Annotated in this window: 197 protein-coding genes, 10 tRNA genes and 1 other RNA gene (2 of these 208 cut by a window edge); 80 read left to right on the plus strand and 128 right to left on the minus strand. The window is 66.8% G+C overall.

The annotated features are described in order from the left end of the window. On the plus strand, nt 1-1,707 hold the 3' portion of the coding sequence (locus AC2EBS_RS06715) for a sensor histidine kinase (protein ID WP_484727631.1). Its footprint begins 315 nt before the window's first position; only the last 1,707 of its 2,022 coding nucleotides appear in the window; its start codon lies off the left edge, out of view; the stop codon is at nt 1,705-1,707. A 10-nt stretch (nt 1,708-1,717) separates the two neighbouring features. Here AC2EBS_RS06715 and apbC read toward each other — a convergent pair whose 3' ends face one another. The 9 genes from apbC to tolB form a co-directional block, all read right to left on the minus strand. Next, on the minus strand, nt 1,718-2,815 hold the full coding sequence (gene apbC / locus AC2EBS_RS06720) for an iron-sulfur cluster carrier protein ApbC (protein WP_484727632.1): 1,098 nt from the start codon (nt 2,813-2,815) through the stop codon (nt 1,718-1,720). A gap of 171 nt (nt 2,816-2,986) precedes the next feature. Continuing rightward, nucleotides 2,987-3,062: transfer RNA gene (locus tag AC2EBS_RS06725), tRNA-Lys, on the minus strand. Between the two features lie 24 nt (nt 3,063-3,086). After that, nucleotides 3,087-3,162 (minus strand) — tRNA-Lys (locus tag AC2EBS_RS06730). A gap of 14 nt (nt 3,163-3,176) precedes the next feature. Next, nucleotides 3,177-3,252: transfer RNA gene (locus AC2EBS_RS06735), tRNA-Lys, on the minus strand. Nucleotides 3,253-3,285: 33 nt separating this feature from the next. Then, nucleotides 3,286-4,080, minus strand: a complete 795-nt coding sequence (locus AC2EBS_RS06740) for a tRNA threonylcarbamoyladenosine dehydratase (RefSeq protein ID WP_484727633.1) — start codon at nt 4,078-4,080, stop codon at nt 3,286-3,288. Next, nucleotides 4,077-5,192, minus strand: a complete 1,116-nt coding sequence (locus tag AC2EBS_RS06745; protein ID WP_484727634.1) for a YeeE/YedE family protein — start codon at nt 5,190-5,192, stop codon at nt 4,077-4,079. The genes AC2EBS_RS06740 and AC2EBS_RS06745 overlap by 4 nt, the downstream gene beginning before the upstream one ends. Nucleotides 5,193-5,283: 91 nt before the next feature. Further along, nucleotides 5,284-6,090 carry a tol-pal system protein YbgF gene (gene ybgF, locus AC2EBS_RS06750; protein WP_484727635.1) on the minus strand — a complete coding sequence of 269 codons (807 nt, stop codon included), beginning with the start codon at nt 6,088-6,090 and terminating at the stop codon, nt 5,284-5,286. A gap of 1 nt (nt 6,091) precedes the next feature. After that, on the minus strand, nt 6,092-6,625 hold the full coding sequence (locus AC2EBS_RS06755; protein WP_484727636.1) for an OmpA family protein: 534 nt from the start codon (nt 6,623-6,625) through the stop codon (nt 6,092-6,094). 113 nt (nt 6,626-6,738) lie between these two features. After that, nucleotides 6,739-8,022: a Tol-Pal system beta propeller repeat protein TolB gene (tolB, locus tag AC2EBS_RS06760; protein WP_484727637.1), complete on the minus strand. Its 1,284-nt coding sequence runs from the start codon at nt 8,020-8,022 to the stop codon at nt 6,739-6,741. 184 nt (nt 8,023-8,206) lie between these two features. Between tolB and AC2EBS_RS06765 the strand changes: the two genes are divergently transcribed. Then, a complete protein-coding gene (locus AC2EBS_RS06765; protein WP_484727638.1) occupies nt 8,207-8,788 on the plus strand; it encodes a peroxidase-related enzyme in 582 nt (193 codons plus the stop codon). A gap of 47 nt (nt 8,789-8,835) precedes the next feature. Then, nucleotides 8,836-9,243: a response regulator gene (locus AC2EBS_RS06770; RefSeq protein ID WP_484727639.1), complete on the plus strand. Its 408-nt coding sequence runs from the start codon at nt 8,836-8,838 to the stop codon at nt 9,241-9,243. A gap of 40 nt (nt 9,244-9,283) precedes the next feature. Here AC2EBS_RS06770 and AC2EBS_RS06775 read toward each other — a convergent pair whose 3' ends face one another. The 11 genes from AC2EBS_RS06775 to AC2EBS_RS06825 all read right to left on the minus strand — a co-directional run bounded on the left by AC2EBS_RS06775 (nt 9,284) and on the right by AC2EBS_RS06825 (nt 20,171). Next, complete coding sequence (locus AC2EBS_RS06775; protein WP_484727640.1) at nt 9,284-11,404, minus strand: methyl-accepting chemotaxis protein; 2,121 nt, start codon at nt 11,402-11,404, stop codon at nt 9,284-9,286. Between the two features lie 183 nt (nt 11,405-11,587). Continuing rightward, entirely contained in the window at nt 11,588-13,072 is a 1,485-nt protein-coding gene (gene rng, locus AC2EBS_RS06780) for a ribonuclease G (RefSeq protein ID WP_484727641.1), read from the minus strand. Nucleotides 13,073-13,179: 107 nt separating this feature from the next. Further along, a complete protein-coding gene (locus tag AC2EBS_RS06785; protein WP_484727642.1) occupies nt 13,180-13,779 on the minus strand; it encodes a Maf family protein in 600 nt (199 codons plus the stop codon). A 30-nt stretch (nt 13,780-13,809) separates the two neighbouring features. Then, a complete protein-coding gene (locus AC2EBS_RS06790) occupies nt 13,810-14,595 on the minus strand; it encodes a substrate-binding periplasmic protein (RefSeq protein WP_484727643.1) in 786 nt (261 codons plus the stop codon). Between the two features lie 4 nt (nt 14,596-14,599). Then, nucleotides 14,600-15,070 (minus strand): 23S rRNA (pseudouridine(1915)-N(3))-methyltransferase RlmH, encoded by a 471-nt coding sequence (gene rlmH, locus AC2EBS_RS06795; RefSeq protein WP_484727644.1) that lies wholly within the window; start codon nt 15,068-15,070, stop codon nt 14,600-14,602. Between the two features lie 9 nt (nt 15,071-15,079). After that, nucleotides 15,080-15,838: a ribosome silencing factor gene (gene rsfS / locus AC2EBS_RS06800; protein ID WP_484727645.1), complete on the minus strand. Its 759-nt coding sequence runs from the start codon at nt 15,836-15,838 to the stop codon at nt 15,080-15,082. Next, entirely contained in the window at nt 15,839-16,465 is a 627-nt protein-coding gene (nadD, locus tag AC2EBS_RS06805) for a nicotinate-nucleotide adenylyltransferase (RefSeq protein ID WP_484727646.1), read from the minus strand. Then, nucleotides 16,462-17,397, minus strand: coding sequence for an oxygen-dependent coproporphyrinogen oxidase (gene hemF / locus AC2EBS_RS06810; protein ID WP_484727647.1), 936 nt, complete (start codon nt 17,395-17,397; stop codon nt 16,462-16,464). Before hemF ends, nadD begins: the two co-directional genes overlap by 4 nt. Beyond that, nucleotides 17,394-18,092, minus strand: a complete 699-nt coding sequence (locus AC2EBS_RS06815) for a 1-acyl-sn-glycerol-3-phosphate acyltransferase (RefSeq protein ID WP_484727648.1) — start codon at nt 18,090-18,092, stop codon at nt 17,394-17,396. The genes hemF and AC2EBS_RS06815 overlap by 4 nt, the downstream gene beginning before the upstream one ends. Continuing rightward, a complete protein-coding gene (purD, locus tag AC2EBS_RS06820; protein ID WP_484727649.1) occupies nt 18,089-19,369 on the minus strand; it encodes a phosphoribosylamine--glycine ligase in 1,281 nt (426 codons plus the stop codon). Before purD ends, AC2EBS_RS06815 begins: the two co-directional genes overlap by 4 nt. 76 nt (nt 19,370-19,445) lie before the next feature. Beyond that, nucleotides 19,446-20,171 (minus strand): YebC/PmpR family DNA-binding transcriptional regulator, encoded by a 726-nt coding sequence (locus AC2EBS_RS06825; RefSeq protein WP_484727650.1) that lies wholly within the window; start codon nt 20,169-20,171, stop codon nt 19,446-19,448. Nucleotides 20,172-20,286: 115 nt separating this feature from the next. Here AC2EBS_RS06825 and AC2EBS_RS06830 point away from each other — a divergent pair, with 115 nt between their 5' ends. The 4 genes from AC2EBS_RS06830 (at nt 20,287) to AC2EBS_RS06845 (ending at nt 24,420) form a co-directional block, all read left to right on the plus strand. Next, nucleotides 20,287-21,846 (plus strand): helicase HerA-like domain-containing protein, encoded by a 1,560-nt coding sequence (locus AC2EBS_RS06830; protein WP_484727651.1) that lies wholly within the window; start codon nt 20,287-20,289, stop codon nt 21,844-21,846. 160 nt (nt 21,847-22,006) lie between these two features. After that, on the plus strand, nt 22,007-23,122 hold the full coding sequence (locus AC2EBS_RS06835; protein WP_484727652.1) for a sensor histidine kinase: 1,116 nt from the start codon (nt 22,007-22,009) through the stop codon (nt 23,120-23,122). After that, nucleotides 23,119-23,976 (plus strand): LytR/AlgR family response regulator transcription factor, encoded by an 858-nt coding sequence (locus tag AC2EBS_RS06840; RefSeq protein ID WP_484727653.1) that lies wholly within the window; start codon nt 23,119-23,121, stop codon nt 23,974-23,976. The genes AC2EBS_RS06835 and AC2EBS_RS06840 overlap by 4 nt, the downstream gene beginning before the upstream one ends. Nucleotides 23,977-24,117: 141 nt before the next feature. Beyond that, nucleotides 24,118-24,420, plus strand: coding sequence for a 2TM domain-containing protein (locus tag AC2EBS_RS06845; protein ID WP_484727654.1), 303 nt, complete (start codon nt 24,118-24,120; stop codon nt 24,418-24,420). A 94-nt stretch (nt 24,421-24,514) separates the two neighbouring features. Here AC2EBS_RS06845 and AC2EBS_RS06850 read toward each other — a convergent pair whose 3' ends face one another. Beyond that, complete coding sequence (locus AC2EBS_RS06850) at nt 24,515-27,958, minus strand: TonB-dependent receptor (protein WP_484727655.1); 3,444 nt, start codon at nt 27,956-27,958, stop codon at nt 24,515-24,517. A 387-nt stretch (nt 27,959-28,345) separates the two neighbouring features. Between AC2EBS_RS06850 and AC2EBS_RS06855 the strand changes: the two genes are divergently transcribed. After that, a complete protein-coding gene (locus AC2EBS_RS06855; protein ID WP_484727656.1) occupies nt 28,346-28,609 on the plus strand; it encodes a hypothetical protein in 264 nt (87 codons plus the stop codon). Between the two features lie 120 nt (nt 28,610-28,729). On the opposite strand, the gene AC2EBS_RS06860 is transcribed toward AC2EBS_RS06855, so the two are convergent. Next, nucleotides 28,730-29,062, minus strand: coding sequence for a hypothetical protein (locus AC2EBS_RS06860; protein ID WP_484727657.1), 333 nt, complete (start codon nt 29,060-29,062; stop codon nt 28,730-28,732). A gap of 116 nt (nt 29,063-29,178) precedes the next feature. Continuing rightward, complete coding sequence (gene dcd / locus AC2EBS_RS06865) at nt 29,179-29,748, minus strand: dCTP deaminase (RefSeq protein ID WP_484727658.1); 570 nt, start codon at nt 29,746-29,748, stop codon at nt 29,179-29,181. Nucleotides 29,749-29,814: 66 nt separating this feature from the next. Between dcd and AC2EBS_RS06870 the strand changes: the two genes are divergently transcribed. Further along, nucleotides 29,815-30,504: a Crp/Fnr family transcriptional regulator gene (locus AC2EBS_RS06870; protein ID WP_484727659.1), complete on the plus strand. Its 690-nt coding sequence runs from the start codon at nt 29,815-29,817 to the stop codon at nt 30,502-30,504. Nucleotides 30,505-30,549: 45 nt separating this feature from the next. Here the strand turns inward: AC2EBS_RS06870 and AC2EBS_RS06875 are convergent, their stop codons facing one another. From AC2EBS_RS06875 to AC2EBS_RS06890, 4 genes are all read right to left on the minus strand, one after another. Then, on the minus strand, nt 30,550-33,609 hold the full coding sequence (locus AC2EBS_RS06875; protein ID WP_484727660.1) for an efflux RND transporter permease subunit: 3,060 nt from the start codon (nt 33,607-33,609) through the stop codon (nt 30,550-30,552). 13 nt (nt 33,610-33,622) lie between these two features. Continuing rightward, nucleotides 33,623-34,813, minus strand: a complete 1,191-nt coding sequence (locus tag AC2EBS_RS06880; RefSeq protein WP_484727661.1) for an efflux RND transporter periplasmic adaptor subunit — start codon at nt 34,811-34,813, stop codon at nt 33,623-33,625. Between the two features lie 141 nt (nt 34,814-34,954). Continuing rightward, the gene (gene rnhA / locus AC2EBS_RS06885) at nt 34,955-35,392 is read right to left on the minus strand and encodes a ribonuclease HI (protein ID WP_484728297.1); all 438 of its coding nucleotides are present in this window, start codon (nt 35,390-35,392) and stop codon (nt 34,955-34,957) included. A 68-nt stretch (nt 35,393-35,460) separates the two neighbouring features. Next, complete coding sequence (locus tag AC2EBS_RS06890) at nt 35,461-36,303, minus strand: class I SAM-dependent methyltransferase (protein WP_484727662.1); 843 nt, start codon at nt 36,301-36,303, stop codon at nt 35,461-35,463. A 36-nt stretch (nt 36,304-36,339) separates the two neighbouring features. Here AC2EBS_RS06890 and gloB point away from each other — a divergent pair, with 36 nt between their 5' ends. Beyond that, on the plus strand, nt 36,340-37,125 hold the full coding sequence (gene gloB / locus AC2EBS_RS06895; RefSeq protein WP_484728298.1) for a hydroxyacylglutathione hydrolase: 786 nt from the start codon (nt 36,340-36,342) through the stop codon (nt 37,123-37,125). Then, nucleotides 37,122-38,732: a transglycosylase SLT domain-containing protein gene (locus AC2EBS_RS06900; RefSeq protein ID WP_484727663.1), complete on the plus strand. Its 1,611-nt coding sequence runs from the start codon at nt 37,122-37,124 to the stop codon at nt 38,730-38,732. The genes gloB and AC2EBS_RS06900 overlap by 4 nt, the downstream gene beginning before the upstream one ends. A 39-nt stretch (nt 38,733-38,771) precedes the next feature. On the opposite strand, the gene AC2EBS_RS06905 is transcribed toward AC2EBS_RS06900, so the two are convergent. From AC2EBS_RS06905 to AC2EBS_RS06925, 5 genes are read right to left on the minus strand one after another with little or no spacing between them, the layout of a single operon-like run. Beyond that, nucleotides 38,772-39,164, minus strand: a complete 393-nt coding sequence (locus AC2EBS_RS06905) for an MAPEG family protein (protein ID WP_484727664.1) — start codon at nt 39,162-39,164, stop codon at nt 38,772-38,774. Nucleotides 39,165-39,196: 32 nt separating this feature from the next. Beyond that, nucleotides 39,197-39,778 (minus strand): recombination mediator RecR, encoded by a 582-nt coding sequence (gene recR / locus AC2EBS_RS06910; protein ID WP_484727665.1) that lies wholly within the window; start codon nt 39,776-39,778, stop codon nt 39,197-39,199. 7 nt (nt 39,779-39,785) lie between these two features. After that, the gene (locus AC2EBS_RS06915; protein ID WP_484727666.1) at nt 39,786-40,112 is read right to left on the minus strand and encodes a YbaB/EbfC family nucleoid-associated protein; all 327 of its coding nucleotides are present in this window, start codon (nt 40,110-40,112) and stop codon (nt 39,786-39,788) included. Between the two features lie 21 nt (nt 40,113-40,133). Then, a complete protein-coding gene (gene dnaX, locus AC2EBS_RS06920) occupies nt 40,134-42,182 on the minus strand; it encodes a DNA polymerase III subunit gamma/tau (RefSeq protein WP_484727667.1) in 2,049 nt (682 codons plus the stop codon). A 34-nt stretch (nt 42,183-42,216) separates the two neighbouring features. Then, nucleotides 42,217-43,242 carry an isoaspartyl peptidase/L-asparaginase family protein gene (locus tag AC2EBS_RS06925; protein WP_484727668.1) on the minus strand — a complete coding sequence of 342 codons (1,026 nt, stop codon included), beginning with the start codon at nt 43,240-43,242 and terminating at the stop codon, nt 42,217-42,219. An 89-nt stretch (nt 43,243-43,331) separates the two neighbouring features. Between AC2EBS_RS06925 and AC2EBS_RS06930 the strand changes: the two genes are divergently transcribed. The 3 genes from AC2EBS_RS06930 to ffs all read left to right on the plus strand — a co-directional run bounded on the left by AC2EBS_RS06930 (nt 43,332) and on the right by ffs (nt 45,054). Next, nucleotides 43,332-44,456 (plus strand): AIR synthase related protein, encoded by a 1,125-nt coding sequence (locus tag AC2EBS_RS06930; RefSeq protein WP_484727669.1) that lies wholly within the window; start codon nt 43,332-43,334, stop codon nt 44,454-44,456. Between the two features lie 79 nt (nt 44,457-44,535). Further along, nucleotides 44,536-44,913 carry a SirB2 family protein gene (locus AC2EBS_RS06935; protein WP_484727670.1) on the plus strand — a complete coding sequence of 126 codons (378 nt, stop codon included), beginning with the start codon at nt 44,536-44,538 and terminating at the stop codon, nt 44,911-44,913. Nucleotides 44,914-44,956: 43 nt separating this feature from the next. Then, nucleotides 44,957-45,054, plus strand: an RNA gene (gene ffs, locus AC2EBS_RS06940) — signal recognition particle sRNA small type. Between the two features lie 64 nt (nt 45,055-45,118). Here ffs and AC2EBS_RS06945 read toward each other — a convergent pair. The 4 genes from AC2EBS_RS06945 to AC2EBS_RS06960 form a co-directional block, all read right to left on the minus strand. Continuing rightward, nucleotides 45,119-47,566, minus strand: a complete 2,448-nt coding sequence (locus tag AC2EBS_RS06945; protein WP_484727671.1) for a protein kinase domain-containing protein — start codon at nt 47,564-47,566, stop codon at nt 45,119-45,121. Between the two features lie 14 nt (nt 47,567-47,580). Beyond that, nucleotides 47,581-49,479 (minus strand): HDOD domain-containing protein, encoded by a 1,899-nt coding sequence (locus tag AC2EBS_RS06950; protein ID WP_484727672.1) that lies wholly within the window; start codon nt 49,477-49,479, stop codon nt 47,581-47,583. A 116-nt stretch (nt 49,480-49,595) separates the two neighbouring features. Beyond that, complete coding sequence (gene hrpA / locus AC2EBS_RS06955) at nt 49,596-53,510, minus strand: ATP-dependent RNA helicase HrpA (protein ID WP_484727673.1); 3,915 nt, start codon at nt 53,508-53,510, stop codon at nt 49,596-49,598. A gap of 49 nt (nt 53,511-53,559) precedes the next feature. Next, nucleotides 53,560-53,949: a VOC family protein gene (locus AC2EBS_RS06960; RefSeq protein ID WP_484727674.1), complete on the minus strand. Its 390-nt coding sequence runs from the start codon at nt 53,947-53,949 to the stop codon at nt 53,560-53,562. Between the two features lie 114 nt (nt 53,950-54,063). On the opposite strand from AC2EBS_RS06960, the gene argA reads away from it, so the two are divergent. The 14 genes from argA (at nt 54,064) to AC2EBS_RS07030 (ending at nt 73,656) form a co-directional block, all read left to right on the plus strand. Next, entirely contained in the window at nt 54,064-55,404 is a 1,341-nt protein-coding gene (gene argA / locus AC2EBS_RS06965) for an amino-acid N-acetyltransferase (RefSeq protein WP_484727675.1), read from the plus strand. Nucleotides 55,405-55,505: 101 nt separating this feature from the next. Then, nucleotides 55,506-55,778, plus strand: coding sequence for an oxidative damage protection protein (locus AC2EBS_RS06970; RefSeq protein WP_484727676.1), 273 nt, complete (start codon nt 55,506-55,508; stop codon nt 55,776-55,778). 115 nt (nt 55,779-55,893) lie between these two features. Then, the gene (locus AC2EBS_RS06975) at nt 55,894-56,940 is read left to right on the plus strand and encodes an extracellular solute-binding protein (RefSeq protein WP_484728299.1); all 1,047 of its coding nucleotides are present in this window, start codon (nt 55,894-55,896) and stop codon (nt 56,938-56,940) included. Nucleotides 56,941-57,135: 195 nt separating this feature from the next. Further along, nucleotides 57,136-57,432: an H-NS histone family protein gene (locus AC2EBS_RS06980; RefSeq protein ID WP_484727677.1), complete on the plus strand. Its 297-nt coding sequence runs from the start codon at nt 57,136-57,138 to the stop codon at nt 57,430-57,432. 280 nt (nt 57,433-57,712) lie between these two features. Continuing rightward, nucleotides 57,713-60,655, plus strand: a complete 2,943-nt coding sequence (locus AC2EBS_RS06985) for a putative bifunctional diguanylate cyclase/phosphodiesterase (protein ID WP_484727678.1) — start codon at nt 57,713-57,715, stop codon at nt 60,653-60,655. A 22-nt stretch (nt 60,656-60,677) separates the two neighbouring features. Then, a complete protein-coding gene (gene dnaG / locus AC2EBS_RS06990) occupies nt 60,678-62,585 on the plus strand; it encodes a DNA primase (protein WP_484727679.1) in 1,908 nt (635 codons plus the stop codon). Nucleotides 62,586-62,893: 308 nt separating this feature from the next. Beyond that, nucleotides 62,894-65,161: an RNA polymerase sigma factor RpoD gene (gene rpoD, locus AC2EBS_RS06995; RefSeq protein WP_484727680.1), complete on the plus strand. Its 2,268-nt coding sequence runs from the start codon at nt 62,894-62,896 to the stop codon at nt 65,159-65,161. A 254-nt stretch (nt 65,162-65,415) separates the two neighbouring features. Continuing rightward, entirely contained in the window at nt 65,416-66,384 is a 969-nt protein-coding gene (locus AC2EBS_RS07000) for an adenylate/guanylate cyclase domain-containing protein (RefSeq protein ID WP_484727681.1), read from the plus strand. Between the two features lie 11 nt (nt 66,385-66,395). Further along, a complete protein-coding gene (gene hemH / locus AC2EBS_RS07005; protein WP_484727682.1) occupies nt 66,396-67,490 on the plus strand; it encodes a ferrochelatase in 1,095 nt (364 codons plus the stop codon). Then, on the plus strand, nt 67,487-67,924 hold the full coding sequence (locus tag AC2EBS_RS07010) for an RNA-binding S4 domain-containing protein (protein ID WP_484727683.1): 438 nt from the start codon (nt 67,487-67,489) through the stop codon (nt 67,922-67,924). The genes hemH and AC2EBS_RS07010 overlap by 4 nt, the downstream gene beginning before the upstream one ends. A gap of 113 nt (nt 67,925-68,037) precedes the next feature. Next, the gene (grpE, locus tag AC2EBS_RS07015; protein WP_484727684.1) at nt 68,038-68,559 is read left to right on the plus strand and encodes a nucleotide exchange factor GrpE; all 522 of its coding nucleotides are present in this window, start codon (nt 68,038-68,040) and stop codon (nt 68,557-68,559) included. A gap of 83 nt (nt 68,560-68,642) precedes the next feature. Continuing rightward, the gene (gene dnaK / locus AC2EBS_RS07020; RefSeq protein ID WP_484727685.1) at nt 68,643-70,589 is read left to right on the plus strand and encodes a molecular chaperone DnaK; all 1,947 of its coding nucleotides are present in this window, start codon (nt 68,643-68,645) and stop codon (nt 70,587-70,589) included. Nucleotides 70,590-70,703: 114 nt separating this feature from the next. Further along, nucleotides 70,704-71,846 (plus strand): molecular chaperone DnaJ, encoded by a 1,143-nt coding sequence (gene dnaJ / locus AC2EBS_RS07025; protein ID WP_484727686.1) that lies wholly within the window; start codon nt 70,704-70,706, stop codon nt 71,844-71,846. A 181-nt stretch (nt 71,847-72,027) separates the two neighbouring features. Then, nucleotides 72,028-73,656 carry a response regulator gene (locus AC2EBS_RS07030; protein ID WP_484727687.1) on the plus strand — a complete coding sequence of 543 codons (1,629 nt, stop codon included), beginning with the start codon at nt 72,028-72,030 and terminating at the stop codon, nt 73,654-73,656. Nucleotides 73,657-73,674: 18 nt separating this feature from the next. On the opposite strand, the gene AC2EBS_RS07035 is transcribed toward AC2EBS_RS07030, so the two are convergent. From AC2EBS_RS07035 to ppsA, 8 genes are all read right to left on the minus strand, one after another. Further along, nucleotides 73,675-74,802, minus strand: a complete 1,128-nt coding sequence (locus AC2EBS_RS07035; protein ID WP_484727688.1) for a PA0069 family radical SAM protein — start codon at nt 74,800-74,802, stop codon at nt 73,675-73,677. Between the two features lie 106 nt (nt 74,803-74,908). Further along, the gene (dnaB, locus tag AC2EBS_RS07040; protein ID WP_484727689.1) at nt 74,909-76,327 is read right to left on the minus strand and encodes a replicative DNA helicase; all 1,419 of its coding nucleotides are present in this window, start codon (nt 76,325-76,327) and stop codon (nt 74,909-74,911) included. A 165-nt stretch (nt 76,328-76,492) separates the two neighbouring features. Continuing rightward, a complete protein-coding gene (gene rplI, locus AC2EBS_RS07045) occupies nt 76,493-76,945 on the minus strand; it encodes a 50S ribosomal protein L9 (RefSeq protein WP_484727690.1) in 453 nt (150 codons plus the stop codon). Between the two features lie 14 nt (nt 76,946-76,959). Next, nucleotides 76,960-77,250, minus strand: coding sequence for a 30S ribosomal protein S18 (rpsR, locus tag AC2EBS_RS07050; protein WP_484727691.1), 291 nt, complete (start codon nt 77,248-77,250; stop codon nt 76,960-76,962). 20 nt (nt 77,251-77,270) lie between these two features. After that, nucleotides 77,271-77,627, minus strand: a complete 357-nt coding sequence (gene priB / locus AC2EBS_RS07055; RefSeq protein ID WP_484727692.1) for a primosomal replication protein N — start codon at nt 77,625-77,627, stop codon at nt 77,271-77,273. A 6-nt stretch (nt 77,628-77,633) separates the two neighbouring features. After that, complete coding sequence (gene rpsF / locus AC2EBS_RS07060) at nt 77,634-77,996, minus strand: 30S ribosomal protein S6 (RefSeq protein ID WP_484727693.1); 363 nt, start codon at nt 77,994-77,996, stop codon at nt 77,634-77,636. A gap of 160 nt (nt 77,997-78,156) precedes the next feature. After that, nucleotides 78,157-80,259, minus strand: a complete 2,103-nt coding sequence (locus AC2EBS_RS07065; protein WP_484727694.1) for a sodium:solute symporter family protein — start codon at nt 80,257-80,259, stop codon at nt 78,157-78,159. Nucleotides 80,260-80,398: 139 nt separating this feature from the next. Beyond that, nucleotides 80,399-82,807 carry a phosphoenolpyruvate synthase gene (gene ppsA, locus AC2EBS_RS07070; protein ID WP_484727695.1) on the minus strand — a complete coding sequence of 803 codons (2,409 nt, stop codon included), beginning with the start codon at nt 82,805-82,807 and terminating at the stop codon, nt 80,399-80,401. Nucleotides 82,808-83,015: 208 nt separating this feature from the next. Between ppsA and ppsR the strand changes: the two genes are divergently transcribed. Beyond that, nucleotides 83,016-83,837: a posphoenolpyruvate synthetase regulatory kinase/phosphorylase PpsR gene (gene ppsR / locus AC2EBS_RS07075; RefSeq protein ID WP_484727696.1), complete on the plus strand. Its 822-nt coding sequence runs from the start codon at nt 83,016-83,018 to the stop codon at nt 83,835-83,837. Here ppsR and AC2EBS_RS07080 read toward each other — a convergent pair. The 16 genes from AC2EBS_RS07080 to rpsB form a co-directional block, all read right to left on the minus strand. Then, the gene (locus AC2EBS_RS07080; protein ID WP_484727697.1) at nt 83,827-84,612 is read right to left on the minus strand and encodes a TrmH family RNA methyltransferase; all 786 of its coding nucleotides are present in this window, start codon (nt 84,610-84,612) and stop codon (nt 83,827-83,829) included. The two genes, ppsR and AC2EBS_RS07080, sit on opposite strands and share 11 nt — an antisense overlap. Further along, entirely contained in the window at nt 84,609-85,244 is a 636-nt protein-coding gene (gene rnhB, locus AC2EBS_RS07085) for a ribonuclease HII (protein ID WP_484727698.1), read from the minus strand. Before rnhB ends, AC2EBS_RS07080 begins: the two co-directional genes overlap by 4 nt. Further along, nucleotides 85,210-86,361, minus strand: coding sequence for a lipid-A-disaccharide synthase (gene lpxB / locus AC2EBS_RS07090; protein ID WP_484727699.1), 1,152 nt, complete (start codon nt 86,359-86,361; stop codon nt 85,210-85,212). Before lpxB ends, rnhB begins: the two co-directional genes overlap by 35 nt. A gap of 9 nt (nt 86,362-86,370) precedes the next feature. After that, entirely contained in the window at nt 86,371-87,159 is a 789-nt protein-coding gene (lpxA, locus tag AC2EBS_RS07095) for an acyl-ACP--UDP-N-acetylglucosamine O-acyltransferase (protein ID WP_484727700.1), read from the minus strand. A 24-nt stretch (nt 87,160-87,183) separates the two neighbouring features. After that, complete coding sequence (gene fabZ, locus AC2EBS_RS07100) at nt 87,184-87,624, minus strand: 3-hydroxyacyl-ACP dehydratase FabZ (RefSeq protein ID WP_484728300.1); 441 nt, start codon at nt 87,622-87,624, stop codon at nt 87,184-87,186. A 5-nt stretch (nt 87,625-87,629) separates the two neighbouring features. Further along, nucleotides 87,630-88,712, minus strand: coding sequence for a UDP-3-O-(3-hydroxymyristoyl)glucosamine N-acyltransferase (gene lpxD / locus AC2EBS_RS07105; protein WP_484727701.1), 1,083 nt, complete (start codon nt 88,710-88,712; stop codon nt 87,630-87,632). Then, nucleotides 88,709-89,215: an OmpH/Skp family outer membrane protein gene (locus AC2EBS_RS07110; RefSeq protein ID WP_484728301.1), complete on the minus strand. Its 507-nt coding sequence runs from the start codon at nt 89,213-89,215 to the stop codon at nt 88,709-88,711. Before AC2EBS_RS07110 ends, lpxD begins: the two co-directional genes overlap by 4 nt. Nucleotides 89,216-89,217: 2 nt before the next feature. Further along, complete coding sequence (gene bamA / locus AC2EBS_RS07115) at nt 89,218-91,491, minus strand: outer membrane protein assembly factor BamA (RefSeq protein WP_484728302.1); 2,274 nt, start codon at nt 91,489-91,491, stop codon at nt 89,218-89,220. 62 nt (nt 91,492-91,553) lie between these two features. Then, complete coding sequence (rseP, locus tag AC2EBS_RS07120) at nt 91,554-92,939, minus strand: RIP metalloprotease RseP (protein WP_484727702.1); 1,386 nt, start codon at nt 92,937-92,939, stop codon at nt 91,554-91,556. Between the two features lie 22 nt (nt 92,940-92,961). Next, a complete protein-coding gene (ispC, locus tag AC2EBS_RS07125; RefSeq protein WP_484727703.1) occupies nt 92,962-94,170 on the minus strand; it encodes a 1-deoxy-D-xylulose-5-phosphate reductoisomerase in 1,209 nt (402 codons plus the stop codon). After that, entirely contained in the window at nt 94,170-95,015 is an 846-nt protein-coding gene (locus tag AC2EBS_RS07130) for a phosphatidate cytidylyltransferase (protein ID WP_484727704.1), read from the minus strand. Before AC2EBS_RS07130 ends, ispC begins: the two co-directional genes overlap by 1 nt. Before the next feature lie 38 nt (nt 95,016-95,053). Continuing rightward, on the minus strand, nt 95,054-95,761 hold the full coding sequence (gene uppS / locus AC2EBS_RS07135) for a polyprenyl diphosphate synthase (protein WP_484727705.1): 708 nt from the start codon (nt 95,759-95,761) through the stop codon (nt 95,054-95,056). Between the two features lie 35 nt (nt 95,762-95,796). Next, a complete protein-coding gene (gene frr, locus AC2EBS_RS07140) occupies nt 95,797-96,357 on the minus strand; it encodes a ribosome recycling factor (protein ID WP_484727706.1) in 561 nt (186 codons plus the stop codon). 62 nt (nt 96,358-96,419) lie between these two features. Continuing rightward, entirely contained in the window at nt 96,420-97,130 is a 711-nt protein-coding gene (gene pyrH / locus AC2EBS_RS07145) for a UMP kinase (RefSeq protein ID WP_484727707.1), read from the minus strand. 121 nt (nt 97,131-97,251) lie between these two features. Then, a complete protein-coding gene (gene tsf, locus AC2EBS_RS07150; RefSeq protein WP_484727708.1) occupies nt 97,252-98,166 on the minus strand; it encodes a translation elongation factor Ts in 915 nt (304 codons plus the stop codon). Between the two features lie 109 nt (nt 98,167-98,275). Next, on the minus strand, nt 98,276-99,022 hold the full coding sequence (gene rpsB / locus AC2EBS_RS07155) for a 30S ribosomal protein S2 (RefSeq protein WP_484727709.1): 747 nt from the start codon (nt 99,020-99,022) through the stop codon (nt 98,276-98,278). A gap of 177 nt (nt 99,023-99,199) precedes the next feature. Here rpsB and AC2EBS_RS07160 point away from each other — a divergent pair, with 177 nt between their 5' ends. Genes AC2EBS_RS07160 through AC2EBS_RS07170 form a run of 3 tightly spaced genes read left to right on the plus strand, consistent with a single transcriptional unit; the run spans nt 99,200 to nt 103,349 of the window. Further along, a complete protein-coding gene (locus AC2EBS_RS07160; protein WP_484727710.1) occupies nt 99,200-100,546 on the plus strand; it encodes an amidase in 1,347 nt (448 codons plus the stop codon). Nucleotide 100,547: 1 nt separating this feature from the next. Next, the gene (locus AC2EBS_RS07165) at nt 100,548-101,840 is read left to right on the plus strand and encodes an FAD-dependent oxidoreductase (RefSeq protein ID WP_484727711.1); all 1,293 of its coding nucleotides are present in this window, start codon (nt 100,548-100,550) and stop codon (nt 101,838-101,840) included. Nucleotides 101,841-101,849: 9 nt separating this feature from the next. Next, nucleotides 101,850-103,349: an NAD(P)H-hydrate dehydratase gene (locus tag AC2EBS_RS07170; protein WP_484727712.1), complete on the plus strand. Its 1,500-nt coding sequence runs from the start codon at nt 101,850-101,852 to the stop codon at nt 103,347-103,349. A gap of 68 nt (nt 103,350-103,417) precedes the next feature. Here the strand turns inward: AC2EBS_RS07170 and rnr are convergent, their stop codons facing one another. Next, a complete protein-coding gene (gene rnr / locus AC2EBS_RS07175) occupies nt 103,418-105,715 on the minus strand; it encodes a ribonuclease R (RefSeq protein ID WP_484728303.1) in 2,298 nt (765 codons plus the stop codon). 98 nt (nt 105,716-105,813) lie between these two features. Here rnr and AC2EBS_RS07180 point away from each other — a divergent pair. Beyond that, nucleotides 105,814-105,898 (plus strand) — tRNA-Leu (locus AC2EBS_RS07180). Between the two features lie 118 nt (nt 105,899-106,016). On the opposite strand, the gene AC2EBS_RS07185 is transcribed toward AC2EBS_RS07180, so the two are convergent. From AC2EBS_RS07185 to AC2EBS_RS07280, 20 genes are all read right to left on the minus strand, one after another. Then, nucleotides 106,017-106,541 (minus strand): phosphoribosyltransferase, encoded by a 525-nt coding sequence (locus AC2EBS_RS07185; protein WP_484727713.1) that lies wholly within the window; start codon nt 106,539-106,541, stop codon nt 106,017-106,019. A gap of 28 nt (nt 106,542-106,569) precedes the next feature. Then, complete coding sequence (locus tag AC2EBS_RS07190; protein ID WP_484727714.1) at nt 106,570-107,907, minus strand: adenylosuccinate synthase; 1,338 nt, start codon at nt 107,905-107,907, stop codon at nt 106,570-106,572. A gap of 45 nt (nt 107,908-107,952) precedes the next feature. Continuing rightward, entirely contained in the window at nt 107,953-109,116 is a 1,164-nt protein-coding gene (locus AC2EBS_RS07195; protein ID WP_484727715.1) for an ATP phosphoribosyltransferase regulatory subunit, read from the minus strand. Between the two features lie 97 nt (nt 109,117-109,213). Continuing rightward, complete coding sequence (locus AC2EBS_RS07200) at nt 109,214-109,399, minus strand: DUF2065 domain-containing protein (RefSeq protein ID WP_484727716.1); 186 nt, start codon at nt 109,397-109,399, stop codon at nt 109,214-109,216. 10 nt (nt 109,400-109,409) lie between these two features. Next, nucleotides 109,410-110,303, minus strand: a complete 894-nt coding sequence (hflC, locus tag AC2EBS_RS07205) for a protease modulator HflC (protein ID WP_484727717.1) — start codon at nt 110,301-110,303, stop codon at nt 109,410-109,412. A 15-nt stretch (nt 110,304-110,318) separates the two neighbouring features. After that, the gene (gene hflK, locus AC2EBS_RS07210) at nt 110,319-111,629 is read right to left on the minus strand and encodes an FtsH protease activity modulator HflK (RefSeq protein ID WP_484728304.1); all 1,311 of its coding nucleotides are present in this window, start codon (nt 111,627-111,629) and stop codon (nt 110,319-110,321) included. A 32-nt stretch (nt 111,630-111,661) separates the two neighbouring features. Beyond that, nucleotides 111,662-112,852, minus strand: a complete 1,191-nt coding sequence (gene hflX, locus AC2EBS_RS07215; protein WP_484727718.1) for a GTPase HflX — start codon at nt 112,850-112,852, stop codon at nt 111,662-111,664. A 39-nt stretch (nt 112,853-112,891) separates the two neighbouring features. Beyond that, nucleotides 112,892-113,137 carry an RNA chaperone Hfq gene (gene hfq, locus AC2EBS_RS07220; protein ID WP_484727719.1) on the minus strand — a complete coding sequence of 82 codons (246 nt, stop codon included), beginning with the start codon at nt 113,135-113,137 and terminating at the stop codon, nt 112,892-112,894. Between the two features lie 81 nt (nt 113,138-113,218). Further along, on the minus strand, nt 113,219-114,547 hold the full coding sequence (gene der / locus AC2EBS_RS07225; RefSeq protein WP_484727720.1) for a ribosome biogenesis GTPase Der: 1,329 nt from the start codon (nt 114,545-114,547) through the stop codon (nt 113,219-113,221). Nucleotides 114,548-114,601: 54 nt separating this feature from the next. Further along, nucleotides 114,602-115,750: an outer membrane protein assembly factor BamB gene (bamB, locus tag AC2EBS_RS07230; protein WP_484727721.1), complete on the minus strand. Its 1,149-nt coding sequence runs from the start codon at nt 115,748-115,750 to the stop codon at nt 114,602-114,604. Next, nucleotides 115,750-116,418, minus strand: coding sequence for a YfgM family protein (locus tag AC2EBS_RS07235; protein ID WP_484727722.1), 669 nt, complete (start codon nt 116,416-116,418; stop codon nt 115,750-115,752). The genes bamB and AC2EBS_RS07235 overlap by 1 nt, the downstream gene beginning before the upstream one ends. A gap of 61 nt (nt 116,419-116,479) precedes the next feature. Next, entirely contained in the window at nt 116,480-117,781 is a 1,302-nt protein-coding gene (hisS, locus tag AC2EBS_RS07240; RefSeq protein WP_484727723.1) for a histidine--tRNA ligase, read from the minus strand. Between the two features lie 21 nt (nt 117,782-117,802). Next, nucleotides 117,803-119,092: a flavodoxin-dependent (E)-4-hydroxy-3-methylbut-2-enyl-diphosphate synthase gene (gene ispG, locus AC2EBS_RS07245; RefSeq protein WP_484727724.1), complete on the minus strand. Its 1,290-nt coding sequence runs from the start codon at nt 119,090-119,092 to the stop codon at nt 117,803-117,805. 28 nt (nt 119,093-119,120) lie between these two features. Continuing rightward, nucleotides 119,121-120,065: a helix-turn-helix domain-containing protein gene (locus AC2EBS_RS07250; RefSeq protein ID WP_484727725.1), complete on the minus strand. Its 945-nt coding sequence runs from the start codon at nt 120,063-120,065 to the stop codon at nt 119,121-119,123. Nucleotides 120,066-120,075: 10 nt separating this feature from the next. Continuing rightward, on the minus strand, nt 120,076-120,888 hold the full coding sequence (gene pilW / locus AC2EBS_RS07255; RefSeq protein ID WP_484727726.1) for a type IV pilus biogenesis/stability protein PilW: 813 nt from the start codon (nt 120,886-120,888) through the stop codon (nt 120,076-120,078). After that, nucleotides 120,885-122,027, minus strand: coding sequence for a dual-specificity RNA methyltransferase RlmN (gene rlmN / locus AC2EBS_RS07260; RefSeq protein ID WP_484727727.1), 1,143 nt, complete (start codon nt 122,025-122,027; stop codon nt 120,885-120,887). The genes pilW and rlmN overlap by 4 nt, the downstream gene beginning before the upstream one ends. Before the next feature lie 54 nt (nt 122,028-122,081). Next, entirely contained in the window at nt 122,082-122,507 is a 426-nt protein-coding gene (gene ndk / locus AC2EBS_RS07265) for a nucleoside-diphosphate kinase (protein WP_484727728.1), read from the minus strand. Between the two features lie 92 nt (nt 122,508-122,599). Beyond that, on the minus strand, nt 122,600-124,585 hold the full coding sequence (rluB, locus tag AC2EBS_RS07270) for a 23S rRNA pseudouridine(2605) synthase RluB (protein WP_484727729.1): 1,986 nt from the start codon (nt 124,583-124,585) through the stop codon (nt 122,600-122,602). 45 nt (nt 124,586-124,630) lie between these two features. After that, on the minus strand, nt 124,631-125,329 hold the full coding sequence (gene scpB, locus AC2EBS_RS07275; protein ID WP_484727730.1) for an SMC-Scp complex subunit ScpB: 699 nt from the start codon (nt 125,327-125,329) through the stop codon (nt 124,631-124,633). 323 nt (nt 125,330-125,652) lie between these two features. Continuing rightward, nucleotides 125,653-126,678 (minus strand): RluA family pseudouridine synthase, encoded by a 1,026-nt coding sequence (locus tag AC2EBS_RS07280; protein ID WP_484727731.1) that lies wholly within the window; start codon nt 126,676-126,678, stop codon nt 125,653-125,655. Between the two features lie 134 nt (nt 126,679-126,812). Here AC2EBS_RS07280 and AC2EBS_RS07285 point away from each other — a divergent pair, with 134 nt between their 5' ends. Next, on the plus strand, nt 126,813-127,592 hold the full coding sequence (locus tag AC2EBS_RS07285; protein ID WP_484728305.1) for an outer membrane protein assembly factor BamD: 780 nt from the start codon (nt 126,813-126,815) through the stop codon (nt 127,590-127,592). Between the two features lie 79 nt (nt 127,593-127,671). On the opposite strand, the gene yoaA is transcribed toward AC2EBS_RS07285, so the two are convergent. Then, nucleotides 127,672-129,645, minus strand: a complete 1,974-nt coding sequence (gene yoaA, locus AC2EBS_RS07290; protein WP_484728306.1) for a DNA repair helicase YoaA — start codon at nt 129,643-129,645, stop codon at nt 127,672-127,674. A 108-nt stretch (nt 129,646-129,753) separates the two neighbouring features. Continuing rightward, the gene (locus tag AC2EBS_RS07295; RefSeq protein ID WP_484727732.1) at nt 129,754-129,957 is read right to left on the minus strand and encodes an HP1242/YdcH family protein; all 204 of its coding nucleotides are present in this window, start codon (nt 129,955-129,957) and stop codon (nt 129,754-129,756) included. A gap of 85 nt (nt 129,958-130,042) precedes the next feature. Between AC2EBS_RS07295 and AC2EBS_RS07300 the strand changes: the two genes are divergently transcribed. Further along, nucleotides 130,043-130,810: a PP2C family protein-serine/threonine phosphatase gene (locus AC2EBS_RS07300; RefSeq protein WP_484727733.1), complete on the plus strand. Its 768-nt coding sequence runs from the start codon at nt 130,043-130,045 to the stop codon at nt 130,808-130,810. On the opposite strand, the gene AC2EBS_RS07305 is transcribed toward AC2EBS_RS07300, so the two are convergent. The 5 genes from AC2EBS_RS07305 to AC2EBS_RS07325 all read right to left on the minus strand — a co-directional run bounded on the left by AC2EBS_RS07305 (nt 130,788) and on the right by AC2EBS_RS07325 (nt 138,485). Then, entirely contained in the window at nt 130,788-131,492 is a 705-nt protein-coding gene (locus tag AC2EBS_RS07305) for a hypothetical protein (protein WP_484727734.1), read from the minus strand. The genes AC2EBS_RS07300 and AC2EBS_RS07305 overlap by 23 nt on opposite strands. A 13-nt stretch (nt 131,493-131,505) precedes the next feature. After that, the gene (gene zapE / locus AC2EBS_RS07310) at nt 131,506-132,606 is read right to left on the minus strand and encodes a cell division protein ZapE (RefSeq protein ID WP_484727735.1); all 1,101 of its coding nucleotides are present in this window, start codon (nt 132,604-132,606) and stop codon (nt 131,506-131,508) included. A gap of 70 nt (nt 132,607-132,676) precedes the next feature. Then, nucleotides 132,677-134,098: a dihydrolipoyl dehydrogenase gene (gene lpdA / locus AC2EBS_RS07315; protein WP_484727736.1), complete on the minus strand. Its 1,422-nt coding sequence runs from the start codon at nt 134,096-134,098 to the stop codon at nt 132,677-132,679. A gap of 162 nt (nt 134,099-134,260) precedes the next feature. Further along, complete coding sequence (gene odhB / locus AC2EBS_RS07320) at nt 134,261-135,508, minus strand: 2-oxoglutarate dehydrogenase complex dihydrolipoyllysine-residue succinyltransferase (protein WP_484727737.1); 1,248 nt, start codon at nt 135,506-135,508, stop codon at nt 134,261-134,263. Between the two features lie 118 nt (nt 135,509-135,626). After that, nucleotides 135,627-138,485, minus strand: coding sequence for a 2-oxoglutarate dehydrogenase E1 component (locus tag AC2EBS_RS07325; RefSeq protein ID WP_484727738.1), 2,859 nt, complete (start codon nt 138,483-138,485; stop codon nt 135,627-135,629). 377 nt (nt 138,486-138,862) lie between these two features. On the opposite strand from AC2EBS_RS07325, the gene AC2EBS_RS07330 reads away from it, so the two are divergent. Then, nucleotides 138,863-139,705 carry an isopenicillin N synthase family dioxygenase gene (locus tag AC2EBS_RS07330; RefSeq protein WP_484727739.1) on the plus strand — a complete coding sequence of 281 codons (843 nt, stop codon included), beginning with the start codon at nt 138,863-138,865 and terminating at the stop codon, nt 139,703-139,705. Nucleotides 139,706-140,128: 423 nt separating this feature from the next. Next, nucleotides 140,129-141,712, plus strand: coding sequence for an ABC transporter substrate-binding protein (locus tag AC2EBS_RS07335; protein WP_484727740.1), 1,584 nt, complete (start codon nt 140,129-140,131; stop codon nt 141,710-141,712). An 85-nt stretch (nt 141,713-141,797) separates the two neighbouring features. Here AC2EBS_RS07335 and AC2EBS_RS07340 read toward each other — a convergent pair whose 3' ends face one another. The 4 genes from AC2EBS_RS07340 to AC2EBS_RS07355 all read right to left on the minus strand — a co-directional run bounded on the left by AC2EBS_RS07340 (nt 141,798) and on the right by AC2EBS_RS07355 (nt 146,466). Then, complete coding sequence (locus tag AC2EBS_RS07340; RefSeq protein WP_484727741.1) at nt 141,798-142,763, minus strand: NAD(P)H-dependent flavin oxidoreductase; 966 nt, start codon at nt 142,761-142,763, stop codon at nt 141,798-141,800. A 91-nt stretch (nt 142,764-142,854) separates the two neighbouring features. After that, entirely contained in the window at nt 142,855-144,645 is a 1,791-nt protein-coding gene (locus AC2EBS_RS07345; RefSeq protein WP_484727742.1) for an acyl-CoA dehydrogenase, read from the minus strand. A gap of 105 nt (nt 144,646-144,750) precedes the next feature. Continuing rightward, a complete protein-coding gene (locus tag AC2EBS_RS07350) occupies nt 144,751-145,683 on the minus strand; it encodes an electron transfer flavoprotein subunit alpha/FixB family protein (RefSeq protein ID WP_484727743.1) in 933 nt (310 codons plus the stop codon). A gap of 33 nt (nt 145,684-145,716) precedes the next feature. After that, nucleotides 145,717-146,466 carry an electron transfer flavoprotein subunit beta/FixA family protein gene (locus AC2EBS_RS07355; protein WP_484727744.1) on the minus strand — a complete coding sequence of 250 codons (750 nt, stop codon included), beginning with the start codon at nt 146,464-146,466 and terminating at the stop codon, nt 145,717-145,719. Between the two features lie 168 nt (nt 146,467-146,634). Between AC2EBS_RS07355 and murI the strand changes: the two genes are divergently transcribed. Continuing rightward, nucleotides 146,635-147,450, plus strand: a complete 816-nt coding sequence (gene murI, locus AC2EBS_RS07360) for a glutamate racemase (protein ID WP_484727745.1) — start codon at nt 146,635-146,637, stop codon at nt 147,448-147,450. A 33-nt stretch (nt 147,451-147,483) separates the two neighbouring features. Here murI and AC2EBS_RS07365 read toward each other — a convergent pair. The 12 genes from AC2EBS_RS07365 to AC2EBS_RS07420 form a co-directional block, all read right to left on the minus strand. Then, nucleotides 147,484-147,571, minus strand: a tRNA-Leu gene (locus AC2EBS_RS07365). 82 nt (nt 147,572-147,653) lie between these two features. After that, nucleotides 147,654-147,729: transfer RNA gene (locus AC2EBS_RS07370), tRNA-Gly, on the minus strand. Between the two features lie 62 nt (nt 147,730-147,791). After that, a tRNA-Gly gene (locus AC2EBS_RS07375) sits at nt 147,792-147,867 on the minus strand. A gap of 7 nt (nt 147,868-147,874) precedes the next feature. After that, nucleotides 147,875-147,948, minus strand: a tRNA-Cys gene (locus AC2EBS_RS07380). Between the two features lie 89 nt (nt 147,949-148,037). Beyond that, nucleotides 148,038-148,113, minus strand: a tRNA-Gly gene (locus AC2EBS_RS07385). 133 nt (nt 148,114-148,246) lie between these two features. Then, complete coding sequence (lon, locus tag AC2EBS_RS07390; RefSeq protein WP_484727746.1) at nt 148,247-150,670, minus strand: endopeptidase La; 2,424 nt, start codon at nt 150,668-150,670, stop codon at nt 148,247-148,249. An 83-nt stretch (nt 150,671-150,753) separates the two neighbouring features. Beyond that, entirely contained in the window at nt 150,754-152,025 is a 1,272-nt protein-coding gene (gene clpX, locus AC2EBS_RS07395) for an ATP-dependent Clp protease ATP-binding subunit ClpX (RefSeq protein WP_484727747.1), read from the minus strand. 144 nt (nt 152,026-152,169) lie between these two features. Further along, nucleotides 152,170-152,778: an ATP-dependent Clp endopeptidase proteolytic subunit ClpP gene (clpP, locus tag AC2EBS_RS07400; RefSeq protein WP_484727748.1), complete on the minus strand. Its 609-nt coding sequence runs from the start codon at nt 152,776-152,778 to the stop codon at nt 152,170-152,172. Nucleotides 152,779-152,899: 121 nt separating this feature from the next. Beyond that, nucleotides 152,900-154,213, minus strand: coding sequence for a trigger factor (tig, locus tag AC2EBS_RS07405; RefSeq protein WP_484727749.1), 1,314 nt, complete (start codon nt 154,211-154,213; stop codon nt 152,900-152,902). Between the two features lie 23 nt (nt 154,214-154,236). Then, nucleotides 154,237-154,323, minus strand: a tRNA-Leu gene (locus tag AC2EBS_RS07410). Between the two features lie 129 nt (nt 154,324-154,452). Continuing rightward, nucleotides 154,453-157,599, minus strand: coding sequence for an efflux RND transporter permease subunit (locus AC2EBS_RS07415; RefSeq protein ID WP_484727750.1), 3,147 nt, complete (start codon nt 157,597-157,599; stop codon nt 154,453-154,455). A gap of 11 nt (nt 157,600-157,610) precedes the next feature. Further along, nucleotides 157,611-158,732: an efflux RND transporter periplasmic adaptor subunit gene (locus AC2EBS_RS07420; RefSeq protein WP_484727751.1), complete on the minus strand. Its 1,122-nt coding sequence runs from the start codon at nt 158,730-158,732 to the stop codon at nt 157,611-157,613. Between the two features lie 195 nt (nt 158,733-158,927). Here AC2EBS_RS07420 and hpnC point away from each other — a divergent pair, with 195 nt between their 5' ends. The 4 genes from hpnC (at nt 158,928) to AC2EBS_RS07440 (ending at nt 162,751) form a co-directional block, all read left to right on the plus strand. Further along, entirely contained in the window at nt 158,928-159,782 is an 855-nt protein-coding gene (gene hpnC / locus AC2EBS_RS07425) for a squalene synthase HpnC (RefSeq protein ID WP_484727752.1), read from the plus strand. After that, the gene (hpnD, locus tag AC2EBS_RS07430) at nt 159,779-160,627 is read left to right on the plus strand and encodes a presqualene diphosphate synthase HpnD (protein ID WP_484727753.1); all 849 of its coding nucleotides are present in this window, start codon (nt 159,779-159,781) and stop codon (nt 160,625-160,627) included. Before hpnC ends, hpnD begins: the two co-directional genes overlap by 4 nt. Beyond that, complete coding sequence (gene hpnE / locus AC2EBS_RS07435) at nt 160,624-161,901, plus strand: hydroxysqualene dehydroxylase HpnE (protein WP_484727754.1); 1,278 nt, start codon at nt 160,624-160,626, stop codon at nt 161,899-161,901. The genes hpnD and hpnE overlap by 4 nt, the downstream gene beginning before the upstream one ends. 82 nt (nt 161,902-161,983) lie before the next feature. Beyond that, complete coding sequence (locus AC2EBS_RS07440) at nt 161,984-162,751, plus strand: IclR family transcriptional regulator (RefSeq protein WP_484727755.1); 768 nt, start codon at nt 161,984-161,986, stop codon at nt 162,749-162,751. Between the two features lie 40 nt (nt 162,752-162,791). Here the strand turns inward: AC2EBS_RS07440 and pbpG are convergent, their stop codons facing one another. The 6 genes from pbpG to AC2EBS_RS07470 form a co-directional block, all read right to left on the minus strand. Continuing rightward, nucleotides 162,792-163,841, minus strand: coding sequence for a D-alanyl-D-alanine endopeptidase (gene pbpG, locus AC2EBS_RS07445; RefSeq protein ID WP_484727756.1), 1,050 nt, complete (start codon nt 163,839-163,841; stop codon nt 162,792-162,794). A 149-nt stretch (nt 163,842-163,990) separates the two neighbouring features. Further along, the gene (locus AC2EBS_RS07450; protein WP_484727757.1) at nt 163,991-165,532 is read right to left on the minus strand and encodes a 2-isopropylmalate synthase; all 1,542 of its coding nucleotides are present in this window, start codon (nt 165,530-165,532) and stop codon (nt 163,991-163,993) included. A gap of 204 nt (nt 165,533-165,736) precedes the next feature. Further along, on the minus strand, nt 165,737-166,585 hold the full coding sequence (gene pssA, locus AC2EBS_RS07455; RefSeq protein ID WP_484728307.1) for a CDP-diacylglycerol--serine O-phosphatidyltransferase: 849 nt from the start codon (nt 166,583-166,585) through the stop codon (nt 165,737-165,739). A gap of 199 nt (nt 166,586-166,784) precedes the next feature. Next, nucleotides 166,785-167,801 (minus strand): ketol-acid reductoisomerase, encoded by a 1,017-nt coding sequence (gene ilvC, locus AC2EBS_RS07460; RefSeq protein WP_484727758.1) that lies wholly within the window; start codon nt 167,799-167,801, stop codon nt 166,785-166,787. A 52-nt stretch (nt 167,802-167,853) separates the two neighbouring features. Next, entirely contained in the window at nt 167,854-168,345 is a 492-nt protein-coding gene (gene ilvN / locus AC2EBS_RS07465; protein WP_484727759.1) for an acetolactate synthase small subunit, read from the minus strand. 164 nt (nt 168,346-168,509) lie between these two features. Then, nucleotides 168,510-170,291 carry an acetolactate synthase 3 catalytic subunit gene (locus tag AC2EBS_RS07470; protein WP_484727760.1) on the minus strand — a complete coding sequence of 594 codons (1,782 nt, stop codon included), beginning with the start codon at nt 170,289-170,291 and terminating at the stop codon, nt 168,510-168,512. A gap of 252 nt (nt 170,292-170,543) precedes the next feature. Between AC2EBS_RS07470 and AC2EBS_RS07475 the strand changes: the two genes are divergently transcribed. The 5 genes from AC2EBS_RS07475 (at nt 170,544) to AC2EBS_RS07495 (ending at nt 173,312) form a co-directional block, all read left to right on the plus strand. After that, a complete protein-coding gene (locus AC2EBS_RS07475) occupies nt 170,544-171,110 on the plus strand; it encodes an RNA polymerase sigma factor (protein ID WP_484727761.1) in 567 nt (188 codons plus the stop codon). Further along, on the plus strand, nt 171,107-171,583 hold the full coding sequence (locus tag AC2EBS_RS07480; RefSeq protein ID WP_484727762.1) for a DUF3619 family protein: 477 nt from the start codon (nt 171,107-171,109) through the stop codon (nt 171,581-171,583). The genes AC2EBS_RS07475 and AC2EBS_RS07480 overlap by 4 nt, the downstream gene beginning before the upstream one ends. 181 nt (nt 171,584-171,764) lie before the next feature. Then, nucleotides 171,765-172,385 (plus strand): DUF3106 domain-containing protein, encoded by a 621-nt coding sequence (locus AC2EBS_RS07485; RefSeq protein WP_484727763.1) that lies wholly within the window; start codon nt 171,765-171,767, stop codon nt 172,383-172,385. A gap of 100 nt (nt 172,386-172,485) precedes the next feature. Continuing rightward, complete coding sequence (locus tag AC2EBS_RS07490; protein ID WP_484727764.1) at nt 172,486-172,923, plus strand: RDD family protein; 438 nt, start codon at nt 172,486-172,488, stop codon at nt 172,921-172,923. Beyond that, entirely contained in the window at nt 172,920-173,312 is a 393-nt protein-coding gene (locus AC2EBS_RS07495; RefSeq protein WP_484727765.1) for a diacylglycerol kinase, read from the plus strand. Before AC2EBS_RS07490 ends, AC2EBS_RS07495 begins: the two co-directional genes overlap by 4 nt. 90 nt (nt 173,313-173,402) lie before the next feature. Here AC2EBS_RS07495 and AC2EBS_RS07500 read toward each other — a convergent pair whose 3' ends face one another. Together AC2EBS_RS07500 and AC2EBS_RS07505 are read right to left on the minus strand one after the other, a co-directional pair. Next, a complete protein-coding gene (locus tag AC2EBS_RS07500; protein WP_241298315.1) occupies nt 173,403-173,741 on the minus strand; it encodes a P-II family nitrogen regulator in 339 nt (112 codons plus the stop codon). A gap of 64 nt (nt 173,742-173,805) precedes the next feature. Then, nucleotides 173,806-175,845: an NAD(+) synthase gene (locus tag AC2EBS_RS07505; RefSeq protein ID WP_484727766.1), complete on the minus strand. Its 2,040-nt coding sequence runs from the start codon at nt 175,843-175,845 to the stop codon at nt 173,806-173,808. A gap of 68 nt (nt 175,846-175,913) precedes the next feature. On the opposite strand from AC2EBS_RS07505, the gene AC2EBS_RS07510 reads away from it, so the two are divergent. Then, nucleotides 175,914-177,089 (plus strand): GNAT family N-acetyltransferase, encoded by a 1,176-nt coding sequence (locus AC2EBS_RS07510; protein WP_484727767.1) that lies wholly within the window; start codon nt 175,914-175,916, stop codon nt 177,087-177,089. 64 nt (nt 177,090-177,153) lie between these two features. Here AC2EBS_RS07510 and ppa read toward each other — a convergent pair whose 3' ends face one another. After that, nucleotides 177,154-177,693, minus strand: coding sequence for an inorganic diphosphatase (ppa, locus tag AC2EBS_RS07515; protein ID WP_484727768.1), 540 nt, complete (start codon nt 177,691-177,693; stop codon nt 177,154-177,156). Between the two features lie 268 nt (nt 177,694-177,961). Between ppa and AC2EBS_RS07520 the strand changes: the two genes are divergently transcribed. Beyond that, complete coding sequence (locus tag AC2EBS_RS07520; RefSeq protein WP_484727769.1) at nt 177,962-180,130, plus strand: sodium-translocating pyrophosphatase; 2,169 nt, start codon at nt 177,962-177,964, stop codon at nt 180,128-180,130. Between the two features lie 159 nt (nt 180,131-180,289). Then, entirely contained in the window at nt 180,290-181,132 is an 843-nt protein-coding gene (locus tag AC2EBS_RS07525; RefSeq protein ID WP_484727770.1) for a J domain-containing protein, read from the plus strand. Between the two features lie 117 nt (nt 181,133-181,249). Here the strand turns inward: AC2EBS_RS07525 and AC2EBS_RS07530 are convergent, their stop codons facing one another. Next, nucleotides 181,250-182,254, minus strand: a complete 1,005-nt coding sequence (locus tag AC2EBS_RS07530) for a porin (protein WP_484727771.1) — start codon at nt 182,252-182,254, stop codon at nt 181,250-181,252. A 308-nt stretch (nt 182,255-182,562) separates the two neighbouring features. Further along, nucleotides 182,563-183,468, minus strand: coding sequence for a universal stress protein (locus AC2EBS_RS07535; RefSeq protein ID WP_484727772.1), 906 nt, complete (start codon nt 183,466-183,468; stop codon nt 182,563-182,565). Between the two features lie 179 nt (nt 183,469-183,647). Between AC2EBS_RS07535 and AC2EBS_RS07540 the strand changes: the two genes are divergently transcribed. Both AC2EBS_RS07540 and AC2EBS_RS07545 read left to right on the plus strand, forming a co-directional pair. Then, entirely contained in the window at nt 183,648-186,365 is a 2,718-nt protein-coding gene (locus AC2EBS_RS07540; RefSeq protein ID WP_484727773.1) for a cation-translocating P-type ATPase, read from the plus strand. A 12-nt stretch (nt 186,366-186,377) separates the two neighbouring features. Beyond that, a complete protein-coding gene (locus tag AC2EBS_RS07545; protein ID WP_484727774.1) occupies nt 186,378-187,385 on the plus strand; it encodes a sodium:calcium antiporter in 1,008 nt (335 codons plus the stop codon). Nucleotides 187,386-187,719: 334 nt separating this feature from the next. Here the strand turns inward: AC2EBS_RS07545 and AC2EBS_RS07550 are convergent, their stop codons facing one another. From AC2EBS_RS07550 to AC2EBS_RS07575, 6 genes are all read right to left on the minus strand, one after another. After that, nucleotides 187,720-188,310 carry a hypothetical protein gene (locus tag AC2EBS_RS07550; protein WP_484727775.1) on the minus strand — a complete coding sequence of 197 codons (591 nt, stop codon included), beginning with the start codon at nt 188,308-188,310 and terminating at the stop codon, nt 187,720-187,722. A gap of 7 nt (nt 188,311-188,317) precedes the next feature. Next, nucleotides 188,318-189,604: a TolC family protein gene (locus tag AC2EBS_RS07555; protein WP_484727776.1), complete on the minus strand. Its 1,287-nt coding sequence runs from the start codon at nt 189,602-189,604 to the stop codon at nt 188,318-188,320. After that, nucleotides 189,601-189,903 (minus strand): DUF3240 family protein, encoded by a 303-nt coding sequence (locus AC2EBS_RS07560; protein WP_484727777.1) that lies wholly within the window; start codon nt 189,901-189,903, stop codon nt 189,601-189,603. The genes AC2EBS_RS07555 and AC2EBS_RS07560 overlap by 4 nt, the downstream gene beginning before the upstream one ends. Next, on the minus strand, nt 189,896-192,997 hold the full coding sequence (locus AC2EBS_RS07565) for an efflux RND transporter permease subunit (protein WP_484727778.1): 3,102 nt from the start codon (nt 192,995-192,997) through the stop codon (nt 189,896-189,898). Before AC2EBS_RS07565 ends, AC2EBS_RS07560 begins: the two co-directional genes overlap by 8 nt. 1 nt (nt 192,998) lies before the next feature. Continuing rightward, on the minus strand, nt 192,999-194,072 hold the full coding sequence (locus tag AC2EBS_RS07570; RefSeq protein ID WP_484727779.1) for an efflux RND transporter periplasmic adaptor subunit: 1,074 nt from the start codon (nt 194,070-194,072) through the stop codon (nt 192,999-193,001). A 122-nt stretch (nt 194,073-194,194) separates the two neighbouring features. Beyond that, on the minus strand, nt 194,195-194,644 hold the full coding sequence (locus AC2EBS_RS07575) for a hypothetical protein (RefSeq protein WP_484727780.1): 450 nt from the start codon (nt 194,642-194,644) through the stop codon (nt 194,195-194,197). Nucleotides 194,645-194,897: 253 nt separating this feature from the next. Between AC2EBS_RS07575 and AC2EBS_RS07580 the strand changes: the two genes are divergently transcribed. The 13 genes from AC2EBS_RS07580 to AC2EBS_RS07640 all read left to right on the plus strand — a co-directional run bounded on the left by AC2EBS_RS07580 (nt 194,898) and on the right by AC2EBS_RS07640 (nt 204,231). Further along, a complete protein-coding gene (locus AC2EBS_RS07580) occupies nt 194,898-195,485 on the plus strand; it encodes a TetR/AcrR family transcriptional regulator (RefSeq protein ID WP_484727781.1) in 588 nt (195 codons plus the stop codon). Beyond that, entirely contained in the window at nt 195,482-196,678 is a 1,197-nt protein-coding gene (locus AC2EBS_RS07585; protein ID WP_484727782.1) for an efflux RND transporter periplasmic adaptor subunit, read from the plus strand. Before AC2EBS_RS07580 ends, AC2EBS_RS07585 begins: the two co-directional genes overlap by 4 nt. Continuing rightward, nucleotides 196,675-197,880 carry an ABC transporter permease gene (locus AC2EBS_RS07590; protein ID WP_484727783.1) on the plus strand — a complete coding sequence of 402 codons (1,206 nt, stop codon included), beginning with the start codon at nt 196,675-196,677 and terminating at the stop codon, nt 197,878-197,880. The genes AC2EBS_RS07585 and AC2EBS_RS07590 overlap by 4 nt, the downstream gene beginning before the upstream one ends. 1 nt (nt 197,881) lies before the next feature. Beyond that, the gene (locus AC2EBS_RS07595) at nt 197,882-198,595 is read left to right on the plus strand and encodes an ABC transporter ATP-binding protein (protein ID WP_484727784.1); all 714 of its coding nucleotides are present in this window, start codon (nt 197,882-197,884) and stop codon (nt 198,593-198,595) included. A 72-nt stretch (nt 198,596-198,667) separates the two neighbouring features. Continuing rightward, nucleotides 198,668-199,078: a DUF2946 family protein gene (locus AC2EBS_RS07600; protein WP_484727785.1), complete on the plus strand. Its 411-nt coding sequence runs from the start codon at nt 198,668-198,670 to the stop codon at nt 199,076-199,078. Nucleotides 199,079-199,137: 59 nt separating this feature from the next. Then, nucleotides 199,138-199,806, plus strand: a complete 669-nt coding sequence (locus AC2EBS_RS07605) for an SCO family protein (RefSeq protein WP_484727786.1) — start codon at nt 199,138-199,140, stop codon at nt 199,804-199,806. Nucleotides 199,807-199,873: 67 nt separating this feature from the next. Next, a complete protein-coding gene (locus AC2EBS_RS07610; RefSeq protein WP_484727787.1) occupies nt 199,874-200,338 on the plus strand; it encodes a copper chaperone PCu(A)C in 465 nt (154 codons plus the stop codon). 44 nt (nt 200,339-200,382) lie between these two features. Beyond that, nucleotides 200,383-200,820 carry a Spy/CpxP family protein refolding chaperone gene (locus tag AC2EBS_RS07615; protein WP_484727788.1) on the plus strand — a complete coding sequence of 146 codons (438 nt, stop codon included), beginning with the start codon at nt 200,383-200,385 and terminating at the stop codon, nt 200,818-200,820. 220 nt (nt 200,821-201,040) lie between these two features. Continuing rightward, nucleotides 201,041-201,664, plus strand: coding sequence for a tyrosine-type recombinase/integrase (locus tag AC2EBS_RS07620; RefSeq protein ID WP_484727789.1), 624 nt, complete (start codon nt 201,041-201,043; stop codon nt 201,662-201,664). Between the two features lie 488 nt (nt 201,665-202,152). Next, complete coding sequence (locus tag AC2EBS_RS07625; RefSeq protein WP_484728308.1) at nt 202,153-202,641, plus strand: GreA/GreB family elongation factor; 489 nt, start codon at nt 202,153-202,155, stop codon at nt 202,639-202,641. A gap of 16 nt (nt 202,642-202,657) precedes the next feature. Beyond that, a complete protein-coding gene (locus AC2EBS_RS07630) occupies nt 202,658-203,311 on the plus strand; it encodes a glutathione S-transferase N-terminal domain-containing protein (RefSeq protein ID WP_484727790.1) in 654 nt (217 codons plus the stop codon). A 194-nt stretch (nt 203,312-203,505) separates the two neighbouring features. Then, the gene (locus AC2EBS_RS07635) at nt 203,506-203,748 is read left to right on the plus strand and encodes a DUF3297 family protein (RefSeq protein ID WP_484727791.1); all 243 of its coding nucleotides are present in this window, start codon (nt 203,506-203,508) and stop codon (nt 203,746-203,748) included. A gap of 78 nt (nt 203,749-203,826) precedes the next feature. Beyond that, nucleotides 203,827-204,231, plus strand: coding sequence for a SirB2 family protein (locus AC2EBS_RS07640; protein ID WP_484727792.1), 405 nt, complete (start codon nt 203,827-203,829; stop codon nt 204,229-204,231). Here the strand turns inward: AC2EBS_RS07640 and AC2EBS_RS07645 are convergent. From AC2EBS_RS07645 to AC2EBS_RS07660, 4 genes are all read right to left on the minus strand, one after another. Then, a complete protein-coding gene (locus tag AC2EBS_RS07645) occupies nt 204,218-205,123 on the minus strand; it encodes an acyltransferase (RefSeq protein ID WP_484727793.1) in 906 nt (301 codons plus the stop codon). The genes AC2EBS_RS07640 and AC2EBS_RS07645 overlap by 14 nt on opposite strands. Nucleotides 205,124-205,235: 112 nt before the next feature. Continuing rightward, nucleotides 205,236-207,122, minus strand: a complete 1,887-nt coding sequence (feoB, locus tag AC2EBS_RS07650; RefSeq protein ID WP_484727794.1) for a ferrous iron transporter B — start codon at nt 207,120-207,122, stop codon at nt 205,236-205,238. Beyond that, the gene (locus AC2EBS_RS07655; RefSeq protein WP_484727795.1) at nt 207,119-207,412 is read right to left on the minus strand and encodes a FeoA family protein; all 294 of its coding nucleotides are present in this window, start codon (nt 207,410-207,412) and stop codon (nt 207,119-207,121) included. The genes feoB and AC2EBS_RS07655 overlap by 4 nt, the downstream gene beginning before the upstream one ends. Before the next feature lie 88 nt (nt 207,413-207,500). Beyond that, entirely contained in the window at nt 207,501-207,896 is a 396-nt protein-coding gene (locus tag AC2EBS_RS07660) for a putative zinc-binding protein (RefSeq protein WP_484727796.1), read from the minus strand. A gap of 129 nt (nt 207,897-208,025) precedes the next feature. Here AC2EBS_RS07660 and AC2EBS_RS07665 point away from each other — a divergent pair, with 129 nt between their 5' ends. From AC2EBS_RS07665 to AC2EBS_RS07685, 5 genes are read left to right on the plus strand one after another with little or no spacing between them, the layout of a single operon-like run. Continuing rightward, on the plus strand, nt 208,026-208,310 hold the full coding sequence (locus AC2EBS_RS07665) for a DUF2249 domain-containing protein (protein ID WP_484727797.1): 285 nt from the start codon (nt 208,026-208,028) through the stop codon (nt 208,308-208,310). 16 nt (nt 208,311-208,326) lie between these two features. Further along, nucleotides 208,327-209,544: an NnrS family protein gene (locus tag AC2EBS_RS07670; RefSeq protein WP_484727798.1), complete on the plus strand. Its 1,218-nt coding sequence runs from the start codon at nt 208,327-208,329 to the stop codon at nt 209,542-209,544. 17 nt (nt 209,545-209,561) lie between these two features. After that, on the plus strand, nt 209,562-210,053 hold the full coding sequence (locus AC2EBS_RS07675; protein WP_484727799.1) for an RrF2 family transcriptional regulator: 492 nt from the start codon (nt 209,562-209,564) through the stop codon (nt 210,051-210,053). After that, nucleotides 210,037-211,452 (plus strand): cytochrome c oxidase accessory protein CcoG, encoded by a 1,416-nt coding sequence (gene ccoG / locus AC2EBS_RS07680; protein ID WP_484727800.1) that lies wholly within the window; start codon nt 210,037-210,039, stop codon nt 211,450-211,452. Before AC2EBS_RS07675 ends, ccoG begins: the two co-directional genes overlap by 17 nt. Before the next feature lie 16 nt (nt 211,453-211,468). Further along, entirely contained in the window at nt 211,469-212,638 is a 1,170-nt protein-coding gene (locus AC2EBS_RS07685; protein ID WP_484727801.1) for an NnrS family protein, read from the plus strand. 8 nt (nt 212,639-212,646) lie between these two features. Here AC2EBS_RS07685 and AC2EBS_RS07690 read toward each other — a convergent pair whose 3' ends face one another. After that, nucleotides 212,647-213,678 carry an FAD:protein FMN transferase gene (locus AC2EBS_RS07690; RefSeq protein WP_484727802.1) on the minus strand — a complete coding sequence of 344 codons (1,032 nt, stop codon included), beginning with the start codon at nt 213,676-213,678 and terminating at the stop codon, nt 212,647-212,649. 7 nt (nt 213,679-213,685) lie between these two features. Continuing rightward, complete coding sequence (locus AC2EBS_RS07695) at nt 213,686-214,087, minus strand: c-type cytochrome (RefSeq protein WP_484727803.1); 402 nt, start codon at nt 214,085-214,087, stop codon at nt 213,686-213,688. Nucleotides 214,088-214,272: 185 nt separating this feature from the next. Between AC2EBS_RS07695 and AC2EBS_RS07700 the strand changes: the two genes are divergently transcribed. The 8 genes from AC2EBS_RS07700 (at nt 214,273) to AC2EBS_RS07735 (ending at nt 223,552) form a co-directional block, all read left to right on the plus strand. Beyond that, nucleotides 214,273-214,668 (plus strand): hypothetical protein, encoded by a 396-nt coding sequence (locus AC2EBS_RS07700; RefSeq protein WP_484727804.1) that lies wholly within the window; start codon nt 214,273-214,275, stop codon nt 214,666-214,668. 14 nt (nt 214,669-214,682) lie between these two features. Then, nucleotides 214,683-216,620, plus strand: a complete 1,938-nt coding sequence (gene nosZ / locus AC2EBS_RS07705; RefSeq protein WP_484727805.1) for a TAT-dependent nitrous-oxide reductase — start codon at nt 214,683-214,685, stop codon at nt 216,618-216,620. 68 nt (nt 216,621-216,688) lie between these two features. Beyond that, nucleotides 216,689-219,322, plus strand: coding sequence for a 4Fe-4S binding protein (locus AC2EBS_RS07710; protein WP_484727806.1), 2,634 nt, complete (start codon nt 216,689-216,691; stop codon nt 219,320-219,322). Beyond that, nucleotides 219,319-220,614 (plus strand): nitrous oxide reductase family maturation protein NosD, encoded by a 1,296-nt coding sequence (locus AC2EBS_RS07715; protein ID WP_484727807.1) that lies wholly within the window; start codon nt 219,319-219,321, stop codon nt 220,612-220,614. Before AC2EBS_RS07710 ends, AC2EBS_RS07715 begins: the two co-directional genes overlap by 4 nt. Next, nucleotides 220,595-221,560 (plus strand): ABC transporter ATP-binding protein, encoded by a 966-nt coding sequence (locus AC2EBS_RS07720; protein ID WP_484727808.1) that lies wholly within the window; start codon nt 220,595-220,597, stop codon nt 221,558-221,560. The genes AC2EBS_RS07715 and AC2EBS_RS07720 overlap by 20 nt, the downstream gene beginning before the upstream one ends. Beyond that, on the plus strand, nt 221,557-222,384 hold the full coding sequence (locus AC2EBS_RS07725; RefSeq protein WP_484727809.1) for an ABC transporter permease: 828 nt from the start codon (nt 221,557-221,559) through the stop codon (nt 222,382-222,384). Before AC2EBS_RS07720 ends, AC2EBS_RS07725 begins: the two co-directional genes overlap by 4 nt. Further along, the gene (locus AC2EBS_RS07730; protein ID WP_484727810.1) at nt 222,381-222,929 is read left to right on the plus strand and encodes a nitrous oxide reductase accessory protein NosL; all 549 of its coding nucleotides are present in this window, start codon (nt 222,381-222,383) and stop codon (nt 222,927-222,929) included. The genes AC2EBS_RS07725 and AC2EBS_RS07730 overlap by 4 nt, the downstream gene beginning before the upstream one ends. Nucleotides 222,930-222,931: 2 nt before the next feature. Then, nucleotides 222,932-223,552: a nitrous oxide reductase accessory protein NosL gene (locus AC2EBS_RS07735; RefSeq protein WP_484727811.1), complete on the plus strand. Its 621-nt coding sequence runs from the start codon at nt 222,932-222,934 to the stop codon at nt 223,550-223,552. 43 nt (nt 223,553-223,595) lie between these two features. Here AC2EBS_RS07735 and AC2EBS_RS07740 read toward each other — a convergent pair whose 3' ends face one another. Further along, a complete protein-coding gene (locus tag AC2EBS_RS07740) occupies nt 223,596-224,444 on the minus strand; it encodes a Crp/Fnr family transcriptional regulator (RefSeq protein WP_484727812.1) in 849 nt (282 codons plus the stop codon). Between the two features lie 258 nt (nt 224,445-224,702). Here AC2EBS_RS07740 and AC2EBS_RS07745 point away from each other — a divergent pair, with 258 nt between their 5' ends. Together AC2EBS_RS07745 and AC2EBS_RS07750 are read left to right on the plus strand one after the other, a co-directional pair. After that, nucleotides 224,703-225,998, plus strand: coding sequence for an MFS transporter (locus AC2EBS_RS07745; protein ID WP_484727813.1), 1,296 nt, complete (start codon nt 224,703-224,705; stop codon nt 225,996-225,998). 75 nt (nt 225,999-226,073) lie between these two features. Further along, a protein-coding gene (locus AC2EBS_RS07750; protein ID WP_484727814.1) for an MFS transporter crosses the window boundary here: on the plus strand, nt 226,074-227,070 show its 5' portion. Its footprint extends 722 nt past the window's final position; the window shows 997 of its 1,719 coding nt (coding positions 1-997); its start codon is at nt 226,074-226,076; its stop codon lies off the right edge, out of view.

Here is a 227,070-nt window from a genome sequence, read left to right on the forward strand (position 1 = left end):
CTGCTCGCACCGGACGGCACGCTGCTGATCAGCGAGCTGGGCATCATCGAAAGCGGCTACCGCATGCCTGTGCTGGTGGCCGATCCGTCCGGCGCGCAGGCTTCGGTGGCGGTGCTATCCCCCGAGCACTTCAGACACGTCGCGCCGCAACTGGTCGACCGCATCGCGCTGCCGCTGCTCCCTACACCCAATGCGGCTCCGACCGACAGACTGGTCGAGGACCGCGCCATGGTGATGATCGCCCGGGCCCCCATCCACGACGCTCAAGGCCAGCTGCTCGGTCATCTGCAGGGTGGCGTGCTGCTCAACCGCAATCTGCCCCTGATCGACCACATCAACGAGATCGTCTATCCGGAGGGCTCGCTGCCACAGGGCAGCAAGGGCACCGCCACGCTGTTTCTCGACGATGTGCGCATCAGTACCAATGTGCGGCTGTTCCAGAGCTCGCGCGGCGAGCGCGCCATCGGCACGCGCGTCTCTCAGCAGGTGCGCGACACGGTGCTGGGCAGCGGCGGCACCTGGCTGGCCCGCGCCTTCGTGGTGAACGACTGGTACGTCTCCGCCTACGACCCCATCCACGACAAGGATGGCCGACGCATCGGCATGCTTTACGTCGGCTTCCTCGAGCGGCCATTCCTGTGGACCAAGTACAGCATGCTGGCCGGCATCGGCTTCGTCTTCGTCGCCGTGATGCTGGTCGCAGCCTGGGGGTCGATGCGCTGGGCGCGAAGCGTCTTCAAGCCGGTGGAGCGCATGGCGCGCACCATGCAGCGCGTCGAAGCTGGCGAGGCCGCGGCACGGGTGGGCAGCCTGCCCTCGCGCGACGAACTCGGCCAGCTGGCCGGGCATCTCGACCATCTGCTGGACACGGTGGACGAGAAGACCCGGACACTGCAGCGCTGGGGCGAGGAGCTGGACCGCAAGGTGGCGGAACGCACCGAGGATCTCGAGGCTGCCCAGGCGCAGCTGGTGAAGAGCGAGAAGCTCGCCACGGTGGGCCAGCTCACTGCCAGCATCGCGCACGAGATCAACAACCCGATTGCCGTGATCCAGGGCAATCTGGACCTGATGCGAGAACTGCTGGGCCCGGCGGCCGAGCCGGCGCGCGCAGAGATACGCCTGATCGACCAGCAGATCGAGCGTATGCGGCTGATCGTCACCCAACTACTGCAGTACGCCAGGCCCACCGAGTACGCGGGTTATGTCGAGCAGGTCGATACCGCCGAGGCGCTGGATGGCAGCCTGCTGCTCATCGAGCACCAGCTGACGCGTTCGCGCATCGAGGTGCGCCGCGACTACAGGGCCACGCGGCGCGTGGGCATCAACCGGCAGGAGCTGCAGCAGGTACTGATCAATCTGCTGGTCAACGCTGCGCAGGCGATGAGCGACGGTGGCCAGCTAGGCCTGCACAGCGAGGACTGGAACGACGCCGACGGCACACCGCGCGGCGTGCGCATCACCGTCTGCGACACCGGTCCCGGCCTGAGCCCGGCGATGCTGGAGAAGCTGTTCACGCCCTTCGCGACGACCAAGAGCGATGGCACCGGCCTCGGTCTGTGGATCAGCCGCAGCCTGGTTGAGCGCTATGGCGGCGACCTGCGCGCCGAATCGACAACAGCATCCGGCGCCACTACGGACAGCTCCGCGGGAGCCTGCTTCTCGCTTTGGCTGCTCGCCGAGCCGGCCGTGGTGGCCGGCAAGGTGTGAAGCGCCCGACTCAAGTCCCCTTGGAAATCGAGATCGTCGGGAACTTGCTCGAGTAGTCCTTGGACTGTTTGGCGATCTTCACCGCCACCTGCCGGGCCAGGCTCTTGTAGATCGCAGCAATCTCGCTGTCGGGCGCGGCCACCACGGTGGGTCGGCCAGCGTCGGCCTGTTCGCGGATCGCCATCGCCAGCGGCAAGGCGCCGAGGTAGTCCACGCCATACTCGGTCGCCATGCGCTTGCCGCCATCGGCGCCGAAGATGTGCTCGGCATGGCCGCAGTTCGAGCAGATGTGCACCGCCATGTTCTCGACGATGCCCAGAATGGGCACGCCCACCTTCTCGAACATCTTCAGCCCCTTCTTCGCGTCGATCAGCGCAATGTCCTGGGGCGTGGTGACGATCACCGCGCCGGTCACCGGCACGCGCTGCGAGAGCGTCAGCTGGATGTCACCGGTGCCCGGCGGCATGTCGATGACCAGGTAATCCAGCTCCTGCCAACGCGTCTGGCGCAGCAGTTGTTCCAGCGCCTGCGTGGCCATCGGGCCGCGCCAGATCATGGCTTGGTCAGGTTCGATCATGAAGCCGATGGACATCAGCTGCAGCCCGTGGGCCTGCATCGGCTCCATCAGCTTGCCATCCTGCGTCTCGGGCCGGCCTGACACGCCCAGCATGGTGGGCACGCTGGGACCGTAGATGTCGGCATCCAGCAGCCCCACGCGGGCGCCCTCAGCCGCCAGCGCCAGCGCCAGATTCGCCGCCGTGGTGCTCTTGCCCACGCCACCCTTGCCCGACGCCACCGCGATGATGTTCTTCACGCCGGAAAGCAGTTGCACACCGCGCTGCACCGCATGCGCAACGATCTTGCTGCTGATCGTCACCGAGACATTGGCGACGCCAGGCACCGTGCGGGCGGCCGCCACAAGGGCGCTGCGCAAGGCATCGATCTGGCTGGCCGCCGGATAGCCCAGCTCAACATCGAAAGAGACATCGCCACCGGCCACGCGCAGGTTCTTCAGCTGCTTGGTGCTGACGAAATCCTGCTGGGTGTTCGGATCGACGACGGCCTGCAGCGCCTGCAGAAGGGCAGCGTCCTGGATGGTGTCCGGCATGAGCGTTGTGCAAATGAGGTTTCGAGCGGGGCGCAGTCTAGCCGAGCCACTTCCGCCCCACGCCGCCAAGGGTCGGCCCTTGTGCGGCCAGCGCCTGCATCCGCTCTCGCGGCAACAAAAAAGCACCCGGCCTTGCGGTGGGTGCTTCTTGCGATGCCTGTACGGCGTATCTGGTGGGCCCTGTAGGATTCGAACCTACGACCAACGGATTAAGAGTCCGCTGCTCTACCAACTGAGCTAAGAGCCCGGGTCTGAGGCGTCAGGGGAAATTTGGTGGGCCCTGTAGGATTCGAACCTACGACCAACGGATTAAGAGTCCGCTGCTCTACCAACTGAGCTAAGAGCCCCCGAAAAGCCTGACTGGTGGGTTGTGCAGGATTCGAACCTGCGACCAACGGATTAAAAGTCCGCTGCTCTACCGACTGAGCTAACAACCCCCGTTTCAGTAGAGCCTCACATTATAGGGGAGCTCAAATTGGCGGCGCAAGGTTTTTCGCAGTCGGTGCAAGAAAGCCGTTGACCAACTCGGCCGCCGCGGCAAGACCGAAACAGGCAGTCACGGTCACGCTGGACCCGTAGCCATGGCAATTCAGGCTGCCGTCCGCTTCACAAGATGCATCGAGTGGCGCCTGCACCGCCTCGCGTGAGAACACATAGCGGGCACCGATGCGCCCCTGTCGCGCCGCGCCATACTGCTTACGCAGGCGCTGCCGAACCGAAGCCAGCAGTGGGTCGTGCGTCAGCAGCCCCAGATCCTCAATCACCATCGCATGGGGCGACCGCTTGCCGCCCGCCGCACCGACACCGACGAAGGGCAGCCGAGCCTCGATCGCCCAGGCAGCCAGTCGCGCCTTGGCGCGCACCTGATCGCAGGCATCGATCAGCCCGTCGATGTCAGTGCTCCCCAGCAGCCCAGGCCAGTTCTCTTCGTCGACGAACTCTTCGACGACTTGCACTTCGCAGCCCGGGTGGATGTCGGCGATGCGCTGACGCAAAGCCTCGGCCTTGGCCATGCCCACGGTGGAGCCCAGCGCCTGGATCTGCCGGTTGATATTGGATTCGGACACTTGATCCAAATCGATCAGCACCAGCCCGGCAACGCCGCTGCGCGCCAGCGCCTCCACGGCCCAGGAGCCCACGCCGCCCAGGCCTACGACGGCGAAGCGTGCCGCGCGCAGACGCTGGTACTGCACCTGACCGTAGAGTCGGCGCAGGCCTCCGAATCGTCTCTCGAGATCGGCCTCGTCGAGCGCAGCAGCGCTCACGCCATGCGCTCCAGGCGCCACATCTGGTAGCGCAGACCAAGCACGGCACCGCCGATGATGCCGGCCAACGCGATGAAGCTGCCCAGGCTCAGCGTCGAGACACCCGACAGGCCCTGGCCCACGGTGCACCCCATGGCCGTGACACCACCCACGCCCATCAGAACCGCACCGACCAGATGGTTGGCGGTGTCCTCGATGCCGCGGAAGCCTTCCCAGCGGAAGCTGCGTGTGACGAGCGAATAGACGGCCGACCCGGCGATCACGCCCAGCGTCGAGACAATCGCCAGCGTCAGCACCTTGCTCTTGTCGCTGAAGTACATGAGCCAGTCCAGCACATAGGCGATCGGCGCGGTGAAGGTGAAGGATTCCATGCGCTGATTGGTGCTGCCGATGAAGGCCTCCTCCAGCGTCTCCGGATGCTCAGCCAAATGCCCGAACACGCCGGAGACCCACCAGAGGCCCACCACCAGAGCACCCATGCCGAAGCCACCCAGCAGCACATCGGCGCTGCGGCCTTCGGCCCGCATCAGCGACCACAGCAGCAGTCCGCCGCCGAGCAAGGCGCCGAGCAGCAAGGCCGCCTGCGGCTTGGCCATGCCCAGCAGCGGTCCCAGCAGCGAAGGGAGATCCTGCCCGCGACCGAGTTCGACCAGCACTTGATCCACCGTAGCCACGCGCGCCACGGCAGTGATGCCCTTCATCGTCGCAAAGGCGGCGATACCCATCACCACGAACACCACCAGGGACTTCAGATTCCCCGAACCGATGCGCAGCAAGGTCTTGTTGCCGCAGCCCGAGGCCAGCACCATGCCGACGCCGAAAAGCAGTCCGCCCACCGCGTACGACAGCCACAGCAGCCGCGACCCGGCATAGATGCTCTTGCCCGCCTCTACCCAGCCCATCGCGACCATGCCGTTGAAGCCGAGCATGGCCACGCCGATCGCCAAGGCCCACATGCGCATGCGCGCCCAGTCGCCCATGTTGACGATGTCTGCCACCGCACCCATGGTGCAGAAATGCGTGCGCTGCGCCACGACGCCGAACAGCAGGGCCAGGCCGAAAGCCGCCCACAGCACCTGCTGACCCAATGAATTGATATCGATCTCCTGCATGGGGCCGAATTCTAGGCGGCGCAGCAAAAAGCCCCGGGCACCATGCGGCGCGCGGGGCTTGGAATAAGTGAGTCGGCGCGGTCCGCGACGCTTACTTGAGCAGAGCCAGCCTTTCCTTGCCAGCCTGTGCAGCTTCGGTACCCGGATAGGTCTTGATCAGGTCCTCCAGGCTCCGGCGCGCGCCCTTCACCTCCTTGAGCTCGATCTGGCAGTTGGCCATCGCGAGCAGCGCCTCCGGCGCTCGGGGGTGCTTGGGGTTGGCGGCGATAAAGGCGCGGAAGGTGGCGATTGCCTCCTTGTAGTCGCGCTTGCCGTAATGGGCATTGCCCAGCCAGAAGCGCACCGACTCGGCATAGCCGCTGGCCGGAAAGCGCTTGAGGAAGCTGGCCAGCGCATTGGCGGCCTCGACGAAATCGCCCCGGCGCACGAGGCCGATCGCCGCATCGTACTGGCGCTTTTCCTCCGGGTCGGCCTGGAATTCCTGACCGTCCAGCAACACCTTCTGCGGCTCCAGCGGGCGCAACCGCGCATCCAGCGTCTGCGACTGATCGGCAAGCTTGCGCTGCGTGTCTGCCAGATCGCGGGCCAGTTGCTCGTTCTGCCCGCGCAGCTTGGCCACCTCGTTGCGCATCACCTCAAGCTGCGCATTCAGGTCGAGCAGGCTGCGACGCAGTTGCCCCAGCTGCTCCTGCAACTGGCCGGACTGCGTCTCGGCCATCTGGCGCTGCGCCTCGTCGAGCTTGGCCATGCGCGCGCGCAGATCGAGGATGGCGCGGCGCGCCTCCTCATCCGCCAGCAGGGCATGCGCAGGCTGGCTCAGCAGGCCGGCAAACGCCAGCGCCACCACTGCCGCCGGCTTGCGCATGCGCCAGAAGCCCCGGACCGAGCGGGCGCTCATCTCACTTGTCCTTCAGCTCGACGCGACGGTTCTTGGCCCAGACGGCTTCACCCGTGCCCTGCTCCGCCGGACGCTCCTTGCCGAAGCTCACCGGCTCCACTCGATTGGCCGGCACGCCCAGCAGACCCAGCGACTTGGCCACGGCCTCGGCGCGACGCTGACCCAGAGCCAGGTTGTATTCGCTGCCGCCGCGCTCGTCGGTGTGGCCTTCGAGGCGCAGATTCACCTTGGCATCGACGCCCAGGCGCTTGGCATGCGCCTCGACGACGTTCTGGAACTCGGGCTTGACGACATAGCTGTCGAAGTCGAAATAGATCACGCGCAGCTTGGACACGGCCTCGGCGGCCTGTGCAGCCAGGTCCACGGTCTGCACGCTGGACTGGGCGGTGCCGGTGGTCGCGCCGCTCGATGCGCTCGGCGCCACGCTGCGGTTCTCCACCGGAGCAGCTGCGGGCTCGTCCAGCTTGGTCGAGCTGCAACCGGCCAGCACAGCAGCGGCCAGCAGGGCCAATGCCAACTTGTTCGTCTTCGTCATCTCTTCACTCCTGTCAATCAGCGGCTTGGGGCCGCTCGTGGTTACCAAAGGCAAAAATCAATGAATGGTTCGCGACGTCGCAGCGTGTCTCGCCCCGGGCAGCTCCGGCGCGTTCAGCGGCCGAACGGCCCCCAGGCTGGCTCGCGCACATCGGCCTGCGTCGACACCAGCCGGGCTTTGATGCGGCCATCCAGCGTGCTGGTCATCAGCACGTCCCTGCCGCCGACACGGGTGGCATAGACCAGCAGCCTGCCGTTGGGCGCGAAGCTCGGGCTCTCGTCGTCGCTGGTGTCGCTGATCGTCCTGACCACGCCACTGGCCAGGTCCATCACACAGACACGGAAAGCGCCGCCGCTGCGGTTCACATAGGCCAGCGTACGACCGTCCGGGCTGACCGCCGGGCTGATGTTGTAGCTGCCATTGAAGCTGACGCGCTCGGGCGTCCCGCCCGCCACTGGCATGCGATAGATCTGCGGGCTGCCGCCGCGGTCGCTGACGAAGTAGATCTGCTGCCCGTCGGGCGTGAAGGCCGGCTCGGTGTCGATCGCCGAGCTCTGCGTCAGGCGGCGCAGGCCGCTGCCGTCGCGGCGCATGATGAAGAGCTGCGAACCGCCCTCGCGCGACAAGGTCAAGGCCAGCTGCTGCCCGTCGGGCGAGAAGGCCGGCGCACTGTTGCTGCCGCGGAAATCGGCCACCGCGCGGCGGCGACCGGTGGACAGGTCCTGGATCCACACCACCGCCTTGCGCGTCTCGAAGGACACGTAAGCCAGCTCGCGCCCGTCGGGCGACCAGGTCGGCGAGATGATGGGCTCAGGGCTGTTCAAGGCCACCTGACCGCCCTCGCCGTCCGCATCGGTGATGCGCAACGCATAGCGGTTGCCGGACCGGGTCACATAGGCCATGCGCGTGGCGAAGACGCCGCGCTCGCCAGTGAGCTTCTGGTAGATGAAGTCGGCAATGCGGTGCGCAGCCAGACGTACATCGTCAGGCAACACGGCATGCGCTTCGCCGCCCAGGTCCTGGCCCTTGACCACGTCCCAGAGCTTGAAGCGCACATCGATGCGGCCATCGGCCAGCCGCGCCGCCGAGCCCGCAGCCAAGGCATCGGCCTGCTTGCCGCGCCACTCGCTCCAGGAAGGCGCGCTGCCCTCGTGCAGGCCGGGCGCTGCGTCGATGATGCGGAACTGGCCGCTGCGCTCCAGATCGGCGCGCACGATGGCCGCCAGCGGCTGACCGGCACGGCTCTCGTCGCGAAAGTCGGGGATGGCAATCGGCAGCTGGGTGCCGCCGACGCCGGAAATCTCGACGCGAAACTGCGCGAAGGCCGGCAGACTGGCTAAGGCAGCCGCCGCACCCCCGAGCCAATCACGCCGCGTCAGCGACGCGGCAGGGAGCATGGGTATCTTGTGGGCACGCATGGCGCTGAAAGACTGTTGCGAAACGCAATGCCCCGCGCGGGGCAGATCCGTTGAAGGCCCGCATTCTGCCTCAGCGCACGCCAAGCCCCTGGCTATGATGGCCGGAAACCATATGAAACAGGATGCAAGCCGCTGCAGTGGCGAACCGCAAGGAGACGAGTCGATGAGCGCCGTGTGCCGCTACCCCGTGCCCGAACTGGCCGAATTGCCTGACGACGTGCGCCAGCGCATCGTCGACGTGCAGGCCAAGGCCGGCTTCGTGCCCAATGTGTTCCTGGCGCTGGCACGGCGGCCGGACGAGTTCCGCGCCTTCCTGGCCTATCACGACGCGCTGCTGCTGCGCGAGTCAGGCCTCAGCAAGGGCGAGCGCGAGATGATCATCGTCGCCACCAGCGGCGCCAACAACTGCCTGTACTGCGTGGTCGCCCATGGGGCGATCCTGCGCGTCTACGAAAAGGCGCCGCTGCTGGCCGACCAGATCGCCACCAACTACCGCAAGGCCGACATCACGCCGCGCCAGCGCGCGATGCTGGACTTCGCGATGAAGGTCTGCCTGCGCTCGGCGGAAGTCGGCGACGAGGACTACGCAGCACTGCACCAGCACGGCTTCAGCGACGAGGACATCTGGGACATCTGCTCGATCACCGCGCTGTTCGGCCTGTCCAACCGCCTGGCCAATACGGTCTCGCTGCGCCCCAACGACGAGTTCTACCTGCTGGGCCGCGTGCCACGCAGCAAGGGCTGAGCGCCGCGCTTGGGCAGCGCCTTTCACCCGCACAGGCAGAGCATTCGATGTCCTCTTCAGCCCGCGACAGCAACAAGGCCTTGCGCGTGCTCGTCGCCGACGACATGCCCCTCAATCTGCGCGCCGCCGCCAGCATCCTCAAGGCGCTGGGCCATGGCGGCGTTCTGGTCACCGATGGGCAGAAGGCGCTGGACGCCTTGGCGCGCCAAGCCTTCGACGTGGTGCTGCTCGACGTGTCGATGCCGGTGATGGGAGGCCTGGAGGCACTGGGAGAGATCCGCGCCCGCGAACGACACGGCCGCCCCCATATTCCGGTGATCATCGTCTCGGGGCACGATCTTCCCGAGGACCGCGAGCACTATCTGAAGGCCGGCGCCGACGGCTTTATCGCCAAGCCGCTCGACCGGGATCAGCTCGCCGCCGAGTTGCAGCGCGTGCTGCAGCTACTGCACTAGCAGCCAGGTACGCCGCCAGCGCAGGGTATAGAGCGGCGGATCAGAAGGTCTCCCAGTCACCTTCGCTCTCGGCCGATATGGGGCGGCGCGCCGGGGCTGGCTTGGCCGGTGGGTGTGCCACCGGGACGGCTGCTGCGGTCTCACGTCGCGGTGCGGCGTCCCGCGCCGGATTGGCGCCCGCAGCAACGCCTTCGACTTGAAGCCTCAGCTGCTTCAGCACCTGGCCGACCGTCTTGCTGACTTCAGCAAAAGGCGTCCCAGGCTCCAGCTGCCTTTCCGCCTGGGCGTAATCGCGCTTCATGATGGAGTCTGCAACCTTGCCAGCCTCGCGGTGGAACTCACGGTGCACCTGCAACAGACGCCCAAAGGAAGGCTCATGGCCCCACCGCTTGCCGCCCGGCCCGTGCAGCCATTTGCCGAGCTTGCAACAGTCGTCGCGACGCAACTCGTCGGCATTGACGCTGAGCTTGCGCGTCACCGCATTTCGCAGCGTGACCCGCCACTGCTGGTGGGCCGCGAAGGCCTGCTCGAAGTCGAGCTCCTCACCGCCTTCCGGCACCGAATGCTTCTTGCGAAGCGCCACCGCGTCCTCTTCAGCCAGGGTCACATCCCGCTCGGTCAGCTTGAAGACCCGGATCGTGCCGTGCACCGTCGTGACTTGCGAGTCCATTGACTTGGCCGCCGCAGCGAGCTCCTCGACCATCGCCGCGTTCTGCTGCGTCAGCCCATCGAGCTGGGACACCGCCTGCCCGATCTGGCTCACGCCAAGCTCCTGCTCCTGCGCGGCACGGCGGATCTCCTCGATCAAGCCACTGGTCTTCTCCACCGCCACCATGGTCTCGCCCATGCGCGCTTGGGCATCGTGAGTCTGTCGGGTGCCGTTCTCAACGCGAGTGATCGAATCCTCGATCAGCTGCTTGATCTCGCGCGCAGCGCCGCTGGTGCGCTGCGCCAGCGCGCGCACCTCGGAAGCCACCACGGCAAAGCCTCGGCCCTGCTCGCCGGCACGCGCGGCTTCCACCGCAGCATTCAAGGCGAGGATATTGGTCTGGAAAGCCACGCCATCGATGACCTGGATGATGCTGCCGATCTTGCCGGAGGACTCGGCAATGCCCTTCATCGTCTCGGACACCGCCTGCACCGCCTCATGGCTGCGCCGCGACAGCGCGGCCGCCTCGCCGGCGAGCTGCGCCCCTTGATCGGCGGTCTGGGTGGCGTGCTTGATGGTTCCGCTGATCTGTTCCATCGATGCCGCGGTCTCCTCCAGACTGCTGGCCTGCGATTCCGTGCGCCCGGAGAGCTCGATGCTGCCGGAAGCGATCTCCTTCGAAGCGCCGCGCAGATTGGCGACTTCGTGGCGCACATCGCGCACCACGGTACGCACCGTTACCGCCAGCTGTGCCATGGCCAGTTCGAGCTCGCCCAGCACGCCTTCGTGCTTGACCGTCACCGACTTCGTCAGGTCGCCCGCCGCCAGCCAGTTGGCCGTATCACGCACACCCAGCAGCGGCTTGATGAAGGTACGGTGCGCCACGAGACAGGCCACGCCGGTACCAATCAGCGCCACGATCAATGTCACCAGGCCTGACAGGCCCAACTCGGCGGACACCGTAGGCGCCAGTCCGGCACCGGCGATGCTGGCATACATCCAGCCGCTGGGCCCGAGCCTGAGCCAGCGCAGCACGCGGCCGCTGATCGTCTGCACATGCAAGCTGCCCGCGCGAAGCACATGCTTGAGCCGCCCGGATGCCGCCTCTTCGCGCATGCGGGCATAGAGTGCTTCGGCCTTCTCGACCTGATCGGCGCTCGGCAGAGAACGCACCGACAGGTACCCGACGATCTTCTCGCCGCTACGCACCGGTGTGGCATTGGCCAGCACCCAGTAGTGGTCGCCGTTCTTGCGGCGGTTCTTCACCATGCCCGACCAGGGACGGCCGCTCTCGATCGTGGCCCACATGTCGCGGAAGGCCTCTTCCGGCATGTCGGGATGCCGCACCAGATTGTGCGGCTGCCCCAGCAACTCATCGCGAGTGAAGCCGCTGACGGCGACGAAGTTGTTGTTGCAGTAAGTGATGCGGCCCTTGGTGTCCGTCACCGAGATCAGTGTCTGATCCGCAGGAAACGTGTAGGCCTTGCCGGTAACGGGAAGATTGCTTCGCATGGTGTGGGTCGGCGCTCGTCAATACAACCACGGGCGCGCGATGCCACGACAACACAATGCCGCACCCGACCTTGCGACGTCCACGAAGACGCGCACTCGCTAGCTTCGCTCAATTAGCCCGCCTGCGGCAAGTCAAATAGTCCCGCTTTTGGCTGACATTTCCGCCGCGTCACCCACAGAACGCTAGAGCAGCACGATGTCGTAGTGCTCGGTCTGGTTGGTCGGCTCGGCGGTCAGCGAGATCGGCTTGCCGATGAAGTCCGACAGGCCGGCCAGATGCTGGCTCTCCTCGTCGAGCAGCATCTCCACCACGTTGGCCGCCGCGACAACACGGAACTCCTTGGGCGAAAACTGGCGCGCCTCGCGCAGGATCTCGCGCATGATGTCGTAGCAGACGCTGCGCGCGGTCTTCACCTGGCCGCGACCCTGGCAGGTCGGGCAGGGCTCGCAGAGCATGCGCGCCAACGACTCGCGGGTTCGCTTGCGGGTCATCTCCACCAGGCCCAGCTGCGTGAAGCCGCCCAGCGTGACCTTGGTGCGATCCTTGGAGAGCTGCTTGCGGAACTCGCCAAGCACCGCAGCCCGGTGCTCGTCGCGCGTCATGTCGATGAAGTCGACGATGATGATGCCGCCCAGATTGCGCAGGCGCAGCTGGCGCGCGATGACGCCGGCGGCCTCGAGGTTGGTCTTGAACACCGTGTCGTCGAAGTTGCGCGCGCCGACGAAGCCGCCGGTGTTCACGTCTATCGTCGTCATCGCCTCGGTCTGGTCGATGATCAGATAGCCGCCGGACTTCAGATCCACGCGCCGCGCCAGCGCGCGGTCGATCTCGGCATCGACGTTGTAGAGGTCGAAGATCGGGCGCTCGCCGCGGTAGTGCTCCAACTTGGCCACCGCGTCGGGCATATAGGTTTCGCCAAACGCATGCAGCACCTCGTACTGCATCTTGGAGTCGATGCGGATCGAACCGGTGCGCTCGGTGGTGAGGTCGCGCAGCACCCGCTCCACCAGGCTCAGGTCCTGGTGCAGCAAGGTGCCCGGAGGCGAGCGGAAGGAGCGCTCGCGGATCTGCGCCCAGGTCTTGCGCAGGTAGGCGATGTCGGCAGCGAGCTCGGCGTCGCTGGCGTCTTCGGCATTGGTGCGCAGGATGAAGCCGCCACCACTACCGTTGTCACCCGGCTTGCCCACCAGCTCCTGCATGCGCGCACGCAGCTGCTCGCGCGTCTCGGGCGAGCCGATCTTCTGCGAGATGCCGATGTGCTCGTCCTGCGGCAGGTGCACCAGCATGCGTCCGGCGATCGAGATCTGCGTGGACAGCCGCGCGCCCTTGGTGCCGATCGGGTCCTTGATCACCTGCACCGTCAAGGCCTGACCCTCGAAGACCAGGCGCTCGATCGGCACCGCGGCGCCGGCATCGGCATGCGGCCCGCGCGGCGGCCCGCCGGGCTGATGCAGGTCGGCCACATGCAGAAAGGCGGCGCGCTCCAGACCGATGTCGATGAAGGCCGACTGCATGCCCGGCAGCACGCGCGCGACGCGACCCGAGTAGATATTGCCCACCAAGCCGCGCTCGAGCGTGCGCTCGACGTGCAGTTCCTGGATCGCGCCGTTCTCGACCACGGCAACGCGGGTCTCCTGCGGAGACCAGTTGATCAGAATGTCTTCCATAGCCTGCGTGGGTCCGCGGCCTTCGATGGCCCCGGCTCAAACACTGTCGCGAACACGCGCTTTCGCGTGCTCGCGACAGGGCTTGCTCACCCTGCCCCTCGCCCGGCTCAGCAGTCGATGCCGGCACGGCGCAGCAGCTGCGCCGTCTCGAACAAGGGCAGACCCATGATGCCCGAATAACTGCCTTCGATGTGTTCGATCCAACCCGCAATCGAACTCTGGATTGCATAGGCGCCGGCCTTGCCCATCGGCTCGCCGCTGGCCACGTAGCGCTGCAGCGCTGCATCGGGCACGGCGGCGAAGCGCACGTGCGAGACGCTGACTGCCTGCGCCTCCTCGTGGCCCCAGGCCAGGCTGACCGCAGTGAGCACGCGGTGCGTGTGGCCCGAGAGACGACGCAGCATCGCCAGCGCCTCGTCGGCATCGGCGGGCTTGCCGAGGATCTCGCGTCCCAGCGCCACGGTGGTATCCGAGCACAGCACCGGCAGCGCGGTCAGCCCGCGTCGGCGCAGCCGTACGCGCGCGGCATCAAGCTTGGCCGCGGTGACTCGGCGCACGTAGTCGTCGGGCAACTCCCCGGCCAGCTGCGCTTCCAACGCCTCGGCGTCCTCGTCGGGGCCGGGCAGCAGCGTTTCATGCGCAATACCCAGCTGTTCCAGCAGCTGGCGGCGGCGCGGGCTCTGCGAGGCAAGATAGATCAGGGTCATGCGGGCATGCTAGCAGCGCCAGCGGACGGCTCAGCGCGCGTAGCGAGCCTCGATGCGCTGCACCGTGCCATCCTTGTGCATCGCCTCCAGTGCCAGCCGCAGACGCTGCGCCAGCGACTCCTTGTCCGGCAGCGGCGAATTGCGCGACAGGACAAGATAGGTCGGGCGATCCGGCGCCAGCGGCCTGGGCAGGGCCTGGATGCGGTCAGCCAGACCCAGCTCGCGCGCGACGTAGCGCGTCACCACCACCTGGCCGGAGATCGCGTCCACCCGGCCGGCCACCAGCATGCGCAGGCTCTGCTCGGCGGTGGCGGCCTCGGTGATGCGGATCTGGCCCGACGCCACCTCGGCGTCGAAAGCCTCGCTGACGAAGAAGCCGCGTACCTTGCCGATATGTCGCCCGCGAAGGCTGTCCAGCCCGTCGAAGGCCAGCGCGCTGCCCGTCGGCACGAACAGCGCATAAGTGCTGTTGTGCAGTACGCCGGTGAAGATCGCGAAGCCTTCGCGCTCGGCACTGCGCAGCACCGCCATGCCGGCGTCCACGCGGCCATCGCGCACGGTCTCGATGACGCGCTTGAAGGGCGCGAGCTGGATATCGAACTCGATGCCGGTGCGCCGCGACAGCTCGGCCAAGATGTCCACGTCGATGCCGGCCGGCTGGCCGGCCACCAGATAGGAATACGGCGGAAAGGCCACGTCGCCGGCCACGCTCAGGCGCGCCGGCGTCTGCGCCGAAACGCCTGCCGCAACGGCCAGGCCCAGCGCCAGCGCAAGGCCGAGCAGAGCCGAGACGCGCTGAAAAGTGCCCCGTCTCATGCGCTCACTCGCGGTGATAGGGGTGACCGGCCTGCACCGACCAGGCGCGATACAGCGCCTCGGCCAGCAGCACGCGCACGAAGGCATGCGGCAGCGTCAGGTCCGACAGGCGCAGCATCTCGTCGGCCGTGGCCTTCAGCGCCGGGTCCAGTCCATCCGGGCCGCCGATGAAGATGGCCACATCGCGGCCGTCGGCCTTCCAGCGCTCGACTCGCTGGGCCAGCTGCACGGTGGTCTGGCGCTCGCCGCGCTCGTCGAGGATGAGGCGCCGCGCGCCCTTGGGACAGGCTGCCTCCAGGCGTTGCGCCTCGGCGGCCATCATCTGCTCGACGCTCTTGCCAGCGCCGCGGGGCTCGGCCTTGACGGCCTTGAGCTCCAGGCGCAGCTCGGGCGGGAAACGCTTGGCGAAGTCCTCGTAGGCCTCGTCGGCCCAGCGGGGTTGGCGTTGTCCGACCGCCAGCAGCAACAGCCGCATCGATCGGGATCAACCGCGCTTGGCCGCTGCCTTCTTCGCCGCAGGCTTGGCGGCGGGCTTGGCGGTGGACTTCTTCGCAGCAGGGGCCGGCTTCTTCGCCACTGCGGTCTTCTTCGCGGCCGGCTTGGCAGCACCGACCTTGACGGTCTTGACAGGCGCAGCCGCCGCCTTCTTCACGCCCACCGTGCGGGTGACCTTCTTGGCAGCCGGCTTGGCGCCGCCGGCCGCAGCCTTCTTCGCCGCAGGCGCTTTGGCGGGCGCGGCCTTCTTTGCCGCAGGCTTGGCGGCGGTCTTGGCCGCAGCCGTCTTCGGCTTCTTCTCGGTCGAACCGGCAGCGGCCTTCGTCGCGGCGGGCTTGGCCTTCTTGGCCGGCGTCCCAGCACTGGCGTCCTCGGAGGCCTTGACCAGCTTGGCTGGCTCGTCGCTGCCGAGCTTGAGCTTGACCGGCTTGCCGCCCCAGATCTCTTCCAGGTGGTAATAGTCGCGGATGGCCGGCTGCATGATGTGAACGACGGCGGCGCCGCAGTCCACGATGATCCACTCGCCGTTGTCCTCGCCCTCGGTGCGCATCACCTGCATGCCGCGCGATTTCACCGTCTCGCGCACGCTGGACGACAGCGCCTTGGTCTGGCGGTTGCTCGTGCCCGACGCGATGATCACGCGCTCGAACAGCGGCGACAGTTGCTCGGTGTTGAATACCACGATGTTCTGGGCCTTGACGTCTTCCAGACCATCGACGATGGCACGCTGCAGCTTACGAATGTCCATTCAGTTCTCGCTCCGTGAGCCACCAGGGGCTCCGTAAAGGCGGTGCTGGGCAATATACCCCGCGACCGCATCGCCCACCATGGGGCGGATGTCTGTGCCGCGCGACGCGGCGTCGCGCACGGCTGTTGAAGAAATCACGCTGGGCGGCATTGCCACCGGCAGCATGCGATGCGGTACGGCCGCAACCTCGGCGCTGGGCGCGATCGCCGCGTCAGCGCGCGCCGCCACCGCCAGCGTCACCAGGCCCAGCAGCGCCTGCCACTCGCGCCAGGTGTGCAGCCGGGCGTACTGGTCCTGACCGATGAGAAGAAAGACCTCCTCGCCCGGATGCTGGGCCAGCCGCGCACGCACGGTGTCTATCGTGTAGCTGGCGCCATCGCGCTCCAGCTCGCTGTCGTCCACCGCGAAGCGCGGCTCATCCGCGATCATCAGGGCCACCATCGCGCGCCGGTGTTCGGGCGAGGCCAGGCCGCGCCCGGTGCCAGCTTGGAGCTTCTGCCACGGCCGCCCCGCCGGCAGCCACAGCAGCCGGTCCAGCCCCAGCTGATCGAGCGCGCAGCGCGCCAGGCTCAGATGGGCCAGATGGACCGGATCGAAGCTGCCGCCGAAGAGACCGGTCTTGCTCACAACCAGAGGTGGCTGGGCTGCTCGTGCGCCCAGTCGCGCGGGCGCAGGAAGTCGGTGTAGAGCTTGGCTTCCGGCGTGCCTGCCTCGGGCTCCCACTGGTAGCGCCACTTCACCAGTGGCGGCATCGACATCAGGATGGATTCGGTGCGCCCGCCGCTCTGCAGGCCGAACAGCGTGCCGCGGTCGAAGACCAGGTTGAACTCCACATAGCGGCCGCGGCGATAGGCCTGGAAATCGCGCTCGCGCTCGCCATAGGCATAGCCCTGGCGCCGCTCGACGATGGGGGCATAGGCCGGGATGAAGGCGTCGCCCACCGAACGCAGCATCGCGAAGGCCGCGTCGAAACCGCCCTCTGCGTAGTCGTCGAAGAACACGCCGCCGATGCCGCGCGGCTCGCCGCGGTGCTTCAGGAAGAAGTACTCGTCGCACCAGGCCTTGAAGCGCGGATAGAGCTGCTCGCCATGCGGGTCCAGCGCAGACTTGCAGGTCTTGTGGAAGTGCTGGGCGTCGCGCTCGTAGCCGTAGTAAGGCGTCAGGTCCATGCCGCCACCGAACCAGACCACCGGTGCCGCACCGGCCGGCAGCGCGGCGAACATGCGCACATTCATGTGCACCGTCGGCACGAAGGGATTGTGCGGGTGCAGCACCAGCGAGACGCCCATGGCCTCGAAGGGCGCGCCGGCCAGCTCCGGGCGATGCTGCGTGGCCGAGGGCGGCAGCACGCGGCCACGCACATGCGAGAAGTTGCAGCCGCCGCGCTCGAAGACGGCGCCGTTCTCGATCAGTCGCGTCAGGCCATCGCCTTCCAGACGCCCGCCGGGCTCGCGCTCCCAGCCATCGCTGATGAAGCTCTGGCCGTCGATGCGTTCCAGCGCGCCGACGATGTCGCGCTGCAGGCCGAGCAGATAGTCGCGTACCGCTTGGGTATTCATTGCAGTCTCCGTTGCCTTTCCTTCTTGTTGTTCTTGCTGTCGTCCAGGCGAACCGGGCCAGCGCACTCCGGTCGGCAGCCGCGCACGCCGTCGAGATGCTGGGCCATCAGCGCGAAGTCGGCCTCGGCCACGCCGCTGGGCTCGATGTAGTCGGTCAGCGCCACGGTGCGGCGGCCGAAGTCCAGCGTCGCCAAGCCGATAGGCACGCCGGCCTGCAGCGCCACATGATAGGCACCAGAGCGCCAACCAGCTGTCGGCGAGCGTGTGCCCTCGGGCGCCACCGCCAGCCAGAACATCTCGCCGCGCTCGCGCGCCGCGCGCAGCTGCGCCACGGTGTCAGCCACCAGGCCGCCGCTGTTGCCGCGGTTCACCGCGACGCCTCCCAGCCAGCGCAGCCACGGCCCGAAGACCGGCACGCGGAACAGGCTGGCCTTGCCCCAGAAGCGCACCTGAATGCCCAACGCCCACTTGGCAAGGATGCCGACGACAAAGTCCCAGTTCGAGGTGTGCGGATAGACCATGATCACGCCCTGCGCGCCGGCCAGCCCGGCAAAGCGCACGCGCCAGCCGAACAGACCCAGCAGACCGCGGGCGATCAGGCTGCCGCGCGAGGGCGTGGGGATCAGCGTGCCTTGCCAGCGGCGCGGCGCACGCGCCAATGCCGCCTGCGGCGCTTGCTGCAGTACCGTGCTCAACGCTTGACGGCCCGATGGCCGATGTCACGGCGGTACTGCTTGCCATCGAACTGGATGCTGCCCAGCGTGTCGTAGGCGAGCTGCTGCGCGGTGCGCACCGACTCGCCCAGCGCGGTCACGCAGAGCACGCGGCCGCCCGAGGTGAGCAGCTGACCATCCTTCTCGACCGTGCCGGCATGGAAGACCATCACGTCCTCGCTGTCGGCAGGCAGGCCGCTGATCGCATCGCCCTTACGCGGATTGAGCGGATAGCCGTCCGCGGCCATCACCACACCCAGCGCCACGCGGCGGTCCCACTGCAGCTCGACCTGATCCAGCGTGCCGTCGGTGGCGTGCATCAGCACCTCGAACAGGTCGGACTTCAGCCGCATCATGATGGGCTGCGTCTCGGGGTCACCCATGCGGGTGTTGAACTCCACCGTGCGCGGCTGGCCCTGGGCGTCGATCATCAGACCGGCATAGAGGAAGCCGGTGAACGGCACGCCGTCGCGGGCCATGCCCTGGATGGTCGGCACGATGATCTCGTGCATGGCCTTGGCATGCACATTGGGCGTCACCACCGGCGCCGGCGAGTAGGCGCCCATGCCGCCGGTGTTCGGACCCTCGTCGCCGTCAAGCAGGCGCTTGTGGTCCTGGCTGGTGGCCAGCGCGAGCACGTTCTTGCCGTCACACAACACGATGAAGCTGGCTTCCTCGCCCTCGAGGAACTGCTCGATCACGACGCGGGCGCCACCCTCGTTGTGCACGACGCCGAGCTTGTTGTCCGCCAGGATCCAGTCGATTGCCTCGTGCGCCTGCTGCAGCGTCATCGCCACGACCACGCCCTTGCCCGCCGCCAGGCCGTCGGCCTTGATGACGATGGGCGCGCCCTGCTTGTCCACATAGGCATGGGCCGCGGCCGGATCGCTGAAGGTCTCGTAGGCCGCGGTCGGGATGCCGTGGCGCTTCATGAAGTCCTTGGCGAAGGCCTTGCTCGATTCCAGCTGCGCGGCCGCCTTCGTCGGACCGAAGATGCGCAGGCCGCGGGCGCGGAACTCGTCCACCACGCCGGCCGCCAGCCAGGCTTCGGGGCCGACCACGGTCAGCGCGATCTTCTGCTCTTCAGCGAAGTCCGCCAGCGCCTTCACGTCCGTCAGTGCGACGTTCTTCAGCCGCGGGTCGTGCGCAGTGCCGCCGTTGCCGGGGGCGACGAAGACCTGGCTGACGCGCTCGCCCTGGGCGAGCTTCCAGGCCAGCGCATGCTCGCGGCCGCCGTTGCCGATCACCAGGACTTTCATGCCGACCTCCGCTGGGCCGTCCCAAGGAGGGCGGACGCCCCCGCGGGGGGCAGCGAGTGAATGCGAGTGTGGGGGCTCATGCTTCGATGCTCGCGTTGTGGAACACGTCCTGGACGTCGTCCAGGTCCTCGATCACGTCGAGCAGCTTCTGCATGCGCGCGGCGTCGTCGCCGGTCAGCTCGATGGTGTTCTCGGCACGCATCGTGACTTCGGCCATCTCGGGCTTCAGGCCGGCGGCTTCCAGCGCGTTCTTCACCGCCTCGAAGTCGCCCGGCGCGGTCAGCACCTCGATGGCACCGTCCTCGTCGGTGATCACGTCCTCGGCGCCGGCTTCCAGCGCCACCTCCATCACCTTGTCTTCCGAGGTGCCGGGCGCGAAGACCAGCTGGCCGCAATGCTTGAACTGGAAGGCCACCGAGCCTTCGGTACCCAGGTTGCCGCCGTACTTGCTGAAGGCGTGGCGCACTTCGGCCACGGTGCGCACACGGTTGTCGGTCATGCAGTCGACGATGATGGCCGCGCCGGCTATGCCGTAGCCCTCATAGCGGATTTCCTCATAGGTCACGCCGTCGAGGTTGCCGGTGGCCTTGTCGACGTTGCGCTTGATGTTGTCGGCCGGCATGTTGGCGGCCTTGGCCTTGTCAATGGCCAGACGCAGGCGTGGGTTCATCGCCACGTCGCCGCCGCCCTGGCGGGCCGCGACGATGATTTCACGCGTCAACCGGGTCCAGACCTTGCCCCGCTTTTCGTCCTGTCGACCCTTGCGGTGCTGGATATTGGCCCATTTGGAATGACCTGCCATTCGCTTCTGCTCCTGACGAGCGCAAGCCGGCCCTGCTGGGCCGGCGCCTCGGTGTTTGTTGGATAGACTGGCCGCAATTTTACCCGGCGACACATCGTCCCCCTGGAGAGCACCCATGGCCGACCCCATCCTGCTGGCCCGTCACGGCGAGACCGAGTGCCTGCTGCTGCCTGCGCTGGCCAACCGCCACGGCCTGATCACCGGCGCCACCGGCACCGGCAAGACCATCAGCCTGCAGACGCTGGCCGAGAACTTCTCCAGGATCGGCGTGCCGGTCTTCATGGCCGACGTGAAGGGCGACCTGACCGGCATCTCGCAGGCCGGCAAGCCCAGTGAGAAGCTGCTCGCAGTGTTGAAGGACCGAGGCATCGAACCGCCGACGCCCCTGGCCTGCCCCACGACGCTGTGGGACGTGTTCGGCGAACAGGGCCACCCGGTGCGCGCCACCGTGTCGGACATGGGCCCGCTGCTGCTGGCGCGCATGCTGGCGCTCAACGAGACCCAGGCCGGCGTGCTCAACCTGGTCTTCAAGATCGCCGACGACGCCGGCATGCTGCTGCTGGACCTGAAGGACCTGCGCGCGATGCTGCAGCATGTCGGCGACAACGCCAGCCAGTACACCACCGAGTACGGCAATGTCAGCGCCGCGTCGATCGGCGCGATCCAGCGCGGCCTGCTGCAGATCGAGAGCCAGGGCGGCGACAAGTTCTTCGGCGAGCCCATGCTCAATATCGCGGACTTCATGCAGACCGAGGGCGGCGCCGGCGTGGTGAACATCCTCGCCGCCGACAAGCTGATGGCGGCGCCGCGCCTCTATGCCACCTTCCTGCTGTGGATGCTCTCGGAGCTGTTCGAGACCCTGCCCGAGGTGGGGGACCTCGACAAACCCAAGCTGGTGTTCTTCTTCGACGAGGCGCACCTGCTCTTCAAGGACGCACCGGCGGCGCTGGTCGAGCGCATCGAGCTGGTCGTGCGCCTGGTGCGTTCCAAGGGCGTGGGCGTCTACTTCGTGACGCAGAACCCGCTGGACATCCCCGACACCGTGCTGGGCCAGCTGGGCAACCGCATCCAGCATGCGCTGCGCGCCTTCACGCCGCGCGACCAGAAGGCCGTCAAGTCGGCGGCCGAGACCATGCGACCCAAGCCCGGACTGGACATCGAGGCGGCGATCACCGAGCTGGCCGTCGGCGAAGCGCTGGTCAGCCTGCTCGATGAGAAGGGCCGGCCCAGCATCACGGAGCGCGCCTATGTGCTGCCGCCGGGCAGCCAGATCGGCCCGATCACGCCGCAGCAGCGCGCCGCGCTGCTGCAGAACTCGCTGGTCGCCGGCGTCTACGAGAAGGCGGTGGACCGCGAGTCGGCCTACGAGCAGCTCAAGGGCCGCGCCGCGGCCTCGGGCCAGGCCGCACCTGCCGCGGGCAACGGCGGCGCCAAGGCCGGCCCAGCAGGCCCAGTGGGTCAGCAACCCGCCCCGGCCGAAGGCAGCGGCAACGCCATGCTCGACGGCCTGAAGGACGTGCTCTTCGGCTCCACCGGCCCGCGCGGCGGCCGCCGCGAAGGGCTGGCCGAGGCGGCGGCCAAGTCGGCGATCCGCAGCATCGGCTCCTCGGTCGGGCGCGAGATCGTGCGCGGCGTGCTGGGCTCGCTGCTGGGCGGCGGCTCGCGGCGGCGTTGAACGCAGCCATCGTCCGCCCTCGACGTTCACGCCCTGCGCCTGCAGCTCACGACGCTGCAGGCGGCTTCGTCGCATGCCGCTGGCAGGCGGAGCTCAGAGGCACCACAGTCCGGCCGGTCCAGCAAAGCGTCCGACATGAACCTCCATTCCGCCGTCTCGCATGAACCCGGCAACTGACCGCACTCACTCCTGGTTGCACCACATCCTGCGCCAGCTGGCCATCGTGGCCGGCATCACGCTGATCGTCAGCACTGGCCTGGTCATCGTCTTCGGCCAGTCCTGGCGGCCGACGCTGATCTACAGCGCCTTCATCAGCGTCAGCTGCGCGCTGTGCGTGCAGGGGCTGCGTTATGGCTGCGGCTGGCTGCTGGCGCAGCGGCGCGGGCCCGATGCGCGCGCATCCGACTGGCCAGGCTGGCCGGCCATGATCTTCAGCCTCGTGGCCGGAACATGGATCGGCTACACGCTGGGCAACGAGCTGGCCAATCTGGTGACCGGCCACCAGTCGGCCGGCCTGCACAACAGCACGTTGCGCCGTGCGCTGACCATCATGCTGATCTCGCTGCTGCCGGGCTTCGCGCTGACCTTTTACTACGTCGGCCGCGGCCGCATCGAGGCGGCCGAGGCGCGCGCGCAGACACTGCAGCGCCAGGCGGCCGAGGCGCAGCTGCGCCTGTTGGAAGCGCAACTGGAACCGCACATGCTGTTCAACACGCTGGCAAACCTGCGTGTGCTGATCAGCCTGGACCCGCAGCGCGCCCAGGACATGCTGGACCATCTGATTGCCTTCCTGCGTGCCACGCTCAGCGCCTCGCGCGTCGGCAGCCACACGCTGGCCGAGGAATTCGCACGGCTGAAGGACTATCTGGCGCTGATGCAGGTGCGCATGGGTGCCCGGCTGCGTCCCCAGCTCGACCTGCCGCCCGAACTGGCCGGCCTGACCCTGCCGCCGCTGCTGCTGCAGCCGCTGGTCGAGAACGCGATCAAGCACGGCCTTGAGCCGCATGTGGAAGGCGGCGAGCTGCGCATCAGCGCAGCCCTGCAGGAAGACCAGCTGGTGCTGCGCGTGCGCGACACCGGCGCCGGCTTCCATCCGGGCGGGGCCGGCACCGGCACGCAGTTCGGCCTGGACCAGGTGCGCGCGCGGCTGGCGGCCCAGTACGGCCCGAAGGCCCGTTTCGAGATCGGCGCCGCCGACGACGCGCAGGGCGGCACCCTGGCCTGCATCACACTGCCACGACTGCTGGCGGCACCAGCGCACGAGAGCACCCCATGAACCCTGCCGACACCACCGCAAACCCGCACGCCACCGCCCTGATCGCCGAGGACGAGCTCCTGCTCGCCGAGCAGCTGCGCCAGGAGCTCGGCCGCCTGTGGCCGCAGCTGGAGATCGTGGCGATGGCCGGCAACGGACCGCAGGCACTGGACGCCGCGCTGCGGCGCAAGCCCGACATCTGCTTTCTGGACATCCGCATGCCCGGCATGACCGGGCTGGAGCTGGCCCAGGCGCTGGCGGAGGACTGGCCCGAAGGCCAGCCCTTGCCGCTGATCGTCTTCGTCACCGCCTATGACCAGTACGCGCTGCAGGCTTTCGACAGTGCAGCCATCGACTATGTGCTCAAGCCGGTGCAGGCCGAGCGACTGGCGCGCTGCTGCGCCCGGCTGCGCGAAGCCCTGGGCCAGCGCCGCAGCGGCCAGGACGGCGGCACGGCTGAAGCCGGCATGCTGGCGCAGCTGCGCCAGCTGCTGGCTGCACCCGGGCTGGGCGCTGCCGGCTCGCCAGCCGCAGTGCTGGCGCAGCCGCAGCCGCTGCGCCTGCTGCAGGTGGCCACGGGCAACGCGATCCAGATGGTGCCGGTCGCCGACATCGTCTACTTCGAGGCCGCAGACAAGTACGTGCGCGTGCTCACGGCAGATCGCGAGTACCTGGTGCGGGCCTCGCTGCGCGAGCTGCTGCCGCAGCTGGACATGCAGCAGTTCTGGCAGGTGCATCGCAGCACCATCGTGCGCATCGACGCTGTGGAACGCGCATTGCGCGACGAGTCCGGCCGGCTGACGCTGCATCTGCGCCAGCGCCCAGAACGGCTGGCGGTCAGTCGCATGTATGCGCAGCAGTTCAAGGGCCTGTAGCCGCGAACGCTTCGCGCCTCGGCGCTGTCGCCTCGCGACGCCGGCTTGCCGTTCGTCGCTTGCGGATGGTGCGGCGGCGTCGGCGGCGGGATCATGCAAGCCATCGACCCGCCGCGGTCATTTCTTCAGGGAGAAAGCAGCATGGACATGATGGACAAGCCGGAAGACAAGGACAGCCGCCTGATGCGGGAAGCGAAGCGCCGCGTAGGCCTGAAGATGGGCTTCCTGACCCACCTGCTGGTCTTCGTGCTGGTCAATGTCGGATTGTTCGTACTCAATGGCTGGACCGGCGGCCACCGCTGGCACCAGTTCCCGCTCTACGGCTGGGGCCTGGGCCTGGCCATCCACGGCATCGTCACCCTGATCGCGCTGCAAGGCGCGGGCATGGAAGAGCGCATGCTCGAGCGCGAGCTCGAGAAGCTGCGCCGCAAGCAGCAGCAATAGGGCGAAAAAAAAAAGAGCGGCCGCCGTGGCGCCGCTCTTCTCTTCAGGCCTGCCGCCCGAGCGCGATGCACTCAGGCGGCGCGGTTCACCGAGATCAGAACTCGTAGCGAGCGGTGATCTGGATCGCCCACTGCGACTCGCCCTTGACCTGACGCAGGGTGTAGTCGGTCACCGAATTGTTCACCGCGTAGACGTAGTTGCCGTTGGCATCCACGCCGGCGTAGTTCACGAAGCCGCGACGCTGGCCACCACCGGAGTTGAAGCCGATCTCGTTGATGCGGCCCCAACGGCTGTGCAGCAGGTTGCCGAAGTTCAGGATGTCGAAGCTCACCACACCCTTGTGCTTGCTGGTGAAGCCCGGCACTTCCTGGCTCAGGCGCAGGTCGAAGGTGCTCACAAACGGCGAGAAGCTGCCGTTGCGGCTGACCACGCGGCCCTTGGAGCTGCTCAGCTCCGGGCTGGCGTTGACGATGTCCCAGAAGCGTGCTTCCGCCGCAGCACGGTCGGCAGCGGTGGCACCGGCAAACACCACGCCAGAGGCACCGGGTGCCGACGGGATGTACATGAGGTCATTGCCGCTGACGCCATCGCCGTTCATGTCGTTCAGGTAAGTCCAGCTGTACGGCTTGCCCTTGCGACCTTCGTAGAACAGGCCGACGGTCGTCTTGTACTTCTCGACGAAGAACTTGCTCCAGTTGACGGCAGCGCTGATACGGTCGCGCACCAGATAGGCCGAGTTCGCATCGACGTCCTCGTTAGGGTTGAAGACTGCGCGCGAGTTGAAGTTGGAGTTGGCCACCGACGAGGTCAGCGGGCTCACCTCGGTCGCGTCGGTGCGCGTGTAGGCCACTTGCCAGCCGAAGCCGTTCCGAACCGGACCGGACAAGGACAGCGTGATCGCGTCGCCGCCGCCCTTCTTGGTCTCGGAAGCCATCAGCACGTTGTTGTAGGCCGCATTGCTGAGCGCGCGAGCGCGCGAGCCCGAGCAGGCGCCGCTGGTCGACAGGGAGCCGCTGGTGTTCCAGCAGGCCGGGTTGTAGGCCTGGGGCATCCAGAACATCTGACGACCATCCACGCCAGTCTTGGTGGCGCCACCCAGGTTCAGGTGCTGGTAGTAGATGCCGCTGTTGACCTTGGTGTGCACCCACTCGGCGCCAGCCACCAGGCCGAACCAGGGCAGCTCGGCGTCGTAGGCGACATTGAACTTCCACACCGAGGGCTGACCCATGCCGGGCGCGAGGAAGTCCACGTTGGCCGCCGGCTGGTTGCCGGTGAAGTTGGTCGGCTGGTTGTTCGGATCGACGCTGAGCACGCCGCCGGTGGCCGGGCAGGCGCTGAAACCGGACGTGCCGCAAGAGATGATGCGTGTGGCCAGGCCGGTGTTCGAGTACGGGTTCGAAATCCAGACGTTGGCAGCTGCACCCTGGAACAGGCCCAGGCCGCCGCGCAGCTGCGACTTGCGCTTCTCAACCGGATCGAAGGCGTAGTTGAAGCTCAGGCGCGGCTGCACCAGCTTCTCGCCGTCCACGCTACGCGAGTTGTCCAGGCCGAAGCCGCCAGTGTTGCGTGCGACGGTGCTGGCGCCGGTGACGCTGCCGGCCACCAAGGGCTGAGCAGCGGCGGCGTTGTAGGTCGGCTTGTCCGAGGTGGAGAGCTGGTCCACGCGGGCGCCGGCGGTCACGGTCAGCTGCTTGTTCACCGTCCAGGTGTCCTGCAGGAACAGGCCGGTCGTGTCCAAGGTCCAACGTGCAGCACCCTGGGCCAGCGTGGTGCCGGCCACCGGCACCTGCACGGTGAAGCTCGACGGACGCCCGCGCAGGAAGTTCTCCAGCACCGCAGCTTCCATCTGCGCCGCGGTGGCGGTGCTGCAGTTGATCGCACCGAAGCTGTAGGTGAAGGTGGCCGACGAGTTCTCGCACCCGAAGGTGTAGTTGCCCTTGGTGTCCTGGAAGAAGGCGTTGAAGACCTTGTTGCGCTCGATGTCGGCGCCAAACTTCAGCTCATGGTCGCCCAGCAGCCAGTTTGCGCCGAAGTAGGCGTTGGTGGTCTTGGTGTCGAGCTCGTTGAAATGACGGCTGCGCTCAGTGCCGAAGTTCAGGAAACGCGTGCCGGTGTTGACACCCGCCGGCGAGCCGGCAGGCGCGGGGCCGGTGAAGCGCAATGCCATCGCCGGCAGGTTGGCGTTGTTCTCGGGCACGCTGTTGTAGTCGCGGCTCGAGACCTTCAGCTCGGTGGAGAAGTTGTCCGTCCAGTCGGAGAACAACTGAGCGACCACCGTATCCAGCGTCTTCACCTGCTGGTACCAAGCCGAGGTCAGCTGCAGGCTGGTCGTGCTGTAGCCGCCGAAGCTGCCGCCGTTGGTCTCGCTCTGCTCGGTGCGGGCAAAACGCACATTGGCGCGGTGCTTGTCGCTGATGTTCCAGTCCAGCTTGAGCAGCGCGTCCTTCACGTTGAGCAGCGATTCGCCGCGCGGATCGCCGACGTCGATGCCGTACTGGCTCTTGGCCAGGTTCTTCAGCTGGTCGATGGCCGACTGCGAGATGGCGACGTTCGTCAGCTCAGAGCCGACCGGGCCAAATTCAGGCTGGGCACGGTTGCTCTTGAGTTCCTCGACGCTGGCGAAGAAGAACAGCTTGTCCTTGACCAGCGCACCGCCGAGCGTGGCGCCCACGGTGGTTTCCTTGAAGGGTGCAACGTCGAACTTCGTGCTGTTGGCACGGTTGAAGCGCTGGCCGACCAGACCGTCGTCGCGATAGACGTAGTAGACGCTGCCCTTGAGGTCGTTGGTGCCGGACTTGGTGACGGCGTTGATGTTGGCGCCGGTGTAGCCCTGCTGCGTCACATCGAAGTTGGACAGGTTCACCTGCACCGACTGGATCGCGTCGATCGAGATCGGCTGCTTGGCCGTCGGCAGGTTGTTCGCTTCCAGACCGAAAGTGTCGTTGGTACGCACACCGTCGATGGTCACCGAGTTGAAGCGCGAGTTCTGACCCAGCGCGGAAATTTCGCCACGCTCCTTGTCCGTCTGCGCAAGGCGCGGATCGATACGGGCGTAGTCCTGCAGATTGCGCGCGATGGACGCATAGGCGTCGATCTCCTGGCGCCCCAGGCTGGTGCCGGCGCCGGTCGCGCCTGCGTTGAAACGACCCAGCGACGCGCTCGAGCCGGTGACGGTCACGGCGCTGAGTTGCTGGGCGCCCAGACGCAGGTCGAGATTCAGACTCTCGGCCAGAGCGAGGAACACGCCGTCACGAGCTTCGCGGGCATCGCCCTTGACGACCGTGATCGTGTAGGGGCCGCCGACGCGCAGACCGCGCGCCGCATAGCGACCTTCCGCATCGGTCACCACGGTGTTGGCCGAACCCGACTCGCGATGCACGATGGAGACGCTGGCGCCAGCCACGGGCTTGCCGTCGGTGCCGACCACGCGCCCGCCGATCGCCGCGGTGGTGTTCTGCGCCAGAGCTGGAGCGGCGGCGACGATCGCCGTCGCCGCTGCCAGGGCGGTTCTCGCGAAGAGAGAGTAGTTGCTGTTCATTTCAATGACTCCAACAAGAGAAAGGCATGCCGCGCCCAGTCTGGGCCGTTGTACGTGAATCTAGCAGCCAACCGAGTGCAAACGTTTGGGATCGGAAATTTCCAACACCGAGAAACTACCCACTTGTGCGCGGCACCCGCTTATGGCTGCCACCATTGTCCATTCCGTTGACCGCCAGTCGACCGTGAGCCGATTTGCAAGTTCGATGCCAATGAAGCCCGGACATCGCCTTGCGGCAGCGGCGGAGTGTCCTCAGCCAATGTGTAGCCAAGATGACAAGTCCCGCCGCAAACACCTGATTGCAGGGCTGGACGACCGCATTTCGGCTGGCGGACGAGGCGCAGATGCGTCATAGTGGCTGACACCAAACTGACACCGAGGTGCAGCATGACGCTCAAGCAACTCGCACAGATCAAGCGCTGGCTGGTGTTGCACGGCGAGCAGCATCGTGTCGAGCTGGAGGCCTGGAACCTGATTCTGAGCGCCTGGGTCGTCGGATGGGTGGCGCTGCCGGGCACATTGATGCTGCAGGCTTGGCTCTTGCTGCCCGCCCTGCTGCTGGCGACCCTGCTGCCGCACTTGTATGTGCGCTCGCGGCAATTGCTCCACCGCCAGGGCCGGCTGCGCTGCGACTGGCTCTGTGCCGTCTGAATCCCTCCGAATCAGACGGGCGGCCACGAACAAAAGCCCTGCATCGCAGGGCTTCGTCATGCGACCCGCAAACCCATCAGGCTGCGTCGAGGCGGGTGCAGCAGGGGTCGGAGGGCGCGCTCAGTGCACCAATCCGATCCACTCACCGGCCTGCTGGTAGCGATCGAAAAGCCGCAGGGCGCGTTCGCGCAGCAGCGGATTGGCACAGGCATGCGCCGCGGCCAGGCGCTCGAGCGCATAGAGGCGGTCGTAGAGCATGCGGGTGGGCTGCAGGCTCTGCCCTTCGGCCTGTAGCAGGGTCTGCAACTCCATCAGCTCCGGCAGGGAAACGGCACCAGCCACCGGCATGCCGAGGTCCAGGCTTTCGACCGTGACGCCCAGGTTCGCGCCGAAGTCGGGCAGCGTCGGCACGATGTGGGTGCCTTCTGGCAGCAAATGCAGCGGAACGATCATCGGACACTCCAGGCAGTGGACTGGTATGTCGAGCATCTTGCCGCCTCGGCGCAAAACTTGAGCACGAAAAAGGGGGGCGAAGTCCCCCTATTCCTGCCCTCGCTGGGGCCTTGTGCTCAAGTCTTGGGAAGCGTCACGCCGCGCTGACCCTGGTACTTGCCGCCGCGGTCCTTGTAGCTGGTCTCGCAGACCTCGTCGCTCTCGAAGAACAGCACCTGCGCGCAGCCCTCACCAGCGTAGATCTTGGCCGGCAGCGGCGTGGTGTTGCTGAACTCCAGCGTCACATAACCCTCCCACTCGGGCTCGAATGGCGTGACGTTGACGATGATGCCGCAGCGCGCGTAGGTACTCTTGCCCAGGCAGATGGTCAGCACATTGCGCGGGATGCGAAAGTACTCCACCGTGCGCGCCAACGCGAAGCTGTTGGGCGGGATGATGCAGACATCGCTCTCCACGTCGACAAAGCTCTTCTCGTCGAAGTTCTTCGGGTCGACCACGGTGCTGTGGATGTTGGTGAACACCTTGAACTCGCGCGCGCAGCGGATGTCGTAGCCGTAGCTGCTGGTGCCGTAGCTGACGATCTTGTGACCGTCCGGCGCGTTGCGCACCTGGCCCGGCTCGAAGGGTTCGATCATGCCGTGCTGCTCGGCCATGCGGCGGATCCACTTGTCGCTCTTGATGCTCATCTCGCAGAAGGCTTTCTTGACGGAATGCGGGGATTCTAGGCGCCCGGCCTTCCTAGAATGGGTGCCATGAAGCTGCATGAAATGCTGGAGCGTTCGGTCTGGGGTCGCAATCTCGGCGCTGCCGAGCTGGCGCGCGTCGTCGCCGACAGTCGCGAGCGCAGCGTCGCCGCCGGTCAGGCCATCGTGCGCATCGGCGAGCCGGCCGAGTACTGGATAGGCCTGATCAGCGGCTTCGGCAAGATGAGCATCTACTCGGACCAGGGACGCGAGACCACGCTGATCGGCACAGCACCGGGCGGCTGGTTCGGCGAGGGCACGCTGATCAGGCGCGGGCGCTGGCAGTACGACGGCGTGGCGCTGCGCGACAGCCGCCTGGCGCTGGTGCCGCGCGAAACCTTCGACTGGCTGCGCGCCACCAGCCTGCCTTTCAACCACTATCTGCAGCAGTTGCTCAATGCGCGGATGGGCTGCTTCGTCGCCCAGCTGTGCAACGCACGCCTGCACGACGCGACCGAGCGCGTGGCGCGCAGTCTGGCCGCGCTCTACAACCCCGAGCTGTATCCCGAGCTGGGTCCTTTCCTGGATCTGCGCCAGGCCGAGGTCGGACAGCTCGCCGGCGTCTCGCGCCAGCGTGCCAACGCAGCACTTCAGCGGCTGGAGTCGGCCGGCATGCTGGCCGTGAGCCGGCGCGGCATCGAGGTGATCGATCTGGCCGGACTGCGCGAATTCAAGAGTCCGGCCAAGCCGGGCGGCTGAAGCTGGCCGACGGCACGCCGCCGCCCAGCGCCGCGCGCCTGACGCTCAGGACGCAAGCGCCGGCGTGCTGATTTCGCCCGGAATGCGCTTGCGCGCCAACAGCGTGTAGACCACGGGCACGACGAAGATGGTCAGCAGCGTGCCCACCGTCATGCCGCCGACGATCACCCAGCCGATCTGTTGACGGCTCTCGGCACCGGCGCCAGTCGCCAGCGCCAGCGGCACCGCCCCCAGCACCATCGCGCCGGTCGTCATCAGGATGGGCCGCAGGCGCAGCGCCGCCGCCTCGACCACCGCCTCCATCGTGCTCTTGCCCTGGATGCGCAGCTGGTTGCTGAACTCGACGATCAGGATGCCGTGCTTGGTGATCAACCCCACCAGCGTGATCAGGCCGATCTGCGAATAGACGTTCAGCGTGCCGCCGCTCCACTGCAGCGCCGCGAGCGCGCCGACCATGGACAGCGGCACCGACAGCATGATCACGAGAGGGTCGACGAAGCTCTCGAACTGCGCCGACAGCACCAGGAAGATGAACAGCAAGGCCAGCACGAAGACGACGCCCAGCGCCCCGCTCGACGCACGGTACTCGCGGGACACGCCGTTGAGCTCGGTCGCATAGCCCACCGGCAGAATGTCGCGCGCGGTCTTGTCCATGAACTGCAGCGCCTCGCCCAGCGCATAGCCCGGCGCCAGATTGGCGGTGATCGACACCGAGCGGCGCTGGTTGAAGTGATTCAGCTCGCGCGGGCTCACTGCCTCGCGCACCTTCACCAGGCTGGCCAGCGGGATCATGGTCTCGTTGCGGCCGCGCACGAAGAGCTTGTCGATGTGCTCTGGCGTGGTGCGGCCCTGCGCATCGGTCTGCACCAGCACGTCGTACTGGTCGGCATCGCGCTTGTAGCGCGTCACCGCACGGCCGCCCAGCATGGTCTCGACGGTGCGCGCCACCTGGTCCACGCTGACGCCCAGATCGGCCGCGCGCTCGCGATCGACCTCCAGGAAGATCTCCGGCTTGTTCAGCCGCAGATCATTGTCGGGCGAGACGAAGCCGGGGTTCTTGGCCATCGCGGCCATGAACTCCTGCGTCACGCGTGCGAGGTTGGCATAGCTGTCGTTGCTGACGATGACGAAGTTGATCGGCCGCTCGCGGAAGCCCTGCCCCAGGCTGGGCGGCGTCACCGGGAAGGCGGTCACGCCCGGCAGCTGGCTCAGCTGCGGCTGCAGCTTGCGGGCCAGGTCCTGGGTGCTGATGTCGCGCTCGGACCAGTCCACCGTGCGCAGGATCCCGGTGGCTTGCGAGACCTGGCCACCGCCCAGGAACATGAAGCGGCGATCGAACTCCGGATACTTGGCAGCAATGCCATCGATCGCATCCAGATAGCGCGCGGTGAAGTCCAGCGTCGCCCCATCCGGCGCACTGATGGGCATGAAGATCACACCGCGATCCTCCTGCGGCGCCAGCTCGGACTTGGCATTGCTGAACAGCCACCAGCTGCCCGCGCCCGAGGCCAGCATCACCAGCACGACGAACCAGCGGTGACGCAGCGCCATGCGCAGCACGGCCGCATAGCGATCGCTGATCCAGACCAGCACCTTTTCCATGCCGGTGTCGAAGCGGGTCGGGTTCGGGTTGTGGCGCAGCAGCTTGCTGCACATCATCGGCGTCAGCGTCAGCGCGACGAAGCCCGAGACGATCACGGCGCCGGCCAGCGTCAGCGCGAACTCGGTGAACAGCCGCCCGGTGCGACCGGGCGTGAAGGCCAGCGGCGCGAACACCGCCGCCAGCGTCATCGTCATCGCCACCACCGCGAAGCCGATCTCCTTGGCGCCCTTGAGCGCCGCCTGGAAGGGCTCAAGCCCCTCCTCGATGTGGCGGAAGATGTTCTCCAGCACCACGATGGCATCGTCCACCACCAGGCCGATGGCCAGCACCAGGGCCAGCAGCGTCAGCGTGTTGACGGTGAAACCAGCCGCCGCCATCAGCGCGAAGCTGCCGATCAGGCTGACCGGAATCGTCACCAGCGGGATGAACGAGGCGCGCAGCGTGCGCAGGAAGACGAACACCACCAGCGCGACCAGCACCACCGCCTCGGCGATGGTCTGGTAGACCGACTTGATCGAGCGGTCGATGAAGACCGAGTTGTCATTGGCCGGGCGCACCACGATGGAGGCCGGCAGGTCTTCCTGGATGCGCGGCAGCATCGCGCGCACGCCGGCCGAGACCTCCAGCGGATTGGCGGTAGCCTGGCGGATCACGCCGGTGGAGACCGAGGGGACGCCGTTCAGGCGCACGCGCGAGCGCTCGCTGGCCGCTGCCTCCTCGATGCGCGCCACGTCCTTGAGCCGCACCGTGTAGCCGTTCACCTGGCGCAGCGCCACCTCGCCGAACTGCGCCACCGTGTTCAGGTCGGTGCGCGCGGTGACGTTGAACTCACGCTGCACGCTCTCGATGCGTCCCGCCGGCACCTCCAGGTTCTGGCGGCGCAGCGCGTCTTCGACATCCTGCACGGTCAACCTGTAGGCAGCCAGGCGGTCGGCATCCAGCCAGATGCGCATCGCGTACTTGCGGTCGCCGCCGATCTGCACGTCAGCCACGCCGGGAATGGTCTGCAGGCGCGGCTTGACGACGCGGTTGACCAGGTCGGTGATCTCCAGCGGGTTGAGCGTTTCGCTGGTGAAGGCCAGCCAGATCGTCGGCGTGGCATCGGCCTCGACCTTGGCCACCACCGGCTCGTCCGCCGCCTCGGGCAGGCGGCCGCGCACGCGCGCGACGCGGTCGCGCACGTCGGCGGCGGCGTCGTCCGGGTTCTTCTCGAGCTTGAAGCGCACCGTGATCTGGCTCTGCTCGGAACGCGAGATCGAGGTGAGGATGTCCACACCGTCGATGCCGGAGATCGAATCCTCCAGCGGCTTAGTCACCTGCGACTCGATGACCTCGGAGGAGGCGCCGACCAGTCTTGTGCTGACCGTGACCACCGGCTCGTCGATGCGCGGGTACTCACGCAGGCTGAGCTTGCCGAAGGACACCAGGCCCACCAGCAGCAGCAGCAGCGACATCACCGTCGCGAAGACCGGACGGCGGATCGAGATCTCGGAAATACGCATCGCCTGGCCTCCCTCAGCGCGAGGCGGCGCTTGCGGCGCGACCCGGCGCCGATGCCGGAGCAGCCGGGGCGCGGGCCGACAAGTCCACCAACTTGACCGGTTGCGCCGGACCGCGCATCAGGCGGCCCTGCCCGGCCGTCGCCACCAGATCACCGGCTTTCACACCCTCGAGCAGTTCGACCTTGCCTGCCACGCGCACGCCCAGCTTGGCCTCGATGCGTTGCGACACCAGCCCCTTGCCCTCCGGCCCGGGCACCAGCTTGACCACGTACTGCTGACCGCCCATCGGTACCAGCGCCTCCTCGGGCACGACCAGGGCCTGCTCGCGCAACGCAAAGACCACGCGCACGCGGGCGAACTGGCCGGAGCGCAGCGCGCCGGTGTCGCCGACCAGGCGAGCCCGCACCAGGATCGAGCGACCGTTCGTATCCAGTTGCGTGTCCAGCGCCTCGATGCGCGCCTTGAAGCCCTTGCCGGGCAGCGCATCCAACACCACCTCGACCTCCTGCCCGATCTTCAGCCGGGGCATGAAGCGCTCGGCCAAGCGGAAGTCCACCCACATCGCCGAGTTGTCCTCGACGGCCACCAGATCGGCACCGTCCTTCACATAGTCGCCCAGGTTCACCACCCGGATGCCGGCCGTGCCTGCGAACGGCGCGCGAACCTGCATGCGCTGCAGCTGCGCCTTGTTCAGCGCCACCTGCGCCTCAGCCACCTTCAGCGTGGCCTCGGCCTGGTCCACCGCGCTGGCACTGATGAAGCCTTGGCTGAGCAGCTCGCGGTTGCGCTGCAGCTGCGTGCGCGCAACGTCGGCCTGGGCCTGCGCCTGCTGCAGCTGTGCCGCCTGCAGGCTGTCCTCGAGCTGCACCAGCAGCTGGCCTGCAGCAACGCGCTGTCCGTCCGCGAAGCCCAGCTTGACGACGCGACCGCTGACCTCGGGACGCAGCATCACCGCCTGACGCGCCCGCAGCGTGCCCACACCCTGGGCGTCGTCAGCCAGCGCCATCTGCTCGACTTTTCCGGCCTCGACCGTCACCGGGCCGCCAGGGCCACCGGGACCACCCGGCCCGCCAGCGCGCGAGGGCGCGGCCGGCGCACCGGGCGCTGCAGCCTCGCCGCGCGCTGCCGGCTTGTGTTGCCACCAATAGGCCAGTCCACCCAGCCCCACGATGGCCACCACGGCCACCACACGATGCAGTTTCATGAGCCTCTACTCTTCTGCTTGGCATTGCGCCAGACCGCGCACTGTAACGGCGAAGAGCCACCGACGTCGGCCCTCAGGGCATCAAGCACGGCTTTGGCCGCTTGGATGGCGTCAGTTGCGCGCAATGCGCACAAGACACCTTCAAGAGCCGGGCACCCCGCGGTTGGCCAGCGCGTCGGCTCGCTCGTTGCCCGGGTCGCCGGTGTGTCCGCGCACCCAGTGCCAGTCCACTTCATGCAGCTTGCGCAGCGCATCCAGACGCTGCCAGAGCTCCATGTTCTTCACCGGCTTGCCGTCGGCCGTCTTCCAGCCACGCCGCTGCCAGCCGCTCATCCACTCGGTCATGCCCTTGCGCACGTACTCGCTGTCCGTGTAGACGGCAACCTTGCAGCTGCGCTTGAGCGAGGCCAGCGCCTCGATCACCGCGGTGAGCTCCATGCGGTTGTTCGTCGTGCTGCGCTCGCCGCCGAACAGTTCCTTCTCGTGCTCGCCGGAGCGCAGCCAGGCGCCCCAGCCGCCTGGCCCCGGATTACCCTTGCAGGCGCCATCGGTGTAGACGATCACCGTGGGCTTGGGCATCGCGGGCCGCTTGGCGGCAGGAGCGGCAGGAGCGGCAGGAGCGGCAGTGTGTTCGGCGTGGGACTGGGTCATGCGCTGGGTTCTTTGCTTCGTTCGTTGCTTTGGTGCTGGGCAGGCGGCGCCGGCAGCAGGGCCATGCGGTGCTGATTCAGCGCCACGGCGGCGCGTGCCTTGACGCGCGACTTGGCCGCACGCCTGAGGCCCACCAGCCTCATGCCATGCACGCGCTTGACCGCGACGATGAAATACACCGCACCCAGCACCGGCCACCAGTGGCGACCTACCGGCTCGATCCAGTCCCAGCGACGCAGCCACTTCTCGCTGCGCAGCGGCGGCGCATAGAGACCGAAGTCCGCTGCCTCGACATCGAAGCTGAGCAGGCGCAGCCAGTCGCGCAGGCGCCAGTAGCCGATGAACTCGCCGACGCTGGGCAGATAGGGTGGTCTGTCGCGCAGGGGCAGGCGCCCGACCAGATGGCCCAGATTCTGCCGCAGCCCCCAGGCGCTGGCCGGATTGAGCCCGGTGATCACCACCCGCCCTTCCGGACGCAGCACGCGCTCGACCTCGCGCAAGGTGTGGTGCGGGTCGGGGGCAAACTCCAGCGTGTGCGGCAGCAGCACCAGATCCAGGCTGGCCGATTCGAAGGGCAGCGCGTCGAAGTCGCACAACAGGGCCACGGCGGGATTGGCCAAGGCCTCGTCGGCCTGATGCTGCTCCAAGCCCAGCCAGCGATGCGGCATGCGGTTGGCGCGCAGCCCCGAAAGCTCGGGCATGCCGAGCTGCAGCGCATGGAAGCCGAAAACATCGGCCACGGCGGCGTCGAGCCGCTCGTTTTCCCATTGCAGCAGATGACGCCCTGGCGCGGTCTGCAGCCAGGCGGCTAACTCTACAATGGCCTTTTCGTCCGTCATCGCACTCGCATTGCCCGACACCGCCACATGGCTCGTCTGACCCTGGCACCGCTGGCTGCCTTCACCGACAACTACGTCTGGCTGCTGCACGACGGCAAGCAGGCGCTGGTGGTCGATCCGGGCGAGTCCGCGCCGGTAGCGGCGGGTCTCGATGCAGCAGGGCTGGAACTGGCGGGCATTCTAGTGACCCACCACCATGGCGACCATGTCGGCGGCGTCGACGCGCTGCGTGCACGGCTGCTGGGCCAGGTCTGGGGCCCGGCCGGAGAGTCCATCCCGCCACCCTTCCAGGCCTGCCGCGACGGCGACCGAATCGAGCTGCTCGGACAGCGCTTCGAGGTGATAGCCATTCCCGGGCACACGGCCGGCCATATCGCCTATTTCTGCGCCGCGCCCGACGACGGCGGCGCGCCGCTGCTCTTCTGCGGCGATACGCTGTTCTCCGGCGGCTGCGGCCGCGTCTTCGAGGGCACGCCGGAGCAGATGCACACCTCGTTGCAGCGACTGGCGGCGCTGCCCGGCGACACGCGCGTCTGCTGCGCACACGAATACACCTTGTCCAATCTGCGCTTCGCCCGCGAGGTGGACCCGGACAACGCAGCGCTGCAGGACTACCAGCGCCGCTGCGCCGACCTGCGCGAACGCGGCGAGCCCACGCTGCCATCGACGATCGCGCAGGAGCTGGCCATCAATCCCTTTCTGCGCTGCGCGCAGCCCGGCCCGCGTGACGCTGCGCGGCGGCAGCAGCCTGCCCTTGCCGCGGACGCCGATGGCGTCGCGGTGTTCGCCACTCTGCGGCAATGGAAGAACGAGTACCGATGACGAGAAACTGCCCGACCACTGCCCTCCTGCCGCAGCTGCCGCGCCGCACCACCGCGCTGCTCATCGGCCTGGTGACCACCGCCTTGCTCGGCGGCTGCGCCAGCACCCAGCTGTCCATCGGCCCAGAGGCGACGACGCTCGCCCAGTCCGCGACCCAGCCTGCCCACCGTGCCGAGGCGCCGCAGCCCGGCGCCGAAGCCGCTGCGCCGGTGCGCCAGGCCCAGGCCAAGGCCCCGCTGGTCGAGGACACGCTGCAGCCCGGCGTCGATGTCGACCTTGACGACAGCGCGGCGCGCACCGATCTCTGGCAGCGAATCCGCAAAGGCTTCGCGATGCCCGACCTCGACAACGCGCTGGTCGGCAAGGCCGAGCAGTGGTACGCCAGCCGGCCCGACTATGTGCAGCGCATGACCGAACGTGGCTCGCGCTACCTCTATCACATCGTCGTCGAGGTGGAGAAGCGCGGCATGCCCACCGAGCTGGCCCTGCTGCCCTTCATCGAAAGCGCCTTCAACCCGCAGGCGCTGTCGCGCGCCAAGGCCTCGGGCATGTGGCAGTTCATGCCCGCCACCGGCCGCGACTTCGACCTCAAGCAGAACGTCTTCCGCGACGACCGCCGCGACGTGCTGGCCTCCACCCGCGCAGCCTTGGACTATCTGAGCCAGCTTTACGGCATGTTCGGCGACTGGCATCTGGCACTGGCTGCCTACAACTGGGGCCAGGGCAATGTGCAGCGCGCCATCCGGCGCAACCAGCAGGCCGGCAGGCCGACCGACTACGAGAGCCTGCGCATGCCCGACGAGACACGCTTCTACGTGCCCAAGCTGCAGGCGGTGAAGAACATCGTGCTGCGCCCCGAGAATTTCGCCCTCACGCTGACGCCGGTGGCGAATCACCCCTACTTCCTCAGCGTCAACATCGACCGCGACATCGACGTCGAGCTGGCCGCGCGTCTGGCCGGCATGTCGGTGGACGAGTTCAAGCAGTTCAATCCACAGGTCGACAAGCCTCTCTTGCTGGCGGCCAGCACGCCGCAGCTGCTGCTGCCCTGGGACAACGCCGAGTCCTTCAGCCGCGCGCTGGCCGCGCATCAGGGGCCGATGGCGAGCTGGACGGCATGGGTACTGCCGCGCACGATGAGCGCCTCCGAGGCCGCGGCCAAGGTGGGGATGAGCGAAGCAGCACTGCGTGAGATCAACCGCATTCCGCCCCGCATGCTGATCGGCCAGGGCTCGACGCTGATCGTGCCGCGCAGCGAGCGCCACGACGAGGATGTCTCCGAGCATCTCGCCGACAGCGCCAGCATCCGGCTGCAGCCCGAAGTCCAGCTGCGGCGCAGCACGATCAAGGCCCGTCAGGGCGACACCCTGGCCACGCTGGCCAAGCGCCATCGGGTGACGGTGGCCCAGCTGCAGCAGTGGAACAAGCTCGGCAGCGCCAAGACGGCCTTGAAGGCCAATCAACAGCTGGTGGTGTTCACACCCGTCAAGGCTGCGAGCACGACACGCGTGGCCGCCGCCTCCGCCAAGAAAGGCGCGCGCCCCGCGCCGGCGACGCGCAAGCTGGCCTCCACCGCCAGCAGCAGCCAGAAGCCGGCCAAGCGTTGACGGCGTCCGCGGCCTTGGCCCGCGCGGGCGGGATGAGGCCTAGCCGATGAAGAAGAACGCCGCCGAGCAGGCCCAGCCGGCCACCCAGACCAGCGAGCGCAACATCGCCAGATCGGCGATGTAGAGCGCCACATAGGCAACGCGCAGCGCGATGAAGGCCAGCGCCAGCTGGTCGATGCGCCCTTGCGCCGCCCCCATCTGCTGCGCGGCCAGCACACCGGCGATGAACAGCGGCAGCGCCTCGAAGCCGTTGGCCTGGGCGGCGTTGGCACGCGCTTGCCAGCCTGTCAGCCTGGCCAGCCAGACGCGCGGCTCATGGTTGTCATAGCCGCCCTCGCGGCGCCGCTTGCCGAAGCCCTTGGACTTGGCAATGCCGGCGCTGACGATGGGCAGCGCGCAGGCGGCAATGATGCAGTAGTTGGCAATGGTCACCGGGCACTCCTCCTGTGCGCGAAGCCGCCTTCTCAGCGGCGATCACTCAGTGCATGGGCGATGGTGCCCAGATCGACATATTCCAGCTCGCTGCCCACCGGCACGCCGCGCGCCAGCCGCGTCACGCGCAGCCCGCGGGCACGCAGCGCCTCGGCCAGCACATGGGCGGTGGCCTCGCCCTCAGCGGTGAAGCTGGTGGCGATGATGACTTCCTGCACGCGGCCGTCCGCCACGCGGGCGAGCAGCTGCTCGGCGCCGATCTGGCGCGGGCTGATGCCGTCAAGCGGGCTGATGCGTCCCTGCAGCACGAAGTAGTAGCCGCGGTAGGAGCCGGTGCGCTCCAGCGCCGCCATGTCGGCGGGCGACTCGACGACGCAGAGCAGCGTCGCATCGCGCGTGGCATCGACACAGATCTCGCACAGCGCGGTCTCGCTGAAAGTGTGGCAGCGTTCGCAGTGCTGCACCCGCTGCACCGCGCCACTCAAGGCCTGCGCGAGACGCTGCGCGCCGTCGCGGTCGTGCTGCAGCAGGTGATAGGCCATGCGCTGCGCCGACTTCTGCCCGACACCTGGCAGAAGTCGCAGTGCTTCGATCAATGCCTCGAGCGCGCTCAAGCGATGGTCAGAACGGGAACTTCATGCCCGGCGGCAACGGCATGCCAGCGGTCAGCTTGGCCATCTTCTCCTGGCTCACTTGCTCGGCGCGACGCACCGCATCGTTGAAGGCCGCGGCCACCAGGTCTTCCAGCATGTCCTTGTCGTCTGCCAGCAGGCTGGGGTCGATGGTGACGCGCTTGACGTCGTGCTTGCAGGTCATCGTCACCTTGACCAGGCCTGCACCCGACTGCCCTTCGACCTCGACATTGCCGAGCTCGTCCTGGGCCTTCTTCAGGTTGTCCTGCATCGCCTGGGCCTGCTTCATCAGGCCGGCGAGTTGTCCCTTCATCATGTCTGCAATCTCCTGGGAATTTCAGTGGGGTTTGATGGACCCGGGCACGATGCGCGCGGTCTTGAACTGCGCGAGCATCTGCTGGACGAACGGGTCCTCGAGAACGATCTGTTCGGCGCGGCGCTGGCGCGCCTGCACCTCGGCCTGGTCGCGAAGCGCGGGCGAGTCCTGGGCGATGCCGGCCTCGATCTCCAGCTGCACGGCTGCACCCAGCGCCTCGGCCAGCGCGGCCTGCAGCTTGTCCTGCAGTGCCGGCTGGCGCAGCGATTCGCGCTCGACGCGCAGACGCCAGCGCTGCGGGCTGCTCTGCTCGTCCACCGCGACGCATTCGGCCTGCAGCGCCAGCTCGCGCGGCAGCGCCACCAGCTTCAGCTGCTTTACCACGCCGTACCAGCGTTCGCCCAAAGCGGTGGGCTGCAGCGGCACATCGCTGCCGGCGGTCGAGGCATAGGTGCCGCCTGCGCTGCCCGCAGACGCGCCGCCGCGGGCAGCGGGCTTCCGCTCGGCAGGCTCGACATCGAGCATGTCGGCAGCATCGATAGGCAGGCCGTCCTCGTCGGCTGGCGGCGCGTCCAGCCAGGGAGGCAAGTCGTCGCCGGCGGCGGCACGTGACTCTTCGGCCGGCACTGCAGCGACCGGGCGCGGGCGCAGCCGCGCACTCGGCGAGTCAGGCACGACACCGCGGGCTTGTACGCGTGGAACCTCCGACACGGCAGCAACAGCAGCTGCTGCTGCCGGCGGCTGAGCCGGAGCGACCGGCGGTGCAGGCGTCGCAGCGGGCTTCACCGGCGCTGGCGTGGGTTCCTCGGCGCGCGGGGACTGAACGGGCGGTGGCTTCACCGCCAGCGTCGGCGCGGCCGGGCGCAGCAGCGGCGCGCTCGTCGGCGCTGCGGCGGCGGGCGAAGAAGACGCAGCAGCAGCGGGCGTGGCCGCGCGCGCCGTCGGCATCACCGGCTGCTGGCCGGCTGCGCCCCTGGGGCGAAAGGACAACATGCGCAGCAGCACCATCAGCAGGCCCGCATACTCGTCAGGCGCCAGCGGCAGCTCCTGGCGACCATGCAGGGCCATGCTGTAGATCAGCTGGATCTCGTCGGCCGGCAGCAGCGCGGCCAGACGCGCTGCTTCAGCGCTGTCGGGCTCCTGTGGGTCCAGCGCGTTCGGCGCCACCTGGGCCACAGCCATCTGCTGCAGCAGCGTGGCCAGGTCCTCCAGCGTGCCGGCGGCCGACAGCCCCTGGCTGCGCAGCGCATCAGCCTGGGCCACCACCGCTTCGCCGCTGCCGGCGACCAGCGCCTCGACGATGGCGACCACATGGCCGCGGTCCACCGTGCCCAGCATCTGGCGCACGCCCTCTTCCTGCAGCTGTCCGGCGCCAAAGGCGATCGCCTGGTCGGTCAGCGACAGCGCATCGCGCATCGAGCCGCGCGCGGCGCGCGCCAGCAGGCGCAGCGCACCGGGTTCGGCCGGCACGCTTTCGGCGGCCAGCACGTTCGTCAGGTGGGCCAGCACGTTCTGCGGCGCCATCGGGCGCAGATTGAACTGCAGGCAGCGCGACAGCACCGTGACCGGCACCTTCTGCGGGTCGGTGGTCGCGAGCACGAACTTCAGGTACTCGGGTGGCTCTTCCAGCGTCTTGAGCATCGCGTTGAACGCGGTGTTCGAGAGCATGTGCACTTCGTCGATCATGTAGACCTTGAAGCGGCCGACCACTGGCTTGTAGACCGCCTGGTCGAGCAGCTGCGAGATCTCTTCGACGCCGCGGTTGGAGGCCGCGTCCAGCTCCACATAGTCGACGAAGCGGCCGGCATCGATGTCGCGGCAGGCCGGGCAGACGCCGCAGGGCGTGGCGGTGATGCCGCCCTGGCCATCGGCGCCAGTGCAGTTCAGGCTCTTGGCGAGGATGCGCGAGACCGTGGTCTTGCCCACGCCGCGCGTGCCGGTGAACAGATAGGCGTGATGCAGGCGCTGCTGCGTCAGCGCATTGGCCAGGGCCTGCACCACATGCTCCTGGCCCACCAGCTCCTCGAAGCTGTGGGGACGGTACTTGCGCGCGAGGACCTGGTAGCTCATGGGGCGCGATTCTATGTGGGCGGCGGGGCTGGCTTCAGGCCTGGGCAGCGGCATCAGGCTCGCGGTAGATCCCCACCACCGGCGCCTCGCCGATGCGTGCATAGCCACGGTACATGCCCTGGGTGTTGAAGGCCAGCTCGACCTCGCCGCGTGCCGAGACGGCGATCAGCCCGCCGTCGCCGCCGACACGCGGCAGCTTGTGCTGCACGACGCGATCGCAGGCGGCGGTCAGGTCCAGGCCCGCATGCTCAACCAGCGCCGCCACCTCGTGCGCGGCGCAGGCGCGGATGAAGGCTTCGCCGGTGCCGGTGCAGGACACCGCCACACTGGCATCGTCGGCATAGCAGCCGGCGCCGATCACCGGCGAGTCGCCGACACGACCGACCTGCTTGTTGGTCATGCCGCCTGTCGACGTGGCTGCGGCCAGGTGACCGTGCGCGTCCAGCGCCACCGCGCCGACGGTGCCGAACTTGCGGTCCTCGGCGATCGGGCCGCTGCCGCTGGCCTGCGCCTCGAGCAGTTGCCCGTCATGGTCCAGCAGCTGACCGGCCGCCTGCTGCTGCGCGCGCTTGAGCTGCGCCAGGCGCTCGGGCGTGCCGAACCAGTCGGGCTCGACGGTCTCCAGGCCATAGTCGGCGGCCAGCGCATCGGCCGCCTCGCCGATGAACATCAGGTGCGCGCTGCGCTCCATCACGGTGCGGGCCAGCAGCACCGGGTTGCGCGTGCGGCGCACACCGGCCACCGCGCCGGCGCGAAGCGTCGCGCCGTCCATCACGCTGGCGTCCAGCTCGTGCGTGCCCGCAGAGGTATAGACCGCGCCCTTGCCGGCATTGAACAGCGGGCATTCCTCCAGCCGGCGCACCGCCTCCACCACCACGTCCAGCGCCGCAGCGCCGGCAGCGAGCCGCGCCTGGCCATCGAGCAGGATCTCGTGCAGCGCCTCGCGGTAGCGCGCCTCGGCCTCGGCGCTCATCGCGCCGCGCAGCAAGGTGCCGGCGCCACCGTGAATGGCCAGCACGGGCCGTGGCTGGGCGGACTGTGGGCGGGTGGTCTCGGTCATCGTGGGCTGTTCCTGTCTGGACTGGGCGCCGCATTGTTCCACCCGCGGCGCCCGTCCGCAGTCAGGGTCATCGTCGATAATCCCGTCCCATGAGTACCCATGCCCCTTCTTCGCCCGAGACCCTCAGCTACGAACAAGCCGGGGTCAATTACGACCTGATCGACCCGCTGAAGATCGCCGCGCAGCGCGCCGCCGCGGCCACCGGGGCGCATCTGGGCGGGCACGGCTTTGCCGAAGTGCCGGCCTCGCGCGGCGAGTCGGCCTATGTGGTGGACGTGGGGCCGTTCTACCTGGCCTCCATCGTCGAATGCCTGGGTACCAAGACCCTGGTGGCCGACGAGATGAGCAAGCTGACCGGCAAGAGCTTCTATGCCGGCATCGCGCAAGACACCATCGCGATGGCGATCAACGACCTGATCACCGTCGGAGCCACGCCGCTGGTGGTGCAGGCCTATTGGGCCGCCGGCGGCTCGGACTGGTTCGGCGACAAGCTGCGCGCGCAAGCGCTGGTCGAAGGCTGGAAGAAGGCCTGCGACGTCTGCCAGGTCGCCTGGGGCGGCGGTGAGACGCCGGCGCTGGCCGGCATCGTCGAAGACGGCCGAATCGACCTGGCCGCTTCCTGCACCGGGCTGATCAACCCGAAGACCCGCCTGTCGGTCGGCGACGAACTCGGCCCCGGCGACGCCATCGTGCTGCTGGCCTCCAGCGGCATCCACGCCAACGGCCTGTCGCTGGCGCGCAAGCTGGTCGAGCGCCTGCCCAAGGGCTACCTCACCGAGATCGAGCCCGGCCTGAGCTATGGCGAGGCGCTGCTCGCGCCCACCGTGCTGTATTCGCCGGTGACCGAGGCGCTGTTCAAGGCCGGCATCCAGCCGCACTATTGCGCCAACATCACCGGCCACGGCTGGCGCAAGCTGCTGCGCCATCCGGGCCAGTTCACCTATCGCATCCACACCGTGCCACCGGTCACGCCGGTGCTGAAGTTCATCCAGCAGCAGGCCAAGCAGGACGACCGCGAAGCCTATTCGACGCTGAACATGGGCGCCGGCTTCGCGATCTTCGTGAAGGCCGAGGACGCGGCGCGCACCGTCGAGGTGGCCAAGGCCTGCGGCATCGAGGCCTGGCATGCCGGCGCGCTGGAGGCGGGCGAGAAGCAGCTGCTGATCGAGCCGCTGAACATCCGCTTCAGCGACGACGACCTGCAACTGCGCTGAAGAAATCGGGCCGCCAGGCCGACAAGACTGAGAGACAAGCCCCGACCTTGCCGGTCTGGGCGACGAGGGGCGCACGCCGATGGACTGGTTCTACACGCAGATGGTGCAGATGCACGCCATTCTCGGCTGGTGCGTGCTGGGCCTGTTCCTCGCGCGCGGCCTCGGTGCGCAGCTCGGCATGCAGTGGCCCTTCGATGCACGGCTGCGCCCACTGATCTTCGGCGCGCACTTCCTGCTTGCCATCTCCGGGTTGAGCCTGTGGGGCCTGCTGGGCTATGACCCGCGCTACCAGCCCTGGCTGGCCGCCAAGCTGATCGCGCTGGCCGCCTACTACGCCATCGGCCACTGGGCGCTGACGCCCAATCGCTTCAGCTTGCCGGCCTATCTGGCGGCGCTGCTGCTGCTCGCCTATGTAATGGGCGTCTCCATCACCCGGCAGTTGCTGATCGTCGCCTGAGTTCACAGGCGGCGTCCTGGCGTCGCGGGTTACAATTCGCCTCGACGGGCCTCCTCGCATGGAAGCGCGGCCAACCGGGTCAGGTGGGGAACCAAGCAGCCCTAACCGTTGCGACCAGTGCCGGGGGTAAGGCTCGTCACCTCTCCCCACCTTCTCCATCTGCTGCGCGCCGCAGCAAAGACGCCGCATCGGGCCGCGCGTTTCTTCAGCCCGCCTGCCGGAACGCCATCACCGCCTGGTTGCGCAGCGTGCGCAGCAGCGACAGCTCCTTCTCGCCCAGGGCGATGCTGCCGGGCTTGGCCTTGTCCGCGTAGATCATCGCGAACGGTGCGCCCTTGAGCATCAGCGGCAGGACCAGGAAGCTGGCTGCCTTGGCCGGGCCGACGAGGAACCACGAGGGCAGGCGCTCGGCGATCGTCGGCGTCGAGGCATCGGCAATCAGCGTATCGGCGCCCTTCAGGCAGACTGCAGTGAACACGTCGGGCTGCGTCCCGGCCGGCAGACGCAGCGGCACCTTGAACAGCGGCGCCACCGCCTCTACCCCCTCGCCCAGACCGAAGCGGCCGGTGAGCGTCTCGGTCTTAGGGTCGCGCAGGCAGAACACCACCCGACGGAAGCCCAGGCTGCGGTAGACCGTCTCGAGAATCATGCGCAGGATCTCGTTGAGCTTGATGCTCTCGACCATCGCATTGCTGATGTCCTGGATGCCGGCGGCCAACGTCTCGACCACCTGTTCGGGGCTGGGCCCGAGGTCCAGCGTCGCCGTCGGCTCGGACACCAGCGTGGCATGCAGCTCGTGTGGCGACAGGCTGTCAGCCATGCTGGGCTGCAGCGGCACCAGCAGGCGCTGCGCGCGCGAGCCCTTGGGCAGCACGATGTTCATCGCCTGCGCCATCTCCGCCAGGCAGGTGCGCCCCTGGTCGATGGCGCGCTCAATCTCGTCCATCGAGGCACCCAGCGCACGCGAGTAGCGCTGCGCCATCGCCTTGAGGCGGGCATGCGCCTCTTCGGGCTCGCTGCGCAGGATCACCTCAGTCAGCTCGTTGGCCGCACGCGCCAGCCAGCGCGACGATTCGTTCGGGTTGTCCAGCGCGCGCAGCGGCGGCTCGCCGTCGGGGCGGCGCATCGAGCGCTGCAGCGATTCGGGCAGGCCCCACTGACGCGCCACGCCCAAGCCCAGCTGCTCGTAGCTCAGGCCCAGCACCTGGGTCGAGGCCGTGGCCTCGCTGATCGGCGGCATGCCCGTCTCGGCGCTGCGCTCGGCGCGCGTGAGCAGGCGCACCTGCTGCGCCTCTTCGGGGAAGTAGAACTCGCACAGCAGCCGGCCGAGGTTCTGCAGCATTGCCGCAAGGAAGCACTCCTCGCTGTCGCGCCCGCTGCCGCAGAGCTCGCGTGCCAGCGAGCCGGCCATCAGCGAGCGCAGGAACTCCTCACGCAGCAGCTGCGCATGCGCCTTGTTCTCCATGCGCTCCAGCAGGATCAGCGACAGCGCCATATTGCGGATGCCGGCGAAGCCGATCAGCGAGGCCGCGCGCGACACCGTGCTGATGCCGCCGCCACCCGCATGGCGGTAGTGCGCGGTGTTCACCAGGCGCAGCAGCTTGTGCGTCAGCGCCACGTCCTTGAGGATCTCGTTGGACAGGCTGTGCAGGCTTTCGGTCTCGGACTGCGTCAGACGCTGAATGCGCGCGATCGAAGCCGACATCGCCGGAAAGTCGCTTTTCAGCCGCATGCGGCGCAGCAGGAACTCCAGCGCGACACCGTCGACCGAATCCGGCGTCGGCGGCAATTCGGGATGCAGCCACTCGGCCAGCGCATCGTGGAAGGCCTTGGCGCTGGGCCAACGCTGGCTGGCGTCGCGCGCCAGGCCGCGCTGCACGATGGCGCGCAACCGGTCGTCCACCTCGGCATCCAGACCGGTAGGCAGGCGCATATCGAATTCCAGCACGCGGCGCACCGCGCGCATCGGATCGGGATCGGCGTTCAGACGCTGACCGGAAAGCATCTCCGCCAGCATCACCGCTGCCGCAAACACATCCATCTGCGGGCTCGGCGGCTCGCCTCGCGCCGCCTCGGGCGAGATATAGCCCGGCGTGCCGACGATGCCCTGCACGCCGGTGCTCTGGCTGCCTGACGCGGCGATGCGGCCGGCGATGCCGAAGTCCATCACGCGCGGCCGCCCCTTGGCGTCGAGCAGGATGTTCGAAGGCTTGAGATCGCGGTGCACCAGCCCGGCGGCATGCGCCGCCTGCAGGCCGGAGAGCACGCCCAGCATCAGCTCCACCGCGTCGCGCGGGCGCAGCCGCTCGCCGCTGCGCAGCCGCTCGGCCAGGGTCTGCCCGGGCACGTACTCGAACACCATATAGGCCTGCCCGCCCTGCAAGTCGGCCTCGAAGACCGGCACGATGTTCGGGTGCGTCAGGCGGCTGACCGCGCGCGCCTCGTAGAGACCGGCGTCCACGCTGTCGGGGTCGGCGTCGGCACGCAGCACCTTGACCGCCACTTCGCGGTCCAGACGCGGGTCATGCGCCAGCCAGACCGTGGCCTGGGCGCCCTCACCGAGCTTGCGCAACAGCAGAAAGCGCCCCATTGCCGGCGGCATGCCCTCCGCCGGACTCAAGGACGGCGCGGAGGTGGGCGGGGGCGTGTTCATCGCGTCGGGCGCGCTCACAGGCTGCCGGGCGTGGTGTCGCCGCCGGCCTTGGCGCGCAGGCGCGAGGGCACCGGCGCCGCCGGCTTGGCAGGACCTGCCGTCGGCGCAGCGGCCGCGTCGGCCGGTGCGGCAGCAGCCGCTGCGGCGCGCACCGCCGGCGGCGGTCCGCTGGATTCGGGCGGTGCCAGCGCAGCCTGCACCTCGCGCAGGCCTATGCCCAAGGCCCGCGCATAGCGCCGCGTCGCCGCCTCGACCGCGCTCTTGCGCGACCGCTCGGGGCCGAGCAGCGCCTCCAGCAGCTCATTGGCCAGGCTGCAGGTCAGCCGCAGCATCTCTGCATCGCTATGGGCACCGCGCACCGGCGCGTCCGGTGAGTGACGGCGCATCATGTGCAGCAACTCGTCGCCCAGGCCCCAATGGCGCGCCACCGCCACGCCCAGGCTCTCCAGATCGCAACCCAGCACCGCAAATGCCGCCGCCTGCTCGCTCATCGGCGCCGGATTGGGCGCGTCGGCGGTCGGCTCCGGCGGCACCATCAGCTGGCGGATCTGCTGCGCATCGTCGGGGAAGTGGTACTGCAGCAGCAGCCGGCCAAGGTTCTGCATCACCGAGATCACGTACACCACGTCGGCGTCGTAGCCGGCCGGGCGCAGCGCCTGGGCGATCTGGCCGGCGCGGTGCACCCGCTTCATCAGCAACTGCATCCCGGCAGCCTGCTGTTCGTTCATCAGGCCCGGCCACAGCTTCAGACCACGCGCTGCAGCCTGCACGCCGTTCAGGCCCAGCATCGCGATGGCCCGCTGCACATTGAGCACCGCGCCGCCACCGGTTTCCAGCCCTTCCTGACGCAGCGCCAGGTTGACGCGGCGCAGCAGCTCCAGGCTCAGCGCCATGTCCTTCATCACCAGCTCGGACAGCACGCTGACATGCTGGCTGTCCATCGACGAGGACTGCGCCACGTGCTGCAGCCGCGTGGACAGCGAGGGCAGATGCCCGTAGCGCTGGATGCGGTCGACCAGCTGGGCCACGATGCCGCCCTGATCGCTGGCGGCACTGATCCAGCCCTCCAGCGCACGCAGGAAGCTGCGTGCGCTGTGATAGCGCTGCTTGGGCTGGCGATCGGTGGCACGGTTGCAGATCGCGCGCAGCGGGTCGGCGATCTGGTGCGGGTTCTCCCAGCCCAGGCGCACGATCTCGGCGCCCTGGGGCGGCATGCGACGCACCGCCTCGCTGAGGTCCTGCTGGTCGAGCACCTGCCGGCCCGTCAGGCCGCGATGCAGCAACAGCCCCATGCGCAGCACGTCTTCCTCGGCGGACTCGCGCACCGCACGGCGCGCCACGATGCCGTCTTCGCTGCTGGCCGCGGCCTGCTGGACCACCTCGATGCCGAGCAGACGCACATGGCCGGCGGCATCTATCAGCAGGCTGCTGGCCTGGACGTCGCGATGCGCGTGCCCGGCCTCATGGGCGAACGCCAGCCCTTCCAGCCCTTGCGCGATCCAGCCGGCCATGTCCATGGGCAGCGGCGCGCCCTGACGGGCCAGCCGCTCTTCGAGCGTCTCGCCCAGCGCGCGGTCATAGGCCACATAGGGCCAGTGCTCGACATTGGCGACCTCGATCACATGGGCCAGGCGCGGATGCTGCACACGCGCCGCATTGCTGGCCGCGGCGATCCAGACGGCCAGGGCCTGAGCCCCGTCGGGTGCTTCGCGCGGGATGGCGAGCAGCATCTCCTGCTTGCTGCGGCTGTCGAAGACCAACCAGAGCATGCTGCGCTCGGTCTTGCTGAGCAGGGCGCGCAGTTCGAAACGGCCGAACTGACGCAGCGCTGCCGGCGAAGCGGCGGCGCCCAGTTCGGCGCTGGCGGAAGGGGAGGCGGTGGCGTCTAGCGGCACGTTGGGTGCGATGGGCATGGGTACAGCAACTTTCCAGCCTATTGGACACAGATTCTCGTCAGGCGAAATCGGGAACAAGCCGAGAAACCACGGCTTTCCACGCTATTTCAGGCGGGACGTGACAAAGTGCGGGCTCAGCTGCTGAGCTGCGCCCACACCTTGTCCAGGCGCTTGACGCTGACCGGCTGGGGCGTGCGCAGCTCTTGGGCAAAGAGGCTGACGCGCAATTCCTCGAGCTGCCAGCGGAAGTCGCTCAGCCGCGCATCGCTGGCGCCCTTGAGCTCGGCAACACGACGCAGCCAGCGCTGCTCCAGCGGCTTGTATTCGCTCATCAGCCGGGCATCGCGGGCAGCGTCGGCACGCAGCTTGTCCAGGCGCACGCTGATCGCCTTCAGGTAGCGCGGCAGATGCTGCAGCTGGCCCCAGGGCGTGGCCGCGACGAAGTTCTTCGAGCACAGGCGCTGCAGCTGAGCGCTGATGTCCTCGGCGACGTCCTTGGGCGCGCGGGCATCCTTGAGCTTGCGTGCGGCAGCCTGGAACTCCAGCAGCACGATGCCGGTCTGGCGCGCCACCTCCTGCGCGATCAGGTTCAGGCGCGCGCGCCCCTCCTCGATGCGGGCCTTGAACTGGAACTCGTCGCTGGGCAGCGGATCGGCCAGGAAGGCGCGGTCCAGCGCGACGCCGATGATCTGCTCGCGCAGCTCCTCGGCCGTGCCCAGGCTCATGAAGGCCACCGCCATCTTCTGCAGATCGGGGATGTTCTTCTCCAGGTACTTCAGCGGCTCCTTGAGCTGCAGCGCCACCAGCCGGCGCAGGCCCTGGCGATGCTTGGCGGCGGCGACCTCGGGCTCGTCGAAGACCTCGATCTCCACATGCGTGCCCTTGTCGATCAGCGCCGGGAAGCCGATCAGCGTCTGCGGACCCTTCTTCACCTCCATCAGTTCGGGCAGCTCGCCGAAAGTCCAGGCGGTGTAGCGCGCGCTGGCGTCGACCGCGGGCTCGGCCTTGGCCTTCGGGACGATCTCGGCGCGCACGCCGCCCTTGGTGACCGGCGCTTGTTCGACGGGCGCGGGCGCCGCCGCGGTCGGCAATTTCAATGCCGCCAGCGCCTGGAAGGCCGAACGCGCCTGCGCGCCCAGCTCGGCCTTCAGCGCCGCGAGATTGCGGCCCATGCCGAGCTGGCGGCCATGCTCGTCGACGATGCGGAAGTTCATGAACAGATGCGCGGGCACCTGCTCGATCTTGAAGTCGTTGCGCTGCACCGCGAGCTGGCTGCGTTCGCGCACCGCCTTCAGCAGCACCTCGATCAGCGCGCCCTGCGCGAAGGCATGCAGCTCGCAGAACTCGGCCACGAAATCCGGCAGCGGCACCAGGCGCGCGCGCGGCTTCTGGTGCAGGCTCTTCAGCAGCGCCGTGACCTTGGGCGCCAGCATGCCGGGCACCAGCCATTCGCAGCGCTCCTCGCTGACCTGGTTCAGCGCATAGATGGGCACGGTGACGGTCAGGCCGTCGCGCGCGTCGCCGGGCTCATGCAGATAGTCCGCCTTGCAGTCCACGCCTCCCAAGCGCACGGTCTTGGGGAAGGCATTGCTGGTGACGCCGGCGGCCTCGTGGCGCATCAGCTCCTCGCGGCTGAGCATCAGCAGCTTGGGCTCGCGCTTGCTGGCCTCGCGGTACCACTTCTCCAGCGTCACGCCGGAGCAGACCTCGGCGGGCAGGTGCTGGTCGTAATAGGCGTAGATCAGCTCCTCGTCGACCAGCACGTCCTGGCGGCGCGACTTGTGCTCCAGCTCCTCGACCTTGGCAATCTGCTTCTGGTTGTGGGCGAGGAAGGGCAGCTTGCGGTAGAGCTCGTCGGACCACTCGCCGTTGACCAGGCATTCGCGGATGAAGATCTCGCGCGCCGCCGCCGGGTCCACGCGGCCGAAGTTCACGCGGCGATTGCTGTAGATGACGATGCCGTAGAGCGTCGCGCGCTCCAGCGCGATCACCTCGGCGGCCTTCTTCTCCCAGTGCGGCTCCATCAGCTGGGTCTTGAGCAGATGGCCGGCGATGCCCGGCAGCCACTGCGGCTCGATCGCTGCGATGCCGCGGCCGAACAGCCTTGTGGTGTCCACCAGCTCGGCCGCAACGATCCAGCGCCCCGGCCTCTTGGACAGGTGCGCGCCCGGATGGCGCCAGAACTTGATGCCGCGCGCGCCCAGGTACCAGTCGTCGTCATCGGCCTTGCAGCCGACATTGCCCAGCAGGCCGGCCAGCATCGACAGGTGGATCTGCTCGTAGGTGGCCGGCGCACCGTTCAGGCGCCAGCCATGCTCGGCCACCACGGTGTGCAGCTGCGAATAGATGTCGCGCCATTCGCGCACGCGGCGCGGGCTGACGAAGTTGTCGCGCAGCAGCTGCTCCTGCTTGCGGTTGGAGAGGCGGTGCTCTCCCTCGCCGCCGCGCGATTCGCCGATCCACTTCCACAGCTTCAGATAGCCCATGAACTCCGACTTCTCGTCGTCGAACTTCTTGTGCTTCTCGTCGGCCTGCTGCTGCTGCTCCAGCGGCCGGTCGCGCACGTCCTGACCCGACAGCGCGCTGGCGATGACCAGCACTTCGGTCAGTGCGTCGCGCTTGCGCGCCTCCAGGATCATGCGGCCCACGCGCGGGTCCAGCGGCAGCTTGGACAGCTCCTTGCCGATCTCGGTCAGCTCGTTGCGCTCGTCCACCGCACCCAGCTCGGCCAGCAGCTGGTAGCCGTCGGCAATGGCCTTGCGCGGCGGCGGCTCGATGAAGGGAAAGTCCTCCACCGTGCCCAGGTGCAGCGCCTTCATGCGCAGGATCACGCCGGCCAGCGAGGAGCGCAGGATCTCCGGGTCGGTGAAGCGCGGCCGGCCGAGGAAGTCCTTTTCGTCGTAGAGCCGGATGCAGATGCCGTTGGCCACACGGCCGCAGCGGCCGGCGCGCTGGTTGGCCGCCGCCTGGCTGATCGGCTCGATCTGCAGCTGCTCGACCTTGTTGCGGTAGCTGTAGCGCTTGACGCGCGCGGTGCCGGCATCGACCACGTAGCGGATGCCCGGCACGGTCAGAGAGGTCTCTGCCACATTGGTCGAGATCACGATGCGCGGCCGGCCATGCGGCTCGAACACGCGGTCCTGCTCCTGCTGCGACAGGCGCGCGAACAAGGGCAGAATGTCGACGCCGGGCGGATGGTGCCTGCGCAGCGCCTCGGCGGCCTCGCGGATCTCGCGCTCTCCAGGCAGGAAGACCAGCACATCGCCCGAGCCTTCGCGCCAGAGCTCGTCGACCGCGTCGCAGATCGCGTCGTTGAGGTCGTAGTCGCGGCTCTCCTCGAAGGGCTTGTAACGCTGCTCGACCGGGAAGGTGCGGCCGGAGACCATCACCACCGGTGCGGGGCCCTTCGCAGAGGCAAAGTGCTGCGCGAAGCGATCGGCGTCGATGGTGGCCGAGGTCACGACCACCTTCAGGTCCGGCCGCCGCGCAAGGATCTCGCGCAGATAGCCCAAGAGGAAATCGATGTTGAGGCTGCGCTCGTGCGCCTCGTCGATGATCAGCGTGTCGTAGGCCTTGAGCAGCGGATCGGTCTGCGTCTCGGCAAGCAGGATGCCGTCGGTCATCAGCTTGACGCTGGCGCCCGGCTGCAGCCGGTCCTGGAAGCGCACCTTGTAGCCGACCACCTCGCCCAGCGGCGTGTTCAGCTCCTCGGCGATGCGCTTGGCCACGCTGCTTGCTGCAATGCGCCGCGGCTGGGTGTGGCCGATCAGCCCGCCACCGTTGGCGCGGCCACGCCCCATCGCCAGCGCGATCTTCGGCAGCTGCGTGGTCTTGCCCGAGCCGGTCTCGCCGCAAACGATGATGACCTGATGCTCGGCGAGCAGGCGTGCGATCTCCTCGCGTCGGCCGGAGACCGGCAGCGATTCGGGGAAGGAAATCGGTGGCAGCGGCGTGGCCGGCTGTGGCGCACGCGCGGGCCGCGGCGGGCGCGGTGGCCGCGCCGCTGGCGCCGGCTTGGCGGCGGGAGGAGACGAGTTGTTCTGATTCACGAGGCGCGGATTATCTGCGCGCCGAGATCCCCGCAAGCGTCAAGCAGCGTCAGGCCGGCTTGGGCTCGTAGCAGATGATGTTGATCGCCGCTCCTTGCGGATCCTGGATGCAGGCCATGCGGCCGACCGTCGGCACATCCATCGCAGGCATCAGCAGCTTGCCGCCGAGTGCGCAGCAGCGCTCCACGCTCTTGTCCACGTCGGCGACGGTCACATAGCAGCCCCAGGCCGGCGGCATCGGTGTAGCCGGATCGGGGCAGGCCATCATGCCGGCGATGGCGGTATCGCCGATCTTCGCCACCCGGTACTTGCCGCCGGGCATGTCCATCGTCTCTATGGTCCAGCCGAACAGGCTGCCGTAGAACTCGGCCGCCGCGGCCGGATCGGAGGTCATCAGCTCCGACCAGCTGAAAGCGCCCGGGGTGGTGAAAGCATCCATGACCATCTCCTCGTTGCAGCACAGGGACGGCCATGCTCGCGCTGCGGCCGGCGCTGGGCAAGCGCTGCAACTGTTTGACGGGACAAGGCGATGGGCTGCGGCACAATTCCGCGCATGAGCCTTGTCTTCCCGCACACCTTCGTCCCCTGGTTCCGCTCGGTGGCGCCCTACATCCATGCCTACCGCGGCGAGACCTTCGTCGTCGGCATGACCGGGGAGCTGGTGGAGGCAGGCAAGCTGAATTCCTTCGTGCAGGACCTGTCCATCATGCACGCGATGGGCATCAAGATCGTGCTGGTGCACGGCTTCCGCCCGCAGGTGAACGAGCAACTCGCGGCCAAGGGCCAGCAGCCGCGCTTCCACCACGGCATCCGCATCACCGACTCGATCGCGCTGGACTGTGCACAGGAAGCTGCCGGTCAGCTGCGCTTCGAGATCGAAGCGGCGTTCTCGCAGGGCCTGCCCAATACGCCGATGGCCAATGCCGCGGTGCGCGTGGTCTCGGGCAACTTCCTCACCGCGCGGCCGGTGGGCATCGTCGACGGCGTCGACTATGTGCACAGCGGCCTGGTGCGCAAGGTTGATGCCGGCGCGATCCAGCGCGCCATCGATTCCGGTGCCATCGTGCTGCTCTCGCCCTTCGGCTTCTCGCCCACCGGCGAAGCCTTCAACCTGTCGATGGAAGAGGTGGCCACCAGCACCGCAATCGCGCTGCAGGCCGACAAGCTGCTCTTCCTCACCGAGGTGGCCGGCGTGCGCGAGAACCCCGCCGACCCGGACAGCCCCATCGACACCGAGCTGGCCCTGGCTGATGCCGAGCGCATGCTGGCCGGCCTGCCCAAGCCGACGCAACCCACCGACGTGGCCTTCTATCTGCAGCACTGCGTCAAGGCCTGCAAGGCCGGCGTCGAGCGCTCGCACATCCTGCCCTTCGCGGTGGACGGCGCGCTGCTGCAGGAGGTCTATACCCACGACGGCATCGGCACGATGGTCGTCGACGAGAAGCTGGAAAGCCTGCGCGAGGCCACGCCCGACGACGTCGGCGGCATCATCGCGCTGATCGAGCCCTTCGAGCGCGACGGCACGCTGGTCAAGCGCGACCGCACCGAGATCGAACGCGATGTCGAGCTCTACACGGTGATCGAGCACGACGGCGTGATCTTCGGCTGCGCGGCGCTCTACCCCTATGTGGAGGCGCGCACCGCCGAGATGGCCGCGCTGACGGTCTCGCCCGACGTGCAGGGCCAGGGCGACGGCGACCGCATCCTCAAGCGCATCGAGCAACGCGCCAAGGCCCAGGGCCTGACCAGCATCTTCGTGCTGACCACGCGCACCATGCACTGGTTCATCAAGCGCGGCTTTGCACCGGTGGATCCGGACTGGCTGCCCGAGGAGCGCAAGCGCAAGTACAACTGGGACCGGCGCTCGCAGGTGCTGGTCAAGCGACTCGGCTGAGCCGCAGCCAGGAACAAAGCGCCGCCCCGATCAAGGCCATGCCTGTCGCGCTACAGTGCGCGCGCATCACACTTTCACACCCATCAACGAGGTAGATCGCTATGGCCCGCACCGTGCAATGTCAGTATCTGAAGAAGGAAGGCGAAGGCCTGGACTTCGCGCCCTATCCGGGCGAGCTGGGCAAGCGCATCTACGACAACATCTGCAAGGAAGCCTGGGCGGCCTGGATGAAGCATCAGACCATGCTGGTCAACGAGAACCGGCTGAATCTGGCCGACCAGCGCGCCCGTCAGTACCTGGCACGCCAGATGGAGCAGTTCTTCTTCGGCGGCGGCGCCGAGCAGCCGGCCGGTTACGTCCCGCCGGCCAACTGAGGCTGGACTGCGGGACCGGTCCGCCCGGTACCGCTGGCTTTGACCTTGATAAAACAAGAATCATTCTTGTTTAGATTAGAATCGGCGTCATTCCAACCCTGGTCTGGAGCCGATGATGAAGCTGTCCCACCTCCTCAAGTCCACCCTCGCTGCCTGCGCCTGGCTGGCGGTCGCCAGCCCGAGCCTGGCACAGGAACAGGTGCTCAACCTGTACTCGGCCCGGCACTACCAGACTGACGAGGCGCTCTACGCGGACTTCACCAAGGCCACAGGCATCCGCATCAACCGCGTGGACACGGACGATGCCGGACTCTTGGCCCGGTTGAAGAGCGAGGGGGCAAACAGTCCGGCCGACGTCGTGCTGCTGGTCGACGCTGCGCGACTGTGGAAAGCCGAGAGCGATGGGCTGTTCCTGCCAGTGAAATCGGCCCTGCTCGAGAAAAGCATCCCCGCCCATCTTCGCGCCCAGGATCAGGGCAATGGCTCGGCCTGGTTCGGGTTTTCCACACGCGCACGAATCGTCGTCTACAACAAGCTCAGCGTCGCCAGGAGCGATGTCGACAGTTACGAGAAACTGGCCGACCCAAGGAACAAGGGGCGCATCTGCATGCGCAGCGCGTCGCACCCCTATAACCTTTCGCTTTTCGGCTCGATTTACGAGCATCTGGGCGCTGAAAAGACCGGGCACTGGCTCACAGGTTTGGCGGCCAATCTGGCACGTGAACCCAAAGGCGGTGATACCGACCAGATCCGCGCCGCCGCCAGTGGCGAGTGCAGCGTCGCCATCACCAACAGCTATTACCTGGCCCGCCTGATGCGCTCGAGCAAGCCCGAGGACCGCGCGACGGTCGAGAAGCTCGGCGTGGTGTTTCCCAATCAGCAGTCCTGGGGCACACATATGAATATTGCTGGCGGCGCGGTGGCACGCCACGCGAAGAATCGCGACAACGCCGTCAAGTTCCTCGAATACCTCGCTTCGCCGTCCGCGCAGGCCTATTTCGCCAATGGCAACAACGAGTGGCCGGCGGTCACAGGAGTCCGCGTTGGCAATCCGGCACTGGAGGCGATGGGCACGTTCAAGAGCGAAACCATCCCGGTCGCGGTGGTCGGCGCCAATCTGCCGAAAGTCCAGATGCTGCTGGACAAGGTCGGTCTGAAGTAAGTTTGCCGGCGCAAATCCTCATTGCTGCGTCACCGCAACAATATCGCGACGATTAGCGGCCGGTAATCGCGACCAAATATTGCCGCCCCCGAGAAACTCTGCGCATAATCTGCCGCCAGGGAGTTTTTCGGGGTGGGTGCGATATCGCGTGACCCCCACCGGCCTGCGCATCAACCCTAGCGAGGATTTGCAACGATGGCGTCTCTGAAGGAACTTCTGGCACAACGTGCTGCCCTTGACGAACAAATCTCCCAAACCAAAGAACGTGAGCGTGCCGAGGCCATCGCCAAGGTGAAGTCCTTGATGAGCGAATACGGTTTGAGTTTGGCCGACCTCAGTATGCGTAGTGCAAAACCGGTCAAGGCATCCAAGGTGGCGGTCAAATACCGCAACAAGGCCACCGGGGAGACCTGGAGCGGTCGCGGCCTGCAGCCCAAGTGGCTCAAGGCGGCAATCACCGCAGGCGCCAAGCTCGAGGACTTCGCCGTCTGAACAGCGCCAACCCGCTTCCAAAGAAGGCCGCCCATTGGGCGGCCTTCTTTCTTGCTGAGCGGTACAGCCAACTGGACTGCGGGTTTACCTGCGCCACCCATCTGCAGGGGCGCGATGGAGCACCGGCGCGACGACTGCTAGCATCATCGCGCCGGTTGACGTGGGTCCTTCCGGCCTCCACCACAAAAGCGAGAGAACAATGACCGCAGGGCCGACGGGCAGCCTTGGTGCCGTCGCCATCGAGGAGGGCCAGCACATCAGGTGGCGCCGCGCAGCATGGGTGGCGCTCGCCTGCGGCGTGGGCGCGGCTCTGGGCACGCTGAGCACACCAGCGGGCGGCGCTGCGCCGCTGCTCTGGCCGCCGGCGGCAATTGCCCTCGTCGCCATGCTGCGCTGGTGCTCGGCAATGGCACCAGCAGCACTGCTGGGCTTGTTCGTCCAGGGTCTGCTTGTCGGACAACCTGCGCTGCCGCTGCTGCTGCAGTCCGCCTCAACCGTGGCCAGCGCAGGCTTGGGCGCCTGGGCACTCGCTGCCCTGGGCTTGCGTGCCGGCATGCCGCGTCGCGCCGATGCCGCGCTCTTTGTCCTGATCGGCGCTGGCGCAGGCCCCGCACTGGGCGCCACACTCGCCACGCTGGCCTCGTTGGCCAGCGGCACTCTCCAAAGCGAGTCCTGGTGGCTGACTCTGGCACAACGCTTCGGCGCCGAAGCCGCCGCCGTGATGGCCATCGGCCCGCTGCTGCTCGGTAGCCGGTCCACGCGCAGCACCGCCAGCGGCTGGCGGGCGACAGTCGGCCCTCCACTGCTGATGCTGGCCACACTGGCTTCGGCGCTCTGGGCCTTCCACTGCCTGGAAGTGGACCCGACCGCCAGCAGCGCTTGGCTCCTCGTCCCGACCCTGCTGCTGGGCTGGATGGCCTTGCGCATCGACGAGCAGCGCTGGAGCTCGGCCACCCTCGCGCTGCTGGGTCTGGGCATCGCACTGGCCGGCGCGATGGATCTGGGCCCCTTCCGCTTCAACGCCGGGGCGGCAAGCATGGCCCCGCTGTGGGGTTATATCGGGACGCTGGCCGTCATCGTGCTGTTGGCGCAGACGCTCTCGGCCGAGCTGCGCCAGGACCGCTCGCGCTGGCGCAAGGCCTTGGACGCGTCCGGGCTCGGGGTGGCCGAGTGGGATCTGGCGACCGGCCGCAGCACGGCATCGCCGCTGTGGCAACAGTTGGCCGGACCGCTGCACAGCAAGCACCCGCTGGACTGGCTGGATGTCGCCCACCCGCTGGAGCACAGCGCGGTCGCCCCGCTGCTCAGCGAACTGCTCTCGCGCCACGGAGGCAGCCAGCTGGCGCAAGCCCTGCGCCTGCGCGATGCGGCCAGCCAGGAATGGCGCTGGCACGAACTGCGCTGCCTGGTGCTCGAGCGCGACGAAAGTGGCGCCGCGCGGCGCTTGCTGTGCACACTCGCGGACACGCACTGGCGCCACACTGCCGAGGAACGCCAACGCATGAGCGTCAGTCTGTTCCAGCATCTGCACGAAGGTCTGCTCGTCACCGACACGCAGCACCAGGTGCTGGATGCCAACCCGAGCTACTGCCGCCTCTTCGGCGCGACGCGCGATGCGCTGTGCGGTCAGACGGCCGCTCCGCTGCAGGCCGAGCTACTGCTTCGCAACGGCATCGATCCTGGTCGCCTGCAGCAGGCACTGGCGGTGCAGGGTCACTGGGTCGGCCGTGTGCAGTGCGCTGACATGCAGGGCCGCCCGCTCACCCTGCAGCTGACCGTCTCGGCCATTCCGGAGCCCAGCGGGCCGGTGCGCTTTCACGTCGTGGCGATTACCGATCTCACTGAGCAGACGCAGCAGCAAGCCTTGCTGGATCGCCAGGCGCGCTTCGACCTGCTGACCGGATTGCCCAACCACGCCGAGTTCCGCCGCCGCCTCGAGGCCGCGCTGGCGGCCAGTGACCGCGAGGGCTTCTCGCTGTGCATTGCCTGTCTGGACCTGGACCTGTTCAAACGCTTCAACGCGCTGAGCGGTGAGGCGGTGGCCGACCGACTGCTGGTCCAGGTCGCCCAGCGGCTGCAGACCGCGCTGCGCAGTGCGCCGCAATGGTCCGACGAGCTGGCCCGGCTGTCGGGCGACGAGTTCGGCCTCATCCTGCGCTGCAGCGACGCCGGCGAGGCCCGTCTGGCCGCCGAGCGCATCCTCAATGTGCTGCGCGTGCCCTTCGATGTGGCCGGGCTGGGCGATCCTCAGGAGATCACCGGCAGCCTCGGCGCGACGCTTTACCCGCTGGACCACTCGGATGCCGAGACCCTGCTGCGCCATGCTTCGCACGCGCTCTACCGCGTGAAGCGCTCCGGGCGCAACAACTTCCAGTTCTTCGACACCGAGAAGCGGCTGCGCAACGAGGCGCGCGTGCTGATGCTGGGCCGCATGCAAGAGGCGCTCGACGCCGGCGAACTGCGTCTGTACTACCAGCCAGAGGTGGACCTGCGCAGCGGCCGCGTGATCGGCGTCGAGGCGCTGCTGCGCTGGGATCATCCCGAGCAGGGCCTGCTCGGACCCGCCACCTTCCTCCCCGAGGTCGAGGCCACCGGTCTGGGCGTGCAGATCGGCGACTGGGTCATCGAGCAGGCGCTCAAGCAGTCGGCACAGTGGCTGGCCGAGGGTCGGCGCTTGCAGGTCAGCGTCAATGTCTCGGCCCGCCACCTGCAGTCACGGGACTTCGCGCAGCGCCTGCTCGAGCTGGTCTCCCGCCATGCCGTGCCGGTGGGCCGCCACCTCACGCTCGAGGTGCTCGAGTCCGCTGCACTGGCCGATGTCGACGCCACACGCACACTGATCAACCGCCTGCGCGTGCTGGGTGTGAAGTTCGCGCTTGACGACTTCGGCACCGGCTACGCCAACCTCAACTACCTGAAGCATCTGCCCGTCGATGCGCTGAAGATCGACCGCTCCTTCGTGCTGCAGATGCTCGACGACGCGCAGGACCGCGCGCTCATCGAGGGGGTCCTCAATCTGGCGCGCCACTTCGGCTGCCAGGTCTTCGCCGAGGGCGTCGCCAGCACCGCGCATGCCAGCGCCCTGCTCGCGATGGGCTGCGAGATTGGCCAGGGCAGCGGGATCGCAGAACCCATGCCTGCGGCCGCACTGCTGCCCTGGATCGATCGGTTCGAGAGCATGCCCATCCTCGCCCCCGGCACCAGCGAGCCGGCGCCGCTGTGAGCGCCGCCTGTAGACTGCGCGGGTGATTCCACCCGGCTTCATCCAGGACCTGCTCGCGCGCATCGACATCGTCGATGTCGTCGGCCGCCATGTCGAGCTGAAGAAGGCCGGCATCAACCACAAAGGCCTGTGCCCTTTCCATTCGGAGAAGTCGCCCAGCTTCATCGTCAGCCCGACGCGTCAGACCTACCACTGCTTCGGCTGCGGGGTCCACGGCAATGCGATCGGCTTCCTGATGGAACACCTTGGCATCGGCTTCGTCGATGCGGTCAAGGACCTTGCCCAGCAGGCCGGCATGCAGGTGCCCGAGGAGGAGCGTTCGCCCGCCGAGATCGAGCGGGCGCAGCAGCTCAAGCAGCGCGAGGCCACGCTGACCGAGGTTCTGGAACGCGCCAGCCAGCACTACCGCAAGCAGCTCAAGGCCAGCCCGCGCGCGATCGACTACCTGAAGCGCCGCGGCCTCACCGGACAGATCGCGGCCCGCTTCGCGCTGGGCTATGCGCCAGAGGGCTGGCGCGCGCTCGCCAGCGCATTTCCCTCCTATGACGACGCCATGCTGGTCGAAGCGGGCCTGGTGATCCTGCATGGCGAGGAAGGCGCAGAGCAGAAGCGCTACGACCGCTTCCGCGACCGCATCATGTTTCCGATCCGCAATGTGCAGGGCAGCACGATAGGCTTCGGTGGCCGCGTGCTGGACAAGGGCGAGCCCAAGTACCTGAACTCGCCGGAGACCCCGGTGTTCCACAAAGGCCGCGAACTCTATGGCCTGTTCGAGGCACGCCAGGGCCTGCGCGCGCGCGGCTACGCCCTGGTCGTCGAGGGCTATATGGATGTGGTGGCGCTGGCCCAGCATGGCTTCGACAACGCCGTCGCTACCTTGGGCACGGCCTGCACGGCAGAACATGTGCAGAAGCTGTTTCGCTTCACCGAGGCGGTGGTGTTCAGCTTCGACGGCGACGCTGCCGGGCGGCGCGCTGCCGGCCGGGCGCTGGAAGCCGCGCTGCCGCACGCCAGCGATACGCGCACGATCAAGTTCCTCTTCCTGCCGCCCGAGCATGATCCGGACTCCTATGTGCGCGAGCATGGCGCCGAAGCCTTCGAGCGCTATGTCGAGCAGGCCGTGCCGCTGTCGCGCCAGCTGCTTGAAAGCGCCGCCGACGGCTGCGACCTGGGCAGTGCCGAGGGTCGCGCCCGGATGCTCAGCAACGCCCACCCTCTGTGGTCAGCGCTGCCCACCGGCCTGCTCAAGCGCCAGCTGCTCGGCGACCTTGCCCGCCGCGCGCAGCTACCCGAACAGGAACTGCTCGAGCTCTGGCAAGGCAGCAGCGAGCCGCAGCGCCACGCAAGCCCCGAGCCGACAGCCGATGGCGACCGGAACGCGCCGGCGAACGCGCCTCAGGCCCGAGCACGCGCAAAGCCCACGCGTAAGGAATGGAGCCCAGGCAACAGCTGGAAGCGCCGCAACGAGATCGCAGACGAGACCTACGGCACGCCGCGCCGCCAGCCTCCAGGCCCGGCGGATCATGTGCTGCGCATGCTGCTGCTCAGCAGCCAGTGGTGGGAGCAGCTCAGTCACGACGACCAGCTGATGCTGCACGAGCTGCCGGCGCCGCACGGCGAACTGGTCCGCTGGCTGGAGCGCTTTCTGGTCAACCACGGCCCCAGCCCCTGGTCGGTCATCGAGGCGGCGCTGGCCGAGGACGGCCTGCTCGAGGAGGCTAGCCGCATCGCCGGCGGGCTGCATGCGGAGCAGGAACCGCTGCTGGAGGATCTGGAGCGGCTGCTGCGACGCCTGCGCATCGCCCATATCGACGCCGAGATCCAGCAACTGATCGCCAGCAAGCCGCAAGGCGAGGACCTGCGCCGCATTACCCAGCTGCGCGCCGACATCGAAGCGCTCAAGCAGGGCCTGCTTGCCGGCGCGGGCTGAGCGCAACGAGCGACAGCGCTATAATTCGCCCGTTTTCGCGCGCCGACAAGAGTGACGGCAGCTCGTTGCCGGACCCGGCCACCCAGCGACACTGGGCACCCATTGAGGTATCAAGGCCAACTTTTCCGCCAGGGCTGCAACTACAAACGTTCACGCCAACTTGCACGCGCCACGCCGGGCCCTGCCCCTCGCCTGCCGGGGAGTATCCCAGCGCATGAACGCCGCCTGAGCCACGCTTCGCGCGATTGCGATGTACGGGGCTCCGGGCGGCTGCTGCATTGCCCGCCCCTATCCATTCGAGGACTTGCATGACCGCAAAGAAGACCGCGTCCAAGGCTGGCGCCGCTGCCGAGGCAGAAGACACCAAGAAGACTGCCGCCAAGAGCGCCAAGGCCACGGCCACTGCGAAGCCCGCAACCAAGGCTGCTGCCAAGGCTCCAGCCAAGACGAGCGCCAAGGCTGCTGCCGCCTCTGCGGACGACAAGCCCAAGCGCGGCCGCAAGCCCAAGGCCGAGACGACCAGCAAGAAGGCCGCCAAGCCCAAGGCTGAGGACGAGGAAGAAGATTTCTCCGACCTCGAGGCGGAGTTGGAAGGCGAGGTCGAGGCCGACACCGAGGTGGAAGCCGAAGAGGCCGCCGAGGACAAGCCCAAGGCCAAGCCGCTGCGCATGAAGGTCAGCCGCGCCAAGGAGCGCGCGCTGATGCGGGAATTCGGTCTGGACGAGACCGCGCTGACCGAAGAGGAAGTGGCCAAGCGTCGTCAGGAGCTGAAGACCCTGATCAAGATGGGCAAGACGCGTGGTTTCCTGACGCATCAGGAGATCAACGACCACCTGCCCGAAAAGCTGGTCAGCGACGAAATCCTCGAGGCGATCATTTCCATGCTCAACGACATGGGCATCGCCGTCTATGAGCAAGCGCCCGACGCGGCCACGCTGCTGATCTCCGGCAACACGACCAGCGCTGCCACCGAGGAAGAGGCCGAGGAAGCCGCCGAAGCCGCGCTGTCCACGGTGGACTCGGAGTTCGGCCGCACCACCGACCCGGTGCGCATGTACATGCGCGAGATGGGCACGGTCGAGCTGCTGACGCGCGAAGGCGAGATCGAGATCGCCAAGCGCATCGAAGGCGGCCTGCAGGCGATGATGCTGGCGATCTCCGCGTCGCCGACGACCATCGCCGAGATCCTGTCCATGGCTGCGAAGATCCGCGCCGGCGAGCAGCAGATCTCCGACGTGGTCGACGGCTTCGTCTCCGATGACGAGGCCGACGACTATGTGGCCGAGGAGGACTTCGACGAGTTCGACGAAGAGGACGACGACGACGGCAACGGCGGTTCCAAGGCGCTGACCAAGAAGCTCGAAGAGCTGAAGAACGCCGCGCTGGTGAAATTCGACAGCCTCGAGGCCAGCTTCGAGAAGATGCGCAAGGCCTTCGAGAAGGACGGCTACAAGTCAGCCTCGTACAACAAGGCCCAGGCCGCCATCAGCGCCGAGCTGATGACCATCCGCTTCACCGTCAAGACCATCGAGCGCCTGTGCGACATCCTGCGCTCGCAGGTCGATGACGTGCGCCGCTACGAGCGCGAACTGCGCAAGATCGTGGTGGACAAGTGCGGCATGTCGCAGGAGCACTTCATCAAGACCTTCCCGCCCAATGCGCTGAACCTGCAGTGGGCCGAGAAGGAAGTCGCCGCCGGCAAGCCCTACTCCGCCGTGCTGGGTCGCAATCTGCCGGCCGTGCAGGAGCTGCAGCAGAAGCTGATCGACATCCAGGCCCGCGCCGTCGTGCCGCTTGAGGATCTGAAAGAGATCAACAAGAAGATGAACGAGGGCGAGAAGGCCAGCCGCGACGCGAAGAAGGAAATGATCGAGGCCAACCTGCGTCTGGTCATCTCGATCGCGAAGAAGTACACCAACCGCGGCCTGCAGTTCCTGGACCTGATCCAGGAAGGCAATATCGGCCTGATGAAGGCGGTGGACAAGTTCGAATATCGCCGCGGCTACAAGTTCTCGACCTACGCCACCTGGTGGATCCGCCAGGCGATCACGCGCTCGATCGCGGACCAGGCCCGCACCATCCGCATCCCGGTTCACATGATCGAGACGATCAACAAGATGAACCGCATCTCGCGCCAGCACCTGCAGGAGTTCGGCTTCGAGCCGGACGCCCCGACGCTGGCCGAGAAGATGGAGATCCCCGAGGACAAGATCCGCAAGATCATGAAGATCGCCAAGGAGCCGATCTCCATGGAAACGCCGATCGGGGACGACGACGACAGCCACCTGGGCGACTTCATCGAGGACACCAACAACACCGCGCCGATCGAGGCCGCGATGCAGGCCGGCCTGCGCGACGTGGTGAAGGACATCCTCGACTCGTTGACCCCGCGCGAGGCCAAGGTGCTGCGCATGCGCTTCGGCATCGAGATGAGCACGGACCACACGCTGGAAGAGGTCGGCAAGCAGTTCGACGTCACCCGCGAGCGCATCCGCCAGATCGAAGCCAAGGCCATCCGCAAGCTCAAGCACCCGAGTAGGTCGGACAAACTTCGCACGTACTTGGACAACCTGTAAGGTTGGCCGAGGACGCAGCCGCCGCCAGGCGGTGGTGCTCGCGACGCGAGCACCACGGAGTTTGCGCCCTGACTCGCGCAGCGAGGCTGGGCACAAGTTGCTGCACCTCTCTCATCCCAGGGCTGGCCTCCGCCAGCCCTTTTTCCTTGCCAAAGCGCATCGCCCCAGCCCCCTCACCTCGGCGTTTGTCCCAACGAACTGTCACCGCCCCCGGCTACACTGAGAACTCTGTCACGAAAGTCCCGCCCTCGCCCATGACCCAGATCCGGGAACGCACCGTCTTGTTTGCCGATTTGCGCGGCAGCACGGCGCTGTTCGAATCGATGGGCAATGCAGAGGCGACCGCGCTGGTGACGCACACCGTCGGTCAGGTCGGCAAGTCGATTGGCGACTGCGGCGGCAAGGTGGTCAAGACCCTGGGCGACGGCCTGATGGCCGTCTTCGACGCCCCCCGCGATGGCGTGAAGGCCGCCACCCGCATGCATGAAGCGCTGGAGCGTCTGGTCGCCAAGAGCCGCCAGCCCGGCGCCCTGCCTGGCGCGCGCGCGCTGCGCATGCAGGTGGCCTTGGCGCGGGGCGAGGTCGTGGAGATGGGCGGCGACTGCTTCGGCGATGCGGTCAACGTGGCTGCGCGACTGCTCGACCATGCCGGCGACAACGAAACGCTGATCACCGACGAGGTGCTGGCAGGCCTGCCCAGCACCCTCAAGGGACGTTTCCGCAGCCTGGACCGCATCTCGGTGCGCGGCCGTGTCGAGCCGGTGCATGTGCATGTGCTCGACAAGCCCGGTCAGGGCGATGCTGCAGCCACGCAGTTCGGTGAGCCGCGTCAGGACAGCAGCGAACCCGACGGCATCCGTCTGGTCTGGCTCGACCTAGACCGGGTCTTCGACATCGCATCGATGCCCATCGTGCTTGGGCGCAGCGTGCAAGCGACCTACTGCATCACCGATGGTCGCGTGTCGCGATCCCACGCTCGGATCGACTGGCATGGCGGCTCTTTTTCGCTGACCGACCTGAGCTACAACGGAACCTATGTGCGCTTCGTCGGCACTGGCGACATCGTCAGCCTGCGCCGCGGCAGCTGCACGCTACATGGCAGCGGCGTGATCGGCCTGGGCGGCTCGCCGATCGATGGGCGCTCGCCGGTGGTGAGCTTCGAGGTGCTGCACTTCGCGGACACAGAGCCCCTGCTCTCCGGCACCGGCCGCGGCGCTCTGTAGACTTCGGGCGCATGTCCCGCTTCAATACCGAACCCCGCCATGTCCACGGCAGTGCGGCCAAGACGGCCGTGCTGTTCTGCAACCTGGGCACACCCGACGAACCCACGGCGCCGGCGTTGCGCCGCTACCTCGCCCAGTTCCTCAGCGATCCGCGAGTCGTGGAGATCCCTAAGCTCGTCTGGATGCTGATCCTGCATGGCATCATCTTGCGCGTGCGTCCGGCCAAGTCGGCCGCCAAGTACGCCAGCGTCTGGATGCCCGAGGGCTCGCCGCTGAAGGTCTGGACGCTGAAGCAGGCCAAGCTGCTGCAAGGCTATCTCGGCGAACGCGGTCATCGCGTGATCGTGCGGCCGGCGATGCGCTACGGCAATCCAGCGATTGCCGCCACGCTGGACGAACTCAAGGCTGAAGGCGTCAATCGCGTGCTGGTGCTGCCGGCCTATCCGCAGTACTCGGGCGCCACCACCGCCAGCGTGATCGACGATGTCTCGCGCTGGGCGCTGCGCACGCGCCACCTGCCCGAGCTGCGCTTCATCAACCGCTATCACGATGACCCCGGTTACATCGCGGCACTGGCCGACAGCGTGCGCCGCCATTGGGAGCAACACGGCCGCCCCGAGCTGCTGGTGATGAGCTTCCACGGCATGCCCGAGCGCACGCTCCATCTGGGCGACCCCTATTTCTGCGAATGCCAGAAGACCGGCAGGCTGCTGGCCGAAGCACTGGGGCTGGGCCACGAGCAGTACCTCGTCACCTTCCAGAGCCGCTTCGGCAAGGCCAAGTGGCTGGAGCCCTACACAGAACCGACGCTGCGCGCCCGCGCCGCCGCGGGGCTGAAAAAGGTCGACCTGATCTGCCCCGGCTTTGCCGCTGACTGCCTGGAGACACTCGAAGAGATCGCGCTCGAGGCCCGGCAGGCCTTCGTCGAGGCCGGCGGGCGCGAGTTCCACTACATCCCCTGCCTCAACGACGGCCCGGCCGGCATGCGCATGCTGGCCGACCTGGCCGAGCGTCATCTGCAGGGCTGGCCGACACGCGAGCAACCGGACCCGCTCGCGCTGGAGCAGCAGCGCCTGCGAGCACAGGCCGCCGGCGCAGCGCAATGAGCGAAAGCAGGGACAAGCCAACGCTCAACGCGATGCGCCTGGACAAGTGGTTGTGGGTGGCGCGCTTCTACAAGACGCGGGCCCTGGCCGTCGAGGAGATCGCCCGCGGCCGGGTCGAGGTCAATGGCCAAGCCGCCAAACCCTCGCGCGACATCCGCCCAGGCGACCTGCTGCGACTGCGCCAGGGCGTGGCCGAACGCGAGGTGCAGGTGCTGGCGCTGAGCCAGGTGCGCGGGCCGGCACCAGTGGCGCAGGCGCTCTATGCCGAGACGCCCGAGAGCGTCGCCAGGCGCGAGCAGGCCGCCGAGGCGCGCCGACTGGCGCCAGAGCCTGCGTTGGCCATCGCCGAGAACCGCCAAGGGCGCCCCACCAAGCAGGATCGTCGCCGGCTGGCGGACTGGCAGCGCTGGAGTGCCAGCAGCGAGCGCGACTGATCGGGCAGCATAGGCCCGCCAAGCTCGGGTTTGCACCGAGGCCCATGCCAGAATCCCCCTCTTGAATCTGGGGCATCCGCCCCCAACTCGACGCGATTGCTTCCTTTCGCACCATGACGACCGACAACAACACCCACCAAGACGCAGCGGCCGGCGCCGAAGCATCGGCCGAGATGCAGACCCCCGAGGCCAAGATCGCCGAGCTGGAAGGCCGCCTGGCCGAGATGTCCGACGCCTATCTGCGCGCCAAGGCCGAGGCGGAGAACGTCCGCCGCCGCGCCGACGAAGAGATGAGCAAGGCGCGCAAGTTCGCCATCGAAGGATTCGCCGAGGCCATGCTGCCGGTGATGGACAGCATGGAGGCCGCGATCGCCACACCCGACGCCAGGGTCGAGACGGTGCTGGAGGGCGTGCACGCCACCAAGCGCCAGCTGGCCGCCGCGCTGGAGCGCAACAAGGTGCTGGAGATCAACCCGGCCCAGGGCACGAAGTTCGATCCGCATCAGCACCAGGCGATCTCGATGGTGCCGGCCGAGCAGGAGGCCAATACCGTCGTTGCGGTACTTCAGAAGGGCTATCTGATCGCCGAACGCGTGCTGCGCCCCGCGCTGGTCACGGTGGCCGCACCGAAGTAATTCACAGGCCGCTGCCCCCTTGAAAGGCGGCGACTTATCCACATCTCTCAGAACAACGAAACCACCTCTGTCCGGAGCAAAACATGGGAAAGATCATCGGCATTGACCTCGGCACCACGAACTCGTGCGTGGCCGTGATGGAAGGCAACACCTCGCGCGTGATCGAGAACGCCGAAGGCGCCCGCACCACGCCGTCGATCATTGCTTACCAGGAAGACGGCGAGATCCTGGTCGGTGCCTCGGCCAAGCGCCAGGCCGTCACCAACCCGAAGAACACGCTGTACGCGGTGAAGCGCCTGATCGGCCGCAAGTTCACCGAGAAGGAAGTGCAGAAGGACATCGACCTGATGCCCTACACCATCGCCGCCGCCGACAACGGCGACGCCTGGGTGGAAGTGCGCGGGAAAAAGATGGCGCCTCCGCAGGTCAGCGCCGAGGTGCTGCGCAAGATGAAGAAGACTGCCGAGGACTATCTCGGCGAGGAAGTGACCGAGGCCGTGATCACGGTGCCGGCCTACTTCAACGACGCCCAGCGCCAGGCCACCAAGGATGCTGGCCGCATCGCCGGTCTGGATGTCAAGCGCATCATCAACGAGCCCACCGCCGCGGCCCTGGCCTTCGGCCTGGACAAGCACGGCAAGGGCGACCGCAAGATCGCCGTCTATGACCTGGGCGGCGGCACCTTCGACATCTCGATCATCGAGATCGCCGACGTCGATGGCGAGAAGCAGTTCGAGGTGCTGTCCACCAACGGCGACACCTTCCTGGGCGGCGAGGACTTCGACCAGCGCATCATCGACTACATCGTCACCGAGTTCAAAAAGGAACAGGGCGTCGATCTGACCAAGGACGTGCTGGCCCTGCAGCGCCTGAAGGAAGCCGCCGAAAAAGCCAAGATCGAGCTCTCCAACAGCTCGCAGACCGATGTCAACCTGCCCTACATCACGGCCGATGCCTCGGGTCCCAAGCACCTGAACATCAAGCTGACCCGCGCCAAGCTGGAAAGCCTGGTCGAAGAGCTGATCGAGCGCACCATCGCCCCCTGCCGCACCGCGATCAAGGATGCCGGCGTGTCGGTGAGCCAGATCGACGACGTGATCCTGGTCGGCGGCATGACCCGCATGCCCAAGGTGCAGGACAAGGTCAAGGAGTTCTTCGGCAAGGAACCGCGCAAGGACGTCAACCCCGATGAGGCGGTGGCCGTCGGCGCCGCGATCCAGGGTCAGGTGCTGGGCGGCGAGCGCAAGGACGTGCTGCTGCTGGACGTCACCCCGCTGTCGCTGGGCATCGAGACCCTGGGCGGCGTGATGACCAAGATGATCGCCAAGAACACGACCATCCCGACCAAGTTCAGCCAGACCTTCTCCACCGCCGACGACAACCAGCCGGCAGTGACCATCAAGGTCTACCAGGGCGAGCGCGAGCTGGCCCAGGCCAACAAGTCGCTGGGCGAGTTCAATCTGGAAGGCATCCCGCCGGCACCGCGCGGCCTGCCGCAGATCGAGGTGACCTTCGACATCGACGCCAACGGCATCCTGCACGTCAGCGCCAAGGACAAGGGCACCGGCAAGGAGAACAAGATCACCATCAAGGCCAACTCGGGGCTGTCCGAGGAGGAGATCCAGAAGATGGTGAAGGACGCCGAGCTCAACGCCGCCGAGGACAAGAAGAAGGTCGAGCTGGTGCAGGCCAAGAATCAGGCCGACGGCATGGTGCACTCGGTGCAGAAGTCGCTGTCCGAGCATGGCGACAAGCTCGAGGCCGGCGAGAAGGAGAAGATCGAAGCGGCGATCAAGGATCTGGAGGAAGCCATCAAGGGCGACGACAAGGCCGTGATCGAAGCCAAGACCGAAGCGCTGATGACGGCCAGCCAGAAGCTCGGCGAGAAGATGTATGCCGACGCCCAGGCGGCCCAGGCCGCTGCGGGTGCCGCTGGCGGCGCCGAGCAGCCCCAGGCCCAGCAGGCTTCGGCCAAGCCGGCCGACGACAACGTGGTCGACGCCGAGTTCAAGGAAGTCAAGGACAAGTAATGGGTCCCCTGACGCGTTGCCGGCCGCAGCGCGTCACCGTCGCCGCGCAGGAGCCTTGGGCCACCGCCCAAAACGCTCGGCGCGGCGCAGTTGTTTGAAAGCCTGGAAAACCTCATGGCAAAGCGCGACTACTACGAAGTCCTTGGCGTGGCCAAGAACGCCAGCGAAGAAGAGATCAAGAAGGCCTATCGCAAGCTGGCGATGAAGTACCACCCTGACCGCAACCAGGGTGATGGCGCCAAGGCTGCGGAAGAGAAGTTCAAGGAGGCCAAAGAGGCCTACGAGATGCTGACCGATGCGCAAAAGCGTGCAGCCTACGACCAGTACGGCCATGCCGGCGTCGACCCGAACATGGGCGCCGGTCGCGGCCCCGGCCCCGAGGGCTTCGGCGGCTTCGCCGAGGCCTTCGGTGACATCTTCGGCGACATCTTCGGCGCTCAGGGCGGCGCTCGCCGCGGTGGCGGCCAGCAGGTCTATCGCGGCAGCGACCTCAGCTACGCGATGGAGATCACGCTGGAGGAAGCCGCGCGCGGCAAGGAGACGCAGATCCGCATTCCCTCGTGGGAGAACTGCGAGACCTGCAAGGGCTCGGGCGCCAAGCCCGGCACCAGCGCGAAGAACTGCGGCGCCTGCGGCGGCTCGGGCACGGTGCATATGCGCCAGGGCTTCTTCAGCATCCAGCAGAGCTGCCCGCACTGCAACGGCAGCGGCAAGATCATTCCGGATCCCTGCACCGCCTGCAACGGCCAGGGCAAGCTGAAGAAGAGCAAGACGCTGGAGGTGAAGATACCCGCCGGCATCAACGAGGGCATGCGCATCCGCTCCGCCGGCAACGGCGAGCCAGGCGTCAACGGCGGGCCGCCGGGCGACCTCTACATCGAGATTCGCATCAAGCAGCACGAGATCTTCGAGCGTGACGGCGACGACCTGCACTGCACCATGCCGGTAGGCATGACTACCGCGGCGTTGGGCGGCACGATCGAGGTGCCGACGCTGGGCGGCAAGGCCGAGATCGAGCTGCCCGAGGGCACCCAGCACGGCAAGACCTTCCGCCTGCGCGGCAAGGGCATCAAGGGCGTGCGCTCCAGCTACCCCGGCGATCTGTACTGCCACATCAGCGTGGAAACGCCGGTCAAGCTCACCGAGCACCAGCGCAAACTGCTCAAGGAACTCGACAAGAGCTTCAGGGACGGTGGCGAGAGGCATTCGCCGAACGCAAAAAGCTGGACCGATCGCGTCAAGGACCTCTTCAAGTAAGACTGCGCATTAGTACCGCCGAGCTGCGCGCACGCCGCACGCGTGCGCGCGGTACAGGGCTAAAGTTCGGCAAGTTCATCGCCGAAGAGGCAGAGGTGAACGCCTCTACTCATCTGCGCGTGGCCGTGGTCAGGCACCTTGCTGCGTGCTCGCCATCGCCGCGCGTAGCCCTGGAGTCGCCATGCAAGTGATCGATAGCGGACTGGAGAATGCCAGCGCGCTGATCATCGACAGCAACGCCAGCTCGCGCAGCCTGATGGCCGCACAGCTGCGCGATCTGGGCGTGGGTACCGTGAAGCAGACCTCGCGGGTGCGCGACGCGCGCGTGCTGCTGGAGCACGGCAGCTACGACATCGTGCTGTGCGACTACCACTTCGACGACGGCGAGCTGTCCGGCCAGGATCTGCTCGACGAGTTGCGTCGCGAGCAACTGCTGCCCTACTCGACCATCTTCGTGATGGTGACGGGCGAGGCTTCGTATTCGAAGGTCGCCGAGGCGGCCGAGGCGGCACTGGACGCCTATCTGGTCAAGCCCTATACGCTGGCCTCGCTGGCGGAGCGGCTCTCACATGCGCGCCAGCGCAAGCGCATCCTCAAGCCCATCTTCGAGGCGATCGAGTCGCAGGACTTCGAGACCGCCGCCAATCTTTGTATGCAGCGCTTCGACGAGCGGGGGCGCTACTGGCTCTACGCGGCACGCATCGGCGCCGAGCTGCTGCTGCGCCTGAACCGCCATGCCGACGCGCGCAAGCTCTACGAAGCCATCATCGAGGCACGCACCGTCCCCTGGGCCAAGCTGGGCGTAGCGCGATCAGAGATCGCCGCAGGCAATCTGCACGAGGCCAGGCGCACGCTGGAGACGCTGATCGGCGAGGTGCCCGACTATGCCGATTCCTACGACATCATGGGACGCATGCAGATGGACCAGGGCGAGGTCGCCGAAGCCCTGGAGACCTACCGCGTCGCGGCGCGTCTGACCCCCGGCTGCTTGCTGCGTGGCCAGCGTGCCGGCACGCTGGCCTACTACATGGGACATCGCGCGGAGGCACTGAAGATGCTCGAGAGCACCATGTCCAACGGCCTGCGCTCCAAGCTCTTCGATCTGCTCACCCTGGTGCTGATCGGGCTGATGCGCTTCGACGCGCGCGACGTGAAAGGCTTGCGTTATGCGCATGAGGCCATGCTGCAGGAGATCGAGCGCGACCGCTTCTCGGAGCGCACACGGCGCTTCGGCCTGGTCTACCAGGTGCTGCGCGAAACGATGGAAGGCCGCGGCTCTCAAGCGATGACGGCGCTCGCCAAGTACACCGCGGAAATGGAGGCGCCCGACTTCGACCTCGAAGCCGCCAGCCTGCTCATCGGGCTGTGGGCGAGGCTGCGCAAGCGCGGCGCTCAGATCGACGGCATGGAAGCCGGCCTCGAAACCCTGGGGCTGCGCTACTGCACGACCAAGTCGGCGACGGAAATCCTCGTTGCCATGACCGAAGGCGACGAGGCCGCTGCCAGCCAGCTGCGCGACGCACATGTGAAGGTCTTCGGCATCGCCGAAACGGCAATGCGCCACTCGCTGCGCGGAGGCGCGGAGACAGCGGTTCGCCTGCTCATCGAGCAGGGCGAGGCCACGCGCAATGCCAAGCTGATCGACATGGCCAAGCTGGTGCTCAAGCGCCACGAAGAGAAGATCAGCTGTGCCCAGGCGCTGCAGGAGCAGATCACCACGCTGCAGGAGCGCTATGTGCTGCCGCTCGGCGGCGCAGCCACGCGCATCGGCCAGGCCAGAGCCGCCGGCGCCCTGGCGTTGCGCGTCTGAGCCGCCGGGCCGGCAACCTCAGAACAGCTCCCCTTGCCCTGCAAGGGCGGCAGGACGACGAAACTGCCCGAAGTCGAGCGCCAACTGGTCGCGATTCAAACCCAGCCTGGCGCAGGCCTTGCGCATGCGTTGCTGCATCAACTCGGCCCAAACGCCTTCGCCGCGCATGCGGCTGCCGAAGCGTGGGTCGTTGTCGCGCCCGCCGCGCATCTCGCGCAAGCGCGCCATGATGCGCTCGGCGCGATCTGGCTGATGCTGCTGCAGCCAGTCCTGGAAAAGCGGCGCCACTTCCCAGGGCAGACGCAGGGGAATGCTGAAGGCGCTGCGCGCGCCCGCCTCCGCAGCGGCCTCGAGAATACGCTCGAGCTCGGGCTCGTTGAGAAAGGGAATCAGCGGCGACACACTGACGCCTACCGGCACACCCGCCCCCGCCAGCGCCCTGATCGTGCGCAGGCGGCGCTGCGGCGAGGCGGCTCTGGGCTCCAAGGTTCTCGCCAGTTCGGCATCCAGCGTAGTTACCGAGACATAGACCGCCACAAGGCCGCGCGCTGCCATCGGAGCAAGGAGGTCGAGATCACGCTCGACACCCGCCGACTTGGTGACCAGCGAGAACGGGTGTCGGCATTCGGCCAGCAACTCGACGATGGCGCGGGTCAGTCGCAGCCGGCGCTCGACCGGCTGATAGGCATCGGTCGCCGTGCCCAGGCACAGGGAACGGGGTTGATAGCTCGGGCTGGCCAGGCTCTCGCGCAGGCGCTCGGCCGCATTGATCTTGGCAACGATGCGTGTCTCGAAGTCCAGGCCCGGCGACAGGTCCAGGTAGGCGTGCGTCGGTCGGGCGAAGCAGTAGATGCAGCCATGCTCGCAGCCGCGATACGGGTTGATGGAAAGGTCGAAGGCAATGTCGGGGGACTGGTTGCTGCTGAGAATGCGCCGCGCCTGTTCCTCGATGATCTGCGTGCCCGGGCCCAGCGGCTTCTCGGCAGCCAGTTGCTCCAGACTGCCCCAGCCATCGTCGTGCTGCTCACGCAGATCCTGCTCGAAACGATGGGCGATGGCCCAGGCGCTGCCCCTTCCCTTGAGCGCTTCCGGCCGCAGATAGAGCGGCGGAGCAGACTTGATCGACGATTTCGGACTCGCGGACATACTGTATGTTTATACAGATATCAGCGGTTGTCCATTCCAAATGAATAGACCGGCGCGCGGCCGGTCTCGCTTGAGCATTCCCTCGCACAGCAAGGCGCGCGCTTGCTCAGTACTCGTCGCCGCCCGAGTAGCCAGGCGCCAGGTTCTCGAACTTGGTGTGCATGCGCTGGAAGGCCAGCTTCACCGTGCCCACCGGACCGTTACGCTGCTTGGCGATGATGATCTCCGCGACACCCGGCTCCTTGCACTCGTCCTTGGTGTAGTACTCGTCGCGGTAGATGAACATGATGATGTCGGCATCCTGCTCGATGGCGCCGGACTCGCGAAGGTCGGACATCATCGGCCGCTTGTCCGGCCGCTGTTCCACCGAACGATTGAGCTGCGAGAGCGCAATCACCGGACAACCCAGCTCCTTGGCCAGCGCCTTCAGGCCCCGCGAGATCTCGCCCAGCACGGTGGCACGGTTTTCCTCGTTGCCACCGTTGCCGCTCATCAGCTGCAGGTAGTCGATGATGATCAGGCCCAGCTTGCCGCTGATGCGCGCCTGGCGGCGCGCGCGGGCACGTACCTCGCTGGGCGACAGACCCGGGCTCTCGTCGATGTAGATCGGCGCCTTGCCGAGCTTGTCCACAGCTTCGGACAGACGCCCCCATTCGTCGTCGGCGAGACGGCCGGTGCGCAGATGGCTCTGATCGATACGACCGATCGAGCCGACCATACGCAGCGCCAGCTGCGCCGCACCCATTTCCATCGAGTAGATGACGACCGGCAGGCCTTCGTTGATAGCAACACTCTCGCCGATATTGATCGCAAACGCGGTCTTGCCCATCGATGGTCGGGCCGCCAGCACGATCAGGTCGCCGGGCTGCAGTCCGGCGGTCATGCGGTCCAGATCGTAGAAGCCGGTGCGCACGCCGGTGACGTCCTCGGCCCCCTGCTCGGCCAGTTCGTTGACTCGATCGATCAGCTGCACGACCAGCTGATCCATGCTCTGGAACCCCTGCCGGCTGCGCGAGCCTTCCTCGCCGATGCGGAAGATCTTGCCTTCGGCCTCGTCGAGGATCTGCGTCACCGCACGGCCCTGCGGATTCAGCGCCGCGGTGGCGATCTCGTCCGAGGTGGCAACCAGCTTGCGCAGGATGGCGCGCTCACGCACGATCTCGGCATAACGCCGCAGATTGGCGGCACTGGGCACGCTCTGCGCCAGCGCATTCAGGTAGGCCAGACCGCCGCACTCCTCGGCCTTGCCCAGCGAGGTCAGCTCTTCGAAGACCGTCACCACGTCGGCGGGCTTGCCGGCGTTGACCAGCTTGCCGATGGCCGCGAAGACCTGCTTGTGCTCGTAGCGGTAGAAGTCGGAGTCGGTCAGCAGGTCCGCGGCGCGATCCCAAGCGGAGTTGTCGATCAGCAGGCCGCCCAGCACGCTCTGCTCGGCCTCGACCGAGTGCGGCGGCACCCGCAGGCGCGCAACCTCGTCGTCTTGCGAGCCACCCGAAGAACCAGGAGAAGAGAAGATCGCTGACATGGCGGACCAACTGTCCACAGCCTCTGTGTGCAAGCCTGTGGAGAAAGTGTTCAAGACCTGGGGTTACAGCGGGATAACTGCGCCCCCAGAAGACAAAAAGCCGACGACTCGGAAGTCATCGGCTTTCTCGATCGTTGCAGCACTAGGGCTGCAGCGCATTAGGGCTTACTCGGCCTCGGCCACCACCTGAACGGAGACTTCCACCACCACGTCGGTGTGCGGAGCCACGCTCACGGGGAACTCGCCCACCGCCTTCAACGGGCCGTTGGGCATGCGGATCTGCGCCTTCGCGACCGCGAAGCCCATCTTGCCCAGTGCCTCAGCGATGTCGGCATTGGTGACGGAACCGAACAGGCGGCCGTCCACACCCGCCTTCTGGCTGATGCGCACGGTCTTGCCGTTGATGCTCTCGCCCAGGGCCTGGGCAGCAGCCAGCTTCTCGGCGGCAGCCTTCTCGAGCTCGGCGCGGCGGGCTTCGAATTCCTTGATCGCGGCCTCGGTGGCGCGGCGCGCCTGCTTGGTCGGGATCAGGAAGTTGCGGGCATAGCCGTCCTTGACCTTGACGACGTCGCCGAGGTTGCCGAGGTTGGCCACTTTTTCAAGCAGGATCACTTGCATGGTGCTGGCTCCTCTTAGACCTTGTGCTGATCAGAGTACGGCAGCAGGGCCAGGAAGCGAGCACGCTTGATGGCCACGGTCAGCTGACGCTGGTAGAAAGCGCGCGTGCCAGTCAGGCGTGCGGGCGTGATCTTGCCGTTCTCGCCGATGAAGTCGCGCAGCGTGTCCACGTCCTTGTAGTCGATCTGCTCGACACCTGCGACGGTGAAACGGCAGAAACGCTTGCGACGGAACAGCAGCGATTGTTGGTTGCGCTTGGGTTTGCGGTCCTTGGAGAACCGACCTTTACCACGTGCCGGGGGCATAGTTGACCTCTTTCTTCAATTCAATCCGGATTCGAACCATCGGGTGCGGGGCTGGGCGTCAGCTCGGTGAGGTGAAAGATCACCCCACGACCGTTGCGCATGGCGGCGAGGAAGCCTGTGAACAGGGCAGCCCCTCCGACACCAAGCGCCTGAACGCGCTTGCAGATCTCGCCGATCGCCACGCACTTGATCTCCAGTGAGACCTTGCGTGGCCTGCCTGCCTCGATGACCTGAGACTCATGCTTCAAGCTGAAGTCCAGGGCCGTCTGGCCGGCCGGCGTGTATCTGATCAGTCCCAACTCCAGCAGCTGTGCCTGCAAGACCAGTTGATTCACCGGCTTTGCTTGGGCGCGAGCAGTACTGAAGCCTTGATTCACCCGCTCTTAGGCGTTGGCGTCCTGGGGAGCCTTGCGAGCCTCTTCGCGCTCGACCGCCTTCATCATCACCGAAGGCGAGGTCTCGGCCTTGCTCTTCACCACGGTCATGTGGCGCAGCACGGCGTCGTTGAAGCGGAAGCCGGTCTCCAGCTCAGCCAGCGTTTCCTTGCTGCACTCGATGTTGAGGCAGAGGTAGTGCGCCTTGGCCAGCTTCTGGATCAGGTAGGCCAGTTGACGGCGACCCCAATCCTCGACGCGGTGGACCACGCCGCCGCCAGCGGTGATCAGGCCCTTGTAACGTTCCAGCATGGCCGGAACTTGTTCGCTTTGATCCGGATGGATCAGCAGAACGATCTCGTAATGACGCATAGACACTCCTTGTGGATTCCAGGCTGTTCACTGCAGGAGGATTCCGCAGCGCTTCGCCCGAGGAAGCCGCCCCACAGCGTCAAACTCGTGGGTACGGCAAGGGAAAGCCTGCGATTGTAGCGCAGCTTCGCAGTCCAGCGGACTAGCCTGCCGGCGAACCTCAGAGCTTCGCCGGTGCGCGCAAGGCATCGACCACTGCGGCCTCCCGCGGCCGCGGCGCCGGCGTGAGCAGGCTGACCACGATGATCGCCAAGAAGCTGGCCGGCACACCGAAGACGCCGGCCGAGATTGGCTGTATGCCCCACCAGAGCTCAGGAGCGCCGCCAAGGCCAAGCACTGAGCGCAGCCAGGGCTGCGTCTTGGCCATGTAATAGCCGGTCACGAACAGTCCGACCAGGATGCCGGCCAAGGCGCCCCAGTGATTGGCACGCCTCCAGAACACCGCCGTCACCAGCACGGGAAAAAGCGCCGATGCCGCAAACGAGAAAGCTGCCGCGACGAGAAAGAGGATGTCCGCCGGCTTCTGCGCCGCGACTGCCGCCGCCGCGAGCGCCGTGAGCATGAGCAGGGACTTGGAAATCGTCACCCGGGTCGCCGTTGAGGCCGAAGGATTGATCGTCCTGTAGTACACATCATGGGAGAGCGCCGCGGAGATCGTCAGCAGCAGGCCATCGGCAGTGGACAGTGCGGCCGCGAGGCCACCTGCCGCCACCATGCCCGAGACCACGAAGGGCAGTCCTGCCAGTTCTGGCGTAGCCAGCATCACGATGTCACCACTGATCTGCAACTCGCCGAGTTGCAGGATGCTGTCACCGTTGATGTCGCTGACCGAGAGCAGCGCTGGGTCGACGCGGGCCCATTCGGCGATCCAACCAGGCAATTGTCCGAACGGTGTGCCAACCAGCTTGCTGAAAACCTCGAACTTGACCATCACCGCCAGTGCCGGCGCGGTGAGGTAGAGCAACCCGATGAAGAGCATGGACCAGCCCACGGACTCGCGCGCCTCCCGCACGGTTGGCGTGGTGTAGAAGCGCGCCAGGATGTGCGGCAGGCCGGCGGTACCCAGCATCAGGCAGAACACCAGGGCCAGGAAGTTGCGCCGCGACTCGTCGAAGCGGCGCTGCTCGGCCTCGCTTCCCTGCGGATCGCCCGCGAAGGCCGTGCCGTGCGGCGGCATGCCCGCCAGTGGACGGCCACGGGCCTCGTCGGCCGCCTTCTGGCGTTCCCACAGCGCCTGCGCCTCGTCGGCGGTGCGCGGCATCTGGGCCAGGCGCTTCTCGGCGGCCTGGATCTGTGCCAGTGCCGCATCCTCGGCCTTGAGCCGGGCCACCTGGCGCTGCGCCTCCTGACGCTCGCGGGCCAGCGCCTCTGGAACGTTCTCCAGCTTGTCGCCGAGCACCTGTGCCCGCTGGTGCAGCAACTCGATCACCTGTTGCTCGCGCGTATCGGCGACCAGCCGCTGCTCGAGCTCAGCGATCTGCTGCACCTGGGCGCCATAGACCGCTTGCGGCAAGGGCGAACCGGTCTGCTTGACCGACAACCAGACCACCGGCACCAGGTAGGCGAGGATGAGGATGATGTATTGCGCCACCTGCGTCCAGGTCACCGCGCGCATGCCGCCCAGAAAGGAGCAGACCAGCACGCCGCCCAGGCCGACGAAAACGCCGATCTCGAAGGTCAGGCCCGACAGCCGCGTGGTGATCAGCCCGATGCCGTAGAGCTGGGCCACCACATAGATGAACGAGCACAGCACCGTCGCGATGGCTGCAAGCAAGCGCACCGAGTTGCCGCCGTAACGAGCCCCCAGGAAGTCGGGCACGGTGAACTGGCCGAACTGCCGCAGATACGGCGCCAGCAGCAAGGCCACCAGACAGAAGCCGCCGGTCCAACCCAGCACGAAGGCCAAGCCGCCGTAGCCTGACAGGTAGAGCGTGCCCGCCATGCCGATGAAAGTGGCGGCACTCATCCAGTCGGCGCCCACGGCCATGCCGTTGTAGACCGCCGGCACGCGACGCCCGGCCACGTAGTACTCATTGGCGTCGGTCGTGCGGCTGAGCACGCCAATGCCGGCATAGACCGCCACGGTGGCGAACAGGAAGATGAAACCGATCGAGGCTTTGGACAGCCCCATGCGCTCCAGCATCGCCAGCAGAGCGATGAAGGCAAGGAAGCCCACGGTGAACCAAGCGTAGATGCGATCCAGCCTGCGCTTGAGGCTGCGCTGGGTCGGGGCGGCGGCCGTGACGGGCAGTGGTTTGGGCACGTCCTAGTTTCCCGTGGCAGTTGCGTCTGCGGCACCCGGGCTTGTACGGGCACAGGCACAGGGCCAGGCCCGCACGCCGGATCGTGCCGCAAGTCGATTGACGGGCAAGCCGCGGCCGCCCGTCAGACTGATGGGCGCCTCAGCGCTTGGCCAGACGCTGCCAGGTTTCGATCACCGTGTCGGGATTCAGCGAGATCGAGACGATGCCTTCCTCGGCCAGCCAGTCGGCGAAGTCCGGGTGATCGCTGGGCCCCTGACCGCAGATGCCGATGTACTTGCCAGTGGCGCGGCAGGCGGTGATGGCGCGCGAGATCAGTGCCTTGACGGCCGGATCACGCTCGTCGAAGTCGCCGGCCAGCTGCTCCAGCCCCGAGTCGCGGTCCAGGCCCAGGGTCAGCTGGGTCAGGTCGTTGGAGCCGATGGACATGCCATCGAAGTGCTCGAGGAATTGGTCCGCCAGGATCGCGTTGCTGGGCACCTCGCACATCATGATGATGCGCAGGCCGTCCTGGCCGCCGGAGGCGGCGCGCTTCAAGCCGCGCTCGGCCAGCATGCCGACGACGCGCTCGGCCTGCTTCACGGTACGCACGAAAGGCACCATGATCTCGACATTGGTCAGGCCCATGTCGTTGCGCACGCGCTTGAGCGCCTCGCACTCCATCGCGAAGGCATCGCTGAACTCACCGCTGATGTAGCGCGAGGCGCCGCGGAAGCCCAGCATCGGGTTCTCTTCGTCCGGCTCGTAGCGCGAGCCGCCGATCAGCTTGCGGTACTCATTGCTCTTGAAGTCCGACAGACGCACGATCACCGGACGCGGATAGAAGGCCGCCGCGATGGTGGCGATGCCCTCGGCGAGCTTGTCCACGTAGAAGGCGCGCGGCGAGGCGTGGCCACGGGCCACCGATTCGACGGCCTTCTTCAGGTCGGCGTCGATGTTCGGATAGTCGAGGATCGCCTTGGGGTGGACGCCGATGTTGTTGTTGATGATGAACTCGAGACGCGCCAGACCCACGCCGGCCGACGGCATCTGCGCGAAGTTGAAGGCCAGCTGCGGGTTGCCGACGTTCATCATGATCTTGATCGGGCAGTAGGGCAGCTCGCCGCGGTGCACCTCGCTGACCTCGGTCTCCAGCAGGCCGTCGTAGATGTGGCCGGTATCACCCTCGGAACAGGCCACGGTGACCAGCTGACCGTCCTTCAGCGTCTCGGTGGCGTCGCCGCAACCGACCACCGCCGGGATGCCCAGCTCGCGCGCAATGATGGCCGCGTGGCAGGTGCGGCCGCCGCGGTTCGTCACGATGGCGGCAGCGCGCTTCATCACCGGCTCCCAGTTCGGGTCGGTCATGTCGGTGACGAGGATATCTCCCGGCTGCACGCGGTCCATCTCGGCGATGCTGTGCACGATGCGCACCGGGCCGGTACCGATCTTCTGGCCGATGGCACGGCCCTCGGCCAGCACGGCGCTGTGGCCCTTGAGCTTGTAGGTGTGCTCGACCTGGCCCTCGGCCTGGCTCTTCACCGTCTCGGGACGGGCCTGCAGGATGTAGAGCTTGCCGTCGACGCCGTCGCGGCCCCACTCGATGTCCATCGGGCGGCCATAGTGCTCCTCGATGATCATCGCGTAGCGCGCCAGCTCGACCACCTCGGCATCGGCCAGCGAGTAGCGGTTGCGCGCCTCTGGCGCAGTCTCCACGGTCTTGACCAGCTTCTTGCTGGCGGCCTTCTCCTCAGGAGTCGAGAACTCCATGTGGATCAGCTTGGAGCCGAGGTTGCGACGGATGATGGGGAACTTGCCGTTCTTCAGCGCCGGCTTGTGCACATAGAACTCGTCCGGGTTCACCGCGCCCTGCACCACCGTCTCGCCCAGACCGTAGCTGGAGGTGATGAAGACCACGTCCTTGAAGCCACTCTCGGTGTCGATGGTGAACATCACGCCGGCCGAACCCAGGTCGGAGCGCACCATGCGCTGCACGCCGGCCGACAGCGCCACATCACCGTGGGCAAAGCCCTTGTGCACGCGGTAGCTGATCGCACGGTCGTTGTAGAGGGAGGCGAAGACCTCCTTCATCTTGTGCAGCACTTCCTCGATGCCATGCACGTTCAGGAAGGTCTCCTGCTGGCCGGCAAACGAGGCATCGGGCAGGTCTTCGGCCGTGGCCGACGAGCGCACCGCGAAGGTCGCGTCCGCGTTGTCAGAGGTCAGTTGGGCGAAGGAGGCACGGATGTCGCGCTCCAGGTCCGCCGGAAAAGGCTGCGCCTCGACCCAGCCACGGATCTCGGCACCAGCCTCGGCCAGCGCGCGCACATCGTCGGTGTTCAGCGTCGCCAGGCGATCGGCGATGCGCTTGTCCAGGCCCTCGTACTTGAGGAACTCACGGAAAGCATGCGCGGTCGTCGCGAAACCGCCGGGCACGCGCACGCCAGAGGCGGCGAGCTGCGAAATCATTTCGCCGAGGCTGGCGTTCTTGCCGCCAACCACCTCGACGTCAGACATTCTCAGATTCTCAAAGGGAACGACCAGGGCGGTCGGCTCGAAGCGAGAAGACATGGGAAAACTCCGTGATGTTGAAAACCTGGAGCCCCCGACACGCCGACTGCCCCGGCAGTGACGTTGACGCATGCAAACGCAAAATCGCCGTTTCTTGCTGATTCTTGTTGGAGGCGACGCGCGGGCATGACGAAGGACGGGAGCGACTGTCGGGGATTCTACGAGCAAGCCCCCTTATGATGACTCCAGAGCCACGGACACCCCCATCATGCCCAATCGCACCGTGTATTTCGTCTCGGACGGTACCGGCATCACTGCCGAGACCTTTGGCAACTCCATCCTTGCGCAGTTTCCGGGCAAGCCACGCCATGTGCGCCGCCCCTTCATCGACAGCGCCGAGAAGGCCTACCAGGTGGTGCGCGAGATCAACGAGCTGGGCGAGCGCGAGGGCCAGCGCGCCATCGTCTTCGCCACACTGGTGGATCGCGAGGTGCTGAAGATCGTCAAGGACCACTGCCAGGGCCTGGTGATGGACATGTTCGGCACCTTCATCGTGCCGCTCGAGGAAGAGTTCCAGGTCAAGAGCAATCACCGGGTCGGGCGCTTCTCCGATGTGGCCAAGAGCCAGGAGTACCACGACCGCATCGAGGCGATCAATTTCTCGCTCGCCCATGACGACGGTCAGTCGGCCCGCAACCTGGCGGCTGCCGACGTGATCCTGGTCGGCGTCTCGCGCTGCGGCAAGACGCCGACCTCGCTGTACCTGGCGATGCAGCACGGCATCAAGGCCGCGAACTATCCGCTGATCCCCGAGGACTTCGAACGCGGCAGGCTTCCCGGCGCACTGGTCGAGCACAAGCGCAAGTGCTTCGGCCTGACCATAGACCCCGAGCGTCTCTCGCAGATCCGCAACGAGCGCCGTCCCGGCAGCAAGTACGCGGCGATCGAGAACTGCCGCTACGAGGTCAACGAGGCCGAGACGATGATGAAGCGCGAAGGCGTGTCCTGGCTGTCGTCCACGCACAAGTCCATCGAAGAGATCGCGACCACCATCTTGCGGGACATCCGGCCCGACCGGCTCATCTACTGAGACGCTGCCGCGCGCTCTCGTAGAGGCAGATCGCTGCGGCCGCGCCGACGTTGAGCGATTCCTCGCCGCCGGGCTGTGGAATGCCCACCGTCAGCGTGCAGGCCTGCATCAGGGCCGGCTGCACGCCCTGCCCTTCGTGGCCCATCACCCAGGCGCAGGGGCTGGGCAGGCGCAGCTGGTGCAACTGCTTGTCCGCATGGGAGCTGGTGGCCACCAGCGGGACCTGCAGCGCCTCCAGATCATCGGGCGCCAGCCCTTCGACCAGATGCAGACCAAAGTGCGCGCCCATGCCGGCGCGCAGCACCTTGGGACTCCACAGCGCGGCCGTGCCCTTGAGCGCCAGCACCTGCCGGAAGCCCAGCGCCGCAGCACTGCGCAGGATGGTGCCGACATTGCCGGCGTCCTGCAGCCGGTCGAGCACCACGCTGTCCACGCCTGGCTTGAGTGCCTGCGAGACATCGTGCGGCACCTCGAAGCCCAGTTGCGCCGGCGACTCCAGCCCGCTGATGGTCTTGAACAGAGCCGTGCTCAGCACCAGAACCTTGGGCGCAGCCTCGGCCAGCGCGCGCAGCGCGGCATTGGCATAGCCTTCCTCGGCGATCACCGCCAGCGTCACCGCATGGCCGCGCTGCAGGCAGGCGCGCGCCAGATGGTCGCCCTCCAGCCAGACCGCGCCCAGCTTGCGATAGGCGCTGCCGTCCTGGCTGAGCTTGCGCAGGCGCTGCAGCGCCGGGTTGTCCTTGGACGTGATGTGCAGGACCTGGGGGGAAGTCATCGCCGGATGTCCTCGAGGATCTCGCGCACTGGCGCGAAGCTGCGCCGGTGCCATGCGGTCGCGCCATGCGCGCGCAGCGCCTGCAGATGCTCCGGCGAGGGGTAGCCCTTGTGCTTGGCAAAGCCGTACTCGGGATGCTGCTCGTGCATGGCCAGGCACTGGCGGTCGCGCGTGACCTTGGCCAGGATCGAGGCCGCCGAGATCGCCGCCACCTTGGCATCGCCCTTGACGATGGCTTCGGCCGGCACCTTCAGCACCGGCAGCCGGTTGCCGTCCACCAGCACCTTGGCCGGCTTCAGGCGCAGGCCTTCGACCGCGCGGCGCATCGCCAGCATGGTCGCCTGCAGGATGTTCAGCTCGTCGATCTCCTCGACGCTGGCCTCGGCGATGCAGCAGCACAGCGCCTTGGCGCGGATCTCGTCGAAGAGGCGCTCGCGCTTCTTCTCGGTCAGCACCTTGGAGTCGGCCAGACCGGCGATCGGATGCAGCTCGTCGAGGATCACCGCCGCGGCCACCACCGGGCCGGCCAGCGGACCGCGGCCGGCCTCGTCCACGCCGGCGACGAGTCCGGGCGAGTCCCAGGCCAGGCCCAGCTGCTCAGGCGCGGCGGTCGATGACTTGCGCGATCGCATCGCTGGCCACCTGCGCGGTGTTCCGGCGCAGCAGTTCATGTTGTTCGGCAAAGCGCTCGCGCACGCGCGCACAGCGAGCCGGGTCGTCGAGCCAGGCCAGGCCTTCGCGCGCCAGCGCCTGCGGATTGCAGTCATCCTGGATCAGCTCGGGCACGAGGAACTCGCGCGCCAGCACATTGGGCAGCCCCACCCAGGGCAGGTAGTTCTTGCCCTTCATGCGCCACCAGTTCAGCGCATTGACGCGGTAGGTGATCACCATCGGCCGCTTGAACAGCGCGGCCTCCAGCGTGGCGGTGCCGCTGGCCACCAGCGTGATGTCGCAGGCTGCCAGCGCCTCGTGCGACTTGCCGTCCAGCAGCGTCAAAGGCAGGCCCGAGGCGCAGCCGCTGACGATGGGCGTCAGCAGCTCGCGCAGCCCCGGTGCCACCGGCATCACGAAGCGCAGCTCCGGACGCGCCTGGTGCATCAGCACCGCGGCGCGCAGCAGCGGCTCGGCGATGTAGCGGATCTCGCTCTTGCGGCTGCCAGGCAGCAGCGCGACCACGGTATCGCCCTCGCCCAGCCCGAGCACCGCACGCGCCGCGGCGCGCGGCGGTTCCATCGGAATGGCGTCGGCCAGCGGATGGCCCACGTAGGTGGCGGCGATGCCGGCCTTGGCCAGGATCTCCGGCTCGAAAGGAAACAGGCACAGCACATGGTCGGCCGCGCGACGGATCTTCTCGACCCGCTCGCCGCGCCAGGCCCAGATCGACGGGCAGACGAAGTGCACGGTCTTGATGCCGGCCGCGCGCAGCCGCTCTTCCAGCCCGAAATTGAAGTCCGGCGCATCGACGCCGACGAAGACATCGGGCTTGTCGGCCAGCAGGCGGTCGCCCAGCTGGCGGCGGATCGCGAGGATCTCGCGGATGTGCAGCAGCGCATCCACGTAGCCGAACACCGAGAGCTTGTGATGCGGCCACCAGGCCTCGAAGCCCTGCGCCGCCATGCGCGGCCCGCCTATGCCCTGGGCCTTGAGCCCCGGCCAGCGCTGCTTCAGCCCGCCGAGCAGCAGGCTGGCGAGCAGATCACCGGAGGCCTCGCCGGCCACCATGCCGATGCGGGGCGCGGTGTCTTGCATGGGGCCTGATCAGCGGATGATGCCGCGCGTCGCGGTGGCCAGGAAGTCGAGCATCAGCGTGATCACGTCGGCCGCATCGGGCATCTGCGCACGCAGCGCATCCATCTCCATGCGCGCCTGGTCCAGCGTGAGGCCACGACGGTAGAGGATGCGGTACATCTGCTTCACCGCATTGAGCCGCTCGGGGCTGAAGCCGCGGCGCTTCAGGCCTTCGAGATTGATGCCCTTGGCCTCGGCCAGATTGCCGCTGGCCATCACGAAGGGCGGCAGGTCCTGCGAGAGCATCGAGCCCATGCCGGTCATCGCATGCGCGCCGATCTTGCAGAACTGGTGCACCGCGGTGAAGCCGCCGAGGATCACCCAGTCGCCCACATGCACATGACCGGCCAGTGCGGCGTTGTTGGCCAGGATGGTCTTGTTGCCCACCTTGCAGTCGTGCGCCAGATGCACATAGGCCATGACCCAGTTGTCGTCGCCGAGCCGGGTCAGGCTGTCGTCCTGCACCGTGCCGCGGTTGAAGGTGCAGAACTCGCGGATGGTGTTGCGGTCACCGATCTCCAGGCGCGTCGGCTCGCCGGCGTACTTCTTGTCCTGCGGGTCGGCCCCCAGCGAGCAGAACTGGAAGATCTTGTTGTCGCGGCCGATGCGCGTCGGCCCCTGCAGCACGCAGTGCGGGCCGACCGTCGTGCCCTCATCGATGCTGACCTCGGCGCCGACGATGGTGTAGGGGCCGATTTCGACGCTCTCGCCCAATTGAGCCTTGGCGTCGACCACGGCGGTGGGATGGATCTTGGCCATCGCTGCTTGTTCCCGTTTGCCCGATCAGGCGTCGACGCGACGCATCGTGCAGAGCAGCTCGGCCTCGCAGGCCAGCTCCTCGCCGACGAAGGCCTTGGCGCTGAACTTGTAAATGCCGGCCTTGGCGCGATCGAGCGTCACTTCCATCATCAGCTGGTCGCCCGGCTCCACCGGCCGCTTGAAGCGCGCACCGTCGATACCGGCGAAGTAGACCACCGACTTGTCGTCCAGCACGATATCCATGCTCTCGATCGCCAGCAGCGTGGCGGTCTGCGCCATCGCCTCGAGGATCAGCACCCCTGGCATCACCGGCCGGTGCGGGAAGTGGCCGGTGAAGTGCGGCTCGTTCATGCTGACGTTCTTGATGGCGCGGATGCGCTTGCCCTTGTCGAGCTCGACCACACGGTCCACCAAGAGGATGGGGTAGCGGTGCGGGAGCTTCTTGAGGATCTGGTGGATGTCCATGGTCGTCATTCGTTTCGCTGCGGCGCCTGCTGCGGTTTGTCTTGTTGTTGTTCGTCTTGCGCCTGGCGCCACTTCTCCAGGGCCTTCAGCCGATCGCGCATGCCATGCAGCTGGCGCAGGCTGGCCGCGTTCTTCTCCCAGCTCGCATTGTCGTCGAACGGGAACACGCCGGTGTAGTGCCCCGGCTTGGTGATCGAGCGCGTGATCAGCGTGCAGGCCGAGACATGCACGTGATCGACGATGTGCAGATGGCCGACGATGCTGGCGGCGCCGCCGATCGTGCAGTGCGCGCCGATGCGCGTGCTGCCGGCGATGGCCACGCAGCCGGCGATCGCGGTATGCGCGCCGATGTGCACGTTGTGTGCGATCTGGATCAGGTTGTCGAGCTTGACGCCGTTTGCGATCACGGTGTCGCCCAAAGCGCCGCGATCGATGCAGGTGTTGGCACCGATCTCCACGTCGTCACCGATCTCGACGGCGCCGAGCTGCTCGATCTTCACCCAGTGCCCCTGGTGCGGCGCAAAGCCGAAGCCATCGGCTCCGATCACCGCGCCGCTGTGCACGATGCAGCGTGCGCCGATGCGGCAGTCGAAGCCCAGCGTGACATGCGCAGCCAGCCGCGTGCCGGCGCCCACACTGGCATTGCGACCTATCACGCAATGCGGGCCGATGCGCGCGCCATCGCCAATCTGAGCGCCTGCTTCGATGACAGCCAGCGGGCCGATGTCCACGCCCTCACCGAGCCGCGCCTCGGGATCGATCACCGCCGACGGGTGGATGCGCGCAGGCGCTTGCGGCCGCACGCGGGCGGCCCACCACTGGGTCAGCCGCGCGAAGTAAAGATAGGGATCCGGCGTGACGATGACTGCGCCGCGCGCCGCCGCCGCTTCGGCGAAGGCCGGCGCGACGATCACACAGGCCGCACGCGTGGTCTGCAACTGCGACTGGTAGCGCACGTTGGAGAGGAAGCTCAACGTCTGCGGATCGGCATCCTGCAGCGGAGCGACGCGGTGGATCTCGATATCGGACGCACCAAGAAGATCGCCGCCCAAGGCGGCGATCACGTCAGCGAGTGTGGTGCGGCTCACTTCTGCGCATTGAGCGCGTCGATCACCTTCTTGGTGATGTCCACGCGGTTGCTGACGAAGATGGCTTCCTGCACGATCAGGTCGTACTTCTCGTTGTCGAAGATCTGCTTGATGACGCGGTTGGCACGCTCGACCAGTGCACCCAGCTCCTCGTTCTTGCGCTGGTTGAGATCTTCGCGAAGCTCGCGGCCCTTGCGCTGCAGCTCGCGGTCACGGTCGACGAGATCGCGCTGACGACGATTGCGCTCGGCTTCGGACAGCGTCGGCGCATCTTTCTCCAGCTTCTCCGCCGCCGCGCGCAGGCGCGTTTCCTGATCCTTGAATTCCTTCTCGCGCTTGCTGAACTCAGCCTCGAGCTTGGCCTGGGCGACCTTGGCGAGGTTGGCCTCGCGCAGCACCAACTCGCTGTTGACATAGCCGATCTTCAGTTCCTGGGCCTGCACGGCCACGGCCGAGGCGCACAACAGGGCGGCCAGCGCCGCCGACTTCACCAGCTTGCTCATCATCAGAATGCAGTCCCGATCTGGAATTGGAATTTCTCGATTCTATCCGTGCCCTTTTTGCGCAGCGGCGTACCGAAACTCAGCTTCAGCGGCCCCATCGGCGACAACCAGCTCAAGCCGATGCCGGTGGAGACGCGCAGGGTGCTCAGGTCAACGTTCTCATGGGAACTCTTGGTGTCCCAGACGTTGCCGGCATCGACAAAACCGAAGAGCCGGAAAGTCTTGTCGTTACCCGCCCCCGGCACAGGAACGTAGAGCTCGCTGTTGAGGTTGACGCGCAAATTGCCGCCGATGTATGAACCCGTCGGATCCACCGGTCCCAGCGAGTTGGACTGGAAGGTGCGCACCGAACCCAGGCCGCCCGCATAGAAGTTCTTGAAGATCGGATAGTTGCCGCTGCCCAGCGCCGCGCCGGCGCCAACCTCGCCGTTGAGCATCAGCGTGAACTTGTTGTTCGCAGTCAGTCCGAAGTACTGCTGGTACTGCAGGTTGGCACGCGCATATCGGGCATCACCGGCAGGACTCATCTCCAGGTTGATGCGCTGGTAGCGCCCCGTTGTCGGCGAGATCGCGCTGTCGCGGTTGTCGCGCTGCCAGCCGATCGTCAGCGGGAAAGCCTGGTTCTTGTCGCCGAACTCGTAGAAGTAGCGCCGGTAGCTCAGCGGCACACCTGTGCTTGCGCTGATCGACGTGCGCTCGTAGCCAATGCCAAAGAAGACGCGATCCACCTCGGAGAAAGGCACGCCGAAGCGCACCGAGCCGCCGTAGGACGAGAGCTGATAGACCTCGCCCAGGGTGTTGAGCGGCTTGGTGGTGCGATAGAACACGTCCACCGCGCGCGAGACGCCGTCCACCGTGAAATACGGGTCCACCGTGCTGATGGCAATCTGGCGCCCGGTCGCGGCGGTGTTGAGATCGATTCCGAGGTAATTGCCCGAGCCGAAGACGTTGTCCTGGCGGATCGAACCCTGCAGTGAAATCTTCGTCGCGCTGGAATAGCCCGCGCCCACCATGATGTTGCCGGTAGGCCGCTCTTCCACCGTGATGGTCACGTCCACCTGGTCGGGCGAGCCCGGCACCTCGGCGGTGTCGATGTTCACTTCCTTGAAGTAGTCCAGGCGCTGCACCCGCTCGCGCGAGGCCTTGATGCGCTGGCCGTCGTACCAGGCCGATTCGAGCTGGCGGAACTCGCGGCGGATCACTTCGTCGCGGGTGCGCGTGTTGCCGGAGACGATGACGCGTCGCACATAGACCCGGCGCTGCGGATCGGCCGAGAAAGTCACCACCACCTGGCCAGTGGCGCGGTCGATCTCGGGACGGCTGTCCACACGAGCGAAGGCATAGCCGAAGCTGCCGTACAGATCGCTGAAGGCACGCGTGGTCTCGGCCACGGCCTCGCCACGATAGGGCTCGCCGGGCTTGAGGCGGATCAGTCGCTTGAAGTCTTCCTCGCGCCCAAGATACTCGCCTTCGAGCTTGACCGCGGTCACCGTGTAGGGCTGGCCTTCGTTGATGGTGATCGCGATATTGATGCTCTGCTTGTCCGGCGAGATGGTCACCTGCGTGGAGGTGACGGCAAACTCCAGATAGCCGCGGTTCAGGTAGTAGGAGCGGATCGACTCCAGATCCGCGTTCAGCTTGCTGCGCGAGTAGCGGTCGGTCTTGGTGTACCAGGTCAGCCAGCCGCTGCTGGTCTGCTCCAGCAGGCCCAGCAACGTGCTCTCCGACACCGCCTTGGCGCCAATGATGCGGATCTCGCCGATCTTGGCCGGTTCGCCCTCGGTGACGGTGAAAGCGACGTTGACGCGATTGCGCTCCAGCGGCGTGACCGTGGTCGTGACTTCGGCGCCGTACATGCTGCGCGTCAGGTACTGGCGCTTGAGTTCCTGCTCGGCGCGGTCGGCCAGCGCCTTGTCGAAAGGCTTGCCCTCGCCAATGCCCACGTCCTTGAGCGACTTGGTCAGCGCCTCGTTGTCGAACTCCTTCAGGCCGACGAAGCTCACCGCGGCGATGGTCGGACGTTCGTCGATGACGACGACGACCACGTCGCCGTCGATCTGGATGCGCACGTCCTTGAACAGGCCAGTGGCGAACAGCGCGCGCAGAGCGGCGGCGCCCTTTTCGTCGCTGTAGGTATCGCCGATGCGGAAGGGCAGTGACGCGAACACCGTGCCCGGGTCGGTGCGCTGCAGGCCTTCGACACGGATGTCCTTGAGCACGAAGGGATCAACAGCCCAGGCGAGACCCGACTGCAGCGCGCCGGCCAGCGCCAGCATCAGGAACGACGGGCGCAGGAGCGCGGACTTGCGATGACTTGAGGACATGCGGAATAGAGGAATCAGTGCAGACCCAGCTGGCGGGCAAGGTCGTTGGAAAGGGCCAGAGCCATCAGCAGGAACAAGATCAGCACACCGACGCGCTGCAAACGCTGCTGCCACCGATCCGGCACGGGGCGGCCCGTCAGACCCTCGAAAAGATAATACATCAGGTGTCCTCCATCGAGCATCGGCAGTGGCAGCAGGTTCAGCACCGCCAGGCTGACGCTGACCATGGCGAGAAACGCGAGGTAGGCCGTCGGCCCCAAGCGAGCCGACTGGCCGGCATAGTCGGCGATGGTGATGGGGCCACTGAGGTTCTTCAGCGAGGCCTCACCGACCAGCATGCGGCCGAAGACCTTGAGCGTCATCACGGACATTTCCCAGGTCCGCTGGACACCGTGCCAGACGCCATCCAGCAAGCCGAAGCGCATCAGCACCATGCTTGGCGGCGCACCCACGATGGCCTCGATACGCCCGATGCGCCGTCCGTCCTGCATCACGATGCGAGGCTGCACCTCGATGTTCAAGATTTGCCCCCGGCGCTCGATCCGCCACTGCATCGCTCGCGCGACGCCGTCCGTCTCACTGGTGTCCACGTCGGAGGCGCGGATGCGCTCGCGAAGCTCGGCAGCATCGACGACCACGCGGTCGTCGACAGAGAGCACGCGGTCGCCCGCCTGCAGCCCCGCTGCGGCTGCCGCACCGCCGGCGCGAACCTCGCCAAGCACCGGCTCGCTGTACGGCGCCCCCAGACCCAGCTTGCGCATCAGTGCCGCATCGAGATCCCGGCTGCCCAGCGTGTCAGTCGCCAGCACCAGCTGACGCCGGCCGTGGCCAGACACATCGCTGACCTGCAGTTGCAGCGCGCGGGCATCGCCCACCGCCTCGGTTAGCGCCCAGCGCAGCTGCGGCAGCGAGCGGATTTCCTGCCAGCTCTGGCCATCGAAGGAGACCTCTTGCACCCAGTCACCGGCGCGCAGTCCGGCGCGTTCGGCCAGGCTGCCCGCAGTCGGCGCGCCGATCACCGGCCGCGGCTCCTCGGTACCTATCCAACCGACGGCAGCGAAGAGCAGCGCCGCGAGCAGGAAGTTTGCTGCCGGTCCGGCCGCGACGATGGCTGTGCGCTGCCACAGCGGCCGATTGTTGAAAGCCTGTTCGCGCAGCTCCGGCGCTACCGGGCCCTCGCGCTCATCGAGCATGCGCACATAGCCGCCCAAGGGCAGCGCTGCGAGCGTGAACTCGGTGGCCTCAGGGCCGCGCTGGCGGCGCAGCAGCACCCGGCCAAAGCCGACAGAGAAGCGCAGCACCTTCACGCCGCAGGCGCGCGCGACGCGATAGTGCCCCCATTCGTGCACGATGATCAGCACGCCAAGGGCGAGGACGAAAGCCAGCAGGGTGATCAACATCGTGGAACTGCGCCGCCGGCGCTCAGGCCGCGAGGCGGCGGATCAAGGCCTGCGCATGCCGTCGCGCACGCGCATCCAGACCGAGCAGCCCCTCAATGCTGGCGCATTCGCCCGATGCCGGCTGCAGCGTCTCCAGGCATTCACGGTTGAGCTGTGCGATCTGATCGAAGCGCAGCCCGCCGGCAAAGAAGGCCGCCACGGCCTCTTCATTCGCAGCATTGAGCACCGCCGTCGAGCCTTCCGGCCCGCGCAGGGCCTGCCAGGACAGGTACAGCCCCGGAAAGCGGCGCTCGTCGGCCTCCTCGAAGGTGAGCGTGGGCTTGGCGAGGAAGTCCAGCGGTTCGGCACCGCTCTCGATGCGCTCGGGGAAGGCCAGGCCGTAGGCGATGGGCACGCGCATGTCCGGCGTGCCCAGCTGGGCCAGCACCGAGCGGTCGCGGCAGACCACCATCGAATGGATGATGCTCTGCGGATGGATCACCACCTTGATCTGCTCGGGCGTCAGGCCGAACAGCCAGCGCGCTTCGATCACTTCCAGCGCCTTGTTCATCATCGTCGCCGAGTCGACCGAGATCTTGCGCCCCATCACCCAGTTCGGATGCGCGCAGGCCTGCTCAGGCGTGACCTCGCGCAGCGTCGCCGGGTCGCGCTGGCGGAACGGGCCGCCCGAGGCGGTCAGCACGATGTGGTCGATGCGCTGCGCCCAGCTGCCGCGGTCCTCGGGCAGGCACTGGAAGATCGCCGAATGCTCGCTGTCGATAGGCAGCAGCGTCGCGCCGCCCTGCTCTACCGCCTGCATGAACAGGGCACCGCCGACGACCAGCGCCTCCTTGTTGGCCAGCAGCAGCTTCTTGCCGGCGCGCGCTGCCGCCAGGCAGGGCTCCAGGCCCGCGGCGCCGACGATCGCCGCCATCACCGCATCGACCTCGGGGTGCGCCGCAATCTCGGCCAGGCCCTGCGTGCCTTCGAGCACCTCGGTGGCGAGTCCGCGCTCGCGAAGGCCGGCACGCAGCTGCGCAGCGAGCTTTGCATCCGGAAGCGCCGCATAACGCGGACGATACGCAACGCACTGCGCCAGCAAGTCGTCGACGCGGCTCATCGCGCTGAGCGCGAAGACCTCATAGCGCTCCGGATGCCGCGCCAGCACGTCCAGCGTGTTGGTGCCGATGGAGCCGGTGGAACCGAGGACGCAGACCTTCTGGCGCGCGGAAGTCGAAGAACGAGAACTCATCACAGGGCAATCAGGGAGACCAGGGCCAGCGCGAGAGGAAACACCGGCAGCAGCGCATCGATCCGGTCAAGCACGCCGCCATGACCAGGCAGCAGCGCACTGCTGTCCTTGGCGCCAGCCGCCCGCTTCACCAGCGATTCGAACAAATCGCCGACCACGCTCATCGCCGCCAGGAACATCAAGGCCGGCAGCCCCACCCACCAGCCCTGGCCGAGCAGGCGCGAGTACAGACTGGGCGCATCGACCGCAACGCGCGCATCGATCAGCTGCGACCAGACGAGCGCAAGCAGCACCACGCCGGCCATGCCGCTCCACACGCCCTCCCAGCTCTTGCCCGGGCTGATTGCCGGCGCCAGCTTGCGGCGTCCGAGGGTTCTACCGCCAAAGTAGGCGGCAATATCGGCCATCCACACCAGACAGAAGACCGAGAGCAGGAAGTTGATGCCGATCGCCTTGGCCTGCGCCAGCGCCAGCCAGGCCACCCACAGCGCGATACCCCCCAGCAGCAGGCGCGCCAGCCGGGGCGCATGCGGCCAGGCGGTCGGGCCGCCGCGCAGCGCGTAGGCGCCACCGAGCACCCAGACGACGGTGGCCAGCCACCAGCACCAGGCCGGCGGCGCGGCCAAGCCCAGCGCCCACAGCGTGACGCCGCAGGCAGCAGCCAGTCCGACGCCATAGAGCAGCGCCGGCGTGCCGGGTGCGCCGTTCAGCCGCGACCACTCCCAGCCCGCCGCGCCGATCATCGCCAAAGTCAGCAGCGCGAAGGGCCAAGGCGAGGCGGCGAAGATGGCCGGCAGCAGGACCGCCAGCAGGATGAGGGCGGTGATGATGCGCTGCTTCAGCATGATGTGTCGGGTCCTGCGCTTGCGGCGCTAGCGCCGGGTCAGACGCCTACCGGCGTCACCGAGTCCTTGACGCCACCGAAGCGCCGGTCGCGCTCGCGGTAGGCCTGGATGGCCGCGTCAAGCTGCGCCTCGCCGAAGTCGGGCCACAGGCAGTCGGAGAAGACGAACTCCGTATAGGCCGCCTGCCAGAGCAGGAAGTTGCTGATGCGCAACTCGCCGCCGGTGCGGATGAACAGGTCCGGGTCCGGCGCATAGCTCATCGCCATGAACTCGGAGAGCTTGGCTTCGGTCAGCTCCTCGGGGGGCACGCCGGCCTTCATGGCTGCACGGCAGGCCTGCACGATGTCCCAGCGACCGCCATAGTTGAAGGCAACGTTGAGCGTGAGCTTGCTGTTGTGGCGTGTCGCGGCCTCGGCCTCGTTCCAGGCGGCGCGCAGCTTGTCCGACACCGCCTCGCGGTCACCGACGATGCGGATGCGCACGCCCATCGCACCCATGCGCGCCAGATAGCGACTCACCGCCGCCAGCACCAGGCCCATCAGGCCCGAGACCTCGTCGCTGGGCCGCTTCCAGTTTTCGCTGGAAAAAGCAAAGACGGTGAGGTGCTCGATCTCGCGATCGATACAGGCCTGCACCACCTTGACCAGCGCATCGACACCGGCCTTGTGGCCGAAGAAGCGCGGCAGGAAGCGCTTCTTGGCCCAGCGACCGTTGCCATCCATCACGATGGCCACGTGGCGGGGCATGCCCGCGTTCTGGCTCGTCACCGCCGGGCTTCCGCTCAGACGGCCATGATCTCGGCTTCCTTGCCCGAGATCAGCTTGTCGATGTCGGCGATGGTGCGGTCGGTAAGCTTCTGCACCTCGTCCTGGCTGCGGCGCTCGTCGTCTTCGGTGATCGCCTTGTCCTTGAGCAGCTTCTTGGCCTGCTCATTCGCATCGCGGCGCAGATTGCGCACGGCCACCTTGGCGTCCTCGCCGGCATGGCGCACGACCTTGGTCAGCTCCTTGCGGCGCTCCTCGGTCAGCGGCGGCATCGGCACGCGGATCAGATCGCCTTGAGCAGAGGGGTTCAGCCCCAGATCGGACTCGCGAATGGCCTTCTCGATCTTCGCGCCCATGCCCTTTTCCCAGGGCTGCACGCTGATGGTGCGGGCATCGAGCAGGGCCACGTTGGCCACCTGCGAGATCGGCACCATGGAGCCGTAGTAGTCGACATGCACCTGGTCCAGGATGCCCGGATGGGCGCGGCCGGTACGGATCTTCTGCAGCTCGGTCTTGAAGGCTTCGACCGACTTGGCCATCTTGGCCTCGGCGGTCTTCTTGATGTCAGCAATGCTCATGATGTCGCCTTGTGGTTTCGTCGTCCGACTTCGCGTCGTCGTCTACTAACGTGGGCCCACGCTCAGACGTGGACCAGCGTGCCCTCGTCCTCGCCCTGCACCACGCGCTTGAGCGCGCCGGGCTTGAAGATCGAGAACACCTTGATCGGCAGCTTCTGATCGCGGCACAGCGCGAAGGCGGTCGCGTCCATCACCTGCAGGTTCTGCGTGATGGCCTCGTCGAAGCTGATGCGCGCATAGCGCGTCGCGTTCGGGTCTTTCTTGGGGTCGGCGGTGTAGACACCGTCCACCTTGGTCGCCTTGAGGACGACCTCGGCACCAATCTCGGCTCCGCGCAGCGCGGCGGCCGTATCGGTGGTGAAGAAGGGGTTGCCGGTGCCGGCGGCGAACACGACGACCTTGCCCTCTTCCAGATACTGCAAGGCCTTGGGCCGCACATAGGGCTCGACCACCTGCTCGATCGCGATGGCCGACATCACACGTGCGGTCATACCCTCCTGGCGCATCGTGTCGGCCAGCGCGAGCGAGTTCATCACCGTGGCCAGCATGCCCATGTAGTCGGCGGTGGCGCGGTCCATGCCCACCGAGCCGCCAGCCACCCCGCGGAAGATGTTGCCGCCGCCGATGACGACCGCCACCTCCACACCCAGCTGCGTCACCTCCCGGACTTCCTGCACCATGCGCACGATAGTGGCGCGGTTGATGCCATAGGCATCGTCGCCCATCAGGGCCTCACCGGAAAGCTTGAGCAGGATGCGTTTGTACGCCGGCATTCTTACCTCGTCATGCAGTGGGGATGTGGGCTCGCGGATCCAGCCGGCCTTGTGGGCCTGCCGGCGCGGGCACAAGTGTAAAGGGCGCCAGAGGCGCCCTTTGTTTCTCTATGGGGCTTCTTTATTGCCCTTTGGCAGCGGCGGCAGCCTCGGCAGCGGCCTTCTGGGCAGCCACTTCAGCCGCGAAGTCGTCGACCTTCTTCTCGATGCCTTCGCCGACCACGTACAGCGTGAAGCTCTTCACCGTGGTGTTGGCGCCCTTCAGGTAGGCGGCGACGGTCTGCTTGCCATCGGCGGCCTTCACGAAGACCTGGTCCAGCAGAGAGACTTCCTTCAGGTACTTCTGCACCGAGCCCTCAACCATCTTGGCGACGATGTCGGCCGGCTTGCCGGACTCGGCAGCCTTCTCTTCGGCGATCTTGCGCTCCTTGGCGACCAGATCGGCCGGCACTTCGGCAGACGACAGCGCAGCAGGCTTCATCGCAGCCACGTGCATCGCGACGTCCTTGGCGGCAACGTCATCGCCGTCGAACTCGACCATCACACCGATGCGGGTGCCATGCAGATAGGACGACAGCTTGCCGCCACCAGCGTAGCGCTTGAAGCGGCGGATCGTCATGTTCTCGCCGATCTTGCCGATCAGGCCCTTGCGCACGTCTTCCACCGTCGGACCAAAGCCTTCCTGCGACAGCGGCAGGGCGGACAGTTCTTCGATCGAAGCGGGGTTCTTTTCGGCGACCAAGCCGGCCAATGCATTGACGAAGGCCAGGAAGGCATCGTTCTTCGAGACGAAGTCAGTCTCGCAGTTCACCTCGATCAGCGCGCCTGCGCTGCCGACGATGGCCGAGGCCACCACACCTTCGGCCGTGATGCGCGAAGCGGCCTTGCCTGCCTTGTTGCCCAGCTTGACGCGCAGGATTTCCTCGGCACGGGTCATGTCGCCGTCAGCCTCGGTCAGCGCCTTCTTGCACTCCATCATCGGGGCGTCGGTGCGGGCGCGCAGCTCGGCCACCATGCTTGCGGTAATTGCAGCCATTTCAATCTCCGGTTTGCCAGGGAGCCGGCACGCGCCAGCTCCGGTTCAACAATGTTCAGCTTTGAAAAAAAGGGGCTGAATCAGCCCCTCTTGCCTGGGTGAGCGAGGCTCAGGCGCCTTCGTTGACCTCGACGAACTCGTCGCCATCAGCAGCCACGGCTTGCACCAGCTCGGCGGTGGCGTTGGCACGGCCTTCCAGCACCGCGTCGGCGACGGCCTTGGCATACAGCGCCACAGCCTTGGCCGAGTCATCGTTACCGGGGATCACGTAGTCGATGCCTTCGGGCGAGTGGTTGGTATCAACCACGCCGATCACCGGGATGCCCAGCTTCTTGGCTTCGGCGACGGCAATCTTGTGGTAGCCGACGTCGATCACGAAGATGGCGTCAGGCAGCGCACCCATGTCCTGGATGCCGCCGATGTTCTTCTCCAGCTTGGCGATATCACGCTGGAACAGCAGGGCTTCCTTCTTGATCGCCGGCTGCGTGCCAGCTTCGATCTGGGCCTGCATGTCCTTGAGGTTCTTCAGCGAGCCCTTGACCGTCTTGAAGTTGGTCAGCATGCCGCCCAGCCAACGATTGTCGACATAGGGCATGCCGCAGCGGGCAGCTTCGGCGGCGACCACATCGCGAGCCTGACGCTTGGTGCCGATCATCAGGATGGTGCCGCGCTTGGCCGAGAGCTGGCGCACGAACTTCATCGCTTCCTCGAACTTGGGCAGCGTCTTCTCGAGGTTGATGATGTGGATCTTGTTGCGATGGCCGTAGATGAAGGGGGCCATCTTGGGGTTCCAGAAGCGGGTCTGGTGACCAAAGTGGACACCTGCTTCCAGCATTTCGCGCATCGTGACGGACATGAGTAACTCCGAAGGTTGGTTCTAAAATCCGGCCCGAATCGCGCGAGTCTCTTGTGCTTTGTGAGACTGCAGCGCGACACCTTTCGGAAGCCGGTTTGCGATTTGCTTTGCGAGGCCTAGATCGCTGCTGCGAACCTGTGGTGCCCGGCAAAACCCAAAGAGTATACAACAACACCCATGCTTCACGACCTGTGCAGCGCCCTCGAACAGCTGCGCGCCGGCCGCTGTTCGAGCGTCGAGCTGATGGACGCAAGCCTTGCTGCGGCCCGCGGCGATGCAGCCCGGCACGTCTTCATCCGAGACTTCTTCGCCCAGGCTCAGGCCTCCGCCAAAGCCTCCGACCTGCAACACAGCGTCGGAACGCCGCTGCCGCCGCTGGGCGGCCTGGCGATCAGCATCAAGGACCTGTTCGATGTGGCTGGCCTGCCGACCACGGCGGCCTCGGCCTCGCGCCACGACGCCGTCGCTGCCTCAGCCGATGCGCCGGCCGTGGCCCGGCTGCGCCACGCCGGTGCGGCGCTGATCGGTCATACGAACATGAGCGAGTTCGCCTTCTCGGGCCTGGGGCTGAACCCTCACTTCGGCACGCCGATCAACCCGGTGACCCAGGCACTGGACGGCAAGGCACGCATCCCCGGCGGCTCGACCTCGGGTGGTGCCGTCAGCGTGGCCATCGGCGCTGCCTGGGCGGCGCTGGGCTCGGATACTGGCGGCTCGATCCGCATTCCTGCCGCGCTGCAGGGTCTGGTGGGTTTCAAGAACACCGCCCGACTGACGCCTGCGGCCGGCTGCATCCCGCTTTCCACCACGCTAGACACCGTCTGCGCGCTGACGCGCTCGGTACGCGATGCGGTGCTGCTGCACGAGCTGCTCGCCGATCGCCAGGTAGCGCTGCGGCCACGGCCGCTCAGCGCCACGCGCCTGGGTGTGCCGAGCCAATTGCTCGACGGCATGGACGCGACCGTGGCGCGCGCCTTCGAGCGCAGTCTCGCCTCGCTGCGCGCTGCCGGCGCGCAGATCGAGACGATCGATCTGCCGATCGGCGCACTGGTCGACTTGCAGGCACAAGGCGGCTTTGCCGCTGCGGAGAGCTGGGCTTGGCACCGCGAGGCGCTGGCTGCGCGCGGTGCCGCCTACGATCCGCGCGTCGCGCTGCGCATCCGCCGCGGCGAAGCGATAGGCGCCGCCGACTACATCCGCCTGCACGAGATGCGCCGCGACTGGATCGCACGCATGGAAGCGGCGATGCAAGGCTTCGATGCCATGATCTGCCCCACCGTCCCGACCGTCGCACCCGAACTGGCGCCTTTGCTGGCCAGCGACGAGGCCTTCTTCGCCACCAACGCACTGATGCTGCGCAATCCTTCCGTGGTCAATATGCTCGATGGCTGTGCGATCAGCCTGCCCTGCCATGCCGAGGGCGAGCTGCCCGTCGGCTTGATGCTCTGGAGTAGCGCCCTGCGCGACGATGTCCTGCTCAGCCTGGCCAGCCAAGTCGAACACCGCCTGGCGGGAGGGCACTGAGATGCGCATCGCCGTCATCGGCGCCGGCATCGCCGGCGTCGCCACCGCCTACGAGCTTGCGGCCGATGGCCACGAGGTCCATGTCTTCGAGCGCGGCGGCAGCGTCGCCGCCGAAGGCAGTTTCGCCAACACCGGCATCGCCGCGCCGGGCGAGGTCGCGCTGAGCGTCCATCCCCAGGCGATGAAGCTCGCCGGGCCGCTGGGCGCGAGGCTGCGCTGGGGCATACGCACGCGCCGCGCCGCCAAGTCCAGCCCACTGCCTGAGCGCAGCAAGGCGCTGCTCGACCTGGCCGTGTACAGCCAGGAGCGCCAGCAGACGCTGGCGCGCCAGCTCGGCCTGGACTACGAGCACACGCAGGGCCACCTGACGCTGCTGCGCAGCCCCGCCGAGCTCGCTGCGCTGCAGCCGCGCCTGGAGCTGCTGCAGCAACTGGGCGTGGCGCACCAGGTGCTGAGCCCGGCGCAATGCCTGCGCGCCGAACCCGGCCTCAATGCCGAGACCAGGCTGCACGCCGGCGTGCTGCTGAGCCAGAGCGAGGTCGGCAATTGCCGCCAGTTCGCGCTGCTGCTGCGCCAGGAAGCGCAGCGCCTCGGCGCGCGCTTTCACTTCAACAGCAGCGCGCGCCAGATCGAGCGCGGCGACCGCCCGCGCCTGCTGCACGCGCCGACGCCGACCGAGGCGCACGGCGCCATGCCGCGCGATGCCGGCGAGACGCTGCTGCCCGCCCACGACGCCCAGGAGCCGCCGCCGGATCGCTACAGCGCCATCGTCGTCTGCGCCGCCGCGGACAGCGCAGCGCTGCTGCAGCCGCTGGGCCTGAAGCTGCCGCTGATGCCTGTGCAGGGCTGGTCAGTCACCGCGCCGCTGCGCCAACTGGAAGCTTTCCCCGACCTTGGCCCACGCGCCGCGCTGGTGGACGCACGCCACCAGGTGGCGATCAGCCGCATCGGCCAGCGCGTGCGTGTGGCCGGTGGCGCGCTGCTCGGCGTGCCGCCCGCGCACGACGACGGCAATCCGCGCCAGATCGAGCTGCTGCACAAGGTGCTCAACGATTGGTTCCCCGGTGCCACGCAGGTGCAGGGCATCCAGCGCTGGCGCGGCACGCGTGCACTGCTGCCCGACGGCCTGCCGCTGCTCGGCGCCACTGCGCAGACCGGCGTCTGGCTCAACACCGCGCATGGCAGCCATGGCTGGGCGCTGGCCTGTGGCGCGGCCCGCGCGCTGGCTGACCAGTTGCTGGGCCACCAGCCCTCGGTCCGCATCGACGCGATGAACCCCGCGCGCATGCGCTAATCTGCGCGAATGCGCCGCCTGCTCCCCGCCCCGCACCGCCTCGCCCTGCACCTGACGGCCAGCAGTCGCGAGATCGAAGCGCACGCGCAGGCGCGATTGCCGGCGCATGCCCTGATGGCACGGGCCGGTGCGGCGCTGGCCAAGCTGGCGATCGCCGTCGCACCGCATGCGCGGCGCATCTGGATCGCCTGCGGTCCCGGCAACAACGGCGGCGACGGCCTTGTCGCCGCGCGGCTGCTGCACGCGCACGGCCATCAGGTGCAGGTGAGCCTGATCCCGGCCCGCAGCGACGCGCAGCCTGCCGATGCCGCCTGGGCTCTGGCGCAGGCGAAAGCCGAAGGCGTGCCGATCAGCACCGAGCTGCCCGGCTTCCACCCGGACCTGGTCATCGACGCGCTGCTCGGGCTGGGCAGCACGCGTGCGCCGGACGGCACGATGGCGCAATGGATATCGGCAATGAACAGCATGGATGTGCCGGTGCTCGCCGTCGATCTACCCACCGGTGTGGCCAGCGACAGCGGCCGACTGCTCGGCGCAGCGGCGGTGCGCGCCAGCCACACGCTGGCGCTGCTGACGCTCAAGCCCGGGCTGTTTACCGGCCAGGGCCGCGCACAGAGCGGCACGCTGTGGTTCGACGATCTCGGCGTGCTGCCCGACTGTGCCGCCGATGCCTGGCTACTCGGCAGCGACAGCCTCAATGCCGGACGCAGCCAGCCCAGCCATGCCGCGCACAAGGGCAGCCAGGGCGATGTGCTCGTCATCGGCGGTGCAGCGGGCATGCAGGGCGCTACCCGGCTGGCTGCGCGCGCCGCGCTGGCGGCCGGCGCCGGTCGCGTCTATGCCTGCCTGCTCGACGAAAAGGCCGGCGTAGACACGCAGCGTGCCGAGATCATGCACTGGCCGCTGGCGCGGCTGGCCGATGTGGGCGCCTGGCAGGACCAGTGTGTCGTCGCTGGCTGCGGCGGCGGCACCGCGATCGCAGCCCAGTTGCCGCCGCTGCTGCGCCATGCCGCGCGGCTGGTGCTCGACGCCGACGCACTCAACGCCATCGCGGCAGACGTTGCCCTGCGCGGCCTGCTGCAGGCACGCCGCGCCCAGGGCATGGCCACCGTGCTCACACCGCATCCGCTGGAGGCGGCAAGGCTGCTGGACCTGGCGAGCGGCGCCGACATCCAGGCTGATCGGCTCGCTGCCGCAGCCGCACTCGCCGGCCGGTACGGTTGCACGGTCATCCTCAAGGGGTCAGGCAGCGTGATCGCCAGCCCCGAGTTGCCGCCCGCGATCAACAGCAGCGGCAGCGCGGCACTGGCCACTGCCGGCACCGGCGATGTGTTGGCGGGCTGGCTGGGCGGGCTCTGGGCGCAGCAGCCAGCGCGCAGCGCCCATGAACTCGCCTGCGCCGCCGCCTACTGGCATGGCCTGGCCGGCGAGACCCAGCAGGCGGGGCCGCTGCGCGCCGCCGACCTGATCGAGCGCATGCACGCGCTGCACGGCCGGCCGGCCCTGTAAGGTCCGAGCCGGCGCGCAGCCGGCTCTGAAGCCGCTTCGCCGGCCCCTACGCCGCCCGTGACGTCACTTCAGCGACGCTTGCGCCCGCGTGCCTCGCCGGTGCTGGCCGAAGTCTTCGCCGCGCCCTTGCCTGCGCCCTGGCGCGCGGCGCTGCGCGCCGCCTTCACCGGATGCGCGGCAGCCGACTTGCCCTTGCCTGCCGTGCCAGCGGCGCTGCTGCTCTTGCGTCCGGCCTTGGCTTGGCGATCCTTGCGGCGCACCTCATCCAACGCTGCCACTGCGGTCTCGGGCTCGGCCGCCTGACCGGTCTTGTCGCGCACGACGCGGCTGCGCACGCGCGACTCGGCATCGAGCCCGTCGCGCACCAGGCGGAAATCGATCTTGCGGCCGTCCAGATCCACGCGGCTGACCTGCACGCGCACGCGCGCACCGGTGGCGTAGCGGATGCCGGTGCGCTCGCCACGCAGTTCCTGGCGCACCTCATCGAAGCGGTAGTACTCGCCGCCCAGTTCGGTGATGTGGATCAGGCCCTCGACATAGAGCTCGTCGAGCAGCACGAACAGGCCAAAGCTCGTCACTGCACTCACGGTGCCGCTGAACTCCTCACCCAGACGCTCGCGCATATAGCGGCACTTGAGCCAGGCCTCGACGTCGCGCGAGGCTTCGTCGGCGCGGCGCTCATTGGCGCTGCAATGCGCGCCGGCGACTTCCCAGCGCTCGATCTCGGTGCTGGCCTCGGCCGGGTTGATCGGCTTGGCGCGGCCAGGCCGCTTAGCCGGTATCGGCACCTGCATCTTTGTGGCGTCGAGGTGATAGCGCTTGCCGGTCAGCATCGCCTTGATGACGCGATGCACCAGCAGGTCCGGATAGCGGCGGATCGGGCTGGTGAAGTGCGTGTAGGCCGGATAGGCCAGGCCGAAGTGCCCGGCATTGGCCGAGGTGTAGATTGCCTGCTGCATCGAGCGCAGCAGCATGCTGTGGATCTGCGTCGCGTCGGGCCGCTCCTTGGTCGCAGCGGCGATGGCCTGGTACTCGCCGGGCTTGGGCTCGTCGCTGATGCCAATGCCCAGCCCCAGCGCGCGCAGATAGGCCTGCAGCGCCATGCGCTTCTCCGGCGTTGGGCCCTCGTGAACGCGGAACAGCGCATGGTGCTTGCCGCCCTCGATGAAGTCGGCCGCGCAGACGTTGGCCGCCAGCATCGCCTCCTCGATCAGGCGGTGCGCCTCGTTGCGCGTGCGCGGCACGATCTTCTCGATGCGGCCGTTCTCATCGCAGACGATCTGCGTCTCGGTCGTCTCGAAGTCCACCGCGCCACGCTTCTGGCGATGGCCCAGCAGGGCGCGATAGACCTCGTGCAGGTGCAGGAGGTGCGGAATGAGCTCGCGGCGCTTCGCCGCCTCAGGGCCGTGCGTGTTGCCCAGCACCGCAGCGACCTCGGTGTAGGTCAGCCGCGCATGCGAGCAGATCACCGCCGGATAGAACTGGTAGGCGCGCGTCTCGCCGTCCTCGTCGATCAGCATGTCGCAGACCATCGAGAGGCGGTCTTCGTGCGGATTCAGCGAGCACAGGCCGTTGGACAGCTTCTCCGGCAGCATCGGAATCACGCGGCGCGGAAAATACACCGAGGTGGCGCGCTCGTAGGCGTCGAGATCCAGCGGCTCGCCGGGCTTCACGTAATGGCTGACATCGGCGATCGCGACCAGCAGGCGCCAGCCGCTGAAGGCATTCTTGCCGCGCCCCTGCTTGTGCGGCTCGCAGTAGACCGCATCGTCGAAGTCGCGCGCGTCCTCGCCGTCGATGGTGACGAGAGGCACGTCGCGCAGGTCGATGCGCTGCTTCAGGTCCACCGCGCGCAGGCGCTCGGGCAGCTTGGCAGCCTGGGCGAGCGTCTCAGCGCTGAAGCGGTGCGGCACGTCGTACTTGCGCACCGCGATCTCGATCTCCATGCCGGGGTCGTCGATCTCGCCCAGCACCTCGACCACACGACCCACCGGCTGCGAGTAGAGCGACGGCGGCTCGGTCAGTTCGACCGCGACCACCTGGCCTGCGGTCGCGGTGGCGATGCCGTTCTTCGGGATCAGGATGTCCTGTCCCATGCGCTTGTCCTCGGGCGCGACCAGCCAGACGCCAGATTCGAGCAGCAGGCGGCCGATGATCGGGCGCTTCTTGCGCTCGAGGATCTCGAGCACGCGGCCCTCAGGGCGGCCGCGCTTGTCGTAGCGCACGATGCGCACGCGCAGACGGTCGCCATGCATCACTGGATGCATTTCCTGCGACGACAGGTAGATGTCGGGCTGACCGTCGTCGGGCACGAGAAAACCGTGGCCGTCGCGATGCCCCTGGACCGTGCCCTCCAGTTCGGCCAGCAGGCCTGACTGGGGAGTGCTTGTGTTCTTGATGTTCTTGATGATAAACTCTCGTTCTTTCTGAAACGGCCGCAGCTCGCAAGAGCTACGGACACCTTGCCCAGGTGGCGGAATTGGTAGACGCACTAGTTTCAGGTACTAGCGGGTAACTCCGTGGAGGTTCGAGTCCTCTCCTGGGCACCAAAATCTTCTAAAAAAGGCCAGCGCGAGCTGGCCTTTTTTCTTTTGTCCTCGCGGGTGCAACGATAACCGAAGGACAGACCTGTGCGAGCGCTCGCACAGGCCGGCGGTGCGACGCCGATCAAGCCTGGCCGTGCTTCTTGGCCAGCGCTTCGGGACGCAGGCTGTCGTACTCTTCGAAGGGCTGATGGATCCAGGGACTGGTCTCCAGCATCTCGACGTAGTAGTCGGGCGTGTAGGTTGACACGCCCTTGGTCCAGATCACCGCCGAGCGCAACTCGCTGATCGCCGGCATGCCGCGCAGGCGCTCGACCACCGCCTTGAGCGTCACCCCCGAATCGGCCAGATCGTCGACCAGCAGCACGCGGCCGGCCAGCTCGCCCTTGGGCATGGTGATGTACTTGGCGATGTCCAGGCGGCCCTGGATCGTACCGGCCTCGGCGCGATAGGAGCTGGTGGACATGATGCCCAGCGGCTTGTCGAACACGCGGGAAAGCACGTCGCCAGGGCGCATGCCGCCGCGCGCCAGGCAGAGGATCTGGTCGAACTGCCAGCCTGAGGCATGGATCTGCAGCGCCAGCCGCTCGATCAAAGAGTGGTACTCGTCCCAGGATACATAGAGGTGCTTGCCGTCATCGGTCAACATGCGTGTCGTCTCCGTTCGGTGTTCTGAATCAACCCTTGTAGGGATGCTGCAGCAGGATGGTGTGGTCGCGGTCCGGACCGGTGGACACCATGGCGATCGGCGCGCCGGTGAACTCCTGCACGCGCTCCAGGTAGCGGCGTGCGTTCAGAGGCAGCTTGTCCCATTCAGTGATGCCGGCGGTGGAGTCGCTCCAGCCCGGGAAAGTCTCGAAGATGGGCTTGCAGGCCTCGATCTCGTCGGCGTCCAGCGGCAGGATATCCACGGTCTGGCCACCCAGCTCGTAGCCGACGCACATCTTGACCTCGGCCAATCCGTCCAGCACGTCCAGCTTGGTCATGCACAGGCCGCTGATGCCGTTGATGATGATGGAGCGCTTCAGCGCAGCAGCGTCCAGCCAGCCGCAACGGCGCGCACGCCCTGTGACCGTGCCCTTCTCCTGGCCAACGGTCGAGAGGTGATAGCCGACGGTGCCAGGCTTCTCCCAGTCCAGTTCGGTCGGGAACGGACCGCTGCCCACACGCGTGGTGTAAGCCTTGGTGATGCCCAGCATGTAGTGCAGCATCTGCGGACCCACGCCGGCGCCAGCGGCGGCATTGCCGGCCACGCAGTTGCTCGACGTGACGTAAGGATAGGTGCCGTGGTCGATGTCCAGCAGCGTACCCTGCGCACCCTCGAAGAGGATGTTCTGGCCGGCCAGATGCGCCTTGTGCAGCATGTAGCCCACGTCGGCCATCATCGGCTTGAGGAACTCGGCCATCTTCATCGCCTGGTCGAAGATGGGCTGGAACTCCAGCGCATTGGACTTCAAGTAACCGGTCAACGCGAAGTTGTGCAACTCCAGCAACTCCTTGAGCTTCTTGGCGAAGCGCTCGGGATGCTTCAGGTCCTGCACGCGCAGTGCGCGGCGGGCGACCTTGTCTTCGTAGGCCGGACCGATGCCCTTGCCGGTGGTGCCGATCTTGCCGCTGCCGCTGCTCTCGCGCAGCGCCTCGCGGGCCTTGTCCACTTCCACATGGAAGGGCAGGATCAGCGGGCAGGATTCGCTGATGAACAGGCGCGAGCGCACCTCGACGCCGGCCTTCTCCAGGCGCTCGATCTCGCCGAGCAAGTGGGTCGGGTCCAGCACCACGCCGTTGCCGATGTAGCAGGCCACGCCGTCGCGCATGATGCCCGAGGGGATCAGTTGCAACGCCGTCTTCACGCCCTTGATCACAAGGGTGTGGCCGGCGTTGTGGCCACCCTGGAAGCGCACCACGCCCTGAGCGTGCGGCGTCAGCCAGTCCACCACCTTGCCCTTGCCCTCGTCACCCCACTGGGTGCCGACGACGACCACATTGCGTCCGCGCACGATTTCGCTGCTGTTCATCACTGATATCCCGATAAATCCTTGGACAGGCCGTGTCGTCGCGCTTCAAAGCGCACGCACCGCCCACTGATCGCCGACGCGCACCAGCTCGCGGTCGCAGTCGAATTCGTCACCTTCGTGCTCGTGCCCAGGGAGCACGCACACGACCGTCTCGCCCATCTCGCGCAGGCGACGGATCGCCGCGCGCAGGCTGGCCTCCTCGCCCCAGGGAGCACGCACCGCAGCGCGCAAGGGCGTCGCTGGTGTCAGCGCAACCAGCGATTTCAGATCCAGACTAAAACCTACAGCCGGGCGGCGTCGGCCGAACACCGCACCAACCTCGTCATAGCGCCCGCCGCGCAGCACCGCATCGCTGCTGCCCTCGGCATAGGCGGCGAAGCGTGCACCGCTGTAGTAGGCGTAGCCGCTGAGATCCGCCAGGTCGAAGCCCAGGCGCACCTCCGGGTGCGTGGCTTGCAGATGGCTGGCCAGCCACTGCAGATCGTCCAGCGCAGCGCGGATCACCGGGTTGTCGGGCAGTTGGCTGCGCGCCGCCGCCAGCACCTCGCTGCCACCGTAGAGCTTTAACAGTTGCTGCAGTCCGTCGCGGACCTCAGCCGGCAACCCAGCGGTGAGCTGCGCCAGCTGCGCCGCATCCTTGGTGGCCAGCGCAGCAACGATGTCGCCCAGCCGGGCCGCGGGCAGTTGCAGATCGCCGAGCACGCCCTTGACAAGCCGTGCGTCACCCAGGTCGATGACGATGCCCTTGAGTCCGGCCCGCCGCATCGCGTCCAGCGCCAGTTCCTGCACTTCGAGGTCGGCCTCGAGGCCGGCATGGCCGTAGATCTCCACGCCGAACTGCAGCGGCTCACGGCTGCTCTGCATGCCGGCCGGGCGCGTATGCAGTACCGGGCCGCAGTAGCACAGGCGCGTCACGCCGGCACGATTGAGCAGGTGTGCATCAATGCGCGCCACCTGCGGAGTGGTGTCGGCGCGCAGCCCCATGGTGCGGCCGGAGAGCTGGTCCACCAGCTTGAAAGTCTTGAGATCGAGCTCGCGGCCGGTGCCGGAGAGCAGCGACTCCAGATACTCCAGCAGCGGAGGCATGACGAGCTCGCAGCCATAGCTGCGCGCCATGTCCAGCAGCTCGCGCCGAAGTTCTTCGATGCGGCGCGCCTGGGACGGCAGAACGTCAGCGATGTGCTCGGGCAACAGCCAAGCAGAGGACATGGACGTGTGTGGCGGTTAAAAACGGCATTGTACCGGGCAGGCGTGGCGAAATCGCCTCCGCCGGCGTCAGTCAAGCGTCAGCGTCACCGCATGCGCTTCAGTGCAACAGCCACAGGCTCAGTAGTCCGGCCAGCATGCTGGCCAGACCGATGAAGCGGATCTGTCCGTCGCTCATCGCCAGCACCCTGGCGAAGACCTGGCGCCAACCGGTCGGACTCAGGAAGGGCAACAGACCCTCGATGACCAGCATCAGCGCCAGCGCCGTCAGCAGGACTTCGGCCACGGACGTGTGATTACCTGGTCTTGGCGGGGGCGCCCACGCCACTGCTGCCGCGCATGGCCTTGAAGAACTCGCTGTTCGGGTCGACCACCATCACGTCGGACTTGCTGCGGAAGCTCGCCCGGTAGGCCTCCAGCGAGCGATAGAACTGCGCGAAAGCCGGATCGCGCCCGAAGGCGTCGGCATACAAGACCGATGCCCGGGCATCACCCTCACCCTTGATCTTCTGCGCATCCCGATAGGCTTCGGCGACGATGATCTCGCGCTGGCGCTCGGCGTCGGCGCGGATCTTCTCGCTCTCGGCCGCACCGGTCGACCGCAGTTCGTTGGCGACCCGCTTGCGTTCGGATTCCATGCGGCGATAGACCGCCTCGGTGATGTTGGCCGAGAAGTCCACGCGCTTGATGCGCACGTCGACGATCTCGATACCGAACTGCTTGGCCTCGTCGGTGAGGCGCGCGCGAACGTCGTTCATCACCTTCTCACGCTCGGTGGCCAGCACTGCACGCACCGTGCGCTTCGTGACCTCCTCGTTGAGCGCGGCCTGCACGATAGGGCTCAGCCGGTTCTCGATGTTGCGGATGTCGCTGCCGGCGTTGCGGATGAACTGGCGAGGCTCGGAAATTCGCCACTTCACCAGCCAGTCGATCACCAGGCTCTTCTTTTCGGCAGTGAAGATCGGCCGAGTTTCCGGGCTGTCCAGCGTCTGCATGCGCCGGTCCAGGAAGACCACGTTCTGGAATGGCGGCGGCAGCTTGAACTTCAGGCCCGGCTCGGTGACAACTTCTTTGATCTCGCCGAGCGCGTAGATCACGGCAAACTGGCGCTGATCGACGATGAACAGCGTCGAGCTGGCCAGCATGAGGGCGACAAGGGCGCCGATGACGATGGAGGCAATGCGATTCATAGCGGGTTGTCCTGATCAGCGGCCGTCACGGTCACGAGCGCGCGAGCCATCGCGGGAGCGGACATCGGCCGCGCCGCTACTCACTGCCGGGCTGTCGGTGGAACTGCTCGGCAGCGGAGCGCTGACGCTCACGCTGCCCTGTTGCTGCTGCAGCAGCTTGTCCAGCGGCAGGTACAAGAGGTTGGAGCCACTGCGGCTGTCCACCATGACCTTGCTGACGTTGGAGTAAATCTGCTGCATGGTGTCGATGTACAGACGGTCGCGCGTCACTGCCGGCGCTTTCTGATACTCGGCATAGACGCTCTTGAAGCGCTGCGCATCACCCTCGGCCTGCGCGACGACGCGTGCCTTGTAGGCTTCGGCCTCCTCGCGCAGACGCGCCGCCGTACCCTGCGCCTTGGGAATGATGTCGTTGGCGTAGGCCTGGCCTTCGTTCTTCAGGCGTTCGCGGTCAGCGCCGGCCTTGACAGCGTCGTCGAAGGCCGCCTGAACCTGCTCGGGGGCCTGCACGCTCTGCACGTTGATGTTCGCCACCAAGATGCCGGCCTTGAGTCGGTCCAACTGAGCCTGTACCGACTTCATCAGCTCGGCGGCGATCGCGTCGCGCTGCTCGTACAGCACCGAGTCCATGCCGCTCTTGCCGACGATCTCGCGCACGGCCGACTCTGCCGCTTGCACCACGGCCTCGTCCGGACCGCGGTTCTCGAACAGGTACTCGCGCGCATCCTTCAGCCGGTACTGCACCGAGAAGCGGATGTCGACGATGTTCTCGTCCTGCGTCAGCATCGACGAGTCGCGCAGACCGGTGGCCTGCACCACCGAATTGCGGCCCACCTCGACCGAGCGCAGCTGCGTCACCGGCACGGTTTCGTTGGCCTGGAAGGGATAGGGCAGCCGCCATTGGAAGCCGGCGTCCACCGTCTTGCTGTACTTGCCGAAGGAGGTCACCACCGCCTGCTGGCCTTCCTGCACGATGAAGAAGCCGCTACCCAACCAGCCGAGCACGACCACACCGGCGATCAGGCCGACGCCGATGCCGGCATTCTTCATGTCGGGCTGACGGCCACCACCGCCATGGCCCTGCCCGCCACCCTGGCCATCGCCACCGGGACGAGCGCCGAACATGCCGGAGAGCTTGCGATTGAAGTCGCGCCAGAGTTCGTCCAGGTCGGGCGGGCCGTCGTTGCGGCCGTTGCTGAGATGCCGGCCGGCGCGCCAGGGCAGCGCCGATGCCAGCAGGCCAGCTGCCAGCGCACGCGCTGCAGCCGCCACGGCACCCAGGCCGTTGTGTGGCCGACGCGCGCCGAGGGACTCGTAATTGTTCATGCTCATGGCCTGTCAGTCAGTGAGTCGTTCGATCAATGGTTGCTGAGTTCGGCAGGAGGCGCCGCATGCGGCAGCTCCACGCCCTGTTCGCGCATCGCGGCAACGATCTGGCTGCGCAGCAGCTCCAGCCCGGTGCCCTGCACCGCGCTGACGAAGACGCGCGGCACGCGCAGGCCGCCTGGCCGCTCGATCCAGTCCATTGCGGCGCGCGGCCGCTGGCTCTCATCGAGCAAGTCCTGTTTGTTGTAGACAAGGATCTGTGGAATCTCGGCGGCGCCGATCTCGTCGAGCACCCGCTCCACCTCGACCATCTGCTCGTCGAGCTGTGGCGACGCGGCATCGACCACATGCAGCAGCAGGTCCGCCTCGGCAGCCTCCTGCAGCGTGGCCTTGAAGGCCTCGACCAGCTTGTGCGGCAGGTCGCGGATGAAGCCGACGGTGTCGGACAGCGAGACGCTCTGTCCCGCCTCCTCCAGATACATCGAACGCGTGGTCGTATCCAGCGTCGCAAACAACTGGTTGGCTGCGTAGCTGCGCGCCTTCACCAGTGCATTGAAGAGCGTGGACTTGCCGGCATTGGTGTAGCCGACCAGCGAGACCTTGAAGACCGCATTGCGCTCGCGCGCCCGCCGCTGCGTGCTGCGCTGGCGCTGCACCTTCTTCAGCCGCTCCTTGGTGACCTTGATGCGGTCGTCGATCATGCGACGGTCCAGCTCGATCTGCGCCTCGCCGGGGCCGCCACGCATGCCGATGCCTCCGCTCTGGCGCTCCAGGTGGCTCCAGCGCCGCACCAGGCGTGTGGCCAGGTACTGCAGCCGCGCCAACTCGACCTGCAGCTTGCCCTCGTGGCTCTTGGCGCGTGCGGCGAAGATCTCCAGGATCAGCGCCGTGCGGTCGGCCACCGGCACGCCCAGCACGCGCTCCAGATTGCGTTGCTGCGCGGGCGAGATCGCCTGGTCGAAGAGCACGGTCTGCGCGCCATGGGCCTGCACCAGAAGCTTGATCTCGTCAGCCTTGCCGGAGCCGACGAACAGCGCCGCATCAGGCGCTTGCCGGCGCGCGACGACTCGCGCCACCGGCGTGTCGCCGGCGGACTCAGCGAGCAGGGCCAGTTCATCCAGCGTCGGATCGAAGGCCGCTCCGCGGCCGAAATCGACGCCGACAAGAATGGCGCGCGCCGCCTCGGAGGGCGGCGACGACGGGGTGGAGGTGGAGGAGCTCAAGGTCTTGCGTCAAGGGCGCGCGGCCCGGGGCGCCACGCGTCAGGACGACTCAGCGCCGCCTTCGGCAGCGTGGAAGTTCACCGCACGACCCGGCACCACGGTGGAAATGGCGTGCTTGTAGACCATCTGGGTCACGGTATTGCGGAGCAACACGACGTATTGGTCAAAGGACTCGATCTGGCCCTGCAGCTTGATGCCGTTGACCAGGTAGATCGAGACCGGCACGTGTTCCTTGCGCAGCAGGTTCAGAAAAGGATCTTGCAAGAGTTGTCCTTTGTTGCTCACGATATTCACTCCGTGTTGAGTAATGCCAAGTGCCGGCACCTTAACACAGGGCCGGCGCGGGTTTGCCGCGCAGGGGCTTGCTTATTCGTCCTTGAAGGGATTCTTCGCCGAACGCAATTCGATGCGCAAAGGAGTACCGACCAGCTTGAAGTGGGTGCGGATGCGCCCTTCCAGGTAGCGCTTGTAGACCTCGGTGATGCCTTCCAGTGCCGTGCCGTGGATCACGACGATGGGCGGATTCATGCCGCCCTGGTGGGCATAGCGCAGCTTGGGGCGCGACAGCCCGCTTCGCTTGGGTGCCTGATGCTCCACTGCCTCGTGTACGAGTCGCGTCAGCACCGGCGTGCTCATCTTGCGGTGTGCCGATGCGTAGGCATCGGCCATGGCGTTCCATAGCGGCCCCAGTCCTTGACGTTTCAAGGCTGAGATGTGGTGCACCGGTGCAAATTTCAAGAAGGCCAGCCGATGTTCGATCGAGCGGGCCAGCTGCTCGCGCTGGTAGCTGTCCACCGCGTCCCACTTGTTCACCGCCAGCACGACGGCACGACCGCTGTCGAGGATGTAGCCGGCGATGTGCGCATCCTGGTCGGTGACACCCTGAGTCGCGTCCAGCAGCAGCAGCACCACATGCGCATCAGCGATGGCCTGCAGCGTCTTGACCACCGAGAACTTCTCGATCGCCTCGAAGACCTTGCCCTTGCGGCGCAGGCCGGCGGTGTCGATCAGCTCAAACTTCTGGCCATTGCGCTCGAAGGGCACCGAGATCGCGTCGCGCGTCGTGCCCGGCATGTCGAAGGCGACCAGGCGCTCCTCGCCGAGCCAGGTGTTGATCAGCGTGCTCTTGCCCACATTGGGCCGGCCGGCCACGGCCAGACGGATCACACCGTCCTGCTCGGCTTCGTCTGCGCCGCGGTTGGGTTCGAAGGGCTCCAGCACCGTCTCCATCAGGCTGCGGATGCCCTGGCCATGCGCTGCGGAGATCGGGTGCGGCTCGCCCATGCCCAGCTCGTGGAACTCGGCCAGCAGCGGCGAGTCGCTCATGCCCTCGGCCTTGTTCACTGCCAGGTGCACGCGCTTGTTGGCCTGGCGCAGGTAGCGGGCGATGTCCTGATCCTGACCCGAGAGGCCCATGCGCACGTCGACGACGAAGATCACTGCATCCGCCTCGGCCACGGCCTGGCGGGTCTGCTTGGCCATCTCCTTGACGATGCCGGTGGAGCTGTCGGGCTCGAAGCCGCCGGTGTCGACGACGATGAACTCGTGGTCACCCAGGCGCCCATCGCCATAGTGGCGATCGCGCGTCAGACCGGCGAAGTCGGCGACGATGGCGTCGCGGCTCTTCGTCAGCCGGTTGAACAGCGTGGACTTGCCCACATTGGGGCGGCCGACCAGGGCGATGACGGGCTTCATGGGGACTGCTTCAGTGCCTGTTCTTCTTGTTGTCGTTCTTCAGCGGCGTGGCGCTTACTGCGGACGCAGCGCGAATAGGCCGCCCTTCTTGGTCGCCACCAGGATGGTGGTGCCGATGGCTACTGGTGCGCTGACGATGGGCGAGCCGTCGGTGGCCAGGCGCAGCACGGTCTTGCCGCTGTCGCGGGCGACGAAGTGCACATAGCCGTCCATGTCGCCGAACACCACCGTGTTGCCCACGGCCAGCGGCGCGCTCAGCTTGCGGTTTGTGAACTGCTCCGCGGTCCAGACGATGTCGCCGTTGACTATCTTCCAGGCGGTGAGGCGGTCGGAAGCGTCGGCGCCATAGACATGGTCCGCATCACCTGCGAGGCCCGTCAGGCCGGCATTGTTCCGGCTCCACAGCGCGCTGCCGCGCTCGGCATTGACACAGCCCACAGCCGACTGGAACGCGCGAGCGCACAGCGTCGTGCCCTGGCGGTACAGCGGCGCCACCAGGTCGGCCAGACGCTCGACCTCGTTGGTACCGCGCGGCGCGGCGACATTGGCTTCCCAGCGCAAGGTGCCACGCAGCGGGTCCACGCCCGCCAGACGCGGGCCCTGCCCGACGATCAACGTGTCCTTGTAGGCGGCGATCACGCCGGGCTGGGCCAGCGTCAGCGGCTCGCCGGGACGGCGCAGCTCCCACAGCCGGCGCCCATCCAGCACGTCGAAGGCCTGCACCGCGCGGTCGACGGTGAGTACGAAGACGCGCTCGCCGGCCACCAGCGGTGCAGCAAACACCGGCACATTCAGCGTGCGGCGCCACAGCGTCTTGCCGGCATCCAGCGCGATCAGCTCGTTGCCACGCGTGACGACGGCGGCAAAGCGACCGTCGCTGCCCACGCCGGCCGAGAGGCGGCCCAGCGCCTCGCTGCGCCATTGCACGGCACCGGTATCCGCCTGCAGAGACCGCACCGAGCCATCACCGCCAGCCACGATGAAGCGATCGCCCGCGACGGCGATCGACAGCGGGAAGGCCAGGCTGTCCACCTGGCTGCTCCACACGACACGGCCGGCAATCGGTGCGGCGATCGTCTCCAGCGGCGCCGGCTTGACCGGCGGCGTGCTGCTGAAGATCGAGCAGGCCGACAGCATGACTGCGGCGGCAGCGACGCCAAGGCCGTTGCGGGCGGCGACTCGCAGGCGCGTCGGGCTCATCATCACTTGCTCTCCTTGGCGACGTCTTCAGCCGGCGCGGCACCCAGGCTCGCCAGCTTGGCTTCCACCAGCACGCGATAGTCCAGGCTCTTGTCCATCGCCGCGTAGGCTTTCTGGTACTCAGCCTTGGCCTGATCAGGCTTGCCCGACAGCAAGGCAAGGTCGCCACGACGATCGGCCACCAGCGCCGCGAACTCGGCTCCCTTGACCGCATCCAGGGTCTTGGCGGCCTCGTCGTACTGCTTGGCATCAAGCTGCAGGCCGGCCAGACGCAGGCGCGCGATGTCGCGGTACTCGGTCTCGGCCGCGTTCTCTGCGGCCCAGGCCAGGCTGGTCTTGGCAGCGTCGGTCTGGCCCTTCTCGTGCTGCAGTCGCGCGGCCAGCAAAGCAGCCTGCGCCGCATAGGTGGTACGGCCGTAACGCTCCTTCAGATCTCCGAAGACGCGCCCCGCCTTGTCGGCATCGCCCTGCTTGGCGGCACGGTCGAGTTCGTCGAACATCGCCGCAGCCTTCACAGCCTGCTCGCGCTGCCACCAGCCCCAGCCCGTCCAGCCGGCATAGGCCAGCAGCGCCAGCGTGATCAGCCAGGTGATCAGATTGCCGTACTGTTTCCAGAAGGCCTTGACCCGTTCCAGCTGTTCCTGTTCTTCGAGATCGAGATGCGACGCCATGTGAGAAGTGAGCTTCGTGAGCTGTTGATCGGTTGTCGTTCCGCGGATTCGGGAGCCGCGATTATGCGTTGGGCAGCAACTCGGCCGCCCAGGCCGAGACCTCGGCCAGCTTGCGCGTGTACTGCGCGGCTCCTTCGCTGCGCAGCGGCTTGATCGCCACCTCGCCGCGCGAGAGCTCGTCCTCGCCGAAGACCAGCGCGAAGGTGGCGCCGCTGGCGTCGGCCTTCTTGAACTGCGACTTCATGCTGCCCTGCCCCGGATGCAGGATCACCGCGACGCCAGCGGCACGCAGCGCCTCCAGCGCCACCATGATCTGCGGCAGCTGCGCGGCCGAGGGCACCACCGCATAGGCCTGCGGCGCCGGCGCAGCGGGCACCACGCCCACTTCTTCAAGCAGCAGCAGCATGCGCTCCATGCCCATGCCCCAGCCGACGCCGGGCGCCGGCTTGCCGCCGAGCTGCTCGATCAGGCTGTCGTAGCGGCCGCCGCCACAGACCGTGCCCTGCGAGCCCAGGCGTTCGGTGACCCACTCGAACACGGTGAGGTTGTAGTAGTCCATGCCGCGTACCAGGCGCGGGTTGATGCGGTACTCCAGCCCGGCAGCATCGAGCACGGCGCGCACCGCGTTGAAGTGCGCCATCGAAGCTTCGCCGAGGAAGTCGATCAGCTTGGGCGCTTCCTCGACCACCTGCTGCATCGCCGGGTTCTTGGTGTCCAGCACGCGCAGCGGATTGCTGTACATGCGGCGCTTGGCTTCCTCGTCGAGGAAGGCGCTGTTGGCCTCCAGGTGCTTGATCAGCGCCTCGCGGTGGGCGCGGCGCTCGTCGGGCTGGCCCAGGCTGTTGAGCTCCAGGCGCACGTCGCGGCCTTCGACCAGGCCCAGTTCGCGCCAGAGCTGGCGGCACATCAGGATGATCTCGGCATCGACGTCCGGACCGGCAAAGCCCAGCGCCTCGACGCCAACCTGATGGAACTGGCGGTAGCGGCCCTTCTGCGGACGCTCGTGACGGAACATGGGGCCGATGTAGAACAGCCGCTTGCCACCTTCGCGCAGGAAGGAATGCTCGTTCATCGCGCGCACCACGCCGGCCGTGCCCTCCGGGCGCAGCGTCAGCAGATCGCCGTTCATCTTGTCCTCGAAGGAGTACATCTCCTTCTCGACGATGTCGGTGACCTCACCCAGACCGCGCACGAACAGTGCGGTGGGCTCGACGATGGGCGTGCGCACATTGGCATAACCGTAGCGCTGCATGATGGAGCGCACCTTGGCCTCAAACCACTCCCAGCGCGCCGAGTCCGGCGGCAGGATGTCGTTCATGCCTTTCACAGCCTGCAGCGGCTGCAGCTTCTTCTGCTCAGTCATTGTTGTTCTTCGTGCTCGGGTTCAGGCAGCGGTGGCGCCGCCGAACCTCTTCTCGATGTAGTTCTCGACCAGCGCGTGGAACTCGGTCGCGATGTTCTCGCCGCGCAGCGTCAGCGCCTTCTCGCCGTCGATGAAGACCGGCGCGGCCGGCGCCTCGCCGGTGCCCGGCAGGCTGATGCCGATGTCGGCATGCTTGCTCTCGCCGGGGCCGTTGACGATGCAGCCCATCACCGCGACCTTGAGGTTCTCGACGCCGGGATACTTGCCGCGCCAGATCGGCATCTGCGCGCGCAGGAAGTCATCGATCTGCTTGGCCAGCTCCTGGAAGGTGGTGCTGGTGGTGCGGCCGCAGCCGGGGCAGGCGGTGACGCTGGGGTTGAAGGCACGCAGGCCCAGGGCCTGCAGGATCTCCAGCGCCACCACCACCTCCTGCGTGCGCGGCTCGCCGGGCTGCGGCGTCAGCGAGACGCGGATGGTGTCGCCAATGCCTTCCTGCAGCAGCACCGACAGCGCCGCGGCCGAGGCCACCGTGCCCTTGGTACCCATGCCGGCCTCGGTCAGGCCCAGGTGCAGCGCGTAGTCACAACGTTCGCTCAGCGCGCGATAGACCGAGATCAGGTCCTGCACGCCGCTGACCTTACAGCTGATGATGATGTTGTCCGGGTTCATGCCCAGCTCGCGGGCATAGCTGGCCGAACTCAGCGCAGATTCGATCAGTGCCTGGTACATCACCTGCTGACCGTCCCAGGGCACGGCGCGCTGCGCGTTCTCATCCATCATCTGGGCCAGCAGTTCCTGGTCCAGGCTGCCCCAGTTGACGCCGATGCGCACGACCTTGTCGTACTTCATCGCCGCCTCGATCATCTGCGCGAACTGGCGATCCTTCTTGTCGCCCTTGCCGACATTGCCCGGATTGATACGGTACTTGGCGAGCGCCTGCGCCATCGCCGGATAGTCGGTCAGCAGCCGGTGGCCGTTGTAATGGAAGTCGCCGACCAGCGGCACATCGATGCCCATGCGGTCGAGCTGCTCGCGGATATGCGGCACGGCCTCGGCGGCCTCGGGCGTGTTGACGGTGATGCGCACCAGCTCGGAGCCAGCAATCGCCAGCTCCTTGACCTGGATGGCCGTACCGATCACGTCCACGGTGTCGGTGTTGGTCATCGACTGGACACGCACCGGTGCATCGCCACCGATGGTGAGCACGCGCGAACCGCAGCGCACCGTGGCCTGGCGTCTGCGCCGGGCAGCCGGCTTTGCAGCAGCAATCGCTTGCGGGTCGAGGATAGAAGTACTGCGGCTGTCAGTCATGGGGCTCTGCAGGGCTTGCGGGTGCGGATCAATTCAGCTCGATGCGGGCGACGTTGTCCTTGCTGCGCCCAGCCAGGTCCAGACTGGCACCGCGCAGCAGCGCCTCAGTGCCAGCCACATTGCCGACGCGCAGCTGCGCCGGTAGCGCAACGTCCAACTCGGCCTGCTCACCCGGCTGCATCAGGCGCGAGAACTGCACCTGGCCACGCGCATCGGTGACTTCGATCCAGGTCTGCGCCTTGGCACGCAGCAGCAGCGGCGAGGCGCCGACGGGCTTGGGGGCGGTCCCGGCCGGCGCCGGCACAACCGCCACCGGGGGCACAGTCGGCGCCGGTGCAGGCACGGCGGCCTGCGCGGGCGGCACGACGGGCACCGATGCAGCGGTCGAAGGCGACGCGGCCTCGGTCCGGACCTGCGACGCCGACGGGCTTTCGGCCGGGGACGCAGCGCTGGCGGGCAGCTCCACCACCTGGGTGCCCAGTGGCTGCTGGGCAATCGGCACCGCCGCCGGCTGACTGGGCTGCAGCCAGCCCTCAGGCAACAGATAAACCGCCAGAGCTGCGAGCAGCAGCAGCGCCGGCGCCCAGACGACCGGACTCTTGATCCAGTCCAGGCCCAGGGTCTCATCCTGCGAAGGACGCTCGCGGAAAGGCTCGTTCAAGCCTGGCGACACCTTCTCCAGCGTGCCGCTGTCGCTGGGAGGCAGCAGCGCCAGCACCGGGGTTGCATCGATCTTGAGCAAGCGGCACATGGCCGTAGCCAGGGCTCGCGCGAAGGTGGCGTCAGGCAGATCCTGGTAGCGATCGGCCTCGAGGGCTTCCAGCTTGGACTGCGGCACCTTGAGGTGCACCGACATTGCCGCGATATGCAGGCCCTTGGCCTGACGTGCCTGCCTGAGCCAGGCGCCCGCAGTCGCAGCCTGAGCTGGCGGCGAAGACAAGGGCGGAGCGCCTTCGTTGACGACCGCGGACATGTTCTCTCCCTCACTCATCGAATTGCCCCCTGTCGAGCCGCTCGGTCTGCGGCGACTGCGGAAAGCGTCGGCGCAGCTGCTGCCCAAGTTCTTCGACTGCAGCTCGATTGCCCATGCGACGCTCGATGCGCAGCGCGAGCCACAGGCTCTCCGCATTGACAAACTCCGGCTGGGCATTGACCCGCTTGACGTAGAACTGCGCCCGCTCCAGCGAGCCTGCGCGCAGCAGCAACTCGGCCATATTGATCGCAGTTGCCGGGTTCGAAGGGTCAAGCTCGAAGGCGCGCTGCAAGGTCTGCAGCGCACTGGCGTCCCTGCCGGCACGCGCCTCGCAGACGCCCTTGGCCAGCAGGCTACGCGCGGTGCCGCGGTACTGCGGCTGAGCCACAGCGAGGTCGAACTGCGCAAAGGCCTCGTTCCAGCGACGCTGCTGGCAGAGGAACCAGCCGTAGTTGTGCAGCGTGTCGCCGTCGCGCGGATACAGGCTCAGCGTGCGGCGGAAGTTGTCCTCGGCCAGTCCCAGTTCGCCCAGCGCGGCATAGATCAGGCCGCGCAGGTTCAGCGCATCGCGGTAGTCCGGCCGGGCAGCGAGCGCCTGTTTCACCTCGTCCAACGCGGTGTTGTACTGGCCACGCGCTAGGTAACCCGAGGCCAGCTCCACTCGTACCGCCGCGCGGCGTTCGGCCTCGGTCTGATCCGAGGCCGTGCGCGGCTCTGTGCCCGACGGGGCGCCGCCGCCGGCACAGGCGGCAAGCTGCAGGATCAACACCGCGGCGACCAGACGCAGCGACCAGGACGCGGACGAAGAGCGATAGGCCATCATGGACTCGGAAGCTCCTTGCTGTGCGGGGTCTTGTGGCGCCGGTGCACCTGCACCGGCGCACGCACCATGCGCTCATGGGCGCGGGTGCGGTCCTGCACTTCACCGGCCAACTGGCCGCAGGCCGCGTCGATATCGTCACCGCGCGTCTTGCGCACGGTGGTCACGATCCCCGCCTTGATCAGCACTTCGGCGAAGGCCATCACGCGCTCACGCGGGCTGCGCCTCAGGCCCGAGGCCGGGAAGGGATTGAAGGGGATCAGATTGAGCTTGCACGACACATGACCCTTCAGCAGGTCCACGAGTTCCTGCGCCTGCTCGGGCGTATCGTTGACACCGTCAAGCATGCAGTACTCGAAGGTGATGAAGTCGCGCGGCGCCTTGTCCAGATAACGATTGCAGGCAGCGAGCAGCTCGGCGATCGGGTACTTCCTGTTCAGCGGCACCAGTTGGTCGCGCAGCGGGTCGTTCGGTGCATGCAGCGATACCGCCAGCGCCACCGGGCAGTCCTCGCGCAGCCGATCGATCATAGGCACGACGCCCGATGTCGAGACCGTCACGCGGCGGCGCGACAGGCCGTAGCCGTGGTCGTCGAGCATGACCCGCAGCGCTGGCACCAGATTGCTGTAGTTCTGCAGCGGCTCACCCATGCCCATCATCACCACATTGGTGATCTGGCGTTCGGCAGTGTTGAAGCGACGGCGCAGATTGTGCTCAGCGAACCAGAGCTGGGCGAGGATCTCGGCAGTGTCGAGATTGCGCGAGAAGCCCTGATGCCCGGTCGAGCAGAAGCGGCAACCCACCGCGCAGCCTGCCTGGCTGGACACGCACAGCGTGCCGCGGTCATCCTCGGGGATGAACACCGCCTCAACGGCATTGCCGGCGCCGACGTCGAACAGCCACTTGATGGTGCCGTCGGCGGATTGGTGTTCGGAGATCACCGGCAAGGCGGTGATGTGGGCTCTGTCGCGCAGCTTCTCGCGCAGCGATTTGGCCAGGTCGCTCATCTGATCGAAATCAGCGGCGCCCTTCTGATGAATCCAGCGGAACAGCTGGGTCGCGCGAAAGCGCTTCTCCCCCAGCTGCTCGCAAAACGCAGCCAAGCCTTCGAGATCGAATCCAAGCAGGTTGACTGCGTCCATGTTCAAGCCTCCCTCACTTCGGCCTCATGGCCAAGCACCAGAGGCAATGCCGTATCAGCGGCTGTAGACGTTCATGCCGGGGAAGAAGAACGCCACTTCGACGGCAGCGGTTTCCGGGGCGTCCGAGCCGTGCACGGCGTTGGCGTCGATGCTGTCGGCGAAATCGGCGCGGATCGTGCCCTTGTCAGCCTTCTTCGGGTCGGTGGCGCCCATCAGCTCGCGGTTCTTGGCGATGGCGTTCTCGCCTTCCAGCACCTGGATCATCACCGGGCCGGAGACCATGAAGTCCACCAGGTCCTTGAAGAAGGGGCGAGCCTTGTGCACGGCGTAGAACTGCTCGGCTTCGCCACGCGACAGGTGAGCCATCTTGGCAGCGATGACCTTCAGACCAGCGCCTTCAAAGCGGCTATAGATCTGGCCGATCACGTTCTTGGCGACGGCGTCGGGCTTGATGATGGAAAGGGTGCGTTCGATGGCCATGTTTTTCTCCTGAAATCTGGGACTTGGCAAAGTTTTAGATTGTATCGCTTGATGTTGTCAGCCCCGCTTAAGCGGGGCCATACCGGGCTTGATCAGCGGCGACGCTTGCCGCCGCGGCCACCGCCGCCTCCGCCACCGCTTCCGCGACGCAGGAAGGCATCGGCGCCGATGTAGCCCATCGAGGTCTGCATAGGATCGGGCTCGCGCGGACCGCCGCCAGTGCCCTTGTTGCGCTGCTTGTTGCCGCCGCGACCGCCGCCGCCCTGGCCGCTGCCACCGGCGCCGAAGCCCGCGGGGAAGCCACGCTGCTTGTTACTGGCAAAGCGCCGGTCGAAGGTCTGCTCCAGCGGATTGATATGCGACGGCAGCACCTCGTCGAAATCGTCTTCGAAGTCGTCGTCGCGTTGACGACCCTCGTTGTGACGCGGCTCATTCTGGGCCGCGCGCGGCGAGGGCTCCGGACGGCTGGGGCGCGGTCCGTTGCCACGTTGGGGCTTGTTGCGCCCCTTGCCGCCCCGTTGCTGCTCGTCGCGAGGCTGCTGCGCATCGCGCTGGCGGCCGTCACCTCCTCCGGCCAAGCGGCGAATCAGCCTGACGTCGGCCTCGCTGAGCTCCACCCATACGCCACGCTTCAAGCCACGCGGCAGCACCACCGTGCCATAGCGGATGCGGATCAGCCGGCTCACCGCCAGACCGACGGCATCGAAGAGCTTGCGGACCTCACGGTTGCGCCCCTCGGTAATGACCACGCGATACCAGCGGTTCACGCCCTCACCGCCGCCATCGACGATGCTCTTGAACGATGCCAGCTGGCCTTCGATCTCGACACCGTCGAGCAGGCGCTTGCGCTGCTCATCGCTGAGCGAGCCCAGCACGCGCACCGCGTACTCGCGCTCGACACCGAAGCGCGGGTGCATCAGCTGGTTGGCGAGTTCGCCCGAATTGGTGAACAGCAGCAGACCTTCGGTATTCAGGTCCAGCCGTCCCACCGACTGCCACTTGCCCTGATGCAGCTTGGGCAGATGCCGGAACACGGTCGGGCGACCTTCCGGGTCATTGAAGGTCACCACCTCGCCGACGGGCTTGTGATAGGCCAGGATGCGCGGCGCCGGCGGCGAGATGCGCACCTTGATCGGCTTACCGTTCACCGAGACGCGATCGCCGAAGGAAATGCGCTGACCGATATGGGCCACCTCGCCGTTCACCTCGATCTTGCCCTCGGCGATCATGTCCTCGATGTCGCGACGCGAGCCCACGCCTGCCTGGGCCAGCACCTTCTGCAGCTTCGGTGCATCAGGTTCCGGCGCGAGCACGCGCTTGGACTGTTCCTCCTCGCCGGTCGGCTCCGCGCCTGCCTGCAGCTCCGGCGCAGCCTCATCTGCGGCATCGAACTCGCCGGCCAGCAGTTGGGCAAAGCGCTCGCCAGCCTCGGCCTGCACCTGATCACTCGATGGCAACTGAGCCGCTGCGACGCCCTCGCGACCACCCTGCGACTGATCAAGCTCGCCATCGGCACCGGCACTGCCGCCGCGACCACGGCGGCCACGCCGGCGGTTGCGCCCGCCACGTCCCTCACGCCCGCCAGCCTCGCCGCCAGCGGCCATTGCCGCATCATCAGCACCCTCGTCGCCACCCGACTCGACATCGCCATTCGACGTGTCTTGGGCAGCCGCAGCCTGCGCCGGCTCGGCACGCAGCGGTTCCGGCTGCGCCGGCGCCGCAACGGGCGGCACCGGTTCCACCGGCGACGCAACGCCATCGCTTGACGCGGGCTTGGCCGTCTTGCGCGGCGCGCGGCGCTTCGCTGCAGGCGCCTCGTCGGTTGCCGTCTCGTGCGGCTGCGCCGGCGCGCCATCGGTCTCGAGCGCCGCAGGCTTGGCGGCAGTCTTGCGCGGAGCGCGCGCCTTCACCGGCTTGGCTTCGCTGCCCGCAGCATCGCCCGCGCTGACTTCAGTCGCAGCGCTTGCACCAGCCTCTTCAGCCTTGGCGCGCGTGTTGCGCCGGCGCTTGGGCGCGGCTTCTGCAGCGGCATCGCCAGCAGAGGCGGCGGGCTTGTTCGGGGTGTCGTCGGAATTCATGCGTCGGCTTGCACCTTCTGGCTGACTTGTGACTCTGGAGCCGGCTCAAGCCGGCTCGACGGTATCTGCGGCCGCAGCCGCTGCGCCCGGCATCGGGCTGAAAGACTCTTGCGCTTCCGGCGCCGTCACGGCGCCTTCCGGCGACTCGGCGCTGGCGGACGCTGCCTCGCCGCCCAGCAGCGAAGCCTGCTCCGTCTGCTCGAGCAACTGCTCGAAACCAGGCCGACCCTCGCCGGCCTGCTCCAGCTCAGGAAGCTGCTCCAGGCTGGCAAGGCCCAGATCGTCGAGAAACTGGCGGGTCGTCGCATACAGCGCCGGCCGCCCGGGCGCCTCCCGGTAGCCGATGACATCGATCCAGCCACGCTCTTCGAGCTGCTTGATGATCTGCGAGCCGACCACCACGCCGCGGATGTCTTCGATGTCGCCGCGCGTCACCGGCTGACGGTAGGCGATGATCGCCAGCGTCTCAAGCACCGCACGGGAGTAGCGCTGCGGCTTCTCGGGATGCAGCCGATCGAGGTACTCGCGCATCTCCGGCCGACTCTGAAAGCGCCAACCCGAAGCCAGTGCGACCAGTTCGACCCCTCGCCCATCCCAGTCGCGCGTCAGCTCGTCCAGCAACACACGGATGCTGTCAGGACCGACGGCATCGGCAAACAGGGTTCGCATGTCGCGCAGCGTCATCGGCTGCTGGGCGCAGATCAGCGCGGTCTCGAGGACGCGCTTCGCATCCTGTGTATTCATCGACTGCTGTCAATCGGCCGCGCAGCAGCGCAGCCCTCGTCGTGGACGGGCGCCAGCTTGAAGGCCGGCGGGCTTGTCTATGTTGTATTTGCTTCTTCGCGGTCACTTGGGGCCGCAGCCCCACGCCGATTCATCGTTGCGGCCGTCCAGCCGCCAGCTCTCGGCATTCGTCTGCACAAGCAGCCGCCGCCCTCACGGGTCGCACGCAGCTTGCGCAGCTGGCGGGCATGCTCGCTACCTCTTCATCGTAGTGGCGCGGAACACAGACCAGCTGAGCCCGACACGCACATCCCGGCCTGCCAGATGCGCGCATTGTAGCGCCCTTACCCGGAAAGTCCGCCGATCGGCGGCGGCGCGAACCCCGCCAGGCGCCAAGCCCGGGACAAGTCCTGTGGCATCGGAGCATCAAAGCTCATGTCCGCACCGCTCGCCGGATGCCTGAAGCTCAGTCGCGCGGCGTGCAGCGCCTGACGAACCAGCCCCAGCGCAGGCGCGCCACCATAGAGCGCGTCGGCGACCAGCGGGTGGCCACGACTGGCCAGATGGACACGGATCTGATGCGTGCGGCCGCTGTGCAGCACGCAATGCACCGCGCTGATCGTGCGCCCTTCACTTGCAGCCTCGCCGAGCCCATAGACATCGGTGCGCGCCGGCTTGCCGCCAGCCAGCACTGCCATCTTCACCCGCGATGCCGGATCGCGTCGCAACGGCGCATCGATGACCAGCTCGGCCGGCACGCGACCATGTGCCAGCGCCAGATACTGTCGATGCACCTCCCGCGCCGCGATCATGCGCGTCAGCGCCGTCACCGCTTCCAGCGTCTTGCCCACCACCATCAGGCCCGAAGTGTCCTTGTCGAGCCGGTGCACGATGCCGGCACGCGGCAGGCTGGCCGCTGCGGTGTGGTGGGCCAGCAAACCATTGAGCACAGTGCCCGACCAGTTGCCCGCTGCCGGATGCACGACCATACCCGCAGCCTTGTCCAGCACCAGCAGCGACTCGTCCTCGTAGACGATGGCCAGCGGCAGCGCCTCGGCGCGGAAGGCGCGGCTCTCTTCGGTCGGTTGCAGCTCGACCTCGATCTGCTCGCCCGCCTTGAGCCGGCGCGACGCCGTGCCAGCCAGCTGGCCGCCGATGCGCACGCAACCGCGCTCGATCAGCCCCTGCAGATGGTTGCGGGAGAACTCGGGCGCCAGCCCCACCAGCCACTTGTCCAGCCGCTCGCCATGCGCGTCGGCCTCGACACGCGCACTGCGCACCTCGGGCTGCTCAAACTCGCGCTCCTGCTCCGGGCCGAGCTCCTCGTCGCCCGCGCCAGAGGCGTCCAGGTCCGCACCGACCTCAACCATATAATCCTGACTCCGTTTTCAGCTGAAGCCGGGTGCGGACGCACCGGCAAGGGACCATGACAGATCATTGCGTGCAGCGCCCCGCGGCCAAGGCCAACACCCTGCTTGCGCTGCGCCCGCGACTCGCGTCGCTGATGACGGCCGGATTGCTCGCTGCGCTGCTCGCGGCCTGTTCCTCGACGCCGCCCGAGGATCCGAATTCCCAGGCCGCGCTTGAAAAATTGTACGCAGAGGCCAAGGAAGACTTGGCCAGCGGCAGCTATGACAAGGCCATCAAGGGGCTTGAGCGCGTCGAAGGCCGCGCCGCCGGCACCGTGCTCGGCCAACAGGCCATGCTGGAGCTGGCCTGGGCGCAATACCGTGCCGGCGAACGCGTGCAGGCGGTGGCCACGCTCGACCGCTTCATCAAGCTCAACCCCTCGAGCCCGGCACTGGACTACGCCTACTACATGAAGGGCCTGGCCAATTTCAACGAGGATCTCGGCCTGTTCGGCCGCCTCGCGCGTCAGGACATCTCCGAGCGCGACCAGCAGGCCTCGCGCGACGCCCAGCTGGCCTTCCGCCAGCTCGTCGAGCAGTTCCCCGAGTCGAAGTACGCCCCCGACGCGCGCGTGCGCATCGACTTCATCAACAACATGCTGGCCGCCTACGAGGTACATGTAGCGCGCTACTACTACCGCCGCGGCGCCTATGTGGCCGCAGCCAATCGCGCGCAGCAGGCGGTGAAGGAATTCCAGTTCGCGCCAGCCGCCGAAGAGGCGCTCTACCTGATGATGGCCAGCTACGAGGCGCTGGGGCTGAAGCCGCTGCGCGACGATGCAGAGCGCGTGCTGCGCAAGAGCTTCCCCGACAGCCGCTACCTGGCCTACGGTCTGGCCGGCGAAGCCCCCAAGCCCTGGTGGAAACTCTGGTGAGCCCCGCGGCCCCCGGCCGGGTCTGATGGGCGGATGAGGAAAGCGCGTGCGCGGCACGCGCTTTTTTTGTTGTCCAGACTCAGCGCTCGTGAGACGCCGCCAGCTCATGCAGCCAGGCCAGCGCCTCCTCTTCGCTGGCCAGCGGCGTCATCGGCGGCAGCGCGGCGCGCAGACGCCGGCCGTAGTTCATGCCGGCCATGCGCGGATCGCAGACGACCAGCAGCCCGCGGTCGCTCTCGCTGCGGATCAGCCGACCCGCGCCCTGCTTCAACGCGATCGCCGCCTCGGCGATGAAGAAGTCGGCAAAGGCATTGCGACCCTGCGACTCGAGCCGCTGCACGCGCGCCTCGACCAGCGGGTCGTTGGGCGGCGGGAAGGGCAGCTTGTCGATCAGTACGCACTGCAGATCGTCGCCGGGCACGTCGATGCCCTCCCAGAAGCTGGCCGAACCGACCAGCACCGCGCGCGGGTCGGCGACGAACTGCTGCAACAGCAGGCGCTTGGGCGCCGTGCCCTGCACCAGCACGCGGATCGCGTCGTGCTGCAGATCCTCGCGCAGCGCGTCGCCGATGGTCTGCAGCGCGCGCAATGTTGTCGTCAGCACAAAGCTGCGGCCGCCTAAAGCGCGTGCGCAGCGCGCAGCCAGCGCCGCGACCTCGTAGGGATGCTCGCTCTCGTTGGGCTTGGGGAAACGGCGCGGCACGTAGAGCCGTGCATGCGCCGGATAGTCGAAAGGACTGCCGACGCGCAGCACGATGGCATCGTCCAGACCCGCGGCCTCGGTGAACCAGGACAGGCGCTCGTCGTCACCCAGGGTCGCCGAGGTGAAGATCCAGCCCTTGGCCGGGCCTTCGGCTATCTGCTCGTGCATGGCCTGGCGGATGTCCAGCGGCGACTCCACCAGCCGCGCCTGCTGCGGGCTGAGGTCGATCCAGCGCACCGCGCCGTCGGTCGCGTCGCCGGCGAACTGGCGCGCCAGCGCGGCCAGCTGCTGCGCCCGCTCATGCAGCCGTGCGAAATCGGGCGAGACCTCGGCCACCGTCTCCAGCGTGTCGACTGCCAGATCGGCCAGTTCGGCCACCGCCTGCAGCGCGGCGACGAAGGCCGGCTGCGCGGCGCGCTCCTGCCAGCGCAGCTTGATCAGGCCGCGCACCTCGCGGCCGTTGGCCGCCAGTGCGCCGGCACAGGCCAGGCGCAGCTCGCGCGCGGCGCGTTCGCAGCGCGCCTGCAGGCCCTGCCAGTCCTGCAGGCCGCGCGCCTCGGCCAAGCCCTGGGCCAGCACGTCGCGCGCGAAATCGATCAGCTGGCCGGTGCCCAGCGTGCTGCCGAGGAACTGCACGCCGGCCTCGGGCAGCTGGTGCGCCTCGTCGAAGACGGCGATGTCCACGCTGGGCAGCAGCTCGGCCACGCCGCTGTCGCGCAGCGCCATGTCGGCAAAGAACAGATGGTGGTTGACCACCACCACGTCGGCCTCCATCGCCTCGCGGCGCGCCTTGACCACATGGCAGGCGCGGAACTCGGGGCATTCGCTGCCCAGGCAGTTCTCGCGCGTTGAGCTGACGATGGGGATGATGGGCGAGCGCTCGTCCAGGCCCTCGATCTCGGCGAAGTCACCGCTGTGGGTCTGCTGCGACCACTGCTCGATGCGCGCCAGCGCCATCACTGCCCGACGGTCGGGCAGCTCGGCGGTATGCCGCGCATGATTCATGCGGTGCAGACACAGATAGCTGCCGCGCCCCTTCAGCAAGGCGATACGCAGCGGCACCTGCAGCGCCTCGCACAGCCGCGGCAGATCGCGCAGGAAGAGTTGATCCTGCAGGCTCTTGGTGGCGGTGCTGATCAGCGCGCGGCGTCCCGACAGCAGCGTGGGCACCAGGTAGGCGAAGGTCTTGCCCACGCCGGTGCCGGCTTCGACCACCAGGGTCTCGCGCTGCGCCACCGCGCGCGCCACGGCCAAGCTCATCTGCAGCTGCGCCTCGCGCGGCCGGTAGCCGGTGTCGGCGCGCGACAGCGGCCCGCCCGCATCGAAGGCAGCCGCCACCCACTGCTCCAACTCGCTGCCCGGCGGTGTCGCAGCGGTAACAGCGGTGTCGGCCTGTGGGGTCGCGGGACGCGTGAGGTCTTGAGGGTCGTCAGTCAAGCGTCATCGCCTGGAGAGGCCTCATGCCGGCTCATCGGGATCACAGGCCTGCTCCAGCTGTGCGATCAGGTCGCGCAGCGCCAGGCGGCGCTTCTTCAGGCGACGCAAGGCCAGCTCGTCGATCGGCGGCTGTTGGGTCAGCTGGTCGATCAGCACGTCCATGTCGGCATGTTCGATGCGCAGCTCGATGAGCCGGCGCGACAGGGAGTGCAATTGTTCGTCCATAAGCGGCGTGCACCGGGCCTTCGCCTGAGGGGGAGCAAGTGATTGGATACCGCTTGCGAGGTTCGACGGGATTATAGTTTTCGCCATGATCCGCAAAACCCCAGGCTTTCGCCTCGTCGCCGCGACCGGCACACACCGCGGCGACCGCCAGTACCAGCAGGACCAGGTCGAGGTCATCAGCCATCCGCGGATCGCGGGCTGCATGCTCGCCGTCGTCGCCGACGGCATGGGCGGCAAGAGTGGCGGACGCAAGGCCGCCGACCAGGTGGTGCTGACCGCGCGCCAGCTCTTCGAGCGCTACTCGCCGAGCGAGGAAAGCGCGGCCGAGCTGCTCGCGCAGCTCGCGGCCGAAGCCCACCTGATGATCAAGCTCACCGCGCTGTCCACCGAGGAAGAGCCGCACAGCACGCTGGCCGCCTTCCTGATCAACGCCGATCGCAGCTGCCACTGGATCCACAGCGGCGATTCACGCCTGTACCACTTCCGCGGCGCGGTGATGCTCAAGCGCAGCCGCGATCACAGCTATGTGCAGCGACTGATCGACGAAGGCCAGATCACCGAGGCCGAGGCCGAGGTGCATCCCCAGGGCAATCTGCTCACCGGCTGCCTGGGCACCGAGCAGGACCCGGTGCCGAGCTCGGACACGATTGAGCAGCTCGAAATCGGCGACACGCTGCTGGCCTGCAGCGATGGCCTGTGGCACTACTTCAGCCCGCGCGAGCTCGGCACCGTGCTGCACAACCTCGCGCCGCGAGACGCGGCCGAGCTGCTGGTGACCAAGGCGCGCGAGCGCGCCCGCGGCAGCGGCGACAACCTCTCTCTGGCCGTGGTCAAGGTCGAGGCGCTGAGCTAGGCGACGCCCCTCGTGCTGCGGCGGAGGCACGCAGCGCCGCCATCTCTGCCGCGGTCGGCACCGGCAGGCTGGCCGGTGGCTTGGCTCCGCTGGCGGCGCGACGCTGCTCCTGCTCGGCAAGCCGCTTGGCGTTGGCCGCACGCTGTTCGGCCAGCTTTTCGCGGCGCTGTTCGCTGCGCTGACGCTGTCGCTCGGCGGCCAGTTTCGCGTCCTGCTCGGCTTTGGCGCGACTCGCCCGCAGCTTGGCATCGTCGACCGGCGGCGACGAAGCGCGGCGGGCAGGAGCCAGCGGTGCCGGCTCGGCGCCCTTGCCGACGCGCGCCTGCACCGCCGGCGCTGAGGCCGATTGCACCACGGCCTCGGCAGCCTCGCGCTCCCTCGCAGCCTGCCGCTCGCGCTGCTGCTCGGCTCGTTCACGGCGCTGCTGCTGGTCCAGGTCGCGCAGGCTTGCCTCGATCGGTGCCAGCGCGCGGCGCCGTTCGCCCCGGGCCTTCTCCTGACAGCTGACAACATCGAAACGCTGCTCGCAGGCCGCCAGCGCCTGCTTCGCCTGGACCTCGATCTGCGCACGTTGTTCATTCAGCCGCATGCGCTCTTCGGCGTCAGCATTCGCGCCGGCCAGCCCGGCCGACGAGAGCACGAGCAGACCCGTCAGCAGGCGCAGGATGGCAGCAGCGCACATGGACGCGTACTCCTCAGGTCAGCGATGTATCGACATCGCGGCGCTCCAGCGCCAGGTACTCGGCCGACTGCATCTCGCGCAGGCGCGAGACGGTACGCGGGAACTCGTGCGCCAGCGGGCCTTCGGTGTACAGCTCTTCGGGCGGTACCTCGGCCGAGATGATTAGCTTGACGCGCCGGTCATAGAGCACGTCCACCAGCCAGGTGAAGCGCCGCGCCTCGCTGGCCAGTCGCACCGGCATCTCCGGCACGTTGGACAGGATCAACGTGTGGAACTGCGCGGCCAGCTCCAGGTAGTCGTTCTGCGAGCGCGGGCCGCCGCACAGAGTCTGGAAATCGAACCACACCACGCCGCCGGCGCGACGCCGCGCGCGCAGCTCGCGGTGCTCGATATGCAGCAGCGGGCTCTCGTCGCGCGCCTCGGCCAGCGACTCGAAGGCCGCGGTCAGCGCGGCATCGGCCTTGTCGTCCAGCGGGCAGTGGTAGAGCTCGACATGCTCCAGCGAGCGCTGACGGTAGTCGGTGCCGTTGTCGACGTTGATCACCTCGAGCTTGTCCTTGAGCAGCGCGATCGCCGGCAGGATGCGGTCGCGGTGCAGGCCGTTGGGATAGAGCCCGTCGGGGTGGAAGTTCGACGTGGTGACGATGGAGACGCGGTGCTTGAACATCGCGTCCAGCAGGCGATGCAGGATCATCGCGTCGGTGACGTCGGCGACATGGAACTCGTCGAAGCAGATCAGCCGGAAACGCTTGGCGATACGCTTGCCCAGCTCGTCCAGCGGATCGGCGATGCCCTTGAGCTCCTGCAGCTCGCGGTGCACCTCGCGCATGAACTCGTGGAAGTGCAGGCGCGTCTTGCGCGTCAGCGGCACGGCCTGGAAGAAGCAGTCCATCAGGAAACTCTTGCCTCGACCGACGCCGCCATACATATACACGCCGCGCGGCAGCGGCGGCCGCACCAGCAGCTTGGTCACCGCATTGCTGCGACGTGCCTTGTAGTCGGCCCACTCGTCCTGGCAGCGCTGCAACGCCGCGACAGCGCGCAGCTGCGCCGGGTCGGCCTGGTAGCCGCGCTCGGCGAGGGTCTGTTGGTAGAGCTCGGTGACGGAGGTCATGCCTGCAGGTCTGTCATGAGAAAAGGGGCGACCGTGGCCGCCCCTTTCAGTCTAAGGCGCCCAGGCGCACTCAGAAGTTCAGGGTGCGCTTGTCGACGGCCAGCGCTGCTTCCTTGGTCGCCTCGCTGAGGCTCGGATGCGCATGGCAGATGCGCGCGATGTCCTCGGCCGAGGCCTTGAACTCCATCGCCACCACCGCTTCGGAGATCAGCTCCGAGGCGAAGGGGCCGATGATGTGCACGCCGAGGATCTCGTCGGTCTTGGCATCGGCCAGGAACTTCACGAAACCGTTGGTGTCACCCAGCGCACGCGCGCGGCCGTTGGCCAGGAAGGGGAACTGGCCTGCCTTGTAGGCCACGCCTTCAGCCTTCAACTGCTGCTCGGTCTTGCCGACCCAGGCGATCTCGGGGCTGGTGTAGATGACCCAGGGGATGGTGTTGAAGTTCACATGGCCGTGCTGGCCGGCGATACGCTCGGCCACCGCCACGCCCTCTTCCTCGGCCTTGTGTGCCAGCATCGGGCCGCGCACCACATCGCCGACCGCCCAGACATTGGGCAGGTTGGTCTTGCAGTCGTCGTCGACGACGATGGCGCCGCGCTCGTCGAGCTTCAGGCCCACGGCTTCGCAGTTCAGACCCGTGGTGTTGGGCACGCGGCCGATCGAGACGATCAGCTTGTCGCATTCGAGCTTCTGCTCGGCGCCTTTGGCGTCGGTGTAGGCGACAGTGACACCCTTCTTGCCCTTGGTGACCGACGCGATCTTGACGCCGAGCTGGATGTCCAGGCCCTGCTTCTTGAACAGCTTGGCGGCTTCCTTGGCCACGCCTTCGTCGACGGCAGCCAGGAAGGTCGGCATGCCTTCGAGCACCGTGACCTCGGCGCCGAGGCGGCGCCACACCGAGCCCATCTCCAGGCCGATCACGCCGGAGCCAATCACGCCCAGCTTCTTGGGCACGGCCGGGATGCGCAGCGCACCGTCGTTGGACAGGATCAGCTCCTCGTCGAACTCGGCGCCCGGCAACTGGCGGGCGTTGGAGCCGGTGGCGACGATCACATGCTTGGCGGCGATCACTTCCTCGCCGGCCTTGATCTCGTAGCCGCCGTCCTTGGCGGCGACAAAGCTGCCGCGGCCGTGGAAGAAGGTCACCTTGTTCTTCTTGAACAGGTAGAGGATGCCGTCGTTGTTCTGCTTCACGACGGCGTCCTTGCGGCCGACCATCTTGGCCACGTCCATCTTCAGGTCGGACAGGCTGATGCCGTGATCGCCGAAGTGGTGGGCGGCCTGCTCGAAGTGCTCGCTGGACTGCAGCAGCGCCTTCGACGGGATGCAGCCGACGTTGGTGCAGGTGCCGCCCGGTGCCGGGCCGCCCGCGGCGTTCTTCCACTCGTCGATACAGGCGGTGTTGAAGCCCAGCTGCGCCGCGCGGATGGCCGCGATGTAGCCGCCGGGGCCGCCGCCGATCACGACGACGTCAAAGTTCTTGGTGCTCATGTATTGGTCCTTCTCTCTGCAAGCCCCGGTACATCGGGGCGTAGCGAGCGGGATGCAGGGCTAGGCGCGGGTGTCGGGGAACCGGAACGTAGTGGCGCTACGTGAGGATTCCCCGAGCGGGCCCCGCAACGACGCCATGCGCCCGCGCAGTAGCCCTCGCCCTTAGATGTCGAAGAGCAGGCGGGCAGGATCCTCCAGCGCTTCCTTCATGGTCACGAGCCCGAGGACGGCCTCGCGACCGTCGATGATGCGGTGGTCGTACGACATCGCCAGATAGTTCATCGGACGCACCACGATCTGGCCGTTCTCGACGACGGCACGGTCCTTGGTGGCATGCACGCCCAGGATGGCCGACTGCGGCGGGTTGATGATGGGCGTGGACAGCATCGAGCCGAAGGTGCCGCCGTTCGAGATCGAAAAGGTGCCGCCGCTGAGCTCTTCGATCGACAGCTTGCCTTCCTTGGCCTTGGCGCCGAACTCGGCGATCTTCTTCTCGATGTCGGCGAAGCTCAGTTGGTCAGCATTGCGGATGATGGGCACGACCAGGCCGCGCGGCGAACCGACCGCGATGCCGATGTCGAAGTAGCCGTGGTAGACGATGTCGTTGCCGTCCACCGAAGCGTTGAGCACCGGGAACTTCTTCAGCGCGGCGACCGCGGCCTTGACGAAGAAGCTCATGAAGCCCAGCTTGACGCCATGCTCCTTCTCGAACTTCTCCTGGAACTTCTTGCGCATCTCCATCACCGGCGCCATGTTCACCTCGTTGAAGGTGGTCAGGATCGCGTTGGTGGATTGCGATTGCAGCAGGCGCTCGGCGACGCGGGCACGCAGGCGGGTCATCGGCACGCGCTGCTCGGGGCGGTCGCCCAGGTTCTGCGCCACCGGTGCGGCCACGGCGGGCAGCGGCTTGGCCACCGCCGGTGCGGCCGGCACGCTGATCGCGGCAGCAGCAGGCTTGGCGGCGGCGGCCAGCGCGTCGCCCTTGGTCACGCGGCCGTCCTTGCCCGAGCCGGCCACGTCGGTGGCCGACAGGCCCTTCTCGGCCAGAATCTTGGCGGCGGCGGGCATGGCCACGTCGCCCTTGTTCGCAGCTGCGGCGGCGGCCGGAGCGGGCGCAGCAGCGGCAGCCGGTGCTGCAGCAGCCGCGGGGGCGGCGGCGCCCGCCTTGCCTTCGGTATCCAGGCGGGCGATGACTTCCTCGCTCACCACGGTGGAGCCGTCGGCCTTGACGATCTCAGCCAGCACGCCGGCAGCCGGTGCCGGCACTTCCAGCACGACCTTGTCGGTCTCGATCTCGATGAGGATCTCGTCCACGGCCACGGCCTCGCCGGGCTTCTTCTTCCAGGTCAGCAGCGTGCCTTCGGCCACGGATTCGGACAGCTGCGGGACTTTGACTTCTACGATTGCCATGATGTTTGTTCTCTCTCGGTTTGGGTAAACCGGAGCTTCGCGCCTGCCGGCTGAAGGCGCGCCCGATTGGGGCGCGCACAGCCGGAGTTATGACGGCGCGACAGCGTCCGTCATAACGTTACTTGGTGAGGATGAAGCCCTTGAGCTTGGCGAAGGCCTGGTCGAGCAGCGCCTTCTGCTGGTCCTGGTGCAGGTGCGCATAGCCCACGGCCGGCGAGGCCGAGGCCGGGCGGCCGGCATAGCCGAGCTTCTGGCCGTCGGCCATGTTCTCGTGGATGTAGTGCTGCACGAAGAACCAGGCGCCCTGGTTCTGCGGCTCGTCCTGGCACCAGACGATCTCTGCAAGGTTCGGGTACTTCTTCAGCTCGGCGCCGAAGGCCTTGTGCGGGAAGGGGTAGAGCTGTTCGACGCGGATGATCGCCACGTCGGTCGCCTTCTTCTCCTCGCGCTTCTTGACCAGGTCGTAGTAGACCTTGCCGGAGCAGGCGATCACGCGCTTGACCTTGGATGCATCCAGATCCGCCTTCAGCTCGCCGATGACGGTCTTGAACTCGCCCTTGGTGAACTCAGACAGCGGCGAGGTCGCGTCCTTGTTACGCAGCAGCGACTTCGGCGTCATGATGACCAGCGGCTTGCGGAACATGCGCAGCTGCTGACGACGCAGCAGATGGAAGATCTGCGAGGCCGTGGTCGGCTGAGCGATCTGCATATTGTTGTCCGCGGCCAGTTGCATGAAGCGCTCCAGGCGCGCCGAGCTGTGCTCGGGGCCTTGTCCTTCGTAGCCGTGCGGCAGCATCAGCACCAGGCCATTGGCGCGGCCCCACTTCACCTCGCCGGAGGCGATGAACTGGTCGATCACCACCTGCGCGCCGTTGACGAAGTCGCCGAACTGGGCTTCCCAGATCGTCAGCGTCACCGGGTCGGCGCTGGCATAGCCGTACTCGAAGCCCAGTACCGCCTCTTCGGACAGGATGGAGTCGATCACGACGAAGGGCGCCTGGTTCTCGGCCACGTTCTGCAGCGGGATGTAGGTGCCCTCGTCGAACTTCTCGCGGTTCTGGTCGTGCAGCACCGCATGGCGATGCACGAAGGTGCCGCGGCCGCAGTCTTCACCCGACAGACGCACCGGATAGCCCGAGGCGACCAGCGAGGCGAAGGCCATGTGCTCGCCCATGCCCCAGTCGACATTGATCTCGCCACGCCCCATCGCGGCGCGGTCGGCGATCACCTTCTCGACCAGCGGATGCAGCTTGAAGTTGCTCGGGATGGTGGTGATGCGCTCCGAGAGGCGCTTCCACTCGGCCGTCGGCAGCGCGGTATCGCAGCTGTCGGTCCACTTTTTGCCCAGGTAGGGCGACCAGTCGGTCGCGTACTTGCTCTTGAAGTTGGTCAGCACCGGATCGACGGTGTGGCGACCTTCGTCCATCGCGGCGCGGAATGCCTTGACCATCGCATCCGGGCCGTCAGCCGGCAGCACGGCCTGCGCCACCAGCTTGTCGCCATAGAGCTTGCGCGTGCCAGGATGCTGCGCGATCTTCTTGTACATCAGCGGCTGCGTCAGCGCCGGCGTGTCCTGCTCGTTGTGGCCCAGCTTGCGGAAGCAGATGATGTCGACGACGACGTCCTTCTTGAACTGCTGGCGATAGGCCAGGGCCAGCTGGGTGCACAGCACCACGGCTTCGGGGTCGTCGCCGTTCACGTGCAGCACCGGCGCCTCGATCATCTTGACCACGTCGGAGCAGTACAGCGTCGAGCGGGTGTCACGCGGATCGGAGGTGGTGAAGCCGATCTGGTTGTTGATGACGATGTGCACCGTGCCGCCGGTGTAGTAGCCGCGCGTCTGCGCCAGCGCCAGCGTCTCCATCACGACACCCTGGCCGGCGAAGGCGGCGTCGCCGTGCACCAGCACCGGCAGCACCTGCGAGCCGACCTTGTCGCCGCGGCGATCCATACGGGCCTTGACCGAACCTTCGACGACCGGGTTGACGATCTCCAGGTGCGAGGGGTTGAAGGCCAGCGACAAGTGCACCGGGCCGCCAGGCGAGGTCACGTCGCTGGAGAAGCCCTGGTGGTACTTCACGTCACCGGCGGGCAGGTCCTCGGGCGCGGTGTGCTCGAACTCGGCGAACAGGTCCTTGGGCATCTTGCCCAGCGTGTTGACCAGCACGTTCAGACGGCCACGGTGGGCCATGCCGATGACGATCTCCTGCACGCCCTGCGCGCCGGCACTCTGCACCAGTTCGTCCATCGAGGCGATGAAGCTCTCGCCGCCTTCCAGCGAGAAGCGCTTCTGGCCGACGTACTTGGTGTGCAGATAGCGCTCCAGGCCTTCAGCCGCGGTCAGGCGGTCGAGGATGTGCTTTTTCTTCTCGGCACTGAAGCTGGGCTTGGAGCGGATCGACTCGAGTTGCTGCTGCCACCAGCGCTTCTCGGTCTGGTCGGTGATGTGCATGAACTCGGCGCCGACCGAGCTGCAGTAGGTCTCGCGCAGGGCCTGCATGATCTCGCGCAGAGTCATGGTCTCGGCCTTGCTGAAATAGGTGTTCGCCGCGCTGAACGTGAGGTCCATATCGGCCTCAGTCAGGTCGTAGAACGAGGGCTCGAGCTCAGGAATGCGCGGACGCTCGGTACGCTTGAGCGGGTCCAGATCGGCCCAGCGCGAGCCGACATTGCGATAGGCCGCGATCAGCGACTGCACATGAACCTGCTTGCGCGCGATCGCGAGGTCGGTGCTGGACGCCTTGCTGGCGAAGGCATTGGCCTTGGCACGCTGCGCGAAGGATTCGACCACCGGCGCATGCGCCACATCGCGGGCGTCGCTGCCGTCCACCGCAGGCACGTGCTGCAGTGCGTCGAAGTAGGCCCGCCAGTTGTCGGGCACGGAGCCGGGGTTGTCGAGGTAAGCCTCGTACATCTCCTCGACATAGGGCGCATTGCCCCCGAACAGGTACGAGTTTGACCTGTATTGCTGCATCATTTCGCTCACCTCTCACCCCGGTTTCCAGGGCTATGGCTGGTTAAGAAAACCTTCCGCGACACGGCTCGACCGGTTGGCGGATTGCGACCCGCCTTGACTGTTGCCAGAAAAGGGGACGGGAAGGACCACAAAGTTCCAAGGCACGCACTGTAGCACCGCTGGCTTACCACGGACCGACGCCGGACTGAGCATTTCTCGGCAGGAATCGGCGTGACTTGAGCCGATGAAACCTGCCTCGCCCCCGCATTGATCGACGATACCGGCCCAAGATGCCAATCGTTTGGCAGGCAATCACCAGCCGGCCTACACTGCGCGCCGAATCCGGCCCAGCCGGGCCACGAGCCCAACGCCGACATCCGCCCTGAGGAGGCCATGCCATGCACATTCCCGTCGTCGACTACCGGGCAGCCAATGCCGCCGCCCAGTTCACCCGCTCATTGCACGAAACCGGCTTCGGCGTGCTGGTGAACCATCCCATTCAGCAGAGTCTGGTCGAGAAGATCTATGCCGACTGGCTGCGCTTCTTCGACGGCGAGGATAAGCATGGCTACGCCTTCTCGCGCGAAACGCAGGATGGCTACTTCTCCACCGCCATCTCGGAGACGGCCAAGGGCTTCACGCAGAAAGACCTCAAGGAGTACTTCCATATCTACCCGTGGGGCCGGATCCCGCCCGCGCTGCGCGACGACGCGATGGCCTATTACCAGCAGGCCAACATCCTTGCGGCCGAGCTTCTCTCCTGGGTCGAGCAGCACACACCCGGCGAGATCGCAGCGCACTATCGCGAACCCTTGTCGAAGATGATCGAGGACAGCCGCCTGACGCTGCTGCGCGTGCTGCGCTATCCGCCGCTGAGCGGCAATGAGCCCCCTGGCTCGCTGCGTGCCGCACCTCATGGCGACATCAACCTGCTGACCATCCTGCCTGCGGCCAACGAGCCGGGACTGCAGGTACTGGCCAAGGACGGCAGCTGGATCGACGTACCCTGCGACTTCGGCCTGCTGATCATCAACATTGGCGACATGCTGCAGGAGGCTTCTCAGGGCTACTACCCGTCGACCACGCACCGCGTGGTCAACCCCAGCGGCGAGGGAGCGCGGCGCAGCCGCGTCTCGCTGCCGCTGTTCCTGCACCCGCGCGAGGACGTGGTACTGTCGGACCGCTACACGGCCCACAGCTACCTCGAGGAGCGCTTGCGTGAACTCGGCGTCAAAGCCTGACACCGGCCACCGCCCCATCCTGATCCACGCCGAGGCGCCGCCCAAGCCTGCGCTCGGCGAACCCTGCAACGGCTGCGGCTTATGCTGCCTGGCGGAGCCCTGCCCCGTGGGCATGCTGCTCAGCCGCAGACGCCGTGGCCGCTGCATCGCGCTGCGCTGGGACGAGGCCCAGCGGCGCTATCGCTGCGGCGCGCTGGCATGGCGGGCTAAGGGATCGCTGGCCAGGCTTCTCGAGCGCCCGCTGCATGCCTGGATGGCCCGCATGATCGCCGCAGGCCGGGGCTGCGATGCTGACTTGGAGGCGCAAGCACTAGGCGATGCGGACCAAGCCGCTGGCACAGGGGCGGGCAAGCCATAGGTCGCAGCGCGCAGCGCTGCCGCTAGCATCGTCAGCCTTGTCGACCTTCCCCTCGGAGACCTCAGATGAAGAGCAACAAGCTCAAGCTGGCCTCGTTGGCCTTGACGCTGGGCCTGCTGGCCGCCACGGGCAGCCAGGCCGTGCCGCTGCGCTGGGCGGCACAGAACGACATCCTCACGATGGATCCGCACTCGCAGAACCACGCGACGACCAATGCGATCCTGATGCACGCCTACGAGGGTCTGACGCGCTACAGCCCGAAGTACGAGGTCGAGCCCGCTCTGGCCACCAAGTGGACATACATCAGCCCGACCCAGGTGCGCTTCGAACTGCGCAAGGGGGTGAAGTTCCACGACGGCACACCCTTCACCGCCGACGACGTGGTGTTCTCTTTCGGCCGCATCAGCCAGCCGCAGGGCACGATGCAGATCTATGTCACCGGCATCAAGGAGGTAAAGAAGATCGACAGCCACACGGTCGACATCATCCTGCACGCCCCCACCCCGCTGCTGCTGAAGAACATCATCGACTTCCGCATCATGAGCAAGGCCTGGGCTGAGAAGAACAAGACCACCTCGGTCCAGGATTACAAGGCCAAGGAAGACAACTTTGCCTCGCGCAACGTGATGGGCACTGGCCCCTACCGGATCACCGGCTGGCAGCCCGATCAGAAGATCACCATGGTGCAGAACGCCGACTGGTGGGACAAAGCCAACGCAAGCAACATCTCCGAGGTCAACTACCTGCCAATCAAGTCGGACCCCACCCGAGTGGCCGCCCTGCTGTCCGGCGACGTGGATCTGCTCACCGACCTGCCCACACAGGACGTGGCACGGCTGAAGGCCGACCCCAAGCTGAAGGTCGTCGAAGGTCCCGAGGTGCGCACCATCTTCTTCGCGATGGACCTGGGCAGCGACGAACTCAAGGGCTCCACACTGAAGGGCAAGAACCCCTTCAAGGACAAGCGGGTGCGCGAGGCGATGAACCTGGCCATCGACCGCGAGGCCATCAAGCGCAGCATCATGCGCGGCCTGTCCATCCCCGCGGCCGTGATGGTGGCGCCAGGCGTCAACGGCAACACACCGGACATCGATCAGCCGCTCAAGCCCGATGTGGACAAAGCCAAGAAGCTGATTGCCGACGCCGGCTACCCCGAGGGCTTCGACGTCACGCTGCACTGCCCGAATAACCGCTACGTCAACGACGAGGAGATCTGTCAGGCGGCCGTCTCGATGTGGGCCAAGATCGGCGTGAAGGCTCGCCTCGCCGCCGCACCGATGGCGCAGCACAGCGTCACCTTCCAGAAGTTCGACAGCTCGCTGTACATGCTGGGCTGGGGCATTGCGAACTACGACGCGCAGTACGCGCTGCAGTCGCTGGTGCGCACCAGGACCTCCGGCGCCGATGGCAACTTCAACTTTTCCAAGGTCAGCGACGCGAAGATCGACCAGCTGGTCGATGCGATGAAGGTCGAGGTCGACGTGGGCAAGCGCAACGCGATGATTCGCGAGGCCTTGCTGCGCACGCGTGACGAGCACCTGTTCGTCCCTCTGCACCACCAGATGCGACCCTGGGCAATGCGCGCCAATGTGCAGACCGTCCATCGCTCGGACGACCGGCCGGAAGCACGCATGACCAACATCCGCTGACACCTGCCCTGGCCGCGCGCGGCCAGGAAACGACAAGGCCGCCCGTGGGCGGCCTTCTTCATTGCAGCAGCGCCGCTGGCGACGATCAGCCGGCCTGGCAGATGCGCTGACGCGCCGCCTCGTACTCGCGCCTGAGACGCTCGACCAGCACACGCGTGGGCACCACCTCGCGGATCGCGCCGATGCCCTGGCCACAGCCCCAGATGTCCTTCCAGGCCTTCTTGGCCTCGCTGCCGCCGGAGCCGAAGTCCATCTTGCTCGGATCGCTCTCGGGCAGATGGTCGGGGTCCATGCCCGCGGCGACGATGGAGCCGCGCAGGTAGTTGCCGTGAACACCGGTGAACAGATTGCTGTAGACGATGTCGTCGCTGTTGCTGTCGACGATCATCTGCTTGTAGGCATCGACGGCACGCGCCTCCTCGGTGGCGATGAAGGCCGAGCCGATGTAGGCGAAGTCCGCGCCCATCGCCTGCGCGGCGAGGATCGCGCCGCCGCTGGCGATCGAGCCCGACAGCGCCAGCGGGCCGTCGAACCATTCGCGGATTTCCTGGACCAGCGCGAACGGGCTCTTCACGCCGGCATGGCCGCCCGCACCGGCAGCGACAGCGATCAGGCCATCGGCGCCCTTCTCGATCGCCTTCTTGGCGAACTTGTTGTTGATGATGTCGTGCATCACCACGCCGCCCCAGCTGTGCACCGCCTGGTTGACGTCCTCGCGCGCGCCCAGCGAAGTGATGATCAGCGGCACCTGGTACTTGGCGCACATCTGCAGATCGTGCTCGAGCCGGTCATTGCTCTTGTGCACGATCTGGTTGATCGCGAAGGGCGCGGCCGGCTTGTCGGGGTTGGCCTTGTTGTAAGCCGCCAGCGTCTCGGTGATCTCGGCCAGCCATTCGTCGAGCTGCGATGCCGGGCGCGCATTCAAGGCCGGCATCGAGCCGACCACGCCGGCCTTGCACTGCTCGATGACGAGCTTGGGGTTGCTGATGATGAACAGCGGCGAGCCGATCACCGGCAGCGGCAGCTTTTGCAGGACGGGAGGCAGGGCCACGGAAGTCTCCAGAGTTCTTGGGGATGGGACTGGACGAAGTGTGATCAAGGGGCACGGTGGCCCCTATCACGTCGGCGACAACAGGGTCGAGTTAGAACGCGTCCAGCGCCATCGCGGTCACGCTATCGGCGCCTTCGACGATCGCATCGCGCTGCGCCTGCGCGCGCGGCAGGATGTGCTCGGCATAGAAGCGTGCCGTGGCGATCTTGGCGCTCATGAAGGCGGCGTCCTCACCGGCGGCCAGCTTGTCCTCGGCCACCATCAGCGCGCGCGCCATCTGCCAGCCGGCAACCACATTGCCGGCCAGCATCAAGTAAGGCACCGAGCCGGCGAAGGCCGCGTTCGGATTGGCCTTGCCGCTGGCAGCAATGAACTCGGCCGACTGCACAAAGGCCTCGCGCGCGGCGCGCAGGCGCTTGGCCGTGGCGGCGCAGGCGGCGCTGGCGCGCATGGCAAGTTCGGCCTCGGTCGCCTCGATCTGCGCGGCCACCGCCTTGACCATCTGCGCACCGTCGCGCAGGGTCTTGCGGCCGACCAGGTCGTTGGCCTGGATCGCGGTCGTGCCTTCGTAGATGGTCAGGATCTTCGCGTCGCGGTAGTACTGCGCCGCGCCGGTTTCTTCGATGAAGCCCATGCCGCCATGCACCTGCACGCCCAGCGAGGTGACCTCCAGGCTCATCTCGGTGCTGTAGCCCTTGACCAGCGGCACCATGAATTCGTAGAAGGCCTGGTTCTGCTTGCGCGTCTCGGCATCGGGGTGGTGATGCGCGGCGTCATAAGCGGCGGCAGCGACCAGCGACATCGCACGGCAGCCCTCGGTCAGCGAGCGCATCGTCATCAGCATGCGGCGCACGTCGGGGTGATGGATGATGGCCGCACTGCCGGCGACCGAACCATCCACCGGGCGCGATTGCACGCGGTCACGCGCGTACTGCACGGCCTTCTGGTAGGCGCGCTCAGCCACCGCAATGCCCTGAACGCCGACACCGAAGCGTGCCGCGTTCATCATGATGAACATGTACTCGAGGCCGCGGTTCTCCTGGCCGACCAGATAGCCGATCGCACCGCCGTTGTCGCCGAACTGCAGCACCGCAGTCGGGCTGGCCTTGATGCCCATCTTGTGCTCGATGGAGACGCAGTGCGCGTCGTTGCGCGCGCCCAGCGAGCCGTCGGCGTTGACCATGAACTTGGGCACGATGAACAGGCTGATGCCCTTCACGCCTTCCGGCGCACCGGCCACGCGGGCCAGCACCAGATGCACGATGTTCTCGGCCATGTCGTGCTCGCCGTAGGTGATGAAGATCTTGGTGCCGAAGATCTTGTAGCTGCCGTCGGGCTGCGGCTCGGCGCGTGTGCGCACCAGCGCCAGGTCTGAGCCGGCCTGCGGCTCGGTCAGGTTCATCGTGCCGGTCCAGCTGCCGTCGATCAGCTTGGGGATGTAGGTGGCACGCTGCTCGTCGCTGCCCGCGGTCAGCAGGGCCTCGATGGCGCCATCGGTCAGCAGCGGGCACAGCGCAAAGCTCATGTTCGCGCTGTTGATCATCTCGCCGCAGGCGGCGCCGATGGTCTTGGGCAGGCCCTGGCCGCCGAATTCGGTGGGGTGCTGCAGGCCCTGCCAGCCGCCCTCGGCGAACTGGCGGAACGCGTCCTTGAAGCCCGGCGTGGTGAAGACCTGGCCGTCCTTCCAGTAGGAGGGGTTCTTGTCACCTTCCCAGTTCAGCGGTGCGATCACGCCCTCGTTGAGCTTGGCGCACTCCTCGAGCACGGCCTGCGCGGTCTCGATGCCGGCGTCGGCGAACTCGGGGATCTCGGTCAGGGCTTGCAGGCCGGCGAGCTCCTGCATATTGAACAGCATGTCCTTGACGGGGGCGCGATAAGTCATGAGGGACTCCGAAAAACACTATCCAGATACAACAAGGGCGCCGCGACCGTGAAGTCGGGCGCCCCGAAGGTCACCGACTCGCCCGATGGCGAGACAGTTGCTCGATCAGAGCGCGTTCACCAGCTCCGGCACGGCGGCGAACAGATCGGCCTCCAGGCTGTAGTCGGCCACCGAGAAGATCGGCGCTTCCGGATCCTTGTTGATCGCGACGATCACCTTGGAGTCCTTCATGCCGGCCAGGTGCTGGATCGCGCCCGAGATGCCGGCGGCGATGTAGAGCTGCGGCGCGACGATCTTGCCGGTCTGGCCGACCTGCCAGTCGTTGGGCGCGTAGCCCGCATCGACAGCGGCACGGCTGGCGCCCAGCGCGGCGCCGAGCTTGTCGGCCAGCGGGGTCAGCACTTCGTTGAACTTGTCGCTCGAGCCCAGCGCGCGACCACCAGAGACGATGATCTTGGCGGCGGTCAGCTCGGGGCGGTCGCTCTTCGTGACCTCGCGGCCGACGAAGCTGCTCTTGCCGCTGTCCGCAGCCGCAGCGACCGACTCGGTGGCGGCCGAGCCGCCGGTGGCAGCCGCGGCGTCGAAGCCGGTGGTACGCACGGTGATCACCTTGACGGCATCGCCGCTCTGCACGGTGGCGATCGCGTTGCCGGCGTAGATCGGACGCTCGAAGGTGTCGGCGCTGATCACCTTGGTGACGTCGCTCAGCTGGCCGACGTCCAGCAGCGCGGCGACGCGCGGCGCGACGTTCTTGCCCGAGGCGGTGGCGGGAAAGAGGATGTGGCTGTAGCCACCTGCAATGGCGACGACCTGGGCCGCCAGGTTCTCGGCCAGGCCATCGGCCAGGCCGGCGGCGTCGGCGTGGAGCACCTTGGCCACACCGGCGATCTGCGCAGCGGCAGCGACAGCGGCAGCGGCGTTGTGGCCGGCAACCAGCACATGCACGTCGCCGCCGCAGGCAGCGGCAGCGGTGACCGTGTTCAGCGTGGCGCCCTTGATGGACGCGTTGTCGTGTTCGGCAATGACGAGAGCGGTCATGTCTTCAATCTCCAAATCTTGTGCGTCAGGGCCTTAGATGACCTTGGCTTCGGTCTTCAGCTTGGCAACCAGGGTCGCCACATCCGGCACTTTGATGCCAGCGCTGCGCTTGGGCGGCTCGGCGACCTTCAGCGTCTTGATGCGCGGTGCCACGTCCACACCCAAGTCGGCAGGCTTGACCACGTCGAGCTGCTTCTTCTTGGCCTTCATGATGTTGGGCAGGGTCACATAACGCGGCTCGTTCAGGCGCAGGTCGGTCGTCACCACGGCCGGCAGGCTCAGGGAGACAGTCTCCAGGCCGCCGTCCACTTCACGCGTGACAGCGACCTTGCCTTCGGCCACTTCGACCTTGGAGGCGAAGGTGCCCTGCGGCATGCCGGTCAGCGCGGCCAGCATCTGGCCGGTCTGGTTGCAGTCGTCGTCGATGGCCTGCTTGCCCAGGATGACGAGTTGGGGCTGTTCCTTGTCGACCAGAGCCTTGAGCAGCTTGGCCACGGCCAGCGGCTGCAGCTCTGCATCGGTCTCGACCAGGATGCCGCGGTCGGCGCCGATGGCCATCGCAGTGCGCAGCGTTTCCTGGCACTGCGTGACGCCGCAGGAGACAGCGATCACCTCGGTGACCACGCCCTTTTCCTTCAGGCGCACCGCCTCTTCGACGGCGATCTCGTCGAAGGGGTTCATCGACATCTTCACGTTGGCCAGATCGACGCCAGTGCCATCGCTCTTCACGCGCACCTTGACGTTGTAGTCGACCACGCGTTTGACGGGAACCAAAACCTTCATCGAAGCACTCCAGGCTGAGTTGACGTTAACGTTAACCGGGGATTCTACGGGGCGAACTCGCACGAACAGAGTCACCCACGCGCCAAAACTCTAAAAAAATAGCACGACCGTTCTATTTTGCCGACAAGCTCGGCCGCCGTCAGCGGCAGCACTAGACTGCCGAGCCTAATGAACAGCGCCAGTTCCACACCGAGCCAGCCCCTTGACCCCTGCATCGGCGTCTTCGATTCGGGCGTCGGTGGGCTGACGGTGCTGCAAGCATTGCGCCGCATACTGCCCCAGGCCTCACTGCACTACGTGGCCGACACGGCGTTCGCGCCCTACGGTGAGCGGACCAGCGACTTCATCAAGGGGCGCAGTCTCGCGATCGCGGACTACCTGTGGCGCAGCGGTGCGCAACTGCTCGTCGTGGCCTGCAATACCGCGACGGCCCACGCTGTCGGGAACTTGCGCGAGCGCTGGCCAGAGCGTGCCATCGTCGGCATCGAGCCCGGCATCAAGCCGGCAGTCGCTGCCAGCCGCAACAAGCGGATCGGCGTGCTGGCCACACCTGCCACGTTGGCCAGTCGGCGTTATCAAGCCTTGCTTGCCGACCATGCTACAGATGTGACCGTGGTGAGCCAGCCCTGCCCCGGCCTCGCGGACCTGATCGAGACGGGCCAGCTCGACAGCCTGGAACTTCGAGCGCTGGTCGAGCGCTGCTGCGCGCCACTGCGCGAGGCCGCGGTCGATACCGTGCTGATGGGCTGCACGCACTACCCACTGGTGCAGGAGTTGCTGCAGCGAACGCTCGGCGAGCAGGTGCGCCTGCTCAACGTCGAGGATGCGGTCGCGCGACAAGCGCAGCGACTGTGGAACCCGGGCGGCGATTGCGACGAGCCGTTCGTGCGATTGCAGGCGACCGGCAGCCTGGACGCGCTGCGCGGCCTCGCAGCCAAGGCGCTGCCTGGCGCGCGCATCAGCGTCGAGCAGGTGAGCATCTAGCGCGCGCGCAAGGCGATCTCGCTCAAACCTGCTTGGTACCCGGGACGGGACTCGAACCCGTACGCCGTTTTAGGGCCGCGGATTTTAAGTCCGCTGTGTCTACCGGTTTCACCACCCGGGCAGCGCTGAGGCGAGCGCATTATCAGCGCGTCAATGCGCAGCAAAAAACGAAAAGGGGAAGTCTCGCGACTTCCCCTTTCAACTGGAGCGGGTAACGAGGCTCGAACTCGTGACCTCAACCTTGGCAAGGTTGCGCTCTACCAACTGAGCTACACCCGCATTTCGCCTGAGATCTGCTGACCTCAAGCCCGGCGCGAGCCGGTTGAACCATTGCTGATTCGTGGAGCGGGTAACGAGGCTCGAACTCGTGACCTCAACCTTGGCAAGGTTGCGCTCTACCAACTGAGCTACACCCGCATGTCTTTGGAGGCGCGGGCCGGAGTCGAACCGACCTACACGGATTTGCAATCCGGTGCATAACCGCTTTGCTACCGCGCCCCAGAATCTTTTGGTGAGATTCCGACAGCGCTGCTGTCAGAAACAGCAGCTTCGATAAAAAAGGGAAGCCGGGGCTTCCCTTCGAAAACTGGAGCGGGTAACGAGGCTCGAACTCGTGACCTCGACCTTGGCAAGGTCGCGCTCTACCAACTGAGCTACACCCGCTTCGACTCAATACAGCGCGCATCGAAGGATGTCTTCCGACCCCTGCGCTGCGTCAACTGCGCTGAAGCTCTCATTCTAAATCGATCCGGACCCATCGCGCAAGCTCTGCGCTGCGAGTCCGACTCAACCCGTCTCAATGTTTGATCGACTCCACCGGCGCATCGGCCTTGGCCGCATCCGTAGCAGCGACATCCTTTGCCAAGGTCTCTTCCTCGGGCAGCGGCTGAGGCGCCGAAGCCAACGCCACTTCCAGCACCTTGTCGATCCACTTGACCGGCACGATCTCGAGCTGATTCTTGACGTTCTCAGGAATGTCCTGGAGATCCTTGACGTTCTCCTCCGGGATCATCACCGTCTTGATGCCACCGCGATGTGCCGCGAGCAGCTTCTCTTTCAGACCGCCAATCGCAGTGACCTCGCCACGCAGCGTGATTTCACCGGTCATGGCCACATCGGCACGCACCGGGATGCCGGTGAGCGCCGAGACAAAAGCCGTCGTCATCGCGATGCCCGCGCTCGGGCCATCCTTGGGCGTGGCGCCGTCAGGCACGTGAATGTGAATGTCACGCTTCTCGAACAACTCGTCCTTGATACCCAGCCGTCGAGCACGCGCGCGCACCACGGTACGCGCTGCCTCGACCGACTCCTTCATCACGTCGCCGAGCTGGCCGGTACGGATGATGTTGCCCTTGCCCGGCATGGCAGTCGCCTCGATCGTGAGCAGATCGCCGCCGACCTCGGTCCAGGCCAGACCCACCACCTGACCCACCTGGTCCTGTTTCTCAGCACGACCGAAGTCGTACTTGCGCACACCGAGGAAGTCGTTGAGGTTTTCCTCGGTGACGACGACCTTGCCTTCGTAGCTCTTAAGCTGGATGCCCTTGACCACCTTGCGGCAGATCTTGGAGATCTCGCGCTCGAGCGAACGGACGCCGGCTTCGCGGGTGTAGTAGCGGATCACGCCACGGATCGCGGATTCGGTGACGTCGAGTTCCTCGTCCTTCACACCATTGTTCTTGCGCTGCTTGGGCAGCAGGTAGCGCTGGGCGATGTTGACCTTCTCGTCTTCGGTGTAGCCCGAGAGGCGTATCACCTCCATGCGGTCCAACAGGGCCGGCGGGATGTTCAGCGAATTCGAGGTGGCCACGAACATCACATCGGACAGGTCGAAGTCGACCTCGATGTAGTGATCGCCGAAGGTGTGGTTCTGCTCGGGATCGAGCACCTCCAGCAGCGCCGAGCTCGGGTCGCCGCGGAAGTCCATACCCAGCTTGTCGATCTCGTCGAGCAGGAACAGCGGATTGCGCACACCGACCTTGGACAGGCTCTGCAGCACCTTGCCCGGCATCGAGCCGATATAGGTGCGGCGGTGACCGCGGATCTCGGCCTCGTCACGCACGCCGCCCAGGGCCATGCGCACGAACTTGCGCCCGGTAGCGCGCGCCACCGACTGGCCCAGCGAGGTCTTGCCCACGCCAGGCGGGCCGACCAGGCACAGGATAGGCGCCTTGACCTTGTCGACACGCTGCTGCACCGCGAGGTATTCGAGGATGCGGTCCTTGACCTTCTCCAGGCCGTAGTGGTCCTCGTTGAGCACCTCCTCGGCATGCGCAAGGTCGTGCTTGATCTTGGTCTTCTTGCTCCACGGCAGATTGACCAGGGTCTCGATGTAGTTGCGCACGACGGTCGCTTCGGCCGACATCGGCGACATCAGCTTGAGCTTCTTCAGCTCGCCCTCGGCCTTCTTGCGCGCCTCCTTGGGCATGCGCGCGGCCTTGATCTTCTTGTCCAGCTCTTCCAGGTCGGCGCCTTCCTCGCCGTCGCCCAGTTCCTTCTGGATGGCCTTGACCTGCTCGTTCAGGTAGTACTCGCGCTGGCTCTTCTCCATCTGGCGCTTGACGCGGCCGCGGATGCGCTTTTCCACCTGCAGGATGTCGACCTCGTGCTCAAGCAGGTCCAGCAGCTTTTCCAGACGCTGGGAAACGTCCGACAGATCGAGCACCGACTGCTTGGCATCGAGCTTCAGCGGCAGGTGGGCGGCGATGGTGTCAGCCAGCCGCCCTGCATCGTCGATGCCGGCAATCGAGGTCAGGATCTCCGGCGGGATCTTCTTGTTCAGCTTGACGTACTGGTCGAACTGCTGGGTCACGGCGCGACGCAGCGCCTCGACCTCGGGCTTGGTATCGGCCTCGGGCGGAATGGGGACCACCTCGGCAACGAAGTGCTCCTCGCCGTCTGTGATGCTCGACGTCGTCGCGCGCTGCAGGCCCTCGACCAGCACCTTCACGGTGCCGTCGGGCAGCTTGAGCATTTGCAGGATGCTGGAAACGCAGCCGACCTCGAACATGTCGTCGGCCTTGGGCTCATCCTTGCCGGCGGCCTTCTGGGCAACCAACATGATCTGGCGACCCGCCTCCATCGCGGCCTCAAGTGCCTTGATGGACTTGGGCCTGCCGACAAACAGCGGAATCACCATGTGCGGGAACACCACCACATCGCGCAGCGGCAGCAGCGGCAAGGTGATGGGTTCGGCGGGCAGGATGGGATGACCGGACATAGAAACCTCTCTTTCTCAGACCCATCTGCGGCCTGAGAGGCTAAATGCAATACGCCTTGCGGCTGGATACGCCCGAGTCTTGCTCAGGCGCTGGCCTTGGCCTGTTCCCGATAGACCAGGAGGGGTTTGCTGTCCTCCTCGATGTTGTGCTCGTCCAGCACGACCTTGGCCACGCCGTCCATATTCGGCAACTCGAACATGGTGTCGATCAGCGAGTGCTCCATGATCGAGCGCAGACCGCGCGCGCCGGTCTTGCGCGCCAGCGCCTTCCGGGCAATCGCCGCCAGGGCCGACGGCCGGATCTCAAGCTCGACGCCGTCCATCGCAAAGAGCTGTTGGTACTGCTTGACCAGCGCATTCTTGGGCTCGGTGAGGATTTGCACCAATGCATCCTCGGTCAGTTCACCCAGCGTGGCCACCACCGGCAGACGACCGACCAGCTCGGGGATCAGACCGAACTTGATCAGGTCCTCGGGTTCGACTTCGCGGAACACCTCGGAAACGCGACGCTCGCTCTTGCTCTTAACCGAAGCACCAAAGCCGATGCCGGACTTTTCCGAACGGTTCTGGATCACCTTCTCCAGGCCGTCGAAAGCGCCGCCGCAGATGAACAGGATGTTGGTCGTGTCGATCTGCAGGAAATCCTGGTTCGGGTGCTTGCGGCCACCCTGCGGCGGCACGCTGGCCATCGTGCCTTCAACCAGCTTCAGCAGGGCCTGCTGCACGCCCTCGCCCGAGACATCGCGGGTGATCGAGGGGTTGTCGGCCTTGCGCGAGATCTTGTCGATCTCGTCGATGTAGACGATGCCGCGCTGCGCGCGCTCGACGTCGTAATTGCAGTTCTGCAGCAGCTTCTGGATGATGTTCTCGACGTCCTCGCCCACATAGCCGGCCTCGGTCAGCGTGGTCGCGTCGGCGATGACGAAGGGCACGTTGAGCAAGCGGGCCAAGGTCTGGGCCAGCAAGGTCTTGCCGGAGCCGGTCGGGCCGATCAGCAGAATGTTGCTCTTGGAGAGCTCCACCCCGTCCTTGGTCTCGCCCATATGGCGCAGCCGCTTGTAGTGGTTGTAGACCGCCACGGACAGCGTGCGCTTGGCCACGTCCTGACCGATCACGTACTGGTCGAGGCTGGCCTTGATCTCGGTAGGCACCGGCAGATCGGACTTGCTGGCGCGCGCAGGTGCACCGCCTTCGGTCGGCACCTCATCGCGAATGATGTCGTTGCACAGCTCGATGCACTCATCGCAAATGAACACCGACGGTCCGGCGATGAGCTTCTTCACCTCATGCTGGCTCTTGCCGCAAAAGGAGCAGTACAGGACTTTTTCGCTGGAGTTGCCTTTTTTCTCGGCCATGGATCTGCTTGACGGTTCTGGCGGTACTGCCTATTGGGATGATAGTTCAAACGCCGGATGGGGCCTTGTTCCGATAAAGGCCCCGATCCGGCGCTAGTTGGAGGAAGAAATGGCCAGGCCATTCACAGCCGGCCGCACCCGAGCTCAGGGGCGCTTCTCGATCACTTCGTCGATCAGTCCGTAGGTCTTGGCCTCGGCTGCGGACATGAAATAGTCGCGCTCGGTGTCGTTCTGGATCTTCTCCAGGCTCTGGCCGGTACGCTCAGACAGAATGCGGTTGAGCTGCTCACGGGTCTTGAGGATCTCGCGGGCATGGATCTCGATGTCCGTCGCCTGCCCCTGCGCGCCACCCAGCGGCTGGTGGATCATGATCTTCGAGTTCGGCAGCGCCAGGCGCTTGCCTTTGGCGCCGGCGGCAAGCAAGAAAGCACCCATGCTGGCCGCCATGCCCATGCACAGGGTCGACACCTGTGGCTTGATGAACTGCATGGTGTCGTAGATCGACATGCCAGCTGAGACGCTTCCTCCGGGCGAGTTGATGTAGAGAAAGATGTCCTTGTCCGGGTTCTCGCTCTCCAGGAACAGCAACTGAGCGACGACCAGGTTGGCCGTGGCGTCGTTGACCGGGCCGACCAGGAAGACGATGCGCTCGCGCAGCAGGCGGCTGTATATGTCGTAGGCGCGCTCGCCGCGGCCCGACTGTTCGATGACGATGGGCACCATGCCCAGATTGCTAGTTTCCAGCGCGCTCATGGAATCCTCGTTGCACTTGAGAGTCTTGATTATGTAGCCAGCCCACGCCCCCTACCGGAAACGACAAGGGCGCCGGCCTCGCGGCACGGCGCCCTCCGCGGGGCCGAAACTGGGCGCTCGGTCAGCCGGCTGCTGCCATCAGCTCATCAAAGGGCAGCGCCTTGTCGACGATCTTGGCCTTGCCAAGCACGAAGTCGGTGACATTGTTCTCGATCACCACGGCCTCGACCTCGGCCAACCGCTCGCGGTCGCTCAGGTACCACCGCACCACCTCGGCCGGCTTCTCGTAGCTCTGCGCCAGCTCCTCGATGTGAGCTTGCAGTTGCTCAGGCTTGGCCTGCAGATTGTTGGCGCGCACCAGTTCGCCGACGACCAGACCCAGGCGGACGCGCTTCTCAGCCTGCGGCTGGAAGATCTCGGCCGGGATCGGCGCCTTGTCGGCGTCCTTGACGCCGCGCTTCTTCAGGTCTTCGCGCGCGGCAGCGACCATACGCTCGGTCTCGCCATTGATCAGCGCCTTCGGCACGTCCAGCTCAGCCACGGCAACCAGTGCGTCCATCACGGCCGCCTTGTTGCGGGCCAGCACGCGGAACTTCACCTCGCGCTCGAGGTTCTTCTTGATGTCGGCGCGCAAGCCATCGACGCCGCCTTCCTTGACGCCCAGCGACTTGGCAAAGGCCTCGTTCACTTCAGGCAGATGCTGCGCCTCGATCTTCTTCACGGTGACAAGGAAGTCGGCTTCCTTCCCGGCCACGTCTTTGCCGTGATAGTCCTCGGGGAAGGCCAGCGGGAAGGTCTTGGACTCGCCGGCCTTCATGCCGCGCACGGCCTTCTCGAAGGCCTCGAGCATCTGCCCTTCACCCAGGATGAACTGAAAACCTTCGGCCTTGCCGCCAGCGAAGGGCTCGCCATCGATCTTGCCTTCGAAGTCGATGGTCACGCGGTCGCCGTCGGCGGCAGCATCGGCGGCAGCGCGCTGGGCAAAGCTGCGGCGCTGCTTGCGCAGAATCTCGACGGTCTTGTCGATCGCCTCATCGGTGACGTCGCTGGAGACGCGCTCGACTTCCTTGGCGGTCAGATCGCCGATCTTGACTTCCGGGTAGACCTCGAAAGTGGCATCGAAGGCCATTTGGCCCTCAGGAGCCCCATCCTTCTGCGCGATGTTGGGCACGCCGGCGACACGCAGCTTGGCCTCGTTGGCGGCTGCGGCGAACGCTTCGCCCAGCTTATCGTTCATGACCTCGTACTGGACCGAGTAACCGTAACGCTGGGCCACGACGCTCATCGGCACCTTACCAGGACGGAAGCCGTCCGCCTTGACAGTGCGGGCCAGCTTCTTCAGGCGATTCTGGACTTCGCTGTTGATGTCATCGGCCGCCAGCGTGAGCGTGATGCGGCGTTCGAGCTTTTCGAGGGTTTCGACGTTGACAGCCATAGTTGACTCAAATAACAAAGTGATGGTGCGCGGAGCCGGACTCGAACCGGCACGCCCGTGAAGGCGTCAGGACCTAAACCTGGTGCGTCTACCAATTTCGCCACCCGCGCGAGAGGGTTCAGTGCTGACTTGGTGCGATGGCACCACCTCAACCCTGAGGTGTTTCGGCAAACCGGTAATTGTAGCGATACGGCGAAGCGATTTTCCTGCCCCCTGGGAAGGGGGCAGGCGCTCAGCCCTCAGAAGCGCGAATGCGGGCCAGGTTTTTGCACGCGGAACCAGGCTGCGTACATTGCCGGAAGTGCAAGCAGGGTCAACGCCGTCGCGACCACCAAGCCGCCCATGATGGCCACCGCCATCGGACCCCAGAACACCGAGCGCGATAGCGGAATCATCGCCAGCACCGCTGCCGCCGCAGTCAGAACAATGGGCCGGAAACGCCGCACTGCCGACTCGACAATGGCCGTCCAGGCTGGCACCCCGCGCTCGCGGTCCTGCTCAATCTGGTCGATCAGGATCACTGAATTGCGCATGATCATGCCCATCAGCGCGATCACACCCAGCAACGCGACGAAGCCAAAGGGCCTGTTCAGCAGCAACAACGCAGCCGCCACGCCAGCAATGCCCAACGGACCCGTCAGGAAGACCAGCATCGCGCGCGAGAAACTGTGCAGTTGCAGCATCAGCAACGTGAAGGTGATGAACAGCATGATGGGCACGCCAGCCGCGATCGACCCCTGCCCCTTGCTGCTCTCCTCCACCGCACCGGCCACCTCGATGCGGTAACCGGCTGGCATGCGTGACTGGATCTGCTGGATCTGCGGCAGCAACTGGGTGGTGACGGTTGCCCCCTGAACACCGTCGACGGTGTCACCTTGCACAGTCACCGCATAGCTGCGCCCCTCGCGCCACAGCACGCCAGGCTCCCATTCGAAGCCGATCTTGGCGACCTGCGTCAGCGGAATGCTCCGACCGGACGCAGTCGGCAAGTAGGCACTACCCAGATCAGTGATGGCCTCGCGCTCCTCCTTGGGCTGGCGCAGCACGATGTCGATGAGCCGGTCACCCTCGCGATACTGTCCGATGGTCATGCCGGACAGCGTGGTTCGAGCAGCCTGGGCAATGCTCTGGCTGCTGACGCCAAGCGCGCGGGCCTTGTCCTGATCGATCTCGAGCTTGAGCGCCTTGATCGACTCGTTCCAGTTGTCATTCACGCCGTGAAGGCTAGGGTGCGCGCGCAGCAACTCCTTCACCTCATCGCCCCAGCGGCGCAGCTCGCGCGGATCCTCGCCGACGACGCGGAACTGCACCGGATACGGCACCGGCGGCCCGTTGGGCAATAGCTTGACGCGGCCACGCGCCTCTGGGAATTCCTGCGCCAGCAATGCCGGCAGGCTCTTGCGTAGGCGCTCCCGCTCAGTCAGATCCTTGGGCAGCACGATGGCCTGGGCCACGTTGGCCTGCGGAAAGATCTGGTCCAGCGGCAAATAGAAGCGCGGCACGCCGCTACCTGACCAGGTCGTCACGCTCAGCACACCGGGGTCATTGACGATGCTCGCCTCAAAACGCTCGGCCAGTGCTTTGCTCTGTTGAATGGTGGACCCCTCCGGCAGCCAGAGGTCGACCAGCAGTTCCGGGCGGTTCGAGTCCGGGAAGAACTGCTGCTGCACTCGGCTCATGCCTACCAGACCGAGCAAAAAGACCAGAACGGTCAGGCCGATGGTCTTCCAACGGTTCTCCACGCACCAACCGACTACGACGCGAAAGCGCACATAGAAGGGCGTATCGAAGAGTTCATGCGATTCACCGCCATGACCGGCCCGCGTACGCAGCAGCAGCGCGCCAAGATAGGGGACGAAGTAGACCGACACCACCCAGGAAATCAGCAGCGCCGCTGCCGTGACCGCGAAGATCGCGAAGGTGTACTCGCCGACCGAGGACTTGGCCAGACCGATGGGCAGGAAACCCACCGCGGTGATCAGCGTGCCTGTGAGCATGGGCATGGCCGTCACGTCGTAGGCATAGGTGGCCGCATGCATCTTGTCGTAGCCCTCTTCGAGCTTGCGCACCATCATCTCGACAGCAATGATGGCGTCATCAACCAGCAGGCCCAGCGCGATGATTAAGGAGCCCAGCGAGACCTTGTGCAGGCCTATGCCCCAATAGAACATGGTCACGAAGGTGATCGCCAGCACCAGCGGGATGGTGATCGCCACCACCAATCCGGGCCAGATGTCGATGCGCAGCGGCTTGGTGTGCAACCCCAGCGAGATGAAGCTGACAGCCAGCACGATCACCACGGCCTCGATCAGCACCTGGACGAACTCGTTCACTGAGCGGGCCACGGCCTGGGGCTGATCCTGGATCTGTGCCAGCTCGAGCCCCGCGGGCATGCCCTGCTGAATCCGCGCGGTCGTAGCCTTCAGCGCCTTGCCAAGCGCGATGATGTCACCCCCCTTGGCCATCGAAACGCCCAGTGCGACGACATCCTTGCCCTGATGGCGCACCATCGTCGTGGGTGGGTCTGCGTAGGCACGCGTGACCTGCGCGATGTCGCGAAGGCGCAGACTGCTGGCCTGCCCCGTGGCCGGATTGATCGCGCGGATCGGGAAGTCCTCAAGGGACTGCACCGAGTTGAGCTGCCCCTGCACCCGCACCTGCAGATTGGCCGCGTCGGCGTTGAGCACGCCAGCGCCCTCGACGGCGTTCTGAGCGCCCAGCTGGGCAATGACCTGGTTGAAGTCAAGTCCCAGCTCAGCCAAGCGCTTCTGAGAGATTTCGATGAAGAGCTTCTCTGCCTGCACACCGAACAGCTCGACCTTGGCGACCGACGGCACTTTGAGCAGTTCGCTGCGCACGCGCTCGGCATGCACACGCAGCTCCTCGCGGCTGAAGCCGTCACCCGAGAGGGCAAAGATCGAGCCGTAAACATCGCCGAACTCGTCATTGAACACCGGTCCAAGCACGCCCTGCGGCAGCGTGCTGCGCATGTCGCCGATCTTCTTGCGCACCTGGTACCAGACCTGCGCCACCTCCGCGGGTGGCGCGCTGTCCTTGATCTGGAAGATCGTCAGCGACTCGCCGGGCTTGGTGTAGGAGCGGATCTTGTCCGCATGTGGCACCTCCTGAAGCGTCTTCTCAATCTTGTCGGTCACCTGGTCGGCCACCTGCTGCGCCGTCGCGCCTGGCCAGTAGGCGCTGACCACCATGGCGCGGAAGGTGAAGGGAGGATCTTCATCCTGGCCGAGCTGGAAATAGGCGGCAAAGCCCATCACCATCAGCACCACCATCAGGTAGCGCGTCAACGCCGGGTGCTCCAGCGCCCAGCGCGAGACGTTGAATCGGGAGGCAGCGTGGGCGGCGCTGCTGCGGCTGTCGGCACTCATCGAGCGCTCCTTCAGCGGGATGCGGCACTGGCCGCTGCCGTCGGCGCGTAGCGACGCACCTTCTGTCCTGCGCTCAGCACATGCACGCCGGCAGTGACGACCTCCTGCCCGGCGGTCAGTCCGGACGCGACGACAACCTCGTTGCCATCGGCCCCGGCCACCGTGATCGGCTGCAGCTTGACCGTCATGGTCTTGGAATCCAGTAGCCAGACAGCACTCTGCCCCTTGCTTTCCAGCACGGCGGTGAGCGGCAGCTTGATCGCCTGCTCCTGTCTCGGCAGGTCGAGAAACACCGTCGCAGTCTGACCCAGGCGAACATCGAGCTTGCCGGCATCGGCCTTCACCAGGAAGGTCCGCGTTACCGGGTCAGCGGCAGCGGCCACTTCGCGCAAAGCAGCAGGCACCGGCTGCTGCTGGTCGCCCCAGACTCGCACGCTCAAGGCGCCAGGTCTTGCCGCCGCCTCACGCAGACCGGCGATCAGGTGCTCAGGCACCGAAAAGACGAAATCCTTGGGGCCGTCATGCGCCACCCGCAGCACCGGTGTACCCGCCCCAACCACCATGCCGGGCTCGGCCTCCACCGCAGTGACCACACCCGCCGCATCAGCCACCAGGGTCGAATACGAGGCCTGGTTCAGCTGAGCTTCGGCCTGAGCCTTGGCTTGGTCGAGCTGGGCCTGTGCGGCCTTGAAAGCAGCGTCGCGGCGCTCCAGTTCGGCCGCACTGATAAAGCCTTGCTTGTGCAGATCGATGAAGCGCTTGTAGTCGGCGCCCATCTGGTCGCGATTGACGCGTGCCGCCTGCATCGCAGCGCCTGCGGCCTCCTGCGCCAGCAGCAGATCGCGGGCATCCAGGCGCGCCAGCACTTGCCCCGGCCGCACCACATCACCCAGTCCGACGCGTCGCTCAATCAGCTTGCCTCCGACGCGGAAGGACAGGCGCGATTCGGTGCGCGCACGCACATCGGCCGCGAACTCGATGGTGCGCCCGGCGCGCTCACCCGCCAGCACCTGCGTGCGCACCGCGCGCTCCACCTCTGGCGCAGGCACCTGACGGCTGCAGGCACCCAGCAGCAACAGCAGCGCCGTCGCTACACACAGTGCCCCGGCGGGCTTGTTGATTCTTGTTGGCATGAACAACCTCGATCCTGAGCGACGCATGCAGCCGACCCAGCCATGACAGGGCGACGCAACACAGGGACGCGAAACTTAACTGACTGACCGGTCAGTAATATATTGAGCCACCCCGGTGCTGTCAAATCGCAATCTTCACACCAAGCCGGCGCCAGCGATGCGCCAAGGTGTCGCTTGCACCCACAATCCAGGCCCGTGAGCATCGAGCACTACGAGAACTTCCCTGTCGCGTCCTGGCTGTGCCCGCCGGCGCTGCGCCCCGCCATCTCGGCCCTCTACCACTTCGCGCGCACGGCCGACGACATCGCGGACGAGGGCGACGCCACGCCGCAGCAGCGACACGCCCTGCTCCAGGCCTATCGCGCCGACCTGCATGCAGTGGCCAGCGGCCGGCCACCCAGCGCCGCCTGGGCCACTGCCGTCTTCGCACCACTGCGCCAGGCACTCAGTTCTTATCGACTGCCGGTACGGCTTCTGGAGGAGCTGCTCGATGCTTTCGAGCAGGACTTGGTCAAGACGAGCTATGCAGACCGTGACGAGCTGCTCGCCTATTGCCGCCTCTCGGCAAATCCGGTCGGACGGCTGCTGCTGCATCTCTACGGCATCACCGATGCGCAGGCACTGGGCCGCTCGGACGCGATCTGCACCAGCCTGCAACTGATCAACTTCTGGCAGGACCTCAGCCGCGACGGCCCGCGTGGCCGCGTCTACGTGCCTGCAGCCGACCTCGCTCGCCACGGTCTGACGCAGGAGGACTTCCTGGCCTGCCGCGACAGTGCGGCAGCGCGAGCGCTGATCCGCGAGTTGTGCGATTGGGCCGCGTCGCTGATGCGCGAAGGCGCGCCGCTGGTACATCAGATCCCGGGTCGTGCCGGCTGGGAATTGCGCTTCGTCGTGCAAGGCGGACTGCGCATTCTTGCGAGAATCGCCGCCATGGACTACGCCAGCCTGCTGCAGCGCCCGCGCCTGGGCCTGCTCGACTTCCCGCCTCTGCTCTGGGGGGCCACGCGCATGCGGGCCGCCACTCCTGCCACCCGGGAGACCGTGTGACGCCAGAGCAGTATGTGCAGCAGAAGGCAGCCGACAGCGGATCGAGCTTCTACTACGCCTTTCTGTTCCTGCCGCCGCCACGCCGCGCGGCGATCACCGCCTTCTATGCCTTCTGCCGCGAGGTGGACGATGTTGTCGACGAGATGTCCGACCCAGGCGTCGCTGCTGCCAAGCTGGCATGGTGGCGAAAGGAAGTGGCGGCCGCCTTTGCCGGCAAGCCCAGCCATCCGGTGATGCAGGCGCTGATGCCGCATTGTGCAGAGTTCGACATTCGTGCCGAGCATCTGCTGGCCGTGACCGAGGGCTGTCAGATGGACCTGGAGCAAACGCGTTATCTGGACTTTGCCGGACTGCAACGCTACTGCCATTTGGTCGCCGGCGTGGTCGGCGAGGTCGCCAGCGGAATCTTCGGCCGCCGCGATCAACAAACCGTGGCCTATGCACACAAACTCGGCCTTGCCATGCAACTCACCAACATCATCCGCGATGTCGGCGACGACGCAAGGCGCGGGCGCATCTATCTGCCCATTGCCGAATTGCAGCAATTCGACGTCAAGGCCCACGAGATCTTGCTGCGCCAACGGCCCTGGGGCTACAGCGATCGCTTCAACGCGCTGATGAAATTCCAGGCCGAGCGTGCGCATCGGCTCTACGACGAAGCGCTGGCCCTGCTTCCCGAGATCGACCGGCGTGCGCAGAAGCCCGGGCTGATGATGGCCAATATCTACCGCGCCTTGCTGCGCGAGATCGAGGCCGAGCAGTTCCAGGTGCTGCATCAACGTATCGCCCTGACGCCCTTGCGCAAGCTCTGGATTGCGATGCGCACCAACTGGCGCGGCCGATGAAGAGTCCGCGTCTGGCGGTCGTCGGCGGCGGCTGGGCAGGCATTGCTGCGGCTGTCGAGGGCGTGCGGCGCGGCTGGCAGGTCGAGCTTTTCGAGATGGCCGGCCAGCTCGGCGGGCGAGCGCGCAGCCTGACCCAGGAGCCGCGCCTGGACAACGGCCAGCACATCCTCATCGGCGCCTATCGCGACACGCTGGCACTGATGCGCCAAGTGGGCGTGCAGACCGAGACGGCCTTGCTCCGACTGCCGCTGACACTGCGCTATGTCGATGGCGGCGGCCTGCAACTGGGACGCGGGCCAGCTGCCCTGGCCTTCGTCAGGGCTGTACTCAGTCAGCGCGGCTGGTCCTGGCGTGCTCGGCTGCAACTGCTCGCCACCTGTGCTGCCTGGTCCGTGCGCGGCTTTCGCTGCGCGCCGCAACTCACAGTCGCGCAGCTATGCGCCAGCTTGGCGCCAGCCTTGCGTCGTGAGCTGATCGATCCGCTCTGCGTCGCCGCCCTGAACACGCCTGCTCAAGCGGCCAGCGCTGCGGTGTTCCTGCGCGTGCTGCACGATGCCTTGCTTGGCGGCCCAGGCGCGTCGGACTTGCTGCTGCCGCGCCTGCCCTTGAGCGACCTGCTGCCCGGACCGGCCAGCAGCTGGCTGCGCGCGCAGGGCTGCCGACTCCAGCTCGGCCACCGCATTGACATGCTTCAGCGCGATGCAGAGCAGGCCGTATGGCTGCTGGCCGACCGTGCCTTCGACCATGTGGTGCTCGCGACCTCCGCGGCCGAGGCCGCGCGGCTGGCGGCTCCGTGGGCGCCCGACTGGGCAGCGCAGGCCAGCGCGCTGCGCTTCGAGCCCATCATCACCGTCTACCTTCACAGCCCTGGCAGCCGTCTGCCCGCCCCCATCGTCGCGCTCCACGACGGCGCACAGGCGCCGGCGCAATACGCCTTCGACCTGGGTCAGCTCGGCCATGCGCCCGACTGCTTCGCCTTCGTCGTCAGCGGCGCCAGTTCCTGGGTGCAGACCGGACTGGATGCCACCGCTCAGGCGGTGCTCGCGCAGGCGATGGCGGCGCTGCACTGGGCCAGCGAGCCGACTCTTCTACGCTGCCTGGCAGAGAAGCGCGCCACCTTCGCCTGCACGCCGGGACTTGATCGCCCGCCGTCGCTGATCTGCTCCAGCCTGGTCGCCGCCGGAGACTATGTGGCGGGGCCCTACCCGGCCACTCTGGAAGGCGCCGTTCGATCGGGAAAGTCGTCCATCGAGACGCTGGCTGGCTCACCGTAAGCCCGCTCAATCGGTATGAAATGCGCATGCCAGTGCAGTTTCGCCATGCAAAAACCCACGCAGTTCGCGCACAATGCCAAGCATGGCGAGCAAAGAGAATCAGACCCCCGCAATTCAAGTGATGGAACGCGCCTTCGCGCTGCTGGACGTGTTGGCAAGCCATCAGGACCCGGTCTCGCTCAAGCAGATCAGCGAGTCAACCGGTCTGCACCCCTCGACAGCGCACCGCATCCTCAATGACCTGACCATCGGCCGGTTCGTGGACCGACCGGAAGCCGGCAGCTACCGGCTCGGCATGCGCTTGCTCGAACTCGGCAATCTGGTGAAAGCGCGGCTGGACGTCAGAGATGCGGCAATCGGGCCAATGCGAGAACTGCACAAGCTCACGCACCAGCCGGTCAATCTGTCCGTGCGCCAGGGCGACGAGATCGTCTACATCGAACGCACCTACAGTGAGCGCTCGGGCATGCAAGTGGTTCGCGCTGTCGGCGGACGTGCGCCGCTGCACCTGACCTCGGTCGGCAAGCTCTTTCTCGCCAGCGACGATCCGCAGCGGGTGCGCGCCTATGCCACCCGAAGTGGTCTGGCCGGCCACACCCGCAACAGCATCACCGAGCTGAGTGCACTCGAGCGCGAGATGGCAGCGGTGCGTCAGCGCGGCGTCGCCCGCGATGACGAAGAATTGGAGCTGGGTGTGCGCTGCATGGCCGCAGGCATTTACGACGATCAGGGCAAGCTGGTCGCGGGCCTGTCCATCTCGGCCCCCGCCGATCGACTGGAAGAAAGCTGGCTGCCCCGCTTGAAGGAAACGGCCGCACAGATCTCAGCCGCCTTGGGCTACCGCGGCTGAACGCCGTCGGCCACCTCGGGGGCCCGGCGGGATCTCAGCCTCAGCTTGACGTGCCGACGAACTGCTGGCTCAGCACCTGGCCGCTGTTCAGCCATTTGCGAACCCGCTCCGCATCGCCGATGCGCGAGTACTTGCCAGCCGAGTCCAGGAACACCAGGATAAGCTTGCGGCCCGCCAGCTGAGCCTGCATGACCAGACACTGGCCCGCCTCACTGATGAAGCCGGTCTTCTGCAGACCGATATCCCAGTCAGGCTTGCGCACCAGCCCGTTCGTCGTGCGGAACTGAACCTGCCGCCGTCCCAGTGCTACGACCGCCTCCGGCGAGGTAGAGAACTCGCGGAGCAGAGGAAACTCGTGCGCCACCTTGACCAGCGCCGCCAGATCCCGCGCGCTCGACTGGTTGCGGCTCGAGAGTCCGGTCGGTTCGACATAGTGCGTGTCGTTCATGCCCAGCGCGCGCGCCTTCGCATTCATCGCCCGCACGAAACCGTCCATGCCCCCCGGATAGCTGCGCCCCAGCGCGTGCGCCGCGCGATTCTCGGAGGACATCAGGGCCAGGTGCAGCAGTTCACCCCGGGTCAGCGTCGTGCCGATGGCCAGTCGCGAGCCAGTACCCTTCTCGGTGTCCTTGTCGTCGTCGGTGATGGTGATCTTCTCGTCCAGCGGCAATCCAGCCTCGACGACCAGCAGTGCCGTCATCAGCTTGGTAATGGACGCGATCGGCAGCACCGCCTGTGAGTTCTTGGCAAGCAGGACCTCGTTGGTCTCTTGATCGAGGACCAGTGCCACACTGGACTTCAGATCCAGCGGGTCGTCCACCTCGTGGAGCCCGGCAAGACGACCGAAGGAGGGCTTGGCCGCCACGGCCACGGCGGCGACGCTGGTAGCGGCCACGGCCTTAGCCTTGCCTGCGGCGCGGACCTGCCGCTTGGCGGCGGGCTTGGACTTGCGAACCGTCTTGCCGCTGAGTTCAGCAGCCTTGGCCTGCGTGCTGGCATGAGCCGAGGGCGCACTGACAAGCGCGCCGCCGAGAACGGTGACGCCCCCCAACAGCGCGACGGACAACAAGCGAGCCAATTTGTTCTTCAATCCGACCTCCAACGACAGCCCTGGCAGTGTATGGGATAGGAAAAATCGAAGCAAGGCAGCAGCTTAGCAACGATATTTAAAGCGACGTATTGCTCAACTCGAAGCCACTTCAGCAGCACCAGTGCCCGATGGCCAGCCCTGCGCTCGCCTCAACCTTGAGCAGCCACGCGTTCGACCTTGCTTTGCAGCTTGTTCAGCGCGCTCAAATATGCCTTGGCCGATGCCACGACGATATCCGGGTCCGCCCCCACTCCGTTGACCACGCGTCCGGCATGCTGCAGTCGAACCGTGACCTCGCCCTGCGATTCTGTGCTTCCGCTGGTGATGGCGTTGACCGAATAGAGCAGCAACTCGGCGCCACTTTGCACCTTGGACTCGATCGCCCGTAGGCTGGCGTCGACCGGGCCGTTGCCGTCGGCCTCGGCGCGGTGCTCCACCGTGCCTGCAGCGAAGACGATGCTGGCATGCGGGCGCTCACCGGTTTCCGAACGCTGCGACAGCGACAGCAGCCGGTAATGCTCCTGCTCGGCCGTCACCGACTCATCCATGACCAAGGCGATGATGTCCTCGTCGAAGATCTCGTTCTTGCGATCGGCCAGATCCTTGAAGCGCAGGAAGGCCGCGTTGATCTCCGCTTCCGACTCGAGATCGATGCCCAGATCCTGCAAGCGTTGCTTGAAGGCGTTGCGCCCGCTGAGCTTGCCCAGCACGATCTTGTTGGCGCTCCAGCCCACATCCTCCGCGCGCATGATCTCGTAGGTGTCGCGCGCCTTGAGCACGCCGTCCTGATGGATGCCCGAGGCATGGGCGAAGGCGTTGGCACCAACCACTGCCTTGTTCGGCTGCACAACGAAACCGGTGGTCTGCGACACCAAGCGCGAGGCCGGCACGATCTGAGTGGTCTCGATACCGACGTCCAGACCGAAGTAGTCGCGGCGGGTCTTTACCGCCATCACCACCTCTTCCAGCGAGCAGTTGCCGGCTCGCTCGCCCAGGCCGTTGATCGTGCATTCGACCTGGCGCGCGCCGCCAAGCTTCACGCCGGCCAGCGAGTTGGCGACCGCCATGCCCAGATCGTTATGGCAGTGCACCGACCAGATCGCCTTGTCCGAGTTGGGCACCTTCTCGCGCAGGGTCTTGATGAAGTTGCCGTAGAGCTCCGGGATCGCATAGCCGACCGTGTCGGGAATATTGATCGTGCCGGCGCCCTCGGCGATCACCGCTTCGATAACGCGCGCGAGGAAGTCGATGTCGGAGCGGTAGCCGTCCTCGGCGGAAAACTCGACGTCGCCGCACAGCGTGCGCGCGAAGCGCACCGACTGCTTGGCCTGCTCCAGCACCTGCTCGCGCGTCATGCGCAGCTTCTTCTCCATATGGAGTTCGCTGGTGGCGATGAAGGTGTGGATGCGCGAACGCGCCGCCCCCTTCAGCGCCTCGGCGGCACGCGAGATGTCGCGGTCGTTGGCGCGGGCCAGCGAGCACACAGTGCTCTCGCGCACCGCATCGGCAATCGCCTTCACCGCCTCGAAGTCGCCGTTGCTGGACGCAGCGAAGCCGGCCTCGATCACATCGACCCGCATGCGCTCGAGCTGGCGCGCAATGCGTAGCTTCTCGTCCTTCGTCATCGACGCGCCAGGGGATTGCTCGCCATCGCGCAGGGTGGTGTCGAAGATGATCAGCTTGTCAGCCATGGGGATCTCCGTTGAAGGCTGGAGGTTGCTAGAAACAACAAGGCCCGCGAAGCAGGTGCTTGGCGGGCCGGGTTGCAGGGATTCTGTGAACAGACGTGTGCAGTCAGCGCGCCGATGGCACGAGGGCTAGTAGCAGCAGAGCAGATGCAGACACACGGTTCATGTGGGCCAATATAGCACGCGGACGAGAGCCACCGGCCTCCGTCATTGGTGAAGTCCTTTTTCGTCGGGTTCGTCCGTGGACGTTGCGATGACGCTGACCGGCTTGCCCTTCACCCGCTTGTAGACATAGACCGCATAGCCTGAAACGCCGTAGATGCAGAACAGGCCGAACAGCACGGTCGGCGGATGAATGTTGATCACTGCGATGCCCAGCGCGATCAGCACGATGACGATGAAGGGCACCGAGCGCTTGAAGCTGATGTCCTTGAAGCTGTAGAACGGCACGTTGGTCACCATCGTCAGACCGGCATACAGCGTGAAGCCGAAGGCCAGCCAGGCGATCTGGGGATCGGCATACACCTTGGTATAGCCGGCGTCGTCGAACACCCAGATCAGGCCCACGACCAAGGCCGCCGCCGCCGGACTGGGAACGCCCTGGAAGAAGCGCTTGTCGACCACGCCGAGGTTGGTATTGAAGCGTGCCAAGCGCAGCGCCGCACCGGCGCAATAGACGAAGGCCGCCAGCCAGCCCAGCTTGCCCAGTCCCTGCAGCGCCCACATGTACATGATCAGCGCGGGGGCGGCGCCGAAAGACACCATGTCGGCGAGACTGTCCATCTGCTCACCGAAGGTGCTTTGCGTGTTCGTCATTCGCGCGACGCGGCCATCCAGGCTGTCGAGCACCATGGCACTGAAGATGCCGTAAGCCGAAGCCTCGAACCGGCCATTCATCGCCATCACGATGGCGTAGAACCCGCTGAAAAGAGCGGCCAGCGTGAACAGATTCGGCAGGATGTAGATGCCCTTGCGACGCGGGCGCACAGGCTCGAGCACCTCGCTGTCGTCATCGTCCGCGAGCAGCGCCGGGACTTTCTTGTCGTGGTCGGTCATGGGGAGCGAGGATACAACAGCGCACCCATGAAAAAAGCCGCGGCGGTGCCGCGGCTTTGTCGTCTTCAGCTCTGCCGAGAGCCGCAAGCATGCGGCCCGGCCTTCGGATGGCGTCGGACCGTCCTCGCCCGCTCGCTTGCAGGCGAGCGGTCCTTCGCGAGGCGTCGCCGAGTGCGCAGGCCCTCGGCTCGGTCCTCGCTCAGTTCTTGCTCTGGTCGACCAGACGGTTCTTCTTGATCCAGGGCATCATCGCGCGCAGCTTCTCGCCGACCTGCTCGATCTGGTGCTCCGAGGTCAGGCGGCGGCGCGACAGCAGCGTCGGGGCGCCAGCCTTGTTCTCGAGGATGAAGCTCTTGGCGTATTCGCCGGTCTGGATGTCCTTCAGGCACTGACGCATGGCCTTCTTGGTCTCCTCGGTCACGACGCGCGGGCCGGTGACGTACTCGCCGTACTCGGCGTTATTGGAGATCGAGTAGTTCATGTTGGCGATACCGCCTTCATAGATCAGGTCGACGATCAGCTTGAGCTCGTGCAGGCACTCGAAGTAGGCCATCTCGGGCGCATAACCGGCTTCGACCAGCGTCTCGAAGCCCGCCTTGATCAGCTCGACGGTGCCGCCGCACAGCACGGCCTGCTCGCCAAACAGGTCGGTCTCGGTCTCTTCGCGGAAGTTGGTCTCGATGATGCCGGCCTTGCCGCCGCCGTTGGCCGCGGCGTAGCTCAGCGCCAGGTCGCGCGCCTTGCCGCTCTTGTCGGCGTAGACGGCGATCAGGTGCGGCACGCCACCACCCTGGGCGTAGGTGCCGCGCACGGTGTGGCCCGGGGCCTTGGGGGCGACCATCCACACATCCAGGTCGGCACGCGGCGTGACCTGGCCGTAGTGCACGTTGAAGCCGTGGGCGAAGGCCAGCGAGGCGCCCTGCTTGATGTTGGGCTCGACTTCCTTCTTGTAGACGTCGGCGATCTGCTCGTCGGGCAGCAGGATCATCACCACGTCGGCGGCCTTCACGGCCTCGGCGATCTCGGCGACCTTCAGGCCGGCGTTCTCGGCCTTGGCCCAGGAAGCGCCGCCGCGGCGCAGACCGACGGTGACCTTGACGCCGCTGTCGTTCAGGTTTTGCGCATGGGCGTGGCCTTGTGAGCCATAGCCGATGATGGTGACGTTCTTGCCCTTGATGAGGCTCAGGTCAGCGTCCTTGTCGTAGAAAACATTCATGTCGGTCTCCAGGAAAAATCGGTACGGATACGGTGGTTGAGAGGCTGATGGATCAGGCGCGCAGGATGCGCTCGCCGCGGCCGATGCCGCTGGAGCCGGTGCGCACGGTCTCCAGGATCGCGCTGCGATCGATGGCGTCGATGAAGGCGTCGAGCTTGGAGGCGTCGCCGGTCAGCTCGATGGTGTAGGTCTTCTCGGTCACGTCGATGATGCGGCCGCGGAAGATGTCGGCGGTGCGCTTCATCTCCTCGCGCTCCTTGCCGACCGCACGCACCTTGATCAGCATGAGCTCGCGCTCGGTGTAGTTGCCTTCGGTCAGGTCGACGACCTTGACCACCTCGATCAGGCGGTTCAGGTGCTTGGTGATCTGCTCGATCACCTCGTCCGAACCGGTGGTGACGATGGTCATGCGCGACAGCGAGGGGTCCTCGGTCGGCGCGACGGTGAGGCTCTCGATGTTGTAGCCCCGGGCGGAGAACAGGCCCACCACGCGCGACAGCGCGCCGGCCTCGTTCTCGATCAGCAAAGCGATGATGTGTTTCATGAGTCTCGTCCTGCGCGCTCTTCAGACCGGCGGCGGTAACCGACGGCCCTTGGCCACGCTGTTCGATGAAGGGAAAGATCGTTGGGCAATCCGCTGCAGTGGCCCTCCGCCATCCGGAACAAGGGGCGTGGTAACGCTCCCCCATCGCGAACGGCTTCGAGCCCTTACAGATCTTCGGAGCCCAGCAGCATCTCGGAAATACCCTTGCCCGCCTTGACCATGGGCCAGACGTTCTCGGTCGGGTCGGTGCGCACGTCGAGGAACACGGTGCGATCCTTCAGGCGCATTGCCTCGCGCAGTGCGGGCTCAACGTCGGAGGGCTTCTCCACCAGGATGCCCACGTGGCCATAGGCCTCGGCCAGCTTGACGAAGTTGGGCAGCGCATCCATATAGCTGTGCGAGTAGCGGCCCTCGTAGTCGAGCTGCTGCCACTGGCGCACCATGCCCAGGTAGCGGTTGTTCAGCGAGAGGATCTTCACCGGCGTCTTGTACTGCGCGCAGGTGGAGAGCTCCTGGATGCACATCTGGATCGAGCCTTCGCCGGTGATGCAAAACACATCCGACTCCGGCTTGGCCAGCTTGATGCCCATTGCATAAGGCAGGCCCACACCCATCGTGCCCAGGCCGCCGGAGTTGATCCAGCGACGCGGCTCGTCGAAGCGGTAGAACTGCGCAGCCCACATCTGATGCTGGCCCACATCGGAGGTGATGTAGGTGTCGCGGTCGCGGGTCAGGTTCCACAGCGTCTCGACGACCATCTGCGGCTTGATGACATCGCTGTCATGGTTGTAGGCCAGACAGTCGCGGCGGCGCCATTCGTTGATCTGGCTCCACCAGGCATTGATGGCCTGGCTGTCCGGCTTGGCCTGCGCTTCCTTGATCTGCGCGATCAATTCCTGCAACACGTCCTTGACGTCGCCGACGATGGGAATGTCCACGCGCACGCGCTTGGAGATCGACGACGGATCGATATCCACGTGAATGATCTTGCGCTCCACCTGGGCGAAGTGCTTGGGGTTGCCGATCACGCGATCATCGAAGCGGGCACCAACCGCCAGCAGCACATCGCAATGCTGCATGGTCATGTTCGCCTCGTAGGTACCGTGCATGCCCAGCATGCCCAGGAAACGCGGGTCGGTGCCAGGCATCGCGCCCAGGCCCATCAGGGTGTTCGTGCAGGGATAGCCCAGCAGGTCGACCAGCTCTCGCAGCTCGGCCGTGGCCTCGCCGAGAATCACGCCGCCGCCGGTGTAGATGTAGGGCCGCTTGGCCTGCATCAGCAGCTGCACTGCCTTGCGGATCTGGCCGGAATGGCCCTTGCGCACCGGGTTGTACGAGCGCATCTCCACATGGGCGGGGTAGCTGAAATGCGTCTTCGCCAGCGAGACATCCTTGGGGATGTCCACCACCACAGGGCCGGGACGGCCGGTGCGCGCGATGTGGAAGGCCTTCTTCAGCGTGCTCGCCAGGTCGCGCACATCCTTGACGAGGAAGTTGTGCTTGACGATCGGACGGGTGATGCCGACGGTGTCGCATTCCTGGAAGGCGTCCAGGCCGATCGCGGCGGTGGGCACCTGCCCGGTGATGATCACCATCGGGATCGAGTCCATGTACGCCGTCGCGATACCGGTGATCGCGTTGGTCACGCCGGGACCCGAGGTCACCAGTGCGACGCCGACATCGCCGGTGGCGCGCGCGTAGCCGTCAGCAGCATGCACCGCTGCCTGCTCGTGGCGCACCAGCACATGCTGGATGGACTCCTGCTTGTAGAGAGCGTCGTAGATGTAGAGCACCGCACCGCCGGGATAGCCCCAGAGGTACTTGACGTTCTCGGCCTGCAGCGAGCGGACGAGGATTTCCGAACCGTTCAGTTCGGCGGGAGATTGGGAGGGGGAATGCGGTTGTGCCGAAGCGGCACGCTTGACTTCCGCGGCAGAGATTTCCATATCGAACCTTTGCGATTTTCTCTAACGAAAAACCATCGGTGCCCCTTCTCGCGCCCTTGTGAGGCGGACTCGGAGCCTGCGCGGTCAAAAACGAGGTATCCGGGTCGGATAGCCAGCTTGAGACCCTGAGCTCTTGTGCGAAGCAGCATTATGCATGCTGAACAGTGGAATATCTCGGCATGCCCGATGATTCAACTCAAGAGTGCATAATTTCGGCCTCACGGCAGCACTCGCCAGACAGAGCCCGCCCTCTTGGCCACCGAAAAAGAACTCAACGACTTCCTCCGCGGCGTCGAGAAACGCGCTTTCAAGCGCAGCGCCTACCTGGTGAGGGACGAGGACGCCGCCCTGGACATCGTGCAAGACGCGATGATGCGTCTGGCCGAGAAGTATTTCGACCGCCCGGCCGAGGAGCTGCCGCTGCTGTTCCAGCGCATCCTCTCCAACGCCACGATGGACTGGTTCCGGCGCCAGAAGGTCCGCCGGGGGGTGATGCAGAACCTGTCCGACTTCGAGGGCGACGATCCGCAGGAGGACTTCGACCTGCTGGAATCGCTGGAAAGCGGCGAAGGAGCGCTGGGGGCCTTGAGCGCGGCCGACGAGGTTTCACGGGCCCAGATCTTGCAAATCATCGACGGTGAGGTTGCCAACCTGCCGGCCCGTCAACGCGAAGCCTTTCTTCTGCGTTACTGGGAGGAACTTGATATCGCCGAGACGGCGGCAGTCATGGGATGCTCGGAAGGCAGTGTAAAAACGCACTGCTCCCGGGCCGTGCATGCACTGGCAAAGGCTCTGAAGGCAAAGGGAATCGCACCATGAACGTGCAAAAGCTCACTCAAACGGCCCCAGACCTGGACACCCGCATGGCCCGCTTCGGCCGGCAGATCGCTGCTGGCCTGACCGAACAGAGCGAAAGCCTGCCCGCCGATGTCAGCGAACGCCTGCGCTTCGCCCGCGAGCAGGCCATGCTGAAAGCGCGCAACGCCCGCGTCGTGCAGACGGCTCCGGTGCGTACCGTTCAGGTGCAGCCAGACGGCAGCCTGACAATCGCTGGCCCCAGCCCCAAGGGCAGCCGCTGGCTGAAGGCAGCGTCCATCGTGCCGCTGCTCGTACTGGTGCTGGGTCTGCTGGCCATCCAGCACAGCCAGTGGTATCAACAGATCAAGGCCACGGCCGATCTGGATGCGGCGCTGCTTACCGATAAACTGCCGCCGGCCGCTTATGGCGACCCTGGCTTCTCCGAATACCTCAGTGACGAGGAAGAAGCCTCGAGCCCCGAGAAGGACGAGTGAGTTGACGCCCCGCAGGACGATCCGCAAGACAGGAACGACATCGGCAACGCTTCGCACAGAGACGTGCCTGGCTCGTGCCAGCCTGCTTGCCGCCGTCCTGCTCGCTGGCGCAGCCGCCTCCCGCGCTCAGCCGCCGGAAGCCCCCCCTGTCGCCCCAGCGCTCGCGTCCCCCGTCACCCTGATGGCACTGGACTGGCAGAACCTGTCAGCTGAGCAGAAGCGTTTGCTCGAGCCGTTGGCCGCCGAATGGAACAGTCTGGAAGCGGCCAGCCGCGTACGCTGGATGGAACTGACGGCGCGCTACGCCAGCCTAACGCCTGAGGAGCAGCAGCGCCTCGAGGAACGCATCGCGCATTGGGCCAAACTCAGTCCGACCGAGCGGCAGGCCGTGCGTCTGAGTTTCCAGCAGGCACGCCAGATCAAGCCAGAAGACCGGGCGGCCAAGTGGGAGGCCTACCAGGCTCTGCCGCAGGAACGGCGCGACGAGTTGGCCGATCGGGCAGCGAAAAAGCAAAAGCCGGCAGCCGCCGCCAACGCCGCCTCCGCGCCGGCCACAAAGGCGCAAGGCATCGGCCCCGCGGCGGCGCCGCCTTCGCGGCCCGCTGCAATGCGCCCGGGTCCAACACTGAGGCAGGCCAAGCCCGGCGCCACCACCGTGCTCTTCAGCACCGGAACCAAGCCAGCACCCAGCACGATCCAGCGCCATTTCTACGCCGGCGCCCGCCTGGATGCCGCCACCCTGCTCGTCAAGCCGAGCGCGACAGAGCCCGCCGCCAGCCAAGGGAAGCCGCCATCCGAGTGACAATCGCGCCTCGATGACTGCTGCCGACTCCCTCCTCCCGCCCTCCCGTCCACAGCCCGCCAGCCTGGCGCGCCGCATGGCCAGCTTCACCTATGAGGGCATGCTGCTGTTCGCCATCGCTTTTGCGACCACCTGGGTCTACTCGGTGCTTACCGGGCAACGCCATGCGCTGACGGGCAGACTTGGCCTGATCGCGGTGCTCGCTGTCGTCTTCATGGCGTATTTCGTCTATTGCTGGACGCGTAGCGGACAGACCGTGGCGATGCAAGCCTGGCATGTGCGCCTGGTCGACCGACATGGCCAGGCGGTCCGAGTCCCGCGTGCAATGGCGCGATTCGCCATGAGCCTGCTCTGGTTTGTGCCCGCCTTGTTGAGCACCTACCTGCAGGAACAGCACAGCCTCGGAGCCATCTTCGGCAGCCTGGGTGCCGGCGTGATCGGCTATGCGCTGATCTCCTTCCTGCATCCGCGACGTCAGTTCCTGCACGATGCAATCTGCGGCACCGAGCTGATCGAACAGAAACCCGTGAAGCGATGAGCGGCGAACAGAACAACCCGCACAAGGGGCGCACTGGTCTGGACCGCATCCTGCACGCGACCGGCTACTCCTGGGCCGGCCTGCGCGCGGCCTACAGTGGCGAGAGCGCCTTCCGCCAGGAGCTCTGGCTGACCGTCGTCGCCACGCCGCTGGCCTTCTGGCTGGGGCGCAACTGGGTCGAGATCGCGCTGCTGCTGGGCAGCCTGTTGCTGGTGATGATCGTCGAGCTGCTGAACTCGGGCATCGAGGCGGCGATCGACCGCATCTCCTTCGAGCGCCACGAACTGTCCAAGCGCGCCAAGGATCTGGGCAGTGCGGCCGTGATGCTGGCGCTGCTGCTGTGCGGCGGCATCTGGGCCGCCGCGCTGTACCACCGCCTTATCCCGTGATTAGGCCCAGCGACGTCCGGAGATCCGGCTCCGCCGGGCTCGCGGACGTGCCCCCTTGAGGGGGCGGCCGCAGGCCGTAGGGGGTGGGCCTTACACCGCCGCCTCGTCAGTCTCGCCGGTGCGGATACGCACCACCTGCTCGACCGGGGTGACGAAGATCTTGCCGTCGCCGATCTTGCCGGTCTTGGCTGCCTTCAGGATGGCATCGATGCAGCGCTCGACGTCGTCGTCCTTGACCACGACCTCGACCTTCACCTTGGGCAGGAAGTCCACCACGTATTCGGCGCCGCGATAGAGCTCGGTATGGCCCTTCTGGCGGCCGAAGCCCTTGACTTCGGTGACGGTCAAACCGGAGGCGCCGACCTCGGCAAGTGCCTCGCGGACCTCGTCGAGCTTGAAGGGCTTGATGATGGCGGTGATCTGTTTCATGGTGGGCTGACTCCAGTAAGACGCAACTGCCGAGATTTAAGCACGGAACCGCCGCGATGCCGGCTCAGTCGGGGATGCGATCGAGGTCGGCGAGCCAGACCGCGGACTCCGAATCGCTAGGCGCCCGCCAGTCGCCCCGCGGCGACAGCGAGCCGCCGCTACCGACCTTGGGCGCGTTGGGCACGCAGCTGCGCTTGAATTGGCTGCCTTTGAAGAAGCGCTGCACGAAGATGCGCAGCACGCGCTTGATCTCGGCCAGCGCATACTCATTGCGCTGCACATGCGGCGCGTCGGGCCAGGCGCCCGCGTCGCGCGAGGCCCAGGCATGCCGCGCCAGGAAGGCGATCTTGGCCGGCGCATAGCCGTGGCGCAGCGTGTAGAAGAGGTTGAAGTCCTGCAGCTCGTAGGGGCCGAGCACGGCCTCGGTACTCTGCATCGCCTGCGCCTCGTCGGCCGGCACGAGCTCGGGGCTGATCTCGGTCTCGACCACCTCGATCAGCACGCCGTGATCGGCGTCGCCAAGCTGCGCCGTTTCGGCGACCCAGCGCACCAGGTACTTGATCAGCGTCTTGGGCACGCTGGCGTTGACGTTGTAGTGCGACATATGGTCGCCCACGCCATAGGTGCACCAGCCCAGCGCCAGCTCGCTCAAGTCGCCGGTGCCGAGCACCAGCGCACCATGGTGGTTGGCCAGGCGGAACAGATGGCTGGTGCGCTCGCCCGCCTGCACGTTCTCGAAAGTGACGTCGTACTGTTTCTGGCCGTCGACATGCGGATGGCCGATATCCTTGAGCATCTGCTCGCAGCTGGGCCGGATGTCGATCTCCAGCGCCGTGCAGCCCACGGCCTGCATCAGCCGCAGTGCCTGGTCGCGGGTGCGCGTACTCGTCGCATAACCTGGCATGGTGACGCCGATGATGTGACTGCGCGGCAGCCCCAGCTGGTCCATCGCCCGTGCGGCGACCAGCAGCGCATGCGTCGAATCCAGCCCGCCGGAAATGCCCACCACCAGCTTCTTGATGCCGCTGGATGCCAGGCGCTGCACCAGGCCCTGCACCTGGATGTTGTAGACCTCCTGGCAGCGCTCGTCGCGGCGGCCATGGTCGGCCGGCACATAGGGGAAGCGCTCGACCTGCCGGCGCAGCGGTAGCGGCTGCTCGCGGTCCACGCCGAGACGGAAGCTCACCGTGCGGAAGCTGCGCAGCAGCTCGGCATGCGCGCGCACCGACTGGCCGAAGCTGGTCTGGCGCATGCGCTCGCGCGCCATGCGCTCCACATCGATGTCGGCAGTGATCAGCTGCGAGCGGCGCTGGAAGCGTTCCGACTCCGCCAGCGCCTCGCCGTTCTCGTAGATCAGCGACTGGCCGTCCCAGGCCATGTCGGTGCTGGACTCGCCCGCACCGGCCGACGCATAGGCATAGGCCGCCAGGCAACGCGCCGACTGCTGCGCGACCAGCTGGCGGCGGTAGTTGGCCTTGCCGATGACGATGTTCGAGGCCGACAGATTGAGCAGCACCGTAGCACCCGCCATCGCCGCATAGCTCGACGGCGGAATCGGTGCCCAGACGTCCTCGCAGATCTCGGCATGGAAACGCAGCAGCGGCTGATCCTCGGCGGCGAACAGCAGCCGGCTGCCGAAGGGTACGCGCTGGCCCAGCAACTCGATCTCCTCGCCCAGCGCCTCGTCCGCGCTGTTGAACTGGCGCAGCTCGTAGAACTCAGCCTGGTTGGGCAGATAGGTCTTGGGCAGCACGCCCAGCAGCCGGCCGCGCTGCAGCACCACGGCGCAATTGAAGAGCCGCTGCTCGAAGCGCAGCGGCATGCCGACCACCGCCACGGTCGATAGATCAGCCGAAGCGCGCAGCACTTCAGCCAGCGCCGCCTCGCAACCGTCGAGCAGCGCGCGCTGGTGGAAGAGATCGTCGCAGCTGTAGGCCGACAAGCCCAGCTCCGGGAAGAGCACCAGCGCCGCGCCATCCGCCGCGGCCTGCGCCAGCAGCGCGGCCGTCTGCTCACCGTTGAAGGCCGGATCGGCCACGCGGCACTGCGGCACGCCAACGGCGATGCGCACGAAGTCGTGGTTGTAGAGATTGTCGAAGTGCATAGCCCCGAATCCTGCCATCAAAGTGCAAGGGCATCCGGGCCAGCCTAAGATTTCGCGCCACGCCCGCCATGACCGACGACGCCCCCACCGAACTCACGCTGCGCGTCCATGGCGCACCCGACGCGCTGCCGCGCGAGGCCTGGAATGCGCTGCTCGCCGCCTCGCCGCAGCCCTCGCCCTTCATGCGCCACGAGTACCTGCAGGCCTTGCACGACTCGGGCAGTGCCACCGCCGCGACCGGCTGGCAGCCGCTGTTCGTCGGGGCCTGGCAGGGCGATGAGCTGGTCGGCGCCTGTCCGGCGTGGCTGAAGAGCCATTCCTGGGGCGAGTACGTCTTCGACTGGGCCTGGGCCGATGCCTACCGGCGCCACGGCCTGCACTACTACCCCAAGCTGCTGCTGGCCGTGCCCTTCACGCCGGTGGCAGGCAGCCGGTTGCTGGCCCGTGATGCGCAGGTGCGCAGAGCGCTGCTGCAAGGCCTGCGCACGCTGGCGCTGGAGCGCGGGCTGTCATCGATCCACCTGCTCTTCGGCGCCGACGAGGACCATGCGGCGGCGCTGGGCCTTGGCTGGTTGGAGCGCCACGGCGTGCAGTTCCACTGGCGCAACCGCGAGAGCGCACCCTATGCGGACTTCGCCGACTTCCTCGCCTGCCTGCAGCGCGAGAAGCGCAAGAAGATCCAGCAGGAGCAGCGTCGCGTGCGCGAGGCCGGCGTCGAATACGAAGTGCTGCAGGGTCGGCAGATCGACACCGCGAGCTGGGACTTCTTCTACCGCTGCTATACCCTCACCTACGCGGCACATCGCAGCACGCCCTACCTGAGCCGCGAGTTCTTCGCCGCCGTCTCGGACCGCATGCCCGAGCACTGGCTGATGTTCGTCGCGCGCCGCGGCGGCGAGCGCATCGCCGCCTCGCTCGTCGCGCTGGACCCCACGCGGCGCCGCGCCTTCGGCCGCTACTGGGGCGCGACCGAGCCGCTGCCCTGCCTGCACTTCGACGCCTGCTACTACCAGCCGCTGGCCTGGTGCATCGCACAGCGCTACGAGGTCTTCGAGGGCGGTGCACAGGGCGAGCACAAGATGGCCCGCGGCCTGCTGCCCACATCGACGCGCTCGTCGCACTGGCTGGCCCACCCGCAGTTCCGCGAGGCGGTGGCCGATTTCCTCGGTCAGGAGGGCCAGGCCATGGCCGAGTACGTCAACGAGCTGGAGCAGCACCAGCCCTTCAAGGGTTCACCACCCTAGAAACACAAGAAGCGCCCGCAGGCGCTTCTTGCTGTGGACGGGGCGATCCTCCGCCCCGGGCCGCTCAGGCCGCCTTGGACTTGGCGTAGGCCTCGATGCCGGACTGCACCTCGGCCTTGGCCGACTCGGGGCCTTCCCAGCCCTTGACCTTGACCCACTTGCCCGGCTCCAGGTCCTTGTAGTGCTCGAAGAAGTGCTGGATCGCGTTCAGGCGCATGTCGCTGATGTCCTCGGGCTTCTGCCAGTGCTTGTACAAGGGCAGGATCTTGTCGATCGGCACCGCCAGCAGCTTGGCGTCGCCGCCGGCCTCGTCGTCCATCTTCAGCACGCCGATGGGGCGGCAGGTCACCACCACGCCCGGGGTCAGCGGGAAGGGCGTGATCACCAGCACGTCCACCGGATCCCCGTCGTCGGACAGCGTCATCGGGATGTAGCCGTAGTTGCACGGATAGTGCATCGCCGTGGTCATGAAGCGGTCCACGAACAGCGCGCCGCTCTCCTTGTCGACCTCGTACTTGATCGGGTCGGCATTCATCGGGATCTCGATGATGACGTTGAACTGCTCGGGCGCCTTGGCGCCGGGGGTGACGTTGTGCAGGCTCATGCTGGGTTCTCGAAAGCGTACAGGGGAAACCCCGATTTTACGGCCTGGGCTTGCCTTGCCCTGACGCAAATGGGCCGCGGCTCGCCGCCGCTACAAGGGACGGCGCTTCCAGGCTCGTTTACCCGCATCCACTGGTAAACACCCAATTCGGCCCCTGGCCCTTCACTTAGCATGATTTCGAGCGACCTGTTGTCACACCGCGCAGGCTGGCGATGAGAGAGACAGGCGCGTCTTTTCCAACGGCAGAAACGACAGAGGAGACTTGTTCATGTCGACGAGTTTGGCGCTCTACCTTGCGCTGGCCTGCGGGCTCGCCGCGGTCCTGTACGGTTTCGTTCAACGCTCCTGGATCCTGGGTCAGGATGCAGGCAATGCGCGCATGCAGGAGATCGCATCGGCGATCCAGCAGGGCGCGGCCGCATATCTGGCACGGCAATACAAGACCATCGCCATCGTCGGCGTGGTGCTGGCCGTGCTCATTGCCGTCTTCCTGGACACGACGACAGCTGCCGGCTTCATCATCGGCGCGGTGCTCTCCGGCGCCTGCGGCTTCATCGGCATGAACGTCTCGGTGCGCGCCAACGTGCGCACCGCGCAGGCCGCGACAAAGGGCATCGGCCCGGCGCTCGACGTCGCCTTCAAGGGTGGCGCGATCACCGGCATGCTGGTGGTCGGCCTGGGTCTGCTGGGCGTGGGCCTGTTCTTCTGGTTCCTCACCAAGGGCCAGAACATCGACTCCGCCACGCTCAAGCCCCTGCTCGGCCTGGCCTTCGGCTCTTCGCTGATCTCGATCTTCGCGCGCCTGGGCGGCGGCATCTTCACCAAGGGCGCCGACGTCGGCGCCGACCTGGTGGGCAAGGTCGAGGCCGGCATCCCCGAGGATGACCCGCGCAACCCGGCGGTGATCGCCGACAACGTGGGCGACAACGTCGGCGACTGCGCCGGCATGGCCGCCGACCTGTTCGAGACCTATGCGGTGACGCTGATCGCGGCGATGGCGCTGGGCGCGCTGATGGTCACCGGCGCGCCGGCGGCCGCAGTGATCTACCCGATGGTGCTGGCCGGCGTCTCGATCATCGCGTCCATCATCGGCTGCAGCTTCGTCAAGGCCTCGCCGGGCATGAAGAACGTGATGCCGGCGCTGTACAAGGGCCTGATCGTCTCAGGCGTGATCTCGCTGGTCGCCTTCTACTTCGTCACCACCGCGATGTTCCCGCAGCCGGTCGCACTGAGCGGCGGCGCGAGCGCCAGCGCGATGGGGCTGTTCGGCGCCTGCGTGGTGGGCCTGGTGCTGACCGCAGCGATGGTCTGGATCACCGAGTTCTACACCGGCACGCAGTACAGCCCGGTGCAGCACATCGCGCAGGCCTCGACCACCGGCCATGGCACCAACATCATTGCCGGCCTGGGCGTCAGCATGAAGAGCACCGCCTACCCGGTGATCTTTATCTGCGTGGCCATCTATGCGGCCTATGCGCTGGCCGGCCTGTACGGCATCGCCGTCGCCGCCACCTCGATGCTGAGCATGGCCGGCATCGTCGTCGCGCTGGACGCCTACGGCCCGATCACCGACAACGCCGGCGGCATCGCCGAGATGGCCGAGCTGCCCAGCAGCGTGCGCGACATCACCGACCCGCTGGACGCCGTGGGCAACACCACCAAGGCGGTGACCAAGGGCTACGCGATCGGCTCGGCCGGCTTGGCCGCGCTGGTGCTGTTCGCCGACTACACGCACGCGCTGGAAGCGCGCGGCATGTCGCTGAGCTTCGACCTGAGCGACCACAAGGTCATCGTCGGTCTGTTCATCGGCGGCCTGATCCCCTACCTCTTCGGCGCGATGGCGATGGAAGCCGTGGGCCGCGCCGCCGGTGCGGTGGTGGTCGAGGTGCGTCGCCAGTTCCAGGGCGGCGAGATCATGGCGGGCACCAAGAAACCCGACTACAGCGCGGCGGTCGACATGCTGACCACGGCGGCGATCAAGGAAATGATCGTGCCCTCGCTGCTGCCGGTGGTCGTGCCCATCCTGGTGGGCCTGCTGCTCGGTCCGGCTGCGCTGGGCGGCCTGCTGATGGGCACCATCGTCACCGGCCTGTTCGTCGGCATCTCGATGTGCACCGGGGGCGGCGCCTGGGACAACGCCAAGAAGCTGATCGAGGAAGGCTTCACCGATGCCAACGGCGTGCTGCACAAGAAGGGCAGCGAAGCGCACAAGGCGGCGGTGACGGGCGACACGGTGGGCGACCCCTACAAGGACACCGCCGGCCCGGCGGTGAACCCGCTGATCAAGATCATCAACATCGTCGCCTTGCTGATCGTGCCCTTGCTGCCCATGACGGCGGCCAGCCACAAGGCCGCCGAGCCCGCCGCAGTCAGCGCGCCCGCCGCCGCGCCGGCCTCGGCCCCCGCAGCGGAAGGCACGGCGGCGTCCAAGCCCTAAGGGTCTTCCCTGCTTCTTGCTCGACAGCCCGCAGACGCGGGCTGTTTTTGTTTTGGGCCGCCGCGGTTCCGGAACAAAATCACGCCTGGCCATGGATCGCGATGGCCAGCGAGACCCCGCAAGGGCCGAGCAGCATCGACCGAGGACCGACACCCCCCGATGGAGCATCTGGCGATCACCCGTCATGAGCTGGAGCGCCGCAAGGCGCAGCTGGCCCAACTGCAGCGCGAGCTGTCACTCGAAGAGCGCGCCTACCGCGAGCTCCGGCAGCAGATGCAGACCTTCGTCGACCGCTATGTGCAGACGCTGGGCCCGCTCTACCTGGAGCACGATGCGCTGGAGTCGCAGGTGCATGCGGCGCTGATGCAGTTGGCCGAAGCCTTGCGCCGACGCGGCATCGCCTGCTGGGAGCCCCGTCCACCGAGGGCCACGCCGATGCCTGTGCTTCAGCACCTGCCGTCCGCTGCGCCGCTGCCGGAACAGCCCGAGGGAGGGCTCGATCCCCAGACGCCACCGACACTGAAGCAGCTGTACCGACGTGCCGCGATGCGACTGCATCCGGATCTGGCCAGCGACGATCTGCAGCGCTGCGAGCGCGAATGCCAGATGGCCGAGCTCAACCGGGCCTATCAGGCCGGCGACCGGCCGAAGATCGAGGCCATGCTGCTGGCCGCCGGCGAGAGCCCACTGAAGGTCACCGGCAGCAACCACCTGGCCCAGATGGACTGGCTGCGCCGCGCCGAAGCCATGGTCCGCGGGCGCCTGCGCGTGGTCCAGGCCCATCTCAGCAGCCTGCGCAACCATCCGATCCATGCGCTGTGGCTCTCGGTCTCGTCTGCAGAGCAGCGCGGGCTGGATCCTCTGACGGTGATGGCCAAGCGTCTGCAGACCCAGATCGTCGAGCGCAGGCAGGAGCTCTACATCGGCCAGCGTCTGCAGCCCGAATCCGACCTCGCGCACGCATTCGTTCGGCGCGGCCTTGAGCGCTACAGCCGCGTCTGAGCCCCCCGCTGCCCGGTCGGCGGCGATGACGAAACAAGCCAGCAAGGAAAAGGGCCGCCCCTAACGGAGCGGCCCTGCGAGGCGGGCGGCCACAGGCCGCCAGCGGATCGATGTCGATCAGAACACGTGCTTGACGCCCAGCGCGTAGGCGCTGTTGTTGGTGCGACCGGTCTGCTTGGCCTGACCGAAGTCGGCGTACAGATTGGTGCGCTTGCTCAGCGGGTAGTTGTAACCCAGGCCGAACTTCGAGCGGTCGTTGCTGTTCACGTCGGAGTCCAGGTCGTAGTACATGAACTTGACGGTGCCGCCGGCCAGCGGGGCGGTGGCGCCCAGCATCCAGGTGCTGGCCTCGACGCTGCCGTTGGTGCCGGTCTTGCCCTGTGCGTAATAGAAGATCGGCTTGATCATGCCGAAGTTGTAGTGCGCGGCGAAGCTGGTCACGCCCTGCTTGTTGGCGCTGCCGTTCTTGACCTGCTCAAGCGACAGGCCCAGGTACAGCGGACCCTGCACGTACTCGGCATTGATGCCCTGTACGCGGCCCAGGCCGGTGCTCTCGGACAGGCCGACAGCGGCGTTGATGGTCAGGCCGCCCATCAGCTTGGGGCTCTTGTAGCCCACGGTGTTGGAGCTGCGCGTGCCGTTGCCCGAGGCATCCGGCGTCTGGTAGTTGCCCCACAGCGCGACCGGACCGGCCTGGCCGACGCCGTCGTTGCCGAAGGGGTCGGACTTGACCTGCACATGCCAGCCCGGGGTGTACTCGCGACCCAGGTAGACGGCGCCCATGTCCTTGCTGGTCAGCTGGACGAAGGAGCGGCCGTTCCAGAAGGTGTTCGTGCTGTTCTGAGTGCCCGAGTCCGGGTTCAGGCGATGCTCGATCTGGAACTGGGCCGACAGGCCGCCGCCCAGGTCTTCGGTGCCGCGGAAGCCCACGCGCGAAGTCGAAGCCTGACCCAGGGTCCAGGCCTTGGAGGTGCCCAGTGCACCCTGGCTGGTGGCAGTGCCGCCATTGCCCTTGATCACGCCCTGGTCGAGCAGGCCGTAAATGGTGACATTGCTCTGCGCCAGAGCGGCGGTGGATGCGGCGGCGAGAGCAGCCGCGGCGATGATGTTGCGGTTCAGCATGGGACTCCTGAGATGGAAATGACCGGCCTGGGCCAGCCGTGATGAAGAGAACGGTGCCATTGGAGTTTCCGGCCGTGAAACTTCCGTGACGCTGTAGGGCTCACGCTACAGCGTCAAGAATTATAAGAGGAACCTCTATTGACAGTCGTTGCGGACGCCTTGGCCGCTACACTGCGTCGCGGGTGCTGTCCGCATTGAGGATGAGGCAGCAGGTTGACGCGCTGGTCGGGCCGCCACGCGACATGCGCGCGAGCCCCCCCATGAAACCCACGACTAGCCCGTTCGCCGCCGCCGGCCTCTGCGGCGAATCAGCCGGCTGCAGCCGCGCTACAGACCAGCACATCGCTTTCGCTCTCGGCCAGCACCATGCGCGTCGTTCCGCCCAACAGGAACTCGTCGAGCCGGTGACGGCCGTGACGCCCGATCACGATCAGTTCGCAGCCTCTTCGGCGGGCCTCCTCGACGATCAACAGCCAGGGCGAGGCCCCATCGGGCGTGCTGGTCGCCGATGCGCCCTCGCCCATGCCGGCCTGCGCGGCCAGCTCGGCCAGACGCGACCTGGCATGCTGCCGCACCTGCGCACGGTAGTGCGCAATCTTCTGCTCGGACACATCGGCCAGACGCAGCTGTCCCTCCGAGACCAGTTGCAGCCCATGCATCAGTACGAGCTCGGCAGACGGTGCCAGCTGCTGCGACAGCTTCAGCGCTGGCAGGCTGTAAGGCGAGAAGTCCACTGGCACGAGCACCCGACGATAAGCCCCTTCGATCGGCCGGTGCACCATCAGCACCGGAAGTGCGGCGCGACGCGCGATGCGCTCGGCGGTCGTGCCCAGCAGGGCACGGTGCAGGCCGCTGAGACCGCGCCGGCCAATCACGATCAGCCCCGCGTCGGCCTCCTGGGCGGCGGCGACGATTTGCGTTGCCGGATCGCCCTGCCGCAGTCGGGCGTGCACTGGTACGCCGTGCGCCGCGGCCAGCGCGGCTGCATCAGCGGCAAGCCGGCGCTCGGCCTGCTCCGCCAGCGAGGCCGCCACGAGCTGCGGCTCCTCGCCACCCAGCCACTGTCGCAGATCGTCCAGCGCGCTGGTGGCAAAAGCATGGACCAGAAGCAGCTGCGCATCCAGTGCCGCGGCCAATCCAGCGGCACGCTCCGCGGCCAGCGCAGCCTCGTCCGAGAAATCGGTGGCGACAAGCAGTGTGTGCAATGCAGGCATCGTCATCTCCCTTGTTCTCGAATGCCGGGCAACGCAAGGCCCATGCACTCCGTGGTGACTTTCGGCCCGGAACTTACCAGACACCCGATCAATCTCCATCGGTCGCAACCGACGAGGCCGGTCGACCATGCATGTGGCGCCGTTTGGGCCGAGCGCAAACCCAGCCAGACGGCCGAAGCATGAACCGACTGCAGCACGCCAGGGCTACCGTGCCGCACTGGCACGCCCTCGACATCGATACGGCACTGCGCCAGACCGGCACCCGGCCCGATCAGGGGCTTGACGCGCCCGGCATTGCCGCAGCGCGCGCGGAGTACGGTTGGAACACGCTGCCCGAAGTGCCGCCGCGTCCGCTGTGGCGTACCGTCGCGCGCCAGTTCAAGAGCCCGCTGATCTACATCCTCTTCGTCGCTGCCGCGCTGGCGGTGGCGCTGGGTCATCGCGGCGACGCGCTGGTGATCCTCGCGGTGGTCCTCGTCAACGCGCTGATCGGCAGCCTGCAGGAGGGCCGGGCCGAGCGCTCGATGGCGGCCCTGCGACGCCTGTCGGCGCTGCGCGTGCGCGTGCTGCGCGAGGGCAGCGAGCAGTTGGTCGAGGCACGTGAATTGGTGCCCGGCGACATCCTGCTGCTGGCCTCCGGCGACGCGGTGGCCGCCGATGCGCGACTGATCGAGATGGCGCAGCTGCAGGTGGCCGAAGCAGCACTGACCGGCGAATCGGTGCCGGTGGCCAAGTCGCTGCAGCCGGCAGCCGAATCCGCCACGCTGGCCGACCGGCATTGCATGGTCTACTCCGGCACCCATGTCACGGCAGGCCGCGCGCGCGCCGTGGTCATCGCCACCGGGGCGCATACCGAGGTGGGCCGCATCGCCGGGCTGACCGAGCGCGCCGAAGAACCGAAGACGCCGCTGGAGCTGCGCATCGAGCGCTTCGGCCGCGCGCTCGTCGCCGCCGCGCTGGGCCTGTTCGTGCTGGTGCTTCTGCTGGGCATGTGGCGCGAACTGCCCCTCGCCGCAGTGCTGATGGTGGCGATCAGCCAGATGGTCTCGATGGTGCCCGAGGGCCTGCCGGTGGCGATGACCATCGCACTCGCGGTGGGCATGCAACGCATGGCAGGCCGCGGCGCCATCATCCGCCGGCTCTCGGCCGTAGAGACATTGGGCTCCACGACGGTGATCTGCACCGACAAGACTGGCACGCTCACACGCAACGAGATGACGGCCGTGGCGCTATGGCTGCCCGACGGCAGCCAGATCGCGGTCAGCGGCATCGGCTACGCGCCGAGCGGCGAATTCACTGACGCAGCCGCTGCGCGAATCGCCGCTGGCGGGCATGCCCAGCTGCTGCCGCTGCTGCAGGCCGCACTGCTGTGCAACGACGCCGAGCTGCTAGCGCCCGAAGAACAGCGCGGCAGCTGGACCGTGCTGGGCGACCCGACCGAAGGCGCGCTGCTGGTGCTGGCCGCCAAGGCCGGGCTGGACATCGCTGCACAACGCCGGCTCGCACCGCGCGAGGCGGAACTGCCTTTCGATTCCGACAGCAAGCTGATGGCCACCCGCCATCGACTGCAGGGAGCGCCGCGCCGCGTGATGATCAAGGGCGCGCCCGAGGCGGTGCTGCGTCTATGCGTGGGCAGCCCGCCCGAGCTGCTGCAGCAGGCACGCGAGCAGGCCGAGCGCCTGGCCGGCCGCGCGCTGCGCGTGCTCGCCTTCGCCACCGTGGACGATGCTGCGCTGGACGGGGACGCCGGTTTCGATGCGCTGGTCGGCCACGCCCGGCTGCTGGGGCTGGTCGGCCAGATAGACCCGCCGCGCGAAGAGGTGCGGCCGGCGGTGGCCGACTGCCGCGCCGCCGGCATACGCCCGGTGATGGTGACCGGCGACCACAAGGCCACCGGCCTCGCGATCGCGCGAGAACTGGGCATCGCCCGCGACGACGACGAGGCGGTGGACGGCGTGGAGCTCGAACACATGGGCGAGGCCGAGCTGCACGAGCGCCTGCCGCGCATCGCGGTGTTCGCGCGCGTGCAGCCGGCGCAGAAGCTGCGCATCGTCGAGGCCCTGCAGTCGCGTGGCGAGGTGGTCGCGATGACCGGCGACGGCGTCAACGACGCGCCAGCACTGGCGCGCGCCGACGTCGGCGTGGCGATGGGCATCACCGGCACCGAGGTGGCCAAGAGCGCAGCCAAGATCGTCGTCACCGACGACAACTTCGCCACCATCGTCGGTGCGGTGCTTGAAGGCCGAGTGGTGTATGGCAATCTGAAGAAGGTGATCCTCTACCTCTTCGCCACCTCGATGGCCGCGCTGCTCGTGCTGCTGCTGGCCCTGGTGGCGGGCTTGCCGCTGCCGCTTGCGGCGGTGCAGATCCTGTGGATCAACATCGTCACCGAGGGCACGGTGACGGTGAACCTGGTGATGGACCCGCCGGGCGGCGACGAGATGCGCCAGCGCCCGGTGGCGCGCGACGACCGGCTGCTCGGCACCAGCCTGCTCAAGCGGGTGGCTCTGATGACGCCGATGATCGCGGGTATCAGCTTCGGCTGGTTCGCCTGGCGCATCTCGCAGGGCGCGGATGCAGCCCTGGTGCAGACCGAGACCTTCACCGTGCTGGCGATGTGCGCCTGGTTCAATGTGCTGAATTGCCAGTCTGCCAGCGAGTCGGCATTGCGCCTGGGCCTGCTGCGCAACCGCTGGCTGCTCGGCGGCCTGGCGCTCTCAGTGCTGCTGCAGGCGATGGTGATCTATGCGCCAGCCATGAATGCGCTGTTCCACACCGTGCCGCTGGAGCCTGCAGAGCTGCTGCCGCTGGCCGCAGCAGCCAGCCTGGTGCTGTGGGCGGAAGAGCTGCGCAAGCTGTGGGTCCGTCGGCGCCTGGCGCGCCGCGCCGGGCCGTAAACCCGTCAACCGATGAATCTCGCCTGGCTGATCCTTCAATTCCTGCTCTGCGGCCTGCTGATCGCGCGTGCCGGCTTCGCGCTGAGCCGCAGCGCCGACCGCATCGCGCACGCCACCGGCATGACCGGCGGCTGGGTGGGTCTGGCCCTGCTGGCCACCGTGACCTCGCTGCCCGAACTGGCGTCTGGCATCAGCGCGGTGGCCGTGGTCAGGGCGCCCAATTTGGCGGTGGGCAATGTGCTGGGCGCCTGCGTCTTCAACCTGCTGTTCCTGGCGGTGGTCGATGCGCTGCAGCGACATCAGCCCATGTACCGGCGGGCCAGCGATGTGCATCTGCTGTCGGCGGGCTTCGGCATCGTGATGCTGGGCTTCGTGGTGCTCAGCCTGGCGCTGGGCAGCCGCGCACCGGCCCTGCTCAACCTGGGGCTTTACAGCCCGCTGCTGCTCGGCATGTACCTGCTGGCCTTGCGCAGCGTGTTCCATCATGAACGGGCGCGCGCCGAGCCCGGCAGCGATTTGGCAGGCAACGATGCGCAGCCTGTGGCGCTGCGCCGCGAAGGCCTGCGCTTTGCAGGCGCGGCCGCCGTGGTGCTGGCGGCGGGCGTCTGGCTGCCGCATCTGGCCGATGGCCTGGCTCATGAGATGGGCTGGAATCGCAGCTTCGTCGGCACGCTGTTCATGGCCTTCGTCACCACGCTGCCCGAGATGGCGGTCACGCTGGGCGCACTGCGGCTGGGCGCGCTGGACATGGCGATCGGCAATCTGCTGGGCAGCAATCTGTTCAATCTGTGCATCCTGGCGGTGGACGACCTGTTCTACCGCGGCGCGCCGCTGCTGTCGGCCGCATCGCCGGTGCATATCGGCAGCGCTGCCGCTGCCATCGTGATGAGCGGCCTGGTGATGATCGGCCTGATCATGCGCCCCCATGGCCGCGTGCTGCGCCTGATCAGCTGGATCAGCGCCGGCCTGCTGGCCACCTACGTGATCAACGCCGCGATGGTCTTCATCCACGGCGGCTAGCCTGAAGCCGCTGAATCCCTGGGACAGCTTTGCAGCGTTAGTAGCCGTTGAGAACAAACTGCCAGACGTCTGGAAAGGGGCACATCGCCGACGTTCGCCTGACTACAGATGACTTGCTTCAGATGGTTATCGCACAAGTCGCGAAAGCCCAGTCCATAGCGTGGGCGAACGATCCTGCGTCACTCTAAGCGCTCGTAACTATGGAATGTGAGCGCTCGACCTGCAAGGCTGCTATGGCAGCAATGCGAGAAGCCCATTAGCCGCAGTCATCTGCGAGAGACAAAAAATCACGCAAAGATTGGGGGCTCGCTGCCCCCACCAAGGCGCAGACTAGTCACTGTCTGGCGGAACCGTTCTGTCGAATGTCCGCAACCAGCCGGGTCTGTTTCACGCGCTCACGTGTGGCCGTCTCCGGTTCAATACCCCAGAGCAGCTCGCGCGCGAAACTCCAGGGCTCTCGCCGTATCCAGAGGACACGGACCTCACCAGCAGTACCGGAGACCTGCGTGGTGCGCAGCTGATCGGCATGCTCGAAGGACAGCCGGTGCTCACCAGGTGCAAGGCGCAGCCGCAGCAGCGAGTTCGGCGTCGTCTCGATCCCCGCCGGGCCTGCGTCCACCGACAGGCGCAGGAGCTCGCGCGAATCGCCCCAACTTTGGCGTACTACATAGATAGTTAGCGAGGAGGAGTCCCCGGTCAGACGTTTGGCATCCTCGTCCGCCTGCAGGCTCGGCACCGGCTGCGTGGTGCAGACGCGCACCCGTCCGCGGTTGTCGAGCACACAGTGGCGCGCCGGCTGGCTTTGGTCGATTGCCGTGCGCTCCCGCGTTGTGCTGGCGCAGCCAGACAGCAGCGCGATAGCCAGCCCACAGGCCGCGAAGGCCACAGTGCGGGGGGCGCTTCCCCATGAGAGAGATTGATGCATGGTGTGATCACTCCGGTTTGAGCCCGCGCGCCGCATCGGCGCCTCCATCCCACATTCGCCTAGTCTCAATGAGAAGACGGGCATGGGCCCGCAAGGCCTCGATGCGTGCGGCCTGTGCGGTGTTCTTTGCTTCCAGCGCCTGGCGCCGGGCCATCAGCAGCGCTTGCACATCGGCTTCGCCAGCGGCGTAGGCCTTCTGCGTCAACGAGGCGATCTCCTCCAGGGCCTGGGATGCGTGATGCGCCTGCTGCCAGCGCTGGGTGCTGCTGCTGAGGTCCTGCGTCAGCATGGCCAGCTGCAGCTCGAGCTCGCGGCGTTGTTGTTCGAAGCCGACCAGGGCCATCTCCTGCTGTTGCAGGGCCTGGCGCGCCGCTTGCTCGCGGTAGCGGCCCGAGAGTGGAATGCTCAGGCTGAGGCCGGTCACTCGCTCGCTACCGCCCGCCTCAGAGGAGGTGAACACGCCGATGGTGGGGTCGGGCACACGATCGGCTCGAACGCGCTGTGCGGTCAGGCGAGCCTGCTCCAGCACCTGCGCAGCAGCCACAAGTCGTGGGTGCGCTTCAGCTGCGGCGCTTGCCGGACCAAGATCGGCCAGCTGCGTCGGGTTGGCCAATGCCTCACCCTGCAGTGTGAGACCTGGGTAACGGTGCCGCAGCGCCGCCTCGGCCCGCGCGGCAGCAGCCTGCGCCAGTGCCTGCTGTCGTCGCATCTCGCTGACATCGCTCTCGGCTAGGCGCAGCTCCAGCCGTGCCGCATCGCCGGCCTTGTGGCGCAAGCTGACGGCGCGTAGGTTCTCCTCGGCCAGGCGCAGCTGGTCGGCGAGCAGCTGCTCGCTCAGCTGAGCGCCGCGCCAGTCCAGCCAGCTCTCCAGCAGGCGCAGCGCGGCCTCGGTGTGCGCGATGGCCAGCTGGCTCTGCGCCAGCGCCTCGCTGCTGTCGCCAAGCCGGCGGTCCAACTCGGCCTTGCCGCCGATGCGCAGCGTGCGCTCCAGCGAGGCCGACCATTCGCGCTGGCTGGGCGCAGCGTCGATGCGCCGACGCTGCACATTGCTGCCCACGGTCCACTCATAGCTGCCCTGGCGCTGCATGGCCGCACCATGGCGGGCAGCCTCGAGCGCATGGCGGGCCTGCATCAGCAGCGGATCCTGCTCGATCGCAGCCAGGGCCGCGTCCTCGGCGGGCAGTCCCGGAATCGACGCCGTTGCGGCAGTGGCCAGCGCGGCCAGGCTCGCCAGCAAGGCGCCAGCCAGCGCGCGGGTCAAGGGGCTGAGTCGGTGATGTCGCTTCGATGTCATCGGATCTCTCCTTCCCGGGCCAGCGGCGTGGCCCAGTAGCGCAGCCCGGTGCCGGCGAAGCTCTCGCGCAGCGCCTGCAGCAGGCGGTTCATCTCGTCGGTGCTCACCAGGATCTGCACCTGCACCGCGCGGCTGCGGCCCAGCACCTGTTCGGTGGCGTCGAGCCGGCCGTGTGCGGTGCCGTGGCTGAAGGTCGGCGTGCTGGTGAACACCTCGTTGCCGGCCGTGGTCAGCAGCGTGTCCAGCAGCTTCTCCTCGATATCCGGCGGGCTGATCAGGGTCAGGCAGTACTCAGGCATGGCGAAGCTCCTCGGCCTGGGCGCGCTCGGCCGGCGATTGGCCGAAGCGCAGATAAAGAATCGGCAGCAGAATCAGCGTCAGCGCGGTGGCGGTGATCAGGCCGCCGATGACGACGATGGCCAGCGGGCGCTGGATCTCCGAGCCCGGCCCGGTGGCGAAGAGCAGCGGGATCAGGCCGAAGGCGGTGATCGAGGCCGTCATCAGCACCGGACGCAGCCGCCGCCGCGCGCCCTGCACGACGCAGTCGCGGATCGCCAGCCCTTCGGCATGCAGCTGGTTGAAGTAGCTGACCAGCACCACGCCGTTGAGCACCGCGATGCCCAGCAGCGCGATGAAGCCCACCGAGGCCGGCACCGACAGGTACTCGCCGGTGAGCCACAGCGCGACGATGCCGCCCACAAGCGCGAAAGGCACGTTGCTGAGCACCAGCAGTGCCTGCCGCACCGAGCCGAAGGTGCTGAACAGGATCACGAAGATAAAGGCCAGCGACAGCGGCACCACCAGCGTGAGGCGCGCCGCTGCGCGCTGCTGGTTCTCGAACTGCCCGCCCCAGGCGACGCGGTAGCCGGTGGGCAGCCTCACCTGCTCGGCCACCTTGGCCTTGGCCTCCTCGACGAAGCCCACCAAGTCGCGGCCACTGACATTGGCGATCACCACGCCGTAGCGGCTACCCATCTCGCGGTCGATCTTCACCGGGCCGCTGGCGCGCTCCAGCCGCGCCAGAGTCTGCAGCGGCACGCTCTGGCCGTCGGGCGCGGTGATGCGCAGCGCGGCGAACTCGGCCGGCGAGAAACGCACGCCTTCCGCACCGCGCAGCAGGATGGGAACGCGGCGGTTGCCTTCGATCACCGTGCCGGCGCGCTGACCTTCCAGCTGCACGCGCAGCGCGTCCTGCACATCCTCGACGCTGAGGCCGTAGCGGCCCGCGGCCTGCCGATCGACAAGCACGCGCAGGTACTGCACGCCGTCGTTGGCCACCGTGTAGACATCCTGGCTGCCAGGCACGCTCTTCACCAGCGTCTCGATCTCGGCGGCCAGGCGGTTCAGCGTGGCCAAGTCGGGCCCGAAGACCTTGATCGCCACGTCGCCGCGCACGCCGATGATCATCTCGGAGACGCGCATGTCGATGGGCTGCGTGAAGCTGTAGGCCACGCCGGGCAGCTCGTCCAACACCGCGCGGATCTTGTCCTGCAGCGCCTCCTTATTTGGCACTTGCCACTGCTCGCGCGGCTTCAGCACCAGAAAGGTGTCGGTCTGGTTCAGCCCCATCGGATCCAGACCGATCTCGTCTGAGCCGGCGCGCGCCACCATGCCGCTGATCTCAGGCACCTGCGTGAGCAGCGCCTGGTGGATGCGCAGGTCCAGTGCGGCAGTCTGATCCAGGCTGATCGACGGCAGCTTCTCGATGCCAATGATCATGTCGCCCTCATCCATCGTTGGCATGAAGGTCTTGCCCACCAGCAGGTAGACGCCCGCTGCCAGCGCCAGCAGCGCGCCTGCGGCGGCAAAAACGACGCGCTGGCGGCGCAGCGCCCAGGCCAGCAGAGGCTCGTACAGGCGCGCCAGCTGGCGCGGCAGCCAGGGGTCCTCGTGCGCGCCGGCCTTGATCAGGTAGGACGAGAGCACCGGGATTACGGTCAGCGAAAGCAGCAGCGATGCCGCCAGCGCGAACACGATGGTCAGCGCCACCGGCACGAAGAACTTGCCTTCCAGCCCCTGCAGCGTCATCAGCGGCAGGAACACCACCACGATGATCAGCACGCCGGCGGCCACCGGCGCCGCCACTTCGCGCACCGCGCGGAAGACGATGTGCAGGCGCGGCAGCCGCTCCTTGCCACGTTCTTCGCCGAGCTGCTGCACCACGTTCTCGACCACCACCACCGCGGCATCGACCAGCATGCCCAGCGCGATGGCCAGGCCGCCCAGACTCATCAGGTTCGCGGACATGCCTGTGGCGCGCATCAGGATGAAGGTGGCTAGCGCCGACAGCGGCAGCACCATAGCTACGGTAACAGCCGCGCGCAGATTGCCGAGGAAGGCCCCAAGCAGCACCAGCACCAGCACTGTGGCCTCTAGCAGCGCCTTGGAGACCGTGCCCACCGCCTTCTCGACCAGGCTGGCGCGGTTGTAGAAGACCTTGAGCTCGACGCCCTCGGGCAGCGTGGCCTTGAGCTCATCGAGCTTGCGCGTGACGCCTTCGACCACCTTCTGCGCATTGGCACCGGCCAGGCCCAGCACCAGGCCCTGGACCGCCTCGCCCTTGCCATCCTTGGTGACAACGCCGTAACGCGTCACACTGCCTTCGCGCACAGTGGCTACGTCGCCCAGGCGCACCGCCTGGCCGCGATCGTTTCGCAGCATCACCGCGCGCAGATCCTCGGCGTCGCGGATGCTGCCTTCGCTGCGCACTAGCAGCACCTCCTCGCCTTCAGCGAGGCGGCCGGCACCGTCGTTGCGGTTGTTGGCTTCGATGGCCACCTTCAGCTGCGCGGTGGACAGACCCAGTGCGGCGAGCTTGGCCGCATCGGGCACGACCTCGAAGCTGCGCACCTTGCCGCCTAGCGAGTTGACGTCGGCCACGCCGGGCACGCCGCGCAGCGCGGGACGTATCACCCAGTCGAGCAGATTGCGGCGCTCCTCCAGCGACAGGCCCTCGCCCTCGACGGTGAACATGAACATCTCGCCCAGCGGCGTGGTGATCGGCGCCATGCCGCCGGCCAGGCCGGGCGGCAGCTGGTCGCCGATGCCGGCCAGGCGCTCGGACACCTGCTGGCGCGCCCAGTAGATGTCGGTGCCGTCCTCGAAGTCGATGGTGACGTCGACGATGCCGTACTTGGACACCGAGCGCAGCATGCGCTGGCGCGGGATGCCCAGCATCTCCACCTCGATGGGCAGCGCGATGCGGCTCTCGATCTCTTCCGGCGTCATGCCTGGCGCCTTCAGGATGATTTTCACCTGCGGACTGGAAACGTCCGGAAAGGCATCGATGGGCAGGTTCTTGAACGCGTACCAGCCGGCGCCGCCTAGCAGCAGGCTGGCGAGCAGCACGAAAAGGCGCTGTGCCAGCGCAAATTGAACAAGTCGTGCCAGCATCTCATTCGCCCCCGCCCTTGCCCAGCCAGGCGGCCTTCAGCGCCACCACCGAGCCGACGGCGAGCTGCTGTCCGCTCTGCAGCAAGGGGCTGGTCACGAGCAGTTGCTCGCCGGCGCCCGACTGCAGCTCGACCGGCGTCGCCACGAAGCCCTGCGCGCTGCGCACGAAGACATAGCTCCTGCCCTCGTGCCGTACCACCGCAGCCTGTGGCAGCGCCCAACCCTGCTGGCCCGCGAGCGGCACACGCACCTGCAACGCCTCGCCGACGCGCAGACCCGCGCCGCCTCGCGTGACCTCCGCGCGCAGCGCCAGTGTCTGGTTCTCGGCCAGCAGAGGGGCCACGCTCAGCACTCGCGCCGCGATATCGCGGTCCACGGCGCTGAGCATGCTGCCGGCAGCGAGGCTCGAGGCCTGGCGATCGGCCGGTAGCTGCACTTCCAGCCACAGCTTGCGGGTATCGACGAGGCGAGCCAGCGGCTCGGCAGACTGCACGCGCTGGCCGGGCTTCACCTCCAGTCGGGTCACGATACCGGCGCTGCGCGCCCGCAGCAGCAGCGCATCCTGCAGTGCGCCGCCCTCGGCGACGCGCCGCAGCAGGGCGTCGTCGGCGCCGGCCAGGCGGAGCGCGGCCTCGGCCTGGGCCTGGCGCGATCGATCCTCGGCCGCCTGAGCCTCGGCCTCCAGCACGCGGCGCTCAGGCACGATGCCATCGGCCAGCAACGCACGTTCGCGCAGCAGTGCCTTTTGCGACAGCCGCGCCTTGGATGCCGCTTCGGCGAGCCGCAGCTGCAGCTCGCCGAACTCGGGGCTGACCAGGCGCAGCAGCGGCTGGCCGGCCTTCACGGCCTGGTTCTCGGCTACCAGCAGCTGGTCCACCGTGCCGGACAGCGGTGCGCTGCTCATCTGCTCCTGGCTGGGCGGCAGCACCACGCGCGCCGGATAGGCCGGGCCCGCCGAGGTGACCGGCCGCTCCAGGCGCAGCAGCCGCACATCGAGCGACTGAATCTGCGCAGCACTGAACTTGAATTCGTCGGCGGCTTGCGCCGGGCTTAGGACCGCGGCAGCGGTCAGCATTGCAGCAGCGCACGATAGCGCCGCCCGCTTGAGAGTGAAGGGCATGAAGAGAAACTCCGTGAAGGCTGGCGCAGCGATGCCGGCTGCGCCGCTGAAGGCATCAGGCGAGGGACGACGACGCTTCAGGCGCGCTGTGGAGGTGCGCGGCTTTCAGGGAGGAGCTCATGCCAGGAAACAGGTGCAGGGTCGCTCTGTTCGCGGCTTACACCACGCAGAGAAAGGCCCGCTGGAGCTGTCTCGTTCAGCTCGGGCCAGACCAGTGCGAAGAGCGCGTAGGCACCGAGGCCGGCGAACTCGTCACACTGCAGCATCCGGGCCTCGCTGCGGACTGCCGTATTTGAGTGAAAGAGGGCCGAGTCCTGTGCCTCACGCGCGCAAAGCACATGAGGGCTTAGGGAAGGAGATCCCGTGCTGACCAGCGTCAGGTGCGCCGCATCGACACCGGAGTCGTGATGATGCCGGTGCAGCGGTGAGCCGATCTGATCGAAGGCAATCAGCAGGACGAGCAGCCAACGCAGCAGCCAAACACCGCGGGCGGCGGCGATCTGGCTGAGTCTGCGCTGTGCGGTCATCTGCAGCTAGCTGGGTTTGCGGTGGATTCCGATTGGAAACGCTGAAGCTTTGGCTTGGCTTAAGAAGCCGTCAAACAACACTCCGGTAACTATATAAGTAAACGCAAATCTTTGCTGATGGCCGCTGTCGGGGCTCAAGCCGCTGCAGCGCCATGCAGCCAATCTGAGCGTCAGGTTTGCCGCATCCGCCGAATGCCGCTAGTATTGTAATAGATCAATTACTTAACCGGCCTCAGCGACCATGAGCGTACGAATGCCGACCGAAGAGCGCCAAGCGGAGATCATCGCTGCAGCTCTGACACTGGCCAGAGAGCGCAGCCCCGCTCAGATCACGACAGGCGACATTGCCGAGGCGATCGGCCTGACGCAGGGTGCGCTGTTTCGGCACTTCCCCAGCAGGGACGCGATCTGGTTGGCGGCGATGCAATGGGTTCGCGAGGAACTACTGAAGCGGATCGAAAGCGCTGCCGCAGCTGCAGCTGGACCGATGGATGCGCTGCACGCAGTCTTTGCTGCCCACGTGGATTTCGCCGCCAGCCTGCCCGGAGTACCGCGACTGATCTTCCATGAGCTTCAGCAGCCTGCCGATTCCGCGACCAAGCGAGAGGTGCGCAGCCTCTTGCAGCACTATCGCAAGCTTCTTGTCCACTTGCTCGTGAGCGCGGCCGACCAAGGCGAAGCTGAACGCGAGCTCGACACTGATTCAGCTGCGACGATGTTCATCGGCTTGATTCAAGGCCTGGTCATGCAGTCGATGCTGGCCGGCAGAACCAGCGGAATGCGCCAGCAGGCTGAAGGCCTTTTCAGGCTCTTTCGCCGTTCACTGGGGACAACACGATGAGCATCAAGACGATCACAAGCAAGAAGCTCACGCTCGGCCTGCTCGCTCTCGTGCTTGCCGGCTTGATGTCTGTTGTCGCACTCCGTGTGGGTCCTCTATCGCCAGTACGCGTTACGACGACACAGGCAACGCACGGCAGAGTCACAGCCCAGCTTTTCGGTATCGGCACCGTCGAGGCGCGGCGCAGCATACCCCTGGGCCCCACTGCGGCGGGTCGTGTCAAGAACCTGCTGGTAGACGCGGGGGATGTCGTGCAAGCGGGTCAGACACTCGCAGAAATGGATCCGGTCGACCTGGACGAGCGCCTGCGCGCGCTGACAGCTGCAATCGAGCGAGCGCATAGCGGCATTCGCGCAGCCGAGGCGGGTCTGCAGGATGCTCGCGCCAGGGAAGTGTTGGCCGAAGCAAGCACCCGCCGTTACGAAGACCTCGCCGCACAGAACTTCATCAGCGCCGGGGCGGTCGAGGCCCGTCAGCAGGAGCGGACCTCGGCACGCGCGGCTTCGAGCATGGCTGAGGCCAACCTTTCCGCCGTGAGACAGGATCTTCAGAGGCTCATTGCTGAACGCGAAGGGCTGCAGCGTCAACGCGGGCAGTTGCGCCTGATCGCACCGCTGAATGGCCTTGTCGCCAGCCGCGATGCCGAGCCTGGCGCAGCCGTGGTAGCCGGACAGGCCGTGCTGCGCGTCATCGACCCAATGTCGCTATGGGTCAAGGTACGTCTGGATCAGGGGCGTTCTCAAGGCCTGGCCCTGGGGCTGCCGGCGAGCATTGTCTTGCGATCACGCCAGGGCACGCCATTGAGCGGCAAGCTCGCAAGGCTAGAGATCCTTAGCGACAGCGTCACCGAGGAGCGCATTGCGCAGGTGGAATTCGATGCCATCCCGCAAGGCATCAGCATTGGCGAGTTGGCCGAGGTGACACTATCGCTGCCTCCTACGGCCGAGACTCTTGTGCTACCCAATGCAGCGATACGACGACACCAGGGCAAGCAGGGCGCTTGGCTCATTGATGAGGGCCGGCTGCGATTCGTTGTGCTTCGTCTGGGCGCCACCAGCCTCGACGGCAAGGTGCAAGTGCTGGAAGGCTTGAGCAAAGGCCAGACTGTCGTTGTGCATAGCGAACGCGAGCTGTCAGAAGGCCAGCGCTTCAAGCAGGTGGAGTCCTTGGGTGGCAAGGGAACCCGCTCATGATCAGCCTGGCCGGTCGCGACATCCTTCACTCCTGGGGCAAGTTCGTCCTGACGGGCGTCGGCCTGGGCCTGCTGATCGGTGTGACGCTGACCATGGCCGGTGTGTACCGCGGCATGGTCGATGACGCCCGAGCACTGCTGGACAACAGTGCGGCCGACCTATGGGTCGTGCAGCAGGACACTCAGGGCCCCTATGCGGAGTCATCCAGCCTGAGGGACGATGTGGTGCGCTCAGTTTTGGGCCTGTCTGGCGTGGCCACTGCGGCCAACATCACCTACCTCACCATGCAGGTACGCTCTGTGGACAGCGCTGCCAACAAAGAGGTTCGCGCCATGGTGGTCGGCTTCGAGCCCGGCCAGCCGGGCGAGCCTGGGTATTTGATCGCCGGCCGTCGAATCACGCGAAGTCACTACGAAGCGGTTGCAGATGTACGGACCGGATTCTCGCTGGGCGAACGCGTGCGCATCCGCCGCCATGACTACACCGTGGTCGGCCTGACCCGACGCATGGTGTCCTCGGGAGGTGACCCGATGGTATTCATTCCGCTCAAGGACGCGCAGGAGGCGCAGTTCCTGAAGGACAACGACGCGATCCTCAACGAGCGCGTACGTACGGTCAGCAATCCGGCCCTGAGTCGGCCCGGCCTACCTGGCTTGGCTGAAGCCGTACAGACATCGCAGGCCAGCAACCGCAACGTCAATGCCATCCTTGTACAGGTCCGAGCCGGAACGGATGTCGAGTCCGTAGCCGCGGTCATCCGTCGCTGGAAGCACTTGGAGGCTTACACCCGCGAGCAGATGGAGGAGATTCTCATCGCTAAGGTGATCTCGAATTCGGCGCGTCAGATAGGCATGTTCCTGGTCATTCTTGCCATGGTCAGCGCCGCCATCGTTGCCTTCATCATCTACACGATGACCTTGGGCAAGATCCGTGAGATCGCGGTGCTGAAGCTGATCGGAACGCGCAATCGGACCATTGCAGGCATGATCCTGCAGCAGGCGCTGGGCTTAGGCTTGATCGGATTCTTGGTGGGCAAGATCGCCGCAACCTTTTGGGCGCCTGCGTTTCCCAAATACGTGCTGCTCGAAACCGGCGATGCCGTGCGAGGTTTCGCCATCGTCATGTTGATCTGTGCGCTGGCTAGTACGCTGGCGATCCGCGTCGCGCTCAAGGTCGACCCCGCTGCGGCCATTGGAGGCTGACATGGCCGCGAGCATGGGCATCAGGATCGAAGGCCTGCGCAAGCGCTACGGCGAGGGTGACACGGCAGTCGATGCGCTCACCGACGTCAATATGTCAGTGCAGCCCGGCGAGGTGGTGGGCCTGATCGGCCCTTCGGGCTCGGGCAAGAGCACCTTGCTGAAGTGCCTTGGTGCCGTCATCGAACCTACCGCAGGTCGTATGACCATCGGCGCCGAGACCATCTATGAGCAGGGATGGAAGATCAAAGATCTGCGCACGCTACGTCGCGACCGGATCGGGTTCATCTTCCAGGCGCCCTACCTGATTCCATTTCTCGACGTCACCGACAACGTGGCCCTGCTGCCCATGCTCGCCGGCCTACCTAATGGACAAGCGCGGCAGCGAGCACGCGAGTTGCTGGCGGCGCTTGATGTCGCGCATAGAGCCAACGCCATGCCTTCGCAACTTTCTGGGGGCGAACAGCAGCGCGTCTCGATTGCCCGGGCACTCGCCAACCGTCCGCCAGTCATCCTGGCGGACGAGCCAACCGCGCCGCTGGACAGCGAACGCGCCCTCGGTGTGGTCAGGCTGCTCAATCAGCTCGCCAGCCAGTACCACGCTGCGATCATCGTGGTGACGCATGACGAGAAGATCATTCCAACTTTCAAGCGCCTGTATCACATCCGCGATGGCAAGACCTACGAGGAAGCTGGCCTAGGTCGATCAGTGGACTGACGCTCAGGGCAGACTACGCGCGTGAGCCAGATCAAGGCAAGAAGTTCAAGTGCTCATATGCTCTTGGGCACCATGAGGCCGCAACCCGCCCACCGTCGCGCAAGCATCTGGCTCACGGTGCTGGCGCTGTTGCTGAGCGCCCTGGCGCCGCTGCTGGCCCATGCGCTGACGACGCAGCGTCAGGGGGAGGCGCGCGTCGAGGTCTGCACTGCCAGCGGCATGGTCTGGCTCGCCGCCGATCAGGGCCAGGACGAATCGCCCGACGCGTCTGACGAAGGCGCACCCGCGCGCAGCATGCCGACAGACTGCGCCTGGTGTCTGCTGCATCACCATGGCGGCACGCAGGCGCTGCCGCCGCCGCAGACTTCCATCAGCCTCGGCGATGCCGCTCGCCCACCGCTGGCCGCATTCCGGCCGGAGCCGCTGGCCGGCAGCCCGGTCTGGCATCCCGCCCAATCCCGCGCCCCGCCCCTGAGCCGCTAAAACCGTTTCGAGCGCCTCGCCGCGAGGCGCGCCCCTGGTTCACCGATTCAGGAGCTTCGATGCCCCGACTTCCCCATTCCTGCCTTGCGCCGGCCAGGCCCGGGCAGCACCTGCCGCGCCGACGACGCGCACTCGCCTGGCTCGCCGCCGGCATCGCGCTGCCGCTGGCCGGCTGCGACCAGCTGCTGTCCTCGGCACGCAGCAAGCTGAGCGCCTTCAAAGGCGTGGACATCACCGGCGCCAGCTACGGCCGCGACTTCGCGCTGACCGACTTCGATGGCCGCCGGCGGACCCTGGCCGACTTTCGCGGCAAGGTGCTGATGCTGTACTTCGGCTTCGTGCAGTGCCCGGATGTCTGCCCGACCGCGCTCACCCGCGCCGCCGCGGTGATGCAGGCACTCGGCCCTCAGTCAGCCGATCTGCAGGTCGTCTTCGTCACCGTCGACCCCGAGCGCGACACGCCGGCGCTGCTGCGCGAGTACATGAAGGCCTTCCATCCGAGCTTTCTGGCGCTCACCGGCAGCGCCGACGAGATCAGGAAGACGGCCGACGAGTTCAAGGTCTTCTACCAGAAGGTGCCCACCGGCAGCAGCTACACGATGGATCACACGGCGCTGTCCTACCTGTTCGACCGCCAGGGCCGCCTCCGCGTCGCGCTGCGCCACGAGCAGACGGTCGATGACTACACCGCCGACATCCGCGTGCTGCTGGGTGAAGCGGCCAGCTGAACGCAGGCCGCCCACCAGCTCTGTGCGCAAGCACGCAATCAATCAAGCAAGCAAACAAGGAATCCCCATGAAAGCACTGTTCGCCACCGGCCTGCTGGCCCTTGCCTCAGCCGCCTGGTCGCAGACCACGGTGAAGATCGACGACCCCTGGGTGCGCGGCACCGTCGCCGCGCAGAAGGCCACCGGCGCCTTCATGCGCCTGACACCCTCGACCAACGCCCGGCTGGTGGCCGCGCAGTCCAGCGTGGCCGGCGTGGTCGAGATCCACGAGATGGCCATGGTCGACAACGTGATGAAGATGCGCCAGATCCCGGGTCTGGACCTTGCCGCCGGTCGCGGCTTGGACCTCAAGCCCGGCGGCTACCATGTCATGCTGATGGAGCTGAAGCAGCAGCTCAAGGGCGGCGACATCGTCCCCATCACGCTGGTGTTCGAAGACGCGGCCGGCAAGCGCTTCACCCAGGACATCAAGGCGCCCGTCGCGGCGCTTGGCGGCGGCAATGCCATGGGCCACGGCGTCGCCAAGCACTAAGCCACCCCTCCTGCAACTCAATCCCTCGACAAAAGGAATCAAGCATGAACTCCTCCCTGCAGATCCTGCGCCGCGGCGCGCTCTTCGCTGCGCTGGCCTGCGCCGCCAGCCTGTCCATCGCCAAGAACGTGCCTGGCGACGGCGCCATCCCCGTGGTCGAGCTGATGCCGCTGACCATGCGCTACGAGGCCGATCTGAAGCTTTCCGCCGAGCAGATCAAGTCGCTCGACGATTACCGCAAGCAGGCCATGCCCGGTCGTGTCGCGCTGCAGAAAAAGATCCTCGAATTGCGCGGTCAGCTGCGCCTAGCCATCCTGGACAACAAGCCAGATGCCGAGCGCGAAGCTCTGATGCGGCAGATCGCCGACGCGGAGATCGAGCACTTCAAGGGCCGCAGCCGCTGCGCCGAGCACCTGCGCAGGACCCTCAGCGCCGAGCAGTTCGCCCAGCTGAGCAAGCTGTATCTCGACGGGCTGCGCTGAGCGCTGACGGCGGCTCGGCAGACGCCGCCCGCCGAAGACTCCCAAGCCTTGCAGTCACGCCACCGCAGATGACAGCAGCATCAGGCTGCGCCAGGTCAGGCCGGTTTATCGCCTTCATGCAGACCTTTGCCAGGACTTCAGCAGTCTCCGGTCCACCGGTCTGGCACATGGATCGATCTCTATGCATCCTCTTGGCTCCTCAACTAGATGGGAGACCATCATGGGAACCACGGGCAATGCGACTCATCCTGAGCCCTGGAACAAGGGCAAGATCGTCGGGCAGAAGGCGCCCTTCAAGCTGAAGGACATCTGGGCGCTGCGCATCCGACTTCAGATGCAAGGTCGGGTACGCGAACTGGCGCTCTTCAACCTCGGCATTGATAGCAAACTGCGCGGATGTGACCTTGTGGCGCTCAGAGTCAGGGACGTATGCCACGGAGATCAGATGGCGACGCGTGCGATCGTCATGCAGCACAAGACTCAACGCCCCGTGCAATTCGAGATCACGCAGGCTGCAAGGGATGCCTTGCATGCATGGATCAGGCAGGCCGGTCTGAAGCCAGAGGACTATCTCTTCCCCAGTCGGCTCCATCGATCGCCTCATCTGGGAACCAGACAGTACGCGCGAATCCTCGGCCACTGGGTCGACGAACTGGGCTTGGATCGTGCCGACTACGGAACACATTCCATGCGAAGAACAAAAGCGACTTTGATCTACCGTCGCACAAAGAACCTGCGCGCTGTGCAATTGCTGCTTGGGCACGCCAAGCTGGAGTCCACTGTCAGGTATCTGGGTATCGAGGTCGACGACGCCCTTGAGATTTCGGAACAGACAGAGATTTGATTGTCTCGGAGCCGCTCTGCGCGGCAGTGGTGTCGGCGCAGCCATCAGAGGCGGCCATATGAGGCGGAGTCGAGCCGGTGCCCTCGGCCGACTCGCTCCATCGACTCCTGCGTCCTTCGTCGCGCGAGTGGAGACGCACCCGGGGTGTGTCTCGCTCTGTGGGGTCGCACGGGATCACTAGCAGTCATTCAAGTCTTGAGCAGCCGACTGTCCGGTGCAGGCTGAAGCGGTCACTGGGCGGTCAAGAACCGAGCGACTGCTACCAGCCTGAAGCGCCACTTGCTTGGCGAGCGACCTCTGTGCAGCGGGCACTTCGTCCGCGGCGAACAGCTTGTCTCGCGCTCCGGGACTGGCGCTCGGCGTCGTCGATGGCTTCAGCGGCCCTTCGGCTGAAGTCAGGCGGCAGCCAGCAGAAGCGTCGGCGGCTGGTGGAGGCGTTCACAATGAAGGCGTCCTTCACTTGTTCGAGTGCTTGCCTAGTTTTCATCATGGATAAATTCTTGCTGCAGCGGCACGTGCTGGAACGGCTCGGCGAAGACCTGCTTCGAGCCGAGCATGGGGCGCGGACGGCGCATGAGACGGCGACACACGAGGAGAACATCGCCGAGAACAAGTACGACACGCTGGGTCTTGAGGCCTCCTACCTGGCCACCGGCCAGGCTCGCCGCGCCGAAGCCATCCGCCAGGCGATGAGCCATTGGCAGCAATTCCGCCCACGCGCCTACGATGCCAGCCAAGGCATTCAGCTTGGCGCGCTGGTCAGCCTGCTCGATGCCGATGACAAGCAGCAGCTGCTCTTCCTCGGCCCGGATGGCGGCAGCATGAAGCTGCTGTTGCCGAGCAGCGCCCAGCACGTTCAGGTCATCAGCTGCGCGTCCCCATTGGGCCAAGCCATGCTGGGCAAGCACGAGGGCGATGAGGTGTCGATCCAGGTCGCTTCAGTCCAACAGCGATTCGAGGTACTGCGGGTTGATTGAGCCGCACACAGCGCCCTTGCCCGCGGGCTCGCCGATGCCGCGGCTCTATACCTTCCGTCGCTGCCCCTACGCGATGCGCGCACGCATGGCGCTGCTGAAAGCCGGGCGGGCCTTCGAGGCGGTGGAGGTCAGCTTGCGCGACAAGCCAGCCAGCCTGCTGGCCTTGTCGCCCAAGGCGACGGTGCCGGTGCTGCAGCTGCCGGACGGCAGCGTGATCGACGAGAGCTGGGAGATCATGCGCTGGGCACTGACTGCGCCCGATGCGCAGGGCTGCTGGGCGCGCGCACAGACAGCGGCGAACCTCGACCTGCTGCAACGGAACGACGGCGCCTTCAAGCATCATCTGGACCGCTGGAAGTATCCGCAGCGCTACGCGGCTGAGCCCAGCGCGCCGGAAGCGCACCGCGACTGGGCAGTGGACGCGCTGCTGCGGCCACTGCAGGCACGTCTGCATGGCGCGCCCTACCTGGGCGGCGCCACGCCATGCGCCACCGACTTGGCCGTGTTCCCCTTCGTCCGTCAGTTCGCCGCGGTGGACCCGGAATGGTTTGCAGGCCTGGACTTGGCGTCGGTACGGGCTTGGCTGGGCGGCTGGCTCCAAGACCCGCTGTTCTCTGCTTGCATGTACAAGATGCCCGCGCAAGGTGCGCATCGCTTTCCGCCGCTGTGAGCCTGGCTTGGCTGTCGGTCGATCCAATCTTGAGCCGGAGACCAAGCGCCGGTTGGAGCTGACGCGCTTGCTTGCCCGCCCCTGCGGCGGTCGATTGGCAGCATTCGCGAGGCGTCTGGATTCGTCCACGGAACAGACCCCGGCCCCACTTGGCCGACAATCGCCGCTTCGCAAGAACCCCACTCCCACCGAACATGAGCCAGATCCCCCTGCCCGACCGCCTGTCCGTCGATCCGCGCAGCCCGCATTTCAACAAGGCCATCATGGAGCAGCAGGCCGAGATCGGCATCCGCTTCAACGGCAAGGAGCGCAAGGATGTCGAGGAGTACTGCATCAGCGAAGGCTGGATCAAGGTGCCGGCCGGCAAGGCGGTGGACCGCCGCGGCCAGCCGCTGACCATCAAGCTCAAAGGCACGGTCGAGGCCTATTACGCCTGATTGCCCCTGATCGCGCCTGATTGCGCCTGAGCGGCACGCCTGCGCGCAAGGCCGCCGGGCTGCACGCATGAAATGCCCATGAGCCAGATCTATCTCGCGATCAAGCACGCGCACATCGGTCTGGTGGGCCTGAGCGGCACGCTGTTCGCCGCCCGCGGCCTGGGCGTGATCGCCGGCGCCGACTGGCCCATGCAGCCGCTGGCGCGGCGCCTCAGCGTCGCGATCGACGTGCTGCTGCTGGCCGCCGGCCTCACGCTGTGGATCCTGCTCGGCCTGCATCCGCTGCACCACAGCTGGCTGGGTACCAAGCTCGCGCTGCTGCTGCTCTACATCGTGCTCGGCTCGTTCGCGCTCAAGCGTGCGCCGACACGCGGCGGCAAGAGCGCCTGCCTGATCGCCGCGCTGGCGCTGTTCTGCTTTATGGCCTCGGTGGCGCTGGCGCACCACCCGGCCGGCTGGTTCGCGCGATTCAGCGCTGCCTAGGCGGTACTGCCGTTTCGGCCTCGCGCAAGAGCTGCTCGATCAGCGCGTCCTTCTCGGCCCACTGCATCTCGATCCATCGCCCGGTGAGCACCAGCAGCCGGCGGTCCTGCTGCGGGTCGCCGCCGACCAGTTCGGCAGGGATAGGCCGCGGCTGAACGCGCACGATCACGCGACCGACCTCACCGCAGAGCAGGTGCCAGAAGGTCGGCCGGCCATCGGGGTAGACCAGGGTCACGTCGAGCAGGGCCTCGAACTGCTCGCCCATCGTCGCCAAGGCCACACTCAGCGCGCCGATCTTGGGCTTGAGCAGATGACGATACGGTCCGTTCTGCTGCGCATGCTTGGCCTCGGTGTAGCGCGTGCCCTCGACGAAGTTGATCACCGTGGTGGGCAGCTTCTTGAACTTCTCGCAGGCCTTGCGCGTGGTCGCCAGGTCGGCCGCCTTGGCGCCGGAGCTGCGGCCGCGCTTCATGAAGGGGAAGTCCAGTGCCCACCAGCACAGCCCGATCACCGGCACCCAGATCAGCTCGTGCTTGAGGAAGAACTTGAGGAAGGGAATGCGGCCGTGGAAGACGCGCTGCAGCACCAGGATGTCCACCCAGCTCTGGTGATTGGGTGAGACCAGGTACCAGCCGCGCTGGTGCAGGCCCTCGATGCCCTGCACGTCCCAGGGCGGGTTGCCGACGGCCACGATCCAGGCGTTGTTGATCGCCACCCAGCCGCTAGCGATGCCGCTGATCAGGCGCGTGCAGAACAGGCTGACCACCGGAATGGGCACGAGGAGCTTGACCAGCGAGGGCAGGATGATCAGCGCAAAGCCAAGCAGGGTGCTGAGGCCGAGCAAGGCCGCAGCGATCACGCCGCGCACCGCGGCTGGAAGCATCTTGAGCATCGGGAACGATCAGCAGGCGCTGTTGGGACAATATGGCAGGCTCGCATCATCGCCCATGCAGTGGCGCGCACGGTTGCCGGCGGTCAAGGTGAGCCCTGGCCGCCGATCGCGCTCAGCCCGCACCGAGCAGCAAGGCAAACCGGTAGGTGAGCAAGCTGCCCAGGTAGGCCAGCGCGAACAGGCCCAGCGCCAGCGCCAGCACGAAGCGCCAGCTGCCGCTTTCGCGCCTGATCGTGGCCAGCGTCGCGAGGCATTGCGGCGCAAACACATACCAGGCCAGCAGCGACAGACCGGTTGCCAGGCTCCACTGCGCGCCGATCAGCGGCGCCAGCGTGCCAGCGGCCTCGTCGGCGCCAGTCTCGGCCAGCGCATAGACCGTGGCCAGCGCGCTCACCGCCACCTCGCGTGCGGCCATGCCGGGCACCAGCGCCATCGAGATCTGCCAGTTGAAGCCGATCGGCTCGAACACCGGCGCCATCGCGCGACCCAGCTGCCCGGCCCAGCTGGCCTCGATAGACGGCGTGCCGTCCGCGCCAGCGGGGAAGCTCGCCAGCAGCCAGATCAGCAGCGACAGCAGCAGGATGATCGAGCCCACGCGCTTGATGAACACCACAGCCCGCTGCCACAGGCCCAGCGCCAGGTTCTGCAGCCGCGGCCAGTGGTAGCTGGGCAGCTCCATCATCAGCGTATGCGCCTGCATGCCGCCGCCATAGCGCTTGAGCAGCCAGGCCAGGCCGGCAGCACCGACGATGCCAGCCATGTAGAGCGCGAAAAGCACCAGCCCCTGCAGTTCGACCCAGCCGCCGGCCAGCTCGCGCCTGGGGATGAAGGCGGCTATCAGCAGCGCATACACGGGCAGCCGTGCCGAGCAGGTCATCAGCGGCGCCAGTGCCATCGTCACCAGGCGGTCGCGCGGACTGGCGATGCTGCGCGTGGCCATGATGCCGGGGATCGCACAGGCGAAGCTGGACAGCAGCGGGATGAAGCTGCGCCCCGACAGGCCCAGGCTGCCCATCAGCCGGTCCAGCAGCCAGGCCGCGCGCGGCAGATAGCCCGACTCCTCCAGCACCAGGATGAAGAAGAACAAGATCAGGATCTGCGGCAGGAAGACCAGCACCCCGCCCGCGCCGGCGATGACGCCATCCACCAGCAGGCTGCGCAGCCAGCCCTCGGGCAGCCCCGCGGCGATCTGCTGGCCCAGCCAGCCAGCGCCCGCCTCGATCGCCTGCATCGGCGCCTCGGCCCAGGAGAACACCGCCTGGAACATCAGGAACAGCAGCAGCACCAGCAGCAGCGGCCCCGCGACCGGATGCAAGACCACCGCGTCGATGCGGTCGCTGCCGGTCTGCGGCAGCTCCTGCGCCAGTCCCAGGCGCTCGAGCATGGCCTGCACGCGCAGGTGGTCGCCGGACTCGTCGTCCACCCCGGTCGGCACTGGCGGCACGCGCCAGAGATCCGGCCCATCGAGCAGGCCACGCAGTTCGTTCACGCCGTCGCCGCTGACTGCCACCAGGCGCAGCACCGGCACGCCCAGCTCGCGCGCCAGCGCGGCAGCGTCAATCTTCAGACCGCGCGCCTCGGCGACATCGGCCATATTGAGCAGCACCACCATCGGCAGGCCCAGGCGGCGCGCCGCCAGCACCAGGCGCAGGTGCCGCCGCAGATGGCTGGCATCGACCACGCACAACAGCAGGTCGGGCCGCTTCTCGCCTCTGGCCTGGCCACGCAGCACATCGACGGTGACGCGCTCGTCGGGGCTGCGCGGATAGAGGCTGTAGGCGCCGGGCAGGTCGAGCAGGCGCAGCGTCTTGCCGGCCGTCGTGCTGAAGCGCCCCTCCTTTCGCTCCACCGTGACGCCGGCATAGTTGGCCACCTTCTGGTGGCTGCCGGTCAGCCGGTTGAACAGCGTGGTCTTGCCGCAGTTCGGGTTGCCCAGCAGGGCCACCAGCGGCCCGCCGCGGTGCACATGGACCACGGCGTCCTGACGGACGGCGCTCATGCCGGCTGCACCACCGGCTCGAGCTGCACACAGCGCGCTTCGGCGCGGCGCAGGGCAAAGCGGCTGCCCTCCACCGCGATCACCAGCGGGTCGCCCCAGGGCGCGCGGCGCAGCAGCGCGACCTCGGCACCGGGCACGAAGCCCAGGTCCTGCAGCTGCCGCTGCCATTCGGGCTGGGCCGGCGGCGCGACGACGCGCTGGACACGGGCACGCGCGCCGCTGGGCAGCTGGTCCAGCGTAGGCGGATCGGAAGCGTCGCGGCCGCGGCTGCGCTCGGGAACGGGATACATGGAGGCATCTTAGCCACGAATGCGAACGTTTCGCATTTGGAGGCCTCGCCTGCCCTTGTCCCAGCGCAAGGATTGCGCGATTGCGTGCTCAGCTCTGGGTCGTCGCCTGCAGTTCCTCGGCCAGGCGGGAGAACAGCTGGTCGGCCTGGGCGGTGTCGAAGTCGCTGTGGTAGTGCTTGCGCACGCCCAGCTCATGCAAGCGCACATGCCGGGTGGGCGCCAGCCCCTGCGTGGCCAGGCAGGCCTTGGCGCAGGCCAGCACGCAGCCATCCAGCGCAAGGATGGGGCGACCACCGTGCGCCGCCTCTCGCGCCTTGCGCACGAGATTGGGCACGCCGCCGCCGACACCGGCGATACAGGACATTTCGGCCAGCCCGGCACGGTCCAGACGTACGGCCAGATGGTTGGCGAGCTGGGCCGCGTCGGAGCAGCCAGAACAGCTGTAGACCAGGGGCAAGGGCGGTCGCTTCGCGGTCTCGTTCATGAGCTCATGGTCGGGCCATCCAGGCCGGCGCGACTTGCTCTCGCTCAAAAGCTATATTTTTTATATTGCTTTCTGAGAGGCGCGCACCCAGAATAGTTGTACTTTCAATGCACCTTATTATCGCGACCCATGCTGGACAACACCGCAAGCGCCATCGAGATCGATGCCCGATTGATTCCAGGCCCTCAACGGCATGCCACCATCCTTTCAGCCTTCGCCTCGCTGTCGCCGGGCCAGGCGCTGGAACTGATCACCGACCATGAACCTCGCCCTCTGCGCGCCGAGTTCATCGCCCAGTGGGGCCATCAGCAGGACTGGCAGACCCTGGAGCAAGGCCCGGCGCAATGGCGCAGCCGCATCACCCGGCTGGCCGCCCGGGGCTGCTGCGGCTCTTGTGGCGGCGGCGGGCACTGAGGCCGCGGGAGTTGACATGAGCAGCGTCTTCGTTCCCCTGCAAGAACCGCGGCCGGTGCAGCGCGGCGGCATCGCGCTGTGGCAGCTTGGCTTCCGCCCCTTCTACCTGCTCGCCGCGGCTTTCGCGGCTCTGAGCGTGCCGCTATGGGTGCTGCAGTTCAGCGGCGTGCTGCAGCACGGCTGGCTCAAAGGCGCGGCCTGGCACGGCCATGAGATGGTCTTCGGCTATGCGCTGGCGGTGATCGTCGGCTTTCTCTTCACTGCCGGCCGCAACTGGTCCGGCCAGCCCACGCCCACCGGGGGCGCGCTGATGGCACTGGCCGCGCTGTGGGTGAGCGCAAGGCTGCTGGTGCTCTCGCCCTGGCCCTGGGCCTCGCTCGCGCTCAACATGGCCGTGCCCTGGCTGGCCGCCTGGGGGCTGTGGCGGGCGCTGCATGCCGCCCAGAACCGGCGCAACTACTTCTTCGTCGGCCTGCTGGTCGCGATGGGCCTGGCCAGCGGCGCGCTGCATCTGCACCTGATGGGGCATTTGCTCCTGTCCGATGCGTGGCCCGCTGATCTGGCCGGCGGCCTGGGCCTGCCACTCGGCCTGGACATCGTGCTCTTCATGATCGCGGTGATGGCCGGACGCATCGTGCCGATGTTCTCCAACAATGGTGTGCCCGGCATGCAGTCCAGGCGCGATCCGCGTGTGGAGAAGGCCGCACTGGGCAGCGTGCTGACGCTGATGGCGCTGGACGCCCTGGGCGTGCGCGGGCCTGTGCTGGCCGCCGCCCTGCTCGTCGCGCTGATCGCGCACCTGTGGCGCCTGCTGCTCTGGCAGCCCTGGAAGACGCTGGGCAATGCGCTGGTCTGGGTGCTGCACGCCGCCTATCTGTGGCTGCCTGTGCACCTGGGGCTGCGCGCCGCGGCCGAGCTGGGCTGGATCGCGGCCGGGCCGGCCACCCACGCGCTGACGCTCGGCGTGATCGGCCTGATCACCTTGGGCATGATCACGCGTACCGCGCTGGGCCACACCGGCCGGCCGCTGCGCGCCGGCCCGCTCGAGCAGGGCGCCTACCTGGCCATGCTGGGCGCTGCGCTCGTGCGAGTGCTGCTGCCCTTGCTCTGGCCGGCCAGCCTGATGCTGGCGGTGCAGCTGTCCGCCGCACTGTGGACCCTGGCCTTCGCGCTCTACCTGTGGCGCTATGCACCGATACTGATGCGCCCCCGCTTGGACGGGCAGCCAGGCTGAACGAGAGGAACGATTCGATGCGACTGACCACGATGACCGACTACGCGCTGCGCCTGCTGATCCACCTCGGCCGCAACCCGGAGCGGCTGTGCACCACGGCGGAAGTGGCGCAGGCCTACGGCATCTCGGAGGCACATCTGACCAAGATCACCCATCAGCTGGGTCTGGGCGGCTGGATCACCACGGTGCGCGGCAAAGGCGGCGGCATGAAGCTCGCGCTGGCGCCCGAGGACATCCAGCTCGGCGAACTGGTGCGCAGCATCGAGCCGGACTTCTATCTCGTCGAATGCCTGGGCGAGCTCAATGCCTGCACGCTCACCGGCCAGTGCCGACTGACCGGCATCTTCAACAAGGCCCTGGCTGCGTTCCTCGAGCAACTGGATGCCCATACCTTGGCCGAGCTACTGCCAACGCCGCGCCTGGCCGCACGAGCGCGAGCCGTGGCCCAGCCAGTCACCATGGCGCACCCGCAACGCGGCCGCCGCGCGCACGATGCCCCCGACACCTGAACCTACAACGCCCGTCTCCTTCTCGCTCTACGCCGCCGAAGCCAAGGTCTATCCCCGCTCGGTCAGCGGTCGCTTCACCAACTGGCGCTGGATCTTCGTTGCGCTGACCCAGCTCTTTTTCTACGGTATGCCCTGGCTGCAGTGGAACGGCCGCCAGGCCCTGCTCTTCGACCTCGAGGCACAACGCTTCTATGTGCTTGGCCTGGTGCTCTATCCGCAGGACTTCATCTACCTGGCCACGCTGCTGGTGCTCAGTGCGCTGGCGCTGTTCTTCTTCACCGCAGTGGCGGGACGGCTGTGGTGCGGCTACAGCTGCCCGCAGACCGTCTACACCGAGCTCTTCCTGTGGATAGAGCGCCATACCGAGGGTGACCGCCAGGCGCGCATCAAGCTCGACGCCGCAGCCTGGGGCTGGGACAAGCTCTGGCGCAAGGGCGCAAAGCAGGGCGGCTGGCTGGCATTGGCTTTGTTCACCGGCTTCACCTTCGTCGGCTACTTCACGCCGATACGCGAACTCGGCTCCAGCATGGGCGCCTTCGCGCTCTCACCATGGGAGCTGTTCTGGGTGCTGTTCTATGCCGGCGCCACCTACGGCAATGCCGGCTATCTGCGCGAGCAGATGTGCAAGTACATCTGCCCCTATGCGCGCTTCCAGAGCGCACTGATCGACGCCGACTCGCTGATCATCAGCTACGACGCCAAGCGCGGCGAGCCGCGCGGCGCGCGCTCGAAGAAGAGCGCCGATCTGCTCGCCCAAGGCGTGGGCGACTGCGTCGACTGCACGCTGTGCGTGCAGGTCTGCCCCACCGGCATAGACATACGAAAGGGCCTGCAAAACGAGTGCATAGGCTGCGCGGCGTGCATCGACGTCTGCGACCAGGTGATGGACAAGATCGGCGCACCGCGCGGGCTCATCCGCTACGCCACCGAGAACGGCATCAGCAAGGGCTGGACCCGCGCGCAGATGCTGCGCCGCGCGATGCGACCGCGCGTGCTGCTCTACGGCGCGACGCTGGCGCTGCTGGCCGGCGCGATGGGCTGGAGCATCGCCAATCGCGAAGCCTTGCTGATCGACGTCATCAAGGACCGCAACACACTGGCCCGCCAGGTCGAGGACGGTGCCATCGAGAACGTCTACCGTTTGCAGCTGATGAACCGAAGCGAGCAGCCGCTGCGCCTGCAGCTCGGCGTTGAGGGCCTGCCCGGCCTGCGGCTGACCGGCGCCAGCAGCGAACTGAGCGTGCCGCCGGCCAGCATCCACACCGTCACGGTGCAGCTTCGCCTGCCCTACAGCCCCAAGCTCGCAGCTGGAGCGCACCCGGTGCAGCTGCGCGCGCAGGACCTCGACCGCACGGGCGTGAGCTACGCCTCCAAGGCCAGCTTCTACCTGCCGCGCTAGTGGCGCGGGGCGCACGATGGCAGCAGCGGCCCGCCTCGCCCCACATCGGCCGCTGTTCATCGCCGCGGCGCTGGTCTGGCTGAGCGGCGCAGCCTGGTGGTGCTGGCGGCTGATGGCCGATAACAGTCCGGGTCTGCTGCCGCCGGTACCGCTGCATGCAATGCTGATGGGCCTGGGCTTCATGCCGCTGTTCATTGCCGGTTTCGCCTTCACCGCGCCGCCGCGCTGGCTGGGGCTGGAGCCACCCGATGGCCGCCTGTCGATCGCGCCAGCTGTGGCAGCGGCCGGCGGATGGGTGCTGGTGATTGCGGCCGATCTGTGGCACTGGCCAGCGCTGGCCAGCGTCGGGCTGCTCGGCGCGAGCCTGGCCGTGCTGGCCTGCGCTGGCGCACTGCTGCGCCTGTGCCTGCTGCCGCAGGCGCGCCGCTCGCCCCACGCGCAGGGCATTGCCGCAGGCCTCGCCGTCATCGGCCTGGCGTTGCTGATTGCAGCCAGCGCGCCGCTGGACCTCGCGCGACTGGCTCTGGCCACGCGGCTGGGCCTGGACTTCGGCGTGACCGGCGTGTTCGCGCTGGCGCTGCAGCGGCTGACACCGTTTCTGCATGCCCTGGGCCGACGCGCCGCCGGACTGTTCATGCTGCTGCTCGTCGGCTTGCTGATCCGCGCCCTCCTCGCGATCACACCGAGCATCCCCGCACTCAGCCTGCTGCGCTGGCCGGGCATGTCCTACCTGGCCCTGCTCGCCGCCCTGCTGCTACGTGACTCCTGGCAGCCGGCTCTGGCCCTGCCGCGGCGCACACCGCTGATCGCGCAGCTGCACCTGGGCTATCACTGGCTGGCTGTCGCTCTTGCCCTGCAGGCGCTAGCCAGCGCCGGCCTGGTCGAGCAGGCGCTGCCGAACCACGCGCTGTACCTGGGCTTCATGGGCACCACGCTGCTGGCCATGGTCAGCCGTGTCAGCGCCGTACAGCAGGGGCGCAGCGTCGCAGTGGACCGCATGCTGTGGGCGCTGCAGTGGCTGCTCCAGGCCACGCTGCTGCTGCGCATGGCTGCCGGCCTGTGGCCAAAGCGCGGCCTGCTTGTCGCTACCGCGGCCGGCTTCGCGATGCTCGCGATGGGCTGGTGCCTGCGCTACTTGCCCTGGCTGCTGAGCAGCCCTGCGGGGCGCAAGGCACCCAGGCCCTGAGCCCGGGGCTATGCCGCCGGCAAGAGCCTGGAGCGCAAGCCCGCCGAGAGCCATACCGCGCCCGGCTCGGCCAGCATGGCCCCGACGCCGGGCAGTTGCTCGCGCAGCCATTGTTGCGACTGCGCCTTGCCGGCGACCATCATGGCCGCACCCCACCCGTTGACGGCTTGCACGTCGCGCGCCACCAGGGCCAGGCCGCGCAGGCCCTGGCTGGGCTGGCCGCTGCGAGGATCGAGGATATGGTGATAACGCCGGCCGCCCAGATCGAAACCGCGTTCGTAATCGCCCGAGGCCGCGACAACGCCGCCGCTGAGCGCCAACACGCCCAGCAGTTGCTGCGGTGAGCGCGGATCGCGCAGGCCGATGCGCCAGGGCCGACCCTGCAATGTGCCGCTGCACAGCACGTCGCCGCCGCCGTTGATCAGCGCATCGGACACGCCATGCCGGTGCAGGGTACGCAAGCCCGCCTCCAGGATGGGGAGCTTGGCAATACCGCCCAGATCGAGACGCATGCCGGGTCGCCCCAGCCTCGCCGTGCCAGTCTGCGGATTCAGCTGCAGGCCCGGCGCACCAACCAGAGTGCGCTGCTTCGTCAGCTCTGCAGCGTCGGGCAGATGTGCCGGGCTGCCCGGTTCGAAACGCCAGTCGGCATAGGCGCCAACCGTCGCGTCGAAGCGTCCTCCGCTCAGTCGCGCCAGCTCTTGCGCCTGCTGCAGCACGGCCATCAGCTCAGGCGCCACCGGTACGGCCGCAGCGCCCGCCGCACGCGCCAGCAGGTTGACTTGGCTCGCGCTGCGGTAGCGACTCATCATCTCCGACAGGCGCAGCATCTCGGCCCAGGCCGCATCGAGCGCCTGGGTACGCAAGCTCGCGTTGGAATGCTCAACAACGATGTCGATCTGCGTGCCCATCAACGGCGCGGAGCTGCGCTGCACCGCAGCGCCAACCGCGCCATGCGCCAGCGCCGCACGCGGCAGCAGCACACAAGCCAAGGCGCCCAGGGTCAGCGAACGACGCCGCGACGAAATCGATGCCGCCATGCAGACCTCAGCGCGACTGCGCCACCATGAAATCCACCGCCGCCTTGACTTCGTCGTCCGTCAGCGAAGCGGCTCCGCCGCGTGCCGGCATCATGCCCTTGGCGCCCGTGTAGCCCTCGATGGCGTGCTTGTAGAGCACCTCGTTGCCCTGGGCGATGCGCGGCCCCCAGTCAGCCTTGTCGCCAGGCTTGGGTGCACCCGCGACGCCGGCCGCATGACACATCGCGCAGGTCTTGCCATAGACGCTCTTGCCCACGGAGTTCTCCGCTGCAGGGGCCGGCGCAGGCGCTGCGGCCTGGTGCGGCGGCGCTGCCGGCGCTGCAGGGGGCGTCTCGCTCTGTTTGCCGCAAGCAGCAAGCAGCAGCGCCGACGCCAGCATCAGAGCGCTGGGAATTTGCATCTTCTTCATAGGAGCCTTTCGAACGTTGTACTGGCTGGGATGCGCACATTCTGGACGGCAGCTCGTTCGTTCGCCAGCTAATTGTTCTATTTTTCATACATCTTTTATCCATTGCTGGCTCGTCTGACGCAGATCAACGTTGGAGACACATCGACTGTTGAACATCCGCCTGCCTAATTAGTTGATCGCTCACCGTGACGCTCTCCATCGCTCCCATCCGCTCGCGCATGCCCCGCCGCTGCGCCTGGGTGCTGTTGGCGCTGCTGATCAGCTGGTCGCTGGCCTACGCGGCACCCCTGATTCGCCCCGCGACGCTGGCTACGGTCTGCTCATCGCTCGGGCCCATGCGCATCGTCGACATCGAGAGCGGCCTTGCCGTCGAAGACGGAGCTCTCGACCCACGCGGCGCTCCGGAGTGCGCACTGTGCCTAATTGATGAGCTGACCGCATTGCCATCCGGGCAAGACGAATCGTCGCAGCCGCCCCCGATCAACAAGGCCGTCAGTTGCGACGCATGGCTGTCGATTCACCCCGTCCCGACGCCAGCGCCCCAGGCGCGGGCACCTCCTGTTATCCATCGTGCAACCTAGAAGAAGGTAGAACCATGAGTGAAGACCAAACCCTAAAGACCGACGTCCAGCCCGAACCCAAGGGCCTCGCACGCCGCCGCTTCATCAACAGCGCGGCACTCGCCGGCCTGACCCTGGGCGCCGCGGCCTGCGCCGAGAAGAAGTCCGACGCCCCGACCGCGCCTGCCGCGGCCTCCGGCACAACGCCCGCCCACGGCGGCGCGGCCTCCGGCGCCCACCTGAAGCCGGGCGAGCTCGACACCTACTACGGCCTGTGGAGCGGCGGACACACCGGCGATATGCGTGTGCTGGGTCTGCCCTCGGGCCGCGAATTGCTGCGTATTCCCTGCTTTGTGCCGGATGCGCTGGTGGGCTGGGGTCACACGAATGAGTCCAAGAAGGTCATGGGCACCAAGGCCGACGGCTCACTGCGCTACACAGTGGGCGACACCCACCACACGCATGCCTCCTACAAGGACGGCAACTACGACGGCCGCTACGCCTGGATCAACGACAAGATCAACAGTCGCATCGCCCGTATCCGCCTGGACTATTTCGTCTGCGACAAGATCACGCAACTGCCCAATGTGCAGGGCTTCCACGGCATCTTCCCGGACAAGCGTGACCCGGTCGACCCGAAGATCAACTACACCACCCGCGTGTTCTGCGGCGGCGAATTCTCCACGCCGCTGCCGAACGCCGGGACCGAAGACAGCAGCAAGTACCGCTCGCTGTTCAGCTGCGTGGACGCAGAGACGATGGAAGTGCGCTGGCAGGTGCTGATCGACGGCAACTGCGATCTGGTGGCGACCAGCTTCGACGGCAAGCTGGCGGCGACCAATCAGTACAACACCGAGATGGGCGCCAAGTACGAGGACATGATGTCCGCGGAGCGCGACGCCTGCCTGTTCTTCAACGTCGCCCGCATCGAGGAGGCTGTCAAGGCTGGTAAGTTCAAGACCATCGGCACGTCAAAGGTGCCTGTAGTGGACGGCACGCGCGAGGCCAACAAGGATGCCAAGACGGCGCTTACCGCCTATGTCTCGGTGCCGAAGAATCCACACGGTGTGAACGCCAGCCCGGACCAGAAGTATTTCATCTGCGCCGGCAAGCTCTCGCCGACGGCGACAGTGATCGAACTGGCGAAGGTGCTGGAGTGGTTCGACGGCAAACTCGAGAAGCTCGACGGCGCCATCGCCGCCGAAGTCGAACTGGGCCTGGGCCCTCTGCACACCGCCTTCGACGGCCGCGGCAATGCCTACACCACCCTCTTCCTCGACAGCCAGGTGGTGAAGTGGAACGTGGACAAGGCGATTGCCTTCCACAAGGGAGACAAGAACGCCAAATACGTGGTGGATCGCATCGATGTGCACTACCAACCCGGCCACATCAACGCGTCGCAGTCGGAGACCGTGGCTGCCGACGGCAAGTATCTGGCGGTCGGTTGCAAGTTCTCCAAGGACCGCTTCCTGCCGGTCGGCCCGCTGCATGCTGAGAACGAGCAGCTGATCGACATCTCCGGCGAGAAGATGGTGCTGATGGCCGACCACCCGGTGCGTGGCGAGCCGCATGACTTCATCATCTTCAAGCGCGATCTGCTCAAGCCCAAGCAGGTCTACGCGCTGGACGACTTCCCCAACGCCGTCAAGGACGCGAAGGAGTCGGGCGTGTTCCGCAACGGCAAGAAGGTCACCGTGAAGATGACCTCGCTGGCCCCGGCCTTCTCGCTGCGCGAGTTCAAGGTCAAGAAGGGTGACGAGGTCACGCTGATCCTGACCAACTTGGACAAGATCGAGGACTTGACGCACGGTTTCGCGATTCCGGGCCACAACGTCAACTTCATCGTCAACCCGCAGGAGACGGCGTCGGTCACCTTCATCGCCGGTGAGCCCGGCGTGTACTGGTGCTACTGCACGCACTTCTGCCACGCCCTGCACCTGGAGATGCGTACCCGCATGATCGTGGAAGCGTAAGGGCGAAACAAACCTGCGGGCCAGCCACTCGAGCCGGCTGGCCCGGCAGGTCGATAACGAGAATCGAGATGCCGGTAGTTGTTGATCGACTGTTCGCGGCCTGCCTTCGGGTGGCGGCCGCGGTTTTTTTTCTGGCGGCCGCTTGTGCGCAGGCCGCCCCCTCCCAGCAGGCCTATGAGGCGCAGCTGCCACCGGATCTGGCCACCGAGCCCGATCTGTGCTCGCGCGTCCCCTGCCGCGAGGTCTTTCCCGCGGCGCTAAGCTTCTCCCATCGAAAGGGACAGCCGCCCTACGTCGAGGCCTATGGCGCGGCCGATGCCTCGGGCAAGCCCGCCCTGCTCGGCTATGTGATGCTGTCCACCGACATCACCGACACCCCCGCCTACTCGGGCAAGCCGGTGGTCACGCTGATCGGCATGGACAGGCAGGGCCGCTATGTCGGCGTCAAGGTGCTCAAGCACTCCGAGCCCATCCTGCTGCTGGGCATCCCCGAATCGGCGCTGATCAAGTTCAACGACCAGTACCTGGGCAAGTCTGTCAAGGACCAGATCGAGGTCGGCCCCTCGCGGCCGGACGAGAACATCCACGGCGTGGACGCTATCTCCGGCGCCACCGTCACCGTGGTGGCACAGAACCAGGTGATGCAGCTCTCGGGCAGCGCCGTGGCGCGGCAAGTCGGCATCATCGAGCCCACCCTCCGCGCGCAGGCCCGTTGGGCCAGCAGCGGCACGCGTTACAGCTGGGAGCAGTTGCTGAAGATGGGCGCCGTCAAGCAGCTGCGGGTTAGGCCCGAACAAGTCGGGCTGGAGCGCAGCAGCGAACCTTTCATCGAGCTGTGGTTCGGCGACCTGAATCACCCTGATCTGGGCGCCAGCCTGCTGGGCGACAGCAGCTACGCCGCGCTGCGCGCGCGGCTCAAGGACGGCGAGCATGCCTTCTTCATCATCCGCAGCGCCGGAGCCGAATCCTTCAAGGGCTCAGGTTTCGTGCGTGGTGGCATCTACGACCGCGTGCAGGTCAAGCAGGAGGCCGACAGCTTCACCTTCCGCGACCTGGATTCGCTGAACCTCTACGGGCTCTCGGCCGCCGGCGCGCCGGCCTATGACGAGTCCGCCATCTTCATCATCCGCAGCGCCAGCTTCTCCGCCGCCTATCCCTGGAAGCTGGCCTTTCTGGGCAACCGGGTCGACCGCGCCACCGGGCAGCGCAGCTTCGCGGTCTTCGAGACCAAGTACTGGTTGCCCGACGCCCTGCTGCAAGGCGGCCGCCCGATGGTGAAGGAACCCGATGCGCCCTGGGTGCGCATCTGGAAGACCCAGGCCCTGCCGATTGCCCTGTTCGCCGCGCTGCTGGTCGGCGTCACCGTCGTCTACGCCTTGCGCGAGAGGCTGACACGCCTGAGCACGCACAAGAACAAGTGGCCGGTCAACGCCTTCAAGTACAGCGCCTGGGCACTGTCCATCGTGTTCGTAGGCTTCGGCGTGATGGCCCAGCCCTCGATCACCCAGGTGCTGACCTGGTTCCACAGCCTGCTGTTCCAGTGGACCTGGTCGCTGTTCCTGAGCGATCCCTTTATCTTCGTGTTCTGGATCTTCATCATCACTACGGTGTTCCTGTTCGGTCGCGGCCTGTTCTGCGGCTGGATGTGCCCCTTCGGCTCGCTGTCGGAGGCGATCTTCAAGCTGGCCCGCAAGCTGGGCCTCAAGCGCTGGCAGAAGCCCGTACCGCAAGCCCTGCACGACCGGCTCAAGTGGCTGAAGTACGCGATCTTCTTCGGCCTGCTGGCGGTGTCGATGTTCGATATGGGTCGGGCCGAGATGCTGGCCGAGGTCGAGCCCTTCAAGACCACCTTCCTGGTCGGCGTGTTCAACCGTGCCTGGCCTTACGGCTTGTTCGTCGCGGTGTTGCTGGGCCTGTCGATCTTCATCGAGCGCCCCTACTGCAAGTACATCTGCCCGCTGGGCGCGGCTCTGGCCATGCCCAGCACCTTCCGCTGGTTCGGCCTGAAGCGCAAGCAGGACTGCAACAGCTGCAAGGCCTGCGCGGTGGGCTGCGGTGCCCAGGCCATAGATGCGGCTGGCCGCATCGACCATCGCGAGTGCCTGCACTGCCTGGACTGCATGGTGCTGTACACCGACGAGAAGGGCTGCCCGCCGCTGGCCCGGGAGCGCAAGCGCCGTGAGCGCGACGGTCTGCTGATCACGCCGATCGGCCGCGACGGCTACTACATCCCCATCGACCTGGTGCCGGCCATCAGCGCCAAGGCCGCCCAGGGGCCGGACCCGCGCATGCCCACAGATGAGGCCATGCCGGCGCACAAGGCCGGGCGCGGCGCGCTGGCCTGGCTGGCGATGGAAGTGCGAGACCATCTGTGGCCCTGGAGCCGCGAGGGCTGGAAGAGCCAGCGCGCGCTGCAGGTGGCCGGCTTCTCGTTGGCGCTGGCAGCCAGCCTAGCCTGGCTGCTGGCCGCACAGGGCAAGCTGTCCTCGGCGGCCATCATCGCCTGGTGGTTCGGATGGAGCGTCTACGAGGTGCTGATCCGCATGAGCGGCCGTCGCTATGTGAAGGACGGCCCCTGGTGGCGCGGCAGCTACCGTGTGGCCGGCTGGATGGACATGCTCAGCTATGTGGGCTTCAAGAACCTGCTGATCGGCGCAGCGCTGTTCCTCACGTTTAAGGCCCTGGGGTGGCTACCGGCATGACGGTCCGATGCCTATCCGGTCTGCGTCTACCGCAGTTACTCCTGCTTGCCGTCTGCCTGTGTTCCACGGCACAGGCAGCCAGCTGGCGCGTGCGAGCGGGCGAGGCCATCGCCCCGGTGATCGCCCGCGCCGCCGCGGGCGACACGGTGGAAATCGAACGCGGCTTCTACGACGAGAACCTGCGCATCGACAAGCCGCTGACGCTGCGCGGTATCGGTCGGCCGACCCTCTCGGGCGGGCGGCGCGGCGACACCATTCGCGTGGCCGCGACCGACGTGACTATCGAGGGCCTGATCGTGCGCGACTCCGGCCACGAACTGAAGGAACAGCACGCCGGCATCTACATACAACCGGGCAGCCATCGCGCCGTCGTTCGCCAGTGCGACCTCACCTACAACCTGTTCGGCCTGTGGATCGAGAAGGCCGACGATGTGCGCATCGAGCGCAACCTCATCACCGGGCTGCGCGATGTGAACTCCGCGCAGCGTGGCAACGGCATCCAGCTCTACAACACCAAGGGCGCGCGCATAGAGGGCAACAACATCAGCTTCGTGCGCGACGCGCTCTATGTGGACGTGTCGCACCATGCGGTGTTCCGCGGCAACCGGCTGCACCACAGCCGCTACGGCACGCACTACATGAACTCCTACTACAACCTGTGGGAGGACAACGACAGCTACTACAACCGCGGCGGCCTGGCCCTGATGGAAGTGCGCGACCAGACGGTGCGTAAGAACCGCACCTGGGGCAATAGCGACTTCGGCATCATGCTGCGCACGCTGCAGGACTCGGTGATCGAGAACAACGTCGTCGCCGGCAACAACCGCGGTTTCTTCATCTACGACGTCGAGTACGCGACGCTGCGCGGCAATCTGGTGGTCGACAACCGCGTCGCGGTGCATCTGTCGGCCGGCTCGACGCGCAATATCGTGCAGGGCAATGACTTCATCGGCAACCGCGAGCAGGTGCGCTACATCGGCGCGCGCGACGAGCGCTGGGGCGATGGCCAGGGTCAGAACGACAAGGGCAATCACTGGAGCAATTACCTGGGATGGGACCGCGACGGCGACGGCTTCGGCGACATCCCCTACGAGGCCAACGACATCGTGGACCGGCTGCAGTGGCGCCATCCCAGCATGAGGCTGCTGCTGGGCAGCCCGGCGGTGCAGGCGCTGCGCGTGCTCGGCCAGCAATTCCCGGTGATGCGTGTGCCCAGCGTGGTCGATGCCCGCCCGGCGATGCAGCCCCAACACAAGACATGGAGTGAATGGCGTGATCGGCAGTTCCGCTGAATCAATTTCAAAAGACAGCGCCCTGCATGTGCAGGGCCTGAGCAAGCACTACGGCCGCGGCCGTCAGTGCGTCAAGGCGCTGGATGGCGTGGACCTGAGCGTGCCGCGCGGCCAGATCTTCGGCCTGATCGGCCACAACGGCGCCGGCAAGAGCACGCTGTTCAAGCTGGTGCTGGGCCTGATCACGCCCAGCCACGGACGGCTGTGGGTCAATGGCAGCGAGGTGGGCGCGCATCATGCCCGCGCCGTGCGCCGCCAGCTCGGCTACCTGCCCGAGAACCTGGTGCTCTACGACAACCTGAACGCGCTGGAGACGCTGCGCTTCTTCGCCCGTCTCAAGGGCGCCGATGCGGCGCAGTGCCCGCAGCTGCTGGAGCAGGTCGGCCTGGGCGGCGCCGCGCAGCGCCCGGTGCGCGAGTACTCCAAGGGCATGCGCCAGCGCCTGGGCTTTGCCCAAGCCCTGCTGGGCGAACCCGGTCTGCTGCTGCTGGACGAACCCACCACCGGCCTGGACCCGGCGGCGATCCGCGACTTCTACACCCAGCTGGAGCGGCTTCGCGCGCGGGGCGTCACGCTGGTGATCAGCTCTCACATCCTGGCCGAACTGGAGCAACGGGTGGACTCGCTGGCCATGCTCAACGGTGGCCGCCTGTGCGCCAGCGGCACGCTGGATGTCTTGCGCGCGCTCTCGCCACGCCCTCTGCGCCTGGCCCTGCAGGGTGCTGCCGAGCTGCTCGACACGCTGCCGCAGCGCCTGGCGCCGCTGGCCGCGGCGCACCCGGGCCTGCAATGGCAGCGCGACGACACCCACAACCTGACCGTCAGCTGCGCGCGGCGCAGCAAGATGGCGCTGCTGGCCGCACTGGCGGACACGGCGCTGAGCGATCTGAAAATCATGGAGCCAACCCTGGAAGATCTCTATTTCGACCTGCGGGAGGCCGCATGAGCGACGGATTCGAACTCAGGCAGGTCGGCAGCCTGGCCCTCAAGGAGTTTCGCGACCGCCTGCGCAACCGCTGGGTGCTGGCCGTGGCTCTGGTGTTCACGCTGTTCTCGCTAGCCATCACCTACTTCGGCGGCGCTGCGCAGGGCCAGATCGGGCCGCGCTCGATCGAGGCCACCATTGCCAGCCTGGTCTCGCTGGTCATCTATCTGATCCCGCTGATCGCGCTGCTGCTGGGCTTCGATGCCATCGTCGGCGAGCGCGAGCGCGGCTCGCTGGACCTGCTGCTGGCGCTGCCGATCACGCGGCTGGAGTTGCTGCTGGGCAAGTACCTGGGCCTGGCGGCGGCGCTGAGCCTGTCCACGCTGGCGGGCTTCGCGCTGGTCGCTGTGCTGCTGTTCCGCCAGTTCAGCTGGTACGGCCTGTACCACTACGTCGGCTTCACCTTCAGCGCGGTGCTGCTGGGCCTGGCCTTCCTGAGCCTTGCGATGCTGATCTCGGTGCTGGCGCGCGACCGCGCGCGGGCCTCGGGGCTGGCCATCGGCCTGTGGTTCTCGCTGGTGCTGGTGTTTGACCTGCTGCTGCTGGGCCTGCTGGTGGCTTCTGGCGGCGAGTTCGGCGGCGACGCGCTGGCCTATGTGCTGCTGCTCAATCCGGCGGACGTGTTCCGCATCCTCAATGTGTTCTCGCTGGACGATGTGCGCCGCCTCTACGGCCTGGCCAGCGTCGTGCCACCTAGCCTGGGTCAGCCCTGGGTGATGGGCGGTGCGATGCTCGCCTGGATCGTGGCCCCGCTGTCGCTGGCGCTATGGAGATTCAAGCCATGACCAAGAAGATCACCGATGCGGGCCGCCGTCGCCTGCTGTGCGGCTGTGCCGCCCTGGGCCTGAGCGCCCTGGTCGGCTGCAGCCGCGAGGGCGGCGATGCCAAGAGCGCGACGGGCCCACAGGAGATTGCTGCCGGCAGCAGCTGCTCGCTGGACGGCATGCTGCTGGCCGACTACCCGGGCCCCAAGGGCCAGATCCGCTACAAGGGTGACGCTGAGCTGCATTGGTTCTGCGACGGCACCGAGTTGCTGGCCACCCTGCTCAGACCCGAGCAGGTGCGCGCCGTCGAAGGCGCCTGGGTGCAGGACATGGGCAAGGCCGACTGGGACAAGCCGGTCGGCCACTGGGCGGACGCTCGCCAGGCTGTCTATGTGCTGGGCAGCAAGCGCCACGGCTCCATGGGGCCCACGGCCGCCAGCTTTGCCGACCAGGGGGCGGCCCAGGCCTTCAGCCAGAAATGGGGCGGCCGCGTGATCGCCTTCGCCCAGCTCAAGCCCGAGGACGTGGACCTCACTGGCGGCGCGCTGCATGACACGCGCATGTGAACATGCTTGCGCAGCCCCTTCGAAGACTTCTGCTGGGCGCCGCAGTCGCCGGCACGGCTACGCTGCTGGCCGGCCCGGCGCTGCGCTGGTGGGATGCAGCGCCCCGGGTGGGCGGTGCCGCCGAGGACCTGCCGGGCGAGGTGTGCATCGTCGCGCCGACGCTGGCCTGGGAGCCGGCCAGCGGACGCCCCATGCTGGCGGCACGCGAGGTGCCCGAGCAGGCACGCTGCCCGGTCTGCGGCATGTTTCCGGCGCGCCAGCGCCGCTGGGCCGCACAGCTGATCTTCGCCGACGGCCAGGCCCATTTCCTGGACTCGCCGCTGAGCCTGTTCCACTACCTGCAGCGCGTGCCGCGCTACGCCGTCGGACGACAGCGCAGCGAGATCGCGGCGATCTATGTGAGCGATGTCGAAAGCGGCGCCTGGATCACCGCCAGTCAGGCCTTTTTCGTGCACGGCTCGAACCAGCTCGGGCCGATGCGCAGCGGCAATCTGCCGGCGCTGGCCTCACGCAGCCAGGCCGAGCGCTTCGCCCTCAGCCATGGCGGACAGGTGCTGGACTTCGTCACGCTGGAGCGCCGGCTGCCGGCCGAGTTGCAGAAACTCGCGCCGCATCGGCACTGAACCGGACTGGAGCGCCCCGCGCTGAGTCGCCCCTACGGACGGCTCAGCGCATATAGCGCGGTGGTCGGCGCTCGGCGAGCTGCCGAAGCCGCGGCAGGTCAGTGAAGCTGAGCCGGTAACCCTCCATCTCCAGCAAGCCCTCCTGCTGCATCTGGCGCAGGCAGCGCGACAGCGTCTCGGGCGTCACGCCCAGCTGCGAGGCGATGTCCTTCTTCTGCTGACGCAGCTGCAAGCGTCCGCGGCTGCCATCCCCGAGCGGCTCGCAGCGCTCCAGCAGCCACGCAGCCAGCCGCGCGTGGATGTCCTTGGTCAGCAGGGCCTGCTTGTCCAGCGTCGCGCCACGCGCCCGCGCGGCCACGCAGGCCAGCAGCACGCGCACCAGCACCGCGTCGTTGAGGCAGTGCTGCACCACCTCGTCGATCGGGAACTCGTGAACCAGCACAGGCGTCAGCGCCAGCGCGGTCTCCGGATGGCTGGCGCCCATCCATGCGCTGGAGACGTCGATCCAGTCACCCGCCTCCAGTTCGCTGCTTTGCCACCAGCGCCCTGCCGCATCGCGCTTGCCCAGGCTGATGCGGCCGCGCACCAGCAGCCACAGGCTGCGCGCCGGCGTGCTGCCAGCCGCCAGCACCTGGCTGCGCGCCCGGTAGCGATGGCCCAGGCCCAGCGCAGCCAGCTCGGCCACCGACCAGGCACTGAGCTCGTAGGGGCGGCAGGCCTTGGCAATGGCTTCGCGCAGCGACGCGCGGTAGGCGTTCATCGGCGGCGCCGGCGCGGGCGCGGGCTCGCCGCGCAGCATCCACTCCGGCGGTGGTGGCGGCGGGGGCGCGAGCAGCGCCAACGGCGGCACGGCATGGGCAGGGCTGCGAGCAATGTCTGTGGCGTAGTTCATGGCGACCTCGACTGGGCACGCGAAGCCCTCGGCAGCAGGGGCTGGGACTCACGTGCAGGCCGAAGTCAAACATCGCGGCACCTCGTGTGGATTTGATCTGATGCAAGCTTCCCGCGCGACGATCGCCCGACTAGTTCTTTGGTAGTAGTCGGCCTGTGGCGACCTAGTTCTTCTGCAGCGCCCTTGACCGGTCCAGAGAAGGATGCCGCGCGGACGGGCCGATTCCTACAGTGAACGCACCAACAACGGAGTGCGTTCATGAGCGCAAACAACGCGACAACAAGCGCAGGCAACTCGGGCCGGGCCCTCTCGGTGCTGATCGTCAGCACGCTGGCCTTCACCGTCTGCTTCATGGTCTGGATGATGTTCGGCGTCATCGGCATCCCGATCAAGAAGCAGCTGGGCCTCAACGCCACCGAATTCGGCCTGCTCACCGCCACGCCGGTGCTGACCGGTTCGCTGATCCGCGTGCCGCTGGGCATCTGGACCGACAAGTTCGGAGGCCGCATCGTCTTCTTCCTGCTGATGCTGGCCTGCGTGATCCCGATCTGGATGATGAGCTACGCCACGCAGTACTGGCACTTCCTGGTCATCGGGCTGTTCGTGGGCCTGGCCGGCGGCAGCTTCTCGGTGGGCACGCCCTATGTGGCCCGCTGGTTCCCCAAGCAGCGCCAGGGCTTCGCGATGGGCGTGTTCGGCGCCGGCAACTCGGGCGCGGCAGTCAACAAGTTCGTCGCTCCCGCGCTGGTCGTGGCCTTCGGCTGGACCATGGTGCCGCATGTCTATGCCGCAGTGCTGCTGGGCACGGCCATCCTGTTCTGGTTCTTCAGCTTCCATGACGAGAAGCATGTGGTGACCAGCAACGCCAGCTTCATGTCGCAGCTCAAGGCCCTGAAGGACCCCAAGGTGCTGAAGTACTGCCAGTACTACAGCATCGTGTTCGGCGGCTACGTGGCGCTGAGCCTGTGGATGGTGCAGTACTACGTGGGCGAGTACGGCCTGGACATCCGCGTGGCCGCCTTGCTGGCCGCCTGCTTCTCGCTGCCCGGCGGCGTGCTGCGCGCCATCGGTGGCTGGATGAGCGACAAATACGGCGCCCATGCGGTGACCTGGTGGGTGATGTGGGTGAGCTGGATCTGCCTGTTCATCCTGTCCTATCCGCAGACCGACTTCACCATCATGACGGTCAACGGTGCCAAGACCTTCCACATCGGCCTGAACGTCTATGCCTTCACCGCGCTGATGTTCATCCTCGGCATCGCCTGGGCCTTCGGCAAGGCCAGCGTCTTCAAGTACATCAGCGACGACTACGGCGCCAACATCGGCACGATCAGCGGCATCGTCGGCCTGGCCGGCGGACTGGGCGGCTTCATCCTGCCCATCATGTTCGGCGCGCTGATGGACCTCACCGGCATCCGCTCCAGCGCCTTCATGCTGATGTACGGCGTGGTCTGGGTGTCCCTCATCTGGATGTACTGGACCGAGGTACGCAAGACCGAGGTGATGGGCAAGAACGCCCCCGTCTCACCGCTGAGCCGCTCCTTCAAGACCTGAGCGCGCCCCTCGACACAAGAGTTCTCCTGGCGCGGCGCCCTCTGGCGCGCCGCGTCCCCCAACCAAGGAATCCCCATGGCAAGAATCCAAAACTGGAAGCCGGAAGATCCGGTCTTCTGGCGCGAACAGGGCAGCGCGCTGGCCTGGCGCACCTGCGGCGTCACCACCTTCTCGCTGATCTTCAGCTTCGCCACCTGGTTCGTGATGAGCGCGGTGGTGGTGCGCATGCCGGCGATCGGCTTCAAGTTCAGCACCTCCGAGCTGTTCTGGCTGGCCGCCATTCCCGGCCTGGCCTCGGGCATCCTGCGCCTGATCCATTCGAACTTCATCCCGCTGCTCGGCACGCGCGCGGTGATCAGCGTGGCCACCATCCTGAAGATCGTCCCCATGGTCTGGCTCGGCTACGCCATCCAGGACCTCAACACGCCCTGGGCGACCTTCATGATCATCGGCTTCCTCTGCGGCATGGGCGGCGGCGACTTCTCGTCGTTCATGCCCTCGACCAGCATCTTCTTCCCGAAGCGGCTGCAGGGCACGGCCATGGGCATCCAGGCCGGCCTGGGCAACTTCGGTGTCTCCATCGTCCAGTTCGTCGCCCCGTGGATCATCGGCTTCGCCGCGCTGGGCACGGTGGCCGGCGGACCGCAGGTCTTCACCAAGGCTGACCCGATCAAGGGTGCGCTCGCGGTGACCAAGGAGGCCGGCATCGTCAAGGACGTGCAGGTCAAGAAAGACGAGTACCTCAACGCCATTGAAGTCGTCCGCAGCGAAGACGGTCGCATCAAGGACGTGATCCTGCGCGAGACCGAGACGGTCAAGGCCATCAAGGCCGAGGTGAAGAAGGACGAGTCCGGCCGCATCACCGAGGTCGCGACGACCAAGGGCGTGGCCGTGGACATCAAGCGCAATGCCGCCGGCGAGATCACCGATGTGGCGCTGCGCAACGTGGTCAAGAAGGGCATGTGGCTGCAGAACGCTGCCTTCATCTGGGTGCCCTTTCTGCTGCTGGCCTTCGTGCTCTCGGTGCTTTTCCTGCGCAGCCTGCAGCTGCCCACGCGCGGCTTCATGGGCC

The sequence above is a fragment of the Roseateles sp. T103 genome, assembly GCF_057219915.1.

Excerpts from the sequence above, each read along its gene's own strand:
- AC2EBS_RS07595 (WP_484727784.1), top strand. The coding sequence starts at position 197,882 with ATGGCCGCGAGCATGGGCATCAGGATCGAAGGCCTGCGCAAGCGCTAC.
- ccoG (WP_484727800.1), top strand. The coding sequence starts at position 210,037 with ATGCCCCCGACACCTGAACCTACAACGCCCGTCTCCTTCTCGCTCTAC.
- uppS (WP_484727705.1), bottom strand. The coding sequence starts at position 95,761 with ATGCCCCGCCACGTGGCCATCGTGATGGATGGCAACGGTCGCTGGGCC.
- hemH (WP_484727682.1), top strand. The coding sequence starts at position 66,396 with ATGTCCCGCTTCAATACCGAACCCCGCCATGTCCACGGCAGTGCGGCC.
- AC2EBS_RS07345 (WP_484727742.1), bottom strand. The coding sequence starts at position 144,645 with ATGACTTATCGCGCCCCCGTCAAGGACATGCTGTTCAATATGCAGGAG.
- AC2EBS_RS06830 (WP_484727651.1), top strand. The coding sequence starts at position 20,287 with ATGGCCGACCCCATCCTGCTGGCCCGTCACGGCGAGACCGAGTGCCTG.
- ybgF (WP_484727635.1), bottom strand. The coding sequence starts at position 6,090 with ATGAGCGCCCGCTCGGTCCGGGGCTTCTGGCGCATGCGCAAGCCGGCG.
- AC2EBS_RS07035 (WP_484727688.1), bottom strand. The coding sequence starts at position 74,802 with ATGTCCGCGAGTCCGAAATCGTCGATCAAGTCTGCTCCGCCGCTCTAT.
- lpdA (WP_484727736.1), bottom strand. The coding sequence starts at position 134,098 with ATGAGCACCAAGAACTTTGACGTCGTCGTGATCGGCGGCGGCCCCGGC.
- rlmH (WP_484727644.1), bottom strand. The coding sequence starts at position 15,070 with ATGCGGCTGTTGCTGCTGGCGGTCGGACAACGCCAACCCCGCTGGGCC.
- AC2EBS_RS07530 (WP_484727771.1), bottom strand. The coding sequence starts at position 182,254 with ATGCTGAACCGCAACATCATCGCCGCGGCTGCTCTCGCCGCCGCATCC.
- hflC (WP_484727717.1), bottom strand. The coding sequence starts at position 110,303 with ATGAATCGCATTGCCTCCATCGTCATCGGCGCCCTTGTCGCCCTCATG.
- lpxB (WP_484727699.1), bottom strand. The coding sequence starts at position 86,361 with ATGCAAGACACCGCGCCCCGCATCGGCATGGTGGCCGGCGAGGCCTCC.
- AC2EBS_RS07330 (WP_484727739.1), top strand. The coding sequence starts at position 138,863 with ATGCACATTCCCGTCGTCGACTACCGGGCAGCCAATGCCGCCGCCCAG.
- AC2EBS_RS06950 (WP_484727672.1), bottom strand. The coding sequence starts at position 49,479 with ATGCCCATCGCACCCAACGTGCCGCTAGACGCCACCGCCTCCCCTTCC.
- AC2EBS_RS06860 (WP_484727657.1), bottom strand. The coding sequence starts at position 29,062 with ATGATCGTTCCGCTGCATTTGCTGCCAGAAGGCACCCACATCGTGCCG.
- dnaK (WP_484727685.1), top strand. The coding sequence starts at position 68,643 with ATGGGAAAGATCATCGGCATTGACCTCGGCACCACGAACTCGTGCGTG.
- AC2EBS_RS07685 (WP_484727801.1), top strand. The coding sequence starts at position 211,469 with ATGGCAGCAGCGGCCCGCCTCGCCCCACATCGGCCGCTGTTCATCGCC.
- AC2EBS_RS07675 (WP_484727799.1), top strand. The coding sequence starts at position 209,562 with ATGCGACTGACCACGATGACCGACTACGCGCTGCGCCTGCTGATCCAC.
- AC2EBS_RS07580 (WP_484727781.1), top strand. The coding sequence starts at position 194,898 with ATGCCGACCGAAGAGCGCCAAGCGGAGATCATCGCTGCAGCTCTGACA.
- AC2EBS_RS06835 (WP_484727652.1), top strand. The coding sequence starts at position 22,007 with ATGAACCCGGCAACTGACCGCACTCACTCCTGGTTGCACCACATCCTG.
- AC2EBS_RS07480 (WP_484727762.1), top strand. The coding sequence starts at position 171,107 with ATGAACGTGCAAAAGCTCACTCAAACGGCCCCAGACCTGGACACCCGC.
- rluB (WP_484727729.1), bottom strand. The coding sequence starts at position 124,585 with ATGAATTCCGACGACACCCCGAACAAGCCCGCCGCCTCTGCTGGCGAT.
- AC2EBS_RS07500 (WP_241298315.1), bottom strand. The coding sequence starts at position 173,741 with ATGAAACAGATCACCGCCATCATCAAGCCCTTCAAGCTCGACGAGGTC.
- bamA (WP_484728302.1), bottom strand. The coding sequence starts at position 91,491 with ATGCTGGCGCTGGCCGGCGCGCTGCAGTCGGGTCTCGCCTGGGCTGTT.
- AC2EBS_RS07735 (WP_484727811.1), top strand. The coding sequence starts at position 222,932 with ATGCTTGCGCAGCCCCTTCGAAGACTTCTGCTGGGCGCCGCAGTCGCC.
- rpsR (WP_484727691.1), bottom strand. The coding sequence starts at position 77,250 with ATGCCCCCGGCACGTGGTAAAGGTCGGTTCTCCAAGGACCGCAAACCC.
- tolB (WP_484727637.1), bottom strand. The coding sequence starts at position 8,022 with ATGCTCCCTGCCGCGTCGCTGACGCGGCGTGATTGGCTCGGGGGTGCG.
- AC2EBS_RS07300 (WP_484727733.1), top strand. The coding sequence starts at position 130,043 with ATGATCCGCAAAACCCCAGGCTTTCGCCTCGTCGCCGCGACCGGCACA.
- tsf (WP_484727708.1), bottom strand. The coding sequence starts at position 98,166 with ATGGCTGCAATTACCGCAAGCATGGTGGCCGAGCTGCGCGCCCGCACC.
- AC2EBS_RS06770 (WP_484727639.1), top strand. The coding sequence starts at position 8,836 with ATGTCCTCTTCAGCCCGCGACAGCAACAAGGCCTTGCGCGTGCTCGTC.
- dcd (WP_484727658.1), bottom strand. The coding sequence starts at position 29,748 with ATGAGCATCAAGAGCGACAAGTGGATCCGCCGCATGGCCGAGCAGCAC.
- AC2EBS_RS07740 (WP_484727812.1), bottom strand. The coding sequence starts at position 224,444 with ATGAACTACGCCACAGACATTGCTCGCAGCCCTGCCCATGCCGTGCCG.
- AC2EBS_RS07485 (WP_484727763.1), top strand. The coding sequence starts at position 171,765 with ATGGCACTGGACTGGCAGAACCTGTCAGCTGAGCAGAAGCGTTTGCTC.
- AC2EBS_RS07170 (WP_484727712.1), top strand. The coding sequence starts at position 101,850 with ATGCGCCGCCTGCTCCCCGCCCCGCACCGCCTCGCCCTGCACCTGACG.
- AC2EBS_RS07325 (WP_484727738.1), bottom strand. The coding sequence starts at position 138,485 with ATGATGCAGCAATACAGGTCAAACTCGTACCTGTTCGGGGGCAATGCG.
- AC2EBS_RS06930 (WP_484727669.1), top strand. The coding sequence starts at position 43,332 with ATGAGTACCCATGCCCCTTCTTCGCCCGAGACCCTCAGCTACGAACAA.
- AC2EBS_RS07305 (WP_484727734.1), bottom strand. The coding sequence starts at position 131,492 with ATGTGCGCTGCTGCCATCCTGCGCCTGCTGACGGGTCTGCTCGTGCTC.
- AC2EBS_RS06790 (WP_484727643.1), bottom strand. The coding sequence starts at position 14,595 with ATGAGACGGGGCACTTTTCAGCGCGTCTCGGCTCTGCTCGGCCTTGCG.
- AC2EBS_RS07665 (WP_484727797.1), top strand. The coding sequence starts at position 208,026 with ATGCTGGACAACACCGCAAGCGCCATCGAGATCGATGCCCGATTGATT.
- AC2EBS_RS06745 (WP_484727634.1), bottom strand. The coding sequence starts at position 5,192 with ATGCAGGAGATCGATATCAATTCATTGGGTCAGCAGGTGCTGTGGGCG.
- clpX (WP_484727747.1), bottom strand. The coding sequence starts at position 152,025 with ATGGCCGAGAAAAAAGGCAACTCCAGCGAAAAAGTCCTGTACTGCTCC.
- rng (WP_484727641.1), bottom strand. The coding sequence starts at position 13,072 with ATGGAAGACATTCTGATCAACTGGTCTCCGCAGGAGACCCGCGTTGCC.
- zapE (WP_484727735.1), bottom strand. The coding sequence starts at position 132,606 with ATGACCTCCGTCACCGAGCTCTACCAACAGACCCTCGCCGAGCGCGGC.
- AC2EBS_RS07660 (WP_484727796.1), bottom strand. The coding sequence starts at position 207,896 with ATGAACGAGACCGCGAAGCGACCGCCCTTGCCCCTGGTCTACAGCTGT.
- AC2EBS_RS06970 (WP_484727676.1), top strand. The coding sequence starts at position 55,506 with ATGGCCCGCACCGTGCAATGTCAGTATCTGAAGAAGGAAGGCGAAGGC.
- AC2EBS_RS06890 (WP_484727662.1), bottom strand. The coding sequence starts at position 36,303 with ATGACGGACGAAAAGGCCATTGTAGAGTTAGCCGCCTGGCTGCAGACC.
- AC2EBS_RS06765 (WP_484727638.1), top strand. The coding sequence starts at position 8,207 with ATGAGCGCCGTGTGCCGCTACCCCGTGCCCGAACTGGCCGAATTGCCT.
- AC2EBS_RS06945 (WP_484727671.1), bottom strand. The coding sequence starts at position 47,566 with ATGAACACGCCCCCGCCCACCTCCGCGCCGTCCTTGAGTCCGGCGGAG.
- AC2EBS_RS07690 (WP_484727802.1), bottom strand. The coding sequence starts at position 213,678 with ATGGCGGCATCGATTTCGTCGCGGCGTCGTTCGCTGACCCTGGGCGCC.
- hpnE (WP_484727754.1), top strand. The coding sequence starts at position 160,624 with ATGAAGAGTCCGCGTCTGGCGGTCGTCGGCGGCGGCTGGGCAGGCATT.
- odhB (WP_484727737.1), bottom strand. The coding sequence starts at position 135,508 with ATGGCAATCGTAGAAGTCAAAGTCCCGCAGCTGTCCGAATCCGTGGCC.
- AC2EBS_RS06880 (WP_484727661.1), bottom strand. The coding sequence starts at position 34,813 with ATGAAACTGCATCGTGTGGTGGCCGTGGTGGCCATCGTGGGGCTGGGT.
- nosZ (WP_484727805.1), top strand. The coding sequence starts at position 214,683 with ATGAGTGAAGACCAAACCCTAAAGACCGACGTCCAGCCCGAACCCAAG.
- AC2EBS_RS07495 (WP_484727765.1), top strand. The coding sequence starts at position 172,920 with ATGAGCGGCGAACAGAACAACCCGCACAAGGGGCGCACTGGTCTGGAC.
- rlmN (WP_484727727.1), bottom strand. The coding sequence starts at position 122,027 with ATGGACGCAGTCAACCTGCTTGGATTCGATCTCGAAGGCTTGGCTGCG.
- AC2EBS_RS07295 (WP_484727732.1), bottom strand. The coding sequence starts at position 129,957 with ATGGACGAACAATTGCACTCCCTGTCGCGCCGGCTCATCGAGCTGCGC.
- AC2EBS_RS07655 (WP_484727795.1), bottom strand. The coding sequence starts at position 207,412 with ATGTATCCCGTTCCCGAGCGCAGCCGCGGCCGCGACGCTTCCGATCCG.
- AC2EBS_RS07185 (WP_484727713.1), bottom strand. The coding sequence starts at position 106,541 with ATGTTGACCGATGACGGCAAGCACCTCTATGTATCCTGGGACGAGTAC.
- AC2EBS_RS06785 (WP_484727642.1), bottom strand. The coding sequence starts at position 13,779 with ATGACCCTGATCTATCTTGCCTCGCAGAGCCCGCGCCGCCGCCAGCTG.
- AC2EBS_RS07490 (WP_484727764.1), top strand. The coding sequence starts at position 172,486 with ATGCTGCTGTTCGCCATCGCTTTTGCGACCACCTGGGTCTACTCGGTG.
- pyrH (WP_484727707.1), bottom strand. The coding sequence starts at position 97,130 with ATGCCGGCGTACAAACGCATCCTGCTCAAGCTTTCCGGTGAGGCCCTG.
- dnaB (WP_484727689.1), bottom strand. The coding sequence starts at position 76,327 with ATGTCAGCGATCTTCTCTTCTCCTGGTTCTTCGGGTGGCTCGCAAGAC.
- der (WP_484727720.1), bottom strand. The coding sequence starts at position 114,547 with ATGAAGCCCGTCATCGCCCTGGTCGGCCGCCCCAATGTGGGCAAGTCC.
- AC2EBS_RS06915 (WP_484727666.1), bottom strand. The coding sequence starts at position 40,112 with ATGATGAAGGGACAACTCGCCGGCCTGATGAAGCAGGCCCAGGCGATG.
- rplI (WP_484727690.1), bottom strand. The coding sequence starts at position 76,945 with ATGCAAGTGATCCTGCTTGAAAAAGTGGCCAACCTCGGCAACCTCGGC.
- ppsR (WP_484727696.1), top strand. The coding sequence starts at position 83,016 with ATGCCCAATCGCACCGTGTATTTCGTCTCGGACGGTACCGGCATCACT.
- ppa (WP_484727768.1), bottom strand. The coding sequence starts at position 177,693 with ATGAGCCTGCACAACGTCACCCCCGGCGCCAAGGCGCCCGAGCAGTTC.
- AC2EBS_RS06755 (WP_484727636.1), bottom strand. The coding sequence starts at position 6,625 with ATGACGAAGACGAACAAGTTGGCATTGGCCCTGCTGGCCGCTGCTGTG.
- lon (WP_484727746.1), bottom strand. The coding sequence starts at position 150,670 with ATGTCCGGTCATCCCATCCTGCCCGCCGAACCCATCACCTTGCCGCTG.
- AC2EBS_RS06855 (WP_484727656.1), top strand. The coding sequence starts at position 28,346 with ATGACGCTCAAGCAACTCGCACAGATCAAGCGCTGGCTGGTGTTGCAC.
- fabZ (WP_484728300.1), bottom strand. The coding sequence starts at position 87,624 with ATGGACATCCACCAGATCCTCAAGAAGCTCCCGCACCGCTACCCCATC.
- purD (WP_484727649.1), bottom strand. The coding sequence starts at position 19,369 with ATGAAAGTCCTGGTGATCGGCAACGGCGGCCGCGAGCATGCGCTGGCC.
- AC2EBS_RS07575 (WP_484727780.1), bottom strand. The coding sequence starts at position 194,644 with ATGACCGCACAGCGCAGACTCAGCCAGATCGCCGCCGCCCGCGGTGTT.
- AC2EBS_RS07545 (WP_484727774.1), top strand. The coding sequence starts at position 186,378 with ATGAATCTCGCCTGGCTGATCCTTCAATTCCTGCTCTGCGGCCTGCTG.
- AC2EBS_RS07280 (WP_484727731.1), bottom strand. The coding sequence starts at position 126,678 with ATGGTTGAGGTCGGTGCGGACCTGGACGCCTCTGGCGCGGGCGACGAG.
- AC2EBS_RS07080 (WP_484727697.1), bottom strand. The coding sequence starts at position 84,612 with ATGACTTCCCCCCAGGTCCTGCACATCACGTCCAAGGACAACCCGGCG.
- AC2EBS_RS07350 (WP_484727743.1), bottom strand. The coding sequence starts at position 145,683 with ATGACCGCTCTCGTCATTGCCGAACACGACAACGCGTCCATCAAGGGC.
- AC2EBS_RS07550 (WP_484727775.1), bottom strand. The coding sequence starts at position 188,310 with ATGCATCAATCTCTCTCATGGGGAAGCGCCCCCCGCACTGTGGCCTTC.
- ndk (WP_484727728.1), bottom strand. The coding sequence starts at position 122,507 with ATGGCCATCGAACGCACCCTTTCCATCATCAAGCCCGACGCCGTCGCC.
- AC2EBS_RS07285 (WP_484728305.1), top strand. The coding sequence starts at position 126,813 with ATGACGGCCGGATTGCTCGCTGCGCTGCTCGCGGCCTGTTCCTCGACG.
- AC2EBS_RS07540 (WP_484727773.1), top strand. The coding sequence starts at position 183,648 with ATGAACCGACTGCAGCACGCCAGGGCTACCGTGCCGCACTGGCACGCC.
- AC2EBS_RS07590 (WP_484727783.1), top strand. The coding sequence starts at position 196,675 with ATGATCAGCCTGGCCGGTCGCGACATCCTTCACTCCTGGGGCAAGTTC.
- AC2EBS_RS07335 (WP_484727740.1), top strand. The coding sequence starts at position 140,129 with ATGAAGAGCAACAAGCTCAAGCTGGCCTCGTTGGCCTTGACGCTGGGC.
- rpsB (WP_484727709.1), bottom strand. The coding sequence starts at position 99,022 with ATGTCCGTCACGATGCGCGAAATGCTGGAAGCAGGTGTCCACTTTGGT.
- AC2EBS_RS07195 (WP_484727715.1), bottom strand. The coding sequence starts at position 109,116 with ATGTCCTCTGCTTGGCTGTTGCCCGAGCACATCGCTGACGTTCTGCCG.
- AC2EBS_RS07730 (WP_484727810.1), top strand. The coding sequence starts at position 222,381 with ATGACCAAGAAGATCACCGATGCGGGCCGCCGTCGCCTGCTGTGCGGC.
- AC2EBS_RS06870 (WP_484727659.1), top strand. The coding sequence starts at position 29,815 with ATGAAGCTGCATGAAATGCTGGAGCGTTCGGTCTGGGGTCGCAATCTC.
- ilvN (WP_484727759.1), bottom strand. The coding sequence starts at position 168,345 with ATGAAACACATCATCGCTTTGCTGATCGAGAACGAGGCCGGCGCGCTG.
- AC2EBS_RS07160 (WP_484727710.1), top strand. The coding sequence starts at position 99,200 with ATGCTTCACGACCTGTGCAGCGCCCTCGAACAGCTGCGCGCCGGCCGC.
- clpP (WP_484727748.1), bottom strand. The coding sequence starts at position 152,778 with ATGAGCGCGCTGGAAACTAGCAATCTGGGCATGGTGCCCATCGTCATC.
- AC2EBS_RS07165 (WP_484727711.1), top strand. The coding sequence starts at position 100,548 with ATGCGCATCGCCGTCATCGGCGCCGGCATCGCCGGCGTCGCCACCGCC.
- AC2EBS_RS07190 (WP_484727714.1), bottom strand. The coding sequence starts at position 107,907 with ATGAACAGCAGCGAAATCGTGCGCGGACGCAATGTGGTCGTCGTCGGC.
- AC2EBS_RS07505 (WP_484727766.1), bottom strand. The coding sequence starts at position 175,845 with ATGCACTTCGACAATCTCTACAACCACGACTTCGTGCGCATCGCCGTT.
- dnaJ (WP_484727686.1), top strand. The coding sequence starts at position 70,704 with ATGGCAAAGCGCGACTACTACGAAGTCCTTGGCGTGGCCAAGAACGCC.
- hflK (WP_484728304.1), bottom strand. The coding sequence starts at position 111,629 with ATGAACAATTACGAGTCCCTCGGCGCGCGTCGGCCACACAACGGCCTG.
- AC2EBS_RS07600 (WP_484727785.1), top strand. The coding sequence starts at position 198,668 with ATGAGGCCGCAACCCGCCCACCGTCGCGCAAGCATCTGGCTCACGGTG.
- murI (WP_484727745.1), top strand. The coding sequence starts at position 146,635 with ATGAACAGCGCCAGTTCCACACCGAGCCAGCCCCTTGACCCCTGCATC.
- AC2EBS_RS07610 (WP_484727787.1), top strand. The coding sequence starts at position 199,874 with ATGAAAGCACTGTTCGCCACCGGCCTGCTGGCCCTTGCCTCAGCCGCC.
- AC2EBS_RS07605 (WP_484727786.1), top strand. The coding sequence starts at position 199,138 with ATGCCCCGACTTCCCCATTCCTGCCTTGCGCCGGCCAGGCCCGGGCAG.
- apbC (WP_484727632.1), bottom strand. The coding sequence starts at position 2,815 with ATGCCGGACACCATCCAGGACGCTGCCCTTCTGCAGGCGCTGCAGGCC.
- AC2EBS_RS06840 (WP_484727653.1), top strand. The coding sequence starts at position 23,119 with ATGAACCCTGCCGACACCACCGCAAACCCGCACGCCACCGCCCTGATC.
- pilW (WP_484727726.1), bottom strand. The coding sequence starts at position 120,888 with ATGATGGCCTATCGCTCTTCGTCCGCGTCCTGGTCGCTGCGTCTGGTC.
- AC2EBS_RS06900 (WP_484727663.1), top strand. The coding sequence starts at position 37,122 with ATGACGAGAAACTGCCCGACCACTGCCCTCCTGCCGCAGCTGCCGCGC.
- AC2EBS_RS06775 (WP_484727640.1), bottom strand. The coding sequence starts at position 11,404 with ATGCGAAGCAATCTTCCCGTTACCGGCAAGGCCTACACGTTTCCTGCG.
- hisS (WP_484727723.1), bottom strand. The coding sequence starts at position 117,781 with ATGACTGAGCAGAAGAAGCTGCAGCCGCTGCAGGCTGTGAAAGGCATG.
- AC2EBS_RS06875 (WP_484727660.1), bottom strand. The coding sequence starts at position 33,609 with ATGCGTATTTCCGAGATCTCGATCCGCCGTCCGGTCTTCGCGACGGTG.
- AC2EBS_RS07670 (WP_484727798.1), top strand. The coding sequence starts at position 208,327 with ATGAGCAGCGTCTTCGTTCCCCTGCAAGAACCGCGGCCGGTGCAGCGC.
- AC2EBS_RS07565 (WP_484727778.1), bottom strand. The coding sequence starts at position 192,997 with ATGCTGGCACGACTTGTTCAATTTGCGCTGGCACAGCGCCTTTTCGTG.
- AC2EBS_RS06935 (WP_484727670.1), top strand. The coding sequence starts at position 44,536 with ATGGACTGGTTCTACACGCAGATGGTGCAGATGCACGCCATTCTCGGC.
- AC2EBS_RS07010 (WP_484727683.1), top strand. The coding sequence starts at position 67,487 with ATGAGCGAAAGCAGGGACAAGCCAACGCTCAACGCGATGCGCCTGGAC.
- AC2EBS_RS07355 (WP_484727744.1), bottom strand. The coding sequence starts at position 146,466 with ATGAAGGTTTTGGTTCCCGTCAAACGCGTGGTCGACTACAACGTCAAG.
- AC2EBS_RS07525 (WP_484727770.1), top strand. The coding sequence starts at position 180,290 with ATGGAGCATCTGGCGATCACCCGTCATGAGCTGGAGCGCCGCAAGGCG.
- ispG (WP_484727724.1), bottom strand. The coding sequence starts at position 119,092 with ATGACTGACAGCCGCAGTACTTCTATCCTCGACCCGCAAGCGATTGCT.
- AC2EBS_RS06850 (WP_484727655.1), bottom strand. The coding sequence starts at position 27,958 with ATGAACAGCAACTACTCTCTCTTCGCGAGAACCGCCCTGGCAGCGGCG.
- pssA (WP_484728307.1), bottom strand. The coding sequence starts at position 166,585 with ATGACCGACCACGACAAGAAAGTCCCGGCGCTGCTCGCGGACGATGAC.
- hemF (WP_484727647.1), bottom strand. The coding sequence starts at position 17,397 with ATGAATACCCAAGCGGTACGCGACTATCTGCTCGGCCTGCAGCGCGAC.
- rsfS (WP_484727645.1), bottom strand. The coding sequence starts at position 15,838 with ATGGACATTCGTAAGCTGCAGCGTGCCATCGTCGATGGTCTGGAAGAC.
- AC2EBS_RS07645 (WP_484727793.1), bottom strand. The coding sequence starts at position 205,123 with ATGCTCAAGATGCTTCCAGCCGCGGTGCGCGGCGTGATCGCTGCGGCC.
- AC2EBS_RS07555 (WP_484727776.1), bottom strand. The coding sequence starts at position 189,604 with ATGACATCGAAGCGACATCACCGACTCAGCCCCTTGACCCGCGCGCTG.
- grpE (WP_484727684.1), top strand. The coding sequence starts at position 68,038 with ATGACGACCGACAACAACACCCACCAAGACGCAGCGGCCGGCGCCGAA.
- AC2EBS_RS06975 (WP_484728299.1), top strand. The coding sequence starts at position 55,894 with ATGAAGCTGTCCCACCTCCTCAAGTCCACCCTCGCTGCCTGCGCCTGG.
- AC2EBS_RS07250 (WP_484727725.1), bottom strand. The coding sequence starts at position 120,065 with ATGTCCGCGGTCGTCAACGAAGGCGCTCCGCCCTTGTCTTCGCCGCCA.
- bamB (WP_484727721.1), bottom strand. The coding sequence starts at position 115,750 with ATGATGAGCCCGACGCGCCTGCGAGTCGCCGCCCGCAACGGCCTTGGC.
- rnhB (WP_484727698.1), bottom strand. The coding sequence starts at position 85,244 with ATGCGATCGCGCAAGTCATCGACCGCCGCGCCTGAGCAGCTGGGCCTG.
- AC2EBS_RS07450 (WP_484727757.1), bottom strand. The coding sequence starts at position 165,532 with ATGGCTGACAAGCTGATCATCTTCGACACCACCCTGCGCGATGGCGAG.
- AC2EBS_RS07625 (WP_484728308.1), top strand. The coding sequence starts at position 202,153 with ATGGATAAATTCTTGCTGCAGCGGCACGTGCTGGAACGGCTCGGCGAA.
- frr (WP_484727706.1), bottom strand. The coding sequence starts at position 96,357 with ATGAGCATTGCTGACATCAAGAAGACCGCCGAGGCCAAGATGGCCAAG.
- AC2EBS_RS07620 (WP_484727789.1), top strand. The coding sequence starts at position 201,041 with ATGGGAACCACGGGCAATGCGACTCATCCTGAGCCCTGGAACAAGGGC.
- rseP (WP_484727702.1), bottom strand. The coding sequence starts at position 92,939 with ATGTTGATCACCCTGCTGGCTTTCGTCCTCGCCCTTGGCGTGCTGATC.
- ilvC (WP_484727758.1), bottom strand. The coding sequence starts at position 167,801 with ATGAATGTTTTCTACGACAAGGACGCTGACCTGAGCCTCATCAAGGGC.
- AC2EBS_RS07635 (WP_484727791.1), top strand. The coding sequence starts at position 203,506 with ATGAGCCAGATCCCCCTGCCCGACCGCCTGTCCGTCGATCCGCGCAGC.
- AC2EBS_RS07130 (WP_484727704.1), bottom strand. The coding sequence starts at position 95,015 with ATGCTGAAGCAGCGCATCATCACCGCCCTCATCCTGCTGGCGGTCCTG.
- AC2EBS_RS06960 (WP_484727674.1), bottom strand. The coding sequence starts at position 53,949 with ATGGATGCTTTCACCACCCCGGGCGCTTTCAGCTGGTCGGAGCTGATG.
- AC2EBS_RS07520 (WP_484727769.1), top strand. The coding sequence starts at position 177,962 with ATGTCGACGAGTTTGGCGCTCTACCTTGCGCTGGCCTGCGGGCTCGCC.
- AC2EBS_RS07585 (WP_484727782.1), top strand. The coding sequence starts at position 195,482 with ATGAGCATCAAGACGATCACAAGCAAGAAGCTCACGCTCGGCCTGCTC.
- scpB (WP_484727730.1), bottom strand. The coding sequence starts at position 125,329 with ATGAATACACAGGATGCGAAGCGCGTCCTCGAGACCGCGCTGATCTGC.
- ispC (WP_484727703.1), bottom strand. The coding sequence starts at position 94,170 with ATGAGTTCTCGTTCTTCGACTTCCGCGCGCCAGAAGGTCTGCGTCCTC.
- lpxA (WP_484727700.1), bottom strand. The coding sequence starts at position 87,159 with ATGGCCAAGATCCATCCCACCGCCGTGGTCGACGCCAAGGCTCAATTG.
- rnhA (WP_484728297.1), bottom strand. The coding sequence starts at position 35,392 with ATGCCCAAGCCCACGGTGATCGTCTACACCGATGGCGCCTGCAAGGGT.
- AC2EBS_RS07745 (WP_484727813.1), top strand. The coding sequence starts at position 224,703 with ATGAGCGCAAACAACGCGACAACAAGCGCAGGCAACTCGGGCCGGGCC.
- AC2EBS_RS07235 (WP_484727722.1), bottom strand. The coding sequence starts at position 116,418 with ATGGCGTCGCATCTCGATCTCGAAGAACAGGAACAGCTGGAACGGGTC.
- AC2EBS_RS07000 (WP_484727681.1), top strand. The coding sequence starts at position 65,416 with ATGACCCAGATCCGGGAACGCACCGTCTTGTTTGCCGATTTGCGCGGC.
- AC2EBS_RS07560 (WP_484727777.1), bottom strand. The coding sequence starts at position 189,903 with ATGCCTGAGTACTGCCTGACCCTGATCAGCCCGCCGGATATCGAGGAG.
- AC2EBS_RS07640 (WP_484727792.1), top strand. The coding sequence starts at position 203,827 with ATGAGCCAGATCTATCTCGCGATCAAGCACGCGCACATCGGTCTGGTG.
- AC2EBS_RS07725 (WP_484727809.1), top strand. The coding sequence starts at position 221,557 with ATGAGCGACGGATTCGAACTCAGGCAGGTCGGCAGCCTGGCCCTCAAG.
- dnaX (WP_484727667.1), bottom strand. The coding sequence starts at position 42,182 with ATGAGCTACCAGGTCCTCGCGCGCAAGTACCGTCCCCACAGCTTCGAG.
- AC2EBS_RS07470 (WP_484727760.1), bottom strand. The coding sequence starts at position 170,291 with ATGGAAATCTCTGCCGCGGAAGTCAAGCGTGCCGCTTCGGCACAACCG.
- argA (WP_484727675.1), top strand. The coding sequence starts at position 54,064 with ATGAGCCTTGTCTTCCCGCACACCTTCGTCCCCTGGTTCCGCTCGGTG.
- AC2EBS_RS07715 (WP_484727807.1), top strand. The coding sequence starts at position 219,319 with ATGACGGTCCGATGCCTATCCGGTCTGCGTCTACCGCAGTTACTCCTG.
- AC2EBS_RS07110 (WP_484728301.1), bottom strand. The coding sequence starts at position 89,215 with ATGAGCAAGCTGGTGAAGTCGGCGGCGCTGGCCGCCCTGTTGTGCGCC.
- AC2EBS_RS06845 (WP_484727654.1), top strand. The coding sequence starts at position 24,118 with ATGGACATGATGGACAAGCCGGAAGACAAGGACAGCCGCCTGATGCGG.
- AC2EBS_RS07535 (WP_484727772.1), bottom strand. The coding sequence starts at position 183,468 with ATGCCTGCATTGCACACACTGCTTGTCGCCACCGATTTCTCGGACGAG.
- ppsA (WP_484727695.1), bottom strand. The coding sequence starts at position 82,807 with ATGTCTTCTCGCTTCGAGCCGACCGCCCTGGTCGTTCCCTTTGAGAAT.
- tig (WP_484727749.1), bottom strand. The coding sequence starts at position 154,213 with ATGGCTGTCAACGTCGAAACCCTCGAAAAGCTCGAACGCCGCATCACG.
- AC2EBS_RS07570 (WP_484727779.1), bottom strand. The coding sequence starts at position 194,072 with ATGCTGACCGCTGCCGCGGTCCTAAGCCCGGCGCAAGCCGCCGACGAA.
- AC2EBS_RS07510 (WP_484727767.1), top strand. The coding sequence starts at position 175,914 with ATGACCGACGACGCCCCCACCGAACTCACGCTGCGCGTCCATGGCGCA.
- AC2EBS_RS07615 (WP_484727788.1), top strand. The coding sequence starts at position 200,383 with ATGAACTCCTCCCTGCAGATCCTGCGCCGCGGCGCGCTCTTCGCTGCG.
- AC2EBS_RS07030 (WP_484727687.1), top strand. The coding sequence starts at position 72,028 with ATGCAAGTGATCGATAGCGGACTGGAGAATGCCAGCGCGCTGATCATC.
- AC2EBS_RS06825 (WP_484727650.1), bottom strand. The coding sequence starts at position 20,171 with ATGGCAGGTCATTCCAAATGGGCCAATATCCAGCACCGCAAGGGTCGA.
- AC2EBS_RS07695 (WP_484727803.1), bottom strand. The coding sequence starts at position 214,087 with ATGAAGAAGATGCAAATTCCCAGCGCTCTGATGCTGGCGTCGGCGCTG.
- AC2EBS_RS07710 (WP_484727806.1), top strand. The coding sequence starts at position 216,689 with ATGCCGGTAGTTGTTGATCGACTGTTCGCGGCCTGCCTTCGGGTGGCG.
- AC2EBS_RS06980 (WP_484727677.1), top strand. The coding sequence starts at position 57,136 with ATGGCGTCTCTGAAGGAACTTCTGGCACAACGTGCTGCCCTTGACGAA.
- AC2EBS_RS07440 (WP_484727755.1), top strand. The coding sequence starts at position 161,984 with ATGGCGAGCAAAGAGAATCAGACCCCCGCAATTCAAGTGATGGAACGC.
- AC2EBS_RS07420 (WP_484727751.1), bottom strand. The coding sequence starts at position 158,732 with ATGCCAACAAGAATCAACAAGCCCGCCGGGGCACTGTGTGTAGCGACG.
- rpoD (WP_484727680.1), top strand. The coding sequence starts at position 62,894 with ATGACCGCAAAGAAGACCGCGTCCAAGGCTGGCGCCGCTGCCGAGGCA.
- AC2EBS_RS07415 (WP_484727750.1), bottom strand. The coding sequence starts at position 157,599 with ATGAGTGCCGACAGCCGCAGCAGCGCCGCCCACGCTGCCTCCCGATTC.
- feoB (WP_484727794.1), bottom strand. The coding sequence starts at position 207,122 with ATGAGCGCCGTCCGTCAGGACGCCGTGGTCCATGTGCACCGCGGCGGG.
- rpsF (WP_484727693.1), bottom strand. The coding sequence starts at position 77,996 with ATGCGTCATTACGAGATCGTTCTGCTGATCCATCCGGATCAAAGCGAA.
- AC2EBS_RS06925 (WP_484727668.1), bottom strand. The coding sequence starts at position 43,242 with ATGACCGAGACCACCCGCCCACAGTCCGCCCAGCCACGGCCCGTGCTG.